This is a genomic window from Burkholderia aenigmatica, assembly GCF_048627025.1.
Classification (GTDB): domain Bacteria; phylum Pseudomonadota; class Gammaproteobacteria; order Burkholderiales; family Burkholderiaceae; genus Burkholderia; species Burkholderia aenigmatica.
In genome coordinates this window covers 57,672-286,061 of record NZ_CP184470.1, presented here as the reverse complement: position 1 = coordinate 286,061, position 228,390 = coordinate 57,672, and the positions used below count along the sequence as shown (strand labels likewise).

At 65.3% G+C, this 228,390-nt stretch carries 197 protein-coding genes and 3 pseudogenes (1 of these 200 cut by a window edge); 80 read left to right on the top strand and 120 right to left on the bottom strand.

Annotated features, from left to right (window positions below; translation table 11 throughout):
* Positions 1-56 precede the first annotated feature (56 nt).
* Both ACN8ZM_RS33630 and ACN8ZM_RS33625 read left to right on the top strand, forming a co-directional pair.
* The gene (locus tag ACN8ZM_RS33630; RefSeq protein WP_420213155.1) at positions 57-995 is read left to right on the top strand and encodes a 2-hydroxyacid dehydrogenase; all 939 of its coding nucleotides are present in this window, start codon (positions 57-59) and stop codon (positions 993-995) included.
* Positions 996-1,067: 72 nt separating this feature from the next.
* Positions 1,068-2,432, top strand: coding sequence for an MFS transporter (locus tag ACN8ZM_RS33625; protein ID WP_089452741.1), 1,365 nt, complete (start codon positions 1,068-1,070; stop codon positions 2,430-2,432).
* A gap of 49 nt (positions 2,433-2,481) precedes the next feature.
* On the opposite strand, the gene ACN8ZM_RS33620 is transcribed toward ACN8ZM_RS33625, so the two are convergent.
* Entirely contained in the window at positions 2,482-3,450 is a 969-nt protein-coding gene (locus ACN8ZM_RS33620; RefSeq protein WP_043184393.1) for a LysR family transcriptional regulator, read from the bottom strand.
* Between the two features lie 363 nt (positions 3,451-3,813).
* Here ACN8ZM_RS33620 and ACN8ZM_RS33615 point away from each other — a divergent pair, with 363 nt between their 5' ends.
* From ACN8ZM_RS33615 to ACN8ZM_RS33600, 4 genes are all read left to right on the top strand, one after another.
* On the top strand, positions 3,814-4,989 hold the full coding sequence (locus ACN8ZM_RS33615) for an HPP family protein (protein ID WP_043184390.1): 1,176 nt from the start codon (positions 3,814-3,816) through the stop codon (positions 4,987-4,989).
* A gap of 141 nt (positions 4,990-5,130) precedes the next feature.
* Positions 5,131-5,544: a MarR family winged helix-turn-helix transcriptional regulator gene (locus ACN8ZM_RS33610; protein ID WP_043184389.1), complete on the top strand. Its 414-nt coding sequence runs from the start codon at positions 5,131-5,133 to the stop codon at positions 5,542-5,544.
* A gap of 20 nt (positions 5,545-5,564) precedes the next feature.
* A complete protein-coding gene (locus tag ACN8ZM_RS33605; protein WP_043184387.1) occupies positions 5,565-7,352 on the top strand; it encodes a chloride channel protein in 1,788 nt (595 codons plus the stop codon).
* Between the two features lie 481 nt (positions 7,353-7,833).
* The gene (locus ACN8ZM_RS33600; protein WP_063763464.1) at positions 7,834-8,169 is read left to right on the top strand and encodes a hypothetical protein; all 336 of its coding nucleotides are present in this window, start codon (positions 7,834-7,836) and stop codon (positions 8,167-8,169) included.
* 96 nt (positions 8,170-8,265) lie between these two features.
* On the opposite strand, the gene ACN8ZM_RS33595 is transcribed toward ACN8ZM_RS33600, so the two are convergent.
* Positions 8,266-8,586, bottom strand: a complete 321-nt coding sequence (locus ACN8ZM_RS33595; protein ID WP_006478890.1) for a pyrimidine/purine nucleoside phosphorylase — start codon at positions 8,584-8,586, stop codon at positions 8,266-8,268.
* A 207-nt stretch (positions 8,587-8,793) separates the two neighbouring features.
* Positions 8,794-9,696 carry a LysR substrate-binding domain-containing protein gene (locus ACN8ZM_RS33590; protein ID WP_043184386.1) on the bottom strand — a complete coding sequence of 301 codons (903 nt, stop codon included), beginning with the start codon at positions 9,694-9,696 and terminating at the stop codon, positions 8,794-8,796.
* A 182-nt stretch (positions 9,697-9,878) separates the two neighbouring features.
* Here ACN8ZM_RS33590 and ACN8ZM_RS33585 point away from each other — a divergent pair, with 182 nt between their 5' ends.
* Together ACN8ZM_RS33585 and ACN8ZM_RS33580 are read left to right on the top strand one after the other, a co-directional pair.
* Positions 9,879-11,063 (top strand): M20 aminoacylase family protein, encoded by a 1,185-nt coding sequence (locus ACN8ZM_RS33585; protein WP_043184384.1) that lies wholly within the window; start codon positions 9,879-9,881, stop codon positions 11,061-11,063.
* A 44-nt stretch (positions 11,064-11,107) separates the two neighbouring features.
* A complete protein-coding gene (locus ACN8ZM_RS33580) occupies positions 11,108-12,427 on the top strand; it encodes an MFS transporter (protein ID WP_420213154.1) in 1,320 nt (439 codons plus the stop codon).
* Between the two features lie 87 nt (positions 12,428-12,514).
* Here the strand turns inward: ACN8ZM_RS33580 and ACN8ZM_RS33575 are convergent, their stop codons facing one another.
* The 5 genes from ACN8ZM_RS33575 to ACN8ZM_RS33555 form a co-directional block, all read right to left on the bottom strand.
* Positions 12,515-13,621 (bottom strand): porin, encoded by a 1,107-nt coding sequence (locus tag ACN8ZM_RS33575; RefSeq protein ID WP_011354901.1) that lies wholly within the window; start codon positions 13,619-13,621, stop codon positions 12,515-12,517.
* Between the two features lie 63 nt (positions 13,622-13,684).
* Positions 13,685-14,104 carry a DoxX family protein gene (locus tag ACN8ZM_RS33570; protein ID WP_043184379.1) on the bottom strand — a complete coding sequence of 140 codons (420 nt, stop codon included), beginning with the start codon at positions 14,102-14,104 and terminating at the stop codon, positions 13,685-13,687.
* Between the two features lie 187 nt (positions 14,105-14,291).
* Positions 14,292-15,569: a cytochrome c gene (locus tag ACN8ZM_RS33565; RefSeq protein ID WP_043184377.1), complete on the bottom strand. Its 1,278-nt coding sequence runs from the start codon at positions 15,567-15,569 to the stop codon at positions 14,292-14,294.
* A 2-nt stretch (positions 15,570-15,571) separates the two neighbouring features.
* Positions 15,572-17,191, bottom strand: coding sequence for a GMC family oxidoreductase (locus ACN8ZM_RS33560; RefSeq protein WP_420213153.1), 1,620 nt, complete (start codon positions 17,189-17,191; stop codon positions 15,572-15,574).
* Positions 17,191-17,697: a sugar dehydrogenase complex small subunit gene (locus ACN8ZM_RS33555; RefSeq protein WP_420213152.1), complete on the bottom strand. Its 507-nt coding sequence runs from the start codon at positions 17,695-17,697 to the stop codon at positions 17,191-17,193. The genes ACN8ZM_RS33560 and ACN8ZM_RS33555 overlap by 1 nt, the downstream gene beginning before the upstream one ends.
* A 306-nt stretch (positions 17,698-18,003) precedes the next feature.
* On the opposite strand from ACN8ZM_RS33555, the gene ACN8ZM_RS33550 reads away from it, so the two are divergent.
* A complete protein-coding gene (locus tag ACN8ZM_RS33550; protein WP_420213151.1) occupies positions 18,004-24,051 on the top strand; it encodes an alpha-2-macroglobulin family protein in 6,048 nt (2,015 codons plus the stop codon).
* A gap of 10 nt (positions 24,052-24,061) precedes the next feature.
* Positions 24,062-26,314, top strand: a complete 2,253-nt coding sequence (pbpC, locus tag ACN8ZM_RS33545) for a penicillin-binding protein 1C (RefSeq protein ID WP_420213150.1) — start codon at positions 24,062-24,064, stop codon at positions 26,312-26,314.
* 23 nt (positions 26,315-26,337) lie between these two features.
* Here pbpC and ACN8ZM_RS33540 read toward each other — a convergent pair whose 3' ends face one another.
* Positions 26,338-26,970: a LemA family protein gene (locus tag ACN8ZM_RS33540; protein ID WP_043184368.1), complete on the bottom strand. Its 633-nt coding sequence runs from the start codon at positions 26,968-26,970 to the stop codon at positions 26,338-26,340.
* 80 nt (positions 26,971-27,050) lie between these two features.
* On the bottom strand, positions 27,051-28,478 hold the full coding sequence (locus ACN8ZM_RS33535) for a TPM domain-containing protein (protein WP_420213149.1): 1,428 nt from the start codon (positions 28,476-28,478) through the stop codon (positions 27,051-27,053).
* Between the two features lie 313 nt (positions 28,479-28,791).
* On the opposite strand from ACN8ZM_RS33535, the gene ACN8ZM_RS33530 reads away from it, so the two are divergent.
* Positions 28,792-29,481: a hypothetical protein gene (locus ACN8ZM_RS33530; RefSeq protein ID WP_420213148.1), complete on the top strand. Its 690-nt coding sequence runs from the start codon at positions 28,792-28,794 to the stop codon at positions 29,479-29,481.
* A 39-nt stretch (positions 29,482-29,520) separates the two neighbouring features.
* Here the strand turns inward: ACN8ZM_RS33530 and ACN8ZM_RS33525 are convergent, their stop codons facing one another.
* Positions 29,521-30,042: a GNAT family N-acetyltransferase gene (locus ACN8ZM_RS33525; protein ID WP_420213147.1), complete on the bottom strand. Its 522-nt coding sequence runs from the start codon at positions 30,040-30,042 to the stop codon at positions 29,521-29,523.
* A gap of 21 nt (positions 30,043-30,063) precedes the next feature.
* Entirely contained in the window at positions 30,064-31,317 is a 1,254-nt protein-coding gene (locus tag ACN8ZM_RS33520; RefSeq protein ID WP_089452732.1) for a multidrug effflux MFS transporter, read from the bottom strand.
* 603 nt (positions 31,318-31,920) lie between these two features.
* Here ACN8ZM_RS33520 and ACN8ZM_RS33515 point away from each other — a divergent pair.
* Positions 31,921-32,805, top strand: coding sequence for an urea carboxylase-associated family protein (locus ACN8ZM_RS33515; protein ID WP_089452731.1), 885 nt, complete (start codon positions 31,921-31,923; stop codon positions 32,803-32,805).
* Positions 32,806-32,883: 78 nt separating this feature from the next.
* Positions 32,884-33,558, top strand: a complete 675-nt coding sequence (locus ACN8ZM_RS33510) for a GntR family transcriptional regulator (RefSeq protein WP_420213146.1) — start codon at positions 32,884-32,886, stop codon at positions 33,556-33,558.
* Between the two features lie 36 nt (positions 33,559-33,594).
* Here ACN8ZM_RS33510 and ACN8ZM_RS33505 read toward each other — a convergent pair whose 3' ends face one another.
* The 5 genes from ACN8ZM_RS33505 to ACN8ZM_RS33485 form a co-directional block, all read right to left on the bottom strand.
* Positions 33,595-33,993 (bottom strand): ectoine synthase, encoded by a 399-nt coding sequence (locus ACN8ZM_RS33505; RefSeq protein WP_089452729.1) that lies wholly within the window; start codon positions 33,991-33,993, stop codon positions 33,595-33,597.
* A gap of 61 nt (positions 33,994-34,054) precedes the next feature.
* Positions 34,055-35,395 carry an amidase family protein gene (locus ACN8ZM_RS33500; protein WP_420213145.1) on the bottom strand — a complete coding sequence of 447 codons (1,341 nt, stop codon included), beginning with the start codon at positions 35,393-35,395 and terminating at the stop codon, positions 34,055-34,057.
* Between the two features lie 29 nt (positions 35,396-35,424).
* A complete protein-coding gene (locus ACN8ZM_RS33495) occupies positions 35,425-36,927 on the bottom strand; it encodes an amino acid ABC transporter permease/ATP-binding protein (RefSeq protein ID WP_089452727.1) in 1,503 nt (500 codons plus the stop codon).
* Between the two features lie 102 nt (positions 36,928-37,029).
* The gene (locus ACN8ZM_RS33490) at positions 37,030-37,872 is read right to left on the bottom strand and encodes an ABC transporter substrate-binding protein (protein ID WP_089452726.1); all 843 of its coding nucleotides are present in this window, start codon (positions 37,870-37,872) and stop codon (positions 37,030-37,032) included.
* Between the two features lie 429 nt (positions 37,873-38,301).
* The gene (locus tag ACN8ZM_RS33485) at positions 38,302-39,198 is read right to left on the bottom strand and encodes a glutamate/aspartate ABC transporter substrate-binding protein (protein ID WP_051889998.1); all 897 of its coding nucleotides are present in this window, start codon (positions 39,196-39,198) and stop codon (positions 38,302-38,304) included.
* 421 nt (positions 39,199-39,619) lie between these two features.
* Between ACN8ZM_RS33485 and ACN8ZM_RS33480 the strand changes: the two genes are divergently transcribed.
* From ACN8ZM_RS33480 to ACN8ZM_RS33465, 4 genes are all read left to right on the top strand, one after another.
* Positions 39,620-41,263: a S8 family peptidase gene (locus ACN8ZM_RS33480; protein ID WP_420213144.1), complete on the top strand. Its 1,644-nt coding sequence runs from the start codon at positions 39,620-39,622 to the stop codon at positions 41,261-41,263.
* Between the two features lie 510 nt (positions 41,264-41,773).
* Positions 41,774-41,932, top strand: coding sequence for a hypothetical protein (locus ACN8ZM_RS33475; protein ID WP_420213143.1), 159 nt, complete (start codon positions 41,774-41,776; stop codon positions 41,930-41,932).
* A 47-nt stretch (positions 41,933-41,979) separates the two neighbouring features.
* Complete coding sequence (gene mgtA, locus ACN8ZM_RS33470; RefSeq protein ID WP_205821495.1) at positions 41,980-44,745, top strand: magnesium-translocating P-type ATPase; 2,766 nt, start codon at positions 41,980-41,982, stop codon at positions 44,743-44,745.
* A 77-nt stretch (positions 44,746-44,822) separates the two neighbouring features.
* Complete coding sequence (locus tag ACN8ZM_RS33465; RefSeq protein ID WP_043184360.1) at positions 44,823-45,566, top strand: transporter; 744 nt, start codon at positions 44,823-44,825, stop codon at positions 45,564-45,566.
* 58 nt (positions 45,567-45,624) lie between these two features.
* On the opposite strand, the gene ACN8ZM_RS33460 is transcribed toward ACN8ZM_RS33465, so the two are convergent.
* The gene (locus tag ACN8ZM_RS33460) at positions 45,625-45,909 is read right to left on the bottom strand and encodes a hypothetical protein (protein ID WP_043184359.1); all 285 of its coding nucleotides are present in this window, start codon (positions 45,907-45,909) and stop codon (positions 45,625-45,627) included.
* Positions 45,910-46,006: 97 nt separating this feature from the next.
* Positions 46,007-46,882 (bottom strand): LysR family transcriptional regulator, encoded by an 876-nt coding sequence (locus tag ACN8ZM_RS33455; RefSeq protein WP_089452721.1) that lies wholly within the window; start codon positions 46,880-46,882, stop codon positions 46,007-46,009.
* Between the two features lie 93 nt (positions 46,883-46,975).
* Between ACN8ZM_RS33455 and ACN8ZM_RS33450 the strand changes: the two genes are divergently transcribed.
* Positions 46,976-47,242 (top strand): hypothetical protein, encoded by a 267-nt coding sequence (locus ACN8ZM_RS33450; protein WP_420213142.1) that lies wholly within the window; start codon positions 46,976-46,978, stop codon positions 47,240-47,242.
* Between the two features lie 70 nt (positions 47,243-47,312).
* Here the strand turns inward: ACN8ZM_RS33450 and ACN8ZM_RS33445 are convergent, their stop codons facing one another.
* Entirely contained in the window at positions 47,313-48,356 is a 1,044-nt protein-coding gene (locus tag ACN8ZM_RS33445; RefSeq protein WP_420213141.1) for a hypothetical protein, read from the bottom strand.
* 180 nt (positions 48,357-48,536) lie between these two features.
* Between ACN8ZM_RS33445 and ACN8ZM_RS33440 the strand changes: the two genes are divergently transcribed.
* The 5 genes from ACN8ZM_RS33440 (at position 48,537) to ACN8ZM_RS33420 (ending at position 52,519) form a co-directional block, all read left to right on the top strand.
* Positions 48,537-49,631: a serine hydrolase gene (locus ACN8ZM_RS33440; RefSeq protein WP_043184356.1), complete on the top strand. Its 1,095-nt coding sequence runs from the start codon at positions 48,537-48,539 to the stop codon at positions 49,629-49,631.
* Between the two features lie 44 nt (positions 49,632-49,675).
* Positions 49,676-49,909, top strand: coding sequence for a DUF7661 family protein (locus ACN8ZM_RS33435; RefSeq protein WP_420213140.1), 234 nt, complete (start codon positions 49,676-49,678; stop codon positions 49,907-49,909).
* A 72-nt stretch (positions 49,910-49,981) separates the two neighbouring features.
* Positions 49,982-50,437: a MarR family winged helix-turn-helix transcriptional regulator gene (locus ACN8ZM_RS33430; RefSeq protein WP_080741642.1), complete on the top strand. Its 456-nt coding sequence runs from the start codon at positions 49,982-49,984 to the stop codon at positions 50,435-50,437.
* 67 nt (positions 50,438-50,504) lie between these two features.
* Positions 50,505-51,068: an isochorismatase family protein gene (locus ACN8ZM_RS33425; protein WP_420213139.1), complete on the top strand. Its 564-nt coding sequence runs from the start codon at positions 50,505-50,507 to the stop codon at positions 51,066-51,068.
* Entirely contained in the window at positions 51,065-52,519 is a 1,455-nt protein-coding gene (locus ACN8ZM_RS33420) for a DHA2 family efflux MFS transporter permease subunit (RefSeq protein WP_420213138.1), read from the top strand. Before ACN8ZM_RS33425 ends, ACN8ZM_RS33420 begins: the two co-directional genes overlap by 4 nt.
* A 46-nt stretch (positions 52,520-52,565) precedes the next feature.
* Here ACN8ZM_RS33420 and ACN8ZM_RS33415 read toward each other — a convergent pair whose 3' ends face one another.
* Entirely contained in the window at positions 52,566-53,165 is a 600-nt protein-coding gene (locus tag ACN8ZM_RS33415; RefSeq protein WP_420213137.1) for a LysE family translocator, read from the bottom strand.
* Between the two features lie 95 nt (positions 53,166-53,260).
* On the opposite strand from ACN8ZM_RS33415, the gene ACN8ZM_RS33410 reads away from it, so the two are divergent.
* Positions 53,261-54,136 carry a LysR substrate-binding domain-containing protein gene (locus ACN8ZM_RS33410; protein WP_420213136.1) on the top strand — a complete coding sequence of 292 codons (876 nt, stop codon included), beginning with the start codon at positions 53,261-53,263 and terminating at the stop codon, positions 54,134-54,136.
* A gap of 157 nt (positions 54,137-54,293) precedes the next feature.
* Here the strand turns inward: ACN8ZM_RS33410 and ACN8ZM_RS33405 are convergent, their stop codons facing one another.
* Both ACN8ZM_RS33405 and ACN8ZM_RS33400 read right to left on the bottom strand, forming a co-directional pair.
* The gene (locus ACN8ZM_RS33405; RefSeq protein ID WP_420213135.1) at positions 54,294-55,382 is read right to left on the bottom strand and encodes a hypothetical protein; all 1,089 of its coding nucleotides are present in this window, start codon (positions 55,380-55,382) and stop codon (positions 54,294-54,296) included.
* A 470-nt stretch (positions 55,383-55,852) separates the two neighbouring features.
* Positions 55,853-57,571, bottom strand: coding sequence for a SulP family inorganic anion transporter (locus ACN8ZM_RS33400; RefSeq protein WP_420213134.1), 1,719 nt, complete (start codon positions 57,569-57,571; stop codon positions 55,853-55,855).
* A 494-nt stretch (positions 57,572-58,065) separates the two neighbouring features.
* Between ACN8ZM_RS33400 and ACN8ZM_RS33395 the strand changes: the two genes are divergently transcribed.
* Entirely contained in the window at positions 58,066-59,307 is a 1,242-nt protein-coding gene (locus tag ACN8ZM_RS33395; protein ID WP_043184349.1) for a mechanosensitive ion channel family protein, read from the top strand.
* A gap of 54 nt (positions 59,308-59,361) precedes the next feature.
* Here ACN8ZM_RS33395 and ACN8ZM_RS33390 read toward each other — a convergent pair whose 3' ends face one another.
* On the bottom strand, positions 59,362-60,783 hold the full coding sequence (locus ACN8ZM_RS33390; protein WP_420213133.1) for a PLP-dependent aminotransferase family protein: 1,422 nt from the start codon (positions 60,781-60,783) through the stop codon (positions 59,362-59,364).
* A 155-nt stretch (positions 60,784-60,938) separates the two neighbouring features.
* Between ACN8ZM_RS33390 and ACN8ZM_RS33385 the strand changes: the two genes are divergently transcribed.
* Together ACN8ZM_RS33385 and ACN8ZM_RS33380 are read left to right on the top strand one after the other, a co-directional pair.
* Positions 60,939-63,263, top strand: a complete 2,325-nt coding sequence (locus ACN8ZM_RS33385) for an FdhF/YdeP family oxidoreductase (RefSeq protein ID WP_420213132.1) — start codon at positions 60,939-60,941, stop codon at positions 63,261-63,263.
* Positions 63,264-63,275: 12 nt separating this feature from the next.
* The gene (locus ACN8ZM_RS33380) at positions 63,276-64,196 is read left to right on the top strand and encodes a bestrophin family protein (protein WP_420213131.1); all 921 of its coding nucleotides are present in this window, start codon (positions 63,276-63,278) and stop codon (positions 64,194-64,196) included.
* A gap of 445 nt (positions 64,197-64,641) precedes the next feature.
* On the opposite strand, the gene ACN8ZM_RS33375 is transcribed toward ACN8ZM_RS33380, so the two are convergent.
* On the bottom strand, positions 64,642-65,583 hold the full coding sequence (locus tag ACN8ZM_RS33375; RefSeq protein ID WP_420213130.1) for a LysR family transcriptional regulator: 942 nt from the start codon (positions 65,581-65,583) through the stop codon (positions 64,642-64,644).
* Between the two features lie 142 nt (positions 65,584-65,725).
* On the opposite strand from ACN8ZM_RS33375, the gene ACN8ZM_RS33370 reads away from it, so the two are divergent.
* The gene (locus ACN8ZM_RS33370) at positions 65,726-66,490 is read left to right on the top strand and encodes a molybdate ABC transporter substrate-binding protein (RefSeq protein ID WP_420213129.1); all 765 of its coding nucleotides are present in this window, start codon (positions 65,726-65,728) and stop codon (positions 66,488-66,490) included.
* Between the two features lie 232 nt (positions 66,491-66,722).
* Here ACN8ZM_RS33370 and rpoD read toward each other — a convergent pair whose 3' ends face one another.
* The 4 genes from rpoD to ACN8ZM_RS33350 form a co-directional block, all read right to left on the bottom strand.
* Positions 66,723-68,750 (bottom strand): RNA polymerase sigma factor RpoD, encoded by a 2,028-nt coding sequence (rpoD, locus tag ACN8ZM_RS33365; protein ID WP_301769834.1) that lies wholly within the window; start codon positions 68,748-68,750, stop codon positions 66,723-66,725.
* Between the two features lie 326 nt (positions 68,751-69,076).
* Positions 69,077-69,484 (bottom strand): hypothetical protein, encoded by a 408-nt coding sequence (locus ACN8ZM_RS33360; protein WP_143331130.1) that lies wholly within the window; start codon positions 69,482-69,484, stop codon positions 69,077-69,079.
* Between the two features lie 234 nt (positions 69,485-69,718).
* Positions 69,719-70,522, bottom strand: coding sequence for a hypothetical protein (locus tag ACN8ZM_RS33355; RefSeq protein ID WP_420213128.1), 804 nt, complete (start codon positions 70,520-70,522; stop codon positions 69,719-69,721).
* Between the two features lie 345 nt (positions 70,523-70,867).
* Positions 70,868-72,313: a DEAD/DEAH box helicase gene (locus tag ACN8ZM_RS33350; RefSeq protein ID WP_043184341.1), complete on the bottom strand. Its 1,446-nt coding sequence runs from the start codon at positions 72,311-72,313 to the stop codon at positions 70,868-70,870.
* A 390-nt stretch (positions 72,314-72,703) separates the two neighbouring features.
* On the opposite strand from ACN8ZM_RS33350, the gene ACN8ZM_RS33345 reads away from it, so the two are divergent.
* Positions 72,704-73,438 carry an ABC transporter substrate-binding protein gene (locus tag ACN8ZM_RS33345; RefSeq protein ID WP_420213127.1) on the top strand — a complete coding sequence of 245 codons (735 nt, stop codon included), beginning with the start codon at positions 72,704-72,706 and terminating at the stop codon, positions 73,436-73,438.
* Positions 73,439-73,581: 143 nt separating this feature from the next.
* Here ACN8ZM_RS33345 and ACN8ZM_RS33340 read toward each other — a convergent pair whose 3' ends face one another.
* From ACN8ZM_RS33340 to ACN8ZM_RS33330, 3 genes are read right to left on the bottom strand one after another with little or no spacing between them, the layout of a single operon-like run.
* On the bottom strand, positions 73,582-75,087 hold the full coding sequence (locus ACN8ZM_RS33340; protein WP_420213126.1) for a c-type cytochrome: 1,506 nt from the start codon (positions 75,085-75,087) through the stop codon (positions 73,582-73,584).
* A gap of 4 nt (positions 75,088-75,091) precedes the next feature.
* Positions 75,092-76,744: a GMC family oxidoreductase gene (locus tag ACN8ZM_RS33335; protein WP_043184339.1), complete on the bottom strand. Its 1,653-nt coding sequence runs from the start codon at positions 76,742-76,744 to the stop codon at positions 75,092-75,094.
* A 5-nt stretch (positions 76,745-76,749) separates the two neighbouring features.
* On the bottom strand, positions 76,750-77,388 hold the full coding sequence (locus ACN8ZM_RS33330) for a sugar dehydrogenase complex small subunit (RefSeq protein WP_301769827.1): 639 nt from the start codon (positions 77,386-77,388) through the stop codon (positions 76,750-76,752).
* 123 nt (positions 77,389-77,511) lie between these two features.
* Here ACN8ZM_RS33330 and ACN8ZM_RS33325 point away from each other — a divergent pair, with 123 nt between their 5' ends.
* Positions 77,512-77,742: a hypothetical protein gene (locus ACN8ZM_RS33325; protein WP_420213125.1), complete on the top strand. Its 231-nt coding sequence runs from the start codon at positions 77,512-77,514 to the stop codon at positions 77,740-77,742.
* A 76-nt stretch (positions 77,743-77,818) separates the two neighbouring features.
* Here ACN8ZM_RS33325 and ACN8ZM_RS33320 read toward each other — a convergent pair whose 3' ends face one another.
* From ACN8ZM_RS33320 to uvrA, 3 genes are all read right to left on the bottom strand, one after another.
* Positions 77,819-78,334 carry a GlcG/HbpS family heme-binding protein gene (locus tag ACN8ZM_RS33320; protein ID WP_043184338.1) on the bottom strand — a complete coding sequence of 172 codons (516 nt, stop codon included), beginning with the start codon at positions 78,332-78,334 and terminating at the stop codon, positions 77,819-77,821.
* A 456-nt stretch (positions 78,335-78,790) separates the two neighbouring features.
* A complete protein-coding gene (locus tag ACN8ZM_RS33315; protein WP_089452699.1) occupies positions 78,791-79,078 on the bottom strand; it encodes a DUF1330 domain-containing protein in 288 nt (95 codons plus the stop codon).
* A 322-nt stretch (positions 79,079-79,400) separates the two neighbouring features.
* A complete protein-coding gene (gene uvrA, locus ACN8ZM_RS33310; RefSeq protein ID WP_420213124.1) occupies positions 79,401-85,304 on the bottom strand; it encodes an excinuclease ABC subunit UvrA in 5,904 nt (1,967 codons plus the stop codon).
* 357 nt (positions 85,305-85,661) lie between these two features.
* Between uvrA and ACN8ZM_RS33305 the strand changes: the two genes are divergently transcribed.
* The 3 genes from ACN8ZM_RS33305 (at position 85,662) to ACN8ZM_RS33295 (ending at position 88,811) form a co-directional block, all read left to right on the top strand.
* The gene (locus ACN8ZM_RS33305; protein ID WP_420213123.1) at positions 85,662-86,471 is read left to right on the top strand and encodes an alpha/beta fold hydrolase; all 810 of its coding nucleotides are present in this window, start codon (positions 85,662-85,664) and stop codon (positions 86,469-86,471) included.
* A complete protein-coding gene (locus ACN8ZM_RS33300) occupies positions 86,472-87,452 on the top strand; it encodes a helix-turn-helix domain-containing protein (RefSeq protein WP_420213122.1) in 981 nt (326 codons plus the stop codon). It begins immediately after the preceding gene.
* 108 nt (positions 87,453-87,560) lie between these two features.
* Complete coding sequence (locus ACN8ZM_RS33295; RefSeq protein WP_420213121.1) at positions 87,561-88,811, top strand: MFS transporter; 1,251 nt, start codon at positions 87,561-87,563, stop codon at positions 88,809-88,811.
* A gap of 203 nt (positions 88,812-89,014) precedes the next feature.
* Here the strand turns inward: ACN8ZM_RS33295 and ACN8ZM_RS33290 are convergent, their stop codons facing one another.
* From ACN8ZM_RS33290 to ACN8ZM_RS33250, 9 genes are all read right to left on the bottom strand, one after another.
* Complete coding sequence (locus tag ACN8ZM_RS33290) at positions 89,015-89,335, bottom strand: high-potential iron-sulfur protein (protein WP_420213120.1); 321 nt, start codon at positions 89,333-89,335, stop codon at positions 89,015-89,017.
* Positions 89,336-89,474: 139 nt separating this feature from the next.
* Entirely contained in the window at positions 89,475-89,816 is a 342-nt protein-coding gene (locus tag ACN8ZM_RS33285) for a cytochrome C oxidase subunit IV family protein (RefSeq protein WP_043184330.1), read from the bottom strand.
* 7 nt (positions 89,817-89,823) lie between these two features.
* Positions 89,824-90,543: a heme-copper oxidase subunit III family protein gene (locus ACN8ZM_RS33280; protein ID WP_205821456.1), complete on the bottom strand. Its 720-nt coding sequence runs from the start codon at positions 90,541-90,543 to the stop codon at positions 89,824-89,826.
* The gene (locus ACN8ZM_RS33275) at positions 90,540-91,151 is read right to left on the bottom strand and encodes a cytochrome c oxidase subunit 3 (RefSeq protein WP_420213119.1); all 612 of its coding nucleotides are present in this window, start codon (positions 91,149-91,151) and stop codon (positions 90,540-90,542) included. Before ACN8ZM_RS33275 ends, ACN8ZM_RS33280 begins: the two co-directional genes overlap by 4 nt.
* Positions 91,148-92,908 (bottom strand): cytochrome c oxidase subunit I, encoded by a 1,761-nt coding sequence (gene ctaD / locus ACN8ZM_RS33270; RefSeq protein ID WP_420213118.1) that lies wholly within the window; start codon positions 92,906-92,908, stop codon positions 91,148-91,150. Before ctaD ends, ACN8ZM_RS33275 begins: the two co-directional genes overlap by 4 nt.
* Before the next feature lie 13 nt (positions 92,909-92,921).
* Positions 92,922-94,073: a cytochrome c oxidase subunit II gene (locus tag ACN8ZM_RS33265; RefSeq protein ID WP_043184325.1), complete on the bottom strand. Its 1,152-nt coding sequence runs from the start codon at positions 94,071-94,073 to the stop codon at positions 92,922-92,924.
* A gap of 351 nt (positions 94,074-94,424) precedes the next feature.
* Positions 94,425-94,940, bottom strand: a complete 516-nt coding sequence (locus ACN8ZM_RS33260; protein ID WP_089452689.1) for a hypothetical protein — start codon at positions 94,938-94,940, stop codon at positions 94,425-94,427.
* Positions 94,941-95,333: 393 nt separating this feature from the next.
* Positions 95,334-95,843: a DUF1269 domain-containing protein gene (locus tag ACN8ZM_RS33255; protein WP_089452688.1), complete on the bottom strand. Its 510-nt coding sequence runs from the start codon at positions 95,841-95,843 to the stop codon at positions 95,334-95,336.
* Positions 95,844-96,205: 362 nt separating this feature from the next.
* Positions 96,206-96,421: a DUF3820 family protein gene (locus ACN8ZM_RS33250; protein WP_043184321.1), complete on the bottom strand. Its 216-nt coding sequence runs from the start codon at positions 96,419-96,421 to the stop codon at positions 96,206-96,208.
* Between the two features lie 314 nt (positions 96,422-96,735).
* Here ACN8ZM_RS33250 and ACN8ZM_RS33245 point away from each other — a divergent pair, with 314 nt between their 5' ends.
* Positions 96,736-96,924: a hypothetical protein gene (locus tag ACN8ZM_RS33245; RefSeq protein ID WP_043184320.1), complete on the top strand. Its 189-nt coding sequence runs from the start codon at positions 96,736-96,738 to the stop codon at positions 96,922-96,924.
* A gap of 287 nt (positions 96,925-97,211) precedes the next feature.
* On the opposite strand, the gene ACN8ZM_RS33240 is transcribed toward ACN8ZM_RS33245, so the two are convergent.
* A complete protein-coding gene (locus ACN8ZM_RS33240) occupies positions 97,212-97,541 on the bottom strand; it encodes a hypothetical protein (protein WP_420213335.1) in 330 nt (109 codons plus the stop codon).
* Between the two features lie 906 nt (positions 97,542-98,447).
* Between ACN8ZM_RS33240 and ACN8ZM_RS33235 the strand changes: the two genes are divergently transcribed.
* The 3 genes from ACN8ZM_RS33235 (at position 98,448) to ACN8ZM_RS33225 (ending at position 103,368) form a co-directional block, all read left to right on the top strand.
* Positions 98,448-99,023: a hypothetical protein gene (locus ACN8ZM_RS33235; RefSeq protein WP_420213117.1), complete on the top strand. Its 576-nt coding sequence runs from the start codon at positions 98,448-98,450 to the stop codon at positions 99,021-99,023.
* 1,170 nt (positions 99,024-100,193) lie between these two features.
* Positions 100,194-101,027 (top strand): response regulator, encoded by an 834-nt coding sequence (locus ACN8ZM_RS33230; protein ID WP_420213116.1) that lies wholly within the window; start codon positions 100,194-100,196, stop codon positions 101,025-101,027.
* Positions 101,020-103,368, top strand: coding sequence for a sensor histidine kinase (locus tag ACN8ZM_RS33225; protein WP_420213115.1), 2,349 nt, complete (start codon positions 101,020-101,022; stop codon positions 103,366-103,368). The genes ACN8ZM_RS33230 and ACN8ZM_RS33225 overlap by 8 nt, the downstream gene beginning before the upstream one ends.
* 48 nt (positions 103,369-103,416) lie before the next feature.
* Here ACN8ZM_RS33225 and ACN8ZM_RS33220 read toward each other — a convergent pair whose 3' ends face one another.
* Genes ACN8ZM_RS33220 through ACN8ZM_RS33210 form a run of 3 tightly spaced genes read right to left on the bottom strand, consistent with a single transcriptional unit; the run spans position 103,417 to position 105,504 of the window.
* Positions 103,417-104,262, bottom strand: coding sequence for a pirin family protein (locus tag ACN8ZM_RS33220; RefSeq protein WP_089452686.1), 846 nt, complete (start codon positions 104,260-104,262; stop codon positions 103,417-103,419).
* A gap of 36 nt (positions 104,263-104,298) precedes the next feature.
* The gene (locus ACN8ZM_RS33215) at positions 104,299-104,904 is read right to left on the bottom strand and encodes an FMN-dependent NADH-azoreductase (protein WP_420213114.1); all 606 of its coding nucleotides are present in this window, start codon (positions 104,902-104,904) and stop codon (positions 104,299-104,301) included.
* Positions 104,905-104,925: 21 nt separating this feature from the next.
* Positions 104,926-105,504 (bottom strand): YceI family protein, encoded by a 579-nt coding sequence (locus ACN8ZM_RS33210; RefSeq protein ID WP_205821448.1) that lies wholly within the window; start codon positions 105,502-105,504, stop codon positions 104,926-104,928.
* A gap of 117 nt (positions 105,505-105,621) precedes the next feature.
* On the opposite strand from ACN8ZM_RS33210, the gene ACN8ZM_RS33205 reads away from it, so the two are divergent.
* From ACN8ZM_RS33205 to proP, 5 genes are all read left to right on the top strand, one after another.
* Positions 105,622-106,545 carry a LysR family transcriptional regulator gene (locus ACN8ZM_RS33205; RefSeq protein WP_043184315.1) on the top strand — a complete coding sequence of 308 codons (924 nt, stop codon included), beginning with the start codon at positions 105,622-105,624 and terminating at the stop codon, positions 106,543-106,545.
* Entirely contained in the window at positions 106,529-107,407 is an 879-nt protein-coding gene (locus tag ACN8ZM_RS33200) for a Crp/Fnr family transcriptional regulator (RefSeq protein WP_420213113.1), read from the top strand. Before ACN8ZM_RS33205 ends, ACN8ZM_RS33200 begins: the two co-directional genes overlap by 17 nt.
* Positions 107,408-107,503: 96 nt before the next feature.
* Positions 107,504-107,920: a RidA family protein gene (locus ACN8ZM_RS33195; RefSeq protein ID WP_420213112.1), complete on the top strand. Its 417-nt coding sequence runs from the start codon at positions 107,504-107,506 to the stop codon at positions 107,918-107,920.
* Between the two features lie 36 nt (positions 107,921-107,956).
* Positions 107,957-108,988 carry a 4-hydroxyphenylpyruvate dioxygenase family protein gene (locus tag ACN8ZM_RS33190; protein WP_420213111.1) on the top strand — a complete coding sequence of 344 codons (1,032 nt, stop codon included), beginning with the start codon at positions 107,957-107,959 and terminating at the stop codon, positions 108,986-108,988.
* 379 nt (positions 108,989-109,367) lie between these two features.
* Positions 109,368-110,837 (top strand): glycine betaine/L-proline transporter ProP, encoded by a 1,470-nt coding sequence (gene proP, locus ACN8ZM_RS33185; protein WP_420213110.1) that lies wholly within the window; start codon positions 109,368-109,370, stop codon positions 110,835-110,837.
* A gap of 132 nt (positions 110,838-110,969) precedes the next feature.
* Here proP and ACN8ZM_RS33180 read toward each other — a convergent pair whose 3' ends face one another.
* The 4 genes from ACN8ZM_RS33180 to ACN8ZM_RS33165 form a co-directional block, all read right to left on the bottom strand.
* A complete protein-coding gene (locus ACN8ZM_RS33180) occupies positions 110,970-112,322 on the bottom strand; it encodes a TRAP transporter large permease (RefSeq protein ID WP_043184307.1) in 1,353 nt (450 codons plus the stop codon).
* 4 nt (positions 112,323-112,326) lie between these two features.
* Positions 112,327-112,899, bottom strand: coding sequence for a TRAP transporter small permease subunit (locus ACN8ZM_RS33175; protein ID WP_205821437.1), 573 nt, complete (start codon positions 112,897-112,899; stop codon positions 112,327-112,329).
* A complete protein-coding gene (locus ACN8ZM_RS33170) occupies positions 112,896-113,882 on the bottom strand; it encodes a TRAP transporter substrate-binding protein (protein ID WP_420213109.1) in 987 nt (328 codons plus the stop codon). The genes ACN8ZM_RS33175 and ACN8ZM_RS33170 overlap by 4 nt, the downstream gene beginning before the upstream one ends.
* Positions 113,883-114,351: 469 nt before the next feature.
* Positions 114,352-115,437 (bottom strand): helix-turn-helix transcriptional regulator, encoded by a 1,086-nt coding sequence (locus ACN8ZM_RS33165; protein WP_420213108.1) that lies wholly within the window; start codon positions 115,435-115,437, stop codon positions 114,352-114,354.
* A gap of 532 nt (positions 115,438-115,969) precedes the next feature.
* Between ACN8ZM_RS33165 and ACN8ZM_RS33160 the strand changes: the two genes are divergently transcribed.
* Together ACN8ZM_RS33160 and ACN8ZM_RS33155 are read left to right on the top strand one after the other, a co-directional pair.
* The gene (locus tag ACN8ZM_RS33160) at positions 115,970-116,716 is read left to right on the top strand and encodes an aminotransferase class I/II-fold pyridoxal phosphate-dependent enzyme (RefSeq protein ID WP_420213107.1); all 747 of its coding nucleotides are present in this window, start codon (positions 115,970-115,972) and stop codon (positions 116,714-116,716) included.
* Entirely contained in the window at positions 116,655-116,990 is a 336-nt protein-coding gene (locus ACN8ZM_RS33155; RefSeq protein WP_420213106.1) for an aminotransferase class I/II-fold pyridoxal phosphate-dependent enzyme, read from the top strand. The genes ACN8ZM_RS33160 and ACN8ZM_RS33155 overlap by 62 nt, the downstream gene beginning before the upstream one ends.
* 80 nt (positions 116,991-117,070) lie before the next feature.
* On the opposite strand, the gene ACN8ZM_RS33150 is transcribed toward ACN8ZM_RS33155, so the two are convergent.
* Positions 117,071-117,322 (bottom strand): hypothetical protein, encoded by a 252-nt coding sequence (locus ACN8ZM_RS33150; RefSeq protein ID WP_043184298.1) that lies wholly within the window; start codon positions 117,320-117,322, stop codon positions 117,071-117,073.
* Positions 117,323-118,093: 771 nt separating this feature from the next.
* Positions 118,094-118,582, bottom strand: a complete 489-nt coding sequence (locus ACN8ZM_RS33145) for a RidA family protein (RefSeq protein WP_420213105.1) — start codon at positions 118,580-118,582, stop codon at positions 118,094-118,096.
* A 278-nt stretch (positions 118,583-118,860) separates the two neighbouring features.
* Between ACN8ZM_RS33145 and ACN8ZM_RS33140 the strand changes: the two genes are divergently transcribed.
* Complete coding sequence (locus ACN8ZM_RS33140; RefSeq protein WP_043184296.1) at positions 118,861-119,160, top strand: H-NS family nucleoid-associated regulatory protein; 300 nt, start codon at positions 118,861-118,863, stop codon at positions 119,158-119,160.
* 161 nt (positions 119,161-119,321) lie between these two features.
* On the opposite strand, the gene ACN8ZM_RS33135 is transcribed toward ACN8ZM_RS33140, so the two are convergent.
* The 3 genes from ACN8ZM_RS33135 to ACN8ZM_RS33125 form a co-directional block, all read right to left on the bottom strand.
* On the bottom strand, positions 119,322-119,654 hold the full coding sequence (locus tag ACN8ZM_RS33135) for a cupin domain-containing protein (RefSeq protein WP_089452673.1): 333 nt from the start codon (positions 119,652-119,654) through the stop codon (positions 119,322-119,324).
* A gap of 222 nt (positions 119,655-119,876) precedes the next feature.
* Positions 119,877-120,473 carry a nucleotidyltransferase domain-containing protein gene (locus ACN8ZM_RS33130; protein ID WP_420213104.1) on the bottom strand — a complete coding sequence of 199 codons (597 nt, stop codon included), beginning with the start codon at positions 120,471-120,473 and terminating at the stop codon, positions 119,877-119,879.
* Positions 120,474-120,661: 188 nt separating this feature from the next.
* The gene (locus ACN8ZM_RS33125; protein ID WP_420213103.1) at positions 120,662-120,940 is read right to left on the bottom strand and encodes a hypothetical protein; all 279 of its coding nucleotides are present in this window, start codon (positions 120,938-120,940) and stop codon (positions 120,662-120,664) included.
* 93 nt (positions 120,941-121,033) lie between these two features.
* Here ACN8ZM_RS33125 and ACN8ZM_RS33120 point away from each other — a divergent pair, with 93 nt between their 5' ends.
* Positions 121,034-122,992, top strand: coding sequence for a hypothetical protein (locus ACN8ZM_RS33120; RefSeq protein ID WP_420213102.1), 1,959 nt, complete (start codon positions 121,034-121,036; stop codon positions 122,990-122,992).
* A 174-nt stretch (positions 122,993-123,166) separates the two neighbouring features.
* Here ACN8ZM_RS33120 and ACN8ZM_RS33115 read toward each other — a convergent pair whose 3' ends face one another.
* Both ACN8ZM_RS33115 and ACN8ZM_RS33110 read right to left on the bottom strand, forming a co-directional pair.
* On the bottom strand, positions 123,167-124,333 hold the full coding sequence (locus ACN8ZM_RS33115) for a porin (RefSeq protein ID WP_043184291.1): 1,167 nt from the start codon (positions 124,331-124,333) through the stop codon (positions 123,167-123,169).
* 215 nt (positions 124,334-124,548) lie between these two features.
* Positions 124,549-125,041 (bottom strand): annotated as a pseudogene (locus tag ACN8ZM_RS33110) (cupin domain-containing protein).
* A gap of 670 nt (positions 125,042-125,711) precedes the next feature.
* Between ACN8ZM_RS33110 and ACN8ZM_RS33105 the strand changes: the two are divergent.
* Positions 125,712-127,157 carry a methylenetetrahydrofolate reductase C-terminal domain-containing protein gene (locus tag ACN8ZM_RS33105; RefSeq protein WP_420213101.1) on the top strand — a complete coding sequence of 482 codons (1,446 nt, stop codon included), beginning with the start codon at positions 125,712-125,714 and terminating at the stop codon, positions 127,155-127,157.
* A gap of 219 nt (positions 127,158-127,376) precedes the next feature.
* Here ACN8ZM_RS33105 and ACN8ZM_RS33100 read toward each other — a convergent pair whose 3' ends face one another.
* The 5 genes from ACN8ZM_RS33100 to ACN8ZM_RS33080 form a co-directional block, all read right to left on the bottom strand.
* Positions 127,377-127,886, bottom strand: a complete 510-nt coding sequence (locus tag ACN8ZM_RS33100) for a flavin reductase family protein (RefSeq protein WP_420213100.1) — start codon at positions 127,884-127,886, stop codon at positions 127,377-127,379.
* 525 nt (positions 127,887-128,411) lie between these two features.
* Positions 128,412-129,440, bottom strand: coding sequence for a methionine synthase (locus tag ACN8ZM_RS33095; protein ID WP_420213099.1), 1,029 nt, complete (start codon positions 129,438-129,440; stop codon positions 128,412-128,414).
* A 27-nt stretch (positions 129,441-129,467) separates the two neighbouring features.
* Positions 129,468-130,451: a DUF1852 domain-containing protein gene (locus ACN8ZM_RS33090; RefSeq protein ID WP_089454454.1), complete on the bottom strand. Its 984-nt coding sequence runs from the start codon at positions 130,449-130,451 to the stop codon at positions 129,468-129,470.
* Positions 130,452-131,146: 695 nt separating this feature from the next.
* A complete protein-coding gene (locus ACN8ZM_RS33085) occupies positions 131,147-131,818 on the bottom strand; it encodes an epoxyqueuosine reductase QueH (RefSeq protein ID WP_420213098.1) in 672 nt (223 codons plus the stop codon).
* Between the two features lie 189 nt (positions 131,819-132,007).
* On the bottom strand, positions 132,008-132,901 hold the full coding sequence (locus ACN8ZM_RS33080; RefSeq protein ID WP_420213097.1) for a LysR family transcriptional regulator: 894 nt from the start codon (positions 132,899-132,901) through the stop codon (positions 132,008-132,010).
* A gap of 106 nt (positions 132,902-133,007) precedes the next feature.
* On the opposite strand from ACN8ZM_RS33080, the gene ACN8ZM_RS33075 reads away from it, so the two are divergent.
* Positions 133,008-133,616, top strand: a complete 609-nt coding sequence (locus tag ACN8ZM_RS33075) for a short chain dehydrogenase (RefSeq protein ID WP_205821427.1) — start codon at positions 133,008-133,010, stop codon at positions 133,614-133,616.
* A 114-nt stretch (positions 133,617-133,730) separates the two neighbouring features.
* On the opposite strand, the gene ACN8ZM_RS33070 is transcribed toward ACN8ZM_RS33075, so the two are convergent.
* On the bottom strand, positions 133,731-134,432 hold the full coding sequence (locus ACN8ZM_RS33070; protein WP_043184547.1) for a TetR/AcrR family transcriptional regulator: 702 nt from the start codon (positions 134,430-134,432) through the stop codon (positions 133,731-133,733).
* Between the two features lie 178 nt (positions 134,433-134,610).
* Here ACN8ZM_RS33070 and ACN8ZM_RS33065 point away from each other — a divergent pair, with 178 nt between their 5' ends.
* Positions 134,611-135,438, top strand: coding sequence for a cyclase family protein (locus ACN8ZM_RS33065; RefSeq protein WP_420213096.1), 828 nt, complete (start codon positions 134,611-134,613; stop codon positions 135,436-135,438).
* A 13-nt stretch (positions 135,439-135,451) separates the two neighbouring features.
* Complete coding sequence (gene fahA / locus ACN8ZM_RS33060; RefSeq protein ID WP_420213095.1) at positions 135,452-136,774, top strand: fumarylacetoacetase; 1,323 nt, start codon at positions 135,452-135,454, stop codon at positions 136,772-136,774.
* 203 nt (positions 136,775-136,977) lie between these two features.
* Here fahA and ACN8ZM_RS33055 read toward each other — a convergent pair whose 3' ends face one another.
* Both ACN8ZM_RS33055 and ACN8ZM_RS33050 read right to left on the bottom strand, forming a co-directional pair.
* The gene (locus ACN8ZM_RS33055; protein WP_420213334.1) at positions 136,978-138,060 is read right to left on the bottom strand and encodes a porin; all 1,083 of its coding nucleotides are present in this window, start codon (positions 138,058-138,060) and stop codon (positions 136,978-136,980) included.
* Between the two features lie 379 nt (positions 138,061-138,439).
* Positions 138,440-139,153 carry a hypothetical protein gene (locus tag ACN8ZM_RS33050; protein WP_420213094.1) on the bottom strand — a complete coding sequence of 238 codons (714 nt, stop codon included), beginning with the start codon at positions 139,151-139,153 and terminating at the stop codon, positions 138,440-138,442.
* Positions 139,154-139,330: 177 nt separating this feature from the next.
* Between ACN8ZM_RS33050 and ACN8ZM_RS33045 the strand changes: the two genes are divergently transcribed.
* Complete coding sequence (locus ACN8ZM_RS33045) at positions 139,331-139,933, top strand: TetR/AcrR family transcriptional regulator (RefSeq protein WP_420213093.1); 603 nt, start codon at positions 139,331-139,333, stop codon at positions 139,931-139,933.
* Between the two features lie 424 nt (positions 139,934-140,357).
* Here ACN8ZM_RS33045 and ACN8ZM_RS33040 read toward each other — a convergent pair whose 3' ends face one another.
* Positions 140,358-141,281 (bottom strand): LysR family transcriptional regulator, encoded by a 924-nt coding sequence (locus ACN8ZM_RS33040; protein WP_420213092.1) that lies wholly within the window; start codon positions 141,279-141,281, stop codon positions 140,358-140,360.
* Positions 141,282-141,348: 67 nt separating this feature from the next.
* On the opposite strand from ACN8ZM_RS33040, the gene ACN8ZM_RS33035 reads away from it, so the two are divergent.
* The gene (locus ACN8ZM_RS33035) at positions 141,349-141,966 is read left to right on the top strand and encodes a LysE family translocator (RefSeq protein WP_043184544.1); all 618 of its coding nucleotides are present in this window, start codon (positions 141,349-141,351) and stop codon (positions 141,964-141,966) included.
* 67 nt (positions 141,967-142,033) lie between these two features.
* Here ACN8ZM_RS33035 and ACN8ZM_RS33030 read toward each other — a convergent pair whose 3' ends face one another.
* Positions 142,034-143,509: a coniferyl aldehyde dehydrogenase gene (locus ACN8ZM_RS33030; protein WP_420213091.1), complete on the bottom strand. Its 1,476-nt coding sequence runs from the start codon at positions 143,507-143,509 to the stop codon at positions 142,034-142,036.
* Between the two features lie 99 nt (positions 143,510-143,608).
* On the opposite strand from ACN8ZM_RS33030, the gene ACN8ZM_RS33025 reads away from it, so the two are divergent.
* The gene (locus tag ACN8ZM_RS33025) at positions 143,609-144,262 is read left to right on the top strand and encodes a TetR/AcrR family transcriptional regulator (protein ID WP_089454463.1); all 654 of its coding nucleotides are present in this window, start codon (positions 143,609-143,611) and stop codon (positions 144,260-144,262) included.
* 133 nt (positions 144,263-144,395) lie between these two features.
* Entirely contained in the window at positions 144,396-145,079 is a 684-nt protein-coding gene (locus ACN8ZM_RS33020; protein WP_043184272.1) for a type 1 glutamine amidotransferase domain-containing protein, read from the top strand.
* Between the two features lie 20 nt (positions 145,080-145,099).
* Here ACN8ZM_RS33020 and ACN8ZM_RS33015 read toward each other — a convergent pair whose 3' ends face one another.
* From ACN8ZM_RS33015 to ACN8ZM_RS33000, 4 genes are all read right to left on the bottom strand, one after another.
* Entirely contained in the window at positions 145,100-145,585 is a 486-nt protein-coding gene (locus ACN8ZM_RS33015; RefSeq protein WP_420213333.1) for a MerR family transcriptional regulator, read from the bottom strand.
* A gap of 131 nt (positions 145,586-145,716) precedes the next feature.
* The gene (locus ACN8ZM_RS33010; protein WP_420213090.1) at positions 145,717-146,961 is read right to left on the bottom strand and encodes a saccharopine dehydrogenase family protein; all 1,245 of its coding nucleotides are present in this window, start codon (positions 146,959-146,961) and stop codon (positions 145,717-145,719) included.
* 42 nt (positions 146,962-147,003) lie between these two features.
* Positions 147,004-147,921 (bottom strand): acetoacetate decarboxylase, encoded by a 918-nt coding sequence (locus ACN8ZM_RS33005; protein WP_420213089.1) that lies wholly within the window; start codon positions 147,919-147,921, stop codon positions 147,004-147,006.
* Between the two features lie 180 nt (positions 147,922-148,101).
* The gene (locus tag ACN8ZM_RS33000; protein WP_043184268.1) at positions 148,102-148,551 is read right to left on the bottom strand and encodes a MerR family transcriptional regulator; all 450 of its coding nucleotides are present in this window, start codon (positions 148,549-148,551) and stop codon (positions 148,102-148,104) included.
* 168 nt (positions 148,552-148,719) lie between these two features.
* Between ACN8ZM_RS33000 and ACN8ZM_RS32995 the strand changes: the two genes are divergently transcribed.
* Positions 148,720-149,550: an alpha/beta fold hydrolase gene (locus ACN8ZM_RS32995; RefSeq protein WP_205821409.1), complete on the top strand. Its 831-nt coding sequence runs from the start codon at positions 148,720-148,722 to the stop codon at positions 149,548-149,550.
* A 74-nt stretch (positions 149,551-149,624) separates the two neighbouring features.
* Here ACN8ZM_RS32995 and ACN8ZM_RS32990 read toward each other — a convergent pair whose 3' ends face one another.
* A complete protein-coding gene (locus tag ACN8ZM_RS32990; RefSeq protein ID WP_301769331.1) occupies positions 149,625-150,287 on the bottom strand; it encodes a glutathione S-transferase family protein in 663 nt (220 codons plus the stop codon).
* Between the two features lie 123 nt (positions 150,288-150,410).
* On the opposite strand from ACN8ZM_RS32990, the gene ACN8ZM_RS32985 reads away from it, so the two are divergent.
* Together ACN8ZM_RS32985 and ACN8ZM_RS32980 are read left to right on the top strand one after the other, a co-directional pair.
* Positions 150,411-151,391, top strand: coding sequence for a helix-turn-helix transcriptional regulator (locus tag ACN8ZM_RS32985; RefSeq protein ID WP_420213088.1), 981 nt, complete (start codon positions 150,411-150,413; stop codon positions 151,389-151,391).
* A 170-nt stretch (positions 151,392-151,561) separates the two neighbouring features.
* Positions 151,562-151,969 carry a DUF3224 domain-containing protein gene (locus tag ACN8ZM_RS32980; RefSeq protein ID WP_420213087.1) on the top strand — a complete coding sequence of 136 codons (408 nt, stop codon included), beginning with the start codon at positions 151,562-151,564 and terminating at the stop codon, positions 151,967-151,969.
* Here the strand turns inward: ACN8ZM_RS32980 and ACN8ZM_RS32975 are convergent.
* Together ACN8ZM_RS32975 and ACN8ZM_RS32970 are read right to left on the bottom strand one after the other, a co-directional pair.
* Complete coding sequence (locus tag ACN8ZM_RS32975; protein ID WP_420213086.1) at positions 151,963-152,181, bottom strand: hypothetical protein; 219 nt, start codon at positions 152,179-152,181, stop codon at positions 151,963-151,965. The two genes, ACN8ZM_RS32980 and ACN8ZM_RS32975, sit on opposite strands and share 7 nt — an antisense overlap.
* Positions 152,172-153,410 carry an SfnB family sulfur acquisition oxidoreductase gene (locus ACN8ZM_RS32970; protein WP_420213085.1) on the bottom strand — a complete coding sequence of 413 codons (1,239 nt, stop codon included), beginning with the start codon at positions 153,408-153,410 and terminating at the stop codon, positions 152,172-152,174. The genes ACN8ZM_RS32975 and ACN8ZM_RS32970 overlap by 10 nt, the downstream gene beginning before the upstream one ends.
* A gap of 291 nt (positions 153,411-153,701) precedes the next feature.
* On the opposite strand from ACN8ZM_RS32970, the gene ACN8ZM_RS32965 reads away from it, so the two are divergent.
* Together ACN8ZM_RS32965 and ACN8ZM_RS32960 are read left to right on the top strand one after the other, a co-directional pair.
* A complete protein-coding gene (locus tag ACN8ZM_RS32965) occupies positions 153,702-154,967 on the top strand; it encodes an acyl-CoA dehydrogenase family protein (protein WP_420213084.1) in 1,266 nt (421 codons plus the stop codon).
* Positions 154,964-156,364: an LLM class flavin-dependent oxidoreductase gene (locus ACN8ZM_RS32960; protein WP_420213083.1), complete on the top strand. Its 1,401-nt coding sequence runs from the start codon at positions 154,964-154,966 to the stop codon at positions 156,362-156,364. The genes ACN8ZM_RS32965 and ACN8ZM_RS32960 overlap by 4 nt, the downstream gene beginning before the upstream one ends.
* A 260-nt stretch (positions 156,365-156,624) precedes the next feature.
* On the opposite strand, the gene ACN8ZM_RS32955 is transcribed toward ACN8ZM_RS32960, so the two are convergent.
* On the bottom strand, positions 156,625-158,052 hold the full coding sequence (locus ACN8ZM_RS32955) for an MFS transporter (protein ID WP_089454476.1): 1,428 nt from the start codon (positions 158,050-158,052) through the stop codon (positions 156,625-156,627).
* A 346-nt stretch (positions 158,053-158,398) separates the two neighbouring features.
* On the opposite strand from ACN8ZM_RS32955, the gene ACN8ZM_RS32950 reads away from it, so the two are divergent.
* The 3 genes from ACN8ZM_RS32950 to ACN8ZM_RS32940 are packed head-to-tail and all read left to right on the top strand — an operon-like array spanning position 158,399 to position 161,081.
* Entirely contained in the window at positions 158,399-159,391 is a 993-nt protein-coding gene (locus ACN8ZM_RS32950) for an aliphatic sulfonate ABC transporter substrate-binding protein (RefSeq protein ID WP_420213082.1), read from the top strand.
* Between the two features lie 11 nt (positions 159,392-159,402).
* A complete protein-coding gene (locus ACN8ZM_RS32945; RefSeq protein ID WP_420213081.1) occupies positions 159,403-160,254 on the top strand; it encodes an ABC transporter permease in 852 nt (283 codons plus the stop codon).
* Complete coding sequence (locus ACN8ZM_RS32940; protein WP_420213080.1) at positions 160,251-161,081, top strand: ABC transporter ATP-binding protein; 831 nt, start codon at positions 160,251-160,253, stop codon at positions 161,079-161,081. Before ACN8ZM_RS32945 ends, ACN8ZM_RS32940 begins: the two co-directional genes overlap by 4 nt.
* A 182-nt stretch (positions 161,082-161,263) precedes the next feature.
* On the opposite strand, the gene ACN8ZM_RS32935 is transcribed toward ACN8ZM_RS32940, so the two are convergent.
* From ACN8ZM_RS32935 to ACN8ZM_RS32925, 3 genes are all read right to left on the bottom strand, one after another.
* Positions 161,264-161,794, bottom strand: a complete 531-nt coding sequence (locus ACN8ZM_RS32935) for an OsmC family protein (RefSeq protein WP_175020762.1) — start codon at positions 161,792-161,794, stop codon at positions 161,264-161,266.
* A gap of 481 nt (positions 161,795-162,275) precedes the next feature.
* A complete protein-coding gene (locus ACN8ZM_RS32930; RefSeq protein ID WP_420213079.1) occupies positions 162,276-163,841 on the bottom strand; it encodes a methyl-accepting chemotaxis protein in 1,566 nt (521 codons plus the stop codon).
* A gap of 700 nt (positions 163,842-164,541) precedes the next feature.
* The gene (locus tag ACN8ZM_RS32925) at positions 164,542-165,942 is read right to left on the bottom strand and encodes a DHA2 family efflux MFS transporter permease subunit (protein WP_420213078.1); all 1,401 of its coding nucleotides are present in this window, start codon (positions 165,940-165,942) and stop codon (positions 164,542-164,544) included.
* 128 nt (positions 165,943-166,070) lie between these two features.
* Between ACN8ZM_RS32925 and ACN8ZM_RS32920 the strand changes: the two genes are divergently transcribed.
* Positions 166,071-166,994, top strand: coding sequence for a LysR substrate-binding domain-containing protein (locus ACN8ZM_RS32920; RefSeq protein ID WP_420213077.1), 924 nt, complete (start codon positions 166,071-166,073; stop codon positions 166,992-166,994).
* A gap of 115 nt (positions 166,995-167,109) precedes the next feature.
* Here ACN8ZM_RS32920 and ACN8ZM_RS32915 read toward each other — a convergent pair whose 3' ends face one another.
* The 7 genes from ACN8ZM_RS32915 to ACN8ZM_RS32885 form a co-directional block, all read right to left on the bottom strand.
* The gene (locus tag ACN8ZM_RS32915; protein ID WP_420213076.1) at positions 167,110-169,107 is read right to left on the bottom strand and encodes a sigma-54 interaction domain-containing protein; all 1,998 of its coding nucleotides are present in this window, start codon (positions 169,105-169,107) and stop codon (positions 167,110-167,112) included.
* Positions 169,108-169,222: 115 nt separating this feature from the next.
* Positions 169,223-169,639 (bottom strand): thioesterase family protein, encoded by a 417-nt coding sequence (locus tag ACN8ZM_RS32910; protein ID WP_420213075.1) that lies wholly within the window; start codon positions 169,637-169,639, stop codon positions 169,223-169,225.
* A gap of 275 nt (positions 169,640-169,914) precedes the next feature.
* Entirely contained in the window at positions 169,915-171,054 is a 1,140-nt protein-coding gene (locus tag ACN8ZM_RS32905; RefSeq protein WP_089454484.1) for a branched-chain amino acid ABC transporter substrate-binding protein, read from the bottom strand.
* A complete protein-coding gene (locus tag ACN8ZM_RS32900) occupies positions 171,051-171,770 on the bottom strand; it encodes an HAD family hydrolase (RefSeq protein ID WP_043184250.1) in 720 nt (239 codons plus the stop codon). Before ACN8ZM_RS32900 ends, ACN8ZM_RS32905 begins: the two co-directional genes overlap by 4 nt.
* Before the next feature lie 2 nt (positions 171,771-171,772).
* Entirely contained in the window at positions 171,773-172,531 is a 759-nt protein-coding gene (locus ACN8ZM_RS32895) for an enoyl-CoA hydratase/isomerase family protein (protein ID WP_205821390.1), read from the bottom strand.
* A complete protein-coding gene (locus ACN8ZM_RS32890; protein ID WP_420213074.1) occupies positions 172,531-173,874 on the bottom strand; it encodes a phenylacetate--CoA ligase family protein in 1,344 nt (447 codons plus the stop codon). Before ACN8ZM_RS32890 ends, ACN8ZM_RS32895 begins: the two co-directional genes overlap by 1 nt.
* A 63-nt stretch (positions 173,875-173,937) precedes the next feature.
* A complete protein-coding gene (locus ACN8ZM_RS32885) occupies positions 173,938-174,342 on the bottom strand; it encodes a thioesterase family protein (RefSeq protein WP_420213073.1) in 405 nt (134 codons plus the stop codon).
* A 438-nt stretch (positions 174,343-174,780) separates the two neighbouring features.
* Here ACN8ZM_RS32885 and ACN8ZM_RS32880 point away from each other — a divergent pair, with 438 nt between their 5' ends.
* Entirely contained in the window at positions 174,781-175,113 is a 333-nt protein-coding gene (locus ACN8ZM_RS32880) for a tRNA-binding protein (protein WP_420213072.1), read from the top strand.
* Positions 175,114-175,381: 268 nt separating this feature from the next.
* Here the strand turns inward: ACN8ZM_RS32880 and ACN8ZM_RS32875 are convergent, their stop codons facing one another.
* Together ACN8ZM_RS32875 and ACN8ZM_RS32870 are read right to left on the bottom strand one after the other, a co-directional pair.
* Entirely contained in the window at positions 175,382-176,110 is a 729-nt protein-coding gene (locus tag ACN8ZM_RS32875; RefSeq protein WP_420213071.1) for a formylglycine-generating enzyme family protein, read from the bottom strand.
* A gap of 21 nt (positions 176,111-176,131) precedes the next feature.
* Positions 176,132-176,677, bottom strand: a complete 546-nt coding sequence (locus ACN8ZM_RS32870; protein WP_420213070.1) for an AAA family ATPase — start codon at positions 176,675-176,677, stop codon at positions 176,132-176,134.
* A gap of 128 nt (positions 176,678-176,805) precedes the next feature.
* On the opposite strand from ACN8ZM_RS32870, the gene ACN8ZM_RS32865 reads away from it, so the two are divergent.
* Positions 176,806-177,891: a PDZ domain-containing protein gene (locus tag ACN8ZM_RS32865; RefSeq protein ID WP_080741633.1), complete on the top strand. Its 1,086-nt coding sequence runs from the start codon at positions 176,806-176,808 to the stop codon at positions 177,889-177,891.
* 51 nt (positions 177,892-177,942) lie between these two features.
* On the opposite strand, the pseudogene ACN8ZM_RS32860 reads toward ACN8ZM_RS32865, so the two are convergent.
* Positions 177,943-178,237: pseudogene (locus tag ACN8ZM_RS32860) on the bottom strand (TetR/AcrR family transcriptional regulator); the annotation flags it as partial.
* Between ACN8ZM_RS32860 and ACN8ZM_RS32855 the strand changes: the two are divergent.
* Entirely contained in the window at positions 178,232-178,564 is a 333-nt protein-coding gene (locus tag ACN8ZM_RS32855) for a hypothetical protein (RefSeq protein ID WP_420213069.1), read from the top strand. The pseudogene ACN8ZM_RS32860 and the gene ACN8ZM_RS32855 overlap by 6 nt on opposite strands.
* A 38-nt stretch (positions 178,565-178,602) precedes the next feature.
* On the opposite strand, the gene ACN8ZM_RS32850 is transcribed toward ACN8ZM_RS32855, so the two are convergent.
* From ACN8ZM_RS32850 to ACN8ZM_RS32835, 4 genes are all read right to left on the bottom strand, one after another.
* Positions 178,603-178,923 carry a zinc ribbon domain-containing protein gene (locus ACN8ZM_RS32850; protein ID WP_420213068.1) on the bottom strand — a complete coding sequence of 107 codons (321 nt, stop codon included), beginning with the start codon at positions 178,921-178,923 and terminating at the stop codon, positions 178,603-178,605.
* Positions 178,924-178,991: 68 nt separating this feature from the next.
* Positions 178,992-180,224, bottom strand: coding sequence for a formamidase (fmdA, locus tag ACN8ZM_RS32845; protein WP_089454492.1), 1,233 nt, complete (start codon positions 180,222-180,224; stop codon positions 178,992-178,994).
* A gap of 103 nt (positions 180,225-180,327) precedes the next feature.
* Positions 180,328-180,840, bottom strand: coding sequence for an AmiS/UreI family transporter (locus ACN8ZM_RS32840; protein ID WP_089454493.1), 513 nt, complete (start codon positions 180,838-180,840; stop codon positions 180,328-180,330).
* A 296-nt stretch (positions 180,841-181,136) separates the two neighbouring features.
* Entirely contained in the window at positions 181,137-182,195 is a 1,059-nt protein-coding gene (locus tag ACN8ZM_RS32835) for a helix-turn-helix transcriptional regulator (protein WP_420213067.1), read from the bottom strand.
* A 259-nt stretch (positions 182,196-182,454) separates the two neighbouring features.
* Between ACN8ZM_RS32835 and ACN8ZM_RS32830 the strand changes: the two genes are divergently transcribed.
* Positions 182,455-185,256 carry an ATP-binding protein gene (locus ACN8ZM_RS32830; RefSeq protein ID WP_301769351.1) on the top strand — a complete coding sequence of 934 codons (2,802 nt, stop codon included), beginning with the start codon at positions 182,455-182,457 and terminating at the stop codon, positions 185,254-185,256.
* Positions 185,253-186,524 (top strand): EAL domain-containing protein, encoded by a 1,272-nt coding sequence (locus ACN8ZM_RS32825; RefSeq protein ID WP_420213066.1) that lies wholly within the window; start codon positions 185,253-185,255, stop codon positions 186,522-186,524. The genes ACN8ZM_RS32830 and ACN8ZM_RS32825 overlap by 4 nt, the downstream gene beginning before the upstream one ends.
* Before the next feature lie 168 nt (positions 186,525-186,692).
* On the opposite strand, the gene ACN8ZM_RS32820 is transcribed toward ACN8ZM_RS32825, so the two are convergent.
* Positions 186,693-187,409 carry a TetR/AcrR family transcriptional regulator gene (locus ACN8ZM_RS32820; protein WP_420213065.1) on the bottom strand — a complete coding sequence of 239 codons (717 nt, stop codon included), beginning with the start codon at positions 187,407-187,409 and terminating at the stop codon, positions 186,693-186,695.
* Between the two features lie 53 nt (positions 187,410-187,462).
* Here ACN8ZM_RS32820 and shc point away from each other — a divergent pair, with 53 nt between their 5' ends.
* Positions 187,463-189,517, top strand: coding sequence for a squalene--hopene cyclase (shc, locus tag ACN8ZM_RS32815; RefSeq protein WP_420213064.1), 2,055 nt, complete (start codon positions 187,463-187,465; stop codon positions 189,515-189,517).
* Positions 189,518-189,542: 25 nt separating this feature from the next.
* Here shc and ACN8ZM_RS32810 read toward each other — a convergent pair whose 3' ends face one another.
* Positions 189,543-190,205: an ankyrin repeat domain-containing protein gene (locus ACN8ZM_RS32810; protein ID WP_420213063.1), complete on the bottom strand. Its 663-nt coding sequence runs from the start codon at positions 190,203-190,205 to the stop codon at positions 189,543-189,545.
* Positions 190,206-190,390: 185 nt separating this feature from the next.
* Between ACN8ZM_RS32810 and ACN8ZM_RS32805 the strand changes: the two genes are divergently transcribed.
* Positions 190,391-190,762: a cupin domain-containing protein gene (locus ACN8ZM_RS32805; protein WP_420213062.1), complete on the top strand. Its 372-nt coding sequence runs from the start codon at positions 190,391-190,393 to the stop codon at positions 190,760-190,762.
* Positions 190,763-190,883: 121 nt separating this feature from the next.
* Complete coding sequence (locus ACN8ZM_RS32800; protein ID WP_420213061.1) at positions 190,884-191,765, top strand: LysR substrate-binding domain-containing protein; 882 nt, start codon at positions 190,884-190,886, stop codon at positions 191,763-191,765.
* 18 nt (positions 191,766-191,783) lie between these two features.
* Here ACN8ZM_RS32800 and ACN8ZM_RS32795 read toward each other — a convergent pair whose 3' ends face one another.
* The 7 genes from ACN8ZM_RS32795 to ACN8ZM_RS32765 form a co-directional block, all read right to left on the bottom strand.
* On the bottom strand, positions 191,784-192,470 hold the full coding sequence (locus ACN8ZM_RS32795) for an HAD family hydrolase (RefSeq protein WP_420213060.1): 687 nt from the start codon (positions 192,468-192,470) through the stop codon (positions 191,784-191,786).
* Between the two features lie 141 nt (positions 192,471-192,611).
* Entirely contained in the window at positions 192,612-194,750 is a 2,139-nt protein-coding gene (locus ACN8ZM_RS32790; protein WP_301769356.1) for a phosphocholine-specific phospholipase C, read from the bottom strand.
* Between the two features lie 37 nt (positions 194,751-194,787).
* Positions 194,788-195,048, bottom strand: coding sequence for a hypothetical protein (locus tag ACN8ZM_RS32785; protein WP_043184081.1), 261 nt, complete (start codon positions 195,046-195,048; stop codon positions 194,788-194,790).
* A gap of 11 nt (positions 195,049-195,059) precedes the next feature.
* A complete protein-coding gene (locus tag ACN8ZM_RS32780; protein ID WP_420213059.1) occupies positions 195,060-197,180 on the bottom strand; it encodes a hypothetical protein in 2,121 nt (706 codons plus the stop codon).
* Positions 197,181-197,343: 163 nt separating this feature from the next.
* Positions 197,344-198,513 (bottom strand): class C beta-lactamase, encoded by a 1,170-nt coding sequence (gene ampC / locus ACN8ZM_RS32775; RefSeq protein ID WP_420213058.1) that lies wholly within the window; start codon positions 198,511-198,513, stop codon positions 197,344-197,346.
* A 349-nt stretch (positions 198,514-198,862) separates the two neighbouring features.
* The gene (locus ACN8ZM_RS32770; RefSeq protein ID WP_420213057.1) at positions 198,863-199,672 is read right to left on the bottom strand and encodes an alpha/beta fold hydrolase; all 810 of its coding nucleotides are present in this window, start codon (positions 199,670-199,672) and stop codon (positions 198,863-198,865) included.
* A 70-nt stretch (positions 199,673-199,742) separates the two neighbouring features.
* Positions 199,743-200,207, bottom strand: coding sequence for a hypothetical protein (locus ACN8ZM_RS32765; RefSeq protein ID WP_089454508.1), 465 nt, complete (start codon positions 200,205-200,207; stop codon positions 199,743-199,745).
* Positions 200,208-200,610: 403 nt separating this feature from the next.
* On the opposite strand from ACN8ZM_RS32765, the gene ACN8ZM_RS32760 reads away from it, so the two are divergent.
* Together ACN8ZM_RS32760 and ACN8ZM_RS32755 are read left to right on the top strand one after the other, a co-directional pair.
* Positions 200,611-200,745: a hypothetical protein gene (locus tag ACN8ZM_RS32760; protein ID WP_006405345.1), complete on the top strand. Its 135-nt coding sequence runs from the start codon at positions 200,611-200,613 to the stop codon at positions 200,743-200,745.
* A 93-nt stretch (positions 200,746-200,838) separates the two neighbouring features.
* A complete protein-coding gene (locus tag ACN8ZM_RS32755; RefSeq protein WP_420213056.1) occupies positions 200,839-201,615 on the top strand; it encodes a class I SAM-dependent methyltransferase in 777 nt (258 codons plus the stop codon).
* 162 nt (positions 201,616-201,777) lie between these two features.
* On the opposite strand, the gene ACN8ZM_RS32750 is transcribed toward ACN8ZM_RS32755, so the two are convergent.
* From ACN8ZM_RS32750 to ACN8ZM_RS32715, 8 genes are all read right to left on the bottom strand, one after another.
* Complete coding sequence (locus ACN8ZM_RS32750; RefSeq protein WP_043184073.1) at positions 201,778-202,965, bottom strand: YncE family protein; 1,188 nt, start codon at positions 202,963-202,965, stop codon at positions 201,778-201,780.
* Positions 202,966-203,092: 127 nt separating this feature from the next.
* A complete protein-coding gene (locus ACN8ZM_RS32745) occupies positions 203,093-204,595 on the bottom strand; it encodes a M81 family metallopeptidase (protein WP_420213055.1) in 1,503 nt (500 codons plus the stop codon).
* Positions 204,592-205,872, bottom strand: coding sequence for a Zn-dependent hydrolase (locus ACN8ZM_RS32740; protein ID WP_420213054.1), 1,281 nt, complete (start codon positions 205,870-205,872; stop codon positions 204,592-204,594). Before ACN8ZM_RS32740 ends, ACN8ZM_RS32745 begins: the two co-directional genes overlap by 4 nt.
* 34 nt (positions 205,873-205,906) lie before the next feature.
* Entirely contained in the window at positions 205,907-206,608 is a 702-nt protein-coding gene (locus ACN8ZM_RS32735) for an ABC transporter ATP-binding protein (protein ID WP_043184070.1), read from the bottom strand.
* Positions 206,605-207,372, bottom strand: coding sequence for an ABC transporter ATP-binding protein (locus ACN8ZM_RS32730; protein ID WP_175020843.1), 768 nt, complete (start codon positions 207,370-207,372; stop codon positions 206,605-206,607). Before ACN8ZM_RS32730 ends, ACN8ZM_RS32735 begins: the two co-directional genes overlap by 4 nt.
* Complete coding sequence (locus ACN8ZM_RS32725; protein WP_089454513.1) at positions 207,369-208,412, bottom strand: branched-chain amino acid ABC transporter permease; 1,044 nt, start codon at positions 208,410-208,412, stop codon at positions 207,369-207,371. Before ACN8ZM_RS32725 ends, ACN8ZM_RS32730 begins: the two co-directional genes overlap by 4 nt.
* Positions 208,409-209,269 (bottom strand): branched-chain amino acid ABC transporter permease, encoded by an 861-nt coding sequence (locus ACN8ZM_RS32720; RefSeq protein ID WP_089454514.1) that lies wholly within the window; start codon positions 209,267-209,269, stop codon positions 208,409-208,411. Before ACN8ZM_RS32720 ends, ACN8ZM_RS32725 begins: the two co-directional genes overlap by 4 nt.
* 69 nt (positions 209,270-209,338) lie before the next feature.
* Positions 209,339-210,547 carry an ABC transporter substrate-binding protein gene (locus ACN8ZM_RS32715; protein ID WP_089454515.1) on the bottom strand — a complete coding sequence of 403 codons (1,209 nt, stop codon included), beginning with the start codon at positions 210,545-210,547 and terminating at the stop codon, positions 209,339-209,341.
* 229 nt (positions 210,548-210,776) lie between these two features.
* On the opposite strand from ACN8ZM_RS32715, the gene ACN8ZM_RS32710 reads away from it, so the two are divergent.
* On the top strand, positions 210,777-211,631 hold the full coding sequence (locus tag ACN8ZM_RS32710; protein WP_420213053.1) for a FadR/GntR family transcriptional regulator: 855 nt from the start codon (positions 210,777-210,779) through the stop codon (positions 211,629-211,631).
* Between the two features lie 182 nt (positions 211,632-211,813).
* Here ACN8ZM_RS32710 and ACN8ZM_RS32705 read toward each other — a convergent pair whose 3' ends face one another.
* Genes ACN8ZM_RS32705 through ACN8ZM_RS32695 form a run of 3 tightly spaced genes read right to left on the bottom strand, consistent with a single transcriptional unit; the run spans position 211,814 to position 216,115 of the window.
* A complete protein-coding gene (locus tag ACN8ZM_RS32705) occupies positions 211,814-213,238 on the bottom strand; it encodes an aldehyde dehydrogenase family protein (protein WP_420213052.1) in 1,425 nt (474 codons plus the stop codon).
* Between the two features lie 30 nt (positions 213,239-213,268).
* Positions 213,269-214,666 (bottom strand): aspartate aminotransferase family protein, encoded by a 1,398-nt coding sequence (locus tag ACN8ZM_RS32700; protein WP_089454518.1) that lies wholly within the window; start codon positions 214,664-214,666, stop codon positions 213,269-213,271.
* Between the two features lie 57 nt (positions 214,667-214,723).
* Positions 214,724-216,115, bottom strand: coding sequence for an APC family permease (locus tag ACN8ZM_RS32695; protein WP_043184062.1), 1,392 nt, complete (start codon positions 216,113-216,115; stop codon positions 214,724-214,726).
* A gap of 251 nt (positions 216,116-216,366) precedes the next feature.
* On the opposite strand from ACN8ZM_RS32695, the gene ACN8ZM_RS32690 reads away from it, so the two are divergent.
* From ACN8ZM_RS32690 to ACN8ZM_RS32675, 4 genes are all read left to right on the top strand, one after another.
* Positions 216,367-217,461 carry an AraC family transcriptional regulator gene (locus tag ACN8ZM_RS32690; protein WP_420213051.1) on the top strand — a complete coding sequence of 365 codons (1,095 nt, stop codon included), beginning with the start codon at positions 216,367-216,369 and terminating at the stop codon, positions 217,459-217,461.
* Positions 217,462-218,085: 624 nt separating this feature from the next.
* A complete protein-coding gene (locus tag ACN8ZM_RS32685; protein WP_043184060.1) occupies positions 218,086-218,802 on the top strand; it encodes an ABC transporter permease in 717 nt (238 codons plus the stop codon).
* Entirely contained in the window at positions 218,799-219,710 is a 912-nt protein-coding gene (locus ACN8ZM_RS32680; RefSeq protein WP_043184059.1) for a glycine betaine ABC transporter substrate-binding protein, read from the top strand. The genes ACN8ZM_RS32685 and ACN8ZM_RS32680 overlap by 4 nt, the downstream gene beginning before the upstream one ends.
* Positions 219,711-219,720: 10 nt before the next feature.
* Positions 219,721-220,374: an ABC transporter permease gene (locus ACN8ZM_RS32675; protein WP_043184058.1), complete on the top strand. Its 654-nt coding sequence runs from the start codon at positions 219,721-219,723 to the stop codon at positions 220,372-220,374.
* Between the two features lie 13 nt (positions 220,375-220,387).
* On the opposite strand, the gene ACN8ZM_RS32670 is transcribed toward ACN8ZM_RS32675, so the two are convergent.
* Positions 220,388-221,440: an RNA-guided endonuclease InsQ/TnpB family protein gene (locus ACN8ZM_RS32670; RefSeq protein WP_420213050.1), complete on the bottom strand. Its 1,053-nt coding sequence runs from the start codon at positions 221,438-221,440 to the stop codon at positions 220,388-220,390.
* 92 nt (positions 221,441-221,532) lie between these two features.
* Between ACN8ZM_RS32670 and ACN8ZM_RS32665 the strand changes: the two genes are divergently transcribed.
* Positions 221,533-222,708 (top strand): ABC transporter ATP-binding protein, encoded by a 1,176-nt coding sequence (locus ACN8ZM_RS32665; RefSeq protein ID WP_420213049.1) that lies wholly within the window; start codon positions 221,533-221,535, stop codon positions 222,706-222,708.
* Positions 222,709-222,867: 159 nt separating this feature from the next.
* Here ACN8ZM_RS32665 and ACN8ZM_RS32660 read toward each other — a convergent pair whose 3' ends face one another.
* Complete coding sequence (locus ACN8ZM_RS32660; protein WP_420213048.1) at positions 222,868-223,059, bottom strand: hypothetical protein; 192 nt, start codon at positions 223,057-223,059, stop codon at positions 222,868-222,870.
* Between the two features lie 378 nt (positions 223,060-223,437).
* A pseudogene (locus tag ACN8ZM_RS32655) lies at positions 223,438-224,190 on the bottom strand (MFS transporter); the annotation flags it as partial.
* Here ACN8ZM_RS32655 and ACN8ZM_RS32650 point away from each other — a divergent pair.
* Positions 224,141-224,491 (top strand): substrate-binding domain-containing protein, encoded by a 351-nt coding sequence (locus tag ACN8ZM_RS32650; protein ID WP_420213047.1) that lies wholly within the window; start codon positions 224,141-224,143, stop codon positions 224,489-224,491. The pseudogene ACN8ZM_RS32655 and the gene ACN8ZM_RS32650 overlap by 50 nt on opposite strands.
* Before the next feature lie 209 nt (positions 224,492-224,700).
* On the opposite strand, the gene ACN8ZM_RS32645 is transcribed toward ACN8ZM_RS32650, so the two are convergent.
* The 3 genes from ACN8ZM_RS32645 to ACN8ZM_RS32635 form a co-directional block, all read right to left on the bottom strand.
* Positions 224,701-225,795, bottom strand: a complete 1,095-nt coding sequence (locus ACN8ZM_RS32645) for a porin (protein ID WP_420213046.1) — start codon at positions 225,793-225,795, stop codon at positions 224,701-224,703.
* 136 nt (positions 225,796-225,931) lie between these two features.
* Positions 225,932-227,749, bottom strand: a complete 1,818-nt coding sequence (locus tag ACN8ZM_RS32640) for a dipeptide ABC transporter ATP-binding protein (protein ID WP_420213045.1) — start codon at positions 227,747-227,749, stop codon at positions 225,932-225,934.
* Positions 227,746-228,390 carry the 3' portion of an ABC transporter permease gene (locus tag ACN8ZM_RS32635; protein WP_420213044.1) on the bottom strand. Its footprint extends 180 nt past the window's final position, so 645 of the gene's 825 nt are visible here — the last part of the coding sequence; the start codon falls outside the window, past its right edge; it ends in the stop codon at positions 227,746-227,748. The genes ACN8ZM_RS32640 and ACN8ZM_RS32635 overlap by 4 nt, the downstream gene beginning before the upstream one ends.

Sequence of the window (228,390 nt, the reverse complement as noted above, 5' to 3'; positions counted from 1 at the left end):
TATACTCGGTTGCACCTGATGCGCGGCCCGCGCCGCGCACGACGACCGAGACCTTCATGACCATCGACATCCTGCTCACCCAGCCGCTCCCCGACGCGATCGACGCCGAACTGTCCACCCGTTACGCGGTGCACCGGCTGTATGCGGCCGGGCAACCGGACGCGCTGCTCGATCGCGTGGCCACGCGCATTCGCGGGGTCGTGACCGGCGGCGCGAACGGCCTGTCCGCCGCGCTGATGGACCGGCTGCCCGCGCTCGAGATCGTCGCGATCAGCGGCATCGGCACCGACGCCGTCGATCTCGACCGTGCCCGCGCGCGCGGCATCCACGTGACGACGACACCCGACGTGCTGACCGACGACGTCGCCGACATGGCGATGGGGCTGATCCTGACGACGCTGCGCGACCTCGGCGCTGGCGAGCGGATCGTGCGCGCCGGCCGCTGGGGCAAGACGACCCAGCCCCTCGCGACCCAGGTGACCGGCAAGCGGCTCGGCATCGTCGGGCTCGGCCGCGTCGGGCGCGCGATCGCGCAGCGCGCGCAGGCGTTCCGGATGCCCGTCAGCTACTTCGGCCCGCGCGAGCATCGCGACAGCGGCTATCGCTACGTGCCCGACCTCGCCGCGCTCGCGCGCGACAGCAACATACTCGTGATCGCCGCATCGGCCGATCACGGCAACGTGCTCGTGACGGCCGACGTGCTCGCCGCGCTCGGCCCCCAAGGATTCCTGATCAATGTCGCACGCGGCAAGCTGGTCGACGAAGCCGCGCTGATTCGCGCGCTCGCCGACGGCACGATCGCCGGCGCCGGTCTCGACGTATTCGAGAACGAGCCGCACGTGCCGGCCGCGCTGCTCGAACTCGACCGCGTCGTCGTGCAGCCTCACCGTGCGAGCGCGACCCGCGAAACGCGCGAAGCGATGGGCCGGATCGTGCTCGCCAATCTTGCCGCGTGTTTTGCGGGCCAGCGCCCGCCGACCAGCGTCACGAGCTGATCCGCACGCCGCACGGCGGCCCCCCCGTTACAACACCGGATGCCTCCGCACGACGGAGGCCAGGAGACACGCATGCCCAATCGATCCAGCGGCGCTGCTCTCGCCGCATCACCCGCCGCCTCACGCACGATCGGCCGCGTCCGCTATACGGTCCTCGCGCTGATTTTCGCGGTCACCGTCATCAACTATGCGGATCGCGCGACGATGTCGATCGCCGGCACCGGCGTCGCGCACGACCTCGGGCTGACGCCCGTGCAGCTCGGCATCGTCTTTTCCGCATTCGCATGGGCCTATGCGATCGGCCAGATTCCGGGCGGCTGGCTGCTCGACCGCTTCGGCGCACGGCGCGTGTACGGCCTGAGCCTGCTGCTGTGGTCGGTCTTCACGATGCTGCAGGGGACGGTCGGCTGGCTCGCCGTGCAGGGGGCGGCCGCCACGCTCGCGCTGTTCGTGATGCGCTTCATGCTCGGCCTCGTCGAATCGCCGGCGTTCCCGGCCAACTCGAGAATCGTCGCGTGCTGGTTCCCGACCGCCGAACGCGGCACGGCGTCGGCCCTGTTCAATTCCGCGCAGTACATGGCCGTCGTGCTGTTCACGCCCGCGATGGCCTGGCTCACGCATGCGCTCGGCTGGGAACACGTGTTCCTGTGGATGGGGCTGCTCGGCATCGCGCTCGCGGCGCTGTGGTTCGCGTGGTATCGCGAGCCGCACGGCCACCCGCGTGTGAGCGACGCGGAGCGCGACTACCTGCGCGCACACGGCGCACTCGTCGATCTCGAAGCGAACCGGGTGCGCCATCGGCCGCGCGTGTCGTGGCACGACGTGTCGCAACTGTTTCGCCATCGGAACCTGTGGGCGATCTACATCGGCCAGTACTGCATCACGGCACTCACCTACTTCTTCATCACGTGGTTTCCGATCTACCTGATCAAGGGGCGCGGGATGACGATCATGGAAGCCGGCTGGGTCGCCGCGCTGCCGGCGCTCTGCGGCTTCACGGGCGGCGTGCTCGGCGGCGTGCTGTCGGACTGGCTGATCCGGCGCGGCATGCATCCGTCGAAGGCGCGCAAGACGCCGTTCGTCGCGGGGATGGCGATGGCGACGCTGCTCGTGCTCGCGAACGGCGCGTCGTCGAACGCGATCGTGATCGCACTGATGACCGTCGCGTTCTTCGGCAAGGGGCTCGCGGCAGTCGGCTGGGCCGTGCTCGCCGACACCGCGCCGGAAGGCATGGTCGGCCTGAGCGGCGGTGTGTTCAACGGCCTCGGCAACATCGCCGGGATCGTCACGCCGCTCGTGATCGGCTACTTCGTCGCCAGCACGGGCTCGTTTGCCGGCGCATTATGGTTCGTCGCCGCGCACGGGTTGCTCGGCATCGCCGCCTACGCGTGGCTCGCGGGACGCTTCGAGCGGATCCGCATCGCGCCGCGCGCCTGAACAGCACCACGGCCCGTGCGGTTCGCGCGACGCGCGCCCGCGCGGATCGTCAGGCGCGCTTGCGGCCGCCCGGCGTCTGTTCGGTCGTCAGCCGGTCGAGTTCGCGCAGGTCGTTCTCCAGCGCGGGCGTGAGCGTCGTGCGCAGGTGATCGAGGAACGTGCGGATCTTCGCGTCGAGATAGCGGCGCGTCGCGTAGACCGCGTACACGCTCACCGTCTGCAGCCGATACTCGGGCAGCACGCGGATCAGCCGCCCTTCGCGGATGTCGTCGAGCACCGTATACAGCGCGACGCACGCGATCCCGCGCCCGGCGCGCACCGCGACGCACAGCGCGTCCGGCACGTTGACCTGGAACGGCGCGGGCTGCAGCTCGTAGACGGCCTCCTCGCCATCGCTACGCTCGAGCCGCCATTCGCTGGCCGGCGAGGCGGGCGTATCGAGGCGCAGGCACACGTGGTTCGGCAATTCGTCGGGCGACTGCGGCGTGCCGTGGCGCGCCAGGTATTCGCGCGATGCGACGAGCACGCTGCAGCTCGTGCCGCAGGTCTGCGCGACATAGCCCGAATCGGGCAGCTGCGACGCCGTCACGATCGACACGTCGTAGCCCTCCTCGACGAGATTCGGCATCCGCTGGGCGAGCGTCAGCTCGACCGACACGTCGGGGTTGTCCTCCTGGTAGCGCACGATCGACGACACGACATGACTCTGCCCGAGCCCCGTCATCGCATGGATGCGCATCTTGCCGCTCGGCCGCAGCAGGGCGTTGCGCGCCTCCGCGTTCGCGTAGTCGATTTCCGCGAGGATCGATTTCGCGCGCTCGAAGTAGCGTTCGCCGCTTTCGGTAAGGCCGAGGTGGCGCGTCGTGCGATGCAGCAGCCGCGTCTGTACGTGCGCTTCGAGGTTCGATACCGCGCGCGAGACCTGCGCGGTGGTCGCGTCGATTTCCTTTGCGACCGCAGTAAAACTGCCGGCTTCGACAACGCGCACGAACAGGCGCATGTTTTCGAGCATGTCCATTGAATTGGCTTGGGGAGAGTCAGTGGGGAGGCGTCGGCAGCGCTCGCGTCAGGTGAAAAACGGAACGCAGCCGCGAACCACGTCAATTCGATCACCGTGCCGGGGGAAAGGCGGGAGAGCGGGCATCGCGTACGTGGTTCTGGCATGACGGGGGATTCAGTGGCCCGAATTGTACGCCGCTGCAGACAAATTTGCGCGTTTGTCCGGCCTGCAAACTTTCATCGGATGAAAGCTTTTTGCAAGACATGTCCGTCGCGCGTATGCAACGGCTTGATGCGGTGCGACAATTTGTATCACAACGCGATATAATTCGCCGCTTGTCGCTGCGCGCATCCGCGCTGTCATCTTTACCGCTTACCGTCCATGTCGTCAGGCTCCCCTTCGTCGCGCCGCACGTTGCGGCAATGGCTGCACAGCTTCATTCCCCATCCGATGTCGCTGGGCTGGCGTGAACGCCTGCGCTCGTGCACGGGCGCGCTCGTCGGCATCGCGACGGTCGGCGTGACGATGCGGCTGCTGCCCGGCGTGCCGGGCCTCGTGCCGCTGCTCGTCGCGCCGATGGGGGCGTCGGCCGTGCTGCTGTTCGCGGTGCCGGCGAGCCCGCTCGCGCAGCCGTGGTCGATCATCGGCGGCAATCTCGTCGCGGCCACGGTCGGTGTCGCATGCGCACAATGGATCGCCGATCCGATCACGGCCGCCGCGGTCGCGATCGCGTGCGCGATCGGCGGCATGTTCGTGCTGCGCTGCGTGCACCCGCCGTCGGGCGCCGTTGCGCTCACGGCCGTGGTCGGCGGCCCGGCGATCCATTCGCTCGGGTTCAGCTTCGTGCTGGAACCGATCGCGCTGCAATCGGCCATCCTGCTGTCCGCCGCGCTTGCCTATCACGCGCTGACCGGGCACCGCTATCCGCACGGCGGCGTGCGTCCCGACGCGAAACCGCAGGCAGGCGGCGCCGCACCGGCGCGCGGCGGCTTCACGCGCGGCGACCTCGACGCGGTGCTGAAGCGCCGCGGCGAATGGCTCGACGTCGATCCGGACGATCTCGAAGCGCTGCTGCGCGAAACCGAGATGCAGGCCTATACGCGCACGTTCGGCCAGCTCTCGTGCGCCGACCTGATGACGAAGAATGCCATCGAAGTCGCGCCATCGACGTCGGTCACGGCCGCGCTCACGCTGCTCGACCGCCACCGCGTGAAGGCGCTGCCCGTCGTCGACGGCGAAGGCCGCCTGACCGGCATCGTCACGCGCGCCGACCTCACGCGCCAGTTGCGCCGTCCGACCCCGCTGTGGCAACGCCTGTCCGCTCGGCTTCCGCAATCGTTCGGCGGCCAGCCGGCGAGCGTCGCCACCGTGATGACGCGCGACGTCGCGTGCGTGCCGGAAACGATGCCGATCACGGCACTCGTCCCGCTGTTTACGCATTCGGGGCACCACCACATTCCGGTCGTCGATGCATCGCGCCGGCTCGTCGGGATCATTACGCAGACGGATCTCGTCACGGGCCTGTATCGGCAGACGCAAATACGCGAGGCCGCGTAACGCACGCGGCGCACGCGGCGCACGTAACGCCATGTAACAGCCTGAGACACGCGGAATGCATTCATTCCGCCTGAATTCGGCCATTTATATCATGTTGTGATATATTTCACGCTACCGAAACTGACCGTCCGACCGACCTCGATGAACGATACCCGACGCGCGCTGGCGAAAAGCGATTTCCAGCAACTGTCCGAGTTCCGCTACCAGATGCGCCGCTTCGAGCGCTTCTCCGAACGCGCCGCGCAAAGCGAAGGCGTGACGCCGCTGCAATACCTGCTGCTGCTGCACATCAAGGGCTACCCGCATCGCGAATGGGCGACCATCGGCGAACTCGCGGAACGCCTGCAGGCGCAGCATCACGGCGTCGTCGCGCTGGTCACGCGCTGCGAAGCGCTCGGCCTCGTGAAGCGCAAGACGAGCGAAGCGGACCGCCGCCAGGTCGAGGTCCATCTCGAGCAAGCCGGCGAAACGCTGCTCGCCCGCCTCGCGGCCATGCATCGCGCCGAGCTGAAGTCGCTCAAGGACGCGTTCCAGGTTCCCCAGATCGATTACTGACCCCTGCTCTTTCCACTCCGATGAACGCACCACACAAACGCGATTTCGCGACCAACGACCGCCTGCCCAGGATCGCGTTGCTTGCCGCCGGGATCGGCCTGCTCAGCACGCTGGCCGCATTCGTGCTGCTGAGCCTGATCCACCTGTTCACGAACCTGTTCTTCTTCCAGCAATTCTCGTTCGTCGACCGCTCGCCCGCGCACAACACGCTCGGCGCGTGGGTGATCGTCGTGCCGGTGATCGGCGGCCTGATCGTCGGGCTGATGGCGCGCTTCGGTTCGGAAAAGATCCGCGGCCACGGCATTCCCGAAGCGATCGAGGCGATCCTGTTCGGCAAGAGCCGCATGTCGCCGAAGGTCGCGATCCTGAAGCCGCTGTCGTCCGGCGTCGTGATCGGCAGCGGCGGCCCGTTCGGCGCCGAAGGCCCGATCATCATGACGGGCGGCGCACTCGGCTCGCTGATCGCACAGTGCGTGCACGTGACCGCCGCCGAGCGCAAGACGCTGCTCGTCGCCGGTGCGGCCGCCGGCATGACGGCCGTGTTCGGCACACCGGTCGCCGCCGTGCTGCTCGCGGTCGAACTGCTGCTGTTCGAATGGCGTCCGCGCAGTTTCCTGCCGGTCGCGCTCGCCTGCGCGGTGGCCGGTTTCGCCCGCGCCGTGTTCTTCGGCGTCGATCCGCTGTTTCCGCTGACCACGGCCGCGCCGACGCCCGTCGCGCTGCTGTCGTGCATCGTCGCGGGCCTGCTGTCGGGCATGCTCGCGTGCGGCCTGTCGGCTGCGCTGTATCGCGTCGAGGACACCTTCGCGAAGCTGCCGGTGCACTGGATGTGGTGGCCCGCGCTCGGCGCGATCGTGATCGGCATCGGCGGCTGGCTCGAGCCGCGCGCGCTCGGCGTCGGCTACGACGTGATCGGCGACCTGCTTCATCAGCACATCGCATTGAAGATCGCGCTCGCGCTGCTGATCGTGAAGGCCGTGATGTGGGTGATCGCGCTCGGCTCGGGCACGTCGGGCGGTGTACTCGCCCCGCTGCTGATGCTCGGCGCCGGGCTCGGCACGGTGCTGTCGCCGATGCTGCCGGGCGGCGACCCGGCGCTGTGGCCGCTCGTGTGCATGGCCGCGACGCTCGGCGCGACGCTCGGTGCGCCGCTGACCGCGATCGTGTTCGCGTTCGGCCTCACGCACGACGCCAACGCGCTGCTGCCGCTGCTCGCGGCAACACTCGTCGCGCACGGTTTCGCGACCATCGTGATGAAGCGCTCGATCATGACGGAGAAGATCGCGCGCCGCGGCTATCACATCTATCGCGAGTACGGCGTCGATCCGCTCGAGCGGCATGACATCGGCGAAGTGATGACGTCGGCCGACCTGCTCGTCGCGATCGACGGCGCAGCGACGCTCGCGACCGTCGAGTCGCAGTACTTCGGCGCGAAGCAGTCGCACCGTGCGTACCCGGTCGTGCAGAACGGCCGCCTGCTCGGTCTCGTCGATCGCGCGACGCTCGACGCGCAGCGCGCACAGGCCACGGCCGACACGCCGATCTCGGGCGCGTTCGTCAACCGCGCGCCTGCCGTCGCTCAGGCGCACGAAACCTGCCGCGTCGTCGCGTCGCGGCTCGCAATGCTCGGACTCGAGCGCCTGCCTGTCGTTGCCGACGAGCAATCGATGCGCATCACCGGCATCGTGTCGCGCAGCGACCTGATCAAGCCCGCGCTCCAGCACTTCGACGACGAACAGAAGCGCGAGCGCTTCCGCCCCGTCGTCCCGGCCAACCTGCGCGACATCGGCACGCGCAAGGCCGGCTGATCCACTGCGCTGCGCGGCACCCTCGCCGCGCACGACCCGCTCGCGTCACCTCTTCCGTACGATGCGGCACGCCCTTCGCGTGCCGCATCGCATTTCGCCGCTTCCCGTGTTTAAAGTTGGTTAACAATTCGACGGACGAAAGTTTGTCATCATGGTGCTCATGCGACGGGGCCATCAATCAGCCATTCCACTTCGCGATCAAATAAAGAGTCGCGGCACGGCATGCAGACACATGCCGCACGCCGCGGCCGTCACATCACCACACGACCGGGCAGCGCGCCGACCACGCAGCGCATGACGTCGTGCCGCACACGATGCATGCCGTGCCGCAGCAAAGTACACAGCACCGGAGCCGCCATTTGGCAAGCGCGTTAACAACTTGTTTCGGAATCGCCGGAACCGTGCTCGCCTGATGCGATCTCACTTGTACGCAGTACTGCTGCGCATCCCACTCAATCAATCACGACTCGAGGGAGATAACGTGAACGCGAAATACTTACCGCTCATCGCATTGACCGTGGCATTTTCTGCTCATGCAGCCGATTCTGCCCTGCAGAACGTGGGACAAAGCCAAAAATCCGCCGACGAAGTGGCGCAGTGCATCGCCAAGACCTGGGCCGACAAGTCGCAACAACAGGTGACGTCGCAGTATGAACTGGCGAATGGCCTCGCAATGGCCGTTTATGCGCCGGGCCAGCAGCCGCCGAACGGCGCTGCCGCCATCGTGCGCCCGGCCAACGCCGCAGGCGCGAAGACCTGGGTCGGTTTCCGCGGCGGCAATGCGGCTTCCGCCGGCGATATCAACGCCTGCCTGTAAGCAGAGAACAGGCGCGCCGGAGGGCCCTGGCGCCCTCCACTTGCGACAAGCCCCGCTTCGGCGGGGCTTTTCTTTTGCTGCGCGAGTACGGGCGTGTTACAGGTAGCTGCAGACGTAATCGAGCGTCTCGAGCACTTCGATGTCGAAGCGGCTCTTGCCCGGCACCGAGAACGATTCGCCGGCACCGTAGGTCTGCCATTCGCTGCTGCCGTCGAGCTTCACGCGGCACTTGCCGGCCTGCACTTCCATCAATTCGGGCGCATCGGTGCCGAAGTTGAGCGCGCACGGCAGGATCACGCCGAGCGTCTTGCGCGTGCCGTCCGGGAAGAGCACGGTATGCGACACGCACTTGCCGTCGAAATAGACGTTCGCGCGCTTGACGACCGATACGTTGTCGAATTGGGTTGCACTGGTCATGAAATGCCTCTGATTGCTGGATGCCGGATGGCGATGTTGTTGGAGGCCGGCCGGAGCGGCGGGCCGGCCGCTATGATACCGGCTCGCGCGGCCTGCGCCGGAATGGCGTCCGCTGCGCAAGCCACGTGCCCGCCAGACGACGGCAACGCCACGCACCCAATCGTCAGGATACCGATGCAATGACTGCTGCCGCCCCTGGGTTCCGCTTCACCGCAGCCCCTTGCGCCGCGCGGAGTCCCGCAGGCAGTCGAGCAGCATCGTCGCGGCCGGCGTGAGCGGGCTGTCGCGACGCGTGATGACCTGCACCGAGACGCCCGGCAAGCGCTCGCGAATCGGCAGCACCGCGAGCTGGTCGCGCGCCCACTCGCCCTGTAGCAGTTGCTCTGGCATCGACGCGATCAGGTCGCAACCGGTCATCAGGCTGTGCGCGAGCCCGAAGCTCGGACATTCGACGACCCGCGCCGGCACCGGCAGACCGTAGGCGACGAACGAATTGAACAGCACCTGCGTCGAGCTTTCCGGCGACGGGTTCATCAGCCAGTCGGCCTCGACGAGATCGGCGAGCGAGGTGGCCGACGCGAGCGGATGCCCCTTGCGGGCGACGATCAGCGACCGGCTCGCATAGAGTTCCGCGTGATCGAATTCGGCGGCCAGCAGCTCGGGCACGACGACGGCCACCGCGAAATCGAGCGAGCCGTCGTGCAGGCGCGGCAGCGCAACGCCCGGAAACCCTTCGACCAGGTTGACGCGCGCCACCGGAAAGCGGCGCCGGAACGCGCGAAACGCGTCGGGCAGGATCGTCACCGCAGCGGCCGGCGTGATCGCCGCCGCGACGGAGCCCGTCATCGCGCCCTGCGCCTGTTCGATGTCGTCGCGGGCGCGCTGCATTTCGGCGACGATCAGCCGCGCGCGCACCTGCAACTGCTGGCCGAACGCGGTGAGCTGCACGCCGCGCGCGGTGCGCACGACGAGCGACACGCCGAGCGCGATCTCCAGCTCCTTGACCGCCTTCGTCAGCGCCGCCGGCGACACGTTCAGACGCCGCGCGGCCGCACGAATGCTGCCCTCTTCCGCGACGGTGACGAACGCTTTCAACTGATGGTATTTCATGGCGGCAACGCGTGATCCGTGGAAACCCTGTGCTGCGCGGCACATACCGGCTCAGGGTATTCCCGAGCGGCAACCGGTGGTGAGCACCAAAGCAATTTATCAGCTTCTGGTGGCCAAAAGAAATTTATATGCTTGCTCGTCATATGTGCGTCAAACGCCCCACCTGCCCCACAGGAGACACCATGTTGCAAGCCGTGAACCCCGTCATCCCCGGCATCGCCGCGATCGCACCCGAGCTGGTCGAGGTGCGCCGCCGCATCCACGCTCACCCCGAACTCGCATTTGAGGAAACGCTCACGAGCGATCTCGTCGCCGAGCTGCTCACCGGCTGGGGTTATGAAGTGCATCGCGGCATCGGCAAGACGGGCGTGGTCGGCGTGCTGCGCGAAGGGCAAGGCACGCGCACGGTCGGGCTGCGCGCCGACATGGACGCACTGCCGCTCGCGGAGGCCACCGGCCTGCCGTACACGAGCCGCCATGCGAACAAGATGCATGCGTGCGGCCACGACGGCCACACCGCGATGCTGCTGTGCGCGGCGCGCCACCTCGCGGCCACGCGCCAGTTCTCCGGCACGCTGAACCTGATCTTCCAGCCGGCCGAGGAAAACTTCGGCGGCGCGAAGGCGATGATGGACGACGGCCTGTTCGACCGCTTCCCGTGCGACGCGATCTTCGCGATCCACAACATGCCGGGCCGCGCGGCCGGCGACATGGCCTTCCGCACCGGCGCCGCGATGGCGTCGGCCGACCGCGTGACGATCACGTTGCGCGGCGTCGGCGGCCACGGCGCGATGCCGCATTTCGCGCGCGATCCGATGTCGGCCGCGGGCAGCATCATGGTCGCGCTGCAGACGATCGTCGCGCGCGAGGTCGATGCGCAGCATGCGGCCGTGATCACCGTCGGCAGCGTGCAGGCCGGCGAGACGTTCAACATCATTCCCGAAACCGTCACGATGAAGCTGTCGGTGCGCGCGCTGAACGCCGACGTGCGCGCGCTGCTCGCGCGCCGCATCGAGGCGCTCGCGAAAGGCCAGGCGGAAAGCTTCGGCGTCACGGCGGAAGTCGACTACGACTACGGCTACCCGGTGCTCGTCAATCACGCGGAGCCGACCGCGTTCGCGGCCGATATCGCGCGCCAGATGCTCGGCGCCGAGCGCGTCGAAACCGACGCCGCGCCGTTGATGGGCAGCGAGGATTTCGCGTTCATGCTCGAAGCGCGCCCCGGCTGCTACGCATTCATCGGCAACGGGATCGGCAGCAAGGGCGGCTGCATGGTGCACAACCCCGGCTACGACTTCAACGACGACATCCTCGCGATCGGCGCGAGCTACTGGGTTCGCATCGCCGAAGCCTGGCTCGCGGCCTGACCGCCCTTCATCCCATCGTTCCGCGTCAACCGGGGAAGCCCCACATGGAAACGTCCGCCCTTTCGTTCGCCGGCACGCCGGCCGATGCACGCGCCGCCGCGAAGAAACGCCGGCTGATCGCGGCCGCCGCCGTCGGCAACGCGCTCGAGTTCTACGACTTCACGGTCTACAGCTTCTTCGCAATCCTGATCGGCAAGCTGTTCTTTCCCGTGCATTCGTCGTTCGGGCAATTGATGCTGGCGGTCGCCAGCTTCGGCGTCGGCTTCGTCACACGCCCGCTCGGCGGGCTCGTGATCGGCATGTATGCCGACCGCGCCGGCCGCAAGAAGGCGATGATCCTCACGCTGCTGCTGATGGCGCTCGGCACCGCGACGATCGCGGTCGCGCCGACCTTCGCGCAGATCGGCCTCGCCGCGCCGCTGCTGCTCGTGCTCGCGCGCCTGCTGCAAGGGTTCGCGTCGGGCGGCGAAGTCGGTGCATCGACGACGCTGCTGCTCGAACAGGCGCCGCAGCATCGTCGCGGCTTCTACGCGTCGTTCCAGTTCTCGAGCCAGGGGCTCGCCGCGCTCGCCGGTGCGCTGACCGGCGTCGCGCTGACATCGACGCTGAATGCCGCGCAGCTCGAAAGCTGGGGCTGGCGCGTACCGTTCATCATCGGCACGCTGTTCGTGCCGATCGGCTACTGGCTGCGCAGCACCGTCGAGGAAGTGCCGGCCGCTGCGCCCGCCGCCACGCATGGCGAGCCGGTCGCATCGCTGCCGCTCGCCGCCGTGCTGCGCCATCACGGCAAGGCCGTGTTCGCGGGCCTCGGCGTGACGATCGGCGACACGTCGATCCACTACATCATCGTGTTCTACATGGCGATCTACGGCGTGCAGGTGCTGCACCTGCCGACCTGGCTGTCGATGACGGCCGGCTGCGTCGCCGGCGCGATCCTGATGCTCGTGACGCCGATCGGCGGCCATCTGTCCGACGTCTACGGGCGCAACCGGATCGTCTGGTGGACGCGCATCGTGCTGATGGCCGCGATCTACCCGGCGTTCATCGCGCTGAACCGCTGGCCGGGCGCCGTGTCGCTGCTGTCGATCATCGCCGCACTGTCGATCGTGCACGCGATCAACATCGGCGCGACGGGCGCGATGCTCGGCGAACTGTTCCCGCGTGCGGTGCGCGCCACCGGCGGCGCGCTCGTGTACAGCATCGGTGTCGCGATCTTCGGCGGCTTCGCGCAATTCTTCGTCACGTGGCTGATCGCGGCGACCGGCAATCCGAATGCGCCTGCGTGGTATGCGATCGGGTGTGGTGCGATGACGCTGCTTGCGATTCGTTGCATGGATGAGAAGGCGGGGAAGGCGCTGGACTGACCGGTGGCCGATGCGGCCGCGTGCCGCAAACGAAAAAAGGCACGGGTTCGACTACCCGTGCCTTTTGCGTCTCTGGCGTTGCCCCGCTCAGAACGTATGCATCATCCCGACATACGCCCCCGTCTGCGACTCGCCCGTCATCGGGCTCGTCCCCGACGTCGCGTCACGCGGTGTCGCGAGCAGCGAGAAGTTCGAGTTGCCGCCGTTGCGCACATACGCAACCGTCCCGTACAGGAAGGTGCGCTTCGACAGGTTGTACGTGGTGCCGAGCACGTACATCATCGCGTGCCCCGACGGGTCGTGCGACGCATCGCCGCCGCCATCGCCCACCTTCACGTAGTAACCGCCGCCCGTCACCGCCCATTGCGGGGTCGCCGAATAGGTCGCGCCGAGCCAGTAGTGATCGGCACGATCGGCCACACCGGCCGGGCTGTCCGGTGCCTGGTAGTGCGTATACGCGCCCTGGATCTTGAACTTCGACACCTTCACGTTCGCGCCGACGAAATACTCGCGCGACGCGGTGAAGATGTTGCTGAACTTGCCGTTGTTGTCGCGCAGTTCGTCGTAGATGCCGCGCACGTCGAGCAACGGCGAGTGGTACGAGATCATGATCCCGTCCGAGCGGCCGAAATCGTCGGCCGCGCCGTAGTTGAAACCGCGCGACTGGTTGCCGAACGCGTATTGCGCCTGCACGTCGAAGCCGCCGATCACCGGGCTGTGATACTCGATGTTGTTGCTGGTCTGTTGCCAGTTACGGCCGCGCACGAGCGATGCCGACGAAAACGCCTGCTGCACGAACGGGTCGAATTCCCACACGCCGTCGCTGTCGATGAACAGGTTGCGGCCGGCCTGCAACTGGCCCCACGTGTTGCTCTTCAGCCCGACGTACGCACGCCGCGACCACATGCGGCCACCGCCCGTCTGGCCGTTCATCACCTGGAACGCGGTTTCCAGGTTGAAGACCGTCGACAGCCCGCCGCCGAGATCCTCGATGCCCTTCAGCCCGAACATGCTGGTGCCCCAGTCGCCGCTTTCGGCGCTCCAGCGGGTCCCGCTGCCGCCGTTCGGCTTCGCGATGTGGTTCAGGTATTCGATGCCACCGTCGACGCGGCCGTACAGCGTCACGCTCGTCTGTGCAAAAGCGGCCGCCGGTGTGGCGGCCGCAATCAGCCATGCGAAATGTTTGAGTCGCAAAATGATGCCCCCTCGAAGTCTCGACCGTCCGGCGCGTGCCCCATGCGCGCGCCCCGGGTCCGCTTATCCGCGATCGATCGAAAAACGCCCGGGGCCGGCCGCGCAAAGCGCGAGCAGGCCGCCGGCGATCGCGATGTTCTTGTAGAAATGAATCATGTTGTCGATCTGCTCGCCGCCCGTCATCGTCCAGTAGTGGTGGCCGATGATGCCGGTGCCGATCGTGTAGAGCGCCAGCAGCAGCGCGAGCGCACGTGTCTGGAAGCCGACCAGGATCGCGATCCCGACGACCAGCTCCATCACGACGGAGATCGCGGCGGAGATGATCGGCGCGGGCGCGCCCTCCGAACCCATGAACGCGATGGTGCCATGGAAGTCGATGATCTTCTTCCAGCCGAACATCACGAACAGGATCACGAGCAGGATCCGGGCAAGCAGCAGCAGCACATCGCGCTGAGACGCGAGAAACGGTTGATTCGGTGTCATGGTGTCGATCAACGAAAACGATGCGCGAAGCCGAACAACAGCCCCGGCGCACCGGATTGCGAATGAACCAGGACGGGCGGCCGCCTGCGCCGCCCGCCCCGCTCTGCAACAACCGGCATCGGGCAACGACCCGATGTGCTGTGCTCCTCCTCTTGTCAGTTATCGCCCTGCTTCGTCGCGCGCCGCATCAGCGCAGCTTCGCGACGTCCTGCTCGGTCACCTTCGCGGCCGGATTGCCGAACTGCCCGGTCAGGTAGTTCGTCAGCGCGGCGATCTGCGCATCCGACAGCTCGTGACGGAACGCCGGCATCCCGACGTCCTCGCTGCCGGCCTTGCGCTGCACGCCGTTCAGGATCACCTGCACGAGGTTGGTCGGATTCGATGCGCCGACCGTCGAGTTGTGGAACAGCGGCGGGTAATAGCCGTCCGGCGTACCCTTGCCCTGCATCTGGTGGCAGGTCGCGCAGTTGCCGAGATAGAGCCGTGCCGGATCGATGCCCGACGACGCGAGCGCGACGCCGCGCAGCTTCAGCCCGTCCTCGGACGGCTTGCCCCACGACGCGCGCGACTGCTTCGCATCGTCGCTGGCGACTGCCGGCACCGTGCGAATGTACGTCGAGATCGCGCCGATGTCGGCTTCCGTCATCTTCGAGAAGCTGTGCTCGATCGCTTCGGCCATCGGGCCGGCCGCCTGCGCGAGACCCGGCACGCTGCCGGTGCGCAGGTACTGGACGAGCTGCTGCTGCGTCCAGCCGCCGATCCCCGCGTTGGCGTCGGACGTGATGTTGTAGCCGTCCCAGCCCGCAAGCACCGAGCCCGACAGGAAGCTGCCGCCCGTCTCGTCGAGCGACTTCTCCTGCATCGCGATGCCGCGCGGCGTGTGGCACGTGCTGCAGTGAGCCAGCCCCTGGACGAGATACGCGCCGCGGTTCCACTCGGCGCTCTGCGCCGGTTTCGGCTCGTACGCGCCGTCCTTCAGGAACAGCCAGTTCCAGATCTTCAGCGGCCAGCGCATGCTCAGCAGCGCCGGGATCTCGTTCTTCGGCGGCGCCTGCTTGACCGGCTCGACGCCGTGCATGAAGTACGCGTACAGCGCCTTCACGTCGTCATCGTTGATCTTCGCGTACGACACGTACGGCATCGCCGGATACAGGTTGTCGCCGTTCTTCGACACCCCGTGGCGCACCGCGCGCTCGAAGTCCTCGGCCGACCAGTTGCCGATGCCCGTGTCGGGATCGGGCGTGATGTTGCTCGTGTAGATCTTGCCGAGCATCGGGATCGGCATGCCGAGACCGCCCGCGAACGGCTTGCCGCCCTTCGCGGTGTGGCACGCCATGCAGTCGCCCGCGACCGCGAGATATTCGCCGCGCTTGACCAGCGCCGGATCGGCCGCGTCGGCCGCGCGTGCGAGCCCCGGCAGCGCGAGGCAGCCGGCGAGGAGGAAGGTGAGAGTAGATTTCCGCACGGTCAGACTTCCTTCTTCAGCGTGTCCGACATCCGCAGCGCGAGCGCCGCGATCGTCAGCGTCACGTTCACCGTACCGACGGTCGGCATCGTCGAGCTGCTCGAGATGAACAGGTTCGGATGGTCGAACGTGCGGCAGTCCTTGTCGACGACCGAGTCGCGTGCATCCGCGCCCATGATCGTCGCGCCCGTGATGTGGTTGTTCGGCGCGAACTCGTCGTTGAAGACGACTTCGGTGCCGCCCAGCACCTTCGCGGCCGTCGCGTAGACCTCGCGCGTATGCACGGCGCCGCGCTTCACGTAGTCGTCGATCGCGTAGGTGATCTCGGGGCGCGGAATGCCGACCGCGTCGGTGGCCGTCTTGCTCGGCACGATGCGGTTCTCGGGTTGCGGCAGGATCTCGTGGAAGCAGTCGAACTGCACGAAGCGCGCGGAACGGTCGCGGATCTGCGCGTCGAGCGCTTCGGGCTTCATCAGCTTGCCGCCCTTGAAGATCTTCTGCGTTTCCTGGTTGATGCGCGACATGTTCGACAGGTGGATCTTCTTCGCGGCTTCGGTCGCGCGGAACGGGCCGTCGCGGAAACCGATCAGCGACGTCATCTCCTGCGGGCCGCGGCCCGGCCACAGCTTCTCGTTCGCATAGAACGACACGCCGGTGCCCGGGTGGTCCATCAGGTTGCGGCCGACCATGTCCGAACTGTTCGCGACGCCGTTCGGGAAATCGCGGTTCGCGGACATCAGCAGGATCTTCGGCGTCTCGATGCCGTTCGCGGCGATCACGAAGTACTTGCCTTCGACGCGATGGTCGGCGCCCGTCTTGTCCTTGTAGACCGCGGCGGTGATGCGCTTGTCCGGCCCGGTCTCGAGCTTGTAGACGACCGCGCTGTCGATCAGCTTCGCGCCGGCCTGCTCGGCCTTCTCGACGTGCACGATGCCGTTGTACATCGCGCCGATCGGGCAGATCGGCATGCAGTTGTTGTTCCCGCAACAAGTCGGCCGGCCGTCGTACGGGCGGCTGTTGCGCGCGACCGGCTCGGTCACCACGTGGAACTTCGGGTCATAGCCGTTGAGCGCGCTCTTGATCGTCTGCTCGTTGAACGACAACGGCAGCGGCGGCATCGGGTACGGCTCCTTGCGCGGCGAGTACAGGTCTTCCTCGGGGCCGGGGCCCCACACGCCGAGTTCCTCTTCGGCGCGCTGGTAGTAATGCTCGATGTCGTCGTACTGGATCGGCCAGTCGCGGCCGACGCCGTACACCGTCTTCATCTTGAAGTCGTTCGGGATGAAGCGCCACGCCGACGCGGCCCAGTGCCACGTCGTGCCGCCCACCGCGCGGATGTACTGCGAGTTGAACTTGTGCTCGCCCTTCAGGATCAGGTAGTCGTTCGGCGGGCCGTATTCCGGATGCGGCGCCCACGCGCTCGACGGGTACGGCGCCATGAAATCGGTCTTGTCGACCTGGTTGCGGAAGCGTTCGACGATTTCCCAGCGCGGCATGCGCGGGCCGGCTTCCAGCAGGATCACCGACTTGCCCGCCATCGCGAGCTGGTGTGCAACGATCGCGCCTGCGACACCCGACCCGACGACGACGACGTCGGCCTTCTGCGTATCGGTATCGGCCATCAGGCTTGCCTCTCGATCGGTTTGTCGGCCCAGAAGCCGGGTTTGTTGGGGCAATACGACGGGATCACGAGCGTATCGGATACGACACTGAACATTAATGCTTCTTCGTAGGTAATCACGACGTTGTCCACGATACCGAGATACCACGCTTCAAGAATCTTGAGCGCGAGTGCTTCCTGATCGGGATTCAGCGAACCGGACGCGAGTGCGCCGGCGAGTTGCGGCAGGCTGTCGGCCGTCTTGAACGAGCCCTTCTGCAAGGCCTGCAGGAAGCGCTGGCCGAGCACGCGGCTCAGCCCCTTCTTGCCGGTCAATGCTTCGGAGAGCGTCATGAACGTTTCGAGCGGCGCGGTGCCGGGATCGTCGGCCAGGGCCCGCATCGCCAGCGAGCCCGTGAGGCCCGCCGCCGTCAGCGCCAGTGCGCCCTGCAGCCATTGACGCCGTGTGATGCCTGTTACGGCTGCGTCGCCAGTGCGACGCGAGTGGGGAGTGTTGTCGTTGTGCATGTTTCCTTCTCTCGAACACCGGATTCGGGAAAACCACGCTTGATATTTATCAAACTTTAGCGCGGCCCTGAAATGTACGCGCACAAACTGGATCGAACAATCCTTTTATAGTCCATTAAATGTTCCGCCATCCGAGACAATCGACATTTCACGGCCTTTTTGTGTCGTCGACGCGACAATTCTGCGACTCGACCGTGCGCGTGTCGCGCGGCGGCGACATCCTGCTCGCCTCGTTCTGCGTGCATGCCGGTCGGTTAGAATCCCGTGCAATCAAACAGAAAGCTTCCCTCCGAGGGCAATCGAGCGATGAAGCAGCACGACAAACAGAACAAAGCGAAACGAACCCACCACACCATCCGGCTGCTCTGGCGCATCGGCGCCGTCGCGGCGCTCGGCGGCGCCACGGCGCTGTCGCTGCATGCGGGCGCGGCGCGCACGGTGAGCGTATCGCCGCAAGGCACCGTCACCGAAGTGCGTCAAACTGTCATGAAGTTCGACGAACCGATGGTCGCGTTCGGCTCGGCCTCCGCGCCGAATCCCGCACGCGTCACCTGCAACGACTCCACGGCCGCGCGCGGCCAGGGTCACTGGCTCGACGACAAGACCTGGGTTTACGATTTCGAAAACGACCTGCCGCCCGGCGTGCGCTGCTCGGTCGCGCTCAACGACACGTTGCGCTCGGTCGCCGGCAATGCGGCCAGCGGCCCGCGCCGCTTCACGTTCCAGACGGGTGGCCCGTTCCCGGTGAACGTCCGCCCCGGCTCGCGCGAGATCGAGGAACGGCAGATGTTCGTGCTGAAGCTGAACGGCCCGGCCGAACCGCGCTCGGCGCTCGCGAACATCTGGTGCGAAGCGGCCGGCATCGGCAACCGCATTCCCGTCACGGCCGCCGACGACGATGCGCGCAACGCACTGCTCGATCACTTCGGGCTGAAGAAGGATGCCGCGCGCGTGCTGACGCTGTCGTGCGCGCAGGCGCTGCCGGCGAGCGCCAAGATGCAGCTTGTCTACGGCAAGGGCGTCACGAGCCCGAGCGGCATTCCGAACGAAACGGAACGGCGCTTCGATTTCACCGTGCGCGCACCGTTCGCCGCGAGCTTCTCGTGCGAACGCGAGAACGCAAAGGCACCCTGCACGCCGCTGCGCCCGCTCACGCTGTCGTTCAACGCGCCGATCTCGCGCAAGAACGCCGAGGCGATCAAGCTGCGCGGTCCTGACGGTTCGCTGTCGCCGACCTTCGCGGCCGACGACAAGAGCGAGGAAGTCACCACCGTCACGTTCAACCCGCCGCTGCCCGAGCAGGCCGGCCTGACGATCGAATTGCCGTCGGGCCTGCGCGACGTGACCGACCGCTCGCTGTCCAACGCCGACCTGTTCCCGCTCGCGACGCGCACCGCGCCGATGCCGCCGCTCGCGAAGTTCTCGTCGGGCACCTTCGGGATCGTCGAGCGCTTCGCCGAACCCGATACGCCCGCGCTCGTGCCCGTCACGCTGCGCAACGTCGAGGCCGACCTGCATATCGACGGCCTCAACACCCAGGGCGCGCAGTTCTCGAACCTGAAGGTCGACGACGACACCGCGATTCGTCAGTGGATGCGCACGGTCGACCGCTTCGACAACTGGTCGATGACGGCCGGCTCGATCGACAGCCAGATTCCCGGCCTGCTCGAACGCAAGGGCCAGCACCCCGTCTACGTGCCGCGTGAAGCCGGCGAGAAGGCGCCTGCGCCGAAGGATCGCCGCATCGACGTGCGCTCGCTGACGCTGCTCAAGGGCCAGCCCGGCGTGCAGGCGCTGACGCTGCCGAAAGCGGACCCGAAGGCACTGCGGCCGTTCGAAGTCGTCGGCGTGCCGATCGACAAGCCCGGCTTCTACGTGCTCGAACTCGCGTCGCCCGCGCTCGGCCGCTCGCTGCTCGCGAAGCCGTCGAGCATGTACGTGCGCACCACGGTGCTCGTCACCAACCTCGGCGTACACCTGAAACAGGGCCGCGAAAACAACCTCGTGTGGGTCACGACGCTCGACAAGGGCAAGCCGGTGCCGAACGCGCAGATCCGCGTGTCGGACTGCAACGGCGACGAGATCGCGTCCGGCACGACCGATGCGCAGGGCCTGCTGAAGATCGACGGCGCGTTCGAATCGAAGCGCGCCTGCAGCTCGTCCGATTCGGAGCAACGCTTCGACGACTACTTCGTGTCGGCCCGCGTGAACGATCCGAAGACGGGCCCCGACATGGCGTTCGTCAGCTCGGGCTGGAACCGCGGGATCGAATCGTGGCGCTTCAACGTGCCGACCGACACCGACAGCGCGCGGACCGTGCGCGCGCATACGGTATTCGACCGCACGCTGCTGCGCGCGGGCGAAACCGTGTCGATGAAGCATTTCATCCGCACCGAGACGCTGCAGAGCCTCGCGTTCCCGGCGCAATACCCGACGCGCGTGACGATCCGCCATCTCGGCACGGGCCAGACCTACAAGCTGCCGCTCACGTGGGCAGCCGACCACAGCGCGGACACGCAGTTCACGCTGCCGGCCGCCGCGAAGCTCGGTGAATACAGCGTCGAACTCGAAGGCGGCCCGGAAGATGCTCCAACCGCCACCTATTACAGCGGTAGCTTCCGCGTCGAGGCGTTCCGCCTGCCGGTGCTGAAGGGATCGATCGGTGCGCGCGACGCGCAGAAGAGCCCGCTCGTCGCCGTGAAGGAAGCGCCGCTCGCGGTGCAGATCGACTACGTGTCGGGCGGCGGCGCATCGAACCTGCCCGTGCAGGTGTCGGCGCTGATGAAGTGGGCCTCGCCGCCGTTCGCGGATCGCTTCGAAGATTTCAGCTTCACGCCGTATCGCCCCGAAGCGAGCGACGGCAATGCCGACGACGATTCGCAGGACGGCGACAACGCATCGGCGTCGAACAACGATCCCGACGCGACGAAGCTGATCGCCGACAAGCTGCCGCTGACGCTCGACCGCAACGGTGCGGGCTCGGTCACGCTCAAGGGCCTGCCGGACGTCGACGCACCGAAGCGCATCGCGCTTGAAGCGACGTTCGCCGACCCGAACGGCGAAGTGCAGACGATTCGCGGCGACACGATCCTGTGGCCGGCCGCGGTGGTGGCCGGTGTCAAGGCGGGCCGCTGGGTATCGGTCGGCCAGCACGTGCCCGTGCAGGCACTGGCGGTCGACCTGCAAGGCAAGCCGCGCGCGTCGGTGCCGATCGAGATCAAGGGCGTCGCGCACATCACGACGTCGTCGCGCAAGCGGATGGTCGGCGGCTTCTACGCCTACGACAACAAGAGCGACACGCGCGACCTCGGCGTGCTGTGCTCGGGCAAGACCGACGACAAGGGCCGCATGGCCTGCGACGCGACGCTCGAACAGGCCGGCAACGTGCAGCTGATCGCGGTGGCCAAGGACGGCGACGGCCGCACGTCGAACGCATCGACGTCGGTGTGGGTCACGCGCGAGGACGAGCTCTGGTTCGGCGGCGACAACACCGACCGGATCGACGTGATCCCGGAGAAGACCTCGTACGAACCGGGCGAAACCGCCCGCTTCCAGGTGCGCATGCCGTTCCGCTACGCAACCGCGCTGGTGGCGGTCGAACGCGGCGGCGTGATGGAAACGCACATCGTCGAGCTGAACGGCAAGAACCCGACGGTCGACCTGAAGGTCGGCGAATCGTGGGGGCCGAACGTGTACGTGTCGGTGCTCGCACTGCGCGGCCGGATTCGCGAAGTGCCGTGGTACTCGTTCTTCACGTGGGGCTGGAAGGCACCGGTCGAATGGGCACGCGCATTCTGGCGCGAAGGCCGTCACTATGAAGCGCCGACCGCGTTCGTCGACCTGTCGAAACCCGCGTTCCGCTACGGCCTCGGCGAGATCAAGGTCGGCACGGGCGTGCACCGCCTCGGCGTGACCGTGACGACCGACGCGACGCGCTACACGGTGCGCAGCAAGGCGCAGGCACACGTGAAGGTCACACTGCCGAACGGCCAGCCCGCACCGGCCGGCACGCAGATCGCGGTCGCGGCCGTCGACGAGGCGCTGCTCGAACTGATGCCGAACAACAGCTGGGACCTGCTCGACGCGATGCTGCGGCGACGCGCGTACGGCGTCGAGACGGCCACCGCGCAGATGGAAATCGTGGGCCGCCGCCACTTCGGCCGCAAGGCCGTGCCGGCCGGCGGCGGTGGCGGCAGCGCGCCGACGCGCGAGCTGTTCGACACGCTGCTGCTGTGGAATCCGCGCGTGACGCTGGATGCCAATGGCAGCGCAACCGTCGAAGTACCGCTGAACGACGCGCTCACGCGCTTCCGGATCGTCGCGATCGCGGCGGTCGGCCCCGACCGCTTCGGCACCGGCAGCACGTCGATCCGCAGCACGCAGGATCTGCAGCTGATCTCCGGCCTGCCGCCGCTCGTGCGCGAAGGCGACGCGTTCCGCGCGCAGGTCACACTGCGCAACACGACCGACCGTGCGATGCAGGTCGTCGTGACGCCGCGCGTGACGGGTGTCGAGGTCGCACCGCAAACCGTGTCGCTCGCGGCCAATACGGCAACCGAAGTCGCGTGGACGATCACCGTGCCCGAACAGGCGATCGACGCGGCCGGCGCGCTGAACTGGCGCATCGAAGCAGCCGAGCAAGGCGGCAAGCGCGCATCCGACGCGCTGGCGGTCGCGCAGAAGGTCGTGCCCGCGCTGCCGGTCACGGTCCAGCAGGCGACGCTCGCGCAAGTCGACGGCACGCTGACGGTGCCGGTGGCCTCCCCGGCCGGCGCCGCGAACAACGCACAAGGCCTGCCGCGCGGCGGCATCGCGGTGTCGCTGCAGTCGAAGCTTGCCGACGGGCTGCCTGGCGTGAAACGCTGGTTCGAACGCTATCCGTACCGCTGCCTCGAACAGCAGACCTCGCGCGCGATCGGCCTGCGCGACCCGGCGCAATGGCAGGCGCTGATCGCCCGCATGCCCGTCTATCTCGACAGCGACGGGCTCGCGAGCTACTTCCCGCCGTCGTCCGACGATTCGCACGCCGGCAGCGCGACGCTGTCGTCGTACCTGCTCGTGGTGTCCGACGAGGCGAGCCGTCTCGACCCGCGCTTCGCGCTGCCGGAAGACCTGCGCACGCAGCTCGAGGCCGGGCTCGCGCGCTTCGTCGACGGCCGCCTCGAGCGCAACGCGTGGGCGCCGCGCCAGGATCGCGACCTGCGCAAGCTCGCCGCGATCGAGGCGCTGTCGCGCTATGGCGCCGCGCAGGGCCGCATGCTCGGCTCGATCGAGATCGCGCCGAACCAGTGGCCGACCTCGGCGGTGATCGACTATCACGCGATCCTGACGCGCGTGAAGGACATCCCGCAACGCGACGAGAAACGCGCGCAGGTCGAACAGATCCTGCGGGCACGCCTCACGTACCAGGGCACGCAGCTCGTGTTCTCGACCGCGCGCGACGACGACCTGTGGTGGCTGATGACCAGCAACGAGACCAACGCGGCACGTCTCGCGCTGGAATTCGCGGGCGACCCGGCGTGGAAGGACGAGATGCCGCGCGTGACCGCCGGCCTGCTCGCGTTGCAGCGCCAGGGCGCATGGCAGACGACCACGTCGAACGCGCTCGGCCTGCTCGCGGTCGAGCGCTTCTCGCGCACCTACGAGAGCACGCCGGTGGCCGGCGCGACGAAGGTCGCGCTCGGCGGCGACGAGCGCACGATCTCGTGGTCGCAGGCATCGGCACCCGCGCCCGTTGACACGCCGGCGTCGGCCACCCCGGCCACCCGCGCCGCCGCGGCCCGCAGCGTGATGCTGCCGTGGCCGCGCGCGTCGCAGGCGCCGGCCACGCTGTCCGTCACGCAGGACGGCACGGGCCGCCCGTGGGCCACGATCGAAAGCCTCGCGGCGGTGCCGCTGCGTTCGCCGTTCGCGGCCGGCTACCGGATCACGAAGACCGTCACGCCCGTGTCGCCCGCCGTCAAGGGCGTGCTGACGCGCGGCGACGTCGTGCGCGTGCATCTCGACATCGATGCGCAGAGCGACATGACGTGGGTCGTCGTCAACGATCCGGTGCCGGCCGGGTCGACGATCCTCGGTTCGGGCCTCGGCCGCGACTCCGAAGCCGCGACGCAGGGCGAGAAGACGCCGGACGGCGCGTGGCCTGCGTTCATCGAGCGCGACTTCGACGGCTACCGCGCGTACTACGACTATCTGCCGAAGGGCAAATTCTCGGTCGAGTACACGGTGCGGCTGAACAACGTCGGCACGTTCGGGCTGCCGCCGACGCGTGTCGAGGCGCTGTACGCGCCGTCCGTGTACGGCCTGTGGCCGAACCCGCCGATGACCGTGAAGGCGGCCGACGCGGGCAAGTAACGAGACCGTGATGATCGATCTGGTATTGCCGCGGCCGGCGCGTTTCGCCGGCCGCGTATTGGTCGCCATCGTGCTGGCCGCGCCGCTCGTCGCGCACGCGCTGCCGAGCTACGACGAAGTGCGCCGCAACTGGCGCAGCTCCGACTGGGTGCTGCTCGCGCGCGACGGCACGCCGCTGCAGCGCACGCGCGTCGACCTCACCGAACGGCGCGGCGACTGGGTGTCGCTCGCCGACGTGTCGCCCGCGTTTCGCGAAGCGATCGTCGTGTCCGAAGACAAGCGCTTCTATGAACACAGCGGCGTCGACTGGCGCGGTATCGCCGGGGCCGCGTGGGGCAACCTGTGGAACGAGCGCACGCGCGGCGCATCGACCGTCACGATGCAGCTCGCCGGGCTGCTCAGCGATTCGCCGCGCCGGTCGGGCCAGCGCTCGCTGCCGCAGAAGGCGTCGCAGGCGGTCAACGCGCTGCTGCTCGAACGCGGCTGGCGCAAGGACCAGGTGCTCGAGGCGTACCTGAACCTCGTGCCGTTCCGCGGCGAGACGATCGGCCTCGGCGCGTTGTCGCAGGTGCTGTTCGGCAAGGCGCCATCGGGCCTCGACGCACGCGAAGCCGCGATCGCGGCCGCACTCGTGCGCGCGCCCAACGCAACGCCCGCGAAAGTCGCCGAGCGCGCGTGCCGGATCCTGCGCGACATGCATGCCGAGCAGGCCTGCGCATCGCTCGACGGCTACGTGCAACTCGTCACCGCGCGTCCGGCCAGCGCCGCGCGCGACGACGGCGCCGCCCTCGCCCCGCACTTCGCGCGACGCATCGCGGCCGAGGTCCGGCCAACGGCCGGCGCGCAGGTGCGCACGACGCTCGATGCGCCGCTGCAGCGCTTCGCGCGCGACACGCTGGTGCGCGCGCTGACCGAACTCAACGCGCCCGCGCATCGGCGCAACGTGCAGGACGGCGCGGTCGTCGTGATCGACAACGCGACCGGCGAGATTCGCGCGTGGGTCGGATCGTCGGGCGCGCTGTCGAGCGCCCGCGACGTGGACGCCGTGCTCGCGCCGCGCCAGGCCGGCTCGACCCTCAAGCCGTTCCTGTATGCGCAGGCGATCGACGAGAAACGGCTGACGGCCGCGTCGCTGCTCGACGATGCGCCGATCAACCTCGCCGCCGGCGGCGGCCTGTACATTCCGCAGAACTACGACAAGGATTTCAAGGGCTGGGTGAGCGTGCGCAGCGCGCTCGGCGGCTCGCTGAACGTGCCGGCCGTGCGCACGCTCGTGCTCGTCACGCCGCACCGCTTCGCGCGCACGCTGACCGCGCTCGGCCTGCCGCTCGCGCAGGAAGGCGACTACTACGGCTTCAGCCTCGCGCTCGGCAGTGCGGACGTCACGCTGCTGTCGCTGACCAACGCGTACCGCGCGCTCGCGAACGGCGGCGTCGCGCGCAAGGTCATCGACGTGCCAGCGGCGGCTCCCGCATCCGGCGCAGCCGGCGCGCCGGCCACGTCACCCGCCCGCGCCGCCGACGGTACGCGCGTGTTCAGCGAGGCGGCCAGCTTCGTCGTCACCGACATCCTGTCCGACAACAACGCGCGTGTACGCACGTTCGGCTTCGACAATCCGCTCGCGACGCGCTTCTTCTCGGCGGTCAAGACCGGTACGAGCAAGGACATGCGCGACAACTGGACGGTGGGTTTCACGTCGCGCTATACGGTCGGCGTGTGGGTCGGCAATGCGGACGGTTCGCCGATGTGGGACGTGTCGGGTGTCACGGGTGCGTCGCCGGTGTGGTCGGCGGTCGTCGGCTACCTGCACCGCGACCAGCCGAGCCGTGCGCCACGCGCGCCGGCCGGGGTCGAGACGCGCCGCATCACGTTCGAACGCGATATCGAACCGTCACGCAACGAGTGGTTCATCGCGGGAACGGCGGTCGACACGATCCGGCTCGCCGCCCCCGTCACACCGGGCAAGGACGGCGCGCGCGCGCCGCTGACGATCGGCACGCCGACCGACGGCACGATCTTCGCGATCGATCCGGACATTCCGCCGAAGAACCAGCGGATCTGGTTCGAGCGTTCGGCCGGGCGCGCCACGAAGTTTGCGTGGCGGCTCGACGACAAGGTGATCGGGCACGCCGATCGCATCGCGTGGCTGCCGTGGCCGGGCCGGCACCGGCTCGAACTCGTCGACGCGCGCGGCAATGTCGCCGATGCGATCAGCTTCGAGGTGCGCGGCGCGTTCGCAAAGGCGGCCGCGCGCAAGCCCTGAGCGCTTGAGTGGGTGAGCCGGCCTTACTCGCCGGCCGCGTTCGTGTTCGCCTTCGGCGACTGCGGTTGCGCGGAGAAGTCGAGTGCCGGCGCGGTCGAGATCGCCGCCTCGTTCGCGACGCCGAAGTTCGGGCGAGGCTGGTAGCCGAAGATCTTCGCGATCACGACGCCCGGGAACTGGCGGATCTGCACGTTGTAGTGCTGCACCGTCTTGATGTAGCGGCCGCGCGCGACCGCGATGCGGTTTTCCGTGCCTTCGAGCTGGGTCTGCAGGTCGCGGAACGCTTCGTTCGCCTTCAGCTCCGGGTAACGCTCGGACACCACCATCAGCCGGCTCAGCGCACCCGACAGCTCGCCCTGCCGCTGGTCGAACGCCGCGAGCGCGGCCGGATCCTTTGCCATCTCCGGCGTCATCTGCACGCTGCCCACCCGCGCACGGGCCGACGCCACCTCGGTCAGCACGCGTTCCTCGTGCGACGCGTAGCCCTTCACCGACGCGGCGAGGTTCGGCACGAGGTCGGCACGGCGCTGGTACTGGTTCAGCACTTCGGACCACGCGGCATTGATGTTCTCGTCGGACGACTGGATCGCGTTATAGCCACACCCCGCGAGCGGAGCCAGCACGCAGCACACAAGCAGGATTCGAAACCATTTCATGGTGGATGTTTCCGGTTGAACGCTCCGGGTGGAGCGGTAGGTGAAAAGAAACGGGGGCGCAGGCACGCTGCGCGCGGTGGCTACCAGCGGCCCGATGCACCGCCGCCACCGCTCGAACCGCCATCGCCGCGGAACGAATCGGCGCTCGAGCGCGACCGGGAGCCGGACGAGGAAGACGACGAAGACGAGCCGATGCCCATCAACTTCGCCCAGATCACGGCGAGCACGCACAGCACGCCGAAGATGCCGGACAACACTTCCTCGACCGAATAGTCCATCTCGCGCCCGATCGCGATGATCATGAACAGCGTCCCGCCCACGATCGCCGTGTATTTGCGCACACGCGCCGACAGGAACAGGTTGATGCCGAGCAGGCACGGCGCGACACCGGCCGCCGCCGGGACGAACAACGCGGCGCCCAGCATGGCTTCGAGATTGCCGTTGAAGATCGTGCCGACCGGCAGCATCACGATCGGCACGACGGCCGCCACGAGCCACGCCGCCAGCAGCGCCACCCGGCGGCGCAACTGGCGCCACTGCGCGACCACGCCCAGCACGACGTTGGCCACCCCGAGCAGGAACCAGAACCGCACGCCGCCCGTATTCGCCCGTTTCCGCACCGGCAGGCCGTTCGACTGGTACTGTTCGCCGCCGGCCCGTGCGTCACGAGGCGGTGCGTTCGTGGCATTCGTCGTGGTCGCCGTGGCCGTTTCGTATGCGTCGTCGCGCCCGCCGGGCGCCGTCGCGGGTACCGCCGGCTCCGGCGTGGCGACGTCCGCCGGCATCATCTCGCGGGCCAGCGCGTCCACCGCATCGCTGATGCCGCCTTCGATGCGGTTCTCGCGGAATGCCGGCACGATCCGCTCACGGATGATCCGGCCCGCGACGATGTCAGGAATCGTGCCTTCGAGCCCGTAGCCGACTTCGATCCGCACGGTATGGTCGTTGAGCGCGGCGACGAGCAGCAGGCCGTTGTTGACCTCGGCCTTGCCGAGCTTCCATTGGTCGAATACGGTGGTCGCGAACTGTTCGATCGTCGATTGCCCGGTCGACCCGACCAGCAGGATCGCGATCTGCACGCCGAGCCGTTGTTCGAGCGCCGCGAGGCGGTCGGTCAGCTCGGATGTGCAGGCGGCGCTCAGCACGCCCGTGGCGTCCGTCACGCGGCCTTTGAGCGGCGGTGCGGCTTCGGGCTTTGCGGCGACCGGATAGGCCGCTGCGGCAGCCACGTGCGTGCACGCCGACTGGGCCGGGGCGAAAGGCGGGGTGGCCGACGACGCCGCGACGGCGTTGCTGCCGTCTTCGGTTGGCGCTGCAATGGCCGCGCCGCCGAACAGCACGACCGCGCCCGCCAGCAAGGCCGTGGCCTTCCAGAAGCCGGGCCTGCGAGCCTCCCCCTTCGTGCTGCGTGTGTGCGGAATGCCGTTTCGGGTCGTGCCTGCCGACGATGCCGGATCGCCCTCGCCACCCGGCAGGCCCGGCCGGCCCGTCTGTCGTTTCAAGTTCATGTCGGAAACGGCGCGTCGGCTCCATCGGGAGCGGCGCGTTCTCTCGTCGTTTTTAATCGTCCCGCAGCATAACCAATTGCGAAGGGAACTGAAAGGTTTCCGGCTGGCTTCCGGACCGCGTCATTTCAGTCTGTCGTCGCATCGCCCCGATGCCGGCAAAGCCGTGCAGCGCATGACACGCTCGACGGCAGGCCGCCTCCGGCCGCAAGCAGGCCAAGCGGGCAAGCAGCCGCCCGATTCGGGACCTAGAATGTGAACGGCACCACCTCTCCGGCGCCCACCGGTTGCCCCACTCTCCTCAAGGCCAGCGACCATGAACATTCACCCCCGCCGTTTCATCCACCCCGCGCTGGGCACGCTCTGCATCGCCACCCTCGCGACGCTTCAGGCGTGCGGCGGCGATGCCTGCTTCGGCGTGGATGCCTGTTTCAACAACAACACGCAGACCGTCGCGCTCTCGGGCACGGCCGCGACGGGCGACGCGCTCGCCAGCGCGCAGGTGGCGGTCAGCTGCGTGACGGGCTCGGCGACGACGCTGACGGACGGCGGCGGCAACTACCAGGTGACGGTCAATGCCGTGCTGCCGTGCGCGATCACCGTGACGTCGGGCGGCACGAGCCTGCATTCGCTCGCGTACGCGGGCGGCACGTTCAATACGACGCCCGAGACCGAGCTGATGCTGGTCTATCTCGCCGCCCAGCTCGGCACGGACACGGCCACATTGATCGGCAATTTCCAGGGGAATTCGCGCTACCAGCAGGCGATGAACAATGCGAACACCGTACAGGCCGCACAATCGGCCGTCGTGACGAACCTGCAGCAGCGCTATTCGGTCACGCTCGCGGCGCCGGCATTCCTGACCACGTCGTTCACGGTCGGGCAACCGGGCGTCGACAGCGACCTCGTCGCACTCGCGAAAGCCGGTGCGATCGACTCGAACGGGATGCCGGATCCGGTGGCCGTTTCGCTGCTGGCGCAGGCCGGCGCGGCACATCCGCTGTAAGCGGCCGGCGGCGGAAAGAAGATCGCCTGGGATCGGGCGTCAGGCGCGCGCGTCGGGCTCGCCGTCGGCCAGCAGCGCCCACCGTTCGTGGTCGCGCCATTCGCCGCCGATGCGCAGATAGCGCGGCGAAAACCCTTCTTTCGTGAAACCGAGCCGCCGAACCAGCGCAATCGACGCGTGGTTGCCGGGCTGGATGTTCGCTTCGAGCCGATGCAGCCCGAGTTCGCCGAACGCGACGCCGATCGCCGCGCGCAGCGCCTCGGTCATCAGCCCCTGGCCGCTGAACGCCACCATCCCGTAGTACCCGAGATACGCGCTCTGGAACACGCCGCCGACGATCTCGTTGAGGTTCACCACGCCGACCACCGTCCCGGACGTGCGCTCGCGCGCGACGAGGCCGACGTTCGGCCCCGTCAGGCAGCGGGCGAACCACTGGTCGAATCCCGCCTGATCCGTGAACGAGTCGACCCACGGCAGATGGTGGCTCCGGCTCGCGCGGTTGGCGGCGATCAGGTCGGCGGCGTCGGTTCGGGCGACGCGGTTCAGCAGGATCGGGCGCATGGGTCGGTCGACGGGCGGCACTTACGCGGCCTCCCCGCGCCCGCACACGACGGACGCGGCCTGAGCCTGCTGCTGCGACAGGTACCGCAGCAGCTTGGTGACCATCCACACGACGATGCACGACAGCGCGACGAAGAACACCGCGAGCGGCGTCAGGACATGGATCGACACGAAACCGGCCAGCCCCATCATCGCGGACGACACGAGCAGCAGTGCGCAGCCGAGGATCGCGCTTGTCAGGCCGGCGATATGCGGAAACAGCGAATTGCCCTTGGCCATCAGCGTCGGGTACATCGCGCCCGCGCAGAAGCCCATCACGAGCACCGGCGTCGCGAGCGTCCAGACGCGCAGCCCGACTGTGAGCGCCAGCACCAGCATCGCCACCGATGCTCCCGCCATCACGCGCGCGCCGATGCGCAGCCGTTGCTCGGCGCTCGGCAGCCCGCGCCCGTGAATGCGGTTCGACAGGCCGCCGAGGAAATACATCAGCCCGATCCCGAGCGCGAGATAGCCGAAGAAGGTCGGCGGCTTGTGCAGCGTGGTCTGCACCATGAACGGCCCGACGATGTTGAACACGAGCAGGATGCTGTAGCACAGCCCCTGTGCCAGGAAGCAGCTCTGGAACACCGGGCTCGCCAGCACCTTGCCAGCGTTCGTCATCAGCGTGCGCGGCTCGAGATGCACCGGTTTCGGCAAGGTTTCGCGATAACGCCACAGCAACGCCCACATCGCCAGCGAGTACACCAGCAGGAACACGAGGCACGCGCGCCAGCCGAACCATTCCTGCAGGTGCGCGCCGATCACCGGCGCGATGATCGGCGCGAGCCCCCATGCGATCGACATGTACGTGAACGCGTGCATCAGCGCCTGGCCGGAGAACGAATCGGTGATGATCGCCTTCGCGAGCAGGTTGGTGGTCGCGATGCCGAAGCCCTGCAGGCAGCGCGCCAGCACGAACGTCTCCAGGTTCTGCGCGCCGAGCGACAGCAGGCAGCCGATCGTGTAGATCACGAGCCCGAACGCGAGCACGCGCTTGCGGCCGTAAGCGTCGGCGATCGGGCCGAAGATGAGCTGGCCGAGCGCGTAGGCCGCCATGTAGCCGGACACGCTCGACTGGATCGCCTGCGGCGTGGTCGCGAACGAACGTGCCATGTCGGGCAGCGCGGGGACGTAGATGTCGATCGCGAGCTGGCCGGCGGACGCGAACAGGCAGATCAGGAACAGCAGGAAACGCGGCGAGTTCGACTCGCGCGCGGGGGTGAGCGTGGCGTTCATGACGACGGGACGGGACGGGACGGGACGGGTTCAGGCGGTGGCGACGCGGCAGCCCGGCGTGTTCGGATCGCGAACACCGGTGCGCAACGTGCAGAATTGCGTATTGTGCCTGTTGTTGCGTGGCTCGACAGGATTCCCATGGCACGGGCGAGGTTGAATGCCGGCCGCCGGCTCTCATTCCGACTTCAGTCTGCGCCCGCCTAGTCGGCGATGGCTCGATCCGCGAGCCGCGGTACGTATTCCCAGTCTGATTCGATCAGCCGCGTTCGATGGAGCGTCGACCATGCGATTCCGTTCGTTCAAGGCCTGACGCACGACGAGCCGCCCGGTCGGTTCGTGTCGTCACCGAAACCGCCGGCGCGTGCCGGCAATTTTTTATTGCCACATCGCTTTCCCCCTCACCGCCCGCTCATCCGTCGGGCGAGCGCCTCCCGCCCTCCGTATTTTCCACCCATTGACACGCCTCCCCGCCTTCGCCCTATACTCCCCGCAGCGTCGAAAATTGTTGAACAATCCAACATGCCAACTGGCGCCTGACCGGCCACCACGAAGGATTCCGGCCGGATATCCGTGTCTGCCAACTTTCCCCGAGAGCACCACGTCATGTCGAACTATCCCGCCGCCTACCAGGTCACCAAGGGCTCCGTCCTGAACGTCGACCGGTCCTTCTATTCCGCAATCGCGCAGCGCCAGGACGCGCGGCAGCGCATCGAATCGCACGTCGTGCCGATCCGCAGCGGTTTTGCGTGGACGGTGCCGGCCGGCCACGTGTTCCGCATCGTCACGCTGGAAGGCCCGCAGGTCGCCGACTTCAACATGTGGAGCCTGCACAATCCGCGCGAGCGCATGTGGGCGTCGCGCACGCGCCAGTTGCAGGCTGCGCACGTGACGACGTTCGACCGCATCTGGTCAACGCTGCCCTACCTGCGCCCGATGGTCACGATCACCGACGACACGCTCGCCGGCTATGGCGTCGACGGCGACGGCGGACGCGTGCACGACCTGCTCGGCACGCGCTGCGATCCGTACGTGAACAAGCTGCTGACCGGCGAGGATTTCCATTTCCACTGCCACTCGAACCTCGTGCGCGCGGTCGCGCCGTACGGGCTGACAGAATTCGACGTGCACGACGTGCTCAACGTGTTCCAGTGCACGGGCCTGAACGACGACGACAAGTACTTCATGAAAGCGTGCCCCGCCAAGCCGGGCGACTACCTCGAGTTCTTCGCCGAGATCGACCTGCTGTGCGCGATGTCCACGTGCCCGGGCGGCGACCTGTCGGTGCCGATGTGGGGGCCCGACGCGCGCGACCCGATCGACGTGTGCCGGCCGCTCGGCGTCGAGGTGTACCGGCTCGATCCGGGGCTGCTCGAAGGCTGGACGTCGCCGCCCGTCGCGCCGTACAGGGGCCTGCACGGGATGCAGCCGCCGCAGGCCAACTGGCAGCACGATTCGCAGCCCGGCCGGCAGCACGACAAGACGGCGTGACAAAGCCCGTAGAATGACGCCACGCCGCCGGCCAGCCACGCCGGCGGCGCACGATCAGGAGAGGAGCGAACGGACAGCATGGCAAGCGAAAAAGCGCGAGGACAATCGGTCGCCGACCGGATCAGCCATCAACTGCGCGAGCACATCATCAGCGGCAAGCTGCCGCCCGGCACGTCGCTGATCGAGATGGATCTCGCGGCCGAATACGACACATCGCGCAACTCGCTTCGCGAAGTCCTGCACCAGCTCGGCCGCGAAGGGCTCGTCACGTTCGTGCGGCACAAAGGCGTCGTCGTGCGCACGCTCAATCGTCAGGACGTGCGCGATCTTTACGTTGCGCGCCGCACGCTCGAACTCCATGCATTGAATACGGCCGAACTGGCCCAGCCGGCGCTGCTCGAGAAAATGCAGTCGGCCATTCGCGCGGCCGAGCGCGAACTCGCGAAGGAGAACTGGCAGACCGTCGGCACGCACAGCCTGCGGTTTCACCAGCATATCGTCGCGTTGCAGAAGTCCGCGCTGCTCGACGAATTCTTCCGCACCATCTCGGCGCAGTTGCGCCTCGTGTTCGCATCCGATCCCGACGAAAGGCGCGTGCAGACGCCCGACTGGATCCAGCGCGAATACCAGATCTATGACCTGCTCACGCAGAGCCGCCGAAGCGAGGCCGTCACGACACTCGCGCGCTATCTCGACGATTCCGAGCGGATGCTCCTCGACGCGATCAGGCGCAGCCAGCGGGAAGCGGCCTGAGCGGCTGCCTCCCGCACGCGTCGACACCTCGCGCCGTCAGGCCTCCTCGCCGGCCGGCAGCGCATAGCTGCCGTCCTCGCGATGCGTCTCGCGCCCCGTCAGCGGCGGATTGAACACGCACACGAGATGCAGGTCGCCGCGTGTCGCGCGCAGGATGTGCGCATCGTTCTCGTTCAGCGCGTAGATCGTGCCGGGCGCAATCCGGTGCACCTTGCCGGTCGCCGTTTCGACGACTTCCCCTTCGCCCGCCACGCAATAGTTGGTCTCGAAGTGGTGCTTGTAGTGCAGATGCAGTTCCGCGCCTTCATGCACGCGCGTCTCGTGAACGGAATAGCCGACGCCGTCCTGCTGGACGATCATGCGCTTGCTGTCCCAGCCCGGGCCGTGCGCGTGGCGTTCGGTGTGGGCGATATCGGCCGATCTTACGACGATCATGAGCACCTCTTAGTAACGAGAAGAAAAAATGGCAAGCCGCGGCCTGCCGTCGAAAATCGGTTCATTCGGCAGCGGCCAGCGCGCGCTCGACCAGCACGGCCGCATCGAGCAACCGCGCATCGTCCCCACGATGCCCCGTCAGCAGCAGGCCGATCGGCAGCTTGCGCCGACGCTCGCCCGGCACGCTGATGCTCGGCAGGTCGAGCCGGTTCGCGAATTCGGTCAGCCGGAACGCGCGCGCATTCTCCGCGAGATACACGCGCTCGTCCGCCAGATCGGCGATGCGCGGCGGCGGCATCGGCACGGTCGGCGTCAGCACCGCATGCGCATCGCCCAGTTCGGCGCGGTACGCGTCGGCCAGCACCGCCAGGCGCCGCAGCGCGGCCGCGTAGTCGTGCGCCCGCACGTGTTCGCCCGCCGCGATGCGCGGGCCGACGAGCGGATCGTAGCGATCGGCGGCCGTTTCCAGTTGCGCGCGATGCAGCATGAACGCCTCCGCCGCGATGATGCCGCCCGCACGCGCGACAGCGCCGGCCTCGGCCAGGCAATCGAGCCGCTTGCGCTCGATGCGCGCACCGAGCCTGGACAGCCGTGACAACCACGCGTCGAACGCCTGTCCGACGGCCGGGTCGACATCCTCCGTCGCGAAGCGTTCGGGAACGATGAAATGCAACGCGTCGACGCGCGCGGGCGCGGCGCGCTCAACCGTGCGGCCGCACAGCGCCGCATCGACCTGCCGGCACAGGTCGGCGGTTGCCGCCAGCATCCCCGGCACGTCGAACGTGGTCGACAGAAAACGCATGCCCGCATCGGGATAGCGGCCACGCGACGGCTTGAATCCGGCCACGCCGCAGAACGCGGCCGGGATGCGCGCCGAACCGCTCGTGTCGGAGCCGACCGACAGATCGGCGGCACCCAGCGCCACCGACACCGCCGCGCCCGAACTCGATCCACCGGCCACGCGCTCGCGTCGCGCGTCGAGCGGCGTCGCCGGTGTGCCGTACGCGCGATTCACGCCGAGCGCGCCATACGCGAACTCGGTCATCGCGGTTTGCGCGACCGGCACGGCCCCCGCGCGACGCAGCGCCGCCACGAGCGCGGCGTCGGTTCGCGCGGGCGGCATGTCGGCCAGCACGCGCGAACCCGCATGCGTGACCCAGCCGTCGCAATCGAAGCAGGCCTTGACCGTCATGACCAGGCCGGCCAGCGGGGCGTCGATCGCGCCGCGCCCGATCGACGCATCCCAGGCGCGCGCTTCGGCCAGCGCCGCCGCATCGCGGCGCGCGAGCCACGCGGTGCCGATGTCGCCGGGTGCAGCGTCGGCACGGGCAAGACACGCGCGCAAGCGGTCGACGCACGCCGGCGCCTGCGCGTCGCGTTGCCGGAATTCAGACGGATTCATGCCGGTTCCTCGTCGTTCGTTCATGGCGGTCATGCGAAGTGGACATGCCGCAGGAAATCCTTCACGCGCGTATCCGCGCTGCCGCGAATCCGCTCGGGCGGCACGTCGTACAGGATCCGGCCGTTCTCCATGAAAACGATCCGGTCGGACACCTTGAATGCGAAGTTCATCTCGTGCGTGACGATGATCATCGTCATCCCCTCCTTCGCGAGCGTCTCGACCACCTTCAGCACTTCGCCGACGAGCTCCGGATCGAGCGCCGACGTCGGCTCGTCGAACAGCATGATCGACGGCCGCGTCGCAAGCGCCCGCGCGATCGCCACGCGCTGCTGCTGGCCGCCCGACAGCTGGTGCGGATACTTGTTCGCGTGTTCGAGCATTCCGACCTTCGACAGCAGCGACAGCGCCTGCAGCCGGATCGCGCCCGCATCGGCCTGCCGGTGATAGCACGGCGCCATCATCACGTTCTGCAGCGCGGTGCGATGCGGGAACAGGTTGAAGCTCTGGAACACCATGCCGATGTCGAGGATGCGATCGTGCGGCACACGCGGCGGACGCCCGCCCGACGCACGGATGAACGGCTCGCCGTACAGGTCGATCTCACCCGCGTTCACGGGTGCAAGACCGTTGATCGTGCGGATCAGCGACGTCTTGCCCGATCCCGACGGACCGATGATCGACACGACCTGCCCCGGCGCGACGTCGAGCTGCACGTCCTTCAGCACTTCGTGGCGGCCGTAGCGCTGCTGGATGCCTTTCAGCCGCAGCGCGAATTCGGCGTTCGCGCGCGGCCGCAGCGCGACGGCCTGCGTCGACAGTGGCAGCGTGACGTTCGCGGGGCCGGCCGGCGCCGGCGTGCGGCGGCTGACGTCGAGGTGCCGTTCGAGCGCGCCGAGCAGCCGGCTGAACACCGTGACGATCAGCACGTAATAGAACGCGACGGCCAGCATCGTTTCGAACACGAGGAAGTTCTGCGTGTACAGCCGCTGCCCGACGAGCAGGATCTCGGCGAGCGAGATCACCGACACGAGCGACGTCAGCTTCACGATCGTGATGAACTCGTTCGCAAGCGCCGGCAGCGCGATGCGGATCGCCTGCGGCATCACGATCATCCGCTGGATGCCCGTGAAGCGGATGCCGAGCGCGCGACCGGCTTCGAGCTGCCCGCGCGGCACGGACAGAATGCCGCCGCGATGGATTTCCGCGAAATACGCGGTCTCGCTCAACACCATCGCGATCAGGCCGGCCGTGAACGGGTCGGACAGCACCGTGCTGGTGGCGGGAAAGATCTGCGGCAGGTTATAGATGAACACCAGCAGCACGAGCAGCGGCAGGCTGCGGAAAAACCAGATGTACACGGCCGCAGCCCGCTTCAGCAGCGGCTGGTGCGATTGCCTCGCGAGCGCCACCGGGAAACCGAGCAGCACGCCGAGCAGCCACGCCGACACGCTCAGCTTGACGACGACGACGCACGCGCGCCAGAAATCCTTGTCCCACAAGAGTTGCAACACGTAGTGCCAATCGAACTGCATCGATGACTCCTCGACCTCGGATGGGTGATGCGGCCGCCCGGCGCGTGTCGCGCAACCGGGCGGATCGGCGCGCCGGCACGGCGCGCGGCGACTTCGTCGCGGCTACTTCGCCGTGCCGAGCGCGCTGGCGACGTCGGCGGCCGTCGGCTCCTGCAGCCCGTACTTCTTCACGAGGCTGCCGTACTCGCCGCTGCGCTTCGCGTCGTTCAACGCGCCCTCCAGCGCGCCCTGCAACCCGGCGTCGCCCTTCGTCACGCCGAGGCCGATCACGATCGGATACAGCAGCGCCGTCGAGCTGAGCGCCACGCGCCCGCCCGTCTGCTTCGGAATGCCCTGCGCGACGGCCGCGTCCTCGATCTGCACGTCGACCGCCTTCGACATCAGCGCGGACGTCGCTTCCGGCGAGGTCGGGAATTCGAGGATCGCGATGTCGCCGCGCCCGGCCGCCTGACAGGCGTCCTGCGAAACCGCGCGCAGCTTCGGCGTCCACGACGCGCCCTTGATCGTGCCGACCCGCTTGCCGCACAGGTCCTGCGGCCCCTTCGGCTGGAACGCGCTGCCCTTCGCGACCAGCAGCGACGCACCGGTCTTCAGGTACGGCACGAAATCGACCTGCTTCACCCGGTCGGGCGTCACGTACAACGCCGACGCCACGACGTCGAAGCGGCGCGCCTTCATGCCGAGGATCAGGTCGGGAAAGCGCGTGTCGAGGAAGACCGGTTCGAGTTTCAGATGGCGCGCCAGCATCCGCGAGAACTCCGCGTCGAAACCAGCCGGCTTCCCGCCGTCCAGGTACGCATACGGCGGATACGTGAGGTCGGAGCCCACCAGGAGCGTGCCGGGCCGCACCGTCTGCAGCGGCGCGGCCGATGCGACCGAGCACGCGAAAGCCAGCGGCACGAGCGTGCCGCGGAGGAAACGTCGAAACGAAAACTGACCGGACATGGTGTGGCTCCTGAGTTTTTTTCGGCACCGGCGCGAGAATGCAAAATGCCTCCTACGCGCCGCCGCATGCGGCTCCGCAGGATTTCAGGCCGAAAATTGTTGAACAATTTTGGCCGATTCTGACCAGTTCAAATTGATAGCTGAATCCGGGTTTACGCGGAAATCGGGGTTGCCGTGTGCGCTTCGTTTGCGCACGCGTGCTCCGCCATCCGGTGCCGGATGTGGATTTCAAAAAGCGGAAGAATGACGGGCGGGGAACGGTGAGCCCGGCGGATCGCCCGTGGGCGATGCGCGCCGGTCAAGGACATCGCGGCTTCGGAAGCGAAGCCGACGCGGAATGCGGATGGAAGTCGGAGCAGCCCCGACGGAGCCACGCACCTCGACTGCACGGACCGGCTGGCGCGCGCCGGCCGATCCTATCCGACAGGATCAATACTGCGCCTGATCCGTCGGATTCCTGAACAGCTGCTTCATCTCCGCCGACAGCGGATAGTTGAGGCTCACGCCCTTCGGCGGAATCGGCTGCGTGAACCACTGGTTGTAGAGCTTCTCGGCCGCGCCCGACGTCTGCATTTTCGCGATCACGCCGTCGACGACATGCTTGAACGCCGGATCGTCCCTGCGCATCATGCACGCGTAGTTCTCGTGGACGAGCGGCGTGCCTGTCACCGCGTACGCGCCTGGGTTGCGGTCCTTCGCGATCTCGCCGTACAGCAGCGGCTCGTCCATCACGAACGCCACCGCGCGCCCGGTCGTGACGTTCATGAACGCTTCGGCGTGATCCTTGGCGCTGATGATCGTCATGTTCATCGCCTTCTCTTCGTTGAGCTTGCGCAGCAGGCGCTCGTCCGACGTGCCGGCCGTCGTCGCGACCGTCTTGCCCGCCAGGTCCGCGAAATCCTTCACGCCCGAATCTTTGCGCGTACTGAAGCGGATGCCATACAGAAAGATACTGTTCGAGAACGCAGCCTGCTTCTGCCGTTCGAGCGTGTTCGTCGTCGATCCGCATTCGAAATCGATCGTCCCGTTCTGCAGCAGCGGAATCCGGTTCTGCGACGTGATCGGGATTTCCTTCACCGCGAGATTCGGCAGGTTCAGCTCCGTCTTCAGTTGGTCGATGACGCGCGACGCGATGTCGCGCGAATAGCCGATGTTCTTCTGCTGGTTGTCCGAATACGAGAACGGCACCGACGATTCGCGAATGCCCAGCGATACGACGCCCGTGTCCTTGATCTTCTTCAGCGTGCCGGTAAGGGCCTGCGCGTGCGCGGTACCCGCCAGCGCACAGGACAGCGCGACGGCCAGCCAGCGTAAGCGGCGATCCATGCTTTTCTCCTGACGAAACGTTGATCGAATCGCGATCGTACGCCCGACAAAATTCGCGTCGCATCAGGGAAAGCGTAAACAACCTTCCACCGCGGCCGCCCGTTGAAAGACCTTTGCCGTGCCGCGCAAACCGGCCCGCGGCGCAGGTTTCGCCCGACCGGCCACGCGTGGACTCGACCCCACCTTCTGTGCCACACGTTCCAAACGCGCGTTCATGCTGCAACGCACCAACGTAATCGTTTGCGCGCGCACCGGTTTTTCTCGTGAAACCTACTCAAGAAGCCGCCACGCCGGCCGTTACCCAGTGCATGGCGCGTCGCAGCAACCTTGCGCGGCCGTCAGACAAAAAAGACAAGGTCCGGGTCAGCCGGACCAGCGCCACCGCCGGCACGACGGTTATCTACGAGGATCGAGTTTCAACATGAGAACCAAGCGTTTCAATTTCGCGCTGGCGCGCTCCGCACATGCGCGCATGCTCGCCGGCATGCTGTCTGCCGCCGCCCTCCTGCCCCTCGCCGGTTGCGGCGGAGGCGGCGGCGACGGCAGCACCCCGTCCTCCTCCAACGCAGCGCCGGCCCCGACGCCCGCCCCGACCACCCCGACGCCCACGCCCACACCCACCACGACCGGCAGCAATGCATGCGCGACACAGCAGGCCGCCGTGCAGATGGCCGCGCAGACCGCACCGGCCGAACCGCCGATCGATCACCTGATCGTCAAGCTCAAGACGCTGACGGCCACGCGTGCGATGGCGGCCATCGACAACGGGACGCGGCTCGACGCCGTGATCCAGCGCTCGATGACGCGCTGGACGGCGCCGGTCGCCGGCAGCGCACGCGCCTATGCGAGCACGGTCGGGCAAGCGCCGGTGAACGTGCAGGTCGAACGGACGATCTCGAACGGCGCGGCCGTGCTGTCGCTCGGCCAGCGCATGGCCGCCACCGACGCAGCCGCGCTCGCGCAGGCATTCGCAGCCGATTCGGACGTCGACTACGCGGAACCGGATCACCCGATGCAAATCCGCGATACGCCGAGCGATCCGCTCTACAGCCAGCAGTGGTACCTGTCCGACCCGACCGCCGGCATCGACATGCCGCCGGCCTGGAACGTGACCAAGGGTTCGCCGACCGTCGTCACCGCCGTGCTCGACACCGGTTACCGGCCGCATGCCGACCTCGCCGCCAACCTGATGCCCGGCTACAGCTTCATCAGCAACGTCAACACCAGCAACAATGGCCTGACGCGCGGCCCTGACGCAACCGATCCGGGCGACTGGGTCACGCAGCAGGAACTCAGCAATGCGAACGGTCCGTACTACAACTGCGCGTCGCAGCCGAGCGACAGCAGCTGGCACGGCACCCGCGTGATGGGCGTGATCGGCGCGACCGCGAACAACGGCGCCGGGATCGCCGGCGTATCGTGGCTCGGCCGAATCCTGCCGGTTCGCGTGCTCGGCAAGTGCGGTGGCACGACGAGCGACATCGCGGACGGGATGCGCTGGGCGGCCGGTATTCCGGTCACCGGCGTACCGAACAACCCGACGCCCGCGAAGGTCATCAACCTGAGCCTCGGCGGCGTCGGCGCGTGCAGCACGACGTTCCAGCAGGCCATCGACGACGTGACCGCGAAGGGCGTGACCGTCGTCGTCGCCGCCGGCAACGACGGCCTGTCGACCGGGCTCGACCAGCCCGCGAACTGCCGCGGCGTGATCAGCGTCGGCGCAACCGACGCGACGGGCCGCCGCGCGTCGTTCAGCAACTTCGGCGCCGATGTCACGCTCAGCGCACCCGGCGTCAACATCCTGTCGACGTCGAATACCGGCACCACGACGCCGGGCGCGGACACCTACGGCCTCGCGAACGGCACCAGCCTCGCGACACCGCAAGTGTCGGGGGTCGCCGCGCTGATGCTGTCGGTGAACGGCAATCTCACGCCCGCGCAGATCCAGCAGAAGCTGCAGGGCGGCACGCGCACGACCAAGCTGGCGGCCGGCACGTCGTGCACCGCGATGCCGGCGGGCTCGGGCATCCTCGATGCAGGGGCCGCCGTCGCGTCGGTCAACTAGTCACCGGCACCCTGCTTCGACGCGGCCGCGCGCATGCCGACAACGCATGCGCGCGGCCGTTTCATTGGCGGCGATCCGGCGTTTCTCCGCTCGCGCAACGGCTGGATTACGTTTCTCGAAATAACGACTGACAAAAGGGTTGACGCTTCGCACAGCGACCCATTACCATCGCTCCCGTCTAATTACATGGAGTGTTCTGTGAACACCGATGCGAGTTGTAGTTGGTGCTTGACCAACTTGACTGCTGCCTGAGGAAAACGCGCAGAGCCTCGTCTTCTGCCGCATCCCGGGAAGCAGGATGCGGCGTCCTTCCGGCCTGACTGGCCAGATCTCCCGCCGAATTTTCATTGTTGTCGAATGCACGCGATGCGCCGTCGCGCGCGTGCGTTCGTGTTGCGCGCAGCGTCAGCTGCGCGCGCTTTCCGTTCGCGTGCCATCCGGCCGCGCGCCTTCGTGCGTGCGTCGCTGTCGATCGCCCGTGCCGACTATCCGCAACCGACAGGAGTGCAGATGAACTCAGACGACAGTAGTCGATTACCGCTCGCCGGTGCGACGCTGCACATCGCCCCTCCGGCCGCACCGCACGCGCCGGCGAGCGTTCCCGCCTTCACCGATCCACAGCCGATCGCGCTCGACGCGACGCGGCGGGAAGCGCTCGTGCGTCGATAACGTCACGGTCGCTCCCCGCCCGCCGACTCGTGCGCAAGGAGCAACTCATGACGACACGACACAACCCATCGCAAAAGAAACAGCGTGGCTTCATCAAGGCCGGCACCGGCCCGCAGAACGACCCGCGCATCATGCGCGCCGCGCAGGAAGCGGCCCGCCCGCTCGAAGACACGCTGAAGTCGCTGCACACCAGCACGCGCGGCCTCACCTACGACCAGGCCGCCGACCGCCTGCAGCACTACGGCCCGAACGAAATCGCGCACGACAAGCCGCCGCACTGGACCCGCCAGTTGCTGCTCTCGTTCCACAACCCGTTCGTCTACGTGCTGCTGGTGCTGGCCGCCATCAGCTTCTTCACCGACGTCTACTTCGCGGCCCCCGACGATCGCGACTATGTCGGCATGACGATCCTGCTGACGATGGTCACGATCAGCGCGCTGCTGCGCTTCTCGCAGGAATTCCGTTCGCTGCGCGCGGCCGAGAAGCTGAAGGCGATGGTCCGCACGACCGCGACCGTGCAGCGCTCGGTGACCGACACGTCCGAACCGGCCCGCCGCGAGGTGCCGATGCGCGAAGTCGTGACCGGCGACATCGTGCACCTGTCGGCCGGCGACATGATTCCGGCGGATGTGCGCCTGCTCGCGTCGCGCGACCTGTTCATCAGCCAGGCCGTGCTGACCGGCGAGGCGCTGCCGGTCGAGAAGTACGACACGCTCGGCGCAGTCGCCGGCAAATCCGCCAGCACGCGCGCGGCCGGCGCAGCGACCGATACGTCGGCATCGCTGCTCGATCTCGAGAACGTCTGCTTCATGGGCACCAACGTCGTCAGCGGCACCGCAACGGCCGTCGTCGTCGCGACCGGCGAGGACACCTACTTCGGTTCACTCGCGCGCAACGTCGTGAGCCACAAGCGCATCGAGACGAGCTTCGACCGCGGCGTCGCGAGCGTGAGCTGGCTGCTGATCAAGTTCATGTTCGTGATGGTGCCGATCGTGTTCATGATCAACGGGCTGACCAAGGGCGACTGGCTGAGCGCGCTCACGTTCGCGCTCGCGGTGGCCGTGGGCCTCACGCCCGAGATGCTGCCGATGATCGTCAGCGCGAACCTCGCGCGCGGCGCGGTCGCGATGGCGCGCCGCAAGGTCGTCGTCAAGCGGCTGAACTCGGTGCAGAACTTCGGCGCGATGGACGTGCTGTGCACCGACAAGACCGGCACGCTCACGCAGGACAAGATCATCCTCGAGCACCACCTCGACCTGTCGGGTCACAAGGACGAGGAGATCCTGCGGCTCGGCTGGCTGAACAGCTTCCACCAGAGCGGCCAGAAGAACCTGATCGACATCGCGGTCGTGGCGCGTGCCGACGAGATCGGCGAACGCGTGAAGCCGCAGGGCTACAAGAAGATCGACGAACTGCCGTTCGACTTCGTGCGGCGCCGCCTGTCGGTCGTCGTCGAGGATGCACGCGGCACGCACCTGCTGATCTGCAAGGGCGCGGTCGAGGAGATGCTGGCCGTCTCCACGCACGTGCAGGATGAAGACGGCGTGCGTCCGCTCGACTTCGTCGCGCGCAAGCGGCTGCTCGAACAGGCCAGCGCGTACAACGAGGACGGCTTCCGTGTGCTCGTGCTCGCGACGCGCACGATCCCGCGCGGCGACGAGCGCCAGCAGTACCGCACCGCCGACGAACACGACCTCGTCGTGCGCGGCTTCCTGACCTTCCTCGATCCGCCGAAGGAATCGGCCGCACCGGCGCTCGCCGCGCTGCGCGAAAACGGCGTCGCGGTGAAGGTGCTGACGGGCGACAACCCGATCGTCACGATGAAGGTGTGCCGCCAGGTCGGCCTCGAACCCGGCAAGCCGATGCTCGGCACGGAAATCGAAGCGCTCGACGACGCGACGCTCGCGCAGGTCGTCGAACGCACGACCGTATTCGCGAAGCTGACGCCGCTGCAGAAGGCGCGCATCGTCAAGGCGCTGCAGGCGAACGGCCACACGGTCGGCTTCCTCGGCGACGGCATCAACGATGCGCCCGCGCTGCGCGACGCCGACGTCGGCATCTCGGTCGACAGCGGCGCCGACATCGCGAAGGAAACCGCCGACATCATCCTGCTCGAAAAGAGCCTGATGGTGCTCGAGGAAGGCGTGATCAAGGGCCGCGAGACGTTCGGCAACATCCTGAAGTACCTGAACATGACCGCGAGCTCGAACTTCGGCAACGTGTTCTCGGTGCTCGTCGCCAGTGCGTTCCTGCCGTGGGAGCCGATGCTCGCGACCCAGCTGCTCGTGCTGAACCTGATCTACGACACGTCGCAGATGCTGCTGCCGTGGGACAAGATGGATCCCGAGTTCCTGAAGAAGCCGCGCAAGTGGGAAGCCGGCAACATCAGCCGCTTCATGCTGTGGGTCGGGCCGACGTCGTCGGTATTCGACATCACGACCTACATCCTGATGTGGACCGTGTTCGGCGCGGGCGCGATGTATCACCTGAACGGCGGTACCGGCGGCCAGATCGTGATGAACTCGGGCTGGTTCATCGAGAGCCTCGTGTCGCAGACGCTCGTCGTGCACCTGCTGCGCACGCAGAAGATCCCGTTCCTGCAAAGCACGGCCGCGCTGCCGGTGCTGCTGTCGACCTTCACCGCGATCGCGATCGGCTGCTGGCTGCCGTTCTCGCCGTTCGCGGAATCGCTCGGCTTCATGCACCTGCCAGGCACCTTCTGGCTGTGGCTCGCCGCGACGATGGTCGGCTACATCCTGCTCGCGCAGATCGTCAAGACGATCTACGTGCGCCGCTACAAGCAGTGGTTCTGAAGATCTTTGCCTGAAGCCGGCCGGCCCGCGCTCCCCGGCGTGGGCCGGCCGGCTCGCCACGCACGACAGGTGATCCCATGAAGAGAATGCTTCCGCTCGCAGCCGCGAGCGCCCTCCTTGCACCGTTCGATGCCCTCGCCACCCATCCGCTCGTCAGCGACGACACGGGCACGCAGGGCAACGCGAACTGGCAGTTCGAGTTCAACGCAGAGGAAACCTCGAAACAGGAAGAAAACGGCCGCCACCAGCTGTGGAATGCGACGCTCACGCGCGGATTCGGCGACCACGTCGATCTCTACGTGAACGCGCCTTACACGCATCTGCAAACGCGCACCGATGAAAACGGCGCCGGGATCGGCGATGTCGAGATCGGCATGAAATGGCGGTTCGTCGAGCGCGGCCCGCTGTCGATCGCGCTGAAGCCGAAACTGACCGCGCCGACCGGCAACGACCGGCGCGGGCTCGGCACCGGACGCGTGGGTGCCGGCGCAACGCTGCTCGCGCAGCTCGACGTCGCACGGTTTTCGTTCCTCGCGAATGCGGGCATGACGTACCAGCCGAATCGCCAGGGCGACCTGACGTCGATCTGGGCCGTGTCGGGCGCGGCGATCTACAAGGCGACCGACAAGCTGCAGATCGTGGCCGACATCGGCACGTCGCGCAACACGGAAAGCGGCGCCGGCGCGAATCCCGCATTCGTGATCGCGGGCGCGATCTATTCGCCGAAGCCGTGGCTCGATCTCGACATCGGCTACCGGCGCGGGCTGAACGACCAGACCTACGATCATTCGGTGATGGGCGGCGTGACAGTGCGGTGGTAACGCGCCGGTACGCCGTATCGAGCCGCAAGACGACGGGCCGCTTCCAGCGGCCCGTTTTTTATTGCGCGTCGTTCGCGCCGAACAGTTGCGCACACACGGCGCGTCCTTCGTCGGTCAACGCGGCACTGCCGGTGCCGTCCTCGTTCAACGTCGTCGCGCTCAGGCCCGCGGCGTCGAGCTGCGTCAGCACGCGGCGCAGCGTGCTCATCGGCAGTTGCGTGCGTTTCGCGATCTTCGGCAACGACCAGGTCTTGCCGGCCGGGTCGCTTGCGGCATCGTTCAGCGTCGCGAGCGTCGCAACGAGTGCGGGATCGAGCGGGGATTCGTCGGATTCTGAAGTCATGGGTTGCGGTCGGTGAGCGAGACTGGGGCTTTCGTACGGGCACCGGCACGCGATCGGGCGACCGCCGCCGGCTGAGGACACTATACCGCCTCGTCCATCATGCATTCTTGATCGCGGCACGCATGAACGACACGAAGCGCGTGGTGACGGGGTCGTCGCGGCCCGACAGCCACGCGAGCCCGACGCGCCACTTCGCGTCCCGGCCGTCGAGCGGCAATACCGTCGCGTCACGCAGCAGATATTGCGCACGCGACGGAATGAACGCGACGCCCGCGCCGGCCGCGACCGACGCGAGCACCGACTGCACGTCTTCGGCCTGCTGCGTCACGTGCGGCACGAAGCGGCGCTCGACGCACCACCGGTCGACCTGCGCGGCCAACCCTTGCCCGCGTGCGCGCTGCAACGCGATGAAGCCAATCTCGTTGAGCGTGCCGAGATCGGCCGGCACGCGCTTCAGGCCGAGATGCGGCGGCACCGCCAGCGCCAGCGCCTCGTCGATCACCTTGAACGACGACAATCCTTCGTCCGACGGCAGGCGCAGGAACCCGGCGTCGAGCTTGCCCGCGCGCAACCGACGCGTCTGCTCCGCGGACGACAGGTCGCTCAGCGTAACGGCAATGCCAGGATTCCGGCTGCGAAACTCGGCGACGAGCTTCGGAACGAGCGTCAACACCGACAAACAGATGCCCAGCCGCAAATGACCGCGCTGCCCGCTCGACAGCTCACGCGCGCGGGCGAGCATCTCGTCCGCATCGCGCACCAGCGCCTGCGCATCGGGCAGGAAACGCTCGCCGAACGATGTGAGCTCCGCGCCATGCCGGCCGCGCTCGAACAGCTTGCCACCGAGGCTCGCTTCGAGCGCGCCGATCTGCTTGCTCAATGCGGGCTGGCTCATGTGCAGCGCATCGGCCGCGCGACTGAAATGACACAGCTCGGTGACCGTCAGGAAGGTTCGCAGCAGCTTCAATTCCATTCTTAAAAGGAATCGTAACGATCGAAACATTCATTTTACCGATCGAATGCAATGACGTTCAATACGGACATGCCCTTTCAGGAATCGACCGTCATGTCCGTTGATCTCGTCTGTGAATGTCCACCCGACGACACTTCGTGCGCACCGGCCGCCATCGACGAGCGCGCCGCACCGGCCGATCTGCGCGCGCCGAAACGCCGTGCCGAACGCGTCGACGGCCGCGGCCGCCGTTTTCGCTTCGGCGACGCCGTGGACGCGATGACCGCAATGACCGCGCTGAACGACACACCGTCGCGCCCCGTGACCGGCTCGATCGCGATCAGTTTCGCGGTGGTGTCGCGACGGAACTGGCCGCGTTGAATGGCGTGCGGCGCCCGTGCGTGCGTTTCATGCCGGCCTCCGCCATCGCGACATCAAACGCGCGATGCGCTCACCCGAGCGCCAGGTCGGCGATATCGATGCGATAAAGGTTGCCGTCCGTACCGACCGCATGAAGCACTTGGCCTCGGCCAGTCATTCGCGCGATTCCGACCGGTTCGGCACCATTGCGCAGCAAGCGATACGTGCGCACCAATCGAGCATCGCCACCGCCATCGATACGCACCAGGTACAGCATGTCGCTGTCCTGATACGAGCCGCAGAACAGCGCCACGTATCCGTCCGGCCGCGTCGCATCCTCCATGACCGCGAACGCATAGCTGCCGTTGACCGGCATGCGCGATGACCAGACGGTGTGCCGGTCGCGCACGCGGACGAGCGCGAATGTGTTGTAGTAATAGACCCACGCGTCCCGGTCGCTCGGAACGTTGAGCGCGTAACAGCAGTCGATCGGGCCGAACCCGGGCGACGGAACAAACGCGTAGCGCTGCTCGCCGGCCCGGCTCCACGCGATCAACCCAGGCGCACCGACCGGCGAATCCCAGCCCAGATTGCCGTACACGCCCTCGTCGAAATAGGACGTCCAGATGTCCCCGGCAGCCGTGGCCTGCACGGCCTCGATGCCGTCGCCCAGCAGGATAGCGCCGCACGGCGTGCCGTCGCGCCGATAGAAGCGGCCGTTCAGGTCGAAATCGCCGTCCCCGCGGCGGACGGACCGGCAGCACACCAGCAGCAGATCGTCACCGACCGGCTGGATGTCGTGAATATTGAACGGCTCGTCGGCGATCACGCAGTCCACGCGAACCTCGCCGCCCTGCCAGGCCATCACGCGATACCGCTGCGACGTCGCTGGCTCCGTTTTCGCAAACGACGCACCGCCGGCCGCCTCGGTTCGATAATCGAGCGGCTCCAGCGCGAACACCATGTAGACGGCACCGTCCGGCCCCGCGTTGAAGGCCACGAGGTCGCCCTTCTCGCGAAGGCTGTCGATCGATGTATACGGCGAAACGGACAAATCATGCGGGCGCGCGGACACGGGACGCTCCTGAAAAGTGACCTCGGCATCTTGCCGACGCAGCCACCGTTTGTCACGCATGCGCGGCGTGTCGGCATGCGTGCACGGTGCTACGCGACATGACGACCGCATGCGTGAAAATCGTCGAATCATGCGCAAACGAATCGTCATCTTCGCTCAATCGACCGTATAATTTTCCGCATCCCGCTGACTGCCCACGCATCCACGCAGCCTCACCGTGCGTGAAAAGGAGACTTTCGCTTGACCGGCCTCATCGCGCGCCTGCCTCTCGCCCGGACCACCCTGCTCGTCGCCCTGTCGATGCTGATGTTCGCCTTCTCGACAAACGCGTCGTCCACGCCACGCAACCCGCCGCCGCGCGCCGCGCACGCTCATGCGCCGGCGAAGGCCGTCAAGAAAACCGTCAAGAAGAAGCCGGCCCAGCGCCACAAGAAGGCCATCAAGCATCGTCGCCCGCGTGTGAAACACCAGGCGGTCAAGCGTCACGCGGCACCGACCCCGCAGCAGCGCCGCGCCAAGCGCACGACCGCCGTGCGCCCGCGCCCGGCCGACAAGCCGCGCCTGACGGCAAGCTGCGGCTACAACCCGCGCGCGGTCAACTCCCTGCATTCACGCGCGGCCTACGTGCTCGACGTCGACTCCGGCACGCCGCTGCTGGCCCGTAACGCACGCACCGTGCGGCCGATCGCATCGATCTCGAAGCTGATGACGGCCGTCGTCGCGCGCGACGCCGACCGTCCGCTGAACGGCGTGCTGCGCGTCACCGCGCACGACCGCGACACGATCAAGTTCACCGGGTCGCGCCTGCAGGTCGGCTCGGAACTGTCGCGCCGCGAAATGTTCCATATCGCGCTGATGTCGTCGGAAAACCGTGCGGCCGCCGCACTGAGCCGTGACTATCCGGGCGGGCGCGCCGCGTTCGTCAAGGCAATGAACCGCGAAGCGCGCCGCCTCGGCATGCGTCATACGCACTTCCGCGAGCCGACCGGCCTGTCGCCGCACAACGTGTCGACGGCCGAGGATCTCGCGAAGCTCGTCGGCGCGGCGGCACAGGATCCGCTGATCCGCTATTTCTCGACCGATACGTCGACCACCGTGCGTCCGGGCGACGGCGAGCTGCTTTACGTGAATTCCGACCCGCTCGTCCGCTACCGCCGCCTGCCGATCCGGCTGCAGAAGACCGGCTTCATCAACGAGTCGGGGCACGGCGTCGTGATGCGCATGCGTGTGAAGGGCCGCCGCGAAACGGTCGTGCTGCTCGGTGCGCCGACGCGCGCGGGCGTCTCGAGCGATGCGATCAAGATCCACCGCTGGCTGTCCTGCTCGATCCAGTAAACGCGCGCGGGCGGCCGGCGCGTTCACCCGACGGGAGCGATGCCATGCAGGACGAATACCGCTTCAACGCATTTGGTCGGCTACTCGCCGTCGTACGCAAGAACGACCGCTGGACGGTGTTTGCTCTCGGCGCTGAAGGCAAGCGGCGCCCGGCTGACCTGCACATTCCGTCCACGCTCGCGGCGGATGAACTCGCGCAATACCTCGGCGACCTGCTGCATGAGGCCGCGACCCCGAGATGCAACGAGGTCGTACCGGTCCCGCTCCGCGACGAGTAACCGCGCACCCCACTCCACGTCGATCCGGCGGATAATCGACAGTTAAACTTGCAAGTTTAACTGTCGTGTTCTATGATCCGCCGCATGAACCCGCCACGCAAACCCGGCGTTTCCGCCGATACCGTCGCCGCCGACCTGACCCTCGCGGTCGGCCAGTTGATCCGCCGGCTCCGCTCCGAGATCGAATCCGGAGGGCTCGGCATGTCCCAGACGAGCGCGCTCGCGCGACTCGAACGGCACGGGCCGATGACGACCGCCGATCTCGCGCGCGCTGAAGCGATGAAGCCTCAGTCGATGAAGGCGACGCTCGCCAGCCTCGAGGAAGACGGCCTGGTCGAGCGCGAACCGCATCCGACCGACGGCCGCCAGATCCTGTTCCGGCTGACCGCGGCCGGCCTCGACGCACGGCTCAAGCGCAACGCCGCGAAACACCAATGGCTCGGCGCCGCGATCGCACAGCTCGATCCCGAAGACATCGATACGCTCGCCGCCGCGATCCCGCTGATCCGCCGCATCGGCGAGCAATGAATCCGGCCCGCGCGCCCCACGCCATTCGCGCGCACGGCTTTCTTCGTCTCTTTCACGGAGTCCCATCATGAGCGCAACCCGTCTCGACACGAACACCGCACTCGTCGTCATCGACCTGCAGAAAGGCATCATCGCCCTCCCCACCGCGCACCCGGTCGAACCGGTGATCGCGCACACCCGCGAGCTGCTCGACGCATTCCGCAGCCGCGGCCTGCCGGTCGTGCTCGTCAACGTCGCGGGTGGTGCACCGGGCCGCACGCAGCAGCAAGTACGCGTGGACGCCCTTCCGGCCGACTGGGCCGAACTCGTGCCCGAACTGAACCGCCAGCCGGGCGACCACCTCGTGACGAAAAAGACCTGGGGCGCCTTCACCGGCACCGACCTCGATGCGCACCTGAAGGCCGCCGGCGTCACGCAGATCGTGCTGACCGGCGTCGCGACGAGCATCGGCGTCGAGTCGACCGCCCGTCAGGCGCACGAACTCGGCTACAACGTGACGCTCGCCGTCGACGCGATGACCGACCTCAACGCGGATGCGCACGTGAACAGCGTCGAACGCCTGTTCCCGCGCCTCGGCGAGACGGGCACGACGCAGGACATCGTCGCGCTGCTCGACCGGCGCGGCGCGTGAGCGACCCGCGCACGCGGCCGGCGCGGGACGACGCGACCGGCCGGCCCGATCCGTCGATCTGGAAGGTCAGCGCGGTCGCGGTGCTCGGCTCGCTGCTGTCGCAGCTCGACGCGACGATCGTCAACGTATCGCTGTCGAGCCTCGCGACCGACCTGCACGCGAGCCTCGCGACGATCCAGTGGGTCACGAGCGGCTATCTGCTCGCGCTCACGCTGGTGCTGCCGCTGAACGGCTGGCTCGTCGACCGGATCGGCGCAAAGGCGCTGTACCTGTGGTGCTTCTCGGCGTTCACGCTCTCGTCCGCGCTGTGCGGGCTCGCGTGGTCCGCGCCTTCGCTGATCGCCTTCCGTGTGCTGCAAGGCGTGAGCGGCGGGCTGCTCGCGCCGATGGCGCAGATGATGATCGCGCGCGTCGCCGGCCAGCAGATGGCGCGCGTGATCGGCTACGCGGCCGTGCCGGTGCTGCTCGCGCCGATCCTCGGCCCCGTCGTCGCCGGCGCGATCCTGCAGCACATGTCGTGGCGCTGGCTGTTTCTCGTGAACCTGCCCGTCGGCGTCCTGGCACTCGCGCTGGCCGTGCGGTTCCTGCCCGGCGACCGCGACGACACGCAGCCGCGCGAACTCGACTGGGTCGGCCTCGCGCTGCTGTCGCCGGGGCTCGTGCTGTTCCTGTACGGCATCGAGCGGATCAACGAAGCACTCGGGATCGCGGCGATCGTCGCGGCTGCGCTGTTGCTCGTGGCGTTCCTGCGGGTCGAAACGCGCAAGGGCGACCACGCGCTGATCGACCTTGCGCTGTTTCGCGGCAAGGTGTTCGGCGCGGCCGCGTCGACGCAGTTCCTGTCGAACGGTGCGCTGTTCGCGGGCCAGATGCTGATTCCGGTGTTCCTGATCCAGGCATGCGGCCGCACACCCGGCGAAATGGGCTGGCTGCTCGCACCGATGGGCCTCGGCATGCTCGTCACGTATCCGTCGATGGGTGCGCTGACGAGCCGGTTCGGCGTGCGCCGCCTCGCCGCCGCAGGCGCCCTGCTCGCGCTGTTCGCGACGCTGCCGTTCGTGTTTCTCGCGCTGACCGGCTACGATCCGTACTTGCTCGTGCCGGCGCTGTTTCTGCGCGGCATGGGCCAGAGCGCGATCGGCGCGCCGTCGATTTCCGCCGCGTATGCGTCGGTCGAGCGCCGCAACCTGCCGATGGCGACGACCTCGCTCAATATCGTGCAGCGTCTCGGCGGCCCGACGTTTACGACCGTATGCACGCTGTTCCTCGCGTGGCGACTGCAAGCCGAATCAGTGGCGAGCGGCGGCACGCAGGCGAACGCCTATGCGTGGGCGTTCGGCCTGCTTTGCGTGCTGCACGCGGCGAGCTTCGTCACCACGCTGCGGCTGCCGCTGTGGTCGACCGGTGCGGGCGGGCAACCTGGCGAGACCGCGCGCGCCGGATCGCGCTGAACGCAGACGCTACGTCACGCCGTGCCGCGCAGCGTGCGTAGCGTCGCTACGGCAGCCACATCGGTACGATCGACACCACGAGCAGCACACCGAGCCCGGCATTCAGCCAGTGCCACTGCCGCTCCGTGCGCAACACGCGCGCAAACAACAGCCCGGCGAAGCACCAGAGCGACAGCGACGCCATCGCGGCCACGCCGAACGCCAGCCCGAGCAAGACGCCGAGCCGTGCCGGGCCGGATGCGAGCGCGGCGAACGACGCGGCCGCGCCGAGCGTCATCGCCCAGCCTTTCGGGTTGTGCCAGAGCATCCAGACGCCGCTGACGAACCCCTGCGGCCGGTGCACCGCGGCATCGAGCCGCGGTTTGCCGCCGCGCCCGATGCGCACGGCCAGCCACACGAGATACATCGAACCGACCGCCTTCATCGCGAGTTGCAACGCGGGCAGCGCCAGCAGCACGCCGCCGAGCCCGGCCGCAGCGGCAGCGGCCATCGACGCCAGTCCGACCGCAATGCCCGCCATCAGCGGCAGCGAACGTCGATAGCCGAAATGCGCGCCCGAGGCGGTCGCGAGCGTCGTCGCGCCGCCCGGCGTCACGGTGGATACGATCACGAACAGCATCAGCGGCAGATAGTCGCGGAACGGCACGGCAGCTCCCGGTTGTCGTCGTCGAAGCCCCGTTTTACCCGCGGTCTTCGCATTACGACAGCGAAAGCTTTTTATGTCTGCCATTAGCGCTCATAATGCGTCGCATGGTACGCAATCTCGACATCGCGCTGCTGCGCGCCTTCGTCACGGTCGCCGAACATCGCAGCATGACGGCGGCCAGCCGCGCGCTGCACCTGACGCAAGGCGCGATCAGCCAGCAGGTCGCACGGCTCGAAACGCTGTCCGGCCCGCTGTTCGTCCGCGAGCACCGCAACCTGCTGCTCACGGCGGACGGCGAGCGGCTGCTCGGGCAGGCGCGCCGGCTGCTCGCCGCGCACGATGCGCTGCTGACCGACATGACGGCCGGCGCGGTCGAAGGCACCGTGCGCGTCGGCGCGCCGCAGGATCTCGTCGGCAGCTGTCTCGCACCGATCCTGAAAGGCTATGCGCAGACGCATCCGCAGGTCGCGCTCACGCTCGTGTGCGCGGCGTCGCCGGAGCTGCGCCGGGGGCTCGCGCAGGGCGAACTCGACGTCGCGCTGATCGAGGCGCCGGTCGGGCCGTCGCGCGGCGAGTGCATCGCCGTCGACCGCCTGGTCTGGGTCGGCGCGAAAGGCGGTACCGCGTACCGGAATACGCCGCTGCCCGTGTCGATGGTCGCGCAGACCTGCGCGTTCCGTCCGACGGTGCTCGACGCGCTGCGTGGCTGCGATCGCGCGTGGCGCACCGTGTTCGAGAACGGCAGCATCGACGCGACGGCCGCGACCGTCCGCTCCGACCTCGCCGTGACCGCCTGGCTCGCGTCGACCGTGCCGGCCGACCTCGACATCCTGCCGGCCGACAGCGGCCTGCCCGCGCTGCCGAACTTCGCGATCAACCTGCATCTGCCGCGCGGCCAGCGCACGCCGGCCGCGACGGAACTCGCCCGCCACCTGCGCAACGGTTTCGCGCGGGGGCGGGCGGCGGCATAACCCACGTCAGCATCGAGACGGGTATCAGGAATATCCGCGGTCAATCGCAGGAAGCCTCATGCCCAGACCATGATCGCTTGACCCGCCCCTCATGCGAAATAGGCGCGCGCCATGACATGCTCTTTCGCAGCGCTCATAGGCACTCAACGTGCGCCAGCTAAAGCTCGGTCGCGCCAACGATTTGACGCAGTGTTTTCGGTGCTGAGTGACCGGGTACGTACCTCGATGTAAGCGTTTCGCCAGTTCGGCCGGAGAGAACAGCCTCGTCTTGTGAAGTCAGGCGGACATATCGGCAGAAGTTAGGCATACCTTCACTTAGATACGTACTGCATAGATACAAGGTATTCCGCTCGTCAATGACGCCCTGCCAATTGCAGTACCCCGCGCCAAGGCACGACATGTCTGGCGCCAAGACATAGCTGACAACGGGACTCTTCTTATCCAAAACCCAGAGCCTGCCGGATGCTTCGAATACCACGAAACGACCATTCTCGACAAACGTTGCGTCGTAACGTACATCAACCAGCCAATAAGCTATGCGCTCCGAGACGAAGCTCCTGGGAGTTGGATTGGCGATCGTCCTCAGCGATCTCCAACGGGACTTCAGTTCCTCAAACTCTTTCGGACCAACGTCTGTCAAGCGCAACACGCTGAACACGTCGTCCGGCGCGCCCTCTGGGCAATCCCTAAGCGTGTTGGCCCATTTCAAACCCAAGAGCCCGGTATATTCTCGGAAGCACTTCTGGTGATAATCGTTATTCCACCCACCGAATCGACCGAAAGTTAATCTTCGCCCCTGTCGAGGTGAGCGAAGGGCCGCATAATTGACAGAATAACCCTCGCTCGTCGAGCCTATACCACTCATGAAGGTGCTTCGCTCTACCCCATCGCCGATGGTCAGGACTTGATTGACGTACACGATACCCACTTCTGCCAGAGCGCGGTAGTCGCGCCATGTCCATGCTGACAGGACCGCCAACACAAAGTAGGTCTGAAGACCAATCTGCCCGGGCTTCCAGCCGCGCCGGACAAAGAGTCGGTACCCGGCGCCGTAGTAAAGGATAAACGCGGCCAGGCTGTATAAAATTACGGATTCCTCCGGAAGTTTGAAATACTCTCCTGGTCGGCCATAATAGAAAGCTGACGCACTGGCATTGACGAATATCATGGGAAAACTGAGGACCGCAGGCGTGAGCAGCCAGAGAAGACAGCCCACCGGCACGATTTCTTTGTAGTGCTTAAGCATGGAATAAACATCTCAAAGGTAGCGGGGATTGCACATAAGAACTGGCCTTATGGCTTTCGTCATATGCGCATCCATCATCGACAAGGGAGAACGCTTTGCTCAGCGTCGCAACCATGCAAATGTCGCAGGCTACTTGAGTGCAAGATGGGCGTATATGAGATTAGTTCGAAAAGCGTTGCCAGTTGCTCTGGAATCCGGGCGATCGTATTTAAGGGCGGCGGACGCGTCTATTACCTGAGCCGCTTGAACGAGCCAAGAATTAATGGAGCCCATATTGGGAGGCAATAGCGTCTAGTCACAATGATCGTTTCGTCTCCCCATCAAGTGGGTGCCGTTCATCCCACTCTCCGTGCTTCTCGGTATGCAACGCAACGCTCGCGGCCAGCGCACGCCGGCCGCGACGGAACTCGCCCGCCACCTGCGCAACGGTTTCGCGCGCGTGCGGGCGGCGGCCTAGCCGCCCGTTCCCGCTACACGATGCCCGGTTCCTGCGGCGCCGGCGTCGTGCCGGCGGCCTCGAGCGCCTGGTGCAGCGTCGGGAAAATGCATGACGCGCCGACGATCTCCGTGATCCGGTGACGATCCATGTCCGCGCGCAGGTAGCGATTGACCCGCCCGAACAGCACACCGATCCCGCGTGCCTGCAGCATCTTGACGAGGTCGGTCAGCGTCCGCGCGGCCGAATAGTCGACGTCGGTGATCGCGCCCGCGTCGACGACGAACCAGCGCGTCGGCACCGGCGCCGCCTCGACGAGCTCGGTCACTTCGGCGGTAAACAGATGATCGTTCGCGAAGAACAGGTCGGAGCCGAACCGGTAGACGATCAGCCCGGGCGCCGTCATCGCGCCGCGCCGCGCGGGCACCGGCTGCCACCGCCCGTTGCCTTCGACAGGTTCGAGCACCATCGTGTGCGGCTGGTAGCTGTGGCGCACGTGCCGCATCAGCGACAGCGCGACGGCCAGCAGGATGCCGTGCTCGACGCCGACCGTCACGACGGCCACGGCCGTCACCAGCGCGAGCGTGAACTCGCCGGGGCTCTCCTTGCGGATCGCGGCGAGGCTGCGCACGTTGATCAGCCCGAGCGCGATCGTGAACACGATGCCGGCCAGCACTGCATGCGGCAGATACTGCAGAAACGTGCTGAAAAACAGCAGCACCACCGCCACCACGGCGGCAAACGCCAGATGCCCGATCTGGCTGCGCACGCCCGCGCCGTCGGCCATCGCCGTCTGCGTCGGGCTGCCGTTGACGACGAATGCGCCGCCCACCGCCGCAGCCGCGTTCGCGGCCGCGAGGCCGAGGATGTCGGCGTTGGTATCGACCTCCTCGTCGTACTGCTGCGCGAACACGCGCGCGGCGGCCGCGCTCTGCGCAATGATCATCACGAAGCACGACGCGGCGACCGGCACGAGGTCGAGGAACTGCTGCCACGTGACGGACGGCCAGCGCAACGGCGGCAACCCGCCCGCGACCGGCCCGAGCACCGCGATGCCATGCGCGGCGAATCCGAACGCGTAGCTTGCCGCGATGCTGCCCGCGACCGCGATCATCGGCATCGGCACGCGCGGCAGGAACCGCTTGCACACGAGAATCGCGACGACGACGAGCGCCGCGAGCGCGAACGTCGGCCGGTTCGTGTGGACGAGATGCGTGACGACGTAGTCGAGTTGCGCGAGGCTGCGCGACGCCGGATACGGCACCGCCAGCCCGAACATGTCGCCGAGCATCGCGATCGACACCTGCACGCCGACCCCGGCGAGAAAGCCGACCAGCACCGTACGCGACAGGAAATCGGCGAGAAAGCCGAGCTTGAAGATGCGCGCGAGCAGCAGCATCGCGGCGGTCAGCAGCGCGACCATGCCGGCCAGCGCCACATACTCGGCACTGCCGGCCGGCGCCATCGACGACAGCCGGCTCGCGAAGATCGTCGCGGTCGCGGAATCGGCCGCCACGACCAGATGCCGCGACGCGCCGAAGCACGCAAACGCGACGAGCGGCAGGAACACCGTGTAGAGGCCCGTGACGGCCGGCATGCCGGCGATGCGCGCATAGCCGAGCACCTGCGGGATGTCCATCGACGCGAGCGACATGCCCGCGAATACATCGCGGATGGCCCCGCCGCGGCGGATCGGGAGGATGCCTTTCAGCAGCCGCACGCCTGACGGGCGGCTTTCGTTGGAATCTTGCATGCGTGAAATGCGTGAGTATCGGGTGACGGGGTTCGCGAAGTCGTTCGCGCATCGTGCCCCGTGCGGGCATCGCATGGCAAGTGCGCGAAGGCCGCGCATGGCGCTCACCGTCGGCGGATGGACCGCACGCAAGGACGAACGGCGCACCGACAATCCATGCGACGCCTGCATGATTGCATGGATCGCCGTTCACGCGCATTGAAGCGCGAAGGCCCGCGGGAGCGGCGTCGCACCGATTCCGGGCCGGCGTGCAACGGCTCCGGTAACACATACGTGTGCCGGCTTGCGGTGACACTTTTTCATTACCGGCCCTCACCCGATTACAGAGGAGACCTGCGCAATGGTGAGGAGGTTCGGGAGCCGTACACCCTGCATTCACGACCACGTGCCCGGAACCCGATGGCACAATCACGGTCCCTTTCATGTGCCCTTCACCGGGCGCGCGCCGCGCCGCGGCGCCGATTCAACGCACAAGAAGGCCCCTGTTTGCCCCTATGACCCTGAACGAATCCTGGTTTGCGCCGCTCGTCGGCATCCTCATCCTGCTCGCCGCCGCCGGCGCGATCACCGCCGTGGTCCATTTCCTGCTGTTCCGCGTGGTCGCGCGGCTCGCGCGGCTTTCCGCCACACGCGTCGACGACGCGCTGTTCGAGTTCGGCGCATTCAAGTGGCTGAACCGCATCGTCCCGTTCGTCGTGATCAAGCTCGGGCTCGGCGCGGTGCCCGGCATTCCCGAGACGGCCGCGCAGGCCGCCGACAAGGTGCTGTTCGCGCTGATCGTGTTCCTCGTGACGATGACCGTCAGCGCGACGCTGTCCGCACTCGAACACACGCATCGCACGTACCAGCGCGATCAGCGTGACCAGCCGCACCTGTCGCTGAAAGGCGCGATGCAGCTCGTCAAGCTCGTGATGTTCATCACGGCCGCGCTGGTCGTGATCGGCGATGCGACCGGCAAGCAGATCGGCCTGCTGCTGTCGGGCATCGGCGCGATGTCGGCGGTGCTGATGCTGATCTTCAAGGACACGCTGCTCGGCCTCGTCGCGGGCGTGCAACTGTCGTCGAACGACATGCTGCGGATCGGCGACTGGATCACGATGCCGTCGGCCGGCGCGGACGGCACCGTGATCGACATCACGCTGAACACCGTCAAGGTCGCGAACTTCGACCACACGATCATCACGGTGCCGACGTGGAAGCTGATCACCGAGAGCTACCAGAACTGGCGCGGGATGACCGAAGCGGGCGGCCGCCGCATCAAGCGCGCACTGTTCGTCGACGCGACCAGCGTGCGCTTTCTGTCCAACGACGAGATCGAACGGCTCGAACGCCTGACGCTGCTGAAGGACTATCTCGAGGACAAGGTCGACGCAATCGAGCAATGGAACGGCACGCTCGGCGCGGCCGGCGACTGCCCGGCGAACCGCCGCCAGTTGACGAACCTCGGCACGTTCCGCGCGTATGTCGCGAACTACCTGAAAGGCCATCCGCGCATCCGCCGCGACATGACCTGCATGGCACGGCAGCTGCCGCTCACGGCCGAAGGCATTCCGCTCGAACTGTACTGCTTCACTGACACGACGACCTGGGTCGACTACGAGGCCATCCAGTCCGACCTGTTCGATCACCTGATCGCGGTGCTGCCGGAGTTCGGGCTGCGCGTGTACCAGCATCCGTCGGGCTTCGACATGCGGCAGATGGCCGGCGCCACACAAGCCGGGCCGCACGCGGGTTGATGCACGCAACGGCGGCTGGTCATCGGCCGCCGCTTGTCGAGCGGCCGCTTGCACTCACCGCGCCGCGCACTCCGACGCGAGCCGCCCGAGCACCTTCAACGCGTCCTCGATCTGCCGCGACCACGGATAGCTGTAGTTGAGCCGGATGAAATGCCGGTAATCGCTGCTCGCCGAGAACATGTGCCCGGGCCCCACCGTGATCCGCTGCGTGAGCGCCAGCGCATACAGCTTCATCGCATCGACCTGCGGCGGCAGCTCGACCCACAGCACGTACCCGCCCTGCGGCTGCGACAGCCGCGTGCCTTCGGGAAAGAAACGCCGCACCATCGCGCTCATCAGGCTCGCCTGCTGCGCGTACTGCTTGCGCATGCGCCGCAGGTGGAAATCGTAGCCGTCGTATTTCAGGTATTCGGCGATCGCGAGCTGCTCGATCGCGGGCGTGGCCAGCGTGTTCAGGAATTTCAGCTTCTCGACCTGGTCGCGGTAGCGGCCCGGCATCGCCCAGCCGATCCGGTAGCGCGGTGACAGGCTCTTCGTGAACGACGCGCAATGCAGCACGAGCCCGTCGCGGTCGAACGACTTCAGCGCGCTCGGCGTCGCTTCGCCGTAGTGCAGCTCGTGATACACGTCGCTCTCGATCGCCGGCACGCCGTGCTTCGCGAGGAGTTCGACGAGCGCGCGCTTGCGCGCATCCGGCATCTGGAAGCCGAGCGGATTCTGGAAGTTCGGCATCACCATGCATGCGGCGATCCGCTCGCGTTCGAGCAACCGTTCGAGCGCGTCGAGATCGATGCCGTCGACCGGATGCGTCGCGACCTCGAGCGCACGCATGCCCATGCGCTCGATCGCGTGCAGCATCGCGTAGAACGTCGGCGATTCGACGGCGATCGTGTCGCCGGGCCGCGCCACCGCCTGCAGGCACAGGTTGATCGCCTCGGTCGCGCCGATCGTCATCACGATCTCGTCCGGTTCGACCGGAATCCCGCGCTCCGCATAGCGTCGCGCGATCTGGCGGATCAGTTCCTGGTTGCCGGGCGGCAGGTCGTCGATCACGCCCCAGCGCGTGCGGCGCCGCCCGATCGTCTGCGCGTAGCGCGCGAGCTTCTGTACCGGAAACTGCGACGCATCGGGGTACGGCGAGCCGAGCGGCACCGCGTCGTCACGCGCGATCGAGCGCAGCGTCGACAGCACGAGCCGGCTCACGTCCACTGCCGACGGCTCGGCCGCCGGCGCCGACGCATGCAGCTCGGCCTCGGCCGGCGCCGGGGCCCGCGCGCGCACGAAATAGCCGGACTGCGGCCGGCTCTCGATCAGCCCGCGGCTTTCCAGCACGAGATACGCGCGCAGCACGGTCGTGACGCTGAGCTGCTGCTGCCGGCTCGCCTGCCGCACCGACGGAATCCGCTCGCCGGGCCGGTACACGCCACGCTCGATCTGTGCGTGGAGTTCGTCGGCCAGTTGTTCGTAGCGCTTCACCCGCTTCCCTTTCAAAAACCATTCAACAACACAGTTTCGATCCGCACTGTGCGAGTTGGCGCAACTGTACTCTTTTTTGAAGTGAACAGGTGTACACACAGCGGCCGGGGCGCCGCGCGTACTCTGCACGCATCGACCCCGACCCACGCAGCATCATGAAAAAGAAATCCGCCACCGCGCGCATCGAACCGTACACCCACCCGGCCGCCGGCTGGGGGGCGCTGAAAGCCGTCACGATCAACCTGATCAAGGAAAAGGTCGCCGGCGGCAACTACCGCACGCTGCTGCGCCAGAACCAGCCGGACGGCTTCGATTGCCCGGGCTGCGCATGGCCCGACCGCCAGCACGCATCGACGTTCGAATTCTGCGAGAACGGCGTGAAGGCGGTGGCCGCCGAAGCGACCAGCAAGCGCGTGACGCCCGAGTTCTTCGCCGCGCATACGGTCACCGAACTGCTCGAACAGTCCGACTTCGAACTCGAACAGCACGGCCGGCTCACCGACCCGATGGTGTACGACGCGCAGACCGACCGTTACGTGCCGATCGCGTGGGACGACGCGTTCGAACTGATCGCGCGCCACCTGCGCGCCCTGCCCGACCCGAACCAGGCCGCGTTCTACACGTCCGGCCGCGCGAGCAACGAAGCGGCGTTCCTGTACCAGCTGCTGGTGCGGCTGTACGGCACGAACAACTTCCCGGACTGCTCGAACATGTGCCACGAGGCGACGAGCCGCGGGCTGCCGGCGTCGGTCGGCGTCGGCAAGGGCACCGTCACGCTCGACGATTTCGAACACGCGGACACGCTGCTGATCTTCGGCCAGAACCCGGCCACCAACCATCCGCGGATGATGGGCGAACTGCGCGAGTGCGCGAAGCGCGGCGCGACGATCGTGTCGATCAACCCGCTGAAGGAGCGTGGCCTCGAACGCTTTGCCGATCCGCAAAGCCCGCTGGAAATGCTGACGATGTCGGGCACGAAGATCGCATCGACGTTCATCCAGCCGACGATCGGCGGCGATTTCGCGCTGATCAAGGGCATCGCGAAACGCGTGCTCGAATTCGACGATGCCGCGCGTGCCGCCGGTGCGCCGCGCGTGCTCGACACCGCGTTCATCGATGAACACACGGCCGGCTTCGACGCGTTCGCCGACGACCTGCGCCGCGAAAGCTGGTCGGCGCTGACGGCCGAAAGCGGCGTGCCGTACGAGCAGATCGACAGCCTCGCGCAGCTCTATGCACGCAGCGAGCGCGTGATCGCGACGTGGGGCATGGGCATCACGCAGCACAAGCATTCGGTCGCGACCGTGCAGATGCTGACCAACCTGATGCTGATGCGCGGTAACATCGGCCGCCCCGGCGCCGGCCTGTGCCCGGTGCGCGGCCACTCGAACGTGCAGGGCAACCGCACGGTCGGCATCGAGGAAAAGCCGTCGCAGGCCTTCCTCGACCGGCTCGGCCACGTGTTCGACTTCGAACCGCCGCGCCACCACGGCTACGACGTCGTCGAGACGATCGAAGGCATGCTCGAAGGCCACGTGAAGGTGCTGATCGGCCTCGGCGGCAACTTCGCGATGGCGACGCCCGACACGCCGCGCACGTGGGAAGGCATGCGTCGCTGCGACCTCTCCGTCCACATCACGACGAAGCTGAACCGCAGCCACCTGATTCACGGCCGCGACGCGCTGATCCTGCCGACGCTCGGCCGCACCGAGATCGACCTTCAGGACAACGTCGCGCAAGGCGTGACGGTCGAAGATTCGATGAGCATGGTCCACGTGTCGTACGGGATGAACAAGCCGGCGTCGCCGAACCTGATGTCGGAACCGGCGATCGTCGCGCACATGGGTCATGCGCTGTTCGGCAGCGGCAAGATCGACTGGCTGGCCTACAAGGACGACTACGCGAAGATCCGCGACGCGATCGAGGCGACGCTCGACGGCTTCTACGACTACAACACGCGCATCGCGCGGCCGGGCGGCTTCCACCTGCGCGTCGCGTCGCGCGACCGCGAATGGCTGACGCCGACGGGCAAGGCCAACTTCATCGCGCACGCGATGCCGGCCGACACGCCGATCCAGCGTGCCCGCGCGCAGCACGGCGAACGCCTGATGACGCTGATGACGACGCGTTCGCACGACCAGTACAACACGACCGTCTACGGGCTCGACGACCGCTATCGCGGCGTGTTCGGCCAGCGCCGCGTGGTGTTCGCGAACCGTGACGATCTCGCGATGCTCGGCCTGAAGGCCGGCGACTGGGTCGACATGGAAACCGTGTGGCACGACGGCATCGAGCGGCGCGCGGACGGCTTCCTGCTGGTCGAGTACGACATCCCGCGCGGCTGCATCGGCGCGTACTACCCGGAAACGAACCCGCTCGTGCCGCTCGACAGCGTCGGCGACGTCTGCAACACGCCGACGTCGAAGTCGATTCCGGTGCTGCTGCATCGCGCGGCCGCGCCGGCCTCGATCGCCGCCTGACGGAGTACGGCGATGATCGTTCGTCCGCGCGAGCACTGGCTGCGGATGCTGCTGGTCTGGAACGGCTCGGTACTGCCGACCATCCTGCCGCAGCTCGTGCTGACGCTCGCGATCAGCCTCGTCGCGGTCTGGGGCGGCGGCCGCGTGCTCGGCGAGAAGGTGCCGCTGAACCCGACGCCGTTCACGCTGATCGGCCTCACGCTCGCGATTTTCGCGGGGTTTCGCAACAACGCGAGCTACGAACGCTACCGCGAAGGCCGGCAGCTGTGGGGCGGCGTACTGACCGCCACGCGCACGCTGGTGTCGCAGGCGCTCTGCTACGGCGCGATCGACCGTGACGATGCGTCGCGACGCGCGTTCGTGCGGAAGGTCGTCGCGTACGTCTATGCGCTCAAGCATCAACTGCGCGGCACCGATCCGGCCGCGGACCTGCGCGGGCTGCTCGACGATGCCAGCTATGCGCGCGTCGCCGCTTCGCGGTTCCGCCCGGTCGTCATCGTGCACGCACTGCGCGAAGCGTTCGCCGCACGCGCCGATACGGGCCGCCTCGCCGACACGCGCCTGTGGATGCTCGATGCGCGCCTCGACGATCTGGTCGCGATGGTGAGCGGCTGCGAGCGCATCGCGACGACACCGATCCCGTTTTCATACGACGTGCTGCTGCACCGGACCATCTATGCGTACTGCGTGCTGCTGCCGTTCGGTCTGGTCGATTCGATCGGCGCGGCGACGCCGTTCGTCACCGTGTTCGTCGCCTATACGCTGATCGCGCTCGACGCGATCGCGCATGCGATCGCCGAACCGTTCGGCGACGGGCCGAACCATCTCGCCCTCGATGCGATGACGCGCCAGATCGAGCGCACGCTGCTCGAACTGAACCGCGAGCCGCTTCCGGCGGAAGTGACGCCAGGCAAGGCCTATCGGCTCAGTTGAGCCGGCCGACTCAACTCGACAGTGGCACCCGTGACGGCTTCCACACCCACTGACCGACGGCCAGGTTCCACATAGCGCACGCTGATGATGCAGCAGTACCTGCGGCTTATATGCCAGGGATCGGAGCGCAAACCTATGCCGCGACCTGTGCTTACCCTTTCGAGGATCGACGGGTTCCGACCCGTTACGGCCAGTCGAGCAGTCTCTGTTCCAAGGGAGGTTATCGGAGTGGAACGGTCATTCCGTGCCGTCGTTTTGAGGACAGATCTTCGACCTTTGCGGACGCTCAGACCCGTGAGTTCGTGAGGCGGCTTGCCATTCCCTTCTGTCGCTCGGCGCCTCGCGCCCGCGAATGGGGTATCCGCTCTATTTGTCGTTCACCAGATCGAACGAAAGAGTCCGCAAGGTTACGGGTACAGCGAGTCGCCCGCCGCAATGGCAGCGATCACTCCGCGGCGAGCGATCTAGCCAACGTGCGTGCATGCTCGGCGAACCGCTCCGCAACGGGGCTCAGCGTGCGATTCCTCAGCGTGATCAGCATCGTCGGGACAGTCCAGGTCGGTAGCTCGATCGGCAGTACCTTGATCCACTCCTGCTCAGGGCCGAAGCGCAGCAGCGAGTGCGGCATCACAGTCACGAAACGACCGGTACGAAGGAGCGTGCGACGCAGGTTCAACGACCCGGTCAGTACGCGGACGACGGGCGGCTCCGCATCGATCGCGCGGAATGCTTCGACGATCGGCGAGTGCTGCCCGATCTCGTTCGGCGACAGGATCCAGGGGGCGTCGACGAGATCGGCGAGAACGAGTCGGCGCCGCTTCGCGGCCCACGCACTGCGATTCGACACGACGATTTTCATCTGCTCGTGAAACAGCGGCTCGCCGATCATGTCCGGTTCGGGAGCGGCGGCGAACGGTCTCGCAACCACCAGCTCACAGATCCGCTCGCGCAGGAAGTGGGCCTGCAGCACCGGCGCATCGCCCGATGCGACAGAGAAGGTCAGGCGCGGATGCTGTTCCGACATCTCCTCGATGATCGCCGCGGCCAGCCCCGCAGTGATCGTCTCCACGCACCCGATGCTGAGCTCGCCTGCGTCGGGATCCGCCAGAAATGCCATATCGACGGCGCCACGCCGCAACTCGTCGAAGATCGCCGTGCCACGCTTGAGCAACGCCTGCCCAAACACGGTCGGCTCGACACCATGGCGGCTACGGTCCAGGAGCCGCACGCCAAGCAGGCCCTCCAGGTCCGCGATCGCCTTCGACACGGCTGGCTGCGACATGTGAAGCTGTTCGGCCGCCTTGCGCATCCCGCCCGCGCTGATAACCGTCATCAGCGTGTCGAGGTCGCGAAGCTTCAGTCGTCGTCGAAGCCGGTCGCCGTCCATGTCCTGACCTATTCGATTTCGTGATCACACCATCGTAATTTGAAACTTTCCGTTGATCAAATGCTGTCCTAGGATGGCAGTCAGCACGGCCTCGCGAACCTGAAATCCAGGGGCCGGCGAGCCATTTGAACAGGAGGCGACGATGATCATTCCCGTGCTGGTGAATGTCGGTCTGGCCATGTTGCTGGTGCTCTCCAGCCTCGGCGACGCGCACGCGGACGACCTGAAGGTTTTCAGCACGCCGACGATGAAGTCGACGCTCGCGGAACTCGCGCCGAGATTCGAATGGCTGACCGGACACCGGCTCGTTGCGACGTACGACAACGCCGCGACGCTGAAACGGCGGATCGAAGCAGACGAGCCGTTCGACATCGCGATCCTGCTGCCCACTCAGGTCGACGATTTGATCCAGACGGGCAAGCTCGTATCGAGCACACGCGTTGACGTCGCGAAAGCAGCAGTCGGCATGGCGATCCGTGCGGACCAGCCGGCGCCCGACATCGGGACGGTCGACGCGTTCACGCGGGCGCTGACGAGTGTCCGTTCGCTGTCGTGGTCGCCGGAGAGCGCGAGTGGCGCCTATCTTGTCGGCCTGCTCGGCCGGCTGGGCGTCATGGACACGGTCAAGGCGCATCTCGTGCCCGTCCCGGGCGGCGACGTGGTCGCGGCCGTTGCCGGCGGCCAGGCCGACGCGACCGTGATCACCGTGCCCAATATCGTCGACGTGCCGGGTGTTCGACTGGTCGGCTTGCTGCCGCGTGAACTGCAGCACGACACGGTTTACACGGCAGGCATCGCCACCCATACGGCGGATCCGCGCGGCGCCAAGGCACTGATCGATTTTCTGCAATCGGCCGAAGCGACCGCCGTGTTGCGCAAAAAGGGACTGGATCAGCCGACGCCGTGACCGGCGGGCATCGGTAACGCGATATCGCCCGGAACGCAGCGTCGAAATTGGGGGCTCGGGCGAGAATCGATTGAGGAACTGTCTCAAGCAGGCTGCGATGTACCTTGCAGTAGTCAGCGGACGGATCGAGCCACGCCCTCTTCCGCCGCGATGCAGTGACAACGATCAGGCCGACGCGTGATCGCTGCAAGCCTGGAGCCGGGCGTCGAAGGGGTACCACGCCCGGCTTGCCTCAGCGCTCAAGAAATGGCCTGAGCTTGTCCGCACGGCTGGGATGCATCAGCTTGCGCATGGCCTTGCTCTCAATCTGACGGATCCGCTCGCGAGTCACGTCGAACTGCTTGCCGACCTCTTCCAGCGTGTGATCGGAGTTTGTGTCAAGCCCGAATCGCATCCGCAGAACCTTGGCCTCGCGCGGCGACAACCCGTTGAGTGCCTCGTCGATCGCCGCGCGCATGTTCGCGTGAATCGCCGCCTCAGCCGGCGAACTCGCCGAGACATCCTCGATCATGTCGCCGAGCGTTGCATCGGCGTCGTCACCCACCGGCGTTTCGAGCGAGACAGGTTGCTTGGCGATCTTGAGGATACTGAGCACTTTCTCCTCGGACATCTCCATGCGCTTTGCCAGCACAGCGGGATGCGCTTCCTGCCCCGTCTGTTGCAAGATTTCGCGCGATATCCGGTTCAGCTTGTTGATCGTCTCGATCATGTGGACCGGCACGCGAATGGTCCGCGCCTGATCGGCGAGCGCACGCGTGACAGCCTGCCGGACCCACCAAGTCGCGTAGGTCGAGAACTTCCAGCCGCGCCGGTATTCGAACTTGTCCACGGCCTTCATCAGGCCGATATTGCCCTCCTGGATCAAATCCAGGAACTGCATGCCGCGGTTCACGTATTTCTTGGCGATTGAAATGACAAGACGCAGGTTCGCCTCGATCATCTCGCGCTTGGCCTGCCGCATTTTCAGTTCCGCGGCACTCATCTGGCGGTTGATCTGCTTGAGCTGCTTGAGCGGCAACGAGACCCGGGATTCGATGTCGACGAGTTTCTGCTGCGCCGCCTGAATCGCCGGCTGATGTCGCTCGAGCGCCGCGCCGAACTGCTGCGAGGTCGCGGCCGTGCGGCTCGTCCATTCGAGGTCGGTCTCGTGGCCCGGGAACGACTCGACAAACGCGTCGCGCGGCATGCCGCAACGGTCGACAGCAATCGCCAGGATGCTGCGCTCGATCGTGCGGACCTCAGTCACTTGGCCATGCACGATGGCACACAGGCGGTCGATGGTCTTGGCCGTAAAGCGGATCGGCGCGAGCTCGCGCTGGATCGCCGCGCGCACTTGCGCAGCGGCTGCGGAACGGGCATCGCCAGTGACAGGCACATCCGGCAACTGCTCGAACAGTGCACGTACGCGCGCGAAAATCACGAGACTGTCGTTCGTGAGTTCTTCGAGGCGTGCCGCGTTCACCTTCTCCGAATCCCCGGCGTCCGTGTCGACGTCGTCTTCGTCCGAATCATCGTCGGCGGCGAGTGCTTCCGCCTCCTCTTCCTGGGACTCGGGCGTCATTTCGCTTTCATCGACGTCGACACTGATGCCATCGACCAGTTCGTCGATGCGCAGTTCGCCGGCAACGATGCGGTCGACATCGGCAAGAATCGTGGACACGATTGACGGACATGCGGCAATCGCTTGAATCATGTCCTGCAGACCATCTTCGATCCGTTTCGCGACCTCGATTTCACCGGCGCGGGTCAGCAGTTCGCTGGCGCCCATCTCACGCATGTACATCCGAACCGGATCCGTGGTGCGGCCGAATTCGGAATCGACGGTCGATAACGCAGCTTCCGCCTCCTCGTCCGCCTGATCGTCGGATGCCACGGCCGGCGCAGCCTCGGTTAGCAGCAGCGCTTCGGCGTCCGGCGCTTGTTCGTACACGGCCACGCCCATGTCGCTGAACGTGCTGACGATGGTGTCCATCGCCGCCGTTTGGGCAAAGTTGTCGGGCAGGTGGTCGTTGATGTCCGCATGGGTGAGATAGCCGCGCTCGCGACCGAGCGCGATCAACGCGCGCATCTGGTGCTGGCGCTCCTCATTCTGGCGTGCCAGCGACGCGATGTCCGCCGGTGTCAGGGCCTGGGCCTTTCCCTTTGCCACACGGCGGCCGGCTTTTGCCGTGGCCGTGATTTCAGGGGACGTGGAATCGTTCCGATCAGGATTTGTCAATACATGCTCCTCGACAGATGAGCCGACGATCGTCGCGAGCATGACGCCAGAATGGGTTGCCTGCCGGGATGCGAACGGAATCGTGTACGCACAGATAGTCGAGGGCGGGACGCCTCGCGCGAAATCCGTGTGCGCAGCTTGTGGGGGGCGTGAATGATACCGGAATGTATCGTGCGGCACAAGATGGTGGGCGGCCTGGGATTTCCGTACGCTTTGCGGGTGCGGCGCTCTCTAGCTGCGACAAAGGGGGGAGCAGTCGCCCCCTGTCCCTGCCGGTGGATGCGTGCTGTCGCCCCGTTGCAGCCACTCGATCTGCTCAAAAGCGGTGGTTCACCGTCCCGACCGGTATGCGCTATTCCCGCTCAATCCTAAATGAGCGATTCACTGGCGAAGACGTTGTAAGGCGTGATTTCCAGATCCAGACTTTCAGGGATCGGTATGCCGTTTCCGCAATAGTTGATTTCGACATCGGCCAGATGACCTGACGCGTCGGCAAAGAGCAGAATCTCTATCGACCCCCAACCTTCCGGCTCCCACCGATCCCGGAAGTCCGCTTCAAATACCATGCGATAAGGTTGTCCACTCGAAGCGCTGGCTATAGGGGGCACTTTATCGCGCGCGGCCAGCGACAGGCCGAAGGTGTTACATCCACATGCACAGAGTCTGACTATCTCTGCATTCGAGAACTGCGCCGCAAGCGCGTCCCGATTCGGGAATGGGCAGTACTCAAGAATAAACGTAACCCAATAGGCTGCCTGGTTCAGATCGTTTGCCATAGTACGTCCCGGAATCGCGACTTCAGGCGTCAATGCGTCGATTGTCAGCGATTCAGGCCACACTGTCGAACGTCTCGATGTGGCCGCATGGCGACGTTACCGCCTTGCAACGTGCGGCAAAACAGGGAAACCCTTTGATCCGACGATATTTGCAGGCAGTAACCGCCCGACGAGGCAGCGGACTACCGCTCATAATTCAGCCACCGCCGACGATCTGCTCAAGGTCAACTTCGGTCAGGGTTTCACATTCCCTTGCCTGGAGCCGATGGCCGCAGCCATGCGGCTTTGCACGGCGACGAGTTGGTCATCCGTGGTCGCCACCAGCCACAGACGTGCCTGCTCCTCGATTTGGCGGTTGTGATCCTTCAACGGACCCATCGCGGCAGCGGCCTTCCAGACGACCGGGGCAATTCGGCTTTTCCTGCCTGACGGTGCGCCTACCAGCAGGCAGTAAGGTCCCAGCGGGAGCGATACAAACGGAAGTGCCGGAGTGGCACGCACGCGCCAGTCGATGAAGGGCGTGTCGCCGATAAGCAGCGGCATGGGCAAGCCGTGGAGCACACTGAAATCGTACAGCGCCAGTTGCTCCCGCATGCCGGCGTAAATACGCCGGATGTCGTCGACAACCGCCGCGCGGATCTCGTCATCGAACATGGGTTCCTGCGCGTATCGGGCAAACGCCTTTCGAGCCTCCCATTGATATGCGCTGAACAGGCCAATCTCCACGCAGTCCTGCACTGCGCGCTGGACATCCGCGACAGAACCGGCCTCCTCCGGCGTACCCAACTGCGCGGCCCGCAAAAACCGGGCAAGTCCAGCCTCCTGGATCGCAGGACCCTCCGCAGATGGATCGTCTTCAGCGCCCTTGCCAAGGGGCACATAGATATATTTCTCGGCCGCGAAATGCGACTTCTTGCCCTCGTCAAACCTGATTTCGCCATCAACGCAGTCCAGATAGCGAGTCCCGATTCGACCATGCTCCCAAACCCAATTTTTCAGGAGCGGACGGAGTGGATGCAGTCTGTCGTGATCGGTCATGGAAGCCTCCAGGTTGCCCAGTATAGTTCCAAGTTGTCGATTGTTTCGTGGAGGACATGGCGATCAATCGATCCACTACCGCCGTTGGAGCCCGCGCAGCCTCAACAGCTGTTTAACCGGATATCAGTGGCCCCGTGCCTACGCGCCGTGCGGCAAGTGCTCGTCCTTTGCAGGCGTTCACGTGTCGGCCGCGGCAGGTCGACTTGACGCTACCTTGCGGACGTTCGGCTGAGCATCTGCACCGAACGTCTGCTGTCAGGCTCAGGGAACAGGCAGTTTCGACCCTGAACGACTTTTCGACCGAATGCCAGCCATGTTCCATGGCTGGCGTGATTCCCCCACGAATCAAGGCTGGCGCTTGCCGCGGCCGCCGGCGGGTTTGCCAGCCGGCTTGCGTGAACCCGCGGCTGGCTTGCCAGCGGGCTTGCTGCGCGGCTTCTGCGCGCTGAATGGGCTGCCACTGGACAAACTCGCCCCCTTACCCGCAGCCCCAGCCCGCTGCGCCGCAGGCTTGCGCTTGTTCTCGCCACTTTGCGGGCGCGGCTTTTTGGCAGACACCGGCATGGCGCCCGACCCAGCTTGCGGCACTTTGGGCTTCTTGGGCTTTTTGGGTTTCTTGATGATCTGGCCCGTCGCGCTGGTTTCCGGCACGCGGTGTTCGGCCTCGAAACCCGGCTCTTCTTCGCGACGCAGCGTTTGCCGGATCAGCGCTTCGATCGCGGCCAGTTGCGGCGCTTCGTCGGCGCACACCAGGGACACCGCCACACCGCTGGCGCCTGCGCGGCCGGTACGGCCGATACGGTGCACATAGTCTTGCGCCACGATCGGCAGATCCACGTTGATCACCAGCGGCAGGTCGTCGATATCCAGCCCGCGCGCTGCCACGTCGGTGGCGACCAGCATCTGGACTTCGCCCGTCTTGAAGCGTTCCAGCGCCCGCAGGCGCGCGGGTTGCGGTTTGTCGCCGTGGATGGTGTCGACCGCATAGCCCGCTTCGTCCAGCATGGCCGCCAGGTAATCCACGCCATTGCGGGTCTTGACGAACACCAGCGCATGCTCCCACTTGTTCTCGGCCACGAGGTGCATGAACAGGTCGGGCTTGTTCCGCTTGTCGACCGGTACGACCCACTGCTTGATCTTGCTGGCCGTGGCATTGGGCGGGCTGACGCTGATATTGACCGGGTCGCGCAGGATGCTCGCTGCCATCGCGCGGATATCGTCGGTAAACGTGGCCGAGAACAGCAGGGTCTGGCGCTGCGCGGGCAGCGCGGCAAAGACGGCGTTGAGTTCGCGTGCAAAGCCGAGATCCAGCATGCGGTCGGCTTCGTCCAGCACCAGCGTTTGTACTTGATCGAACTGCACCGCGTTCTGGCGGTTGAGATCCAGCAAACGGCCCGGCGTGGCCACGAGCACATCCACGCCCTTGCGCAACTTCATCATCTGCGGGTTGATGCTCACGCCGCCGTAGGCCGCCAGATATCGCAAGTCGAGGCCTTGGCCGTAAGCGATGAAGCTTTGCAGCACTTGTTCGGCCAGCTCACGCGTGGGCACCAGCACCAGCACGCGCGCGCGGTTGCTGGACACCGCCGGGCCGTGTTGCACCAGCCGTTGCAACAGCGGCAGCGCGAAACCCGCCGTCTTGCCGGTGCCGGTCTGGGCCGCCGCCATCACGTCCTTGCCACCGAGCACGGCAGGAATCGCCTTGGCCTGCACCGGCGTAGGGGCCTGGTAATTGAGGTCCTGCAGATTACGCAGCAAGGGATCGATCAGGCCGAGCGAGGCAAAAGACATGGACGTATTCCGGGCTAAAACCGCAATTCTAGCGGTTGCCGGGCGGATCAAGGCCCGCCGCGCCTGGCTGGACGCCGCCGGCGGGGGCAGATACGGTCAACCGGAAGCAGCCGCTGACGCAAAGCAACCCGATCGAGCCCATTTTCCGGCACCCAATCGCCCCTCGGATGAGCCGCTCGCCCCTTGTCTGTCTGTCACCTCATCGCTTGCGGTTCGAGCAACGAGGTCCGGAGAAGGTAGAGGTATCGCAACGCCGAACTGGCGACGAAGGCGGGCTTGGGCCGCTCGACGCTGTTCCATGACGAAAGCCAGGTGATAAGCTCGATGCCGGCGTACTGTCGCGTATCGACACGCCCCGAACCCTGCCCTTACGACCGCAACGAGCCGCCCATGTCCCTCGCCCCTCCCGCCCTCTCCGCGTTCATGCCGACCGGCAAGCTGCGCGCGTCGATCAATCTCGGCAACCCGATCCTCGCGAATCGCGACCCGGCGACGGGCGAACCGTTCGGCGTATCGATCGACCTCGCGCGCGCGTTCGCCGAACGCCTGTCAGCCGAGCTGGAACTCGTGGTGTTCGACGCCGCCGGAAAGTCGGTGCAGGCACTGACCGACGAGCGTGCCGATTTCGGATTCTTCGCGGTCGATCCGCTGCGCGGCGAAACGGTCGCGTTCACCGCGCCGTACGTGCTGATCGAGGGGTTCTATCTCGTACGCGACGCTTCGCCGATCCGCACGAATGCGGACGTCGACCAACCCGACAACCGCGTGACCGTCGGCAAGGGCAGCGCCTACGACCTGTTCCTCACGCGCGAACTGAAGGCCGCGCAGATTGTGCGTGCGCCGACGTCGCAGGCCGTCGTGCAGACCTTCGTCGAGCAGCAACTGGAAGTCGCGGCGGGCGTGAAGCAGCAACTCGAGGCCGACGCGGCGAAGACGCCCGGCCTGCGCCTGCTCGACGAGCGGTTCATGGTGATCCGGCAGGCCATGGGCGTGCCGAAGAGTCGCGGCGAAGCGGCCGCGGCGGCGCTGAATGCGTTCGTCGAGGAAATGAAGGCGTCGGGCTTCGTCGCGGATTCGCTGCGGCGGCATGGCATCAGCGGCGCATCCGTCGCGCCGCAAGCGTGATGGCATACCGCGTGATGCAGCGGCACGCGACTGCGCGCGCCCCGCTTTTGACCTGAAATGCGAAAGCAGGCTCGATACCCGTCGGCTTGCGCAACGGGATCGATGCCTGCTTTCGCGCCGCACTTACGCGGCGGTTCGCCGAATCAGCCGGCCTTGCCTTGCGGCGGATTGGCCAGCGGCGTGCGTTGGCGGCGGCGCCACCAGAATGCGACGCCCAACAGCGCGATCAGCGCGACAACCACCGCACCAGGCAGCATCAGCGGCCGGACGCGCACGAGCAATGGAACCGGGCCGCCGCTGCGCACGACGGCAACGTCGTCCGCGGTGACGGTCACGTCCGGATTGCCGTACTGCGCGAGCACGTAGTTCGAGATTGCAGCGATCTGATCGTCCTTGAGCGGCTGGACGTAGGAGTCCTCACCGAAAGACGGCATCAGCACGTGCTCGCCCCCCACCTCGCGATCGACGCCGTACAGGATCGCCGCAATCAGGTTCGACGGATTACGTGAGCCCGTGGCGGTATTGTTCGACAGCGACGGATACGCCTGGCTCGGGCTGCCCTTGCCGTTGGCCTGGTGGCAACTCGCGCAGTACCCACTGAACAGCGCCGCCCCCGTCGTCAGCGTGCCGTTCGCATTCAGTGCGGATGCGCCGCGCAACGTCGCTTCGCTGCTGACCGCCTGCCCGTGCGCGAATGCCGGCACCGACTCGCGGTCGTCGCGGATCGGCTTCGTGCTGCGCAGATACGAGACGATCGATTTCAGGTCCGCGTCCGACAGATACTGCAGGCTGTTCTGCACGGCTTCCGCCATCGGCCCGGCCGCCTGGTTCTTGCCCGGTGCGCGGCCGGTCTTCAGGTACGACACCAGCTCGGCGTCGGTCCACGCGCCGATGCCGCTCACCGGATCCGACGTGATGTTCGGCGCGTACCACGCGCCGAGTTGCGCGCCGCCCAGGTTGCGGCCGAAGTCTTCGGCCATCAGCACATTGCGCGGCGTGTGGCACGCGCTGCAGTGCGCCAGCACGTTGGTCAGGTACGCGCCGCGATTCCACTGCGCGTCGTGGGCGGGATCGGCTTCGAAACGCTTGTTCGTCAGGAACAGCATGTTCCATCCCGCCATCGCCATGCGCATGCCGAACGGGAACGGCAGGTTCGTGGCGGGCGCGGGTTCGTCGACCGGTTTCACGGCATGCATGAAGTAGCTGTAAAGCGCGTGCACGTCGTCGTCGCTGAGGCCGCTGTACGACGTATAGGGCATCGCGGGATACAGATGCGCGCCATCCGCGCGCACGCCTTCGCGCAGCGCGCTTGCGAACTGCGCTTCGGTGTAGTTGCCGATCCCGGCCGTTTTCGACGGCGTGATGTTGCTCGAATAGATCTGCCCCATCGGCGACGCGATGCCGTATCCGCCCGCGAATGGCTTGCCGCCGTCGAGCGCCGTATGGCATGCCATGCAGTCCGCCGCGATCGCGAGCTGATGGCCCTTTTCGATCAGCGCGGCGTCTGCCGATGTCGAAGCCGGGCCGGCCGGCGCATCCTGCGCGAACACGGATGCGCTGCCGACGAGCGCGAACAGGCCGGCCGCGATGGCCGCGCGATACCCGGTGCCGCGCCGCGCGCGACGGTGTCGTTGAATCGTATGTGTCATCGCATCAACCCTTCGCGAGGCTGGCGGAAATCGAATCCGCGGCCTTCAGGCCAAGGGCCGCCATCGACAGCGTCGTGTTGACGACGGACGCCGACGGCATCGCGCCGCCGCCCGGCAGCCACAGGTTCGCATGGTCGTGCGCGCGGCAGTCGCCGTCGACGACCGAGTTCTTCGGATCCGAGCCCATGATGGTGCCGCCCATGATGTGATTGTTCGCGTTCAGCGTCGTCGTGATGTTGAATTCGACCGCGTCGAACAGGCTGCCGATGTGCGACAGCTGCTTGCATGCCGCGTCGTAGCCGCGCCGCACGTAGTCGCCGACGTCGTAGTGGATGTCCGGGCACGCGAGGCCGAGCGGATCGACGCGCGTCTTGCTGAGCGTCAGGCGGTTGTTCGGATCCGGCAGCGGTTCGAGGCTGATCGACAGGTCGACGCCGTAGATCGCGCGCCGCCGGATTTCCTCGTCGAGTGCCTTGCCGACCAGGCCGAGCTTCAGCGCCTGCTGCGTCGCCGGACCGACGCGCGAGATGTTGTTCAGGATCATCTTGTTCGCCGAATACTGCCCGCGGAAATCGCCGTCGCGCGGACCGACGATACAGCTGCTCTGCGCGGGGCCGCGGCCAAGCCACATCGGCTCGTTCGCGAGGAACGTGCAGTGGAAGCCCGAGTGATCCATCATGTTGCGGCCAACCTGGTCCGAGCCGTTCGCGATGCCGTGCGGATTGCGCTCGTTCGCGGCCAGCAGCAGCAGGCGCGGGGTCTCGATGCCGTTGCAGGCGAGCACGAACCGCTTGCCGCTCGCCTTGTGCGACTTGTGCGACGCGTCGTACCAGTGCACGGCCGTCACGCGATTGTTCGCATCGGTGTCGATCTTGTAGACGACCGATTCGGCGAGCACCTTCGCACCCTTGCGCTCCGCGCGCTCGATGTGGTGGATGCCGTTGTACATCGCGCCGATCGGGCAGATCGGCTGGCAGTTGTTGTTGCCGCAGCAGGTCGGGCGGCCCTGCCACGGCCGCGTGCTGCGCGCCTGCGGAATCGGGATCGACCGGTAGCCGTGCGCGTTGACGATTTCGGCGAAGCGCCGGTCGCCATGCCCCCACGGCACCATGTCCATCGGATACGGGCGGCTGCGTTGCGACGGTGACTGCATCGCCGGGTCGCTCGGCCCGGCAACGCCCATCTCGTCTTCCGCACGGCAGTAGTACGGCTCGAGCTCCTCATAGGCGATCGGCCAGTCGCGGCCGACGCCATACGTCGACTTCATCCGGAAATCGACCGGCAGATGCCGCCAGCTCGACGCGGCCCAGTGCCAGGTCGTGCCGCCGACCGTGCGCAGGTAGCCTTGCTGGAAACTCTGGCCGTCCGGGCCGCTCAGGCCGACGTAGTTGTTCTTCGGAAAATACAGCGGGGCCGGCGCATTCGGCGCCTGCGGGTAGAGCCCCTGGAAGTCGGAGCCGACGCGATTGTCGAACGGCATGTTGCGCCAGTTCTCGACCGCCTGCCCACGCTCGATGCGCAGGCCGGATTCGAGGATCAGCACCGAGTGGCCCTGGCTCACCAGCTGGTCGGCGATCAAGCCGCCCACCACGCCGGATCCCACGATCACGACATCGGCCGACACGTCGCCGTTCGATTCAAATACAGGAGTTTTCATGAGATTCAGGCGTGCGTTTGCGGGTGCTGTGAAGTGGCTGACGCGACTGCTTTGCGCGGCGGCGCGACATCGGCCGGCGGCGGTTCGGCGGTCCACCACAGCGGGCCGTTCGAACAGTAGGTCGGCGCGCTCATCCCGTCGTGGACGGTGCCGTACATCAGCGCATCCGCATACGTGACCATCACGGCCTTCTGGCCATGACCGACGGTGCCCGTGTACCACGCGGCGACGATCGCGAGCGCGGTGTCATGCAGGCCCGCGCCATCGGCATCGGCCAGCAGTTGCGCCGGGGTCTGCCCGGCGCGCATGCGTTGCGCCAGCGCGGCCGCCCGCGCGGCAAAACCGGCGTCCGTGCGGTGGAACGCATCGATGAGGCGTCTGGCCGTCATCGGGTCGAGATTCGTGTGGCCTGTCAGTGCTTGCGACAGTGCGAGAAAGGTCTTGGCGTCGAGCGACGGCTGCTGCGCAAATGCGTATCCGGGCGCGGCGGTGAGCAGCCCGACTTGCGTCAGTGCTGCCGCCATCACTTTCAGGGCTGCTCGCCGGGTAATGCCGGCGCGCGCGATGACGCGCGTGTCATGATCGTTAGGGGCCATGTCGTTATCGTCTTTTTGGCGAGAGGTTGCTCGCAGGCTTTCTTGCAAATAATCGGCGACGGGAGTCGCTCCGCGCGAAACAACGGAATGCCTCCCCCACCGGCAGTGCGTAACCCGTCCGACAGCACCGGCAAACGACCATGACCGGCTGAACCAAGTATTGCACATGCCATGCAATGCGAATTTTTATCTGGCCGGATTATGCATAATCCGGCCAGCGAATGGAACCGGTTCCATTTTTGCATCCAGCAACCGGTTCAAATTTTCATCGCGATGGGGGGAAGTGTAGCGATATCGATCGAATCGCGTATTTTCGCGACCGAGTCGAGCGGTCAATCCCGTCTGACGCCGGGCGAATCCATCGGGCCGCAGTCGGACTCGGATACGCGCAAAACCGAATGAAATTAAAACGTCAGGCTTTTATTATTATTTTGAAAGAATAATCGGCTCATAAACTGCTGGCCTGTAGTGCGGCGATTTACCGGACTGCCGCCGCACCCGCGGCCGCGATCACGCTGTCCTGCACACCCGCGCCACCGCTGGTCCCGATCGCGCCGATCAGTTGCCCGCCCACCACGATCGGGATGCCGCCCTCTCCCGCGAGAATGCCCGGGATGCTGAGGTTGCCGGTCGCACCGCCGTTGTTGATCGCGTTCTGCATGTCCTTGGTCTGCCTGCGGAAACGCACCGATGCCCGCGCCTTGGCTTCCGCAATATCGGTGGATGCGAGTTGCGTCCCATCCATTTTGTCGCACGAGACCAGATTCCCGCCGCTGTCGACGACGGCGATCGCGTATTTCCAGTTGCGGTGTCGGGCCTCTGCTTCGGCGGCCGCCATCGCCGTGCGCGCCTGTGCCAGCGTGATGGGCGGACCGTACGGGATGTCATACGGCAGTTGTTCGGGAATCGGTGCCGGCGCGGGGGATTGTGCAGCTGCATGGGCCGTGAAAATGGCGCTGGCCACGATGAAGAGACGGGATTTCTTCGAAAGCATGAGAGAGGGTTCCAGAAAGGCTCGACGAGGCTGATTGGCTCGGCGAATGGTTGATCTTGCTTGCGTCACAAACGGAGTGCCTCGTCAGTATGGTCACCGCAAGGCCTTCCCATTCGGGAATGGCAGCTGATTACTCAGGATATGACGCAGGCCCGTGATCGAGGTTGGAATGTGACGCTGGCCGCGCAAGACTGCCACGGTGGAGATGATCCTGAGAAACAGCAGGAACGGGTGCAGCAACGTGTCTTGATTGCTACAGATCCGAATACTATCCGACAGCCAATGACAGTGCGCCCGAGACCGAGGGCGCTACCGATGGTCAGCCAGACTTTCGACGTCCTGTTGCCATGCCTGGCATTTCATTGAGGACGGCGACGACGCAATCGCATGCACGGATACGGATTCGTCGATGGCGTGGTTGTAACGGCGGTCGGCGAGCAGCCCCCGCCGGCCCGGTCAGGCACCTTCGACCAGCACGGCCCGAAAGCGTGCGCCCTTGAAGCGATGCTGGACGGCGCTCTGGTATTCCGGGCTGTCGTACCACGCGCGCGCGGCGTCCCTGGACGGAAACTCGACGATCACCACGCCCTCCGGGCCGTCGCCCTCGAGCGTTTCCTGCGGGCCATACGCGGCCAGCACCTTCACCGGGTGGCCGGCCAGCGTCGCGCCAACCTTGCTCTGATAGATGTCGAGTTCCTGCTGATCCTGCGTGCTTTCACGCGTGAAGACGATATAGGTCGCCAAGATTGCACTCCTGATGCGGTTAGAGAATGACTGGACGATCCGGAAACGTCCGTCCGCCAACGACATTCATCCTAACGATGCGAGGCGCTTTCTCGTATCCCCCTTGCATCCAACTCAGTATTCGAGCCGGATTAACAATGGATGCCTTACTCGGTCGGGCGCGTGTCGCGGCGGCTGCATCTTGCGTCGACAGTTGCCCCCCAAAAAAACACCCCTCAAAGAGGGGTGCCTGGGCCGGATCGCGGCGCGGCCTCAGCCACTTGCCAGTTAGCTGGGGGAAATCATCACCCGTCTCCGGAGCCGTCGATACGAAGCATCACGCTCACCCGACCCGCGCTTCTCCCTCGCGCTCGGCTTCCCCCTCATCCGAACCCGTCCGCGCCAGCACGGGCTTGAGTGCGTGCCCGGTATGGCTGGCGCTCACCTGCACGAGCGCTTCCGGCGGCGCCGCCGCGACGATCGTGCCGCCGCCCACCCCGCCTTCCGGCCCGAGATCGATGATCCAGTCGGCTTCCGCGATCACGTCGAGGTCATGCTCGATCACGACGACGCTGTGCCCCGCATCGACGAGCCGGTGCAGCACGCGGATCAGCTTCGCGACGTCCGCCATGTGCAGGCCGACCGTCGGTTCGTCGAGCACGTACAGCGTGTGCGGCGCCTTCTGGCCGCGCCGCGTGATGTCGTCGCGCACCTTCGTCAGCTCGGTGACGAGCTTGATGCGCTGCGCCTCGCCGCCCGACAACGTCGGCGACGGCTGGCCGAGCGTCAGGTAGCCGAGGCCGACATCCTTCATCAGTTGCAGCGGATGCGCGATGTTCGAGATCGGTGCGAAAAACTCCACCGCCTCGTCGATCTCCATCGTCAGCACGTCGCCGATGTTCCGGCCGCGCCACGTGACGGCAAGCGTTTCGGGGTTGAAGCGCTGCCCGTGACACACGTCGCACGGCACCTTCACGTCGGGCAGGAAGCTCATGCCGATCGTGCGCACGCCTTGCCCTTCGCATGCGGGGCAGCGCCCGTCGCCGGTATTGAACGAGAAACGCGACGCCGTGTAGCCGCGCGCCCGTGCTTCCAGCGTATCGGCAAACAGCTTGCGGATCGTGTCCCACACGCCGATATAGGTGGCCGGACACGAACGCGGCGTCTTGCCGATCGGCGTCTGGTCGACTTCCAGCACGCGATCGATCTGCTCCCAGCCGCTCAGCGATTCGCAGCCCTGCCATGCGTGCGTGACGTTCAGCGACGGCCGCGGTGCGCTGCGCGCCAGCACGCTCGAACGACGGTTGGTGGCCGGCGCGTCCTGCTGCGCAGCCTTGCGGGCACGCCGCGTGGCCGGCGACGACAGCACCGAGCGGCCGACCGCATCGAGCAGGTTCGTCATCAGCACGTCGCGCGCGAGCGTCGACTTGCCCGAGCCGCTCACGCCCGTGACCGCGACGAGCCGCGCGAGCGGAATGCCGACCGTGACGTCGCGCAGGTTGTGCAGCCGTGCGCCATGCACGGTCAGCCACGCATCCGGCACGGCGGCACCGCCCTTCTTGCCCGGCAAACTCACACTGCGGCGCGGCTGCAGCGGGTGCGTCATCGGCTGCGCGAGCAGGCGCCCGGTTACCGAATCGGACTGCGCGGCCAGATCCGCGACCGCGCCCTGCGCGACCAGCGTGCCGCCACGCTTGCCCGCGCCCGGCCCGACGTCGATGATGTGATCGGCGCGGCGGATCGTGTCCTCGTCATGCTCGACGACGACGAGCGTATTGCCCTTGTCGCCGAGCTTGCGCAGCGCGTCCAGCAGGATCTGGTTGTCGCGCGGATGCAGGCCGATCGTCGGTTCGTCGAGCACGTAGCAGACCCCCTGCAGGTTGCTGCCGAGCTGCGCGGCGAGCCGGATCCGCTGCGCTTCGCCGCCCGACAGGCTCGGCGCCGCGCGATCGAGGCTCAGGTAGCCGAGCCCGACTTCCTCCAGAAACGCGAGGCGGCTGCCGATCTCGCTGACGATGTCGCGCGCGATCTGCGCGTCGCGGCCCGTCAGTTCCAGCCCGTCGATCCAGCGGCGCGTGTCGGACACCGTCCATTGCGCGACCTCGACGATCGGATGCGCGTCGAACGTGACCGCGCGCGCGGACGGGTTCAGGCGCGTGCCGTGGCAATCCGGGCACGGCTCGTTGCCGACGCCTTCCGGTTCCTGCTCGTCGGACGGCAGCGTCTGCTCGCGGCCGCGGCCGTCCTCGGCGAGCACCGTGTCGTCGTACGCGGCGCGCTGTTCGCGCGTGAGCGTGACGCCGGTGCCGACGCAGGTCGTGCACCAGCCATGCTTGCTGTTGTACGAGAACATCCGCGGGTCCAGCTCCGGGTAGCTCGTGCCGCACACCGGGCACGCGCGCTTGACCGACAGCACCTTGACCGTGCCGACGCGCGCGGTCGAATGATCGTTCTGCATCGCATGGTGCAGCCCGTCGAGCGGCGCGAGCAGATGCATCACACCCTTGCCGAGCTCGAGCGTCTCGTCGAGCACGCGCCGCAGTTCGGCTTCGTTATCGGGCGACACGACGATATCGGCCACCGGCAGCTCGATCGTGTGCTCGCGGAAGCGGTCGAGCTTCGGCCACGGATCGACCGGCACGAACTCGCCGTCGACCCGCAGATGCGTGCTGCCACGCGCCTTCGCCCACTTCGCGAGATCCGTATACACGCCCTTGCGGTTGACGACGAGCGGCGCGAGCAGCCCGACGTGCTCGTCGCGATGATCGCGCAGCAACTGCGCGGCGATCGATTCGACCGATTGCGACGTAACCGGCGTGCCGTCGTGGATGCAATGCTGCAGGCCGAGCTTCACGTACAGCAGCCGCAGGAAGTGCCAGACCTCGGACGTGGTCGCGACCGTACTCTTGCGCCCGCCGCGCGACAGCCGCTGCTCGATCGCAACGGTCGGCGGAATGCCGTACACCGCGTCGACTTCCGGGCGGCCGGCCGGCTGCACGATCGAGCGCGCGTACGCGTTCAGCGATTCGAGGTAACGGCGCTGGCCTTCGTGGAACAGGATGTCGAACGCGAGCGTCGACTTGCCGGAACCCGACACGCCGGTGATCACGTTGAACTTGCCGTGTGGAATATCGACGTCGAGCGCCTTCAGGTTGTGCTCGCGCGCGTTGACGATCCGCACGACGTCCTCGCCTTCGATCGCACGCCGCTCGCGCGCCGCGTTCAGCACGGCCTGCAACGGCTTGCCTTCGTCGGCGAGCGCCAGCTCGGCGTCCATCGCGCGGTCGTACTGCAGCAGCGCCACGCCGGTATGCGATGCGGCGCAGGCTTTCACGTCATCAGGCGTGCCCGCGCACAGCACGAGACCGCCGCCGTCGCCGCCCTCCGGGCCGAGATCGATCAGCCAGTCGGCCGCGCGGATCACGTCGAGGTTGTGCTCGATCACGATCAGCGAATGGCCGGCCGCGAGCAGCTTGCCGAACGCCTGCATCAGCTTCGCGATGTCGTCGAAGTGGAGCCCGGTGGTCGGTTCGTCGAACATGAACAGCTTCGCCCGCGCGATGCGCGCCTCTTCCGTGACGACCCGGCGCCCGTTGACGGCCGCCGCCGATTCGGCGAGGAAGCCGGCCAGTTTCAGGCGCTGCGCTTCGCCGCCCGACAGCGTCGGCACCGGCTGGCCAAGCTTCACGTATTCGAGACCGACGTCGACGATCGGCTGCAGCACGCGCAGCACCTCGCCGTCGGTCGCGAAGAACGCGGCCGCTTCGCTGACGGTGAGATCCAGCACGTCGGCGATGCTCAGCGCGCGGCCGTTGCGCTCGATGCGCACTTCGAGAATCTCGGCACGATAGCGGCTGCCGTCGCAGTCCGGGCAGCGCAGGTACACGTCGCTCAGGAACTGCATCTCGATGTGCTCGAAGCCCGAGCCGCCGCAGGTCGGGCAACGGCCGTCGCCCGAGTTGAAGCTGAACGTGCCTGCGCCGTAGCCGCGTTGCAGCGCGAGCGGCGCCTTCGCGAACAGCTTGCGGATCTCGTCGAACGCGCCGACGTAGCTCGCCGGGTTCGAACGCGTGGTCTTGCCGATCGGCGACTGGTCGACGAACACGACGTCGCCCACCTGGTCGGCACCTGACAGGCTGCGGAACGCGCCCGGCGACTCGGTCGCCTTGCCGTGATGCCGTGCCATCGCCGGATAGAGCACGTCCTGCAGCAGCGTGGACTTGCCGGACCCCGACACGCCCGTCACGCAGACGAGCCGTTGCAGCGGGATCTCGACCGTCACGTCGCGCAGGTTGTGTTCGCTCGCGCCTTCGAGCACGATGCGCGGCGTGTTCGCGTCGACCACCCGGCGCGCCCAGTTCGATGCGTGCGCGACATGCTTGCGGCCGCCGAGATACTCGCCCGTCAGCGTGTGCGCCGACCGGATGTCGCCCGGCGTGCCGTCGTAGACGATCGTGCCGCCACGCTCGCCCGGGCCGGGCCCCATGTCGATCAGCCGGTCGGCCGCGAGCATCACCGACGGATCGTGTTCGACCACGACCAGCGTATTACCCGCGTCGCGCAGCCGCTGCATCGCCTCGACGATCCGTGTGAGATCGCGCGGATGCAGCCCGATGCTCGGTTCGTCGAGCACGAACAGGGTTTTCGTGAGCGACGTGCCGAGCGCCGTCGTCAGGTTGATCCGCTGCACCTCGCCGCCCGACAGCGTGCGGCTCTGCCGGTCGAGCGTCAGGTAGCCGAGCCCCACGTCGCACAGGTATTTCAGGCGCGTGCGCACCTCGGCGAGCAGCAGCTTCAACGCATCGTCGAGCAGCGCGCTCGGCAAGCTTATGTCATCGAAGAAGCGGCGAATGCGCTCGATCGGCAGCAGCATCAGGTCGTGCACGGTCAGGCCCGGCAGCGCTTCGAGCTGCGCGCGGCTCCAGTCGACGCCGCGCGGCATGAAGCGGCCGGCCGGCGCAAGCACGCCGTCGGCGTTCTCTTTCGAGCCGAGCCGCCATTGCAACGATTCCGTCTTCAGGCGCGCGCCGCCGCACACGTCGCACGGCGTGTAGCTGCGATATTTCGACAGCAGCACGCGGATATGCATCTTGTACGCCTTCGACTCGAGATAGCCGAAGAAGCGCTTCACGCCGTACCACTGGCTCTGCCACTTGCCGTTCCAGTCCGGCGAACCGTTGACGACCCAGTCGCGCTCGGCGTCCGACAACTCGGCCCAAGGCGTGTCGCGCGGGATGCCGGCTTTCGCCGCGTAGCGCATCAGGTCGTCCTGGCACTCCTTCCAGGCCGGTGTCTGCATCGGCTTGATCGCGCCGCCGCGCAGCGTCTTGCGCGCGTCGGGGATCACGAGGCCGAGATCGACGCCGATCACGCGGCCGAAGCCGCGGCAGGTTTCGCACGCGCCGTACGCCGAATTGAACGAGAACAGCGCCGCCTGCGGCTCCGCATAGCGCAGGTCGCTGTCGGGATCGTGAAGCCCGGTGGAGAAACGCCACACCTGCGGCTCGGCGGCCGCGCCATCCGCCTGCTCCGGCTCCGCCGCGAGCACGTACACGTTCACGCGACCGCCGCCGCGTTTCAGCGACGCCTCGATCGCCTCGACGACACGCACCTTGTCGGTGTTCTGCACGCGGAAGCGGTCGGCCACTACGTCGAGCACCTTGCGCGGCCCGGTGGCCGACGCGACCTCGCGCTGCGCCTGCACGCGCGTATAGCCGCTCGCGGACAACCACTGCGCGATTTCTTCGTCGGACACCGTTTCAGGCAATTCGACCGGAAACGTGACGACGACGCGCGGATCGTCCGCCTGCGTGCGCGCGACGAGCTCCGCGTAGATCGTCTCCGGCGTGTCGTGCCGCACCTGCCGTGCGGTCTGGCGGTCGAACAGCTCGGCCGCGCGCGCGTACAGCAGCTTCAGGTGATCGTTCAGCTCGGTCATCGTGCCGACGGTCGAGCGCGAACTGCGCACCGGGTTGGTCTGGTCGATCGCGATCGCGGGCGGTACGCCGTCGACGCGCTCGACCTGCGGGCGGTCCATCCGGTCGAGGAACTGCCGTGCGTACGCGCTGAACGTCTCGACGTAGCGCCGCTGGCCTTCCGCGTACAGCGTATCGAACACGAGACTCGACTTGCCGGAGCCCGACGGGCCGGTGACGACCGTCATCTCGCCGGTGCGCAGGTCGAGGTCGAGATTCTTGAGGTTGTGCTGACGTGCTCCGCGAATGCGGATCAGATTGCTGGATGACAATTTGCCTGCCCGTCTGAATGAGTTAGCCAGAGTTCACGGTGCCGGAACGCTGCGGCGGATGCCCGCAGGCGCGGCGCGCGGGCCGCAAGGTTGTACCCGTGCGGCTCGATTTCGTCGGACACTATACTGTATATTCATACAGTTTTCCATGACGACCCTGGGGGCGTCATGGGCAGGCGGCTGGCTGTCGTGATTTACTTCGCCTGGAACGCGGTTCGCTCAAGCCGGAACCCGGTTTGGACGTCGCGCATGCTCGATGCGCTCGCGGTCCGCCATCCCTGGCTTGACCCGTTCGACGACGGAAACGAAACGCCCGCGCTGCGGCGGTCACGCCCATTCCCGGATATTGGATAGCTCATGACGAAGCGCTTTCACGTCAAGTCCGGTCGCGCTGCACTGGCGACCGAAGTCGTCGGTCGTGGCGCCCCGATTGTGTTTCTGCACGCACGCGTCGCGGACCGCCGGATGTGGGACCACCAGATGCGTGAAATCGGCGCGAATCTCCAGGCCATTGCCTACGATCGGCGAGGCTTTGGAGAAACAGCTGCTGAAGCAGAGGCTCATTCTTCCGTCGAGGATCTGATCGCCGTTATCGAGTCGGCGACAGACGGCTCTCCTGCAATACTGGTGGCCTGCTCGCAAGGAGGCGGAATAGCACTCGACGCAGCGCTTCGATATCCGTCACGTGTTCGCGCGCTCGTTCTGGTTGCGCCGAGTGTGACCGGCGCGCCAAAACCAATCCATGCGGCGCAGGTTGACGATTTGATCGCCCGTTTAGCGGACGCTGAGGCCAACGGCCATATTGACGAAGCCATTGCAATACGCGCGAGTCTCTGGCTTGACGGCCCGCTTCAGCACGAAGGACGCGTGACAGGTGAGGCTCGCGCGCTGTTTGACGAGATGAACGCTGTCGCGCTCGGTTTGCCCCCGGCGGGCATGAACGCGGATGCTCCGATTGCATATGGGCGCCTGGCGGAAATTTCCGTCCCGACCTTGGTGATGTGCGGTGATCTTGACCTTCCCGGCATACAGGAGCGCAGTCGTTACGTCGCGAATACCCTGTCTGGCGGCATCTTCCACCCCATAACAGGTACCGCCCATTTGCCGAGCCTCGAGCGGCCTCGGGAGGTCACGGGCAAGATCGTGGATTTCATCGGATCACTGTAATTGTCCGGGAATCGCGGAGGGTACGAAACGCTGACGGAGATTCCGATTTCCATACTTCGAATTTCCCGTTGCGGCCCGTATCCGAAGTTACGTGGCTCCCGGTGCAGTTCCCCTTTCCCGCTTTCGTCCTACACTTCACGGGTTCCTTTTAACCGAAGCGTTGCAATGAACATCGATTTTGACGTCGTCTGCGACAATCAGGGCCACTATTCGAATGGCCCGCATGCCCATCCTTGCGACATGCTGTTTGTCCCGCTCGACGGCATCTTCTCGGTGTCATCGCCACGCCAGGCGCGCGGCGAGGTACTGGCGAGCGGGAGTCTCTGGTTCGTTCCCGAACGGCACATCCATCACGTATCCGCAACGCCCGGACAGCGCCATCTCTGCTACTACCTGAACATCGACAACCTGATGCCGCGGGTCAATGCGGATCTGCACTCGCCCATACGACATTCGGAGAAATGGGGAGCGTCGCTGCTCCTCTCCGACCTGCTGCGCGTGCGTGCGCATCTCGCGCGAAAATCCGGCCCGCTTCTCGGGCCGTACGAACTCGACCTGCTCATTCTGCAGGAGGCCGGTCGCATCATGACGTCCGTCCTGCCGTCGCGCTCGCGCGAGCCGGCGGACATCGTGCGCGAGGTCAGGATTTACATCGGCGAGCACCTCGACGGCGATCTGTCCTGCACGACGCTCGCGCGTCAGTTCGGCACATCCGAGCGGACGCTGTCGAGATGGTTCCAGGCCGAACAGGGTCGCTCGATCGGCCAGTACGTACTCGATACACGCCTCGTCGAAGCGAAGCGCCTGCTCGTCTCGACCACCTTGCCGGTAGTCGACATCCAGAACACCGTGGGCTTCGCTTCGGCCCCTCATTTCGCCTACTCGATGCGCAAGGCCTTCGGCCTGTCGCCGCGACATCTGCGGCGCCGTGGCGCGTCCGAGTGGCAGGAAATCGACAGTCCTGGCCTGTCGACGACATAACGCATCGACGCTCCCCCTTACGCTCTGAATGCTGACGCTCGCGGCTCGACCGCCTCGCGAGCCCGCGTCAGCCGGAATTCGCATGAGCCTTGGAACGGAGTTGTCCGGTTGAAGTCAGCAGATTATCGGTGGTACGTGCTTGGCGTATCGACACTGACGCAACTGACCGCGGCGCTCGCGAGTCAGGGAATCGGTGTGTGGGGCACGTTCGCGCAGAAGACGTTCGGACTTTCGCTCGGCCAGATCGGCGGCCTCGCAACATTCTCGAACGTCGCCCCCATTCTCGGCCTCGCACTCGTCGGGCGCGTGCTGGATCAATACGGAGAGCGCTGGCCCGTCGTCCTCGGCCTGGCGATATTGAGCGTCGCGATGACGCTCGTTGCGCTGTCCTCCGGCTATGGGGGGCTGGTCGCCGGCATGCTGATGATCGGCGTCGGCTACAGCCCGGTTCAGCCGGGCGGCAGCCGGGCGATCTATCACTGGTTTCCGCCCGGCGAGCGCGGGCTCGCGATGGGTATCAGGCAGGCTGCGCTTCCGCTTGGCGGCGCACTGGCGGCCGCGCTCTTCCCCGCACTGCTCATCCACACGGACTGGGCGCGCGCGATGCTCGGCGCGAGCGCCGTGCTCGCGACATCGGCGATCGTGTACGGCGCCGTTTTCCGAAATTCGCCCCGCCACGCACAGCGTGCATCCGCGTCGGCCCGGCGTGGCCTGATGCCCCATCTCCGCGACGCCGGATTCCGGCGAATCTCCGTCGTCGGCGCAGTGCTCGTCGGCGCGCAAACCGCGATCTCGATTTTCTGGGCGATCTTCGCGCAGCGTCGTTTCGGTTATTCGCCGACCGATGCCGCGTGGGTGCTGTTCATCGTGCAGTTGAGCGGCTCGGTAGGCCGGATCGCGCTGTCGGCCATCAGCGATCGCGTCGCCGACGGCAAGCGCCGGCTCGTCACGCTGTGTCTCGGCGTGACGCCCGTTGCGCTGATCACCGCGGCTTCGCTTCCAGCGTATTCGGCACCTTGGGTCGTCGGCGCGTTCTCGGCGCTGATCGGCGTGTGCTGTTTCGGCTGGTACGGACCCTGGGTGGTCTGGCTGTCGGACAGCGCAGAGGATGGGCAGGTCGGTGAAGTGCTCGGTGCGGCGATGGCCATCAACCAGATTGCGATTGCGTCCGTTCCCGCGATGTTCGGTTTCGTCTCCGACATCGTGCCCGCCCCTGCACTACCGTGGTACTGCATCTCCGGTCTGCTCGGCCTCGCTTTCGCCTGGACGTTTCGGGCATCGTTGAAAGAACGCGGCGCATCGCCTGCCGGCGGCAGCACCGATACGCGGAACGCGAGGAAGTGCCAGCCTTTGCGGTGACGCGACCTGAAGGCACGACGCGCGCACGCAAGTCACTCGCTCATGCGCACTGTGATCGACATTGCCGTGTGGCAGTGTTCCGGTGTGAAAGCGATCTCGGGAGACAGAGAATGTCGACGACGAATCATGGACAGTCTCACACCCCTGAAAGAAATCCGGCAAACCATCCTGCATGCAAGTGGAATCAGGCCATCCCTCCTTCGCTACGCCTTTTTCGTATAAGTGTTGCACCAGCCTTTCGCATTGACCTGCTTGCCGCCGAAAATCGCGCACGGCCCCGTCGTGGCGCCGGCCTTGCCCTGGAAGAACTGGCAGTTCGCACAGGCCTCGCCCGCCTGGAATTTCGGGTACTTCGCATGGTCGACCCGGCTGGCATCCGCCTTGTAGCCGAGGGCCACGGCGTTCGCGTCGGTTTCCTGCACGACACCGGCACCGGCATCTGCCGCCACCGCGCGGCGTCCGACAGCGAGCGCGGAGGCGAGAACGGTGGTCACTGCAATAAAGCGTCGGCGTGAAAATTTCATGGGGTCCTCCCTTCAGGTTTGCATGAACGGATGTCCGGGAAGCGTCGTTCCGCTCCGAAACAGCGTCCGCCGATGGCGCACGTATCGTGCCCATCGTGATGCGAGGCGCCCCTCGGCCAACGCACGACCAGCGAAGCCATCAGCGAAAGAACAACTCCCGCATCCCGAACGTGTGATGCGCTTCCGCCGCCATCAGCACCATGAGCACCAGCAGGCACAGCGGCGGGATCAGGATCGCGTACACCAGCGCCAGCCGCTCCCACATCATGTGCATGAAGATCGACACGATCAGCCCGGCCTTGGCGATCATCAGCACGACGATCAGCACCCAGCGCATCAGGCCCTGCACGTTGAAGTAGTCGACCAGGTACGAGAACGTGCTCAGCACGAACAGCAGGCCCCAGATCTTCAGGTAGAGGCCGATCGGATGCTGCTGGCCGTGCGCGGCGTCGGGTCGATCGGCGGGATCGGTGTGCTCCATGGCTGCCTCACCACAAATAGAACAGCGCGAAGATGAACACCCACACCAGGTCGACGAAGTGCCAGTACAGGCCGGCAATCTCGACGATCTGGAAGTTGCCGTGTTCGGTGAACCCCGGCTGCAGGATCTTGCGTGCGATCAGCAGCAGGTAGATCACGCCGCAGGTCACGTGAAAACCGTGGAACCCGGTAATCGTGAAGAAGCACGCGCCGAACTGCGCCGCGCCGAGCGGGTTGCCCCACGGGCGGATCCCTTCACGAAAGATCAGGTTGCTCCATTCGAACGCCTGCAGCGACAGGAAGGTCGCGCCCAGCAGCGCGGTCGCCAGCAACAGCGCGGCGGCGGGCCGTGCGTTGCGCCGGTAGCCGAAGTTGACGGCCATCGCCATGGTGCCGCTGCTGCTGATCAGCGTGAACGTCATGATGGCAATCAGCAGTAACGGCACCTCCACGCCGCCCACGGTGAGCCCGAACACCTTCGCGGTATCGGGCCACGGCGCCGTGGTCGACATGCGCACCGTCATGTAGCCGATCAGGAAGCTGCTGAAGATGAAGGTGTCCGACAGCAGGAAAATCCACATCATCGCCTTGCCCCACGGCACCCGGAAGGCTTCGCGGTCGGACGACCAGTCCGTGACGATGCCGCGCCAGCCATCGGGTCGCGCGTCGGCGGACGAGGCCGCAGGCGATTCGGCCGCGGATTCGGTATGGACCGTGGGCGCGGTCATGGCGCGGCTCCATACAGCGGCCCGCAGATCGCGGCGACGATCCCGGGGGTCAGCCACCACATCGCCGCCAGCAGCACGAGCCAGACGGCGAGCAGGAAATGCCAGTAGAGCGCGCACAGCGCGATGGCCCGTTGGGCCCGGAACGGGTCTGCGCGCCGGAGCTGCGCCATCGTCACGCCCCACGCCGCCAGCCCGCCCAGCACATGCACCCCGTGCAGGCCGGTGAGCAGGTAGAGGAAGCTGTTGGACGGATTGACGGTGACGGTCTCCCCGGCCGCCGCCAACATGTGCCACGCAGTCAGTTGCCCGATCACGAACACGGCCGCCAGCACGCCGCCGGCTAGCAGCCACACCGTGCGGAACAGGCCTATCCGCCGGGCACGCTGCATCGCGATGCTGGCCAGCGCCAGCGCGCCGGTGTTCCACCACAGCAGCGCCGGATGCGGGATCGGCTGCCAGTCGGATTCGCGCATGCGCATCGCATAGGCGAGCAGCAGCAGCGAAAACAACGTCGTGACCACCGCCATGAACACGGCCAGCCCCGTGCGGCCCGCATTCGGCAAGCCGGGTGGCGCATCGGGAACGAAGGGGCGCGGCAGCGTGGTCATTCGCGGGCCTCGCCGGGGTGCAGCGTCGGGTGGGCGGCTTCAGGTTCAGGCGCGGTCGCCGGCGGCTGGTTCTGCGGCACGAAGTCTTCCTCCTGCCCCGGCGGACTGTATTCGTATGCCCAGCGGTAGACGACAGGAAGCGCCGCGCCCCAGTTGCCGTGCACGGGCGGCGTTTGCGGCGTCTGCCATTCGAGCGTGGTGGCCCGCCACGGGTTGCCGTCGGCACGCCGGCCGCGCACGAGGCTCCACGCCAGGTTGAACAGGAACAGCAGCTGCGCCGCCGCGACGATCAGCGCGACGATGGTGATGAACGTGTTGAGCGTCTGCGCCGAATGCGGAATGAAGCTGTAGCCCTGATACGCGTAATACCGCCGCGGCATGCCGAGGATGCCGAGATAGTGCATCGGGAAGTAGATCGCATAGGTGCCGACAAAGGTGATCCAGAAGTGCGCGCGCCCGAGCGTGTCGTCGAGCATGCGGCCCGTCACCTTCGGGTACCAGTGGTAGAGGCCGCCGAACACCACCAGGATCGGCGACACGGCCATCACCATATGGAAGTGCGCGACCACGAAATACGTGTTCGACAGCGGGATGTCCACGCTCACGTTGCCGAGGTAGAGCCCGGTCAGCCCGCCCAGCACGAAGGTGCTGATGAAGCCGATCGCGAACAGCATCGGCACGGTCAGGTGGATATCGCCGCGCCACAGCGTCAGCACCCAGTTGTAGACCTTGAGCGCGGTCGGGACGGCGATGATCAGCGTGGTGGTGGCGAAGAAGAAGCCGAAGTACGAATTCATGCCGGCGATGAACATGTGGTGCGCCCAGACCACGAAGCTCAGCGCGCCGATGATGACGATGGCCCACACCATCATCCGGTAGCCGAAGATGCTCTTGCGCGCATGCGTGCTGATGAGATCCGACGCGATGCCGAAGGCCGGCAGCGCGACGATGTAGACCTCCGGATGCCCGAAGAACCAGAACAGGTGCTGGAACAGCAGCGGGCTGCCGCCGGCATGCTTGAGCGTCTGCCCCATCGACACCACGGACGGAATGAAGAAACTGGTGCCGAGCGTCCGGTCGAACAGCATCATCACCGCCGACACGAACAGCGCCGGAAACGCCAGCAGCGCCATAATGGTCGCGATGAAGATGCCCCACACCGTGAGCGGCATGCGCATCAGCGTCATGCCGCGCGTGCGTGCCTGCAGCGTGGTGGTCACGTAATTCAGGCCGCCCATCGTGGCCGCGACGATGAAGATCGCCAGCGACACGAGCATCAGCACGATGCCCCATTCCACGCCCGGCGTGCCCGGCAGGATCGCCTGCGGCGGATACAGCGTCCAGCCCGCGCCGGTCGGCCCACCCGGCACGAAGAAGCTCGCCACCAGCACCAGCACGGCCAGCAGGTAGACCCAATAGCTCAGCATGTTGAGAAACGGGAACACCATGTCGCGCGCGCCCAGCATCAGCGGGATCAGGTAATTGCCGAAACCGCCCAGGAACAGCGCCGTCAGCAGGTAGATCACCATGATCATCCCGTGCATGGTGACGAACTGGTAGTAGTGATTCGCGTCGATGAACGCGAACTTGCCCGGAAAGCCGAGCTGCAACCGCATCAGGTCCGACAAGACGAGGCCGACCAGGCCGATCGCGATGGCCGTCAGCGCGTACTGCACGGCGATCACCTTGTGGTCCTGGCTCCACACATAGCGGGTCCAGAAGCTGTGCGGGACGTGGTCGGTGTGCGCATAGGTCATGGCATCTGCTCCGCTACGGCCGGGCCGCGGTACTGGCGGGCGGCGTCCCGCCCTGCGCCTTGATATAGGCCACCAGCGCGGTCAGTTCCTGCTCGCTCAGGTCGAAGTGCGGCATGATCGGCGAGAAGCCCTTCACGACGCGGGCCGTCGGATTGCGGATGAACGCGCGCAGATAGGCTTCGTCCACCTTCGCGGTGCTGCCGTCGGCCATCGTTTCGGTCTTGCCGTACAGGCCCTTCCAGGTCGGGCCGACGAGCGGGCTGCCGTCCACGGTATGACAGGCGACGCAACCCTTGCCTGCCGCGAGCGTCTTGCCCAGGTTGACAAGCGCCTGCGCGCTGCCGCCGGCAGCCGCGGGTGCGGCCTGCACGTGGGCCAGCTGCTGCTGCGCGAACGTGGTCTGCTGCGCCAGCCAGCGCGAGAACGCGGCTTCGTCTTCCACCACCACCACGCCGCGCATGCTGGAGTGCCCGATCCCGCAGAGCTGCGCGCACAGGATGTCGTAGCGCCCCGCCTTGGTCGGCGTGAACCAGAAGGTGGTCACCATGCCCGGCACCATGTTCATGCGCGCGCGGAACGGCGGAACGTAGAAATCGTGCAGCACGTCGCGCGACCGCGTCAGAACCTGGATCGGCCGGTTGAGCGGCAGGTGCACCTCGGGTGTCTCGATCAGGTAGTTGTCACGGCCGTTGGGGTCGGCGGGGTTCAGGCCGAACGGGTTGTCGTTGCTGATGTAGCGCACGTCCGTCGTGCCCAGCTTGCCGCCGGGGCCGGCGAAGCGGAAGCGCCATTGCCATTGCTGGCCGAGCACTTCCATCTGCAGCACGTTGCGCGGCGGCCGGATGTAGTCCGCGTAGACGAACAGTCCCGGCGCCAGCAATGCCGCCACGCCGACGGCGGTCAGGCCGATCAGCCACCATTCCAGCTTCCGGTTATGCGGTTCGTAGGCCGCGCGATGCCCGCTGCGGTGGCGATAGCGCACCAGTGCGACCACGATGAACAGGTTGATGGCGATGAAGAATGCACCGGTGATGACGAGCGTGATCGTCAGCATGTCGTCCATGCGCACCCAGTTCGACGCGATCGGCGTGATCCACCACGGACTGGCAAAGTGAAACCCCACCGCCAACAGGATGATCAGGACCAGGGCAATCGCAAGGGCCATAGGCCGCCTCGCTGCGTGTCACCCGCCGGAGCCGCGAACGCGCGCTCCAGGCGTCAACGTGCCGCCTTGCCGTCTTTCGTCTTGTTATTTTGGCGGCAGTCTGCCAGGACCGATTCGTCTGGCGTTGCAGGCGGCTCTAAAGAAAAGGTAGTTCGCTCCTCCCTATCGCGCAAGACAGTGGAAGCGCGAAGCGCGCCCCGGTACGAGCCGCGCGAACGACGGCGTCGAGTGGTTGCTTCACGTGCGGCAATGCCATGCGAAACGGCCACCTCCGGCGTCAGTTGCCGAGGCGGCCATCGCTCGATGGGCACCGGTTATTCAGGGCCGGCGCATCGGGAACAAAACGCCGCGTCAGTCCGCCGCGTTCTGCCTGCGTCGCCGTTCCAGCATGCCGTAGGTGACAGCCGCCACCACGCCGAACAGCAGGTTGGCCAGCAACGGTCCGGAACCGCGTTCCGAGATGAACCACGGGAACACGGCCGTCATCACGTAGAAGTTCCACCCATACGCGACGAGCCCGAACGCCAGCCCGATGACCGCCTCCATGCCCACGCTCGAATCGAAGCGGAACGGCGCCATGATCGCGGCGAGGATCATCCCCATGATCGCGCCGAGCACGTAGTGCAGGAACAGCGCCAGCGCGACGATTTCGAGGTTGAATTGCGACATCTGACCGAGCGCGCTGCGGCCCATCACCATCGCCGCGATCTTGTGGGTCGGTTGCCACGGGCTTTCACCGATCACGAGGGTCGACCAGAAGAATTCCAGCGCGATCACCAGCGCACCGCCCGCAAGACCGGCCACGGCGGCGCAAAGCCAGTCGGGTGTGCGACGCTCCCAATGGTGTGATTGAATGTGCAGTTCCATACGACCTCCTTGCTGACGGTTCCACTTCAGCAATCATGTTCAGAAGGCACCACGCGCGTCGGGTCACGGCACGTCCCTTGCGCACTTCGTCATGGAAGACAGGACTCCTGACGCAAGGGTCAGAAGCCCAGCGCGGTGCCTCGCACCGCGACACGCCGCACCCCGTTCGGCATCGGCGTGTCGGCAGGCAGTAGGCGCGCGGTGTTGTTCTGTTGGTTCACCGGTCAGGAACGACGCTGATACGCCGTGACGAACACAGCGCACCATGCAGCAACGCCCGAGCCGCCCGCGTCGAGACGCCCGAGCCTGTCGCCCTGGGTCGCGGCAATGCGATAGCGCGCCTGGCGATGCGCGTCGACGCGCTCGGGCGTCGTGCGTGCCGGTATTCTCGTTTCAGGGGAAGATCGGTGTCGTAGGCTCCCCACCCTCCAGGTCGGCCGTCGGAAAATGCTGGGCGACCATCTGCTCGATTTCCTGCTCTCGCAATGGCGGTACGTCGGCCATGATCAGGATCTGGCCTTCCTTGATCGCTTCACGAAATCGCTCGAGTCGCGCGTTCGGCTCGGCGATGCCGATCATCGCGGCCGTCCACGCGCCGAAGCCCGCCCCCATCACCGTCAATGCGACGACGGCGCCGCCCGCGATCACGAGCTCCGCAGGGGGGAACACCAACGCGACGAGGCCGATCAGCGCGCCCGTCGCACCGCCGAATGCGACGCCGCGCTCCAGCGCATGCACGACATCGCTGCTCTGCAGCAACGATGCTTCGGGCAACTGATCGAGTGTGACGCTGTGATTCGCGAGAACGTGGATATGACGCCAGATGATGCGCGCGCGCAGCAAGTCATCGACGATTGCCTTCGCCATCGGCGTATCGGGTACGAGGAAATAAAGGCGTCTCATGTTGGCACCCCTTTTTGCCATCAACGACTCTTTTCATTTTATGTCAGCATTGGCGACGCGCTAGGTGCTTGCGGGTCAGTACCGACGCCGAATGCGCGACGCAAGACCTGTTGCAGCGCACGCACGATACGGTCTGGCGACCTGCTGCAAGGCAGGCACCACGAGCAACGTCAAGCATGGTCCTTCTTGCCGAACGACAGACACCGCCATGCGCCCGGGCTGTGCCGAACGTCCGATCACCGCGGCCCGATGCGGTCGTTCAACCCACGCGGCAGGGAGCTGGACAGGAGCGGTTGTCGCCGATCGCCGTCGATCGATGCGGGGCCCGCGTGGCACGCTGGGTCATTCGCCCCTGATTGACGCTATCCGCGCTTGCGCAACGGCTCCAACAAGTCGCGCAGGCCGTTGTGATCGATCTCGTGCATCAGCGCGAGCTGCCGGCCGATCTCGCCGCGCGGGAACCCTTCGCGGGCCAGCCAGTTGAGGTAAGGCCCGGGCAGGTCGGCAATGAGCCGCCCCTTGTATTTTCCGAAGGGCATGGTGACGGTGACGAGGTGTTCGAGGTCTGGATTTTGCATGCGGGTATTGTGCACGGCTTTCCGCTCGTGTCGCATGCCGAGCGATTGAAGGTCGGGATTTCGGCCCTTCGCGGGAGACGGATTCGTGACGCAGCGCCAGGTTGACGGCAATCGATCACCTCCGGCCAGCGGCGGCCCATTACCCGCCGGATCGAGCACCGGCGGATACGGATGAGTCGGCCGGATTGACGCGTGGACATTCGTGGCGGCAATACCGCCTTCAACGACCTCGACCAAAGGACGCTGCAAACCGCCTGTGCCCCGTTTCTGGCCTGCTAGACTGGAATTCCCCCCTGCAAACGATGGAGGGAATCATGTTGTCCGTCTACGTCGTGAAGACCGGCGAGCAATTCCTGTGCACCGCCGAGGATGGCGATATCGGCATGGCACCGGCGGTTGAAGATGCCACGTCGTTTCTTTCGTACGAGGAAGCGGAAAAGGCAGCGCACGTGCATGCCGACCCCGGATACGAAATCGTGGCCGTCTGCGTGCTGAAACACTGAGATGGCGCCCGCTGCCGGGCGCTCGGCGAGGAAGTGCTGCTCGCGGTTCCGCTGGCGCCATGCGACATGGGTGGCGCGATTGGCTGCGTCCGAAATGGCCTGCGAACAGACCGATTGCGGGTCGGGATGCTCATGATGGCGGCACCCTGTGCGTCAACAGGCCCGCCGTGTGCAGTGCGACGCAGCGCACGCGCGACGCGGAACGCGCCTTTCCTGAAACGCGTGCCATCCGGCACGCACTCCCCGTATGCGGCGCTGCCAACAATCAGAGCGTCGTTGCTACGCTTCTATCGTCTGGGCCCTTTCATGCCCTCCGACTCCATGGCCGCATGCCACTCCTCATTCGCCTCGATCGGGTCCATCGCTTCGTCAACCGAAGCCGTCGCGCGCTCGGCGGCGGCTCTGGTGTCGTCTGCCTCGGAGGCAGCATCACCATCGCCATCGCCGTCACCGTCGCTCGGGGGATGAAGCATGTCCTTGAGCATGGCGCTCAACTCCGACGTGTCCCATGGCAGCCCACGCCGAGTCCGATCCTTGATGTAGTGCCTCACTTCCGCGTCCTGCTCCACGGTCAGCGGCAGCCCTCGGAAGGTGCTTTGGGGACCAGCGTCGATCATCGCATTCTCCTGTTTCATGGCATGTTCAGTGTACTCGCCATCGCAAGCACGCGAGCCACGATTGCTGCGCGCTTGCGTCGGATCAAACGTGCGGGCTCGACAGGCAGGCGGCAGCCACAAAGCGCCGCTCACCAGCAGCGATGGTCGGACATCAGGGCGACCGTTCCGCCCAGCGAGGAGCCGTTCGACCAATGTGACGAGCGTCGCAAGATCGACTGTTTGCAGCAGGGTCGACGCGGGCATCCTTCCGCCGCATTCGTCCGGCATTTCCATGCACGCGAATCGTCTTCGTTCGCACGCAATCCGATGGCGACCCGCCCGTCTCTATTCTTAAAATAAGACGATTGATTCAAAAAATCGAAATCCGATTGACACGTCTGAAATTACACGGATTTCATTGGATTTTTTATTTCGAAAAATAGCTTAACGTCGCCTTGTAATCCGTCAATCGTCCGTCTATGTTCGTTCAATAACGAATAGTCTTGCTCACCAGGTTGTCGTGGGCCTGCTTTGTGTCCGGGGGGCAGTCGGTAGTTAACGAAGGGAAGGAAGGCGACGACTATGGACACTTGCTTCACGCGCACGGCCTAGACACCCTAGGGTCTCCATCTTCAAGCATCCACTCGCCTGTACGGCATCCCGCGCGCCGGGTGACGTCACGCCTGCGCGTCTGCTTGACCACTGGCAATCAATGGGCGTTACGTGACGCGCCGAGGGAAGCCGGTCGTATATCGCCACCAAAATCGTGAAGCCTGGCTACAACGGATTTCGCCACCCGATAGTCGCCAAGCGAAACCGTGCCTGTTTTCGATTCCTGCTAGTGGATGCATGCAGTTCGGTCAGTCAAGGAAGCAACCCGCCCCGCTTGGTCAAGTTAAGCGCCCGATTCATGACTTGGAGATGAACATGAAAAGCAAGCGTCTAAGCGTTCTGTCTGCAACAGCTGTTGCCCTTCTATCGCTCAGTGGTGCCGCGCAGGCCGATGGCCTTTGCTCGAGCGCGATGCTAAAGGGAGCGTTTGAGTTTATTGGTCACGGAGAGATTCTTGGATTGATCGGTGCCGACGGCAAGGTGCATCCATACGCTGCCCCGTCGATCCTCGATGACGTCGCGCTGGTGACGTTCGACGGTACGAGCCATTATTCACGCACCGATTTCGGGGTGATCGGCGGCCTGCCGAAAGGTGGGCAGACGTCGTTCAATCCGCACCAGACCGGAAACTACACGGTGAACTCCGATTGCACCGGCACCATGAGCACGGTCTATACCACGGGCGGATCCGTGCCGGCCGGCGTCGAGACCGATCTGAACATCGTCGTCGCTGCCGACGGGACGTTCATCGAATCCGTTGTCTACAAAGCGGTCACCGTGTCAGGCGAGAGCGCGGATGGTGTCGTAAAGTGTCCGCCGAATTGCGTGCAAGGCGTGCAGGAGACCTTTGAGGGTAAAAAAATCTTTGTGCGTCGCGAAAATCACGATTGACCGTTTTACCTGGGTCGCTGCCGTTCGAACGCCGTCGCGCCGAACCCGCGACGATCTCGAGCCTCATGGGTCAGCGTCGTTCAGATGCCAGACAGACGGAAGCCGGCCCGCACCCGGGGGCGGCCCGCTCGGTTTCATTCAGGAGGTGGATGGCGTCGCACGATCCCCGGGACTGAGGCATGCGCCACCGGTTCGTGAGAACCGGGGCGTTGGCCCGTCATGCCTGTCGTGCTCATCGTTCTCGTGCCCGCCTGATTCGAGCGCGCACCGCGCGCGGCCGCCCGGCGGATCGAACCGTCGGACGGCCAACGCGCAGCCACTCACCCTTTCCGTCCCGCCGTCAAACGCATTCCCCGGATTTCCGGAACAGCATCGACGACTTGCCGGACGACCCCTGCATCGAATGAATCGATCGAATTTCCTTGACGATTTCGTCTCGACCGACGCCCCACACACAAGCATATTTCAAGATTCACCGATTTTTCTTATATAGCAACGTATTCGGCAAATCATGAGATTTGCATAACCCTCGTGCCAGTTATTCGTGCCCTGCCTCAATCCCATGTCATCGGAATCGCATCATTCAATGTCATATTGGTATCGCATGCACCCCGACGGGACTTCGGCATGCGATCCGCGCGATCTCGGATGTATCGAAAGAATCGATTCCAGCCGCGCCAAGGCTAGTGTGCGGGTATCTGGACAAACGCACCTTTTCCCGCTCGGAAAAAACCTTTTCCCGAGCGGACGACATTGATATCCATACACTTCGGCACGAAAGCCGATTACCGGACGAACAGAATTCCGACCAGCCCCCGGCAAAAAACAGCAATCAGGCACGCTACGAGCTCCCCATCTGGTTTACCTTGATGACATCGATTTTCCGACGCATGACGAACTGGTTCATCGATCGGAACAATTCGAATTCAGGGCAATTAACCCTCAAACAAAGACCGATTATCAACATTCAGTTCGGTATGTTTTTCCACCTCCGTTTCTTCCGGCCAGACGGCACGACGACAACCAAGCCACACCGCGTCGCACAAGCCCTCTCGGGCCACACGGAATCCTCACAGTCGGCGCTGCCGTCGACATATAATTTTTCGCCACAATCGCGCAGACAGCGATGTTCCCAACCTGACCGGCCACCCTTCCAACGCGTCCGCAACCATGTCATCCCGCTCGCCCAGTTCGGTGTTGCCTCGTGCCACGCCGGATCTCGCTGACGCACATATTCTTGTCGTCGACGATCGCCCGAACGACCTGCGGCTCCTGACCGAGATCCTGCGTACCGCGCGGTGCCGGATCAGCGTTGCGTTCGACGGCCTGCAGGCCTATCACCGTGCCCAGGCGATCGCGCCCGACCTGATCCTGATGGATGTCCGCATGCCGCGCATGGACGGCTTCGCCGCGTGCCGGCTGCTGGCGTCGACGCCTTCGACGCAATCGATCCCGATCATCATCCTGACTGCCGCGGGCGATCTCGAGGATCGCCTCGCGGGGCTCGAAACGGGCGCAATCGACTACATCGTCAAGCCGTTCGAGCCGACGGAGGTGCTGGCCCGGATCCGCAATCACCTGAAGCGGGCACGGCGCAGCCAGCCGTTCGCGCATCTGCCCGCGTTGCCCGACCACCCGGATGCGGCCCTCGTGCGCGCGGCGACCGAGGTCCTGCTGCGCGACCTGCGCCATCCGCCGGCGCTCGAGGATCTCGCCAGACAGGTCGGGACGCACGAAAAGCGCCTGTCCCGCGTGTTCCGCGACCATCTCGGCCAGACCGTGTTCGAATATCTGCGCGACACGCGCCTGCGCGCGGCGATGCATTTCCTCGCGGAGACGTCGATGGGGATCGGCGACATCGCCGAAGAAATCGGCTTTTCCACGCCCGGCAATTTCGCGACGGCCTTTCGCGAACGCTTCGGCATCACGCCGTCCGACTGGCGGCGCCAGCACCACGCGGCCAATGCGCCCGCCACGCCCGCGGAGCACCGTCACGATGCGTAGGCGCCACGCGGCATGGGCAGCCGGATGTCGCGCAGTGCTGCTGCTTCTGATCGCGATGGCCGTCACCTGCGCGACCGCGCGCGCCGCGTCGGCGCCGAACCCCGCGCAACTGGATGCCGTGTCGGTATTCGAGGACGCGAGCACGACGATGTCCGCCGATCAGGTCGCCGCCCGGCTCGCCAATCCGGGCCATGACACGCCGTTGGCCAGCACGTCGTCGTTCAACGTCGAGTTCTCGCGATCGGCATGGTGGATCCGCGCAACGCTGACCAACCGCGACAGCGCCGCGCGCGCGCTGGTGCTGGCGATTCGCGACGCGCGTGTCGACCAGGCGGACTTCTATATCGGCCAGCACGGCCAGTGGACACTCGACAGCCGTTTCCCGGCCGCCGGCACCGGCGGTGATGCCACCCCGCCGTCGTCGCGCTACCCGGTACTCGACATCACGCTGCGCGCCGGCGAAAGCATTCCCGTGCTGATCCGCGTCACGTCACGCAAGGAAATGCGGCTCGCGCCGGCCGCGTTCACGCATACGGCATGGGATGCGCTGGAACGTCGCGCGACGATGTGGGATTTCGGCTTCTTCGGCGGGCTGCTCGCGCTCGTGTGGTGCGCGCTGCTGATCGGGTTCTTTTCGCGCAGCGGCATGTTCCATGTGCTGGCCGCGTTGGCGCTGAGCACGACGCTGTTCGAAGCGGCATACCGCGGCTATCCGGCGATGGCGTTGCCGCCCGCGCTGCATGAATGGTCGGCGCGCGGCGAAGTGATTTTCGCGTACCTGGCGGTCGCCTGCTTCATCGTCTTCATCCTGATGGTCGCCCGGCGCGAGCAGGCCAGGCTACCGATGCGCGCGATCTACATGGCCTTCCTCGCGCTCGAATGTGTCGGCATGGTCGGCGCCGCCAGCGGCGACCTGCTGACGTTCACGTGGTTCTGCCTGCGGCTGAATGCGGTACTCGGGATCGTCAACATCAGCCTCGCGCTGATGCTCGCGATCCGCCGGACGCCGACCGGCCGCGTGATGCTGATCGCCATCGGGTTCGCCACCTTCAACATGCTGATCCGCGTGCTCGACGGCATGAACACGCTGCCGCCGGCGCTGTCCTGGCTGAAATCCGACATCTACCCGAACCCCGTCATCGCGATCATCGGTCTCGCCACGCACCTGCTGGTGCTGGCCGCGTGGATCCACCACGTGGGCCGCCAGCGCACCGAGGCGAGGACGCGGCTCGAACACTGGCAGATCACCGAACAGGACCGCCTGCGCGACGAAGTCGCACGACGCACGGTCGCGCTCAACGACGCGCTGCAACAGGTGACGACCCACATGCAGCAGAAGATCGAGACACTCGGTTACGTCAGCCACGACCTGCGCGCGCCGCTGTCCACGATCAACGGCTACGCAAAGCTGCTGCTGCAAAGCGCGACGCGCGGCCAGGCGCAACTGATCCGGTCGATCGATCGCAGCATCCGCTACCAGCTCGCACTGATCGACGAACTGCTCGCGTTCACGAAGGCCGAGCTGCAGCCGCTCGGCGTGGCGCCGGACGCGACCGACCTGCCCGGCCTGCTCGACGACATCGGTCACTATGCGCTCGCGCTGTGCGCGCAGCAGGACAACCGGTTCGTCTACCGGCCGGCCACGCCGCTGCCGCGCACGGTGTCGATCGACGGCATGCGGCTGCAGCAGGTGCTGCTCAATCTGTTGTCGAATGCGTCGAAATTCACGCGCGACGGCACGGTCACGCTGTCGATTCATGCGTCTCGCGAAGGCGACACATGGCGCCTGTTGTTCGAGGTGGCCGATACGGGTATCGGGATCGACATCAGCGGAACCCGCGACATCTTCCGCGCGTACCAGCAGGTGCAGGCCGTGAACGGCGGCACCGGGCTCGGCCTGTTCATCGCGCAGCGCATCGTCGGCGCGATGGGGGGCGAGCTGGCCGTCGCCAGCCAGCCGGGCGCCGGCACGGCGTTCTCGTTCGCGATCGTCGCGCCGGCCGTCGGGCACGCGCTCGTACCGGCGCCGGAGCTGGTCCGGCGGTTTCATCCGGACCGCGATGCCGAATCGAACCGTGCCGCGCCCCCGATGCAGGGCCCGCCCGACGACGCGCTCGCCGAACTGATCCGGCTGGCCGACAACGGGCAGCTCACCGATATCGAGGATTGGCTCGGCCAGTATGCGGACGAGCCGGACTACGCGGCCTTCGTGCAGGACGTGCGCGAGCGCCTCGATGCACTGGATCTGACCGCGATCGGGAAACGGGCCGGCGCGCTGCAACGCGCGCGCATCGCCGATACGTCGTTCGACGCCGAGATGGACGCAGCCGGGCCGGCCTGACTACGTCGGTCCATCCGTTTCATATCGATCGGATACCTTACCGACGAATCAACGCAACGCGCCCTTAGCGCGCAGTTCGCGGCCGATGCGCACGATCTCGCGCTCGCCCTCCACCAGCGCGGCGGCGCTCGTGTGCACCGAATAGTTGCCCAGATGCAGATCGTGCGGATGCGGGACGGCCGTGCCGACCACGAAGCGCACATCGGTCACCGCCTCGAATTCGATCGCGGCGTCGGACGCGTCGAAGACCACCAGCTCGCCCTGGGCGACCGGATCCGGTACGCGCAGGCTGCCGTCCATCACGGCGGTCCAGCCGACGCTGTAGCCCGGCTGCGGCCGGCAGGTCCAGCGCTCGCCGGCCTGGAGCTGCACGACGACGTAGTGGATGCCCGGCGGCGCATCGATCGGGCTGACCGCATCGCCGCTGCGGCCGAGCAGCACGCGCGCCGGGCCGTCCGACGGGATGTCGGCGATCGACAGATGCTGGCTGAATGCCGGCGCCAGCTCGCGCTCCGGCGGCAACGCGACCCACAGCTGGAACACCTTGACCGGCGGCACGACGGTGCCGGTATGCCAGACCCCGCGCCCGGCGCTCATCCATTCGATGTCGCCGGCCACGATCGCGCCTTCGTGGCCGGTGGATTCGGCAAAGGTGCCCTGGCCGTCGATCACGAGCGTGAGCGTGGCGATCCCCGAGTGCGGATGCCAGCCGAAGCCCGACCCGAGCGACGCTTGCGTATCGACGAGATCGAGAAAAACGAACGGCTTGATCATCTCGCCGACGTCGGACGGGCTCACCATCCGCACGATGGGGCCGTGCGCACGGCCGCGGGTGCGGAAGATGACGTGACGGCCGGCGACGGCGACATCGGCGGGCTGCGTGGCATGTGACATGGGGGTTCTCCGGTGGTCGGTCTCGGTTAGGTGACGTCAGGCCGCGAGCGCAGCCGCCGCTTCCTTCGCCGATGCGATCGCGCCGTTGCGCAGGTCCTGCCCCATCGCGACGCCTTCCGCACGGATGAACGTGATGTCCGTGATGCCCAGGAAACCGAACGCCGCTTTCAGATAGGTTTCCTGATGATCGAACGCGGCGGCAGGCGAACCTTCGCTGTACACGCCGCCGCGCGACGACGCGACGACCAGCTTCTTGCCGCCGCACAACCCGACCGGCCCGTTCTCGCCGTAACGAAACGTCGTGCCGGCGACCGAGATACGGTCGATCCACGCCTTCAGTTGCGACGCAATGCCGAAGTTGTACATCGGCGCGCCGATCACCACGATGTCCGCCGCGAGAAAGTCGTCGAGCGCGCGCTGGCCGATCTCGACGTCCGCCTTCAATGCATCGCCGATCGGGGCGCCTTGCGCGGCGGCCAGGTGTTCTGCCGTCAGATGACCGATCGGCGTGGCGGCGAGGTCGAGACGCGTCACCGTGAGGCCCGGATCGCGGGCGCGGAAGGTCGCGACGGCCTCCGCCGACAGTTCGCGGCTGACGGAGCCTTGGCCGAGGATGCTGGAATCGATATGGAGCAGTTTCATGTGGGTGTTCTCCGAACGGGATTACTGTTTGAGCGCCTCGGCCGTGATCAGCAGCTTCGTCTTCATCCTGAAGCCGTACTGCTTGCCGTAGTCGAGACCGAAATCGCTGCGGTCGAATTCGCCGACCGCGTCGACGCCGCACACTTCACGCTTGAGCATCGGGTGCGGCATGCACTTGAACGCATCGATCTTCAGCGTCACCGGCTTCGTGACGCCATGCAGCGTCAGGTTGCCGACCACCGACACCGGCTTGTCGCCGTCGAACTTGATCGTGCCCTTGTAGTTCGCCTGCGGAAACTTCGCGACGTCGAAAAACTCGGCCGTCTGCAGGTGCTCGTCGAGCTTCGCGCTGCCGGTGTGGATCGACGCGATGTCGGTCGTCACGTCGACCGTGCCCGTCTTCGCCGCGCGGTCGAGCGTCACGGTGCCGCTCGACTTGTCGAACTTGCCGCGCCACACCGACAGGCCGCCCATGTGGTCGGCTTCGAAGCTCGGGTACGTGTGATTCGGGTCGAACTGGTAGGTGGCGCTTTCGGCGAAGGCCGAACACGACAGCACCGCTGCCAGCGCGCCCGCTGCGATCATCAAATGCTTCTTCAATGCTTTCTCCCTGGAACGTAAAGGTTCGTCTGTAGCGTGAGAGCAGTATGGAGATGGACGCTGCTTTACACTAGACGGATAAATAGGATTTGATTAATCCATTTTTGGAGGAATCCGATGCTCGATCTGAATGACCTCGCGCTGTTCGTCCAGGTCGTGCGCGCCGGCAGCTTCTCGGAGGCCGCGCGCCGCCTGCGCATGCCGGCCAATACGCTTAGCCGGCGCATCGACCAGCTCGAAGGGCAACTCGGCACGCGCCTGCTGCATCGCTCGACCCGCAAGCTCGCGCCGAGCACGGAAGGGCAAGCGCTGTTCGAGCGCTATGCGCCGGCGCTCGACCGGATCTTCGAGATCGGGCGGCTGCATGCGGACGGACAGGAACCGTCCGGCACCGTGCGCGTGACGGCGATGGCCGGCCTGTTCGAAATTTTCCGGCTGGAATGGCTGGCCGAGTTCTATGCGCGCTACCCGCAGATCAGCATCGACTTCCTGCTCGACGACACGCCGTCCGACCTGATCGGCGAGCGCATCGACCTGGCCCTGCGCATGGGGATCGAGACCGGCGGCAGCTTCCGCGTGCGCCGGATTGCACCGGGCACGATGATCCTCGCGGCCAGCCCCGCCTACCTGGAACGGCGCGGCGCGCCGCGCACGCCGCGCGAACTGGCCGACCACGACTGCCTGACGGTGTCCGGTCGCCAGGGCCGCAGCATGTGGCGCCTGCAGGGGCCGCGCGGCACCCAGGAAATCTCGATCGACAGCCGCTTCTCGGTCAACGACATGCGCGTGGTGGTACAGGCCTGCATCGCCGGGCTCGGGGTCGCGCTGCTGCCGCAGTTGCTCGCCGAACCGGCCATCGAGCAAGGCAAACTGGTGCGCGTGCTGCCTGCCTATCGACGGTCGAGCAGCGACCTCGGGCTGCAACTCGTCTATACGAGCCGCCCGCCCCTGGCGCCCGCGGTCACGGTGTTTGCCGATTTCCTGCTGGAGAAGCTGGGCGAAGCGCTGCCCGGGCAGTCGAAGCATGCTGCCGACCGATGACGTTTCCTCGTCGCGGCAAACGGGATATCGGCCATTGGACACTCCGGTGCGCTGCGTCGCGTCGGGCAACGGCGCCAGGCTTGCAAAGGTCGAGCCGCGATTCGCACCGTGCCTGCTTCTCCGGCGACTCGCCCGGGCGTACGATGAGCGGCGCAGACGCCATCGCCTGCACCACCCGGACACCTGCATGAAATCACATCACCCGCTCACGACCGAAACATGGCGCATGGACGACGCCACGGCCGCCACCTGGATCGGCGCGGCCCACCTCGGTCGCCGCAAAAAGTATGACAAGGGCGCCACGATCTACCGGCAGGGTGAGCCGGGCACCACGTTCTACTTCCTGCTGTCGGGCCGCGTACAGGTTTCGATCTTCCAGCGCGATGGTGCCGAATTCATTCTCGAAGTCATGGGGCGCTGGTCGATGTTCGGCGAGAGCCCGGCAGTCGACGGCCACCCGCGGATCGCCACGGCGATCACGGTCGAGGATTCCGAGCTGCTCGAATTCGACATCCGCGCGATCGAGGACGCGATACCGTCGTCACCCGAGCTCGCGATGGCGCTGCTGCGCGTGATCGCGCTCAAGCAGCGCATCCTGGCCTCGCGCATCCAGTACCTGGCCCTCCCCAAACCGGACATGCGCATCGGCGAACTGCTCGGCAGGCTGTCGGATCTCTATGGCGAACCACACGACGGCCGCACGCTGATCACGATCCCGCTCACGCACGAGCAGATCGCGGCGATGACCGGCGCTACGCGCGTGACCGTCACTCGCGCGTTGAAACGGCTCGTCGACCTCGGTGCGATCGAGATCCGGCAGCGGCGCATCTGGGTGACGGATGCGTCCCGGCTGCTCGGCTGATTTGTAAACGCCTATACAGACTTCCCTTCTGGGCGCCGGTAAAGTCCGCGCATCGGGTGTCCGCTGGAGGACGCCCTACCTCGTGAAGGAGAAGTCATGAACGGCATCGAACGGCTGCGCCTCCCCGAAGACGATCCGGCGTTCGGCGGCAATCGCATCTTCGACCTGTTTCAGTATTCGCCGGCAGTCACCGCCAACGGCCTCGTGTTCATCGCCGGGCAGGTCGGCCTGTGCGCCGACGGTTCGATCCCGGCCTCGCCCGTCGAGCAGATCGACGCGGCGTTCCGGCGCGTCGAAGCGATCCTCGCGCATCTCGGCCTGGATTTCTCGGATGTCGTCGAACTGGTGTCCTATCACGTCGATATCGGCGCGCACCTTGCCGACTTTCGCACGGTGAAGGCGCAATACATGCGCGCCGACTTTCCCGCCTGGACGATCCTCGGCGTCGCCGCGCTTGCACGCCCTGAATTCATCGTCGAGGTCAAGATCGTCGCGGCGACCCGCAACGCGTGAGGCTGCTTTCGCACTCGATATAATCAGGAGTTCGATATGAATCACCCAGTCAAAACCGACGGATTCGCGTTCGTCGAATTCGTTTCATCGGCGCCCACCGAGCTGGTCGACCTGTTCGAACGCTTCGGCTTTCGTGTCGCCGGACGGTCGCAACACGACATGATCCTGATGACGCAGGGCGCAGCCACTTTCGTCGTGAACGGCCATCCGAACGCGTTCCGGGATCGACATGGCGCGTCGGTCCGGGCGATCGCCATTCGCGTCGACGACGCGCACCGTGCGCAGGCGCAGGCACTGGCAGGTGGCGCGCGCCTCGCGATGCCTGAAACCGAAGGTGCATTCGTCGTCGATACGCCGACCATCCTGGGGATCGGCGACAGCCTCGTGTATTTCGTCGATACCGATATTCGCGACGTATTCAGCGTGCCGGTCGAACCGCATCGCGCACCGGCAAGCGACGCGCGCATCGTTGCCATCGATCACACGTCGAACATCGTTCACCCGCAGCATCTCGACCGCTGGGCCGATTTTTACCGCGACACCTTCGGCTTCGACGAACGGCAATATCTTGAAGTGAAGGGGCGTGCGTCCGGTATGCGTGCGCGCTCGATGGTCAGCCCGTGCGGACGCGTGTCGATTCCGGTCGCGGCCGCCGCGCACGACCGGCCCGGCGTGTTGAACCAGAATGACGAGTTCATTCGCGACTACGGCGGAGAAGGCATCCAGCATATCGCGCTGCTGAGCGCCGATATCGACGCGACGCTCGACCGCCTCGCCGCGGCCGGCATCGCGTTCATGGCCCCGCCTTCGCCTCACTACTACGCCGGCATCGACGCGCGACTGCCCGGACATGGCCTCGACGTGGAACAGCTGGCCGCGCGCGGCATTCTCGCCGACGGGAACGGACCGGAGCACATCCTGCTCCAGCGCTTCACGCGGCGCCAGATCGGCCCCGTGTTCTTCGAGATCATCGAGCGGCGCGGCGCGGACGGGTTCGGCGAAGGCAATTTCAAGGCGCTGTTCGAATCGCAGGAACAGGATCAGCAGGAGCGCAACACCCACCCGTGAACGCGGGCCACGGATCGGTACGCCACGGCATCTGTGCGTGCCTGGCGCCCTGCCCCGCCCTGTCCTGCCTGACGGACGCAAGCGGAAGCCGGTGCGGCACAGTATTTCATTGCCCGCTCGCCTGCGGCCGCTTCAGCCCGACCGACGCGCCCTCAACCGGTGTCGTTTACGACCGGGTTCCGGGCGCATGACCGATAGTCGGGCGCGCCCGTTTCTCTAAACTGGTTCCCACAACAAACCTGCCCGGTGTCGCCCGCAGCGCGCGTCACTTCACCGACATCGAGGCGCCCCGAGACATCCGCCTTCGCTGTCCATCGGCCCGCACGACTCCACTGCACACCCGCCCGGCCGGCTGCCAAGGCAATTCCAGGAGAGTTCATTGAGCCCGTCGCAAGCGCACCCCGCGAGAGCCCGGTCTTCGCGCAAGACCGTCAAGCTGGAAGACATCACGATCGTCGACCCCGCCGTCCTCAAGCGCGCGGTCGGCGCAATGGCGTTCGGCAACGCGATGGAATGGTTCGACTTCGGCGTCTACAGCTACATCGCCGTCACGCTCGGCAAGGTGTTCTTCCCGTCCAGCAGCCCGTCCGCGCAGCTGCTCGCGACCTTCGGCACGTTCGCGGCCGCGTTCCTCGTGCGCCCGCTCGGCGGCATGGTGTTCGGCCCGCTCGGCGACCGCATCGGCCGCCAGCGCGTGCTCGCCGCCACGATGATCATGATGGCCGTCGGCACCTTTGCGATCGGCCTGATCCCCAGCTACGCGTCGATCGGCATCATGGCCCCCGTGCTGCTGCTCGTCGCGCGTCTCGTGCAGGGCTTCTCGACCGGCGGCGAATACGGCGGCGCGGCCACCTTCATCGCCGAATTCTCGACCGACAAGCGCCGCGGCTTCATGGGCAGCTTCCTCGAATTCGGCACGCTGATCGGCTATACGCTCGGCGCGGCCACCGTCGCACTGCTCACCGCGTCGCTGTCGCAGGAAGCGCTGCTGTCATGGGGCTGGCGCGTGCCGTTCTTCATCGCCGGCCCGCTCGGCCTGGTGGGTCTCTATATCCGGCTGAAACTCGAGGAAACACCCGCGTTCAAGAAGGAAGCCGAAGCACGCGAAGCGGACGAACGCGGGCGGCCGAAGCAACGCTTCGCGACGCTGCTCGTCGAGCAATGGAAGCCGCTGCTGCAATGCGTCGGCCTCGTGCTGATCTTCAACGTGACCGACTACATGGCGCTGTCGTACCTGCCGAGCTACCTGTCGGCGACGCTGCATTTCCGCGAGTCGCACGGCCTGTTCATGGTGCTGCTCGTGATGGTGCTGATGATGCCGATGACGCTCTATGCCGGCCACCTGTCGGACAAGGTCGGCCGCAAGCCGGTGATGATGGCCGGCTGCGTGGGCCTGCTCGTGCTGGCAGTGCCGGCGCTGATGCTGATCCGCACCGGCGGCATGCTGCCCGTGTTCGGCGGGATGCTGATCTACGGCGTGCTGCTGTCGACGTTCACTGGCGTGATGCCGTCGGCGCTGCCGGCGCTGTTCCCCACGCGGATCCGCTACGGCGCGCTCGCGATCGGTTTCAACGTGTCGGTGTCGCTGTTCGGCGGCACGACCCCGCTCGTCACCGCGTGGCTGGTCGATCGCACCGGCGACCTGATGATGCCCGCGTACTACCTGATGGGCGCATCGTTCATCGGCATCGTGTCGGTGCTCGCGCTGCGCGAGACGGCACGCCAGCCGCTGCCCGGCTCCGCGCCGTGCGTGGCGAGCCGCGCGGAGGCGCTGAGCCTGATGCGCGGGGAATCCGGCGACGCACGCGGCCGCGATCGCAAGCTCGCCGCACTCGGCGAACGCGCTTAGCGCGACGTGCGGCGCCTCGGCAATGGCACGGTCGAGCGTCGTTGCAACGTAATGGGTACCGCAGAAACGACCGCGGCGCCGGACAACCTCGGTCGTCCGGCGCCGCGTCGATGAAAGCACGCGATCGGAGAATCAGAACACCGCGTGCCCGCTGATGATGCTCGGCAGCCAGGTCGAGAAGAACGGCAGGTACGTGACGATGTTGATCGCACTGAAGATCGCGAGATAGTACGGCCACGCCATCTTCGTGGTCTCGCCGATCGACACGTTGCCGATCGCGCAGCCGACGAACTGCACCGAGCCGATCGGCGGGTGCACGAGGCCGAGCGAGCAGTTCAGCAGCAGCATGATCCCGAACTGCACCGGCCCGACGCCGCACGCCATCGCGATCGGCAGGAACAGCGGCGTCGTGATCAGGATGTGCGCGGCCATGTCGACGAACGTGCCGAGGAACACCTGGATGATGTTGATGTACAGCAGCATCAGCCACGGCGCGGCGGTCGACTGCTTCAGCAGCCCTTCGATCGCATCCGGAATCTCCAGGTACGACATCTGGAAGCGCAGCATGTTGGACACCGCGATCAGCAGCAGCACGACGCCCGTCGTGCGCGCCGCATGCGACAGCGCGCGGCGCAGCTTCGCGGCCGTCAGCGTCCGGTAGACGACCGCGGTCAGCACGAGCGAGTACACGACGGCGATCGCGGCCGCTTCGGTCGCGGTCGCAATCCCCTTCGCGACGCACACGAGGATGATCGCGATCACCATCAGGCCGGGCACCGCACCGACGAAGCTGCGCAGCACCGCATACCAGCCGGGAAACGCGGGCAGCGCGGACGAACCGTCTTCCCGGCGCGGATAGCCGTGACGCACGGCCTGCCAGTACGCGGCGGCGAGCACGAAGCCCATCACCCACAACACCGGCAGCAGCCCCGAGAACAGCAGGTCGCCGATCGACACGCCGCTCACCGGCTGGCCGTGCAGCATGCCGGTGATGCCCTGCGCGGCGAACGCATAGATGATCATGTTGGTCGACGTCGGCATCAGCGCGCCGGCGAGCGACGCATGCGTCGTCACGTTGACCGCGTACGCGGCGCTGTAGCCTTCGCGCTTCATCAGCGGAATCACCACGCCGCCCATCGCCGACGTATCGGCGGTCGGCGAGCCCGATACGCCGCCGAACAGCGTACAGGCGACGACGTTCGCCATCCCGAGGCCGCCGCGGAAGTGGCCGACGGTCGCCTGCGCGAAGCGCAGGATCCGGTCCGCGATGCCGCCGTGCAGCATCAGTTCGCCGGAGAAGATGAAGAACGGCACCGCGAGGAACGAGAACGCGTTCATCCCCGAGATCATGGCCTGCATCGCGGTCGCGATCGGCAAGCCTTCGACCATATAGGTCAGCACGCAGGCTATCCCGAGCGCGAACGACACGGGTACGCCGAGCACGAGGAAAATCAGAAAACTGACGGACAGGATCGCGAGTTCCATGGCGTTATTGCCCCGGCGAAGAACGACGAAGCGCGAGCAGGTGCTCGAGCGAGAAGAGGATGATCGCGATCGCCGCGGGCATCGCGATCAGGTAGCGCACGCCTTCGGGCAGCCCGATGATCGGAATGCGGTCGCCCATCGTTTCGGCGGCCATGCTGCCGCAGCCGACCATGATCATGATCGCGAACGCGATCAGGCTCAGGTGCTGGATCGCGATCACCACCGTGCGCGACTTCGGCGGCAGCCGGCGCACGAGCGAATCGAGGCCGATATGGCCGCCGTCGCGCACCTTCATCGCCGCACCGAACATCGCGATCACGATCACGAGCAGCAGCGCGATCGGCTCGACGAAATCCGGCGCGTTCTCGAACACGTAGCGCATCACGACCGCGTAGAACACCAGCACCGTCAGCACCGCGAGGCACGCCGACGCGATCACCGCCAGCACGCGGAACAGCACGTCGTTCACGCAGCGCAGCAGCGGCGCGGCATGCGGCCGCGCCGTCGCCGTGCCTTCCGGGGCGCCGCCTGGCGAACCCGCAGCCGACGCGCCGTCCAGGGAAGTGTGACGTGTCACTTGGTGGCCTCGATCTCGTCGACGATCTGCTTCATCTGCGGCGTCTTTTCATATTTGATCCACAGAGGCTGCATCGCCTTCACGAACGCCGCGCGATCGATCTGCGCGGCCGGCAGGATCTTCGCGCCACCCTTCGCCACCGTCTGCTGCGCGGACGCCTCGCGCGCGGTCCACAGCTTCTGGTAATACGGCACCGAATCGGCCGCGGCCTTCCTGATCGCCGCCTGCTCCTGCGGCGACAGCGTGTCCCAGATCTTCTTCGAGAACACCAGCACTTCCGGCGTCATCGCGTGCTGCGTCTCCGAGTAGTCGGGCGCCACTTCGTAGTGCTTGGTTTCCTCGTACGACGGCATGTTGTTTTCCGCCGCGTCGACGAGGCCGGTCTTCAGGCCCGTGTACACCTCGGCGAACGGCATCGGCGTCGGCGTGCCGCCCATCGCCTTGATCTCGTCGACCATCAGGTCGGACGGTTGCACGCGCACCTTCAGCCCTTTCATGTCGGCCGGCGAGCGCACCGGGCGCTTCGCGTAGATCGAGCGTGCGCCGCTCTCGTAGAACGTCAGCGCGATCATCCCCTTCGCGGTAAACGCATCGAGGATCTTCTGGCCGGCCGGGCCGTACATCGCCTTGCGGAAATGATCGATGTCACGGAACAGGAACGGGAACGACGGAATCAGCGATTCCGGCACGATCTCGTTGAACGATGCGCCGTTCACGCGCGCCATGTCGATCGCGCCGATCCGCACCTGGTCGACCGTGTCCTTCTCGGAGCCGAGCGCGCTGTTGCCGAATACCTTGATCGAATCCTTGCCGCCCGTCTGCTTCGACAACTCGTCGCCCATGAACTTCACGGCCATGTTGGTCGGGAAGTTGTCGCCGTGCACGTCCGCCGAGCGGAACACGCGCGCCTGCGCGGACATCGCGAAGCCGGCCATCAGCGCGACGGCCAGGGCGATACGGGAGCGGGTGAATCGGTGCTTCATCGTCAGTCTCCTTGATGGTTGTGCTCGTTGTGGCGCGGCGATCCGCCGGCATGCGCATGCTTCGGCGTCGTAGTCGCTGATCGCAGAGTCATACGTCGTATGACGTGTTGACGCGAATGTACGTCGGTTAATCGTTTAACTCACTTGGTGCATACCCGTAGAATGCCTAACATGAAGGGCTTTCAGCCAATTTCAGGGAATCGTGTTCTCTGTTTAGACGAATTTTCGCGAAACGTTTTCCGGAAACGGGTTCGCATTCAAGCCGGACGGTGGCGCGACTGCTTCTACCTGTGCCGGTAAGCAATCTTTCGCTTCGCTTGCCATAGTCATAGGATGACCGACATCGAAACCAACACATAGGCGCGATGCCATGAGCACACGCCGGCCATGCGCCGCTGCGTGCGGCGCTACCAGGGAGTGGCGACGGGGAATCCGGGCAGCGGCAGACGCCAGCGCCTGCCTCGCGCCGTCACGTCTGCATGACCAGCGACGTCAGTTGCGACGCGCGCGCCACGGCCGTCTTCGCGTAGATCGACTTGATCTGCGAGCGGATCGTGCCGATCGACACGCCGCGCAACCCGGCGCATTCCTGCGGCGACAGCCCGTCGCAGCACAGCAGCACGGCGAGATCGGCCTCGGCCGACGACAGCCCGTAGAACACGCGCAACCGCTGCGCGCGGGCCGCCGGCGAACGCAGGTCGGCGGCCGTCATCAGCGTCGCGACGCCCGGCCGCTCGCGCATCAGCCGCGATTGCTCGGGCACCGGCATCAGCGCCAGCGGCAGCGGCTCGCCTGTCGCGCGCCGCAACAACAGCCCGCCGCGCGCGTGAGCGTGCCGCCATTGCGCATCGTCGATGCAGCCTTCCGGTGCGAAGCGCCCGTTCACGACCCGCAGCGCCGGCTCCGCCGCGATCAGTTGATCGGCCGCGCGATTCGTATAGCGCAGTTCGCGCTGTGCGCCGAGCAGGAACACCGGCACCGGAATCGCATCGAGCGCCGATTCGGCGGCAGCCACGCGCGCCTCGAGCTCGCCGATCCGCGCCTGGATCTGCAGCGCGCGGCTGATATGCGTTCCCATGCCTTCGATCGCACGGCGCTGATCGTCGGAAAGGCCTAGCGATTCGGGGCCGCTCTGGACGCTGAGGAATGCGCCGGAACCCTCGCTGCGATGGATGTACAGGCCCGAGATGCTGCCGAGCCCGTAAGGGTGAAGGAATTCCTGATAGAACGCGCTGTGCGCGCGCTGCTGCGCAGGCAGGTGCTTGACGTCCTCGAACCAGCGCCCCGCCGGCCAGTTGCCGGCGACCGGCACGACCGGGTCGTACCGATAGAACTCGGTGTTGTAGGTGTGGTAACACGCGGCGACCCATGACGCGTCGTCGCCCGCCGCCTGCTCGATCGCCGGCACCCTCGCCGCGTCGTCGAACGACAGCAGCGTGACCATGCGCACGCCGACCCACGATCGCAGCCCGTCCAGCACCGTTTCCCATCGCTGATCGCCCAGTGCCGCAGCGTAGACGTCATCGATCCATGCCGATGGAATCAATCCGTTCATTGGCATCTGGCCACCCCGCGCCGTGCGTTTTTGTCGAACGTCTTTCTTCTGCGCATCTTAGTCAATCGGCGCCAACGTTTGAATCACTCGTTCGCGTTTGATCGAAATACCACGTTTGTTACCGTTTATCGTCAGACGTAATGGCCGTTTTTCCGCCTTTCACCACGCAATTGCATCGGGCGCGCGCGGTGCCGTCTGCTTTTCATCCGGATCAGGGTATGCCATGATGCGGCGCATGACGATTCGAAACACCACGATCTCGCTGCACCATCACCACGGACGCCCTCTGTTGCGCCGTGGCTCGTTTCGCATCTAGCAATTGCATCGGGTAAATGCCCGATCAAGACGACAACCAAGGCGCCTCCGGCGCCTTTTTTGTTTTCTGCGGCCTTAAAAAACCTGCTGCGCCAATCTATCGATACCGTACGGAGTGTTTTCAATGCAACCACCCTGGAAAGCCGTTGCCCTGTCGGATTTGCCGCTTCGCGAGGATCTCAAGTTGCAGCACGCATACGGTGCGCCGCAGCTCGATGTGCCGGTGTGCCTGAACGTCAACGAGAATCCCTATCCGCCGTCGCCAGCGCTCGTCGAGCGCATCGCGACCGCGGTGGCCGACGCGGCGCGCGCGGCGAACCGCTATCCCGACCGCGACTTCGTCGAACTGCGATCGCATCTGGCCGAGTATCTGACGCACGACACCGGCGTGACGGTCGACGCATCGCGCGTCTGGGCGGCCAATGGCTCGAATGAAGTGATCCAGCAGATCCTGCAGGCATTCGGTGGCCCGGGGCGATCGGCGCTGGTCTTTACGCCCGCGTATCCCATGTATGACGAATACTGCCGCACGACCTTCACGCGCCTGCATAGGTTGCCGCGCACCGAGGATTTCGCGCTGGATCTGGATCAGGCGCTCAACAGTATCCGCGAGCATCAGCCGAGCGTGGTGCTACTGACGTCGCCGAACAACCCGACCGGCACCGCGCTGCCGCTCGACGATATCCGCGCGATACTGGACGTCGCGCCGGGCGTGGTCGTCGTCGACGAAGCCTATGCGGAGTTCCGGCGTCACGGCGTCCCCAGCGCGGCGACGCTGCTGCCGAACCATCCGCGGCTCGTCGTTACCCGTACGTTGAGCAAGGCGTTCAAGTTCGCGGGGGGGCCGCGTCGGGTATTGCGCGTGTGCGCCTGCGATCGTCGAAGCGCTGACGCTGGTTCGATTGCCCTATCACTTGTCGGCCTTCACCCAGGCGGCAGCCTGCGCGGCGCTGGTCGCGCGTGACGAGATGCTGTCGCAGGTGGACGCGATCAAGGCCGAGCGCGACTCGACCGTCGGCTGGCTGCGTGGCCTGGGCCTCACGGTGGCCGATTCCGATGCCAACTTCGTGATGTTCGGCGAGTTTGCGGATCGGCACCGGATCTGGAGCGGACTCCTGCGCCACGGCGTCCTGATTCGCGAGTCGGGCCCGCCGGCGTATCTTCGCGTGTCCATCGGCACCGCTGCGGAGATGGCCGCGTTCCGTGCGGCCCTGCTTGACGTGATGGCGCTCGCGTAACCCGGATCAGCGACCGGCCATCCGGTCGACGAAGCGATGGCGCGACAGCGCGCGTGCTGGCCCCGGATCCGACGATGTGCTTACTTCATCGTCGCGAACCGCATTTCCATCGCGTCGATCTTCGCGAGCACTGCTTCGCTCAACTTTCTGACGTGGCGCGGCACATCGGGCGCCGACAGCAGCTCCTCGATGCGCCCGCGCCAGTAGCTCGGATGCCGTACACGCCCCGCGCCCGACATCGACACGTCGTCGGCGTACGTTTCGCTATCCAGGAGAGCGACCATTCTCTGGATGTGAGAGAGCTCTCGCTCTGCATAGTCTCGTGCCAGCATATTGATTGAAATTCCCCGAAATACGACTGCAGGCTTTCCGTCATCAACGCGCCATCGTGTTGCGATGCAAATGACTCACCGCACACGTCGAACGTCATCGTACGCAGAAGCTGTGTCAGTAAACCGTGTGGGCATTGATTGATTTCGACACGGAGCGGCCGGCCTGTCCATTTGTTCTGATGACATCCGGTCCCGATGCCCTGCGGTCAATCGTAGGCTTATCGTCGGGTGATGGCATCTCCCAAAATGGGGATGCCGGTTAATATTGGCGGGGTGGTGGTTTCTTGAAATTGCGGGAATCGGGAATAGTCCGACAAGCATGCGGTTGCCGGACGGTGACAAATTCGCGATCGGCTGACGATTTGAAAGGCGTATAGCCGGCGCGCTGCCGCCGCGCAGGCAGGAAGCGCGGATCGACTGCGTGCCCGGGCGCGGTGCACAGCGCTACGGGCGCGAACGTGCAGCGCCGTGTGCCGCATTCGCAGGTCGCGACAACGTACGCGCTCCACTCAGTGAGCCAGCTCGCGAGATCGTCTGGACACGAGTCGAACGCCAGCGCGGCCCACTTGCCCAATCCGCCGCGCGCATTCATGTCTCAGGCATCGAACAGCGCTTGAAGCTTCGCGAGCTTCTCTTCATCGGGCTCGTTTCGAATTCCTTCGGCAGCCGTTTTTTTCTTTCGGCATCGCGAGGCGCCATCGTCAATGCCAATGCATCGGCTTTCCGCGTGCTTCGAGGAACTACGCATCCGCGACATGCAGCCCGCGGAAGTCAGCTACCGACAGCGCCGTGCATCAGCCCGAAAATGAAATCCGCTTCAACCGATGCACCTTTGGGCAATTGCAGCACGCCAACCGACGTACGCGTATGAATACCGGCGTCGCCAAGCACCGCATACAAAATGTCCGATGCGCCATCGGCAATTTCGCTTTGCATCGTGAAGCCGGGCGCGCTTCGCACATACACGGTGATGCGCGGCACCGTCGCTATCGCGTCGAGCGTGCCGCAGTGCTTTCTGATCAGCGAGAGCGCACGCAGCGCCGATACGCCGGCGGCCCGACGCCCTTCGTCGAGCGAAACGGATTCCCCCACCACGCCCACGAAATGCACCACGTCGCCGATCCGCGGAATCTGGCCGGCAATGTAGGCCGTGCGCCCGTCGACCACAACGGGCGTGTACTTTCCGCCAATCCTGATTTCCTCGTCCGGATCGAATCCGTATTCGGCCGCGATCTGTATCAGCTTATCGTCTCTGTTCATTAGTGAATTCCCCGATACTTCAGAAAAATGTAAAGACTCATTAAGTCTCTGCTGCTTGTCTCCAAGAAAAAAGCCGCCTCGAACGGTCAAAACGACGCGTCGCTTTCGATAAAAGTTTCCGGGTAATCCTCTACGCGCTCGTCAACATGACACACTTCTCAGGTGTTCGAAGCAGTCCTGCTCACCCAATCGATGACAAAACACGTAGTCGGTGAGAATTTCCACAAATTTTCCCGTTGAAACCGCTATCATGTGAGTACTCAACCTGAAGAGCGATCATGGCGACTTACAAGGAACTGAAAGCCCAAATGGATGCTTTGGCCGAGAAAGCCGAAGCTGCACGTGCCGCGGAATTCCAGGCGATCGTCGACGACATCCGCACCAAAGTTGCGGAATACGGCATTACCGAAAAGGACATTTTCGGTGCGCGTCGTGGTCGTCCGGCCAAGCAAGCGGCCGCCCCCGTGCAGGCAAAGTATCGCGACCCGAAGACCGGCGCAACCTGGTCGGGCCGCGGTCGCGCACCTGCATGGATCAAGGACGCGAAGAATCGCAATCGATTCCTGATCCAGGAATAGGATTCTCGACGCACACCGGCGCGCAGCTTCGCGCGCCGTCCTGCTATTTGGGCATCGATACCGGCGGTATTCAAAGACCGCCGGGTTGATGAAGCTTTGCCTCATTCGGCGCGCGGTGGCATGCTGCGCGCCGGATTGCATGCCGCCCAAAATTTCCCGATTCAACGTTCGTAATAAATCGCAAGCCAGACGGTTTGCGTTTCTTCGTGCGTCCACGCGACGCGATGGCGGCAATGCGGCTCGATCAGCACGTAGTCGCCGGGGTGCATTTCATGGCGCGCCGGGCCTTCTTCGAATTCGAGCACAGCTGCGCCCGACAGCAGTACGACCCATTCGGCGCGTGAGTCGTCATACCAGAAGCCGTCGGGGCTCGTGTGACCCATCGAAACGATCCGCTCTACGTTTAGACGCTGCCCCGTGACGAGGAGGTCGATTCGCTCGTCGTCGCCATGCTGGCCTTCGGCGGTGAACAGGTTGCCGGTTTGAAGTTGCATGGATTGACCTCGACGTGGACATTCAATGGATGGGGCGAGCTTGAAGGTAGCGGGCAATGTTCACTGTCGTCCAGTGTCCGACAATTCGCCGACTTGTTTCGCCGCGATGGACATCGTGGCACACCGAGATCCGTAGTCGGCCGAGACAACGCAGGACGGAATTGCGTCAAGCCCCGCTGCAAACGTGACTACGATCCATCAACCCAAGATAACGATTCAACGTTACAACGCCTGCGCCCATTCGTTGCCGGGGTGGAGAACGTCGAGGCAGCCTTTCAACCACGCGCGTTCGACACCTGGCAGTTTCGGTAATGCTCTGTCGAAATCCTGTTGATCTTTCGGGCGCCGATCCCGGGCCTTGAACAGCAGTACGGCCGATGGATTCAGATAGGGAATGCCGTCGGCTGTTTTCATCACCATGTCGGTGCGCGGTCGTTTGAACGACGGATCTCTCTTGTAGGCCCACCATTCATTCGTGCCCGGCTCGATCATCATATCAATCCGCCAGCTGTCAGCCGCGCGGTCGAATCCCCAGAATTGCATGATCCCCGATGGGGCATCCTGATTTTCCGGCAGCTTTTCCACCACTCCGGCATGCGCGGTGTAGAACGCCAGATCATCGAACACTCGGCGGAAGGTGCCAAAGTCTTCTCGCAATATCGTGAATTCCAGATCGTCATGTTCACGCGTCTGGGCGCCATGCCAAAGATCGAGCGCCCACCCGCCGACGATACACCAGGGTAAATGGACAGCATTCAATCGTTGAGCAAGCTCGGCCGGATGCCATGCGTTCCACGCATCCTCGTCGGGGACAGTCATTTGAGTCCGCATTCTGTTGAAGTGATTTACGCTGAACAATGCTCATCGGGATCGTTAGCGAACGCCCCTATACGTGGGCACTCCGCAACGCCCCCCATGAGCGACGCGCTGTCGACGCGCACGTGAAAGCCATCGCTCTGCCAACGTCAAACGGCGTCGATCCGGTGACAGTCGACCCAACGTTGCCGTCAGGGAAATTCGGCGGCGTGGTCGCGCCAGTCAAATGCAGGATCCCAGCAATCGCCTCGATAACCGCCCGGTCGTAGCATCGACTTGTGTGTAGAAATCGACGTGAAATTTTCCTTTTCTGTGAAAATCACATCTGCACACTGCAGGTTCTCAACCATCAACGGGGAACCGCCATGAAACGCAGCGAAGCCAATCACAAGGCCAACCAGAACAATCCAAACAACAAGGCTCATCAGCAAGCGAGGGACAACACGGCCAATCAGCGCAATCCGCAGCATCGAGCGTATCAGCAAAGCCGGCGTGATGGAAAGCCGGACACCAATCGATAAATGCGGAACCGGGGGTACGCGCCCTCGTTTCACGGAGGCTCTATGGCGAATAAAAAAGATCCGAATGGCGTTATCGCGACGATCGAACGATTGACCGGCCAAGTACCGTGCCCGGACGGCCAGCGCAATGCCCTGACCAAGTACCTCAGGGAAGGAGCGCTTTTCGAAAGCGATCGCAATGCGCCCGAGAAGCGACAGGGGAAACTGGAGAGGGCAAAAACCGACACGTTGGTAATGAACCTCCTCAACCTCGACGAGATATTTGTCGGCAGCACACAAGCCGTGCGCAAGATCGTGTTGGGCGAATTCTCGGATGCCGAATTGACCACGCTGCTGGAGTCCGCCGCTGACAACCTGCGTCGACGCCGTGATGCCTACGATTACTGGGCACGGCGCATGGACGCGCTGGGCACCCTGCTCGTTGATGAAAAGCCGGATCTGAGAACGGTGCGCATCGCCGATGCGCTTCGATCAGTGCCGGAACCAATCGAGTCACGCGGAGCGTCTCCATTCGCACTGCATGCAGTTCAGCGCCTCGAGCACCTGGAGGAGCGCGGGCGCCTCGGCTCCCCCTCGGCTAACGATCTGACCGAGCAGGCCGACGCCTACTTTGCGCTCGGCGACCATCTAACCGCGAACGAAAAAGCGACACGTGCGGTCGAGGTCGATCCGAAGCAATCGAGGGCATGGTTCATCCGCGTGCTGGTTCTGCTGCACCAGCGCAAAGCCGCTATCCGCCTCATGCAGCGTCATGAAATCAACGCGATGGAACTGGCCGAGCCGATGTCTGCGCACGAGACGATGGAGCACGACCTGGCCGAGGACGCAGGTTCGAGAGCCTATGAAATTCAGGTTGCCTTGAACGAAGTCGTCCCGCGCGCTCTGCTGAACTGGCCCAAAATGGAAGACGGTTCGCTATCGTACGAGCACGTGGAACAACTGAGCATAATCCGCAATTTGTTCGTCGACGCCGTGTTTTCGAAAGTCGCTCGCCTGTACGGGACGTTACTGGACTCAGTGCCTGCAACCGTCGTGACGAGTTCGTCGCGAAGGCGACCTTGCGACTACTGGCGGAAGGAAGAACTCGATAGCGGGGAAGCTCCAGTCCTGACCACGTTTGAACGACAGGCGCTCGCACTTTTGCTTGATGAGCGTCGGCGTCACGCTGGACGCTATACCGAGATGCACACCTCTATGGATACCGCACGCGAATTCAGGCTGCTCCATTTGAGTTGGGCACTGCGGCTCGACGGTTACAAAGCTCAGTGGGAGAATCTCCGCCAGCGGTTTGTGTTCTGGAAATCGGTCGACTTCAGGCAGCACATCCTGTCTGACAACACACTGATTCGCCTCTGGCAATTCCACGCGGTGAATATTCACGGCTTGAGCGGCGTCCTCGACTCACTGGATCAGTGGCATGCCAAGTCGCTGGCGGAACGAAAGACACGCAGCGACTCACTCGCACTGCAGACACTGGCCTACTTGTTCCATGATTGTCTTGTGCGCGGCGAACTCGCTCAATGTGCGGACATCGCGCTACACGCTCAGTCGCTGACTGACGAATCGACCGGCATCAGCGGCTACGGGAAAGTCCGCATGAGCAGCCCGGACGACGATTCGACGGAGATGCCCATCGGCTGCAAACGATATTGGAAATATCTGGAAGCACTCGCGGTAGTCTTGATGCCGCCCACGCAGTTCACCGATCGAGCGTTATCCGTGCTGCTGGAGGCGGAGCGGTGGATGGCCGACTTCCGTGACACGAACCATTGCTTCTGGATCTGGGAGGATTACGAATTTCCGGGCGAGTGCGAATCAGTGCCCTACGAGGTCGATCTTCGAGACACAGAGCCGTGGTTGCGAGCGGCCAGAAGGTACATCTCGGCATTCGAGGAACGCGACTGCATGAAGCATCTGCGCGAGGTGATACGACGGCTTGAAATTGCCGAGCGCCCGTTCGCACCTCTGGAACGTACGGTATTTGATCCCGGAACCCCGTAGACACCCACCAATAGGCACAACGTCTTGTATGGTCCCGGAGATCATCGTCTGTCTAGCGTGCCTGGAAAGACTTGTGAATCCAACCCAAGACACCAGCTTGAGGCGCGGCTCTACTGGCAGAACCCCTCGTTGCCGGAGTAATGCATCCATTACCCCGGACTTCCGAGCCGGTGATCAGAAACCGTGGTACATGCCGATGTTGACCTGAACCTGGTTCCCGCCCGATGCGGTGTTGCCGAAGTCGGCAACCGAAGCCTGAGCGCCCTGGGCATGAACGTAGCCACCCATCGCGTACAGCGCAGTGCTCTTCGACAGCGAGTACGTTGCACCCAGCGACACCTGGTTGATCGACGCCATCGTGCGACCTTCAGCAGCCAGCTTCGGCGTCGCCGCGGAACCGTAGACGTACGTATAGCCGGTCGCCAGCGCCAGCGCCGGGGTGACCTGGTACTGCAGGAGGGCACCCAGCACGTTGAAGTGGATCGACGGCTGGCCAGCGTTGCCCTGGTACTGGGCGTTCGAGTAGCGCAGCCCAGCCGTGTACGGACCAATCTGGTATTGAGTCGCGATTTGTGCGATGCCCGCGCTCTTGAACGCATTGCCGCCGTTGTAACCCGAGCTCGGATAGCCCAGCGCACCGCCGAAACTCGGTTGCGCCGTTGCGTTCATCCACCCGTTCTCACCCTGGTTCGCCGCATGGAAGTAGCCGCCGGCGACCGTCAGGCCACCTTGGGCGTAGTTCGCCGCCACCGACCACGATTGACCTGAACCCATCGCACCGGCCACGCCGCCGAACGAATACGCGCCTTCCGCCTGGAAGCCGTGGAAGACCGGCGAAATGTACTTCACGGCGCTGTTCTGGTTCGTCGTGTTGTCGTTGTTGTCTACGTCGCCCGGGGTCGAGAATGCCGATGCCGAAATGGCGTCGCCCGTCAGGACTTGCACCATTTCCGTCACGGCGTCGAGCTGGCGCCCCAGGCGCACGGTACCGTACTGATCGGAAGCGAGGGAGACGTAAGCCTGGCGGTTGAACAACGAACGCGAGGAACCAATCGGCCCCTGGCCGCCTATGCCACCGGTACCAATGTTGAAACCGTTTTCGATCTTGAATATCGCCTTGAGGCCGCCACCGAGGTCTTCCGTCCCCCTGAGGCCCCACTTGTTCGAACCTGAGGCACCGCCATCGAGGCCGAACCGCTTGTGGCCATTGATGTTCGAGGTGTAGCCGATACCTGCATCGAGCATGCCATACAGGGTGATCGACGACTGTGCCATTGCTGCCGACGACGCTGCGAAGGCGGCAACAGCGATAACGCTGACGTTGAATTTCTTGTTTTTCATCTGTATTTCACTGTCAGGAGTGGTTTCGGGATTGTTTGAAACGGGTTTTGTTGTATTCGAATGCAGATGACGGCGCACGGCCTGCGCGTCGTCTCAAGTTGCAACGGCCGGCGTCATATTCGACAAATCGGCATATTCAATTCGATCATTTCGTCATCCTCACAATTTCATGCGGGAAGGCGCCTTGCGTGTCCACCCATCCGGCACTCCCCCGATTAGAACAGTCGCGGCGCCCCTACCTGGACGAACACCGCTCCCTTGCCTCCGTTGTCGCTCCAGCTATACGGCACCGTGGATTGATCACGTGCCGAGTCTCCTGCATGCAGCACAAACACCTTGCCTTTCAGTTCCAGCGCCACTTCGTCATCGATCACGCAAAGGAACTCGCCCCTCGGGGTGACTTCCGAGTACGTCTTGCCTGCGGGCAGGCATACGAGGGTCCACTCTCCGGGCGAACAAACGTGCCGAATCCGCGAAGCCCAAAAAAACTCGAGCGGATTACCGCGCCCGGCCAAACGCTCCTCCGATGGCATGTCGAAGAAGGACTGCGTCGTGACGCTCAACGCTCGCGCATTACCCGCAAGCGAGGGCGACGGTGACGAAACCAGAACACGCCCCACCTGCTCCCCAAATCGATCTGGAAATAACGGCCGCCATTGCAGACTGATTGAGCGTCCAATTCAGCCGCCGGCGACCTGGGCGAACCATTTCGCTGAGCACCAACGCAGCCGGGTCACGCTTTGCAAGTGCAAAAACCATATCAGGAACATAAATCGTCGTCAAAATTAGTTTGATATAAGTTAATCTCGTCTGATAACCTCGCAACGCACCGGGATTTCCCTGATAGGAACGGGCGCCAAGACAAAGTGTCAGCGAGATCCGCGTCTCGGTTTTGGCTGATCGTGACTGTTTTTGCCAGGCTTTTGGGAAAGCGCTGACAGAGCACATACCGCGAGTTCCCCCACGCTGAGGTGGATGCAGGCCCGCAGTCGGGAGCTTGTCGGTTCAATGGATCGCGCCTGTCGATCGGTCTCCTGTTGCTGATCGCGCTGGTTCCCCACTACGCAGGCGCTGGCCCTCGGTGTACTGCTCAATATGGCAATAGCTGGCCTGTACACGCTGGCATCTCGAAGCTATCCTGTCTCGGCGCGAACCCGTAGCGCCGGGCTTCTGCCTGGTGTGCGCATGAAGGCGCGACGCTGTCGCCAACCGTTGCAGGCTGACTGCTGGATGCCCATCGGACGCCCCGCGCAATTGCTCTTCTTTCATGCCGCCAGCCAGCTGCCGGCGAACCTCGCAGTCGTTGCTCTGCTATCAACACGAGGCCGCGGCAACGACGCCCCTCTGATCTACAAGGTATCGCGCTGTCTTGAGTTCGTTGAAACAGGCGCTGAACGAAGGACGCTTCGTCTGCGTGCTAGAGGTCGTCCCTCAACAGTCCCCTTCTCGCTTGACCGCGTACGAGCAGATCGTGCAACGCGGGCACTTGGCGGGCTGGCCGTTACTGCCATCCTTCGCCGATCGTGTCGGCCTGCACTCGGACATGAGCCCCCTGGAAGGTGCCGGAGCATTGGGAAATCCGGCCGCATCCTTGCTGCACTTCTCCGGCAAGGATCGGGAGCGTGCAGACTTGCTGCGCCAGATTGAGTCGATGAAGGCCCGCGGTCTCGAGCAATTGTTGCTGCTCAGTGGTGACCGCTTGCCAGGCCACCATCCCGGGCAGGGACCCGTGCGCTATCTGGAGTCGGTACCTGCGCTGCAGATTGCCCGCGAGCAATGCCCGGACTGGCTGTTGGGCGCCGCGTTGAACCCGTTCAAATACCGCGAAGAAGAAGGCGGCGCACAGTATCTGAAGGCGCAGAAAAAGCTTCTGGCTGGCGCTGATTTCTTTACCCTGCAACTCGGTTTCGACGCCGCCAAGCATGTTGAAGCCCAGACCTGGATGCGCGCTCAGGTACGCATGAAACCCATGCTGGCCTGTGTGATGAGGCTGACCGACAAACGCGCGGCCGCTCTGCAGACCGTGCCCGGCGTCGTCATCACCGAATCCATGCGCGCGTTGTTGGGCAGGGAGCAGCAGGTATCGCAGGCCTATGCCAGCGCACGAAGCCTCGAGCGTCTGGCCCTGCAGATCGTGGGCCTGCAGCTGATGGGCTATGCCGGCGCGCATGTGTCCGGAGTGCATACGCTGGATGAACTGCTTGCGCTGGAGCAGGCGATTACCGAGCAGCGGGACAGCGTGACCTCACTGACGGAGTGGGACGAACGATGGCGGGCAAGTTGGCAAATGCCTGGGGCGCCCGAGGTATGCTTCGCTCCCGAAATCGATGCGTGGGAAATGGGGCAATCCGACGTCACCGCCACCCGCCGGGAGCGCCTGCGACACACGCTGCTCTCTACCGCACATAGCCAGGTCTTCGGTGGCACGGGATGGCTCAGCCGAGCATTTGGCTGGAGCGTGACGCGGCCGATATGGAAGATCGGCGTGGCGGCTGATGCGCTACATGCGGTCGAGCGGACGGTCAAACGGCCGCTGGTCGGCTGCGATACCTGCGGCAGTTGCCGCTTGCATGACACCCTCTACGTATGCCCCGAGACATGCCCCAAAGGTCTGGCGAACGGCCCCTGTGGCGGGACCCGGCTCAATCGTTGCGAATTTGGCGACCGGGAGTGCGTGCACAGCGTCAAATACCGGATTGCCAAATCGGCCAATCAGTTACCGGTACTGGCGCAGACATTGATTCCTTGCATCGAGGCGGGCAACCGGCACCGCAGCTCGTGGCCTGAATGGTTCGAGCCGGAAGAGTCGACGCCAGAGCGCTGAATCGAACCCCGGGAAATGATGGCTGGCCGAACACCCATGGCCCCATCGAGTCGCCCGCCTGGTAATCAACGCAGCCGGATACCAAGCGTGATCGCGACCTCGGCGCACCTTTTGATGGATTGATGCAGTGCCGCTTCGGCTCCGGTGCCGAGCGTATTCACCGAGATGGTCAGGCGCTCAATTGATTGACGCTTAAAAGAGGGCCGCGGAGGTCAACGCTCAAACCGCGTCATGCGCGGCGATGTTGCGATACTGTCCTTTGAAATACAGCAATGGCTGCGTTGCAGCAGCTTCTTGCACGTCCAACGCTTTCACCTCGCCAATCACGATCAGGTGATCACCCGCGGCGTGTTCGGCGTAGATTTCGCAATCGAGCCAGTGAAGGCTGCCGACAATGATCGGGTTACCCAGCGGCGACTGTAGCCATTCGACTCCGTGCCACTTGTCCGCGCCGCGTCGAGCGAACTGGTTGGAAATCCCGACTTGCTCGTCTGACAGGATGTTGACCACGAATCGACCTGCCTGGCGAATTTTAGGATAGCTGGCCGAACTGGACATGACGCTGAACGACACCAGCGGCGGGCTCATCGACACGCTATAGAACGACTGGCAAGTGAAGCCGATCGGCTCGTCATCAACGTGCGATGTAATGACCGTGATACCGGATGCGTAATGCCCGAGCGCTTCGCGAAAGCTCAATGGCTCGATGGCAGTGCTGGAAAGAGACATGGTAGACACTGAATACTGGGTGCGGCTCGAAAATATCAAGGAAGGCCTGAAGTCGTCAGGTCATTTTGGCTGACTTCATCGGTCGTCAATTGTGCAAGCGGCCCATCGATCAAAATCGACCCGATAGCCCACTCGCCTCTCCGCGCTTGGCCGTTGCGAGCAGCTCACGGCGACAATGTTGCGCATGACGGGCACACCGCTTCGGTGACGACCGGCACATATCGGCGTGCCGGCTGGCTATGCACTCAATCGGCATCCGTGCCGATGTGTGCCGTCGTACTGAACCGGTACGCGCCAGCCACCCTCCCGCGGCGCTACCTGATCCGCTTCGATCGTCGACAACGTCCTGCCGGCCTGCTTGTGCTCGTCGGCTTGATCGGAATCGAAAAGGGCTTTTGCTTCATCGTTACTCGGGAAATCCGGGCGGCGTATTCCAACGGAATCAGGGAGCCCGCTTGAGGCCCCCCCCCTGAAATCCACACGCGCTTCAATTTCCCGAGCACCCCTTCCGACTGCAGCCAGGAGTTAGTTCGAGATTTCTCGTCGGACGATTTCCGCGCCTGCACTCAAAGCTTCCAGCTTGCCTCGTGCGACTGCACGAGACAACGGAGCCATCCCGCAGTTGGTGCAAGGATAGAGCTTGTCGGCATCGACAAACTGCAGTGCTTTTCGCAAGGTGCTGGCGACTTCCTCGGGCGTTTCAACGGTATCCGTTGCCACATCGATCGCCCCCACCATCACCTTCTTCCCGCGAATCAGCTCGATCAGATCCATCGGAACGCGGGAGTTGTGGCACTCCAGCGAAACCATATCGATACTGGATTTTTGCAGCTTGGGAAAGGCTTCTTCGTATTGCCGCCACTCCGACCCCAGCGTCTTTTTCCAGTCCGTATTGGCTTTGATGCCATAGCCATAGCAAATATGCACGGCAGTCTCACACTTGAGACCTTCAATTGCCCGCTCCAGGGTCGCAACGCCCCAGTCATTCACTTCATCAAAGAAGACATTGAACGCAGGCTCGTCAAATTGAATGATATCAACGCCGGCGGCCTCCAGTTCCTTGGCTTCCTGATTCAGGATCTTTGCGAACTCCCAGGCCAGTTTTTCGCGACTTTTATAATGATCGTCATAAAGCGTATCGATCATGGTCATGGGGCCCGGCAGCGCCCATTTTATGGGTTGCGTGGTTTGCTGGCGCAAGAACTTGGCGTCTTCGACAAAAACCGGCTTTTGTCGAGCAACGGCACCGACGACCGTCGGTACGCTTGCATCATAGCGATCGCGAATTCGAACGGTCTTGCGGTTCTCAAAATCAACGCCGCTGAGGTGCTCGATGAACGTCGTCACAAAATGCTGGCGCGTTTGCTCGCCGTCACTGACGATATCGATGCCTGCATGTTGCTGCTCTTGCAGTGACAAGCGCAAAGCATCTTGCTTGCCTTCAATCAACCCCTCATCCTGCAATTTCCAGGGCGACCAAAGCGTCTCCGGTTGCGCGAGCCAAGAGGGTTTAGGCAAACTGCCGGCAGTTGAGGTAGGCAACAATTTCTTCACAGTAGATGACCTTGTATTTTTGATGAATCAAAGAGCGTAGTTAGCGGACCACTGCTCAAGAACAGCGTGGTACGGTTTGATGAAGTGCTCTTCGACAAACTTTCCCTGCTCGATAGCCAGCCGGCTGCGTTCTTCCCGATCATAAACAATTCGAGTTAACGAAAAATCCTGGTGCTTCAGACTTGGCTGATAGGATTTTCCCGCCGCAGAATTCGCATTGTAAATCTCGGGCCGGTAAATTTTCTGGAACGTATCCATCGTGCTGATGGTACCGATAAGCTCGAGATCACTGTAATCAGCAAGCAAATCGCCGGAAAAATAAAAAGCCAGCGGCGCAACACTATTCGGCGGCATGAAATAACGAACCTTCAAACCCATTTTCTTGAAGTATTCGTCAGTCAGAGAGTATTCGTCCTGCAGGTATTCGATACCCAATACTGGATGCTGATTGGCGGTCCGATGATAAGTCTTGCTGCTCGAGACACTCAGGCAGATAACGGGCTGCTTTTTGAAGTTGGCCTTGTAGGCGCTTGAGTTCACGAAGCATTTGAACAGCTTCCCGTGCAGATCCCCAAAATTCTCCGGGGTGCTGAATTCGGCCTGATTCCTGGTGTGCTCCAGCAACAGAACGCTGAAATCATAATCTCGGACGTAAGACGAGAAATTATTCCCTACGATGCCCTCGATGTGCTCACCGGTTTTTTGATCGACGATATTCGTTTTCAATATTTCAATCAACGGGAGGGACGTGCCGCTGCTTTCACCGTCGATGCTCATTTCGACGGAAATGATTTCAAGCTTGACGGCATAGCGGTTGCCTTCAGGATTATCCCAATGCGCCAACGCATTGAAACGATTGTCGATCATCCTGAACGTGTTGCGCAAATTCTCTTGACGACTCGTCCCTCTAGCCAGGTTGGCGAAGTTGGTCGTGATACGCGTACTGTCTGACGGCCGATAGTCTTCATCGAAGCTAAGGCGCTTGATGGCAAATGTAAAATCTTGACTCATGTTGATCTGACACCCTGATTTCCGAGATGAAGCCTGAATTCATCCCTTGGTTTTTCAATGCTTTCCGATTTTGTTTTCTGGCTCTTGCTCAGAAATCTTCACGATATCGGCATTCAAGACAAATTTTATGCCGAGCCATCCATGAATAAAAGTGAATTGATTTCATCAAACCATTAATCATGTTCATGGTCGGGGGTGCAGGTTGGCCTGCTCGCCTCTCTCCTTCCGCACCTTCATTGCGTGATGCAGTCAGCGACGCGGTCATACGACGCTTCATGCCCCAACGCGCTCGCGTCCAGGCGCATCTGCGTCAGGGGCCATCCTTGCTTGCGGGGTTTGACCGCGCCGGCGCTCAGCCCGGCGGAAAGCCCGACGGCGAAGTCATGGAGCAAGCTTGGGGAACGCCTTGCGCGAACAGCGGGTTCATTTACTTCGGATCGAATCTAACGACGAACCGTGAAATGACGCGCGCGAAAAAGAGACGTTCGTCACTGCGGGTCAAGGACCGACGATCGCAGCAGATAAGGGTTTCAGGCCGGTTTCGAGTCGCTTCCGATGCGCCAGCGGAATGCCAAGCGCCTGCGCCATGGCGATTCGTGGCATGCCGTGGACGGGTACGCAGCCCGACCAGGGTTTTGCGCGAGTACGGGATCTTCAAGCCGTTCCGCTTGTTGATCCGGGAACGGATGGCAAGCTCAGGATTCGATTGCGGAGTCGTCGTCGCCGTAGAACTTCACGCCCAGCTGAATGCGTTCCCGGCCGCTTTCCAGACGATGCCGATTGGTGTCGCGTAACGAGTAGACGCAGCCGCAATATTCTTGCTGGTAGAAGTTCTCTCGCTTGCTGATCTCGATCATGCGCGCCGAGCCGTCGCCTTTGCGCCAGTTGTATTCCCAATACAGCATGTCGGGATAGTGCGAGGCCGCGCGCACACCGCAATCGTTGATCTGTTGCATGTTCTTCCAGCGCGAGATGCCCAACGAACTGGTGATGACAGGGACGCCGTGCTCATGGGCATACAGTGCCGTGCGCTCAAAACGCATGTCGAAGCACATGGTGCAGCGGATGCCGCGCTCCGGTTCGTTTTCCATTCCCTTGGCGCGCTCAAACCAGTTGTCGCGGTCGTAGTCGGCATCGACAAATGGAATACCGAATGTCTCTGCAAACCGGATGTTTTCCTGCTTGCGTAGTTCGTATTCCTTCAGCGGATGGATATTCGGGTTGTAGAAGAAGATCGTGAAGTCGATGCCCGACGCCTGCATGGCTTCCATCACTTCGCCCGAGCAAGGCGCGCAGCAGGAATGCAGCAGCACTTTCTTGTGCCCGCCAGGTAACGCCAATGGCTTGCGTTCGATTGTGGTTGCCATGAGAAGTGTCAATGAAATACGCCCGCGTCCGCCGGACTGGGGAGCCCGGAATTATGGTCTCCGCCCGGGAGAAATAAAAATGGATATATTTCATGTTCTCATGAACGACGTTCATGGATCCCGCTGCCACGAAGCATTGAGCTGTCGCATCGACCGGTTGAATCCACCGTCGACTACAGCCCCCGCCCGCTAAGACGCGTCCCGCGCCGCCCCATGCTCAAGCAAATGCGCGACAAAGCGCGTCAGCTTCGGCAGCGGCCGCCGATCATGCCGATACACGACATGAATCGGATGCGGCTCGGGCAAGTACGCTTGCAACACCGGCACCAGCGCGCCACTCGCCAGATCGTGAGCCACCAGCACTTCAGGCTGCAACAACAACCCCGCCCCCGCGATCGCCGCCATGCGCAGGCCATGACCATCGTCGCACGTGAAAACCGGATCCTTCGAAACCTGCGGGCCATCCCAGCCTTTGAGCTTCCACCCGTTACGGCCATTCCACACCGAGTGAGACAGGCAGTGATGCGCGTCCAGGTCCTGCGGCGTCTCCGGACGCCCATGCCGCGCGAGGTAACCGGGCGACGCACAGATCGCCATCCGATACATGGCCAGCGGCTTCGCGATCAGGTCGACATCGCCCAGCGCACCAATACGAATCGCCAGATCGAACCCCTCGTCAACCAGATCGACGACGCGGTTGCTCAACGCCAGCTCGATGCGCACGAGCGGGTACATCTGCTGGAAAGTCGCGGCCAAAGGCGCGACGACACAAGACCCGAAGGTAAGCGGCGCACTGATACGCAACGTGCCGGACGGCGACGCGCGCAACCGTTCGACCGACGTCTCGGCGATACGCACATGTTCGAGCGCGCGCTTGGCATCTTCGTAGAACACGCGCCCCGCATCCGTCAGGCTTTGCCGTCGCGTGGTGCGCTCCAGCATGCGCGCACCGAGGCGCTCTTCGAGTTCGCGCACATACTTGCCCACCATGACCGCCGATATGCCCAGCCGCTGCGCCGCCTCGGTGAAGTTGCCCCCTTCCACGACGGCAACGAAGGTTTCCATTGAACGCAGCTTGTCCATATTCCGAACTGGTAATTAGGAGTGTCCGAAATTAGAGCACATTTATCGCAATATTGGTTCGATGAACAATGGCCGCTCCAACCTGAAATCGAAAAGGAGTGGTTCCATGAAGATCGTTGTAATCGGCGCCGGTGGCGACGTAGGGCGTGCCGTGGCGGATGAGCTCGCGCGCGACGGAAAACACGACATCATTCGCGTGGGTCGCACCTCGGGCGACCATCAGGTCGACATCGCCCGTGACGAGAGCGTGAGCGCGCTGTTCGGAAAGATCGGGCAAGTCGACGCGATCATCGTGGCCGCAGGCAATGTCATCCTGGCACCGATCGAAAAGATGACGGCGGCCGAATTCCACAAGGGATTGCAGGACAAGCTGCTGAGTCAGGTGCGCGTCGCACTGGTTGGTCAGCACGCCCTGTCCGATGGCGGGTCGATCACGCTGACCTCGGGCATCGCAGTCGATGATCCGATTGCGCAAGGCGCCAACGCCGCAACGTCGAATGCCGGGATTGAAGGCTTCGTGCGCGCTGCCGCATGCGATTTTCCCCGGGGCATCCGGATCAATGCCGTGAGCCCGACCATGCTGACGGAATCCATCGACCGGTTCGGTCCGTTTTTCCCTGGCTGCGAGAGCGTGCCGGCGGCACGCGTGGCCATGGCCTATCGGCGCAGCGTGGAGGGGGTGCATAGCGGTCGCGTCTATCGGGTTGGGCACTGACGTTGAGGGCTCGCGGGACTGCGCGATACGTCTCGACGCCAGTCATATCGTCAAAGCATTGGCCGACTGAAACACCATCTGGCACTCCGGTAGCATTCGACGCCGCTGTGCCACTCACGCGGCCGATGTCCGCCCACCCGAGGTTGCGCCAGCGCGAATCCCGGCGGTAATGAAGGTCACCAGATGCTCGGCCTTGCGCTTCAGGGCGCCGGCCTTGATCTTGCCGCCCGAGATCCGCTCGATGCGACTGTCGAATGCACTCATCACCAACGCCCCCACCGCGAACAGGTAGGCCCAGTGCGCATAGTTGGCGCTGTGGCCCGGCAGCGTCTTCCTGATTGCCCTGATGAACTCCGCCGCAAACGGATCGAAATGTTCGGCAACGATGCCGCGCTCGGCCTCGCGCGGATCGGAAGCTTCGCGCGCAACGAGCTTGGCATACGCGAGCCCGGACTCGGTATTCTGGATCTGCATCACCGGGAGCACGAAGGCGCGCACGATATGCTCGAGAGGGTCTTCCCCTACGGCAACCGGCTCACGAAGCAAAGCCAACCGGGTGTCGAGCACTGTCTTGCGGCGCTCGAACAGCGCGCGGTACAGGCCCATCTTGGTCTCGAAGTGATACACGATCAACGGCAGGCCAACCTCCGCCGCCGACGCAATATCCCGCATCGAAACGCCATCGAAACCGCCTTCGGCAAACAGCCGCTCCGCCACGTCGAGCACCCGCTCGCGCTTGCTCGTCTCGACCGTCTGTTGCGCTCCCTTCCCGCCCCGTACACCGGTCGCCTTTCCCGTGACTTCCTTCGCTTGCATGGTGTCTCCGCTGTCCTGTGGCTCGATTGCCGCGAATGCTGCGAATGCCAATCGCGCTCATTACGCGACGCCAGTTTACACCAACACGACACTGACTGTACGATCGTACAGTCAGCATAACGTGAACGATGCCATGCGGCGTCGGTGGTAAGTCCCCCCAAACCAGGAGCAACCGCACATGACACGACGCTTCGTCGATCTTTCGATCTATCTGGAAAATGACGTCATTTCCGATCCACCGGGTTACGGTCCCAAGATTCAGTATCTGTCGCACGGGAATACGGCCAAAGCCGTTACGGCCTTCTTTCCCGGACTGCAGGAAACCGACCTGCCGGACAACGAAGGCTGGGCCATCGAACACATCCAGTTGAGCACGCACAACGGGACTCATCTGGATGCGCCCTATCACTTCCACAGCACGATGAACGATTCGACGGGCAAGCGGGAGCGCTCGATCACCATCGACGAAGTGCCGCTCGATTGGTGCTTCCAACCCGGCGTGAAGCTTGATTTCACCGGCTTCGACGATGGCTACGTCGTGACCGCTACCGACGTCGAAGTCGAGCTTGCGCGCATCGGGCACGAACTCAAGCCGCTTGAAATCGTCGTCGTCAACACGCGTGCAGGCAAGCGCTACGGACAACGCGACTATGTTTCCTCGGGTTGCGGCATGGGCTTCGACGCGACCATGTACCTGCTCGAGCGAGGGGTTCGCCTGACTGGCACCGACGCGTGGAGCTGGGACGCGCCATTCGTACATACCGCGAAAAAATATGCCGAAACGCGTGATGCATCGCTGATCTGGGAAGGACACAAGGCCGGCCGCAAGATCGGCTATTGCCACCTGGAAAAACTCCACAATCTCGAGGTGCTGCCACCTCACGGCTTCTTCATCTCGTGCTTCCCGCACAAAATCCGGGGCGCCTCCGCCGGCTGGACCCGCGCAGTCGCGATTTTCGACGACGCCCTCAACGCAACCGCTTGCGACCTGCATCGACCCGTATAGGCAAGGAGCCTCGATGGAACTGAATCACACACACGACGTCACTCAATGCAGTTGGCTGGAAGCGGCCAACGTGGCGGGGACCGACTTTCCGTTGCAGAATTTGCCACTCAGCGTATTTCGCCGCAGGGGCGTCGGCGAAACCTGGCGCGGCGGGATCGCGATCGGCGACCAGATCGTCGACCTCGCTGCGTTACAGCAGGCGGGCTGCATGGACGGCCTGGCGCTCGAGGCCGTGCGAGCGGCCACGGCAACCACACTGAATGCGCTGCTCGATATGGGGCCGACTGCCTGGCAGGCACTGCGCCACGCACTCTTCGAACTGCTTCGGGCCGGCAGTCCGCACGAGCCGCGCGTACGGAAGACGCTGGTATCACAAGCGGAAGCCGAGTACGCCGTACCCGTGCGTATCGGCGACTACACCGACTTCTACACCTCGCTCGATCATGCGGTGAACTGCAGCCGCCCGCTCGGCATGGCGATCAGCCCGAATTTCGACTGGTTACCCATCGCTTATCATGGCCGCGTGTCGTCGATCGACGTCAGCGGTCAGCAGGTCTACCGGCCGATGGGGCAATACCGCCCGGATCCGTCCGCCCCTCCCGTTCACGGCGCATGTCGCCGGCTCGACTACGAGCTGGAACTCGGCGCGGTGATCGGGGTCGGCAATCCACGCGGCAATTCAATCCCGCTGCGTGACGCGCAACGGCATGTTTTCGGGCTCTGCCTGCTGAACGATTGGTCCGCACGCGACATCCAGTCGTGGGAAATGCAGCCGCTCGGGCCATTCCTCGCGAAGAATTTCGCGACGACGATATCGCCCTGGCTGGTCACCCTCGAAGCATTGCTGCCGTACCGCACCACGTGGTCACGCGCCGCCGAACGCCCGCAGCCGCTCGACTACCTGTCCTCGGACGACAACAGCACGGCCGGTGCATTCGACATCCGGCTCGAGGCGTCGATCCTCAGCGCGCGTCAGCGCGCACAAGGCGTGCAACCGCGTACGTTGACGCACACCAGTTTCCGGCACCAATACTGGACGTTGGGGCAGATGATCGCGCACCACACAATGGGGGGCTGCAACCTCCAGCCTGGCGACCTGCTGGGAAGCGGCACCATCTCGGGCCCGTCATCGGGCGAAGCCGGCGCGTTGATCGAACTGACGGCAGGCGGCACGCAACCCGTGGATATCGGCAATGGTGAAAGCCGCACGTTCCTCGACGATGGCGATACCGTCATTTTCCGGGGCTGGTGCGAACGTGATGGCTTTGTACGAATCGGTTTCGGCACCAACCATGCAACCGTGTTGCCGGCGCCGGCCTCGGAAGGCGATCATTGACCGCACGTCGTTTCGCAACCGGCCACTGATTCAAGGCGAGGACTGCGTTCGTGGTCCTCGCGCCTTGAAACGCCCCGCCAGTGGACTCGCGGTGTCCGCTCGCCGTGCTTGAACACCGCACCGCCATGCCAGCACGCATTCGTGAAATCGCCGCCAGCGTCATCAGCTGGCGGCGATTTCAGCGCCTGTGTCTTTCGGGTGCACTAGAAGAGGTGACGAACACCAACGACGATGCCCACACTGCTGCCGGTTGGCTCATACAGCGCGCCATTCACCGTGAATCCCGTATGCATCAACCCGTGGTTGTTCACGCATGCCGCGGCCCCATACAAGGTCGTTCGTTTCGACAGAAAGTAGTCCAGCCCGGCAGACGCCAGCAAAGAATGGTTCGCCGAGTCGTTGCTGTCCCGCATGTACCAGACGCCTACGTCGGTGGACAGTACCGGCGTGATCAGATATTCGCCGCCCGCGGCGTACACTTTCTCATTGAAGGAGCCGGCGATCTTGTAGCTTGTGTACGATCCCTTCAGTGTCGCGCCTCCCCACCTGTAGCTCGCGCCGACCGTTCGACCGCTGAATTCGATCGTTGACGGGAATGGCGTCGAAACGCTCGCTGAACCACCGGGATTTCCACTGAAGAGCGCAGCGTTCACGACCAGGTCTTTCCATTCGTATCTCAAGCGAGCCGCATACTGGCGCCCCGCCTGAAATCCCTTTGGATCGCCGCCCAGCGCAAGCAATGCACTCGCCTGCAAGCCGGCGATCGTCGGGCTCGTATAGGACACGGCATTGGCGACGAAAATGCCGGTCGCAAAAAAATTGCCCATGTAGATTCCGGCCTGACTCCCGAAGAACGACGCATGCCGCGCGTCCGTGTCGACGATCGCAAGTCCGAACGGCGAGTACTGCAGACCGGCCTTTACGGTACCGAAGTGTCCGGAGAGCCCGACGAAGGCTTGCCGCCCGAAGAAATTTCCGTTCGAGTTGCCCAGCGCCCCGTTGTTCGTCGTAAAACCGCTTTCGAGCGTGAAGATCGCCTTCGCACCTGCGCCCAAATCCTCGGCACCGGTGATACCGAAGAGAGAACCCGAGATCCCGCCATCCGTTGCCGATACCTGATGCGGGCCACTCGTACCCGTTCCGGCGTCGAAGGTACGGCTCACGTACATCACGCCGGAATCCACGACACCGTACAGCATGACGTTACTTTGCGCATGCGCGTTTGACAGTAAGCCCAATACTGCGATCGAGATAGGGATCAGCAGAATCGGACGGATTTTTTTCATCTTGATCACGTTTTAATGTCTCCTCCAGTCATGCAGGACTGCAAAATAATTGAATAAGAATCTGCCTGCGTGCGGCACCCGACGTATGGCGATCAGATGAAGCCGGACAGATCGCCGCTTCGGCTTCGGTCCTCAGTGTGCTGCCTGGCACGCACACCGGAGCGTTGGTTTTTCTTGAATCGCCGTCGGTCAGGGATTGATGTCCGTTGCGACGTTGTCGAGGGATCGGATCGCAAACTTGATCGCACATCCGCCGCAATCGGTTCACGGTACCGATGACACGACAAAGCGGTAGCGTGTTTCCGCTGCTGCTTTGCCGCTCCACCCAAGCGGCCCGCGCCGCACTGGCCCGCTCGAAGTACGCGAACCGATGACGCGGTTATGTATTCACGGAAAGCGCCAACGGCATCAGGTCGCGTGCTTGCGTCCGCGAGAGGACGTACAGCTCGAACCAGTTGCACCACTCGAGCATCAGGTGGTCCGAGTGGCCGTGAATGAGTTCTTCCGGCGCGGTCGATGGCCAGAAGATCTCCAGCCGCGCATCGAACCCCGGAAGCGTGTCCCTGAATTGGTGCAGCAAGTAACCGACGGTCACACCATCGGGCGTCTCGACGCGCCCCATCATCCGATGCGGCATATCGGGTGCCAGTTCGATCGGGATACCGCTCCAGTCATCCAGATGGCGGAGCTTCAGGAGGGCCGGCGACTTCGTATGGCCGGGTACCTCCAGAATGCCGACACGCCCGTCCGAGAGCGGTAGCGCACCGAGATGCTCAGGGTGAGCACGAAGCATTGCGGGGCTGTTCGACCCGCCATATCCCTCCCAGAACCAGGCCACGAACTCCGCGCTGGTGCCCACCGCCACGTGCGCTTCGGCAACTGACGAACTGAAGCGACCATTCGCACGCAGCGACCAATCCTTCTCGTTCGATTCGTGCTCCGCGATCTCCTTCGCGAACAGGCTGACCATGCCGTCTGCCCCCAGTTTCTCCATGAGCAAGGCCATCATGTAGCGCGCCCTTTTGACCTCCATTCTGAGGATGTCCTCGCAGGCCACCTCCGTACCTGACTTGAAAAACGTCACTGCTTTCACTTGAACCTCCGTAGCACTGGTGAACGAGTTGCCATGTTTCCCGACTCGCGCCACTAACGCAAGTTAACTTGCGTTAGTGTTTACCGCATGCCTGCCGGCCGTCGCTCATGGTCGCGCTCGTGGCCGGACCGCCGTGACGACGCGGGCAGTCGATGAAACGATGTGTAAAATCCGCTCATGCCAAAGTCAGCCGAACAAGAATCGCCGTCGCCACGTCGCCGCCTTGGCGGCCGCAGCGCCCGCGTCCGTGAAGCCGTGATCTCCGCAACGATTGCCCAATTGCAGGCGGCGGGTTTCGAGGGGCTCAACATCGGCGCCATCGCCGCGCTTGCGGGCGTGCATGAGAGTTCGATCTATCGCCGCTGGAAGAGCAAGGAAGGGCTGATGATGGAGGCCGTCTTCGAGCTTTTTGCCGAGCACATCGCGATACCGGATCGGGGCTCGCTGCAGGCGGATCTCGTCGCGCTGCTGTCGGCAACTGTGCGCTACTTGCAAACGGGCGTCGGCAGGTCCGCGATTCAGTTTGTGCTGGCCACTTACAACGATGCGGCCGTGACGAGTGAACTACACCGGCTTTGGACGAACCGCTTTGCGGCGGTTCAACAGGTTTTCGATCGTGCCGCAAAAGCGGGTGAGTGGCCGCAGGGGGCAGATCCGATGCCCCTGCTGCATTGTCTGATCGGCGCCGTTTATCTACGCACCCTGATCCTGCACGAGCGCGTCACGACCGATCAGATTCGAGAACTGACGCGTTGGATGCTTCGCGAGCGGAATGCCTGAGCCTCGGGCAATTTCAAAGATCAGGCCATCCAGGCCAGGCGAGCGCGTTACGACGCTCCATGCGGATCGATCGAGCGGGAATTGACGGCCGAAGGTTCACCAACGCCCCCATCGCGCCGAAGCCAACCGCGGCGTTCACGGAGCATTGAATGGCCGAATCATGTCGCTTGCCGTCCTCGCGCCGAACGCAGGGCGGGCGGTCGGCTACCACGGCAGGCCCGACGACTTGCGCGCGGCAATCGACTTTATCGCCGGCGTGACGTGCAGGACCTTCGCACCGGATTCGAGGCAGTAGCGACAGCCATCACGGCGGCCTGCGATACCGGGCGCAGGGGCCGATTGCGATACCTGCGCCGATCTTCACCACGCCCCTTCGATAGGGACGCGCAACGTCTCCCACCCATCTGCGCACACCCGAGCTCCATCAAACCATCGCCCTCAACCACCCGAGCAAATCCGCCTGCGCACTCCCGGCGGCCACCGGTTCCGGCGTCAACAGGCAGTAATGCGAACCATCCTCGACGAACCCCAGTGGCGCGACCAGCACACCGCTTTCGATGTCGTCGCGAACGAGGTGCCACGGGCCGATCGCGACACCGAGCCCCGCGACGGCCGCCTGCAGGCTGAAGTAGAAATGGTCGAAGGTCTGCCCGCGCCCACCCGGGGCCGGCTGGTTCGCCGCTACCGACCATTCCTTCCATGCGTCCGGGCGTGTCCGCGTATGCAATGGCGGAGCGTCCTTCTTCAACGCGCGATCACCACGACGCGTGGCAAACCACGCATCGACTTTATCCGGCCGGCAAACCGGCCCGACCCGCTCTGCGAACAGACGCTCCGCGTGATACCCCGCTGGCCACGCAAAGTCATTGCGTCGAATCGCCATGTCGATGCCGCTGTCGAATGAAAACGGGCCGCCCGCGGCAGCCAGGTGAATGTCGACGCCCGTATGCCGCGCCTGAAAATCCGGCCAGCGCGGAATCAGCCAGCGCATCAGCAGCGTCGGCTCGCACGACAGGACCCAGCGCCGCGCCCGGGCGGCCTCGGTGCGCAATTCGTGCGCGGCGTGACGCATCAGGCCCAGCCCATCATGGACGGCCTGCGCCAGCTTGCGGCCCGCATCGGTCAGGAAGACGCGACGGCTGCGCCGCTGGAACAGCGCCACACCCAGGTCGTCCTCGAGCAGCCGCACCGCGCGGCTGACCGCGCCATGAGTCAGGCACAGCTCGTCGGCGGCACGGCTGAAATTCTCGTGACGCGCCGCCGCCTCGAAGCAACGCAAGGCCATCAGCGACGGCAGGCTGGCGCGAACGGATTGTGAGTCAATCTCACCATTCTGGTCAGAAATCATCGCTTTTCCCGATGTAACGTGACCCATAAGATTGCGTCATCAAGCCATCAACCGCAAGGACAAGACGATGACCGAACTGATAGTTGTAGTCACCATCACGCTGCTGGCCGTGATCAGCCCGGGCCCGGACTTCGCGATGGTCACGCGCAACAGCCTGATGCTGTCGCGCCGCTCGGGCGTGCTCACCGCGCTGGGTATCGGGCTCGGCGTGACGGTTCATGTGAGCTACACGCTGCTGGGCGTCGGCCTGCTGATCCGCCAGTCGCTGTGGCTCTTCAATGCCGTCAAGCTGGTCGGCGCGATCTACCTGATCTACCTGGGCGTGAAGATGCTCATGACGAAGGCAAGCAACGGGCAGCCCGACACACGCGTCGCGCCGCTGTCCGACCTGGCCGCGCTGCGCACCGGCTTCCTGACCAATGCGCTGAACCCCAAGACCACGGTGTTCATCGTCAGCCTGTTCATGCAGGCCGTGCGGCCCGACACGCCGTTGATCGTGCAGATCGGCTACGGCGCGTTCATCGCCGTCGCGCATGCCGGCTGGTTCAGCCTGGTGGCGCTGTGCTTTTCCGCAACGGCCGTCCGCGACCGCCTGCTGGCGCTGCGGCACTGGATCGACCGCACCTTCGGCTGCCTGCTCGTGGGCTTCGGCGTCGCGCTGGCCATCGCGCGCGGCGGGCGCTGATCTGAATTTCCGGGCCGCCGCGCTTCAAGGACACCATCGCGCGCGCTGACCCGGCCCCGCGCCCGGTTCAGCGCTTCGCGGTCAATCCCGCCCGCGCGCCCACCGGATCCCGGCTGCGCCCGAGCAACGCCGCCAGCGACAGATCCGCGAGCTTGCCGAACGGCGCGCGCAGCAGGCTCGGCAGGTTCCAGCGCCCGAGCACGAACACGCCCTTCGCATGGCTCATCGCGCGGAATCCTTCGATGCCGTGATACGCGCCCATCCCGCTCGGGCCGACGCCGCCGAACGGCAAGTCTTCCTGCGCGACGTGCAGGAGCGTGTTGTTGATGCCGACGTTGCCCGACGTGGTGCGCGAGAGCAACGACGCGCAGTCGCTGTCCTGCGCGCCGAAGTAATACAGCGCAAGCGGCCGCGGACGCGCATTCACGTAGTCGACGACTTCGTCGATCGTGCGATACGTGCGCACCGGCAGGATCGGCCCGAAGATTTCTTCCTGCATGACGGTCGCATCGTCGCCGGCCCCGACGATCAGCGTGGGCGCGAGCGTCCGCTTGCGGGTGGCCGCCTGCTGCGGATTCACGCCCGCCTCGATCACGCGCGCGCCTTTGCTGCGCGCTTCGTCGACGAGCCCTTTCAGGCGATCGTAATGCCGGTCGCTGACGATCGACGTGTAGTCCGGGCTGGTCGGCCCTTCCGGATAGAAGCGCGCGACGGCCGCATCGTATTGCGTGACGAACGCGTCCAGGTCGTCTTCATGCACCAGCGCATAGTCGGGCGCCACGCAGGTCTGCCCGCCGTTCGACAGCTTGCCGAACACGATGCTGGACATCGTCCGGTCATCGACGTGCCCCCGCGCGACGATCGCCGGGCTCTTCCCGCCGAGTTCGAGCGTCACCGGCACCAGATTGTCGCTGGCCGCCTTCATGACCTTGCGGCCCACCTGCGTGCTGCCGGTAAACAGCAGATGATCGAACGGCAAGCCGCTGAACGCGGCGCCGACTTCCGGGCCGCCGAGCACGACCGCGACTTCTTCGATCGGGAAAGTCTCCGCGAGCATCCGGCGCATCACCTCGCTGGTGCGCGGCGTCAGTTCCGACGGCTTGAGCATCGCGCGGTTGCCCGCGGCCAGCGCGGTGGCCAGCGGAATGAACGTGAGCGCGAACGGGTAATTCCACGGCGCCATCACGCCGATGACACCCAGCGGCTGGTATTCCACGTGCGCCTGCCCGGCGCGATAGAAGATGCCGACGTGCCGGCGCTGCGGCTTCATGAAGCGGCGCAGGTTGCGCGTCAGGTAGTCGATCGCCTGGATCACGCCGACCAGTTCCATGATCGCGGTCTCGTGTCGCGAGCGATGCCCGAAATCGACGCTGACCGCTTCTTCCACTTCGCGGCGATACGCGAGCACCACGGCGCGCAGCCGCGCGAGCCGGGCCTTGCGCTGCTGCATGCTCGGCGGCCCCTCGCTGACGAATGCGTTGCGCTGGCGGGCCAGCAACACCGCCGGGTCGAAGCTCGAGCTGGATTCTGCGGAAACGGCCATGGTGCACCTCACGAGGTTGCGTCGATGTAGACACTGTCAACTTGCATGCGGCCGATCATAGGACCACAATGTGTTCCCTGTCAACATAGGAGCAACACGATGTCGTCGGATGGGGATGCGGATGCCGGGCAAAAGGCTTATCACCATGGGGATCTGCGTCGCGCGATCATCGAAACCGCGCTCGACACGCTGCAGGAGCAACAGGGCTGGCAGTTCACGCTGCGCGAAATCGCGCGGCGCGCGAACGTCAGCCACTCCGCGCCGTACCGGCATTTCCCGGACAAGGCCGCGTTGCTGCACGAGCTCGCGCTGATCGGCTTCGATCGCCTGCGCGACGATCTCGCCGCGTCCGTCGATCCCGCAACCGATGCACCGGACGTGCTGCTCGCCCTCGCCTATGCCCATCTCGCGTTCGGGCAGCGCAACCCGGATCTCTATCGACTGATGTTTGCCGCGGATGCCGGGGAGCCTTCGGACATCCATCTCGATCCGCGCGTGCAAGCCCCCTTCCTGCTGGTCGTCGACATCCTGGAGCGCGGCCAGCGCGCCGGCACGATCCGCCCGCGCCCGGCGCTCGGCCAGGCGACCGCCTGCTGGGCGCATCTGCATGGGCTGACGATGCTGGCGATCGACGGGCGGCTGGTGCGCGAGAAGGTCGGCGACCACGCGATCGAAGATGCGCTGACCACCTTGCTGGACGGACTCGTGCTGCCCGCCACGCCCGCGCGGGCGGCCAGGACGAAAAGGCCTTGACCTTCGACTTTGCTTAAAGGTTATGGTTTGCCTCGGCGGCGTATCGAGGTCATGGGTATGTGCCATGCCATCCGACAATCCGGCGGTGCGTCGACGACGTCCGCCCCGTGGCCGATGAAAGGGAAACCGCATCATGAGCAAGCGCATCCTTCACGTCGTGAGCAACGTCGCGCACTACGCCGATCCGTCGCAACCGACCGGCCTGTGGCTGTCCGAACTGACCCATGCGCATCACATCTTCGCGGCAAAAGGCTATGAGCAGCAGCTCGTGAGCCCCAAGGGCGGCGTGTCGCCGCTGGAGCCGCGCTCGCTCAAATGGCCGCATGCCGACGCCGCCGCGAAAGCGTGGCGGGCCGACCAGGCCAACGCGGCGCTGCTGGCCACCACCGCACGCCCCGACGAGATCGATCCGGCGGATTTCGATGCGATCTACTTCACCGGCGGCCATGCGGTGATGTGGGACTACCCGGACGATGCGGGGCTGCAGCGCCTCACGCGCGAGATCTACGAGCACGGCGGCGTCGTGTCGTCGGTCTGTCACGGCTACTGCGGGCTGCTGAACACCAAACTATCGGATGGCTCGCTGCTGGTTGCCGGACGCCGGATCACCGGCTACTCGTGGGTGGAGGAAATCCTGGCCGGCGTCGCGAAGAAAGTGCCCTACAACGTCGAGCAGCAGATGCAGCAGCGCGGCGCGCGCTACGAGAAGGCGCTGCTGCCGTTCACGTCGAACGTCGTCGTCGACGGCCGCCTCGTGACCGGCCAGAATCCGCAATCGGCGAAGGCGACCGCGGAACAGGTCGTTGCGCTGCTGTGATGTGATGCGCCGGCGCGCCACTAGGCGCAGGGTGACCGGCGGCGCACCACCGCTTCGTCATGATCGGCGGCGGCAGTCGCAGCCTCGCCGCCATCCGCCGCATTCCCGGGCGGGATGCGCGACAGCAATCGTTTCGCATGGGTTGCACAATCGACCGACGCCGGTTTCGCGGCGATGTCAGCGATCAGCGACACGACCTGCGCCTTGCTTTGCGCGAGCCGCGCCTCCAGCGCCTCGATGTCCTGCACCTTGCGGCACAGCGCCTCCAGCACCGAATCGCAGGGCCACTGCGCGAGGCCGGCCGGCATCAGCGTGCGGATCTCTTCAAGACTGAAATCCGCCTTCTGCGCGGCCGTGATCAGGTCGAGCACCGTCACCGCTTCCTGCGGATAGGAGCGATAGCCGTTCGCTTCGCGCTCGACGAGCGTCAGCAGACCGATGCGCTCGTAAAAACGGATGCGCGAAGGGGTAAGGCCGGTGCGCTCCGCCAGTTCCCCGATCTTCATGTTCCGATACTCCCCGGCCGGATCGCATCCGGCCATCTGCCCCGTCGTGACTGTCAGTCGTCTCCTGATGTTGATTCGCAATCCGATCTTTATCGGCTTTCTGTCGACTAGCAAGCGGACGGCACACGCGCTCAAATCACGTCGAAACGCAACCCCGCATGGCGCACCAACCGCTCGATGTAGCGCTCGTCGAACATCGTCGCGGGCGTCCAGAAGCCGCCGCCGCGTCCGATCTTGACGCCATTGTCAACGCAATCCAGTGCGAGACTGATCGCGGCCTGACCGAGCATCTTGCCGGTGGAGCCATAGCCCGGATCGCGGTCGCCGGTGACTTTCACGCGCAGGGTCTTCCCGTCGTCGGTGCGGCCGAAGAATCGCAGATCGTAGCGGCCTGCCAGTTGCGCCGCGGCGCTCGGCCCCTCGCCGGGTTTCGGCAGCAGGAAGCGCTCCATCAGGCTGCGCACCGGCTTGATGACGACACCCACCATGAACGCGCCGAGGCCGGCCACCATCGTCACAGCGGTCAGGCGGCCCTTGAGGCCCGTGCCCGTCATCACCGCTTCGTCGTACGTGAAGCGGCTGCCGTACGCATTGCCGGCCAGTGCATTGGAGCGATGCACGACGCGCTCGTTGATCGCCGCCATCACGAAGGGCGCGATCCACGCGTCGAAGTCGCGATCGAACGCGGCGGATCGCACCGCATGCTGGCGTGCCGTAAAACCATGTCCCTTCGGGCACAGCGAATAAGGATCGAGCAGTTCCCTGCGCAACGCGGGATCCGCCGCCGCTTCCCGAACGACGTTGATCACGCTCGCCACCGTGCCGCCCGACGCGCCGCCCTTCAGCGTTTTCACACGCATCTTCACCTGCGCGGCCGGTACGCCCCACTGTTGCCGCGCCTGTTGCTGCAGGAAGAACACGCCCATGTCCGACGGCACCGAATCGAAACCGCAGCAATGAACGATGCGCGCACCGGATTGCCGGGCCGCCGGTTCGTACCTGTCGATCATCCGTTTGATCCACTGCGTCTCGCCGGTGAGGTCGCAGTAGTCGGTGCCGGTCTCGGCGCAGATCCTGACCAGCGGCTCCCCGTAAAGCGCATAGGGGCCGACGGTGGACACGACCACCCGCGTCTGCGCGCAAAGCGCTCGAAGCTGCGCTTCGTCGGCCGCATCGGCAACGATGATCGGTACCGACTGCCCGGCCGCGCCCAGCGTATCCCTGACCTGCCTGAGCTTCGCTTCGGAGCGGCCGGCGATGGCCCAGCGCAGCGTCTCGCCGGCACCCGACAGGTACTCGGACAGGTAGCGGGCGAGAATCTGCCCGACAAAACTGGTGGCGCCAAATACGACGAGATCGTGAGTCGGCCGGGTCATGGGCGGTTCCTTCGCGCGGGCGTGCCGCGGCGTTGCGTGGCGTCAGCGTTGCTTTCCGGGTTCATCGAAGGCCTTCAACGGGGTCGGCAGGTTCAGCACCAGTTGCGCATCCTTCACCACGTCGAGACGCAGGATGGTGGACGCGCCAAGCCCGTCGAGCAGTTGGCTCAACGGACCGCCATGCCGCACCAGCTCGACATTGCGCGGCAACAGGCGCTGGGCGAACGATAACGCATTCGTCTGCACCGATGTCTGGTGCCATTCGCCGTCGATGCGATTGATCATCGTCGACGTGCCCATGTGCGACTGCGACGCGACCTGGGTCAGTTCGGGCATCGGCACGCTCAGGCTCAGGTCCGGCCGGCCACCCGGGCCGGCAATGCGGGCGCTGGCGGTGGCGCCGAGGTTCACGTCGATATCGGCGAGCCACTTGGGCAGCTGATAGCCATGCACGCCGCGCACCCGCGCGATTTCCGTGGTGACCGGCAGCGCCAGCACGTGCGCGAAGAAGCTCCGGCGCCGCATCGAATCGATCAGCTCGAGCGCATGCGACCCGGTCGCACCGGGCCGGCGGATGACCACCGCGACGGACACTTCGTCATACGGATCGTTGTCGCACACCGAATACGAGAAGAAGGTCAGCGCGGCCAGCCCGTATCCGGGAAGCGCGCGCAGTGGCTCGAGCGGCACCGGCAGCGTGGTCCGCAGGCGTTCGAGCGGCGCCAGGAACAGCAGCTGAATGCTGCTGGAACGGTAGTAGAAATTCGGCGCCCAGGTCGGGCCGACCCTTGACGCGACCTGACGCTTCGGAATCCGACGGAAAAAATCGATGTTCCCCGCCGCGGGATCGCGCGCCACCTCGTCGAGGTCAGGATTCATCCGGAACCGGTCGTAATACCCGCCTTCGGGCACGTCGACCTTGTGCGGCCCGAATTCGACCTGTGTAAAACGCCTGTCCATGTTCGTCGCCTCTCGTCGATGATCGACCGTGGCAGGCAACACCCGAAGCCTGCTGACTCACTGCCGTCAGCAAGCACTCTAAGATTTAAGTCAACTTTAAGGTCAAGGGCCCGAATAGAGGGGCGCGTCGGATTGCGCCCGAGCTACCGGCCGGCACGCACTGTGCGGTGCGGTGCGGAATCATTTGGTGGTCGTGCGACGGCCCTTGCCAGGTGTCGACACCTCGCCCGGATTGCGCAACCGGTCCATCACCCAGCGCGTACGCTCCGTGCAACTCAGTTCGGTCGGCCGGTTCTTGATGGTGTCGATCGCGACGAGCAGTTGCGCCTTGTTTTCCTTGAGGCGTTTTTGCATCGCGTCGATCTCGGTGACTTTCCGTTCGAGCGCCTCCACGAGCCCGTCATGCTGCCAGTTTCCGGCTTTCAACGGCAGCAGATGGCGGATCTGTTCCAGCGAGAACCCGGCACTTTGCGCGCCGGCGATGATCTCGAGCATCCACACCGCGTCTTCGCCGTAGTCGCGATAACCATTCGTGCCGCGCTCGACGGCCGTGAGCAGCCCTTCAGCCTCGTAGAAGCGGATCCGCGAGGCCGTCAGGCCACTGAGCTTCGCGAGTTCCCCGATTCTCATACCTGCCTCTCCAGCGTGTTGACATTAAACCTGACTTTAAACCTAGAGTGAGCGCATCGCCAAGGCAGGCGGGCATCGGATGCCGCGTCATGCGCAGCGCCGGCCTGGCGACCATCGCGACCGGCAAGACCGTCACGAATCGATACCGCCCACCGAACAGGAGCAGACATGGGTTACGTCACAACGCAGGATGGCGTCGACATCTTCTACAAGGACTGGGGGCCGCGCGACGCCCAGGTGATCTTCTTTCATCATGGCTGGCCGCTCAGCGCCGACGACTGGGATGCGCAGATGCTCTTCTTCCTGGCACAGGGCTATCGCGTGATCGCGCACGACCGTCGCGGCCACGGCCGCTCCAGCCAGGTGTGGGACGGTCATGACATGGATCACTACGCGGACGACGTCGCCGCGGTCGTGAATCACCTCGGCGTGCAAGGCGCCGTTCATGTCGGCCATTCGACCGGCGGCGGCGAAGTCATTCACTACGTCGCCCGCCACGGCGAAGACCGCGTCGCCAAGGCCGTGCTGATCAGCGCCGTTCCGCCGCTGATGGTCAAGACGGACAGCAATCCGGGTGGCCTGCCGAAAGAGGTGTTCGACAACCTCCAGGCGCAACTCGCGGCGAACCGCGCGCAGTTTTACTACGACGTGCCGGCCGGCCCGTTCTATGGCTACAACCGCGCCGGCGCAAAGCCGTCGCAAGGCGTCATCTGGAACTGGTGGCGGCAGGGCATGATGGGCAGCGCGAAGGCCCACTATGATGGCATCGTCGCGTTCTCGCAGACCGACTTCACCGAAGACCTGAAAAGCACCACGATTCCCGTGCTCGTGATGCATGGCGACGACGACCAGATCGTCCCGTATGCCGATTCCGGTCTGCTGTCGGCGAAGCTGGCCAGGAACAGCACGCTGAAGACGTATGCGGGCTTCCCGCATGGCATGCCCACGTCCAACGCCGAGACGATCAACGCCGATCTGCTCGCGTTCATCCGCGGCTGAACGCCGAACACCCCACTGCGGCCTTCGGTTGCCATCGCGGCTGAAGGCCGCCTTCCACCCGCTCTCGAACGCAGCTAGTCGAGCGCGCGAAGAAAATCGGGGACCGCCTCTCCGATCGAGGCAAGATAGCCGGCCATCGCGCCGGCGACCTTGCGCACGGCGGGACGCGCCGTCATCCGTTCACGCCACGCGAGCAGGCGGGGCGTTTCGTCCGTCATCGGTGCGCCCTTGCGCGCGCCGAACAACTGCGCCATGTAGAACGCGATGTCGGCGCAGGAATACGTTTCGGCCAGAAACTCGCGATCCGCCAGCACGTGCTCCATGCGCCGATAGTAGTGCGCCGCTTCCGCGCGTGCGGCCTGTGCCGCCGGATCGTCGGGCGTCGCTTCCAGCCCCATCAGCCGGACGACGTGCGGAAAATAGATTTCGTCGCTGCAGTGTTCGAGCTGACGCGCGATGGCGCGCGCCGCCGGATGCGCCGGCCATAGCGCGGGATCGGGCTTCAGATCCTCGAGATACTCGAAGATCTGCGTGGAATCGAACAGCTCCAGATCACCGTCGATCAGCACCGGCACCTGCCGCTTCGGGTTGATCCGCAACACATCCGGATGCTTGGGATCGTAGCCGCGAAGCTGGCTGAACGGCACCATCACCAGCTCGAAGTCGATGCCCTTCTCGTGCGCCGCAATTTCGACCTTCGCGCCGAACATGCTCAGCGGCCCGGAAATGATCTTCATCGTTTGATCCCCTGTGGTGTCGTGTTGCGTAACCCGCGTCGATGAAACGGATCGGGAATGCGGCAAAGCATAAGCCCGATAACATGACACCTCATGTCAGGTATTTGAGGTAACGTGTCGCTCATGAAAGCGAGCCGCCTGTTGTCGATCATGATGATGCTGCAAGCACGCGGCCGGATGACCGCACCGGCGCTCGCCGAAGCGCTGGAGGTGTCCGAGCGCACGATCCTGCGCGATATCGACCAGCTCTCCACGGCCGGCGTGCCGATCTGGGGCGACCGCGGCCGCAACGGCGGCTTTCAGTTGAGCGACGGCTGGCGTACCGATCTCACGGGGCTCACCGAGCATGAAGCGCACGCGCTGATTCTGGCGGGCCTGCCCGGGCCCGCGAGCGAACTGGGCCTCGACGGCATGGCGACCTCCGCGCGGCTGAAGATGATCGCGAGCCTGCCGCCTGGCTCACGCGAGCATGCCGATCGCGTCGCCAGCCGGCTGCACGTCGACACCGTGGACTGGTACCGGGCGCAGGAAGCGCCCGCCCTCCTGCGGGAAGTCGCCGACGCGGTGTGGGGGGCGTACCGTATCGACGTGAAGTATCAGAGCTGGCGCGGCGTGTCCCGCCGCGAACTCGAGCCGCTCGGCCTGGTGCTCAAGGGCGGCGCGTGGTACCTGGTCGCCAGGGTGGTCGGCAAGCCCGGCGCACTCACGTTCCGGGTCGCGAATATCCTCGAACTCGATGCATCGCGCCGCCGCTTCAAGCGCCCCGCGCGATTCGACCTGGCAACGCACTGGCGCGACGCGATGAGCCGGTACGAGGCCGAACTCAATCGGCTGACCGCCCATATTGCCGTGTCGCCGCGCGGCGAAACCTGGCTGGCCAACGCACGGATCAAGACCGTGCCTGCCGCGCAGGATGCCAGCAGCGCGGAGGTGCCGCCGGGATGGAAAGCATTCCTGATGCCCATCGAATCGATCGAGCACGGCGCGCGGAAACTGCTGGGGTACGGCGCACACGTGAAAATCCTCGGGCCGCAGGCGCTCAAGGATGAATTCATCGAAGCGTTGTCGCAGGTGAAAGCGCTGTATCAAGCGGGCGACGATTGAAGCGTTGCCGTTTGCGTCGATGAGGCTTCGGCGATTCGAAACTACGGAACCATTGCGCCTCCGTCACGTTTGAAGTCGCACCTTTCAATGTCTCGCGTCGACGCGGCCGTCATCCGCCCGAACCCGGTTGGCTTATAGTGCGGGTTGCCGATTCGACGAGGAGCGCTGCAATGACCCTGCTGGCCAATGGTCCGTTTGAAGTGAAGCTGAATCCGGAATCCCTGAGTACCGTCGCGGAACAGACCGGGCTCGGTCGCATGTCGCTGGACAAGCAGTATCACGGCGACCTCGAGGCCGTCAGTCAGGGAGAAATGCTCGCTTTTCGAAGCAGCGTCCAGGGCTCCGCCGGCTATTTGGCGATGGAGACCGTGCAAGGCGTGCTGGGCGGCCGCCACGGCAGCTTTGTCCTGCAGCACAGTTCCACCATGACCCGCGGGCAGCCCCAACAGTCGATCACCGTCGTGCCCGATTCCGGCACGGGAGAATTGCTGGGACTCTCCGGCGCGATGATCATCATCATCGAAAGCGGCCGGCATTCGTACCGCTTCGACTACACGTTGCCTGACTCGCCTCAGTAAGCAGGCTCATGGGGATGCGGCGACTTTATCGTGTCGCCGCGCTGGTGCGGTAACCCCCTCTGTGCAGCATTCACCTGCTCGATACCCGGCGATTGCGCCTCGACGAAGGCCTTGCCGGGTTCGCTGATGATCGCGTCGATGCGCTCGACTGCGGCGACGCGCTCAACCATCGCTGCACCATAACGCCACGATCGCAACGAGTTCAATTCCACGCATGGCGCGCCGGCCGCACGCCGTTCAGGTAGTAGTTGCCGACGAGGTGATATTTCCAGCGCACCGGATCGTGCAGCGTATGCGTGCGTGCATTGCGCCAGTGCCGGTCGAGGTTGTGCTCGGCCAGCGTCGCCTGCGTGCCGGCCAGCTCGAACAGCTTCTCGCCCGCGAGCAGCGCGATCTCCGTCGTCAGCACCTTCGCCTCGCCCACCGCCACCGACGCGCGCGCGACATCGTCCTCGGTCACGTCGCCGCGCGCCGCGATCTCGTCGAGCGTACGCGCCGCGCGCTCGAGCAGCGCCTCCGCCGCATGCAGCTGGATGTGCAGACGGCCGATCTCGCGGATCGTCAACGGATCGTCGGCCGCCCGCTCGACGCCGCTGTCGACCCACGGCCGCGTGCGCGTGCGCACGAACGCCAGCGTATCGTCGAGCGCGGCCCTGGCGATGCCCGCGTCGATCGCGGCCTGGATGATCTGCGACAGCGGGCCGTTCAGCGTCGGCAGATCCGACACGCGCTGGGCCGGCAGCACGTGCGACGCCGGCACGCGCACGTTGTCGAGCACGACGGTGCCGCTCGCGGTGGTCCGCTGCCCGAACCCCGACCAGTCGTCGATCACGGTCAGCCCCGGCGCCGGCTGGCGAACGTACGCGAGCCACGCGCGGCGCTCGTCGTCGAGGCCGAGCACCGGCACGTAATGCGCGAACAGCGCGCCGGTCGAATAGAACTTGGTGCCGTCGACGACGTAATCGTCGCCGTCCCGGCGCACCCGCGTCTTCAGGTCGAGCACGTGCTTCGTGCCCTTCTCCGAAAAACCGTTGCCGAACCGCTTGCCGCTCAGCACTTCCGAGAAAAAGTGGCGCTTTTGCGCGTCGGTGCCGGTCAGCGCGATCACGTCGACCAACCCGAAATGATTCTGCGGCAACTGCCCGAGCGACGCATCGGCCGCCGCGACGATCTTCACCACTTCCGTCAGCGTCACATGCGACACGCCCGCGCCGCCGTACGCCTTCGGCACGGTGATGGCCCACAGCCCCGACTGCGAGAACCATTCGATCTCGTCACGCGGCAGCCGGCGCTCCTGGTCGCGCTCGGCCGCCCCTTGCGCGAGCCGCTGCGCCAGTGCATGCGCGGCCGCGATGGCCTGTGCGTCGTCGGCGATCACGCGGGCCACCTGGGGTTGCGTATCGGCCGGCCGTTCCTGAATCGTGGCGCTCGTCTCTGACATCGGGCTCTCCTGCTGATTGACGGAAACATTCAATCTAGCAGCGCACTGCGTGCCGGCAAACCGAGCGATTCGCACAACGATATTCCTTCGCGTGACAAACGATGCAGCACGATGCTTGCAGCAAACCGCGCGTCAGCGACGATGTCGACGCCCTTGCATCGATGCCGCGCCGCCTCGCCCGCGTAATGCCCGGTGGCGATAACGATGTACGAATCCGTTATTGGATCGTCCGCAGCGTGCTTCCTATACTGGCCTGCCGGCATCGACGGCCCCGCCTTTCAAGGACCCCGTATGACTTCGTCTCCCGCAGCAACCGAACTTTCCACCGGCACCGACTATGACGCGCTGGCCGGCCGCTTCAGGCCGATCTTCGAACGCATCGCGGCCGGCACCGCCGAACGCGAACGCCGCCGCGAACTGCCGCACGAGGCGATCGGCTGGCTGAAGGCCGCCGGCTTCGGCGCCGTGCGGCTGCCGGTGCGCGACGGCGGCGCCGGCGCGTCGCTGCCGCAGCTGTTCCGGCTGCTGACCGAGCTCGCTGCGGCCGATTCCAATCTGCCGCAGGCATTGCGCGGGCACTTCGCGTTCGTCGAGGACTGGCTGAACGCGCCGCCCGACGCCGATCGCCGGACGTGGTTCGACCGCTTCGCGAGCGGCCAGCTCGTCGGCAATGCGTGGACCGAGACCGGCGACGTGGCGCTCGGCCAGACCATCACGAAGGTCTCGGAAAAGCATGGTCGCCTCGTGCTGAACGGCCGGAAGTTCTACAGCACCGGCAGCCTGTTCGCCGACTGGATCGACGTGTTCGCGCAGCGCGCGGACGACGGCAGCGACGTGATCGTCGCCGTCGCGACCGCGCAGCCCGGCGTGATCCGCGAAGACGACTGGGACGGCTTCGGCCAGACCACGACCGGCAGCGGCACCACCCGCTTCGAGGACGCGACGGTCGATGCCCGGGACGTGATCGACTTCGCGCGACGCTTCAAGTACCAGACCGCGTTCTACCAGCTCTTCCACGTCGCGACGCTGGCCGGCATCGGCCACGCAATCGTGCGCGATGCAGCCGACCTGGTGCGCCACCGCACCCGTGTGTACAGCCACGGCAATGCCCCGCGCGCGGCCGACGATGCCCAGCTGCAGCAGGTGATCGGCGAGATCGCGTCGTGGGCCTATGCGGCCGACGCGCTCGCACTGCGCGCCGCGCAACCGCTGCAACGGGCCTACGAAGCGCACTTCGGCGGCGACGCAACGGCCGAGCACGATGCGAACGTCGCGGCCGAGATCGAATCCGCGCAGAGCCAGCTCGTCGTGTCGGACCTCGTGCTGCGCGCGGCGACGCGCCTGTTCGACGCGCTCGGCGCGTCCGCGACCCGCAGCACGACGGCGCTCGACCGCCACTGGCGCAACGCGCGCACCGTGTCGTCGCACAATCCGCTCGTCTACAAGGCGCGGATCGTCGGCGACTGGGTCATCAACGGGCGCACGCCGCCGTTCGTCTGGCAGGTCGGCAACGGCACGGGCACAAGCACGCATGCAGAGGCAGGAGCCGCACAATGAGCAAGACCATCCGTTTCAATGCGTTCGAGATGAACTGCGTCGGCCACCAGTCGCCCGGGCTGTGGGCCCATCCGCGCGACCGGTCGTGGCAGTACAAGGACCTCGACTACTGGACCGATCTCGCCCGCGTGCTCGAACGCGGGATTTTCGACGCGATCTTCATCGCGGACGTGATCGGCTATTACGACGTCTACAAAGGCAGCAACTACCACGCGCTGCACCAGGCCGCGCAGATCCCGGTGAACGATCCGCTGCAGCTCGCCGCGCCGATCGCGATGGCGACCGAGCATCTCGGCATCGGTATCACCGCATCGACGACGTTCGAACACCCGTACACGTTCGCGCGCCGGCTGTCGACCGCCGACCATCACACGAAGGGCCGGCTCGCTTGGAATATCGTCACGTCCTACCTCGAAAGCGGCGCGAAGAACGTCGGCGATCACGGCTTGCGCACGCACGATGATCGCTATGCGGTCGCGGCCGAATACGTCGAGGTGCTGTACAAGCTGTTCGAGGGCAGCTGGGAGGACGGTGCGGTGGTGCGCGACCGCGACGGCCGCGTGTTCACGCACCCGGAGAAGGTGCACGAGATCGGCCACAAGGGCCGCTTCTTCGACGTGCCCGGCTACCACCTGTGCGAACCGTCGCCGCAGCGCACGCCGGTGCTGTTCCAGGCCGGCGCGTCCGGCCCCGGCAAGGCGTTCGCCGCGCAGCACGCCGAATGCGTGTTCGTCGCCGCGCCGACCCGCCCGCAGCTCGCGCGCTACGTGGCCGACGTGCGCACGCAGGCCGCCGCCGCGGGGCGCGACGCGAGCCAGGTCTTGATCTACAACCTCGTCACCGTGATCGTCGACGAAACCGACGAGAAAGCGCAGGCCAAGTTCGACGAATATCGCAAGTACGTGTCGTATGACGGCTCGCTGGTGTTCATGTCCGGCTGGACCGGCATCGACTTCGGCCAGTACGCGCCGAACGATCCCGTCCGGCGTGTCGAAACGAATGCGATCGTGTCGGCGGTCGAGCATCTGGCGGGCGGCGACACCGCATGGACGATCGAGGAACTGGCAGCCTGGGGCGGCATCGGCGGCCTGGGCCCGGTCTTCGTCGGCTCGGCCGCGACCGTCGCGGACATCCTGCAGGAATGGGTCGCCACCACCGACGTGGACGGCTTCAACCTCGCGTATGCGGTTGCGCATGAAACCTTCGAGGATGTCGTGCGTTATCTCGTCCCCGAGCTGCAGCGGCGCGGCGTGTATCCGACCGGCTATGCGCCGGGCACGCTGCGCGAGAAGCTGTTCGGCGGATCGGCGCGGCTGCCGGACGAACATCCGGCCGCGCAATTCCGCGACATCGAGCAAGTCAAGCGCGATGCCGAACAGGTGGCGGCCTACGCGTGACGTCAACGTGACGGCGGGTCGGTCCGCGTGTCCGCGAGCGGGCCGGCCTCACGATGAGCAGCAACCGGTGTGTCGGGCCGCTCGCCCGACTCACCGCCTGATCGCCCCTTCCCGTCGCTAGAAGCCCGGTGCCGCGCCGATGCGCGTTCTGCTTCCGCACTCGCTCATCGAACGGGTGAACACTGTGATTGCACCAACGACGACGCGCGCACTCGAGAATGCACGCGCCCTTTCCGGACTAGACACGATGTCGACCGCGCTCACACACCACCGTCGTCGTCGATATCGCGCGCCGTCGGCTCGTAGCGCACGATCAGCAGGAACACGATCGGCGTAGCGGCACTGATTGCGACGACCCAGAACATGTCCGTGCCGAGCCGCGCCTGTAGGATCGGCAGCACGAACAGCGCCAGCGCTTGACCGATGCCGCACAGCGAACGCCCGAAGCCGACGCCGGTGCCACGAATCGTTGCCGGATACGACAGCGTCGGATAGATCATCATCTGCGCGCCGGGCCCGAACCCTTCGGCGAACAACCACGTACCGAGCATCAACAGCACGAAGCCGATCGCGAGTGCGCCGTGCGGATGCCCGGCCAGCGCGAGCGCCACGAGCGCGACGAACTGAAGCGCGAAACCGGCGATCGCGACATGACGCGAAGCATGGCGATGGGCCAGGCGCATGCCCAGCAAGCCGCCGGTGAACGCAAACAGCACGTTCAGCGCCAGCGACGCCGCGATCGTTTCGAATACGCCCGCGCCGAGAAACTGCGACAGGATCGACGGCAGGAAGAAAGCGATCGCCGTGTACTCGAACGGAATGCACAGGTTCATCACGCTGGCGACGATCGTCCGCCCCAGGTACGGACGCTGGAACAGCACGCGAATGCGCACGGGCGGCTGGCTCGGCGCGCGCGGGGCATCCTCCGCTTCGTGCGCATGAATCCCGTACGACTCGCGCAGAATCCTCGCGGCATTGGCCAGGTCGCCCTGGTTTGCTGCCCACAGCGGCGATTCGTTCATGAAGCGGTTCCTGAACAGGATGATGACGAGGGCGGGCACCGCGCCGAAGATCAGCGATGCGCGCCAAAGCCATCCCGCATGCTCCGCAGGCAACAGGAAATACAGTCCGAAGATCAGCAGGAAGCAGACCGAGGACGCCACGTACCACATCGGGCACCACGCCGCGAGCCGCGACGCCTTGTTGCCGCGACCGTCGAACTTCGAGAATTCCGCGAGAAACGCCATCGCGACGGGCAGGTCGATGCCAACCCCGAGCCCCATCACGAAGCGCGCACCGATCAGCACCCAGACGTTCGGCGCGAGCCCGGCCGCGATCGCCGCGACCACGAAAAACAGCATGTCGGCCATGAACACCTGATAGCGGCCGATCCTGTCGGTCAGCCATCCGCCGATCAGGCTGCCGAAGATCGTGCCGATCATGATCGCGGACCCGACCAGCCCGGTCAGCGCGGGCGTCAGACCGAACTCGCGGGCCACGTCGTCGATCCCGTAGGACAGCGTCGTCAGATCATATGCATCGAGAAACACGCCGCCGAGCGCCAGCAGCACGATCATCCGGGCATGGCTGACCGAGCTGTCCACGGTGTTGATCAGGCGCGCGACGTCGCTTGCCGAGCGGATGGGCGACGACACCGGGGGGACCGCGTTCAGATCGATCGAACTCATCGCATTCCTTAGTTTTTTGCCGAGTTGTCGGCAATGTCTACATGAAGCCGCCAACCGGACGTGCTCATTCGTGACCCGCGAGAATTCGCTGCGACCGCGATCCTCCCGACACGCGATACCGTCACGTTCCGGCAGCACGCATTCTGTTCTCCCGGTCCCGTTATCCCAAGCGATATAAATCGATAAATTAATCGGCCCGCGTCATAAAGTTGCTCGCCGCGTGCGCTTAGCAGCAACGCACATGTTCAATTGCGGATTTCTTCGTTCGTGGATCGCCGCTGCTTCGTTACATTAGCCGGTCACCCTGCCTGTTCGCGGCACCTTGCCGCCCTTCCGGAGAATCCCGATGAAGCTGTCCTGGTCCCGCGCATGGCAAGCCGCGGCCCTCGTCGTTGCCGCGTTCGCCAGCCTCGTCTCGGTGCACGCCCGCGCAGCGACGCCCGCCGAAATCCGCGTCGACTACGCGTACTACTCGCCGGAGAGCCTGGTGATCCGCCACTTTGGCTGGCTCGAAGACGAATTCAAGGCCGACCGCACGTCGATCCGCTGGGTGCTGAGCCTGGGCAGCAATCGCGCACTCGAATACCTGAACAGCGGGGCGGTCGATTTCGGTTCCGCCGCGGGTCTCGCGTCGGTGCTCGCGCGTGCGAACGGCAACCCGATCCATACGGTCTACGTGTTCTCCCGCCCTGAATGGACCGCGCTCGTGGTCCGCAAGGATTCGCCGATCCGCTCGCTCGCGGACCTGAAGGGCAAGAAAATCGCCGCGACGCGCGGCACCGATCCGTTCCTGTTCACGCTACGCGCGCTGCATACGGTCGGCCTGACCCGCGACGACGTCGAGATCGTCAACCTGCAGCATCCCGACGGGCGCACCGCACTCGCGAACGGCCAGGTCGATGCGTGGGCCGGCCTCGATCCGCACATGGCCGCGGCGCAGGTCGACGACGGCGCTCGCCTGCTCTATCGCAACGTTGCGTTCAACACCTATGGTTTCCTGAACGTCCGCGACGCGTTCGCCAGCCAGTACCCGCAGGCGGTCACGCGTGTGCTGAAGGTCTACGACCGCGCGCGTCAGTGGATCGTCGCGCATCCGGCCGATACCGCGCAGATCCTCGCCGACGAATCGAAGGTATCGCTGCCGGTGGCGAAACTGCAGTTGCAACGCAACGACTTCAGCCATCCCGTTCCCGGCGATACGCAACGCGCGGCGCTGAAGGCCGCGGCGCCGGTCCTGACGGCCGAACAACTGACCAAGCCCGGCGTCGATCCCGCGAAGATCGTCGATGCGCTGATCGATCCGACGTTCGCGCGCCCGCTGGTCGACGCTGCGCGCTGAGACGACCGACCATGACCGACACCGCTGCCCGAGATACCGCACTCGCGCGTCGCCGCCCCGCTTCGCCACGCGCCGGCCGGCGCGATCCGCTTCGCCGATGGCGGATCGCGGGCCTCGCGCTGCCGTTCGCGGTGCTCGCGTTGCTGGAGGTCGTCGTGCGGCAGGGCTGGCTGCCGGATCATCTGGTCCCGGCGCCGAGCGAGATTCTCGACACGCTCGTCCACATGGGCATCACGCGCGTGGCACGCCATGTCGGCGCGAGTACGCTGCGGGTCGCGGCGGGCTTTGCCGCCGGCGCCACACTCGCGCTCGTCGTCGGCGCGGCGATGGGCCTGAGCCGCCGGCTCGACGCGCTGCTCGAGCCGACGTTCCAGGCGCTGCGCGCGATTCCGTCGCTCGCGTGGGTGCCGGTGCTGTTGCTGTGGCTCGGCATCGATGAAGCGCCGAAGATCACGTTGATCGCGATCGGCGCCTTCTTCCCGGTCCACCTCGCGGTGGTCGCCGGTATTCGCGACGTCGACCGCAAGCTCGTCGAGCTTGGCGCGGTGTACCGGCTCGGCCCGCTCGCGCTGTTCCGGCGCATCCTGCTGCCGGCCGCGCTGCCGCAGATCGTCACCGGCTTGCGCACCGGCCTCAGTCTCGCGTGGATGTTCATGGTCGCTGCGGAGCTGATCGCGGCCACGCGCGGCCTCGGCTTCCTGTTGAGCGACGGCCGGGAAACCGGGCGCCCCGATCTCGTGTTCGGTGCAATCCTGTTGCTGGCGTTGCTCGGCAAGCTGACCGACGGCGCGATGGCCCGCATCGAGTCGCACTGGCTCGGTTGGCGCGACGCGTTCGACCACTCAAGCAAGGTGTCGACATGAGCACGCCCCCTTCCGCGCACACGACGGCGGGCGCCGCTACCCCGCTGCTCGACCTGCGCATCGTTCGCAAGCTCTACGGCGATCGCACGATCCTCGCCGACGTTCCGTTGCAGGTCGCGCGCGGCGAGATCGTCTGCGTGGTCGGCCCGAGCGGTTGCGGGAAAAGCACGCTGCTGCGGATCGTCGCCGGGCTCGACACGGATTTCCGCGGCAGCGTGACGGTAGGTGGCATCGCGCTCGACGGCCCGTCCCCGCGCGTCGGCGTGATCTTTCAGGAGCCGCGGCTGCTGCCGTGGCTATCGATCGCGGACAACGTCGGCTTTGCGGCCGGCCCGCGCGGCGGCCGCGAGCCGGCCGTCGCCCGGCTGCTCGACGAAGTCGGCCTGGCCGGCGTCGCCCGGCAACTTCCGGCCACGTTGTCGGGCGGGATGGCCCAGCGTGCGGCGATCGCGCGTGGGCTGTTCGGCGAGCCCGACCTGCTGCTGCTCGACGAACCGTTCAGCGCGGTCGATGCGATGACCCGGATGCGGTTGCAGACGCTGCTGCTCGATGTCGTGGCCCGGCATCGGATGGCCGCGATCGTCGTCACGCACGATCTGGACGAAGCACTGTATCTGGGCGATCGCGTGCTGATGCTCGCACCCAACCCGGGCCGTATCGACGACACGATCCACGTCGAGGTCGCCCGGCCGCGCGATCGGCGCGACCCGACGCTGGCCGTGCTGCGCGCGCGGCTGCTGGATGCGTTTCAGCATTTTCAGGATCGTGCCGACGACGCGAAGCGCCAGCCGCGTGGCTATCCCACCTCCGGAATCCGCGCCGGCTGATTCGTCACCGGCGTCTCCCGGCCCCGATCCGGCACGTGGTCGGCGCCGGGACGACGCATCCGCCGTGTCGTACCAGTGTGACAAGCATCTCCGTCACATCGAGGCCCCAACAGGGTGCGCGGGAATCGCGCGTGCCCGCTCACGCCGCAGCGACGTGACATGCTGCAACGCACCGGGGCACTTCAAACGTGCGTATGCCGCAACTCGCCGTCGATCGTCTGCGGCAGTCTCAACAGGTTGAAGATCGGGCACACGGCCTCGACCGCCTGATGAAGTGCGCGAATCGACTCCGGCGGTTCGGGCGACACGATATCGAGCGTATAGCGCAGGTTGTGCGGGAACACCGGCACATGCTCGAAACCCGGTTGCTGCGCGAGCGGATGCTGGTCGCCGGTCACTTCGACCTCGATCGAGTCGATCTTCAGCCCGCGCTCCGCGGCCTGAATCAACGTGATGTGCGTCAGGCAGCTGCCCAGCACGCCGAGCTGCAACTCCGGCGACGCCGGCCCGAGGTTGTAGCCCGCGAAATCAGGCGGACTGTCGCTGATCACCTGGAAATCGCGAATGCGGATCTCCCGCACGCCGCTGCGGCCCAGCGCGCGCACGTTTGCTTTCAGCGGGGTCGCCTTGAAATCCGGATTGCTGCGGGCGGCGTCCTTTTTCGCGAGCCAGGCGTCGCGCTTCTGTTCGAGATAGTCGTTCAGTGTCGTCATGGTCGGGCCGGTACGGTCGCAATGATTGGCCGCGCATGCGGTGGCCAAGGGAGAGGGGGTTTGATGCTATTCCCTTCCGCGACAGCCACGAAACGATCTTTTCAGCAAAGCAATTCGCGGCGCGCGATGTCGCATGGCGACGTGCCATTTCAGGGACCGTCGGCGGCCCTTCACACCCCCTCGAGTTATCCACAATTTCCGTGCATAACCCTGTGGAGAACCTTGGCGCGATTGCGCTGCCGCCCTTGCCGACAAGCGCCGCGGCGACGCCGTCGCCGCCTCGCGGGCACTGCACGCCAACCACTTCGCACCGGGCTCGACGATCGTCCGCGTGTCACCCTTCACCGGACTGGTGCATGGTTTGCATCGATACAGGCAATCGGGATGTCCGCACCCGAAATGCGCCGCTTCGACGACGGCCACATCTCGTGGGCCGCGCGCCCGGCTCGACGATCCGGCTCCGATCACCCGCATCCGTGCATCACGCAACCGCCTCGTCACGCAAACGGAACTGCGCGACCGCCGCGCTGAGCCGCGCGCCTTGTTCGTCGAGCGACAGCGCCGCGGCCGCGGCTTCCTCGACCAGCGCGGCATTGCGCTGCATCGTCTGCTCCATCTGGATGACCGCCGTGTTCACCTGCTCGATGCCCGACGATTGCTCTTCGAACGCATGGCTGGTTTCGCTCATGATCGTATTGACGCGCTCGACCGCCGCGACGAGTTCGGCCATTGCCGAGCCAGCCAGTGTGACGAGGCCGCTGCCGTCTTCGACACGCCGCGCGGAATTGCCGATCAGCTCGCGGATTTCCTTCGCCGCCGACGCGCAGCGCTGCGCGAGCCCGCGCACCTCGGTCGCGACGACCGCGAAGCCGCGCCCCTGCTCGCCTGCGCGCGCGGCTTCGACGGCCGCGTTCAAGGCAAGGATGTTGGTCTGGAACGCGATGCTCTCGATCACGCCGACGATCCCGGAGATCCGCGCGGAGCTGTGCGAAATCGCCGACATCGTCTCGACGACGCGCTGCATCGCTTCCCCTCCGCGCGACGCAATGCCCGCCGCACCTTCGACGTAGGTACGGGCATCGCGCGCGTTGTCCGCGTTCTGGCGCACGGCCGCCGTCAGTTGCTCGACGCTCGCCGCCGCCTGTTGCAGCGACACGGCCTGCTGCTCGGTACGCTCGGACAGGTCGACGTTGCCGCTCGCGATCGTGCGAACGTCACCGACGATCGTCTCCGTGCTCGCGCGCACCTGGTTCACGGTGCCGACGAGGCCGTCCTGCATCCGCTTCAACGCATGCAGCAGATAGGCCATCTCGTTCTCGCCGGGCACGACGACCGTTCCGGTCAGGTCGCCTCTCGAGATTTTCTCGAACTGGTCGACCGCGAGCTTGATCGGTTCGATGATCGCCTTCGCGAGCATGCGCTGCGCAAAGAAGCCGACGACGAGTGCGAAGACCGCCACCGCCGCCATCCCCCACACGATTCGGTGGAAATGAACCCCGGCCGCATCGTAGCGCGCCTTTTCGCGGGCCACCTGGAACGATTCGAGCGCATCGATCGCCTCCTGGTAGGCCGCGAACAGCGCGGCCGGCGCGGTACGCTGCGTATCGAGGAAGCCGAAACCGTCATCGCCGTCGAGTTGCGACAGCGCCTTCAGGAACACGCTGTCAAGCAACGCCCGACGGCGATTCTGCAGCGTGTCGAACAGCGCCTGCTCGTCGGCGCTGCGCGCGTGCAGGCCCGCATAGGCGTCCAGTTCGTCGTTGCTCTGCTTGAGGAGCGTGCGGAGTTTCGCGATCTCCTCCTTGCCCGAGTGGCCGGCGCTGATGATCTGCGCGACGTCGCTCATGCGTTCGCGCAGCACGAGCATCCGCTCCGAACTGGTCTTCAGGTGCAGCAGCGACGCGGTGTCGTCGCGGTACATCGCCTCGAGCGAACCGTTGCTCGTATAGAGGGCCGCGATGCACGCGCCGACCACCAGGACGAGCAGCACGGTATAGCCGGCGATGGTCGCGACGAGACCACCACGGATAGTGAGTTGTTTTCGCATGACGTTCCCTTGCGCCGGCCGTGCATGGCCAGCGGCGGATGTGGATTCCGGATCACGAAGGACGCGCGCCGCGTCGCAATACGTGGCGCATGGGCTGCGAACGGGTTAACGGCGGGAGAAACGGCAGGGTTTTATCTGCACGCGACGCGAATCTTGACGATTGCGACAGAGGAAGGAGGCGCGTCGTGCCAGCAGGCGACGGTCTGCGGTCGGCGCGCCTTGAATGGGCTTCGTCGATCGAGGGGTCGTGCGGGTACGCGGCGCGCCGTCGCGTCGCCGACTGAAAGCCGTCGCACACGCTGGACACGTAGTTGACCGAATTGTTGATGCGTCACGTCCCGTTGATATGGTCGTAGTCGGCCGGATGCGTGGTGAGACTATCGATCGTGAAACACGAGTCTGCGTTCGCACCGACGGCACCAATTGTGCGATTGTCCGCCAACCTGCCCAAGGGAGTGCCCCTTGGGTTGGCGTGCACGGCACGAGATGCGTCGCGCGTGAAAGCGATGATTGCCGCCGTGGGCTCGTGCCGCTGTTCCGCTTCGATGGAGACCCGCGGGTCTACTGGCACCGCGATCGGTCTGCCATACCTGTTGGCTGGCGGCAGGTCTTGCCTGCCGTTGGCGGCCACGCAGCGGTTCCCCGCGACGCAGGAGACGTGCCCCAACGCGATGCCCCGCCGCACACCGGGCGACAGCCCTCAAGCATTCGAGGCCGCACGGGCGGGATGCACATGCAACGCGCGGCGGCCCAGCGCCAGCACGGCCAGCGCCCCCACGCAGACCAGTGCCAGCAACAGCATGACCCCACGGTAGCCGGCGACAAAGCCGCCACCGTGCTCTGCGGCGAGCCGGTACAGCACGGTTGCGGCGGCCAGTCCAACCGAGCCGCCCACGTTGTGCACGGTCGTCGCCATGCCCAGCGCGGTGCCGGCCAGGTTTTCGGGCAGTGCCGACAGCGCAGCCGCCATCGACGGCCCCAGCACGCAGCCCCAGCCGATGCCCATGCAGGCGAACGCGGCCAACACCCACGGCCAGCCCGTCGTCGCGGTAAAGGCCGACTGCATCAGGGCCGATAGCAGCAGCGCGGCAAAGCCGGCCATCATCACCGGCCCGGTGCCGAACCGGTCGCTGCCGCGGCCGGCCAATGGCGCGATCAGCGCCATCACGGCCGTCGTGGGCAACAACAACCAGCCCGTCGCGGCGCTGTCCTGGCCGCGTAACTCGCCCAGGTAGAGCGGCATCAGGAAGAAAGCGGCGCAGTAGAAGAACGCCAGCGCCGCCGTCGCGCAGGCCGCGACTGCAAAGCGCGCCTGCGCGAACAGCGCCAGCCGCAGCAGCGGCACCGGCGCACGCCGCTCGACCCACGCCAGCACGCAGGTCAGCGCGCTGCCGAGCGCCAGCAGCCCCAAGGTCGCGGGCGATCCCCAGCCCCAGTCGGCGCCGTGTATCAACGCGGTCAGCCAGGACGGCAACACCGCCAGCAGCAACGCGATGCCGAGCCAGTCGAAGCGTGTTCGCACGGGCATCGCCGGGCCCGCCTGCAACCGCCTCAGGCACAGCGCAAAGCTGATCACGATCAGCGGCACGTTGACCAGGAAGATCCAGCGCCAGCCCAGCGCGTCCACCAGCACGCCACCCAGGACCGGGCCGATGGCCAGGCCCAGACCATTGACGCTGAACAGGAGGCCCAGCGCCTTGCCGCGCTCCTGCTCGGGAAACATCTCCGCCACCAGCGCCGCCGACGCCGTGTACAGCCCGGCGCAGGCCATGCCTTGCACCGCCCGCCATGCCACCAGCGCAGTCAGGTCCGAGGCCAGCCCGGCGCCCAGCGAGGTGACCCCGAACGACGCCATGCTGATGGTCATCGCGCGGCGGCGGCCATGACGGTCGGCCAGTTGCCCCACCGCGATGGTGCAACTGGACAGGGCCATGACGAAGGCGCTGATGACCCATTGCACCTGGTCGATTTCCGCGTGAAAAGCCGACTGGATGGCGGGGATCGCGGTATTGACGATGGTGAAGTCGATGCAGCCCAGGAAGCTGGCGATGGCAATGCCAGCCAGGGCCAGCCAGCGTTGCCGGCTTGACGAGCGAGACATGGAAAAGCACTCCTGAAAGAGCACGGCCAGACAGCGCGTGCAGATAGGCAGGACATGCTAATCAATAAATCAGAGATTGAATTGATACACTCAATAGCAAGATTAAAGACTTTAACTATCAAATAGCCATGCAGCTTTCCGATCGTTTCCAGGGCATCCTCGCCTTCATCCAGGCCGTGGAGTGCGGCAGTTTCAGTGTGGCCTCGCGCCAGATGGGCATGTCGCCCTCCAGTGTCGGCAAGTCCGTGGCGCGCCTGGAGCAGCGCCTCGGCGTGCGACTGTTCCTGCGCACCACGCGGCGCATGTCGCTGACCGATGAGGGCGTCGCCTTCCACGAAAGCTGCCTGCGCGCCCTGGCCGAGCTGGATCAGGCCGAGTCGGTGCTGACCGAGCGACGCCTGCTGCCTTCGGGCCGGGTGCGGATCGCGCTGCCGACGCTGTTTGGGCGCGAGCGTGTCCTGCCGATTCTCATGGGGCTGGCCGAACGCTACCCGGCACTCGACCTCGACGTGCAATTCTCCAGCCGGGCCGCCGATCTGGTTGAGGAAAACTTCGACCTCGCGGTACGCATTGGCCAGCTCGACGACAGCGCATCGCACGTCGCTCGCCCGTTGGGCGAACAGACGCTGCGGCTGTGCGCCGCCCCGGACTACCTGGCGCAGCGCGGCACGCCCCGCACCCTGGACGACCTGCGCGATCACGACTGCATCGCCCGTTTGCGCAACGGCACGGAAGAAGTCTGGCAGTTTGCGGGCGAGGCGGGCCAAGTGGGCCAGGCGCGCCACCTGCCGCGACTGGCGCGCCTGCGCCTGAGCGACTTGGCGGCGGTGAAGGATGCCGCGCTGGCAGGCCGGGGGCTGGCGCAGTTGCCCGGCTGGTTTGCCGAGCGCGACATCCGGGCGGGACGGCTGACCGTCGTCCTGCCCGATGCGCAGCCGGCGCCGCTACCCATTCATGTGCTGTGGTCCAGGACCACGCGGATGACCGCGCGCCTGCGCGTCACCATCGACGCGCTGACGGCACATGCGTCGCAGGAAGCCGCGCCCGGTTGATCGCCGGCGCTGCCCGGGCTGTTACCACGACGTCAATGTCGGAGGCAGGAAGATCGAACCTCGCGCGGCGGACAGAAATGACTCGCGCCGTCGGGTCGGCAGTCACCCCACCTGGCTAATGCAATGGCCGCTCGAGCTTGATGTTGTATCGCTTCACTTTCGCATACAGCGCCGGCTTCGATATTTCGAGGATGGCGGCACACCGCGTGACATTGAACCGACACGCGGCAAGCGCTTCACTGATGGCGTTTCGCTCGACGTCCTTCAGCGATTGGACGACCTGATCGCCTCGTCTGCCCTGCGCGTCCGGCCTCTCGGGCGTCGACGCCGGTTCAGCGCCGCTGCCGACGACACGGGATGGACGCAATAGCGCCGACACGTCGTCGATGGTGCCTTCCTCGCTCAGGTTCACCGTTCGTTCGACGAGGTTCTCCAGTTCGCGCACGTTGCCGGGCCATGCGTATGCGTTCATCTGGTCAAGCGCCTTCTTGCTGAAACCAAAGATCTTCTTGTTGAGCAGCGCCGCGTACTTGCTCAGGAAAAAGTTCGCGGTCGCCGTGATGTCCGCCTTGCGCGATCTCAACGGAGGGATCGCGATCTCGATGACGTTGCAGCGATAGTACAGATCCTCTCTGAACTCCTTCGCTGCCACCATGGCCTCGAGGTCCCGGTTGCTCGCGCAGATGATTCTCACATCGATCGGAATTCCCTTGGTATCCCCGAGCCTTGTCACCTCCCGCTCCTGGAGCACGCGAAGGAGCTTGGCCTGGACATCGATGGGAAGCTCGGATATTTCGTCAAGGAAAACGGTCCCGCCATCGGCGGACTCGAATTTGCCCGGCCGCCCTTCTTTGGTCGCCCCGGTGAAACTGCCCGGTGCGTGTCCAAACAGCTCGCTTTCGATCAGGTCATGCGGAAGCGCAGCACAGTTGATCGCGATGAATGGTTCGGCCTGACGCGCGCTTGCGTTATGAATCGCCTGCGCGAAAACCTCCTTGCCCACCCCGCTTTCGCCGCTGAGCAGCAGGTTCGCCGCACCGCGTGCGGCTTTGCGGGCGGCGCTGACTGCATCCAGAAGGCTGTCGCTCTGCCCGACGATGCTCTCGAACGTATAGCGTGCGTAGTTGCCGGCATACTTGCCCGCGATGCTGCGCACGCGCTTGATCTCGCGGAACGTGTTGACGACGGACACCACCTGCCCGCAGCTGTTCTTGACCGGGATTGCCGTGTCGATCAGATGCAGATGGCGCGCAGGTGAGTCGATGATGAGCTCGCGGTCCACGTATCCCACGCCGGTTGTGAAGATCGGGGCGATGATGGGCTCGAAGTCGATCAGATCGCCGAGCGGCCGACCAATGCTGGTCGCCGGGTCAATCCCGAGAATGCGTCCTGCCACGGTGCTCGCATGTCGAACGACGCCGCCTTGACCGAGCACCATCAGGCCATCGCCAATGTGGTCGATGATTGCTCTCTGCTCCTCGACCAGCGTCTGGTGGGCGACGAGATCGAAGTAACTTCTCAGTGAGACGCTCAGGGTTATGCTGAGTAACGCGAGCAGATCATGCAGTGGCCGAGCGTCACTCGCGCGGGGTTTCAAGACGAAGAGATAGACCGTCGACGGCCCGGTCGAAACACGGGTGGCGGCGCAGTGAAGATCAGCCGCGCCGGCCGAAGGCACGTCGACCGTTACCGCGTCGCGTTCCTGAAGCGAATCCCTGGCAACGCTCAGCAAGCGCTCGAAATCCAGCGCCCCGACATCGACCCGACACACGCCTGGCAACGCTTTCGCATGGTCATCCTCAGGTTCGAGCGGGATCGCTTCATCGCTCAACGTAAGGACATAAGCGCCGAACCGATGCGCCGCGACGCATCGTGCATCGAGCCAGCTGGTTGTATCGATCGCTGACCGCAGGTCGCGCAATCGATCGGCCGCGCGGAGATTTCGCTCATTCATTAGCGTTCGCAGAACGGTGGCAGGCCCGGCCAGCTTACCAGCGGCATAAACTTTCATGTTGATCCCCGTACCCACCCCATGACCGACGCGCATGCCGCCGCCGGTCAACGCCGCGAACACGCGCCCCGCCTTTCCTGATACGAACGCTTTCGGGCTCACTCGGCTGGTCCTGCCGTGCGCTGACAAGCCCGTCGCCTATCCTGCCCACTGACGACAGTGATACAGGACCGCCTCGGGCTCCAGGAACCGACGAAGCCCCGAGCCATCACGGCGATCAGCGGCGCGACGCAGCCTTTTTCTCGATTGCCGCACGGTCGACGATCGCGCGCGCATGCGTGCCGCTTCCGACCTGGCCTTTCGAATCGCGCGCGATGATGTCGAATACGTACAGGTTCCCTTCCTGCCCCCGGAAGCTGGCCGTGGCGCTCACTTCAGCGCCGACCGGGGTGGGTGCCGAGTGCGTCAGTTGGGTCGTGACGCCGACCGACAGCTGATCGCCGTCGAGTTCGCCTCGCATGACTTCCGCGCATGCGCGCTCCATGAGCCCGAGCATCGCGGGCGTTGACATCACATCCGGGTACTGTTCATCCGAGTCGTTGCCGAAGGCCGAGGCCAGGTCTTGTACCCCCACCAGGCGCGTCAGGGTCGCCGTTGCTCCAGAGCTGATCATGTAATCTCCTTGTTTGGTCAAGCCAACGCTGCAATACCCATGCCAGGCTGATCGGCAGAGGGACGGTTCCGCCCAGCGGGTGTCGCAGGGCCGTGCTGGAAGGCCCGACACGAATCTTTCCGTTAAAAAAATTAACGCCCGTTTCGGTTGCTTATGCTTTGAGAAGTCGCTTCGCCGATCCGACGCGGCCCCGAAGGTGATGGCCCGGCACCCAAAAATGGGCCGTCTTGCGACGGCCCAAGCGCTACAAAGGCACCGACAGGAGACCGGCTTCGATACTGCGATACGTCGATTCGCTACTGCGCGGCGACAGGGGTCAGATTGCCGCCCAACAGCTTGTAGACGGTCACCGGCGCATCGACCCAGTCGCCCTGATCGTCGAACTTCACCGGCCCGAGCATGCTCGTGAACGATTGCTGGCGCATCACCTTCGAATACGCTTCGGGTGACGTCGAGTTCGCCCTTTGCATGGCGTCCGCTACGACCAGCGTTGCAGCGTAGAAGGCGGGCGCATAGGTATCCACGTTCGCGCCAAACGTGCTTTTGAATGTGCTCTGGAAGCGCTTGCCGTCGGGCAGGCTGTCGAGCGGCGCGCCGCCCTGCGCACAAAACATCTTGTTGTCGAGCGCGTTGTTCGACAGCTTGCTGAACTCCGGCGAACAGATGCCGTCGCCGCCCACCAGCACGGCATTGATGCCGAGATCCACCATCTGGCGTGCCAGCATCGCCGCTTGAGCGTAGTAGCCGCCGTAGAACACCACCTGCGGATTCCGCGCCTTGATGTGCGTCAGGATGCCCTTGAAGTCCGTCGTCTTGTCCGTGCTGTATTCACGGGCCACGACGGTCATTCCGTCCTTCTCCGCCGTCTTGACGAACACGTCCGCGACCCCGGCGCCGTAGGCGGTCCGATCGTCGACCACGGCCGCGCGCTTGAACTTCAATACGTTGGCTGCATAGTGCGCCATGCGGCCGCCCATGACATTGTCATTGGTCGCGAGGCGGTAGACGTAGGCAAATCCCAGCTTCGTCAGCTGTGGATTGGACGATGCACCCGTGATCATCACGACGTGCGCATCGTTGTAGATGCGCGCAGCCGGAATGCTGACCCCCGAGTTGTAGTGCCCGATGACAGCGGCCACGCCGTCGTCGACGAGCTTTTGCGCGACGTTGACACCAACCTTCGGGTCGCCCTGATCGTCGACGGACACCAGCTGAAACTTCACCGGCTGGCCCCCGATGACAAGCTTGCGGGCGTTCAGTTCGTTGATGGCCAGCTGCACGCCGCGTTCATCGTCCTTCCCGCTTTGTGCCGAACTTCCGGTAAGGGGGCCGGCCGCACCGATCTTGACGATAGTATCGGCACGCGCATACGACGCCATGCCAGTGGCATTCACACCGACGGCGACGACTGCAAACATCAAGGTAACGCGGTTCATTTCGATTCCCCTGAAGCATTGGACGGCAGCTGTTCCAGGACATCCCGAACGGGCGACAACGTCTTGAACTCGAAATCGGGGCGTGGCTGCCACGGGCCGAGCGTGTCCCCGGTGCGGTTGACCCATGCCACGTGCATGCCGAGCGGCTTCGCGCCATCGACATCCGCCCAGCTCGCGAGCGAGCAGTGCAACACGTTCGGCGCATCCAGCCCGAGGCGGTCCAGCGCCAGGCTGAAGATCAAGTGAGAAGGCTTGTAGGCCTTGGCCATTTCGGCGGTGGTGACATGCTCGAAGTAGCGCACCAGCTGACTTCGGCGCCACAGGTCGCTGTCCATGTTCGTGATCGGCATCAGCGGATATCGGGACCCTGCCCAGTCGAGAAACGCGACGGCATCCTCATGCGGCGGCGAAGACTCGACCAGATGCGTGAGCAGCACGTCCGTGAGCTTTTCGACGTTGTGACCGTCGAGCGCCTTCGGAAAGAGGGTATCGATGCATGCCGTCAAGGCGTCCTGTGCGACCGCCCGATAGCTCCGGTACGCGCCCCCTCGATAGGTCTGCACGTTGCGCATGTCCCAGTCGAGGTACACATCGAACACGGAACGGGGCGAGTCGACCCCGAGGATGCGCATGACTTCGGCGATACCTTCCATGCCACCTTTGTCGACATCCACCAGCGTGCCGAAATAGTCGAACGTCAATGCTTGAATATTCATGGTCATTTCCTCGTAGCAAACGCCTGGACGCGTCTGGCGGCCTCGGGGGTCGCAAACGCTGCAACGGTTGCGACCTGTTCCAGCTCGAGACTGCGGCTCAAATCAGTAGAAAGCTCCGTCGTCAGCAGGCGTTTCAGCCTCGATACCGAAAATGCCGAGCGTTCGGAAACGCGCGTCGCAAGTTCCCGTGCGGTTTCAAGGACCTTGTCCGGTTCGACGACCCGATTGACGAGGCCGAGCGAATACAACTGTTGGGCCGACTGACGCTCGCCCAGCAGCCAAAGCTCCATGGCGCGCTGATGGCCGACGCTTTGAGGCAGGAGTTGCGTCACCCCTCCCGTGACGAACTGCCCCCACGCCATTTCCGGAAAGAAGCACACCAGATCGTCCGAAGCCACGACCAGATCGCAATTGAGCAGCCACTCGAACCCGCCGCCGACGGCAAAGCCGTGCACGGCGCCGATCACGGGCTTGCCATTGAACATCAGATCGCGCGTGATCTGCTGGATGCGTTCGACGTGACTGCGGATACTCGCATCACTTTCCGTCTGCTTGCCAAATTCCTTGAGATCGTCGCCGGCACAGAATGCCCGACCTTCGCCCGTGAACACGATGACCTTGCACCCTTCATCGGCATTGACCTCGACCAATGCCTGATGGAGGTCGTCCAGCAAATCCCCGCTGATCGCGTTCAACCGCTCGGGGCGATCAAGCACGACCGTCGACACGGCTCCCGACTTCTCGACTCTTGCGTAGCGCATCACGCCTCCTTTTCGACCCAACGCGTTTTACCTTCGGTACGCGGGAAATGTTCGAACGGCACCATCGTGACTTCTGCCGTCGAACCGATCTTCGTGCGAATCGCGGCCTCGACCTGCTCCCTGGCCTGTGCCCAGCTGTCTGCCGGCAATCCCTGCGCCGCTTCCACCGCCATCGTGATCCGGTCGTACGGGCCGTCTCCCTTCAGGATGATCCTGAAGATGCCCGATGCCCATTGCGGCACCGATTCGACGGCAACGCGAACGGCACTCGGGAAGACATTGATGCCGCGTACGTTGAACATATCGTCGGTCCGGCCGGTGACCCGGAATCGCCACGCCGTCCGGCCGTCCGGCCCCCGGTCGACACCGGTCACGGTCACGACGTCTCGCGTCCTGTACCGAACGAGTGGCTGACATTCCTTCTGCAGGTGCGTACAGACGAGTTCTCCGACGGTCCCCTCCGCGATCGGGAGGCGTTCAAGCGTCGCGGGGTCGACGATCTCCGCAAACACCACGTCACTCGCGTGATACAGCAAATCGTGGGTCCAGTCGGTTTGACCACCCAGGATGCTCAGCACCTCCGACAGCCCGAAATTGGCATTACGCACCTTGAAGCCCCACTTCTCTTCCATTGCGTTTCGCAGGTCCGGATTGTCGAGCCCCGCCTCTCCACCAAACAGCCCCAACGTCAGTTTCAGATCGCGAGGACGCAGGCCGCCCGACTCACGCAGAATCTGTTCGATGAGGCCCGGATACGATGGGGTGCACGAAATCGCATTGATGCCGAGATTGACGATGGAATCGATCAGCACACGCGTGTTGCCGACACCGAAGGGCACGACCGTCGCGCCGGTCGCCTCGAGGATCGTGTGATCCGTAAAGCCCCCCGTCCACATGCAGTAGTTCAGGCAGTGAACCACCCGGTCCGTCGGGCGCAAACCGGCCGCCCACATCGAACGCGCACCGACGTGGGCGATCCGGCGGGCGTCGGAAGCACTGTTCGCAAGAATGAGCGGACGCCCGGTCGTCCCGGACGTGCGATGAAGGCGGGCAACGCTCGCCTCCCCGCATGCGACGTAGTCACCGAACGGGGATGCCGTCTCCTGGCTGACCCGAAGCTCATCCTTCTCGGTAAAGGGCAGGTCTTGAAGCGAGTCCAATGTCACTTCCCGGTCGATCCAGCGCGACAGCTTCGTGCGATAGAAGGACGACATGGAACGGACGTAGTCCCACTGGGTGGACCACAGTTTGTCCTGATGCTGGCGCACCTGGTCAAGCGGCAAGGTTTCGAATGCCTCGTCAAACAGCGCATTGCCTGGATTACTCGTCGACTCCACTTTCATGTCTTCCCTTCCTTTAGCATGTCGAATTGATATCGTTGCAGTGAGAAATCAGATGGTGTGACGTCAACCCGGCTTAAACCCGATTGCCGAACGCTCGACTATCGAGCGCGCATGACTGCCGCTTGCAACCGGACCTGCTGCGTCGGCTACGACGACATCAAACCAGTACAGTTCACCGTCGAACATCCGAAATGTTGCCGTTGCGAAAACCTCGGCTTGCGACGGCGTCGGAGCCAGATGCCTGAAGTGCATGACATTGCCGATCGAGCACTGGTCGCCCCGGATATCCTCACGCATGGCCCTGACGCATGCTTCTTCCACCACGCCCACGAGGGCAGAGGTCGACAGCACCTCGGGATGAAATTCATCCGCGCTACGGCGACCACACCCAACCAGCCCCTGCTTCCCGAACATCATCGATATCGCTGTACGTTTCGCTGGCATCGGATCGAGCGTCTCCCTGTTCATCTGCATTCAGATAACGCAAGGGGCATGCCAGGCTGATGTTCGCCCGAAAGCCGCGCCGCAAGGGACTTGCCGCCGGCACAACCGACCGTCGTAATCAATCTGAACGTCATTTTTTTTAACGGTCGTCAGGGAAGATGCCTGACTGCTATCGCATTGGATGTCTCCGCGCGGCCATGAGAACCGGCCGCTGATCCGACGTCGCATCCAGACCGGCAGATGGGTCGCCCACTACGCCCGTCGTTCGCGCAGTGCGTCCGATTTCCAGTCGATGGCAGACATGCGTGGCACACGGCCTGCGTCGACCTGCGCGACGCTGTGGCCATCGCCCACCCGGCAAGCCCGCGCGCTAGCTGGGAACGTTTGATGTAAAGTACGCGGCTCGAACACGCCTTGTTCAATTGACGCGCGCCGGATTTCTCGAGAGAAGAAAACACACGTATGGAACAGATAAGTTGGGACGATTTTCAGAAGGTTGTCATGGTGGCCGGCACCATTACGCGCGCCGAACCTTTTCCTGAAGCCCGCAAGCCCGCTTATAAAATCTGGGTGGATTTCGGTCCATATGGAGAGCGCAAGACTAGCGCGCAGATCACCTCCCTGTACACGCCGGAATCGCTCATCGGACGGCAGATTGTCGGAGTCCTGAACTTCCCTGAAAAGCAGGTCGGGCCGATCAAGTCGCAATTTCTGCTGAGCGGATTTCACACGGACGACGGCGTCGTGATCACCACGCTCGAGCGACCGGTTCCCAACGGGTCCCGTCTTGCGTAAGGGACCAGACACGCTTTGAAGCAGCGCCGCATTATCGAGGCCCGCTACGCGAAAACAGCGGGCATGCCTGCATGGGAGTCGGCCTCGTCGCGCCTCGCTGCCAACTGATACACGCGTCTCGCACTGCTTCGGTGTGTGCGCCCGACGCATCGACGACGGCCATCGTATGAGCAAGGTTCGCGTCGAAATTGCTCAACGCCGGCAGGCCGTTCTCGCGCGCCAGGCAGCGCCCTGTTTCAACGCGCCCCGCTAACGGGGGCGGTCGCGGTCAATCCCCGGACGATCCACGCACGGCGCGCACCGGCCACCCATCCCCCGCATCAAGCGACCGCGCCACGCGAAAGCCGAGATCGTCGATCGCAAAGGTCGGATGACTCCGACGGCGGTTCGTCGCAAGGCAGCCTCGTTCGACATCGGCCCAGCCCCCGCCGCGAAACACGCGATACGAACCGTAGACTTCCGGATCGTATCGATCCGCGCACCATTCCCACACATTGCCCAGCATGTCGTACAGCCCCCAGCCATTGGGCTGTTTCCGGCCGACGTCGTGCGTGCGGCCGCCGGAATTTTCCCGGTACCACGCGATCGCATCGAGCGCGCCGTACCTCGGGCCCTGCGTTCCCGCGCGGCATGCGTACTCCCACTCCGCTTCGGTAGGCAGCCGATAGCCATTGCTGCCAGGAACCGGGGAGGCACCCGTTCCATCTTCATGGATTGCATAACTGCCAAGCAGACCGTCGGCCGACGACAGCCTGTTGCAGAACCGGACGGCGTCGATCCACGATACGTTTTCCACCGGGCATTGCGCACTGACACGCGACGAAGGCGATTGTCCCGTTACCGCGGCGTATTGCGCCTGGGTCACCGGATAGCGGCCGATCGCAAAGCGCTGCAGATCGACGCACCATGTGCGGCCGATCCGGTCGTCCCGCAATGCAATGGTGCCGGCGGGAACCTGCACCATCGGCAGATCGAGCGTTTCAGACAGATAGTCCATGTTCGCCACGCTGCCGCACCGTTACGACGACAGCCTGACGGCACCGGCTTCGTCATACGCCACGATGTTCAATCCTTCCGTCGCAGCCGGCGCGACGAAGTACCGCGTGATCCGGTCGAATTCGTCGTCCGACGCCTGGAACGGATGGTCGCCTCGCGCATTGCGTGCGCGCAGCCGCGCCTTGCAAACCGCATCGCTGACGTCGAGGTAATGCAGTCGATGGTCGCAGCCGACCGCCTGCGAAACGGCGAGCCCCCAGGCGCGCGCGGCGACGGTATTGAACGGCACGTCGAGCACCACCGATACGCCGGCCCGCAGCACCGCGCGGGCATGATCGGCAATCACGTTGCCGACCCGCGTTGCGCACCGGACGTAGTCGTCGATCGACAGGATCTCGCCCGGATAGAGCTGCGCGAGCCACGCGTCTTCGCTGATCGAAACAACCGGCCCGGCACTGGCGAGCCGCGCGACGAGCGTCGATTTTCCGGACGCGATCTTGCCGCATACCATGTGGAGCAACACGGCATCGTTCGATGCCGTCGCGTGAAGTGACTTCCCTGTCTGCATGTCCAGGCTCTCCATCGAATGCCCAGAAAGCAAAAACCCGCCTTCCGGGCGGGTTGTGACGACATCCATTCAGTCGATCGCTACCCCGCCGGCAACATGGCGGCGCAAATAATCGAACGGGTTTGCGAATGGATCATGCGCACCAGAATAACCAACTCCCCGATCGTGAGCAAGCGGGTGATAATCAAAGCACTTCAACCTGCGCGCTTAAAACTGATACGCTAGACGAAAAAATAAACAAGGCGTTCCCGGGCATCCTCGCCCGCCGCCATTCAGATAACAAACAGAGAAAAGGGCATTCCGAAATGAAACGTGGTTTTGTATTTGCCGCCCTGCTGGCAATGTCGTCCTTGGCAACACAAGCGGCACTGGCGCAGGAAAAGGCCGCGCCGCCTGTCTATACGTGGCTCTCCGAGCGTTTCCCCGAGAACGTTCGCTACGATTCCCCCATACTGACCATCAGCGATTCCGGGTTATCGGCGGATCAAGGCATCGTCAACGCGCAATTGACGCTGGTGCAGTCGCCGCAAGGCAATGATTCCGTACTGGGGCTGGCCGTCGCCTTCCATACGACGGAGAAGCGCAATTTCAATACCGTGCGCGACTACGGGAAATTCGGCACCCACTACCGGCAGCCCAAGATCCCGGTCGCGATTCCGACGCTGAACGGCGGCGGCTACAGCGACACCGAGAACTGGCCCCCGGTGGCCGATGGCGGCAAGACCTGGCCCGTGAACGGTGGCGTCTTCATCATGCTGAACCGCATCGACCTGAAGCCCTACGACATCAGCGGGACCGACCTGGTGCTCAGACTCTCGGACTACGACACGGCCGACAAGGGCTTCCAGATCCGGATTCCGGCCGCGTTTCTATCGCGCTTTCTCGCCAGCATTCCGAACGACCGCCGGCTGGTGCCGGAGGCGATGTTGAACCGTCCGTCGGTCTTCGGCGTGCATTTTGTCGAATTGAGCGAACAGGAGCAGACGGGGCTGAAACTCCCCGGCAGCGCGCTGCAGATCCTCGCTGTGCTGCCCGACACGGTCGCCGATCGCGCCGGCCTGAAGAATTACGATGTGCTGCTGCGGTTCGGCAATCACCCGCTGAAGCAGATGGACGACCTGAGGGATGCCGTGCTCGCGACACCCAAGGGCACGGTGGTGCCGCTGACGGTCTGGCGCGACGCCAGGGAGGTCAAGCTGCCGGCGCAGTTCTGAGATCGCCGCCGGATCGTGGCGCCAGGCCAGCCTGGCGCCACGACGCATGCGTCACGCGGCGCCGTCGCGCCCCTTCGGAAACACGCCACGGCTCATCGCATCGAGTTGCCGGCCGATCTCCGCACGCAACTCGGCGGGTACCTCGACGCTGTCGAGCAGCTGCGAAAGCCACAGCCCGTCGGCGGCGAGCCGGCAGATCATCAGCGTCGCGGCCTGCTCGAGCGGCACGGGGTCAGGCCGCGTCCATTCCCGCATCGGCACCGACCATCGCTCGCGCGTGTCCTGTGTCGGTAATCATCGACGCGACCAGCACGCGCAGCACGTCGGTACTCGCGGCCGGATGCGACTCGTCGGCGATCTGTTCGTCGAGCTGCCCGGAATTGTGGCCGCGCTGGAATGGCCGCCATCACTCGCAAACGCTGCAGGTGACTGGCGCGAGATCCGCACGCATCGCCAATTCCGACGACGCTGCCGTGCGGCACTCGTTCTCGTCACTGATGGACGAGCGCCGGGTTCGCTGGTGTCAGTCGACCGATGGTTCGTCAGCGTCGACAACCGGCACATCGCGACCGAAGCGAGCTTCGACTGCGAGATTCGATTCGCGAAGCAGGCGGTGGAGCGACAGCACACGCCACAAACGGACGGGATTCAGCGAGAGCGCCGAACCTCGTAACGCAATGCGCTGTATCGCTCCCCGATCAAAGCCTGCCCCTAGTGGCTGATCATCCAGGGCCGCTTGCCGACGAAGGACTTCGCGCCGCCGGCCGACGAGGCCTGGGCCTGCGCGCCGCCGCAACCGCATCCCGGCCCATGGCGGTGCCCCTGCGAGACCATCGGTGCATGGGCGCTGCGTTCGTTTCCGGCATGCGCGTTGCGCTGTGTCGCCGGCATCAGCGCCAGCATGGTGGCGGCCACGACGCGTTGCGCCGCGGCGCCGCAGGCCGGACAGGCGATCGGCGCATCGCGCTCGGCGATGCGCCGTACGGAAGTGAAGTCGCCGCAGACGGGACAGGCATAGTCATAGATCGGCATCGGCAAGGCTCCGGATCAGGGGTTGGGCGCGCCGGCCGGGCCGGCGCGCGGCGAACTGGGCAGCGAGCTCAGTGCAGGTCGGGAGAGATCAGCACGTCGGCATCGCCCTTGACGTGCACGACCGGGCCGTTCGCATCGGGCCGAATGTCGAAGTCGAAGATCTGCGTGGGTATCCACAGCGTCGCGCAGGAGTTCGGGACGTCGACCACGCCGCTGATATGCCCCTGCACCGGCGCCGTGCCGAGAATGGCATAGGCCTGCGCCCGCGAATAGCCGAACTTGGTCAGGTATTCGATTGCGTTCAGACACGCCTGACGATAGGCCACGTTGACGTCGAGATAGTGCTGCTTGCCGCCCTCGTCCACCGAGATACCTTCGAAAATCAGGTAGTCGTTGTAGTTGGGTGTAATCGGGCTCGGCTTGAAGATCGGGTTGCGGATGCCGTATTTGGCCATGCCGTCCTTGATTACGTTCACGCGCATATGAACCCAGCCGGCCATCTCGATCGCGCCGCAGAAGGTGATTTCTCCATCGCCCTGACTGAAGTGCAGATCGCCGACCGACAGGCCTGCGCCGTCGACATAGACCGGGAAGTAGACCCGCGATCCGCGCGACAGATCCTTGATGTCGCAATTGCCGCCGTGCTCGCGCGGCGGCACCGTGCGCGCGCCCTCGGCCGCGGCCTTCTCGCGAGCCTCGCCGTGCAGTTGGCCCATGTGCGCCGTCTGGCGGAACGGCGGATTGGCCAGCGGCGGCACGCGCTGCGGATCGGTCGCGATCAGGCCCAGCTCACGCTCGTTCCAGGTGCGCAGCAGATTCGGGTCGGGCATGCAGCCGATCAGGCCGGGGTGGATCAGGCCGGCGAACTGCACGCCGGGCACGTGACGCGACGACGTATAGACGCCGTGGAAATCCCAGATCGATTTCTGTGCGTGGGGGAAATGGTCGGTCAGGAAGCCGCCGCCGTTCTGCTTCGAGAAAAAGCCGTTGAAACCCCACTGGCTCTCCGCCTTGGCGCCGATGTCCAGCAGGTCGACCACCAGCAGATCGCCGGGCTTGACGCCGCGCACCCCAACCGGCCCGGACAGGAAGTGGACGATCGACAGGTCGATGTCGCGCACGTCGTCGGCGGACTCGTTGTTCTGGACGAAACCACCGGTCCAGTCGTAGGTTTCGAGAATGAAATCGTCGCCGGGGTTGACCCAGCACGCCATCGGAATATCCGGGTGCCAGCGGTTGTGCACCATCTCGTTTTCGTAGGCCGATTGTTTCAGGTCTACCTTGATAAGGGTGTCGGTCATATGCCTGTCTCCTGGTGGTGGATGCGGCCATCGCCGGGATAGCGGGGATGGCGGACTTCAACGACGCCGCCGACGGTGGCGGCAGACTGCAAGTTGACTTGACTTACTTGAGCGTGCCGCTGAGCAGCAGGTAGCCCGGTAGCCAGCCGGTCGCGATGCCTGCCAGGACGGTCGCGACACCGGTCAACCGGAGGATCGGACGCTGCAGCGCCAGCAGCATGAAATAGAGGAACCACAACACGCCCCAGCCGATCCAGCACCATGCGAACCAGATGTCCCAAGCGGTCACCGCGCGCTGCCAGGACTCGATGGCGACCGGAATCACGGTGACGGAGACGAACAGGCTGAACCATCCCAAGCCGCGCCCGTCGGCGCCGTTGAAGCGGTTCAGCGCGACCCACAGATAGGTGAAGGTAAACAGCAGCGTCAACGCGCCGGCCTTGATCGACGCGATGCTAGCGCCGCTTCCGAAGATCAATTGCAACGACACCAGCATGGTTACGCCGCCCGAGAAAATATTGACCACCCAGATTTCCCGGTCGCCGATCCGTCCCAGCAGCCACAAGCCGTTGAGGCACAGCACGGCGCCCACGTACAGCAAGGTCAGGCCTAGCATCGACGTCTCCTTCGATTTTTTCTTTGGTTGTTTTCGTTGTTTCACCTACTGTCGCGGCCTGCCGCGCCGCCTTCGTCCTGCCGCAAGTGCGGACGCATCAACTATAGGCAGTTGGTCTGCAATCCGAATCCCTCTCGGCGACGAATCGCGCATCACCCGGCGGCGGGAGCAGGACTCACCCAACTGGGTGAGTCATCGTGTCGGTAAAGACGGCATGGCGCCGGCGCGGGAGCGCCTTCGGCAAGGAAGGGGAGGAAGACAACCGGCATCGGCCGACGCGCGGGGCGACGCCGGTCTCAGGCGTTCGGGCAGTGCTGCGCGTGCAGTCGCACCAACTCCATCTGGCCATGCGTATTGGTCTTCTGGAAGACCTGCTTCAGATGGCTGCGCACCGTGTTCTCAGAGACGTGCAGCGTCTGCGCAAGCGTGGCGATCGAGTGTCCGTCGAAAATCAGCGCGCTGACCCGCGCCTGTGCGTCGCTCAGCTTGAACTGGTGGGCAAACCGGCAGTCGTGGTGAGCGTGCTCCATGCGCTGGCGACGCGCGCTGACCACGAGCAGCGAGCGCGCCTGCCCCGTGCCGCTGCGAAGCGACGCGCCGGCAGGCTGCAACGTCAGCGTGGTCGGCAAGCGCGCACCGGGCGACGACACCGACAGCACCTGTGTCGGCGGCAGGCCGGTGCGCGCACCGTCTTCGCCCGCTTGCCGGGCCACATCGGCCAGCGTCTCGCGCAGCGCGCGCTGATCGGCCGGCGTCACGGCAGCCAGATACGCTCCATCGCAGCGCAGACCGCTGCCCTGCTCGCACAGCGCTTGCGCATTGCGGTTGCTGTAGACGATGCGGCCGTCCGGTTCGACCAGGAAGGTCGCATTGGCGTGGCCGTCGACGACATGCATCAGCACCTGCCCCAGATCGGCGGCATGGCGACGGTGCCAGCGGTTCTCCATGGCCAGCGCGATATGCGCCAGCAAACTGCGAAATTCGGTCTTCTCCCGGGCGCCGAAGCGCCGCTGCCCTTCGCTGCGATACAGCTCGACGTAACACAGTACGCCCTCGTCGCGCGCAACCACGCCGCACAGCCGGTGCAGCAGGCGCTGCGGATGCAGCAGGATCTTGTAGTAGTCGGTGCGGAGCAGCTCGCGGTTGCCCAATATCTCGTCGCCGCTGCTGACATGCAGCGGCTGACAGACATCGGTCGACAGGAACCAGGGATTGCGCGGCGCGTACTCGGCAAACACGCGCGCGAAGGCGGGATCGTCCGGCGCGCCGTACAGCACTTCGCCCTGACCGCTGGCAAGATGGCGCTGCGCCAGCACCGCCGACGCGGCGTCGAAGCGCGCGCGCAGTTGCTCCATCACGCCACGCCAGGCATCCTCGTCGCGGGCGGCATGGATGCGGTAAAGCAGTTCGCCCGTCTCTGGCGAATCGGCATTGTGCGCTGACAACCGCGCCTCCTCCTTGGATCCCTACTGCGGTTTGTCGGGCAGCGCAACTGGAACGGAGCGATCTGCGTGCGAATGATTCGCCGGCAAGTTTTTTCGCTCGGGCCGCAAAAGTCAAGACCCGCGCGGCCGCACGCATCTCGCCCGACACGCGCCGGACGTCCGCGCATCATTGCATCGCATCGGTAATCCGACAATAATCGGAGCGCCCGCAGTCAGCGCAATCCGCACCGACGCCCACACCATGCGCATCAAACGAGAGTATCAATCCTGGGTCGCGAACGAAACGCTCGAAGACTACGCGCTGCGCTACGCGGCGCGCTCGTACCGCCGCTGGACGCCATTCACGCTCGCCAACACCGCGCTGGGCGGCGCGTCGTTCCTGGCGCTGGAAGCCATCGGCGCCAGCGTCACGCTGAGCTTCGGTTTTCAGAACGCGTTTCCCGCGATCGTGCTGGTTTGCCTGCTGATCTTTCTGATCGGCCTGCCGGTGGCTTACTACGCCAGCGTGTCCAACGTCGACATCGACCTGCTCACGCGCGGCGCCGGCTTCGGCTACGTCGGTTCGACCGTCACGTCGCTGATATACGCGTCCTTCACGTTCATCTTCTTCGCGCTCGAATCGGCCATTCTCGCGCAGGCGCTGGCGCTGGCCACCGGGCTCGACCTCACGGTCGGCTATCTGATCTGCTCGCTGGTGATCGTGCCGCTGGTTTTCTTCGGCGTCACGCTGATCAATAAGCTGCAGATGTGGACCCAGCCGCTGTGGGTCGTGCTGCTGGTGTTGCCATTCATCTCTATCCTGCACCACGACCCACACGTGCTGGCGCAATGGGCCGCGTTCACCGGCCGAAACGGCGGCGGCTCGCCCCGCTTCGACCTGCTGGCCTTCGGTGCGGCCGCCGGTGTGCTGTTTTCGCTGGTGGGTCAGATCGGCGAGCAGGTCGACTATCTGCGCTTCCTGCCCGAACGCACGCGCGAAAACCGCGTCGCGTGGTGGAGCGCGTTGCTGCTCGCGGGCCCCGGCTGGATCCTGATCGGCGGGCTCAAGGTGCTGGCCGGCAGCCTGCTGGCGGTGCTGGCGATCGGGGCGGGCGTGCCCAGCGGGCAGGCGATGGAGCCGATCCATATGTATCTGTGGGCCTATGGCGAGGTGTTCGAGCGGCACGAAGTCGTGCTGGCGGCGGCGCTGCTGTTCGTGCTCGTCTCGCAGATCAAGATCAATGTGACCAATGCGTATGCCGGCTCGCTCGCCTGGTCGAACGTGTTCGTGCGGCTCACGCACTATCATCCGGGGCGCGTGGTCTGGCTGGTGTTCAATGTCGTGATCGCGCTGCTGCTGACGCTGCTAGGCATCTTCAGCACGCTGGAAGCGGTGCTCAGCGTCTACGCGAATCTGGTGATCGCGTGGCTGGGCGCGCTCGCGGCCGATCTGATGGTGCTCAAGCCGCTCGGCATCAGCCCGCGCGAGGTGGAATTCCGTCGCGCCTATCTGCACGCCTTCAATCCGGTCGGCTGCGGCGCGATGGTGATCGCATCGCTGGCCGGCGTCTGCGCGTATGCCGGCCTGTTCGGCCCGCTGGCGCAGGCCTACTCGGCCTTCATCTCGCTCCTTGCCTCGTTCGCCAGCGCCATCGCCATCGCCTTCGCCACAGGAGGACGCTATTACATCGCGCGCGACAATACGCATTACCGCGAGCATGATGCCGACGAGACGATCCGCTGCTGCGTGTGCGAGCGTGACTACGAAGCGCCGGATATGGCGCACTGCCCGTTCTATCAAGGCCCGATCTGTTCGCTGTGCTGCGGGCTCGACAACCACTGCCACGATGTGTGCAAGCGCCCGGGCGCTCTCGACGCGCACGCGCCAACAAGCCACGGCGAGCTGGCCAGGGTGCTCGCGCCGAGCTTTACCGGGCGACTGACCCGCTTCTTCGGCCTGCTCCTCATCGCGGCGGCGGCGATGGGTGCGATCTTCCTGCTGGCCTGGCGCCTGATGTCCACAGGCACCGCGCCGCCTGGCGCGGGTTTCGGCAATCTGCTGTTGCGTACCTACACGGCCACGCTTCCGCTGCTAGCCTTCGGCGCGTGGTGGATCGTGCTGACGCACGAAAGCCGGGAGCTGGCGCGCGCGGAACTGGTCGAGTCGCTGCGCCATCTCGAATCGGCGCGCAAAACGCTGGTCGAATCCGAGAAGATGGCGTCTCTGGGCGGCCTGGTGGCCGGCGTCGCGCACGAGATCAATACGCCGGTCGGCATTGTCGTCAGCGCGGCGTCCTACCTGCAGGATCGCACGGACGCGGCGTCGACCCTGCATGCGCGCGGCGCGTTGCCTCCCGCCGAGCTCGAACACTATTTTGCCGACGCCGCGCAATCGGCCCGGTTGCTGTTGTCCAATGCCAACCGCGCGGCGCAGCTCGTGCAAAGTTTCAAGCAGGTAGCCGTCGACCAGACCAGCGAGAAGCGCCGCACCTTCGACCTCGGCGACTATCTGCGCGATACGCTGCTGAGCCTCGAGCCGAGGCTGCGCGATACCCGCGTGTCGCTGCTGGTCGATTGCCCGGCCGGCATCGTAATGGACAGCTATCCCGGCCCGATCGCGCAGATCGCCACCAACCTCGTGATGAATTCGCTGCAGCACGGCTTCGCCGACGGCCGCGCCGGCATCATCAGCATCAGCGCGCGACAGGCCGCCGACGACGAGGTCGTGATCCGCCATGGCGACGACGGCTGCGGCATTCCGCGTGCGCTGCACGGGAAGATTTTCGAGCCGTTCTTTACGTCGCGCCGCGGCCAGGGCGGCAGCGGACTGGGGCTGCACCTCGTCTACAACCTGATCACGCAGCGGCTGTGCGGCACCATTTCGGTGGAAGACCGCGACGGCGGCGGCGTCACCTTTCTGGTGCAGGTGCCGCGCGTCACGCCGTCGGCCAAGGCCACCATTCCCGTTGTTCCCTCCGGAAATCCCTCATGAATGCAGACGCATCGACGCTCCCGTGGCAGGTCCTGCTGGTCGACGACGAACCCGCGGTGCACGAAGTCACCCGCCTCGTGCTGCGCGACCTGACCTTTTCCGGCCGCCCGGTGATCTTCCACAGCGCGTACTCGGGCGAGCAATGCCTCGCCCACCTCGCGGCTCATCCGGACACAGCGTTGACGCTGCTGGACGTCGTGATGGAGACGGACCATGCCGGGCTGGATGTCGTGCAACGCATCCGCCGGCAGTTGCGCAACACCGACGTGCAGATCGTGCTGCGCACCGGCCATCCCGGCATGGCGCCGGAAGCGCAGGTCGTGACCGACTACGAAATCAACGGCTACTTCGTCAAAACCGAGCTCACCGCGCAAAAGCTACTCTCGGTGGTGATTGCCGGGCTGCGCAGCTACCAATACCTGAAGACGTTGCGGCAAAAGCATACGCCGCAGGACGGCGCGAGCGACGACGACGCCATCGGCCGCGTTCTGGACGCAACCCGCTACCGCCTGCTCGCCCAGTGCCAGTTCGAACTGGCCGACGGCACGCCGGCGTCCGTTGCGTTGCTGCCGGAATGGCCGGTCGCCGACGGCTGGATGCCGCACGCGGCCGTCTCCGGCCGGATCCACGGCGCAGTACGGATATCGGCAGTCAACACAGCGCTGCTGCGCGATGCGTGCGCACTGGCGAACGCGTGGCATGCCGAGCGTGACCACGGCGCGCCCGCGCATGACGCAGCCGGCCGGCCGCTGCGGATCAGCGTGCCACTGCTGCTATCCGCGACTGGCAACGATGCCGATACGTTTCAGCACCTCGCGAGCCTCGTGCGCGACGCGCTGGCCGACGCCGGCCTGCCCGGCAGCGCGCTCGACATCCAGTTGCCCGGAAACCTGCCGTCCGTCTCCGACGGTGCCGAGGCCGCACGCGACGCGTGTGCGCAGTTGCGGGAAATGGGCGTGTCGATCACGCTGAACGATATCGGCAACGGCCCGATCTCGCTCGCGCATCTGCGCCGGTTGATGCCGGACCGGCTGCAGATCGCGGCCAGCGGCGCGTGCGACGTGGCCGACGATGCGGAGCTCGCGGCGATTGCCCGCGCGGTGATCGCGCTCGGACATACGCTCGGCGTGCAGGTGCTCGCCAGCGGCGTCACGCGGGCGGCGGACCTGCAGTTCTTCAAATGGGAGGGCTGCGACCTCTGCCAGGGCGACCTGACGGGTCCGCGCTGGGACGCGGAGAACTGGCGACAGATGTTGCCCGCGAGCTAGGGTCGGTATACCTATGGAACGCGCATGCGAATGCCCGCAACCTCTCGCAGGGCGGCGTCGCCCGGCGCTTGTTTTGCATGACTAAACGCTTGGCCGACGCGTGACTATAAGACAGGCGTCAGACGCCTCGCCGATCTCGTCGCGTTGTCCGGCGACTGACGGCGGCGATCAGCCGCCCCGGCCGCGCGTCGCGTCGCCGGTACGCGCTGGCGGTTCACCCGCACTCATGCGATCGAGTTGCCGCACGATTTCCGCGCGCAGTTCGGCCGACATCTGGACGCTGTCGAGCAATTCCGAGATCCACAGTCCGTCGGCGGCGAGCCGGCAGATCATCAGCGTCGCGGCCTGCTCGAGCGGCACGGGGTCGGGCCGCGTCCATTCCCGCATCGGCACCGACCATCGTTCGCGCGTGCCCTGGTCCGTAATCATCGACGCGACCAGCACGCGCAGCACGTCGGTGCTCGCGGCCGGATGCACTGCATCGAGCACCGTATGGACGTATGCGCGCGCCGCCGCGCCGTCGCCGCCGGCATCCGCCGCCACCCGCGCGGCCATGTGCGCGGCGAACCGCTCGGTCGCCTGACCGAACAGCGCATCCAGCAGCCCCTGTTTGTTCGCGAAGTGATACTGCAGCGCGCCTTTCGTCACGCCGGCACGCTCGGCCACCGCATCGAGCGTCAACGCGGCCACGCCGTGATGGGTCGCGATTTCCGATGCCGCCGCCAGCAACTGTGCGCGCACCTGATCCGGCGCTTTTTTTCGGCGCACGCCGGCGGTGGCGGCGCCCGGCGCCGACAATGCTTCGGGCGCCCGCGCACCGGCCGTTCCAGCCGGTTCGACGGGCGCGGACGCGTCGTGCGGCGCGGGTTCGAGGTGTTTTTTCATGGTGCGGATGGTAGCACCCGGGCGTCTCGATATAAACATTCCGGCTGGATGGTATGATCCGCCGCATGACTACAGCCACCCCCTCCTCCTGGTCCGCGCTCGACACCGCCATCGCCCGTGGACGCGACGCCCTCGTGCGTCTCCAGCAGCCCGACGGCAGCTGGTGTTTCGAACTCGAATCCGACGCGACGATCACCGCGGAATACATCCTGATGATGCATTTCATGGACAAGATCGACGACATCCGCCAGGAGAAGATGGCACGCTACCTGCGCGCGAACCAGCGGTTGGACACGCATGGCGGCTGGGCGCTGTACGTCGACGGCGATCCGGACGTGTCGTGCAGCGTGAAGGCGTACTTCGCGCTGAAGGCGGCCGGCGACAGCGAACACGCGCCGCACATGGTCCGCGCGCGCGACGCGATCCTGAAGCTGGGCGGTGCGGCCCGCGCGAACGTGTTCACGCGCATCCTGCTCGCGACGTTCGGCCAGGTACCGTGGCGCGCGGCGCCGTTCATGCCGATCGAATTCGTGCTGTTCCCGAAGTGGGTGCCGATCTCGATGTACAAGGTCGCGTACTGGGCGCGGACGACGATGGTGCCGCTGCTCGTGCTGTGCTCGCTGAAGGCGCGCGCCCGCAATCCGCGCAACATCTCGATCCGCGAGCTGTTCGTCACGCCGCCGGACGAGGAACGCCAGTACTTCCCGCCCGCGCGCGGCATGCGCAAGGCGTTCCTCGCGCTCGACCGCACGGTGCGCCATGTCGAGCCGCTGATGCCGAAGGGCCTGCGGCAGCGCGCGATCCGCCATGCCGAGGCGTGGTGCGCGGAGCGCATGAACGGCGAGGACGGGCTCGGCGGGATCTTCCCGCCGATCGTGTACAGCTACCAGATGATGGAAGTGCTCGGCTACCCGGACGATCATCCGCTGCGGCGCGATTGCGAAAACGCGCTGGAGAAACTGCTGGTCACGCGGCCGGACGGCAGCATGTATTGCCAGCCGTGCCTGTCGCCGGTGTGGGACACCGCGTGGAGCACGATGGCGCTCGAGCAGGCGCGCGGCGTGGCGGCGCCGGAAGACGGCGAGCCGAGCGAAGCACGGCGCGCACTCGACGAACGCATCGCACGCGCGTACGACTGGCTGGCCGCACGCCAGGTGAACGACCTGCGCGGCGACTGGATCGAAAACGCACCGGCCGACGTCCAGCCGGGTGGATGGGCGTTCCAGTACGAGAACCCGTACTACCCCGACATCGACGACACGGCAGTCGTCACCGCGATGCTCGATCGCCGCGGCCGCACGCATCCCCACGCGGACGGCACGAACCCGTATGCGCCGCGCGTCGCGCGCGCGCTCGACTGGATGCGCGGGCTGCAATCGCGCAACGGCGGCTTCGGGGCGTTCGACGCCGACTGCGACCGCCTGTACCTGAACGCGATCCCGTTCGCCGATCACGGCGCACTACTCGATCCGCCGACCGAGGACGTGTCGGGCCGCGTGCTGCTGTGCTTCGGCGTGACGAAACGCGCGGACGAACGCGCATCGCTCGCGCGCTGCATCGACTACGTGAAGCGCACGCAGCAGCCCGACGGCAGCTGGTGGGGGCGCTGGGGCACGAACTACATCTACGGCACGTGGAGCGTGCTGGCCGGCCTCGCGCTCGCCGGCGAGGACAAGTCGCAGCCGTATATCGCACGCGCGATCGAGTGGCTGCGCTCACGACAGCATGCGGACGGCGGCTGGGGCGAGACGAACGACAGCTATATCGACCCGAAGCTGAGCGGCACCAATGGCGGCGAGAGCACATCGAACTTCACCGCGTGGGCGCTGCTCGCGCAGATGGCGTTCGGCGACTGCGAATCCGATTCGGTGAAGCGCGGCATCGCGTACCTGCAGTCGGTGCAGCAGGAAGACGGCTTCTGGTGGCACCGCTCGCACAATGCGCCGGGCTTTCCGCGCATCTTCTACCTGAAGTATCACGGCTATACCGCCTACTTCCCGCTGTGGGCGCTCGCGCGCTATCGGCGGCTGGCAGGCGCGGCAGCGGCGCGGGCTTCGGCCGCGCGCGGGGCGACGGCAGTCAAGGCAACGGACACGGTTGTCGCCTGAGCGGTGACGTGGCGGCGCAAGGCCGTCACACGAAACCCTCTTCGACCAGCGTGCAGCCGTGCGCCGTGATCTCGTGCTGCTGGCCCGAGCCGCCGACCACGCGGCTCCAGCTCCTGGACACGAGCACGGCCGCGGCGCCGTCGGCACGGAGCGTATAGCCGAACCCGCCATACATGCCCGGCACCCCGAACCACATGCTTTCGGCCTGTGCGTCGAGCTCCAGCAGCGGTTCGAGTTCGGGCAGGCGCAGCGCGTCGACGCGCAGGTGCGCGATACGGCCGAGAATCATCTCGTGAAAGTGGCGCTGGATGTCGCGCAGCGTATCGTCGGGCACGAAGCGTCGCGGCTGCGGCGTCAGCAGATCGATCAGGTGCCGATGCCCGCGCTGCTCGGCAATATCGACCGGGCGCGCGCCGTGCACATCGCGCAGCATGCGCCACGCGCCGAGCCGAAGCAATTCGGCGACGACTTCTTGCGGCGCGCCGCCGTAGGCAGCCTGGTGCAGCGGCGTATAGAGCGACGTGCCACCCGGCCGCGTCGCGTTGACGAGCGCGGACCGTGTCGCGACGAGATCCAGCATCGTCGCCCAGTCGCCGTTGCGCGCCGCGTCGGCCAACGCGTGCCGGCTCGCGACCTCTGCGTCGTGGAGCAGGTCGGCGCCCGTGATGCCATCCCATGCGATGCTCAATCGTTTCTCCTTCCGTCTGTCGCCCATGCGGCTGGCGCGTCGTCCGCTCATCATAAGCGTTCGTCACGGCCATGCGCTCGCGACGCGAGCAGCGTCGCCGGCAACCGCCAATCCTGTCCGCAAGTGTGGAATCATGCGAACGCGCCGTCGGCGCGTTCATTTCACTTCGACGAAGGATGCCAGCCGTGCTCGACATTTCCACCATCACCGATGCCCTCGCCCCGAGCGGCGAACCCGTGCAGTATCGCGTATCACCCGAGAAGCTGATTGCCGGCGACCCGCTGCAGACGCTCACCCCCGGCTTCACGAGCCCGTGCGGGCGCTTCTCGACGGGCATCTGGGAAAGCACGCCCGGCCGCTGGCGGGTCGCGTATACCGAAGCGGAATACTGCGAGATCCTGGCAGGCACGTCGGTGATCACCGATGAGGAAGGCAACGCGAAAACCCTTCGCGCCGGCCATCGCTTCGTCATTCCGCCGGGCTTTCGCGGCACGTGGGAAGTCGTCGAGCGCACACGGAAGATCTTCGTCGCCTACGAAGAGCAGCCGCCTGAATGAGCGTGGGCCATGCGCGATGCACGCCACATCGCGCCCCAATTTGCCACGCACATCCACGCCGATGACACGGAATTGACACGCGCGGCCGGTAATTTCCGCACGTCTCGTCCCGTGTGTCGCCATGCTTGCCCTGCTTCTCGCCGCCTTCTATGAAACCGCCCGCCAGGGAAGCGTGACCGCCGCCGCGAAGCGCCTCGACGTGAGCCAGCCGACGATCACGTCGCGCATCCAGCAGCTCGAACGCCATTACGGGGTCGAGCTGTTCCATCGCCGCGGCAACCGTCTCGACCTCAGCGACGCGGGCGCGTCGCTGATGCCGATGATCGGCCAGATGCTGCAGATGGAGAACGATATCGATTTCGCGCTGCGCAACGAGCGCGAACTGCATACCGGCAACCTGCGCGTCGGCACGACCGGCCCGTTCTACATCCTGCCCGCGATCGCCGCGTTCCGGCGCCAGTATCCGGCCGTAAAGATCAGCATCGAGATCGGCAACTCGCAGCAGGTGCTCGATGCGCTCGTCGATTTTCGCTGCGACGTCGCCGTGTCGTCGCAGCGCGACGACGATCCGCGCTTCGTGCGGCATACGATCGCCAACGATCCGCTCGTGCTGGTCGTGCACCGTTCGCATCGGCTCGCCGCGCGCGAGTCGGTCACGCTCGCCGCGCTGGCCGGCGAGACGCTGCTGCTGCGCGAGCCCGGCTCGCGCACGCGCGCGCTGATGGAGCACGTGCTGAAGCACGCCGGCATCGGGCTGCCCGCGAACGCGATCGAGCTCGGCAGTCGCGAAGCGATCCGCGAAGCCGTGCGGCACGACATGGGCTGCACGCTGATGCCGCGCGGCGAGGTCGGCGCGCATCCGGAACTGCGCGCGGTCGCGTTCGCCGACGATCTGCCGCCGATGCACGAATACCTGTACTACCTCGACGCGCGCGCCGACACGCGGCTGATTACCGCGTTCATGGCCAACGTCGACCGCCACGACGCGCGCACGCCGACCTGAGCGTAACGGCGCACGCGCTCACACCGTTTCGAACAGCTCCACGATCCGCCAGCCGCGCGCCGTCGCCAGCGCGCGCAGCCGGTCGTCCGGATTGGTTGCGACCGCATCCGTCACTTGCTCGAGCAGCGGGATGTCGTTATGCGAATCGCTGTAGAACCAGCTGCGTTCGAAGTCGGACCACGCGTGCCCGAGCGACGCGAGCCACGCATCGGTACGCACGATCTTCCCTTCCCGATAGCTCGGCACGCCCGCCGGCCGCCCCGTATAGCGCGAATCCGGCCGCCCGTCGACGGTTTCGAGCTCGCAAGCGATCAGCGCGTCGATGCCGAACGCGTGTGCGATCGGCCGCGTGATGAACGCATTCGTCGCGGTAACGATGCAGCACAGATCGCCGCGCGCGCGATGATGACGCACGAGATCGAGCGCGGCCGGCGAGATCGCGGGCCGCACGACGTCGGCCATGAAGCACGCGTGCCAGTGCGCGAGCCGTTCCCGCGAATAGCGGGCGAGCGGCGCGAGCATGTTGCACAGGTGCGCATGGATGTCGAGCGTGCCGGCCGCATAGCCGGCCGAAAACGCCGCGTCGATGCGCGCGAATTCGGCCGCGTCGATGAGACCCTGCTCGACCATGAAATGGCCCCAGGCCTGGTCGCTGTCGAACGGAATGAGAGTGAAGTCGAGATCGAAAAGCGCGAGTTGCGTCATCGAATGAGGCGTCGTGTGAACAGGAAAGAATGAAAAACGCGCGGCCTCGTGGTCGCGAGGCCGCGCACAAAAAGCCGCCGGCGCGGGTCGACGCGCCGGCGGCTACCGGTGATGCGACGCCGGCCGCCCGGCCGGCGCCGGTCAGCTGGACACGCCCATCGCCGGATCGCTGATGCTGTCCTTGCCGGTCTCGACCCGGCCCGCGAAGCGGCGCACGAGGCCGTTCTCGGCCGTCAGCGTGAAGTCGTACCAGCCGCTCGACGCCGCGAGCACCCAGTACGGCTCGACCTGCATCCCGGCCGGCACCGAATAGCTCCACGGGCCGTCGGTGCGGTACGCGTTCGACGTGACCGTGACCTGGCTCGCCGCGTTGCCGACGTTCATGATCGTCAGGTACACGGCGTCGTTCGCCGGGTCGTAGCACACGCGGATCTCCGGCACCGGCCCGCTCGCCGCCTTCGCGACGTTGCCCTGGAATTCGCGCAGGAAGCCGTTCGGCCCGAGCACCCACAGGTCATAGTTGCCCGCATCGTCGGCCACCGCGCGCCACGAATCCGACAGCTGCTTGCCGGCTTCGACCGTATAGCGGCGCGGCGCGCGATCGAGATGCAGCTTGTCGTACACATGGAACACCGCGCCGGCCGTGCCGGTATTGCTGAACGTGAGCCACACCAGCCCGCCCGACACGTCGGCGCTCGCGCTCGTGTGCAGCTCGTACGGCAGCGCGCGCGACGGGCGCGTGCCGGCCGGCTGCGTCGGCATCTGCTGCGTGCTGACCGACGGCACCGGCACGGCGCCCTGCAGGCTCTGCTGCACGTGCTGCGCATCGGCCGCGGCCTTGGTCGGCGCCGGGAACGACGTCGTCGGGTTGCCGTTCGGGTTCTTGAAGTTGAAGGCCGACGTCAGGTCGCCGCACACCGCGCGACGCCACGGGCTGATGTTCGGCTCCTGCACGCCGAAGCGCTGCTCGATGAAGCGCAGCACCGACGTATGGTCGAACACCTCCGAGTTGACCCAGCCGCCCGTACTCCACGGCGACACGACGAACATCGGCACGCGCGGGCCGGGCCCGTACGGGCGGCCGTCCGGCGCGAGCGGCGACGAATCGCCAGGCGGGTTCGGCAGCGTGAAGTATTCGTACTGCGTCGTGACGGTCGACTTGCCCGCATAGGTGCCGTCCGCATTGCGCGACGGCGCGTTCGGCGGCGGCATGTGATCGAAGAAGCAGTCGTTCTCGTCGTAGTTCACGATGAGCACGGTCTTGCTCCATACGTCCGGGTTCGCGGTCAGCGTGTCGAGCAGGCGCTGCAGGTAGTACGCGCCCTGCCCCGGCGTCGACGCGCCCGGGTGCTCGCAGTACGCGGTCGGCGACACGATCCAGCTCACCTGCGGCATCCGGTTCGCCGCGATGTCGTCGGCGAGCGATTGCAGGAAGCCACCATCGGGCATCGTGTTGCCGATCCCCTTGTACAGCGGCGACAGCGCTTCCATCGCCGGCGTATAGGGCGCGTTCGGCGAGCCCGGCACCGTCTCGTTGACCTTGCGGAACGCCGCGAAGCCCGCGAGCGGGTTGTCGGTGTAGTTGTCCGGCATGTTCTGGTAGACCTTCCAGCTCACGCCGGCCGCCTGCAGGCGCTCCGGGTAGGTGGTCCACGTCAGGCCCGTCTTCGACGAACCGAGGCCGTCCCAGCCGTCGTTGTTCACCACCGCCGTGTTCGAGCCCGTCGGGCCGTTCGTGCCGGTCCACAGGAAGATCCGGTTCGAGTTGGTGCCGCCGTGCAGCGAGCAGTGGTACGCATCGCACAGCGTGAACGCGTTCGCCAGCGCGAAGTGGAACGGCAGGTCGGACTGTCGCAGGTAGCCCATCGACGCGTCGCCCTTCGACGCGGGCCACGCGGTCATCCGGCCGTTGTCCCAGGCCGAGTGCGAATCGGTCCACGAGTGCGCGCCGCCGACGAGCAGCGCATTGCCCTTGGTGCTGTCGAGGTAGAACGGCAGCACCGGGCGCTTGCCGTCGCTCTGCTGCCAAACGGGTGTGCCGCCCGGCTGCGGGATCGTCAGGCGGTCGCCGAACCCGCGCACGCCGGGCATCGTGCCGAAGTAATGATCGAACGAGCGGTTTTCCTGCATGAAGATCACGACGTGCTGCACGTCGTTGATCGTGCCGGTCTGGTTGTTGGCCGGAATCGCGAGCGCGCGCCGGATCGCCGGCGGGAACATCGAGAAGGCCGTGCCGGCGGCAGCGGCACGGAGAAACGAACGGCGGTCGATGGAAGTCATGGTCGAGAAGGAAGGTCGTCCCGGAAAGGCGCGCGCGTCACGGCGCGCAGCGCAGCTGCGAGTTCAGCGACGGCGATTGCAGCGCCGCCGTGCCCGATGCGGGGCACGGGCCGGCGCCCGGCGCCACGACGATCGGCACGGGCGCGCTCGCGCCGCCCGCGCCGGCCGGCGCGGCGTTCGCCTTCGCGGCACTGGCGGCCGTGCCGCCCGAATCGTCACCGCCGCAGCCGGCGACCAGCGCGCTCAGCACGCAGGCGGCGAGCGCGACGCGCACGCGGCGCAGGTTCGTCATGTTCATGTCGGACTCCGTCAGTGAAGGATCGTCGACAGCGGCTTGCCCGAGCCCGCGACCGATTGCAGTTCGGTTTCGGTCACGACGCGGTTCCACATCGCGACGTCGGAGAAGCTCTCCACGTTCGGCTTGACCGTCGTGCACGCGTTGACCGTGTAGCCGCCGCTGTAGTGGCTCGCCGGATACCCGCACGCGAGCATGTGGTACTGGCCCGTGCCGTCCTCGTTGACGCCGAAGGTCTTCGTGCCGAGGCCCGGCAGCGCAGCCACCGACACCGTGAGCGGCGTGCTCTGCTTCTGCTCGCCGAGCACCGGGTCGAACGTGTAGGCCGTCATCGTCTTGCCGACCGTGTCGATCACGAACGCCGCATACACCCACTGGTTCGCGGTCACGCTCATCGTCTTCAGGTCGTTGCGGGTGGTGCCGTCGCCCGCGTTGTACTGGAGGTTGCAGGTGCCCGACGGCGCGCCCGATGCCTGCGGGAACAGCCCGATCGCGATGCCCGCGTTCTTGCCGCTCTGCCAGTTCTTGTTCGCGAACACCGGCGTGCCGAAGCCGACCACGTCGGTACACGGCGTCTTCAGCCACATGCCGATCGTGAACTGCGCCTGCGTCGCGATATCGGCGTTCTGCACGAGCTTGTAGCCGTCGTAGCCATTCGTGTCGACGGTCTGCGTCGTCACCTGCAGCGCCTGCCCGCCGAACGGATCGGCGGTCAGCGAGCCGCCGTTCGCGGCGGCCGAGAACGGACCCATCGTGCTCGCGTTCAGCGCATCGACGGCCGGCAGCGCGCCGAACGGGTAGTACGACGCGAGGCCGTTCTTCAACGTCGTCGCCAGCGGCGGCGGCGGGGGCGGCGGCGGCACGTACGCGATCCGCGCGATGCTGCCGAGCGGCGCACCGCCCGCGGTCACCACGTAGTCGAAGCTGTAGGTCCCGGCCGCGGTCAGACCGAGATTGCTGTCGGTATAGGTCGTCGTGCCGGCCGGCAGCGTCGCGATCTGCTGGCCCGCGCGGTATACCGCGATCGCGCCGCTCGCGGGCGCCGCCCACGTCAGCACGACGCTGTGACCGTCGGTGCTCGCCGCGCCGGCGAGCTGCGACACCGGTTGCGTGCCGATCAGTTCGCCGCCGTCCATTTCGTACGCGGACGGCGCGGGCAGCGCGCCGAACTGTGCGAGCACGGTCGGCGCGATGTCCGCGATGCTGGCGCGCGTATGCAGGTCGGCCAGCGACGCCGGCTGCGCGGCGCTGCCCAGCCGCCCGTTGTCGGCCTGGTTCATCGCGATGAAGGTCGTCGATTCGGACAGCAGCGGCAGGCCGTCGCTGCCGCCGGCCGCGTTCAGGCCGTGGCCGCCGGTGACGACGACCAGCCAGTTCTCCTTGTTGCGCTTCGCGGTTTCCGCGACGAGCGCGCCGACGGCCGCGTCGAGCTGCTGCAGCGTATTCGCGTACGCCGACGCGCCGAGGCCGTAGTTCAGCGCCGCATCCTGCGCCGAGTGGTACTGCGCGACGACGAGCGAGTAGCCCTGCTGGATCATCGTGGCGCCTTGCTGCGTGACGCAGTTGTCGACCGCCGCGCAGTTCGCGAGCGTGTCGAGACTGCCCGCGTTGCGCCCGGCGGTCAGCAGCGACGCGAGCGCCGGCGACCCGACGGCCGCGCCGAGCAGGCCCGCGTTCGCGGTCTTCAGCGTATCGAAGGTGGTAGGCGCCTGCAGCGCCTGGTTCGGTGCGTCGGACAGCACCTGGTGGCGGTTGCCCCACGCGCCGGTGAGCAGCGTGGCCCAGCTCGGCGTGTCGAGGTTCGGCTGCTGCGACAGCAGGCCGTTGACGCCGCCGCTGTAGGCGGGCGCGATGTGCAGCTTCGCGAGGTTCGGCAGCGTGCCGCCCGCGATGCCGGCCTGCAGTGCCGCATAGGTAACGCCGTCGAGCTCGATCACGAGCGCGCGGTTCGCGACCTGCTGGCCCGGCGGGTTGCCGCCGTTGCCCTTGCCGTTATCGGTGCCGCCGGACCCGCCGGCCGCGTTCGCCGACGCACCGGCTGCACCGCCCGTGCCATCCATGTTGCCGCCGCACGCGCCGAGCGCGCCGACCAAGGTCAGCCCGCACAGCAGCCGCGCGAGAGTGGTCTTCCGCATGTTTCCCCCTGACTGGACTATCCGGACACGCCCGGAGATCTACCCGGATTCTGATCAGGGGATGCGATGCACGTATTTCGTTTTGCAGAAGCGTGCCGATACAGGTATCAGTTTTTTTGGGGAGAGCCGGCCGTGTGAAACGGCCGGTTCTCCGGCGGAAACGTTACCGCCGGCCGTCGAGCGCCCCGAGAATCCCGTATGCGGCCTTCACGCGGTCCTCGTTCGGATAGCTGCGATTCGCGAGCATCACGATCGCGATCCGCTTCGACGGGACGAACGCGACATAGGTACTGAAGCCGTTGGTCGAGCCCGTCTTGTTGATCCACGTATCCGCGCTCGGCGCGAGCGGCGGCTTGATCGCGGTGGCCGGTAACCCGCCGCGCAGCATCTTCATCGAGTTGCCTTCGAGCAGCGTCGGCAGCGCGACCGGATACGGATACTGTTCCCAGATCAGGTCCTGCGTCAGCGGCCCCGCGCGGAAATAGCCGGTGTGCGTGCGTTCGAGCGCGCGCTGCAGGCGCGGCGCGGTTTCGATCAGCCCCATGTTCGCCTGCACGAAGCGCAGCAGGTCGGCCGCCGTGGTGCGCACGCCGTAGGCCGGCTGCCACAGCATGCCGCCCGTCATCCGGATCGGCTTGCCGTCCTGCGTATAGCCCTGTGCATAGTCGTCCTGGCGCGCGTCGGGCACGTTGATGTACGTGTGCGTCATTCCGAGCGCGGGAAAGAGCCGCTGCTCCATCAGCACCGCGAAATCCTTGTGCATCGCCTTCGCGGTGAGCCACCCGAGCATGCCGACCGACACGTTCGAATACGTGCGGTACGTGCCCGGCGCGTGCGCGGGCCGCCACGCGTCGAGATAGCGGATCAGGCCCGCGTCGTCGCGGATGCTGTCCGGCACCTGCACCGGCATGCCGCCGGATGTGTGCGTGCCGAGATCGCGCAGCGTCACGACACCGAACGGCTTGCCCTGCAGCGCGGGCAGGTACTTGCCCGCCGGGTCGGCGAGCGACAGTTCGCCGCCCTCCTGCGCGTCGGCCGCGAGTGTCGCGGTCAGCGTCTTGCTGACGGAGCCGACCTCGAACAGCGTGTCGCCGGTGACGGGCTTGCCGGTTTGCGTCGACATCACGCCGTAGTCGAACACGTAGGGCTTGCCGTCGGCGACGATGCCGATCGCCATGCCCGGAATCGCGTACTGCTTCATCAGCGGCGCGATGTGGCGGGTCACGGTGTCGTGGAGATCCTCCAGGGTGGTGGCGGCCGCGCGGCCGGCCGTGGCGGTGGCGCACGCGGCGACGAGCAGGGTCGCGGCGAAGCGTGTCGCGTTGAATCGCATGGTTGCGGTTCCTTTGATTTCTGATGGTTGCGTGGACAACGGATCCGGCCGCGCCATGCGGAAGTCGCAGCGGCCGGCCTGTCGAAACAGGACTATCCACTGCCGGCCCGCCGCCAACAATCGACGATATGTTGCGCGAGCCGAAAGAAAAACTTATGCGACAGGCGAAGCGCCGGAAGACGCTACCGCGAACGCGGCGCGCTCGACGGCTTGCCGCGAACACCGGAACGTCGATACACGCGCTGCCACGGGAGCGACACGCGCGGGACGTTGCGCTACGAGCGGTACGGTAGAACCCGGTCACGGCGCACGGGATTCCCGGCGCCGGCAACACGGCGACTTGAGCGCGTCAGTCCGGCAGCCGGTCGAGGAACGCCAACAGCGCCGCGTTGAACCGCTCGGGTCGTTGCAGCGGCGCGAAATGGCTCACACCGGGCAGCATCGTCAGCGTCGCGCCCGGAATCGTGCGCGCCAGGTACGCCGCATGCTCGGGCCGGATGAATTCGTCGTGCTCGCCCAGCACGATCGTGACCGGCACGGCGATCGCCGCGAGATCCTGCGCGCTGTAATCCGGTTGCGTGCGCATCATTTCACTGACCGCCGCGACGAAGGCATCGAACTGGTCCGGCGTCGCGGACAGTGCTGCGTAGTCCTTGCGATGCCGCGCGAAGCAGCGGTCGAGCAGCGGGCTCGGCACCATCTCCTTCGTACCGCCCGGATCCATGTTGCACGCGAAAAAGAATACGCCGGCCGCACGTTCCGGCGCGCGATCGGCCAGCACGAGCGCGATGCATGCGCCGTCGCTCCAGCCGACGAAGCGCGCACGGTCGACGTGCAGCGCGTCGAGGACCGCGAGCACGTCCGACGCCATGCGTTCGTAGGAATAGGGTTGGTCGTCGCGCGTGCTGCGGCCGTGGCCGCGGCTGTCGATCACGATCGCGCGGTAGCCGGCCGCGAGCAGCGCCGGCACCTGGTTGCCCCAGTTGCCGCTGTGACCGAGGCCGCCGTGCAGCAGCACGACCGGCGGGCCGTGGCCGAACGACGCGTGCCAGATGCGCGCGCCGTCGTGTTCCAGCCATCCGTGCTCGTCGGCCGCCGGCAGCGGCGTGCCGCCGTGCGCGTCGAAGCGGACGAGGTCGTCGTCGAATTCCGCATTCATCGTTCTGCCGTCCTGTCGAGGGAGACGCGCTTGCGATTGTAATGCGTGCGGCCGACGCGGCCGCAACCGGTCAGGCGTGCGTCGACACCAGCCCGCCCGCCGACGAGGCGCCCGATTTCTCGATCACCTGCGCGAGCTGCGAAATCGCGGTCGAAAGCGCCCCCGAGATCGCGCCGGCTTCCGCGCTCAGCGACTGCTGTTCGATCGCCGCGGCCGGATCGTCCTTCGCGCGCTGCGCCGCGCTCGCCATCTGGCGCTCGATCGTGGCCAACTGCTTCTGCAGCCGCTCGATCAACGCTTTCAGTTGGGCAACCGCCGGGTCTTCCGACGACGCGCCCGAAGCGCCGAGTTTTTCGCCGGTGGCGCCGGTCGAACCCGGTGCGCCGGTGGTGCCCGTCGTACTCGTCGCGCCATCGGTGGAGGACGCCGCGGCGGGCGCGGCCGACGTCGTCGCTGCGGCGCCCGACGAAGCGTTCGCGCTCGTGCTGCCGTCCGCCAGCGGGACGCGCGTGGTCGTGGAGAAATCGATCTGCATGGTGTCGGTCCGTGTGTCGGTAAGCGAGTCGTGACTGGGGTGGAATTGCCTTCCAACTCGTTTACGGCATTCGTCACACGAAACTTGAGTATTGGGGGCGAACTGATTTGGCGGAAGATCGCCGTGTTTTAGCGCCGAAAGGGCCAGATTGGCGACATCGCGGCGCTGGTAAAATTGCGGCTTCGCCGGCGGAATCCGTGCGCGAGCCGCCTCCGGGCGCGAGCGCGCAACGCCGCCGGCCTCGACTCCCGCCCTGCCGGGCGCGGCACGCCACGCGTGTCGACGCCGCGGCTGCGGCAGCGCGAGTCGCCTTTTCCGTCCGCCTGCGTGCCCCGTTCGCCGATTCGAGCGGCGAACGCCGTGCGGCGCGCGCTCACTTCATCACGCATTCGAGGAACACACGATGGCCCGCATCGGCGCCTTCTGCATCACGACGTGGCTTGCCGCCGCGATTCTCTACTTCGGCCAGCACTCCGTCGCGATGATCGCGTTGAGCGGGGTTGTCGTATTTGGCGGGTTCGACCTGCTGCGCCCGTAGGCGCGCACGGTCGCGACGGCTGACGCGACTGTGATAGCCTCTCCCGCACCATCCGTCACGCGCACGCCTCGCCGGCGAACAGGAGAAGGGGAGTTGAATCAGCACCTGAATCGCCACCCGTCGGCCATGGCCTGCAAGGTGTGTTCGGCCCGCGCGCCCATCTGCGGCCTGGTCGATTTCTCGCGCAGCGGCGCCGACTTCATGACCGGGAAAAAAGTCGACCCGTATGCGGGAATCCCGATCTACTACCACGCGTGCGAGCAATGCGGCTTCACGTGGGCGCCCGCGTTCGACAGCTGGACGCACGACGATTTCTCGGAGCATGTGTACAACGCCGACTATGCGCGCCACGACCCCGAGTATCTCGAGATCCGTCCGCAACAGCAGGCCGAGCTGATCTGCAGCAGTTTTCCGGAAATGCGGGAAGGCCGGATTCTCGATTTCGGCTCGGGGCTGGGCTTGCTGGAACGAAAACTGTCGTCGCGCGGCTTCACGGACGTGACGTCGTACGATCCGTTCTCGCATCCGGCTCCCCCTGAAGGCACGTTCGATACGATCCTGTCGTTCGAAGTGTTCGAGCATCATCCGGCGCCGTTCGACCTCTTCGACCAGATCATGCGTTATCGGAAGCCCGATGGCGCGCTGCTGTTCCAGACATCGCTGATCACCCAGGACATCATCGATCGCGGCCTCGATCAGTGGTGTTATTGCATCCCGCGCAACGGGCACATCTCGTTTTACACGCCCCAGTCCCTGACGCTGCTTGCCCAACGCCACGGGCTCGAATATGGCGCGTTCAGTCCGTCGCTGCACGTCGTCTTCGATCGCACGGCGACACCGCGCTGGCTCGGCAGATTTCTCAATCCGTAACGGCTGCCCCGGTCATCCTGCATGCGACGAACGCGACGCGCAGGGCGAAACCCTGCGCGTGCCCGGTTGCATTCATCGCGCGCCGACCTGGCCCATGCGCAGCGCGGTGACTAAACCGCCGGCCGTCATCTGCATGAACCGAACGAACGCAGGCCGTGCGCGTCAGCGCGGCAGCGTCCGCAATGAAGACGGGCCGCCCGTCAGCGCGATCCGCTTGCCCGTATCGCGCAGCTTGCCGCCTTCCACCGCATAGAGCGCCAGTTGCCGTTCGACGTTGAACTGCACGATCACGTGCCGGCTGTCGGCGGTGAACACGATGCCCTGCGCGGCTTCGCCGCCCGGCAACTCGCTCACCTTCACGGCCTGCCCGTTGCGGATCTCGAACAGCAGCACCTTGCCGATCTTGTGGCGGCCCGGATTGTCGGGCGTCAGGTTCGAGCCGTCCATCGCCTGCACCGCGATCCACTTGCCGTTCGGCGAGATCGCAACGCCTTCCGGCAGCGACGGCACCGTCAGGTACTGGACGGTGCGGAACGGCTCGCGCGACACGTCGATCAGCGCGATCGAATCGGCGTCGCCCGCCAGGGTGCCCGTATACCCCGGCAGCCCCGCGAGCCCGACGTTGCTGACGACGGCCCAGCGGTTGTCGCTCGACACGTCGATCGTATAAGGCGCGACGCCGGCGCTCAGGCGCGACCCGCTGTCGGTCACCTTGCCGTCGTCGATGTTCAGCACGGCGACGCCCTGCTCGTCGCGCAGCGACACGAGCGCATGCTTGCCGTCGTGGGTGAAGCTGATCCCGGCCAGCCGCTTCTTGCCGATCTTCAAGCTGCCGTCGAGCGTCACGTGCGTGCCGTCGATGCGCAGGATCGACACGCTGCCGTCGACGTTCGCGACGAGCGCAAGCTTGCCCGAGCGGTCGATCGCAATGCCTTGCGGATGCGCGCCCAGCTCGATGCGCGTGACCGCGGGCGGCGCGGTGTCGAGATTCACGACCTGCAGGAACGTGTCGTACATGAGCTGCTTCGCGGCCGTGTCGTAGCGCGTCGGCGCGCCGACGAGCGCGAGCTTCGCGTCGGGCGTGATCGCGACGGCCTGCGGCGGCCCCTGGATGCCATTCTCGACGTCGACCTGCAGCGCGACCTTCGGCGGGAACGTGCTGGCGTCGAGCAGCGTCAGCGTGTCGGCGGGCGGCGAGGCCAGATAGGTGTCGCGGCCCTCGACGCGCTGGTACTTGCCGTCGTTGCCGGACACGATCCAGTCGGCGGCGTGCGCGGCAACGGCCGTCGTGGCGAGGGTCAGCGCGGCGAGCAGGCGCGCGCTGCGGGGGCGAAAGGGATTCGAAGGCATGGCGGTCGGTTCTCCGGGTCGGTTGCGGACGCAATAGATGGCTCGACCCTGCTGCTCGACGGGTCGATGCCACCGCATGATGCCCGAAAGCCGGCCAATCCGGCGTCTCGCGCCCGGTTTGTTTCCGTCAATCCGTCCGGCGCGCGCCAGCCGGCCACTCGCCGACGTCGTCGAGCGGATACACCGGCCGCGCCAGCCGCTCGTAGCGGAACAGCCCGTAGTCCGAGCCCGTCACGCCACGGCTGTCGCACTCGACCAGTGCAGCCGCGATCGGCACGAACACCGGCCGGCAATACATCCGCGATTTCAGCAGCAGGAAGCGCGCGCGGCGCGGATCGACGCCGACGCTCTCGAACACGCCGAGATCCCACGGCTCCTGCGTGCGCTCGGTGATGACCAGCGTGGCCGCGCCGATATCGAGCACGGCCGTGCGGCCCATGTACGCGCGCTGGCCCGTGTAGGTCGGCCCCGTGATCACGTATTCGCCGTCGGTGAGCGCGCGCACGACACCCGTCGCGCGAAACGGCTCGCGCCGCAGGCCACCGTGCGACGGCAGGCGGTTGCCGACCGGCACCGTGACGGTCGCGCCAACACCCGCGTCGATCAACGCCGCGACGGCTTGCGGGTCGCACAGCGGCCCGCTGACGATGCCGTCGAGCCCGTGCGCGAGCGCGGCCTCGAGCAGGTCCATCGTGTCGCACGGGCCGCCGGACATGCAGTTGTCCCCGTGATCGAGCATCAGCACCGGGCGATCCGCACCACGCGCGAGCGCCGCGGCCTGCGCAACCGATTCGGCGAGCGGCGCACTCCGATACACGAAGTCGTCGCGCGCATCCCAGATCTGCCGCGCGATGCGCTCGGCCACGGCATCGGCCGCGGCCCGGTCGCCATCGGCCACCACCACGACGCTGATGCACGGCGCGGGAATGTCCGCGAGCGAGAAGCCGGGCAGCACCGATACCGCGAGCATCCCGTCGGCCTCGGCCGCGCGCGCGGCCTCCACCGCGCGCCGCATCGCGCCTTCCGCGCTCGCGCTGAGCAACGTCGACGTCATCAGCGGCGGCTGCCGCCACGCGAGCACCGGCCGCGCACGGCCGTGGAGCCGGTCGAGCAGCACGCGCGCCGCATGCTCGCCGGTCTCGACCATGTCGACGTGCGGGTAGGTCTTGAAGCTGACGATCACGTCTGCATGATCGATCATCTTCTGCGTGACGTTCGCGTGCAGGTCGAGCGCGACCGCGATCGGCGCGTCGGGCAGCGCTGCGCGCACGCGCGCGAGCAGGTCGCCCTCGCCGTCCGCGCTCTGCTCGGCGACCATCGCGCCATGCAGGTCGAGCATCACCGCGTCGCAACCCGGTGCGGCCGCAACGATCGCGTCGCAGATCGCCGCGTACGCGTCGGCCGCGACCGGCCCGCTCGGGTTCGCGGCCGCCGACACGGGCGTCACGATCTCGGCGCCCTCACGCTCGGCCGCGTCGAGAAACGCGGCCATCGCGGTGCGCATCCCGCGATTCGCGCGATACGCGTCGTCGCCCCAGTCGGGGCCGTTGCGGCCGAACGCGGCGAGCGGCGTCGGCACCGGCGAGAACGTGTTGGTCTCGTGATTCATCCGGGCGATCAGGATCTTCATCGCGCACGCCCCTCCGCGATCCCGGCCGCGCCCAGCATCGCCTGCAGCAGCACATTGCAGCCGGCTTCCAGATGCGCAGGATCGGCATCCTCGATCTCGTTGTGGCTGATCCCGTCCTTGCACGGCACGAAGATCATCGCGGTCGGCGCCACGCGCGCAAGATACACGGCGTCGTGGCCCGCACCGCTGATCACGTTCATCGACGACAACCCCAGCGCACCCGCGCCCGCGCGAACCTGCTCGACCAGCGTCGCGTCGAAGGGCTGCGGCGGAAAATACACGACCTGCTCGACATCGATTCGCATGCCGGCCGATGTACCCAGGTCGGTACACGCCGCGCGGAGTGCCGCATCCATCGCAGAGAGCGTCACATCGTCCGCCGCGCGCAGGTCGACGGTCAGCGTCACGCGTCCCGGAATCACGTTGCGCGAATTCGGGTGGACGTCGACCCAGCCCACCGTCCCGCGTCCGTGTGGCGGATGCGCGCAAGCGATGCCATTGACCGCGCGCACCAGATCGGCCGCGACCAGCAGCGCGTCGCGCCGCAGCGCCATCGGCGTCGGGCCCGCATGCGCCTCCATCCCGTGTACGGTCACGTCATACCAGCGTTGGCCGAGCGCCCCCTCGACCACACCGATCGTCGTGTCATGGGCCTCCAGCACCGGCCCCTGCTCGATATGCGCTTCGAAATACGCGCCGACCGGATGCGCATCGCATGCGTCGCCCGCATAGCCGATCGCGGCCAGCGCATCGCGTACCGATATGCCGTCGCGGTCACGCTGCGCGAGCGCATGATCGAGCGTGAACGCGCCCGCGAACACGCCGGAGCCCATCATCACGGGCACGAAACGCGAGCCTTCCTCGTTGGTCCAGACCGCGACCTCCAGCGGCGCCCGCGTGCGCACGCCCGCGTCGTCGAGCGTACGCAGCACTTCGAGGCCCGCGAGCACGCCGTAGTTGCCGTCGAACTTGCCGCCGGTCGGCTGCGTGTCGATATGGCTGCCCGTCGTCACGGGCGGCAGGTCGTCGCGTTCGCCCGCCCGCCGCGCGAAGATGTTGCCGATCGCGTCGACCCGCACCGTGCAGCCGATTTCCTTCGCCCACGCGGTGAACAGGTCGCGCGCCTCGCGATCGAGTTCGGTAAGCGCGAGGCGGCACACGCCCCCTTTGTCGGTCGCGCCGATCCGCGCGAGACGCATCAGGCTGTCCCACAGCCGTGCGCCGTCGACGCGCAAGCCGGACGCCGCGACGCCCGATGTCGAATCCAGAACTTGCATCGATGGAATTCCTCGCAATGAAAGGGTGCGGCGCTTACGCGACGCCGACGCCCAGATAACGGTCCTTGACCTCGTGATCGGCCATGAACGCCGCGTTGCTGCCTTCGTAGACGATCACGCCCTGCTCGATCACGAAGTGGCGATCCGCGAGCTGCGTGCACACCTCGAGGTTCTGTTCGACGAGCAGGATCGCGACGCCAGCCGCCTTGATCCGCTTCAGCTGCTCGACGATCTCCTCGACGATCACCGGCGCCAGCCCTTCTACCGGCTCGTCGAGCATCAGCAGCCGAGGGTGGTTCATCAGCGCGCGGCCGATCGCGAGCATCTGCTGCTCGCCGCCCGACAACTGCGCGCCGCCATTGCGGCGGCGTTCCTTCAGGCGCGGAAAGATCCGGTAGATGTCGTCGAGCTGCCACGGCGAATCGCGGCGTGCGCCGAGCCGCAGGTTCTCCTCGACCGACAGCAGCCGGAAAATCCCGCGATGCTCGGGCACGAAGCACAGGCCGCGCGCGGCGATCCGGTGCACGGGCTGCCCGGCGACCTCGCGGCCCAGGAACTTCACCGAGCCGCTGGTCGGCGCGACCGCGCCCGCGATCGTCTTCAGCGTCGTCGACTTGCCCGCGCCGTTGCGGCCGAGCAGCGTCACCGTCTCCCCTTCATTCACGTTCAGGGAGACGCCCTGCAGCACATGGCTCTTGCCGTAATGGGCATGGACTTCCGTGATGTCGAGCATCATGCGCGGCCTCCCGTGATCATGTTGCCGAGATAGGCGGTACGGACACGCTCGTCGCCGCGAATCGCGTCGGGCTTGCCTTCGACCAGCACGCGGCCCTGCTGCATTACCGTGATCGTGTCGGAGATGTCCATCACGATCCCCATGTTGTGCTCGATCAGCACGACCGTGTAGTCGCTGCGCAATCCGCGGATCAGCTCCTTCATGTCGTCGAGATCGTCGATCCCCATGCCGGAGGTCGGTTCGTCGAGAAAGATCGCGCGCGGCCGCGCCGCCAACGCCATCCCGACCTCGAGCCGGCGCTGCTGGCCGTGCGACAGCGCGGCGGTCACCGTGTCCGCAAAGCGCTGCAGGCCGAGCCGCTCGAGCACGTCGTCGACGATGCCGTCGTGCGCAAGCGCACCGCGCGGCGGCGTCCACGGGTTCAGCGCGCGGCGCGCGTCGACGCCCTGGGCGGCAACGCGCAGGTTCTCGCGCACGCTCAGGTTCGGGAACAGGCTCGTCACCTGGAACGAGCGCGCGATGCCGCGCCGTACGCGCCGGAAATCGGGTTCGCGCGTGACGTCGTGGCCATCGAACACGATCGAGCCGGAGGTGATCGGCAGCGTGCCCGTCAGCGTATGGAACAGCGTCGTCTTGCCCGCGCCGTTCGGGCCGATCACCGAATGCACGGTGCGCGGCATGATCCGCAGGTCGACGCCGCCGAGCGCCGTGAATTTGCCATAGCGCTTGACGACGCCGCGCGCCTCGAGAATCGCTTCGCTCATGCCTGCTCCCTGGTCGTAGCCGCCGTGCTTTCGGTGCGCCGCAGCGATGCGATGACGCGTTCGCCGAGCCCCCACAATCCGCGCTGCATGAACAGGCTGACCGCGATCAGCACGAGGCCGAGCAGCAGCAGCCAGCGCGGCCAGAGCGTCGACAGCCAGTCCGCGAACAGCACGTAGAACGCGGCGCCGAGCACCGACGCGAACAGGTTGCCCGTGCCGCCGATCACCGTCATCACGAGGATCATCTCGCTCGTGTGATAGTCGATGTTCGACAGCGGCGCGATGCCGGTCATCAGTGCATGCAGCGCGCCCGCGAGCCCGGTCACCGCCCCCGAGATCACGAACGCCGCGAGCTTGAAGCGTTTCACGTCGTAGCCCGCCGCCGCCGCGCGCGCCTCGTTGTCACGGATCGCGAGCAGCGTGCGGCCGAACACCGAACGCGACACGCGCAGCAGCAGCCAGAACACCGCGACGAACAGCACCGCGACGAAGCCGTAATAGCGCCACGGCGAATCGAGCACGATGAGCGGATGCCCGAAAGCGGACAACGCGGGGCGCGGGATATCGAGCAGCCCGTTGTCGCCGCCCGTGACATCCGGCGTCGTATAAGCGAGGAAATAGAACAGTTGCCCGAACGCAAGCGTCAGCATCACGAAATAGGTGCCGCGCTGCCGGATCGAGAACCAGCCGACGAGCGCGGCCGCCACCGCGCCGAGCCCGGTGGCCGCGAGCAGCGCGACGCTCACCGACGCGCCGCCATGCGTGAGCACGAGGCCCGCCGCATAGCTCCCGAGCCCGAAGAAGATCCCCTGCCCGAACGACAGGAGCCCCGTATAGCCGAGGAGCAGATTGCAGCCGAGCGCGGCGAGCGCGAACACGAGCACTTCGGTGGCGAGCGAACCCGAGCTCAGCACGATCGGCAAGAGGCATGCGACGGCCACGGCCAGCCAGGCTTCCGGCCGTTGCAGTACGGCGCGCCAGGACTGCGCCCGCCGCGAGGCCGCCGCGCCGGGCGGCAGCGATTTGGACGATTGGATCATGCTGCCCTCCCCAGCAAACCGTTCGGACGCAGCAGCAGCACGGCCGCCATCGCGACATAGATCATCAGCCGTGCCCCTTCCGGCCACAGCGTGCTCATCAGGCTCTGCACGATGCCGACCAGCAGCCCGCCGACGAGCGCCCCGAGAAAATTCCCCATCCCGCCAACGACGACCACGACGAACGCCACGCCGAGCGCCTCGATGCCCATGAACGGATCGACACCCCGGATCGGGGCGGCGAGCACGCCGGCGAGCGCGGCCGTCGCCGCGCCGAGCGCGAACACGAGGCTGAAGACGCGCGTCACGTTGATGCCCAGCAGCGACACCATTTCCGACGATTCGCTGCCCGCGCGCACCGTGCTGCCGAGCCGTGTGCCTTCGAGCACCCACCACAGCAGCGCCGCGAGCACGGCCGTGAAGCCGATCACGAACAACCGGTATTTCGGGTAGACGAAGCCGCCCCAGATCACGACGCCGTTCAGCGCGTCGGGCGGCGGCACGTTGTCGCCGAGCGGGCCCCATGCGAGGATCGCGCACTCCTGCAGCACGAGCGCAAGCCCGACGGTCGCGAGGATGTGGAATTCGTGCTGCTGCGCGTAGACGTGACGCAGCACGAGCTTTTCGACGCCCCACGCGAACGCGCCGACGACGAGCGGCACGACCGCGAGCGCAACCCAGAAATTCGCCGACCATTGCAGCGCCTGGTAGCAGAGATACGCACCGAGCAGGTAGAACGCGCCGTGAGCGAAGTTCACGAAGCGCAGCAGGCCGAACACGATCGAAAGGCCGACGGCGAGCAGGAAATACAGCATGCCCACGCCGATGCCATTGACGATCTGCAGCAGATAGACGTTCATGGCTTCCGTGTCAGAAAGGAAGGTAACGGATGTCCGCGGCGCACGACGGCCGCGGACGCACGCTTTGCGTCACGCGAGCTTGCAGCTCGTCTTGTCGAGCGGCAGGAACGACTGGCCCGAGCTGACGATGTCCGCGTAGTCGTCCGCATGTTTCATGCGGCTCTTCGGCTTGCCCTTCAGCAGGTAGTAGTTCTTCAGCACCTGGTGGTCGCCCTTGCGGATTTCCTCCGGGCCCGTGAGGCCGTCGTACTTCATGCCTTCCATCGCCGCGACGACCTTCTTCGGATCGGCGCTGCCGGCCTTCACCATCGCGTCGACCAGGATCTTCGAGCAGATGTACGAACCCGCGAGACTGTAGTTCGGGTTCGCCTTGAACGCGGCGTTCGTGCGCTTCACCAGATCGCGATTCAGCGGCGAATCGATGCCGTGCCAGTACTGCGCACCGAAATACACGCCGTCGCAGATGTCGGGCCCGAGCGCCTCGAACTGCTCGAGGCCCGAGGCCCACGCAAGCAGGATCGTGCAGTTGCGCTTCATCCCGAAGCTCACGGCCTGGCGCAGCGTGTCCGACGATTGCGAGCCGAAGTTCAGGATCAGCAGCACGTCAGGCTGCGCGGCCGCCGCGTTCGTCAGGTAGCCGCTGAACTCCTTCTCGGCGAGCGAGTGGTAGCTATTGCCAACATGCTCGATGCCCTTCTCCTTGAAGATCGCCTTCGCGGCCGACAGCAGGCCGTCGCCGAACACGTATTGCGGCGTGATCGTGTACCAGCGCTTCGCCTTCGGCAGCATCTGCGTCAACGGGCGCACCGTCTGCTCGATCGCGCCGAAGGTCGGCACCGACCAGCGGAACGTCGCGGCGTTGCAATCCTTGCCGGTGATCTCGTCCGCACCGGCCGTCGTGATGAACACGCCGCCCGCCTTCTGGACTTCCTTGCCCATTGCAAGCGATTCGGACGACAGGATGCCGCCCGCGAAGAAGCGCACGCCTTTCTGCTGGGCGATCTCCTGCACGCGCCGCACGGCGGTCGCGGGCTTGCCCTCGGTGTCGAGCGCCGTGTAGGCGAGCGGCGCGCCGAGCACCTTGCCGTATTGCTGGACGACGAGCTGCATGCCGAGATCGGCGTACTTGCCGTTGGCGGCGAACGGCCCCGACATCGGCACCGGGCACGCCAGCTGGATGGATGAACCTTGCGCGAATGCGGCGCGGGACGACAAGCTGCCGAGCGCGCCCGGCACGGCCGACAGCGCGGCCAGTTTCAACAGTTCTCGGCGATTCAAGTTGACGCTCCTCATAAAGGGGGGACACACGCAATGCGACCGACTGCCAAACCGTGCCCACGCCCTGCAGGATGCGCGCCGCCGGTTGATCCTATTTATCATGATAAATAGAATGAACCTGATGCTAGAGTTGATCAAAATTGGTGTCAATCAGGCAAAATTCCGTACTCGCGCCGGAACGGATCGTCGACGATGACGCGGCGCGCAGTCAGACAAAGGAGTCGTGAAGATGGTCATGGACCGAGCCAGGGCGGGCCTCGCGGTCGAAATCAAGCAGCCGAAGCGGGCCGACCTCGTCGCCGAGGAGATCAAGCGGCTGATCACCGAGAAGGACCTGAAGCCGGGCGACCGCCTGCCGCGCGAAGCCGAGCTGCAGCAGCTCTATGCGGTGAGCAAGAGCACGATCCGCGAGGCGCTGAAGTCGCTCGAGGTGCAGGGGCTCATCAAGGTCACGACGGGGCCGTCGGGCGGCGGGATGGTCGTCGAGGTGCCGCTCGACCGCACGCTGCAGCTCCTGCAGAACTACCTGTTTTTCAAGGACGTGACGATCGACGACATCTACACCGTGCGCAAGCTGCTCGAACCCGAGCTGGCGGCCGGTGCCGTGCCGCACCTGACCGAGCGCGACTTCGCGGCGCTGGAGGCGAACATCGCGTGCTGCGACGGCGCGTCGGGCGTGCACGACCGCGGCCACATGCTGCGCCAGCGGCAGGAGGACACGACGTTCCACGACATCCTCGCGGCCGCGAACCCGAACCCGTTCCTGCGATACAACTGCGAGCTGATCAACGAGATGATCCGCCAGCTGATCGAGTTCCGGAACGACACGCCGCTCGCCGAGCACAAGCGCTTCGGCGAAGCGAACGTCGCGATCCACAAGGCGATCCTGCAGGCCGCACGCGAGCGCGATGCCGAGCGCGTCCGGGCGCTGATGGTCGAGCACATGACCGAGGCGCCCAAGCATGTGAAGCGGATGAAAGGCAAGCTGCGCGGGCGGTTGATCCTCGATTCCGAGATCCGCAGGCGGCCCGCCGTTTCCGTTGCGGGACCCAATACGGCCGCAACGGAATCCGACGAGGACTGAGGGTCGGCCCGCGCGGCATCGGCTCGCCGTTGCAGGCTGCGCGGCGGCCTGAATGCCTCAACCGCGCGGTGTTCGGCCTTAACGCCCCGGATCGTCAAGGCCGAACGCCGCGAGCGGCATCCGCAACGGCACAGGCGCCTCGCGCGTCACCCGGGGCGACCAGAACCGTCAGTGCGTGTCGCTCACGCGTACCCCGTCGTGCCCTTCGTCTCCAGGTACTCGACGAGACCGAACTCCGCATACTCGCGGCCATTGCCCGAGCGCTTGTAGCCGCCGAACGGCGCGGCCGGATTCCACGGCGGATAGTTGATGTGGACATTGCCGACCCGCAACCGCGCCGCCACCCTGCGCGCCTGCTCGAGGTCCTTCGACTGCACGTAGGCCGCGAGCCCGTAGACCGAATCGTTCGCAAGCGCGACGGCCTCGTCCTCGGTGCGGTAGGTCATGATCGCGAGCACCGGCCCGAAGATCTCCTCGCGCGCGATCGTCATGTCCGGCGTGACGTTCGAGAACACCGTCGGCCGCACGTAGAAGCCGTCGCCGAGCCCGTCCGGCCGCCCGGGGCCGCCGGCGACGAGCGTCGCGCCTTCTTCGATCCCGAGCCGGATGAAGTGCTGGATGCGGTCGAACTGCGTACGGCTGACCACCGGCCCGATGCCGGTTTCCGTCGAACGCGGATCGCCGACAACGGTGCGCTCCGCCTCCCGCCGCGCGGCCTGCTCGGCCAGCGCCAGATGGTCCGCATGCACGAGCATGCGCGTCGGCGCATTGCACGACTGGCCGCTGTTGCTGAAACAGCTGCGCACGCCGCGCGTGACCGCCTCCTCGATATCGGCGTCCGGCAGGATCAGGTTCGGGCTCTTGCTGCCGAGCTCCTGGTGCACGCGCTTCACGGTATCGGCAGCCGCCTTCGCGACCTCGACGCCCGCGCGCGTCGACCCCGTGAACGACACCATGTCGACCTCCGGATGCCGCGACAGCGCGTCGCCCACTTCATGCCCGTAGCCGTGCACGAGGTTGAACACGCCGGGCGGCACGCCCACTTCGTGCAGGATCTCCGCGAACAGGATCGCGCTGAACGGCGCGATCTCGCTCGGCTTGAGCACCATCGTGCAGCCGGCCGCGAGCGCCGGCGCGACCTTGCACACGATCTGGTTGATCGGCCAGTTCCACGGCGTGATCAGCGCGCACACGCCGATCGGCTCGTGCGACACCAGCAGCGAATCGGTCTGCGTGCTGAAGCGGAACGACTGCAGCGCGCGGATCGTCTGTTCGAGATGCGCGGTGCCGACCGCGGCCTGCGCCGCACGCGCAAAGGCGATCGGCGCGCCCATCTCCTGGCTGATCGTCTGCGCGACCTCCTCGTAGCGCCGCTGGTAGATCTCGAGCACGCGCCGCAGCAGCGCGACGCGCTCGTCCACCGGCCAGCGCGAGTACGTGTCGAAGGCCCGCTTCGCCGCGCCGACCGCGCGGTCGACGTCGGCCGCACCACCGATCCTGAGCTGCGCATACGGCCGCGCCGTGCTCGGGTCGATCACGTCGATCGGCTTCGCATCGGCCGGATCGAGCCACTGGCCGTCGATATAGGACTGTTGTGACGTTCGCATCGAATGCTCCTGAAATGAAGGACGCCGCGTTCAGCGCGTCGCCCGCGCATAGGTGTCGACGAGGATGTCGCGGATCTGCGCGACGAACCACACGATCTCGTCGCGCGACATCACGAGCGGCGGCGAGAACTGCACGATCGGCGTGCCTTCGTGATCGACGCCCGCGCGGCACAGCAGCCCCGCGTCGAAGATCGCGGGCGCGAGCAGCGTCGACACGAACGCCTGCGCGCTGATGCCGGCCGCCCAGCGGCGCGCGGCCTTGTCGGTCACGAGTTCGAGCGAGTAGTGGTAGCCGTCGCCGCGCACGTCGCCGACGCACGGCAGTTCGAGCAGCCCATCGAGCGTCTCGCGGAACACCGCTTCGTTGCTGCGGACGTTCTCGAGCACGCCTTCGCGCTCCATGATCGCGAGGTTCGCGAGCGCGGCCGTGCATGCGACCGGATGGCCGCCGTAGGTCGCGCCGTGCAGGAACATCTGCTGCGGCCCGTCGAGCACCGTGTCGACGACCGTGTCGCTCGCGATCACGCCGCCGAGCGGCACGTAGCCCGACGCGATGCCTTTCGCGAACGTGATGATGTCCGGCTTCAGCCCGTAGCGCGCGGAGCCGAAATATTCGCCGAGCCGGCCGAATCCGCAGATCACCTCGTCCGCGACGAGCAGCACGCCGTGCCGGTCGCAGATGTCGCGCAGCCCGGCCGCGTAGCCGGCCGGCGGCGTCAGGCTGCCGCCCGCGTTCTGCAGCGGCTCGACGACGATCGCGGCGACGGTATCCGGCCCTTCCTGCACGATCAGCGATTCGATCTCGTCGAGCAGATGGCGCGTGAACTGTGCTTCCGTCTCGCCCACCGGGCGGCCGTAGCGCTTCGTGTTGCCCACGTGCCGCACGCCCGACATCAGCGGCTCGAAATGCTTGCGGAAGTTGGTCATCCCGTTCAGCGCGAGCGCGCCGAACGACGTGCCGTGATACGCGACGCGCCGCGCGATGAACTTGCGCCGCTGCGGCTCGCCGCGCGACTGGTGATACTGGCGCACCAGCTTGATCGCCGACTCGTTCGACTCCGAGCCGCTCGACGTGAAGAACACGCGATTCAGCCCTTCCGGCGCGAGCGCCGCGAGCTTGTGCGCGAGCCGGATCGCCGGTTCGTGGCCATAGCCCCAGTTGGTCGCGAACGGCAGCCGCACCATCTGCTCGCGGATCGCGTCGCCGATTTCCGCGCCGTGGCTGTAGCCGACCTGCACGCAGTACAGCCCGGCCAGCCCGTCGAAGTAGCGCTTGCCGTTGCGGTCGACGAGCCAGCAGCCTTCGCCGCGGTCGAACACGGTCAGCGCGTGGTCGCGATACGCATCGGCGTGCGTGAAATGCATCAGCAGGTGGCGTTTGCCCATGGCCTGCAGGTCCGCATCGAGATTGACGTCAACAGCGTTCATGGATGATTCCTCCTTCAGGGTTTCAGAACCGGCGGCCGGCAGTCGGCCACCGGTCATTCAATTCATCGACAGCGTCGGCGCCGGGCGCGTGAAGCCGCGCGTCAGCCACACGAGCTGGCAGAGTCCGAGCACGAGCCAGCCGGTGCCGACGTAGAACGTCTGGCGCGACAGGCCCGACCACAGCCACACGTTCATCGCGAAGCCGATTGCCGGCATCGCGCCGAACGTGATCCAGCCCGCGAAGCGGCGATGCTCGGGGCGGCACAGATAGCTGCGCATCACGCACAGGTTCACGACCGCGAACGCGACGAGCGCACCGAAGCTGATCATCGTCGACGCGAGATCGAGCGTGATGAACAGCGCGGACAGCGACACGATGCCGACCGCGAGCGTCGCGCGCACCGGCGTGCGCAGCCGCGCATGCAGGTGGCCGAAGATGCGTTCGGGCAGCACCCGGTCGCGGCCCATCGCGAACAGCACGCGGGTCACGCTCGCCTGCCCGGCCATCGCGCTCGCGAAACAGCCGGCCACGTACACCGCGACGAAGAACGCCGACAGCGTGCCGCCGCCGATGCGCCGCATCAGTTCGAGGCTGGCCGAATCGAGATCCTTGAATGCATGCCAGTCCGGAAACACCACTTGCCCGACGTAGGCGACCAGCATGAACAGCACGCCGCTCGCCAGCGTGCAGAGCAGGATCGCGCGCGGCACCGTGCGCTTCGGCTCGCGCGTTTCCTCCGACAGCGTGGTGACCGCATCGAAACCGAGGAACGACAGGCACAGGATCGCGGAGCCGGCGAAGATCGCACGCGCATCGCCCGACGACGGCAGCGCGACGGCCATCGACAGCCCTTCGCCCGACGCGACCCGCGCGGAAGCGATGAAGAAGATCGCGATGAACACGAGCTGGCTCGCGATCAGGATCAGGTTCACGCGATTGACGAGCCGGATGCCGACGATGTTCAGCCCGGTGATCAGCGCGATGCTCCCGACGATCCATACGCTGGCCGGCACGCCAGGGAATATTTGTTTCATGTAGATGCCGATCGCGAGGTAGCTGATCATCGGGATGAACAGGTAGTCCATCAGCAACGCCCAGCCGACCATGAAGCCGGCCGACGTGCCGAAGTTGCGGCTCGCGAACGTATAGGCCGACCCGGCGCTCGGCATCAGCCGCGCCATGTGGCCATAGCTGCGCGCGGTGAACAGCATCGCGACCAGCGTGACCGCATACGCGGCCGTCAGATGCCCGTTCGTCTCGCTCGTGACGATCCCGTAGGTCGTGAACACCGTCATCGGCAGCATGTATGCGAGGCCGAAGATCACCAGCGTCGCGAGTCCGAGCAGGTGCGGCTTGCGGCGTTCGTCCCCATCGCTGCGAATCGCGCGCACCCCGAAATCATGCGTCGCGGCGGCCGATGCGTATCGACCAGGGCTGTCGTTGTCCATGCTGTCCTCACGTGGGTAGCGTTCACGGCTCCAACACTCGTTCGCCCGGCATGGCCGGCGGCGCACGACTGGCAGAAAGTGTGGTGCGCCAAAAAATCGACCACGAATGAGAAAAGCGGACGTAATCAGGGGATATTTCCGGACACATCGCCGTGCGTGGCGCCGGCGCGGCTTGCATGGTGCGGCGCCGCACTGGCGTTTTGCGGACATTCCGGCTATGTTCTACGCGACCCAGTCGCCCCGTCAGCACCATGGACAGCCGTTCCCATCGAAACCAGAGCCGGGCCGAGCGCAGCCTGCGTTCGTCGCTCGGCCTCGCGCGCCCGGCCGGCCGCCAGGAGGACATTCCCGCCACCGTCCACGCGATCGCGGTCGCGCTGGACGAGTGCCGCGTGCGGCATATCGACGGCGCCGCGCTGCTCGAAGGCACGGGGCTCGGCGCGGACGAAGTCGCATCGCCGAACCTGCACGTGAATCGCGGCCAGGAGCAGCGCTGCTTCCACAACCTGCTGCAGCGCAGCGGCGTGCCGTCGATCGGGCTGTCGATCGGCGCGCGGCTGCACGTGTCGACGCTCGGCCTCGCCGGCTACGCGATGCTGATCAGCGGTTCGGTGATGCAGGCATTCCGGTGCATGGGCCAGTTTCCGCTGTTCATGGGGCTGTATTTCGATGTGCGTATCGATGCGCACGCGGACGGCATGAGCGTGACGATCAGCCGCTACAACGGCGAGCCCGATCTCGAGGTGTTCCAGGTCGACATGTGCCTGTCGAGCCTGCGCCTGATCGTGTCCGATCTCGTCGGCAAGCCGGTCTGGCCCGCACAAGTGCAGCTCGCTCGCCGCACGCCGCGCAATGCGGCCGACTACGCGCGCCACTTCGGCTGCAAGGTCGCCTTCAATGCGAGCGACAACCGTCTCGTGTTCACGTCGGTGAACGGCACGGAGATGCCGCTGCTCGCGAACGAAGTCAGCTTCAACGCGCTGCACGGCCAGTGCGAGGCGCTCGAACGGCAGTGGGCCGCGTCGGTCGGCACGCGTTTCGCCGATCGCGCAAAGGAGCTGATGGCGCGCGACCTCACGCGTTTCAAGTCGATGACGTCGCTCGCGAGCGCGCTGCACCTGACGGAGCGCACGCTGCGCAGGCGGCTCGACAAGGACGGCCTCACGTTTCAGACGCTGCTCGACGACGTGCGCCGCGACGAGGCGCAGCGGATGCTCGACGACCCTGAGCTGACGGTCGCGGCGATTGCGGAACGTCTCGGCTACAGCGAGCCGCGCAGCTTCCGTCATGCGTATCGACGCTGGACCGGCAGGACGCCGCGTGCCGATCCGGACGTCAGCGAATAGACCGGACGCGCCATAACTTTCGCGCGGATACACGCTGGCGCGTGACGGTCGAGCATGACGCGAGGCCGCTCGCGAAATCCACTTCGAGACTACGGCCCCGCCTATCGATTCGGAATTCGAATCATTTTATGTGCGCCCGATCCTCCCCTGCTTCATCGCATCCGCACGATCGGCGGCGCGCAATCGCGTTCGTCCCCAAGGTAGACGCGATCATTTGATTACTCTATACTCGGCCCAACTTCATCACAAAATGCATGATCTCGTGTGCAACGTGATGTCATTTCGCAATTCGTTGCGCATGCATCCGTTTCGCCACATCAAGGGGGCCTCCGGCTCCAGCGGCAGGCTTCACGCCCGCCGCATCCATGCCGTCTTCACACGACGGTGCCCTGCTCGAACGCGCCTCGCCGTTACGGCGCCGCCGGGCTGAACATGACAATCAGACGAACGCAGCGTTGCGTTCACTCGACCGCCAGTCGCACATCGTTGCGGCCGGCAGGACTGTTTCCGTCAGTTCAAATCGCGGCCATGCCGGGATCACGAACTTCCATCGCGGCGCCATCCGGCGTCTACGCGGCGCGCGCCTGCGCGTGTGCCGCACCGAGATTGAGGGGGTGTATCTTCATGACTCGACGCACTGTCCAGTTGGTGGGCAGCCTGATAGCCATCGTCGCCATCGCCTGGGCGCTCGCGCGCGGCATCGGCGCCGACACGTTCAGCCAACGCGCGGACGATCTCGCGTACTACGCGGGCCAGCACATGCTGCTGGTCGTCTATTCGATGACGCTCGCGATCGCCGTCGGCGTGCCGGCCGGCGTGCTGCTGAGCCGGCCGCGATTCCAGCATCAGGCCGAGCGCTTCATGCAGGTCTTCAACATCGGCAACACGATCCCGTCGCTCGCCGTGCTCGCCATCGCGCTCGGCATCTTCGGCATCGGCAACGTGCCCGCGATCGTCGCGCTGTTCCTCGCGTCGCTGCTGCCCATCACGCGCAACACCTACGAAGGCATGAAGAACGTGCCGGCCGCGCTGCGCGAAGCCGCCAAGGGCATCGGCATGACGGGCTGGCAATCGCTCGTGCGCGTGGAGTTGCCCGATGCGCTGCCGATCATCGTCGGCGGCGTGCGCACCGCGCTCGCGATCAACGTCGGAACGGCCCCGCTCGCATACCTGATCGGCGCGGACAGCCTCGGCTCGCTGATTTTTCCCGGCATCTATCTCGACAACCAGCCGCTGCTGCTGCTCGGCGCGTCGCTCACCGCGATCCTCGCGCTCGCGCTGGACGGCCTCGTCGCGGCCGGCAGCCGACATTGGCTCGCACGCCACGGAGGTGCGGCATGACGCTCCACCGCACCATTCGATCGCTCGCGCGCCTGTGCGCCGTGGCCGCGTTGTGCATGGCCGCGAGCGCACCGGCATGCGCGACGAAGCTCGTGCTGGGCGCGAAGAACTTCACCGAGCAATACGTGCTGGCGGAAGTCACCGCGCAGTACCTGCGCTCGCGCGGCTACGACGTGGAAGTCCGTTCGGGTCTCGGCAGCACGCTCGCGCGCAGCGCGCTGGAGAACGGCCAGTTCGATCTCATGTGGGACTACACGGGCACCGCCGCGCTCGTCTACAACAAGATCAACGACAAGCTGTCGCCCGAAGAAATGTACCGGCGCGTGAAGGCGCTCGACGTGCCGCGCGGGCTCGTCTGGCTCGACGCGTCGCCGCTCAACGACACCTACGCGATCGGCCTGCCGAGCCAGCTCGTGGAGGCCACCGGCATCCGCACGGTGTCGCAGCTCGCCGAGCACCTGAAGACCGATCCGGCCGCGAAGCACTACGTGTTCGGGATGGATGCGGAATTCGCGAATCGCCCCGACGGGCTGAAGCCGCTGCTCGCCGCTTACGGCATGCAGTTCAGCCGCGCGCAGTTGAAGCAGATGGACCCGGGGCTGGTCTACACGGCGCTGCACAACAACCAGTTGAAGATCGGCCTCGTCTACACGACCGACGGACGCGTGAAGGGTTTCGGCATCGTGCCGCTCGAGGACGACAAACACTTTTTCCCGCCGTACAACGCGACGCCCGTGGTGCGCAAGGACACGCTCGATCGCAATCCTAAGCTCGCGACGCAGCTCAACGCGCTGTCGGCCGCGCTCGACAACGACGTGATGCAGGCGATGGCCAAGGAGGTCGACCTCGACGGCAAGTCGCCGCGCGACGTCGCCGACGCGTTCCTGCGCACGCACAAGCTGCCTTGAAGGATAACCGATGAGCGTATTCGACTATCTCGCGTCGAGCTGGCCCGAACTGCTGCAGCTCACGCTGCAGCACATCTGGCTGGTCGGCATCGCCGTAGGCTGCGCGATCGTGGCCGGCGTGCCGCTCGGCATCCTGATCAACCGACACGACTGGCTCGCCGGGCCGCTGCTCGGCGTCGCGACCATCGTGCTCACGCTGCCGTCCATCGCGCTGTTCGGCCTGATGATCCCGTTCTTCTCGCGCTTCGGCCAGGGGATCGGCGCCGCCCCCGCGATCACGGCCGTGTTCCTGTATTCGCTGCTGCCGATCATGCGCAACACCTACCTGGCGCTGCACAACGTGGATGCGGGCATCAAGGAAGCCGGCACCGGCATCGGCATGACCGCGTGGCAGCGCCTGCGGCTCGTCGACCTGCCGCTGGCGGTGCCGGTGATTCTCGCGGGCGTGCGCACCGCGGTCGTGATGAACATCGGCGTGATGACGATCGCCGCCGTGGTCGGCGCGGGCGGGCTCGGCACGCTGATCCTGCGCGCCATCGGCCAGAGCAGCATGATGAAACTGCTGGTGGGCGCAGTCCTCGTGAGCCTGCTCGCGATCGTCGCCGACCGGCTCCTGCAGATGTTGCAGCGTGCATTGACACCGAAGGGAGTGCAGAAGACTTGACGTCCTCCTCCGCCTAAAGGCGGAGGATTCCCACACCTGGCGATGCACGTCCGCATCGGAGAATGTTCAGCGCAGCATTGATATCACGATCATGCTCGACACCACAGCCACTGCAGGCCCACTCTCTTATTCGCAGTCCCGCGATACCTTTCGGCCGCGTCGTGCTGTCTTTCGACCCGCACGCCGAACAGGACTGGGTCGAACCGCTTTCGTCGACTTCCTCGAACGTGGCTCCGTGCGCGATCGCCTTGTAGCGGAGTTTGTTTCGGAAGGAAGACCAGGATGCGTCGTAGACGCTCTTTGCCATCCTGGTCCTGGCGAGTTTGGCAGCCGACACATTGCCGACTGCGATGTAATCGAAGCGCCGCACCAGATCGAGCGCGAGTTTGTGCTGGAAGTCGGCGCGGGCATTCGCCACCTTGGCGTGCAGCTTCGCGATATGCCGCCTGTGCTTTCGCGCCCGTTGCGCTTTCGCCAGCTTTTCCGCCGCCCGTCGACCGAACTGATCATTGGGCAGCTTCTCGCCGGTCGAAAGTGTGGCGAAGTCTTTCAGGCCGAGATCGATGCCGACGCCGGAACGGATTGGGCGGGCCTGAACATCGGGCATCTCAATCGCTATGTTCAGAAACCAGTTGCCACGCGCATCCTGCGCAAAGTTGGTCCCGTCCTTGATCTTGCCTTCCGGAAGCGCCCGGCTGTTGAACACGCGAAACGTGTTGCCGGCGAAACGGAATGCGTCACCCTCGCGCTTCAGGTCACGGCCCTTCAGCGGCACCCAGCCCAGCGATTTCCTGCCGCGATAGCGCAGGTAGGGCCGACGGTGCTGACTGCGCGACTTCGCATATTGCTCGCACGTCGCGTTGATCGTGCCGGAGTGGATGCCGAGCGCCTTGCTGCTCCCCATCGTCAGCACGTTCAGATCGAATCCCGTCGGCCACTTCTTGCTCCACTTGAGCGCGTGCTTCTGCGTGTCATTGCAGAAGTTCCAGACGTAGTTCACCGCACGGCTCTGTTTGTTAAGCAGTCCGTTGAGCGACTTCACGCGGTAGCGGTAGACAAGAATCATGCAGGTGATCCTAACCCGTGGAAGAAGCTGCCTGTCAACAGCAATCCTTTCCTTCCCACCGTCAATGGCGGGGTTTCTCGGAGCAAATTCTGATGATCGAACTCGACCAACTGACCAAGACCTTCACCCGCAAGGACGGCCAGGCCGTGCGCGCCGTCGACGCCGTGAGCCTGTCGGTGGCCGAGGGGGAAATCTGCGTGTTCCTCGGCCCGTCAGGCTGCGGCAAGACCACCACGCTCAAGATGATCAACCGGCTGATCGCCCCCACGTCCGGCCGCGTGCTGATCAACGGCGAGGATACGGCGCAGCTGAATGAGGTCGACCTGCGGCGCCACATCGGCTACGTGATCCAGCAGATCGGGTTGTTCCCGAACATGACGATCGAGGAAAACATCACCGTCGTGCCGCGCCTGCTGGGCTGGGACAAGAAGCGCTGCGCCGAACGCGCGCGCGACCTGATGGCGATGGTCGCGCTCGATCCGAAGCTGTACCTGAAACGCTATCCGCGCGAGCTCTCGGGCGGGCAGCAGCAGCGTATCGGCGTGATCCGCGCGCTGGCCGCCGATCCGCCGGTGCTGCTGATGGACGAGCCGTTCGGCGCGGTCGATCCGATCAATCGCGAATCGATCCAGAACGAGTTTTTCCAGATGCAGCGGCAACTGAACAAGACCGTGATCATGGTCAGCCACGATATCGACGAAGCGATCAAGCTGGGCGATCGCATCGCCGTATTCCGGCGCGGCCAGCTCGTGCAATACGATCACCCCGACACGCTGCTCGCCCGCCCGCGCGACGAATTCGTCGCGCAGTTCGTGGGCCAGGACAGCACGCTCAAGCGTCTGCTGCTCGTGAAGGCCGGCGACGCCGCCACGCAACCCGAAACGGCACGGGTCGACACGCCGCTCGCGCATGCGCTCGCCGTGATGGACGAAACCGATTGCCGCTACCTGACCGTGCTCGACGATGCGGGCCGCGCGCTCGGCTACGTGACGCGCCGCGCGGCCCGCACCGGCGGCGGCGTGTGCGGCGAGCGCGTGACGCCCTTCCCGGCCGGCGTCGCGGCGGACGACAACCTGCGCATCGTGCTGTCGAAGATGTACCAGTACAGCGCGTCGTGGATGCCGGTGCTCGACCCCGACGGTGCCTGGCTCGGCGAGATCACGCAGGACTCGATCGCCGCTTACCTCAGCTCGGGCCGCTCGCGCCGGCAGACGGGCCAGCCGCCCGGCAGTCCTGCCGACGCGGTCGCTGCAAGCGCCACGCATTGATTCGTCTCCGGGCCGGTGCGCGATCGCACCGGCGCCGGGAAGCGCATCGGTGCCGTGCGCGATGAAAAAAATGCGGCCAGGCCCGGCGATTACACGCCGCTTGACCCGCCTTCAACTGGAAACCGTCAAACCGGAACCGGCGAGCGGACGCCATTTCCATCATCCGTGTTTCCCGCAGACGTAATCCATGACCAGCGTCTGAATGGAGTCGCGCTCGACATACCGGTAATCATCCGACTCTTCGCGAGATACGTAGACCTCGCCCGGCTGCGCTCCGACCATGCTGGTCTTGCCCATCGCCCAGGTCTTGTTCTCGCAGTCGAACGACCAATCGGAAACGAGGCGCTTCACCTGTAGGGTCTCAGCGAATCCGTCTTTTTGCCCTTATACAAATCAACAAGTTAGGCACGTTCATGAGAATTTTCTCTGTCGGAAGTTCTCATGATTCGGTATCGCAACCTACAAATTTCGCATGAATGTGACCGTACTCGGGCCGGGAGAGATCTTGGAGTCGACACAATCGCCTTCCCACCACCAATAGGGCCACATTGCCTCAAGCGGAATTCAGGAAGCCTCGCGATCCGCCCGGCCTCCCTCGTACAAGCTATGCGTCCGTTGGCCGGGGCCGGTCACTCGACGCCGCGTCTACTGCAAATCCCACATCTCTGAAGTCAAGTTCGGTTGCGACTTGGTCACGGTCGACGCCTGCACGCAGCGGTTTCTCAACAATGCGTCAAACATGCGAATCCCGCCTATCAGGTTGAATACACCGAGCGCGATGCCACGTAACGTTGCAGGTAATATTTCGGAGACCATCGCGGCGAGTGTTCCTTGCGTGAATCCCACGTGCAGCCCCCAGACGGCCACACCGGCGAAAACCGCTTGCACAGACCACCCGACGCCCAGTATCAGATCGGCAGCCATTAGCAGTGCCATGCCGATGACAAGCAGAATCCGACGGTCGAGCCGGTCGGAAAGCACACCGACGGACCAAGCAGACAGCGAGTAGGTCAATGCCATTACCACCATCACGCCGGGAATCCACGCAACGTCCAGCCCGGTCTGCTGTGCGCGCAGCACCAGGAACGCCTCGCTGAACCGGGTGAGCTAAACGTCGCACCGATTGCGACGACAAACCAGTAACGCGCCGGAAATTCCCGCAAGGAGCGCCAGTGCAGCGGGCTCAGGAAATGTCGCGCTGGTGTTGTACGCTCGGGTTCTTGGATACCCCACGACGATCAAGCTGATCGCAATGAACGCAGGTACCACCGCGAACCACAAAACGATGCGAATATGGTCGGCGAACCAGAGCATCAATGCGATCGCTAGTAGGGGCCCGAGAAACGCCCCGATCGTACGCAACCCGAAACAGGCACCTCGAATTTCGGGCGGTGCTACGTCTGCCACAAGCGCATCCCGAGGCGCGCCGCGAATGCCTTGGCCGACACGATCGAGCAGGCGGGCCGTCACTACGACCGCCGGGGTGGTGACCATCAACGATCTTCTGGCACCGGGATTGATGGCCGGGCGGCGCAAAATCGGAAGGCGCGTTCCCGAAGACATGTCGGCCGTGGGAACGGAGGGCTCGTTTTGGGTCACAATCTCGAATCCACCGCATACAACTATCCAGCCACCGATTCCTAGGATAGTTGGCGAAATTGTCCGATCCGCGATCCGCACACGCGATAGCACGAATGATGCTGCACGAAGTATTTTTACCAATATCTCACTCGTGGAATGCGAATCCGTCGGACCAGAAGGGTCGCGTCCCTGCTATCTTTGAACTCGAACCTTGCGGGCCATTGCTAAGCACATGCATCGCTCGCGCCGCGGCCATGACGCCGCTGCGCTTGCACAAAATGACTGGGCAACTTGTCACTCAATAGCCCCTCCGTGCCCACCTCGAATTCGCATGAACCGAGCACATCATTTCAATTCAACCAAACAATAAATTATTGTAAATTTAAAATTAACTTACACCAATTAATCACATCAAAACCTATGGACAATACCAAGCTGCGTTCCGAATTGATTTTTACCGGGTAAGGTTTGCCCTCCCGCATGCACCCCAAGCGTGCTCAACTTTGTATTAAATACATAGCTTGTATTAAGATAAATACTTGTCCTCTTCGACAAGAAATGCTCAACATCAACAACAGCAGTTGTTGGCCTAACATCCATCCCGGACACTCGACTGTGATATACCGTTGCCGAAGTTGACCATGACGGAGAGAAATTATACCGATCCCCTAAGTACACCATATTTACATCTCGACCCACTCCCCCGATCGTCGCCTTTAAGAAGCGATACCCAATATATGCCGAGTTGTTACCTAAGGTCCAGCGCGTGGCCACCATATAACGCTCAACGCGATCAGCGCTCGACGATTGTTTCGGCGTCAAAACGGGGCTCAATATACCAACACCGAACGCGCCACTCGTCAATGGCCCGTGAATTTTTTCGTAGATTGCGGTAATAGCGAACGGCGCCGTTGAATAAGTCAATGCACCCGAAATCAACTTCCCCTGACTCGCAGTAGCAGATGTCGCCCCATATGGCACCGCAACACTGTCATAGCCAAAGCTATACAAAAAATCTGCCGTGAAATTTCCTACCTTCTTTCTCAACATGACGGCATTATCAGGGCGCGTAACAAAACCAAGATCATGGCTGTCTGCAGCGTAAGTTGACAAGGCATTTGGATCAAAATGAACTCCATCCTCGTAAAGAAGGCTCCGCAAGCGACCCAGTCTAATTTCCGCGCCATCCTTCTTCAAACCTATATACGCACGCCGTCCAAACAATCGACCAGATTGACTCGCAGTACCGTCATTGATCGAGAATCCACTTTCAAGGTTAAAAAATGCAACAAGCCCGCCCCCAAGATCTTCCCTCCCCAGAATACCCCAGCGATTGCCATAATAGTTACCCGCCTGCAAACTTATTTGCGAGGACGATGTCTTATTAGAATTCGTCAGGAATTCCAACCCACTATCAAGGATCCCATATAGGGTCACGCTAGATTGAGCTTGTGCAACAACAGGAACAGCGAATGCCGCAACGAGGCAACACACTTTTTTATTCACGGTAGATCTCCACCAATTGATTTTGATATTTTATTAATGATTCGCACTACAAATTATCAAATTTACAGGACGAATATACCAATCTAATTCAATCAACATTCAACACATCAGCCCGGAAAATCACCGATACACGCTTTTACCTCCAAACTGCGACTCGATGTGACATGCCACTCTGCGGCATTTCGCGCATTGCGAATTCCTGGTTCGCCCTGTCGGTATCCGGGTCAAAATAGTCACCGATTAGCCCTATCAGCGGCGGGATCTCTCGCGCTCTTACGGAGAACCCATGCTCCCGATCCCCCTTTAGATCAGGCACTGCCTGCAACAGGCGCCGCGTGTAGGGATGTGCAGGCGAATCAAAGACTTCGTCCCGAGTTCCCTCTTCAACAACGTGTCCCCTGTACATCACGATCACACGATCGGCTAACTGCTCAACCACGCCAAGATCATGAGAAATAATCAAGCAGGCAAAGCCGTAGCTAATTTGCAATGACCGAAGCATGTCGAGAACCTGCTTCTGGACTGTGACATCGAGTGCAGAAACTGGTTCGTCTGCAATGACTACCGCGGGCCGCCCGACGATGGCACGCGCGATCGCCACCCGCTGACGCTGACCACCTGAGAGCTCGTTGATGAATCGGTTTGCGAATTCCGCCAGACCAACATCGTCAAGCGCTTCCCTGACCCGTTCCAGCTTGTCTGCTTCGCTAAGTCCTGGCACCTGTTGCAGGCTTTCCCGAACGATCGACGCAACCTTCATACGTGGATCAAGCGACGAATATGGATCCTGGAAGATGACTCCGATCGCTCGCCGCGCCTCGCGAAGCTTCTTGCTTCCAGCATCGAGAAAATTCGTCCCGTTTAGCGTTACGCTGCCTTCTGCCACACCGACAAGCCCGATAATTGCATTCGTCAGGCTTGTTTTTCCACTCCCCGATTCGCCAACAATTGCGAGCGTTTCCCCTTGGCGCAGGGAAAACGACATCGGGTGGACGACACGCACTGTCCTTTGGCCAGACCAGCTCCGCTTGCGATTGTTGTAGTCGACTGCCACCTTCCGCACGTCCAGGACCGGAGTTGAATCCGAAGAGTCGGGCTTCGGGCCATGGTCAGGAAGCCGCCTCGGCAGTGCGTCGAGCAAATTCAACGTATAGGCTTGCTCCGGGCGGGACAGGACGTTGGCAACCGGTCCCATTTCGACTGCATCTCCGCGCCGCATAACGAGCACCTTCTGCGTGTAAGCGGCGACGAGCGCGAGATTGTGACTAATGAATATGAGTGATGCCCCCTCTTCTTTTGTCAGTTCAACCAACAAATCGAGCACTTCTTTTTGCACTACGCAATCCAGTGCGGTTGTCGGTTCGTCCGCAATAAGCAGCTTTGGGCGCTGAAGCATGACTGCGGCAATAATCAGTCTCTGACGCATCCCCCCCGAGAACTCATGGGGATATCTCCGCATGCAACCTTCCGGATCCCTAACACGGACGCGCTCGAGCATCAGCACGGCCAGGGCCCACGCCTTCGCCGGCGCAACACCGCGACGTCGGATCAACGCTTCGGTCAACTGTTCGCCGACGCGAAAAGCCGGATTCAATGAAACCATCGGCTCCTGAAATACCATCCCGATATCTGCCCCTCGAATTTCGCGCCACTGCGCTGGCGTCTGCTCGAGCAATTCACGCCCCGCAAACGTAACTCGACCGGATGTGATTCGTGCGGCATCGGGTAGCAGCCCGATCAGTGCCTTGCCGATCATGGTCTTACCGCTGCCCGACTCTCCGACCACAGCCAACGATTCACCAGCCCTCAGGTCCAGACTGATGTCCCGAACGACACGCTTGTCTTCTCCGTGGGCTGACGGAAAACTGATCGACAAATCGCGTATCGATAACAATGGTTCGTCTGGCATCGGTACAGACGAAGTCTTCACGTTATCTTCGAACCGTGTCGTCATGCCTTTACTCCTTTCATGCGCGGATCAAGAACATCCCGCAGCCCATCGCCAAACAAATTGACGCCGAGCAATGTCAACGAAATGGCGAGGCCGGGGAAAAGCGCAAGCCAGATAGCGTGATCCATTGCGCTTCGACTATCGGCGAGCATCCCGCCCCACGTCGGTGCCGGGGGCTGGACACCAAGACCAAGAAAACTAAGTGCGCTCTGGGCAAGAATCGCCGATCCAAAAAGCGTGGTAGAGAACACCAGCAAAGGCGGCAAGCAGTTAGGCAACACGTGACGGAGCACTGTCCACGCACCGCTATTGCCCATTGCTCGTGAGGCCACGACGTACTCACGCTGTCGCAACGCAAGCGTGCTGCTTCGAGCAATGCGCATAACGGAAGGTGTATAGGCCAGCCCGAGCGCCAGCACCACGCTCCATGTGGACGTTCCAAGAATCGTCATCAATCCAAGCGCGAGAAGCAAGCCCGGAAAGGCCATCAGGGCTTCGACAATCATCATCAGTACGCGGTCAACCCAGCGCCCGGCATATCCCGAAATCACGCCGATCGTGGTGCCGCAAAGAAGAGCCAGCAGAACAGACAAGGCACTGACGCTCAGCGTGATCGTTGCTCCGGCCATAATACGAGACAGTAC

Excerpts from the sequence above, each read along its gene's own strand:
- ACN8ZM_RS32985 (WP_420213088.1), top strand. The coding sequence starts at position 150,411 with ATGAAAGCGAGCCGCCTGTTGTCGATCATGATGATGCTGCAAGCACGC.
- ACN8ZM_RS33020 (WP_043184272.1), top strand. The coding sequence starts at position 144,396 with ATGAGCAAGCGCATCCTTCACGTCGTGAGCAACGTCGCGCACTACGCC.
- ACN8ZM_RS32925 (WP_420213078.1), bottom strand. The coding sequence starts at position 165,942 with ATGTCTCGCTCGTCAAGCCGGCAACGCTGGCTGGCCCTGGCTGGCATT.
- ACN8ZM_RS32875 (WP_420213071.1), bottom strand. The coding sequence starts at position 176,110 with ATGGACTATCTGTCTGAAACGCTCGATCTGCCGATGGTGCAGGTTCCC.
- ACN8ZM_RS32640 (WP_420213045.1), bottom strand. The coding sequence starts at position 227,749 with ATGACGACACGGTTCGAAGATAACGTGAAGACTTCGTCTGTACCGATG.
- ACN8ZM_RS33500 (WP_420213145.1), bottom strand. The coding sequence starts at position 35,395 with ATGAATCCGTCTGAATTCCGGCAACGCGACGCGCAGGCGCCGGCGTGC.
- ACN8ZM_RS33455 (WP_089452721.1), bottom strand. The coding sequence starts at position 46,882 with ATGGAATTGAAGCTGCTGCGAACCTTCCTGACGGTCACCGAGCTGTGT.
- ACN8ZM_RS32940 (WP_420213080.1), top strand. The coding sequence starts at position 160,251 with ATGAGCACGCCCCCTTCCGCGCACACGACGGCGGGCGCCGCTACCCCG.
- ACN8ZM_RS33530 (WP_420213148.1), top strand. The coding sequence starts at position 28,792 with ATGAACATTCACCCCCGCCGTTTCATCCACCCCGCGCTGGGCACGCTC.
- shc (WP_420213064.1), top strand. The coding sequence starts at position 187,463 with ATGATCCGCCGCATGACTACAGCCACCCCCTCCTCCTGGTCCGCGCTC.
- ACN8ZM_RS32865 (WP_080741633.1), top strand. The coding sequence starts at position 176,806 with ATGGATCATGCGCACCAGAATAACCAACTCCCCGATCGTGAGCAAGCG.
- ACN8ZM_RS33080 (WP_420213097.1), bottom strand. The coding sequence starts at position 132,901 with ATGGACAAGCTGCGTTCAATGGAAACCTTCGTTGCCGTCGTGGAAGGG.
- ACN8ZM_RS33225 (WP_420213115.1), top strand. The coding sequence starts at position 101,020 with ATGCGTAGGCGCCACGCGGCATGGGCAGCCGGATGTCGCGCAGTGCTG.
- ACN8ZM_RS32800 (WP_420213061.1), top strand. The coding sequence starts at position 190,884 with ATGCTTGCCCTGCTTCTCGCCGCCTTCTATGAAACCGCCCGCCAGGGA.
- ACN8ZM_RS32980 (WP_420213087.1), top strand. The coding sequence starts at position 151,562 with ATGACCCTGCTGGCCAATGGTCCGTTTGAAGTGAAGCTGAATCCGGAA.
- ACN8ZM_RS33140 (WP_043184296.1), top strand. The coding sequence starts at position 118,861 with ATGGCGACTTACAAGGAACTGAAAGCCCAAATGGATGCTTTGGCCGAG.
- ACN8ZM_RS32720 (WP_089454514.1), bottom strand. The coding sequence starts at position 209,269 with ATGAACGTCTATCTGCTGCAGATCGTCAATGGCATCGGCGTGGGCATG.
- ACN8ZM_RS33165 (WP_420213108.1), bottom strand. The coding sequence starts at position 115,437 with ATGAACGGATTGATTCCATCGGCATGGATCGATGACGTCTACGCTGCG.
- ACN8ZM_RS33130 (WP_420213104.1), bottom strand. The coding sequence starts at position 120,473 with ATGACTGTCCCCGACGAGGATGCGTGGAACGCATGGCATCCGGCCGAG.
- ACN8ZM_RS33435 (WP_420213140.1), top strand. The coding sequence starts at position 49,676 with ATGCAGGACGAATACCGCTTCAACGCATTTGGTCGGCTACTCGCCGTC.
- fmdA (WP_089454492.1), bottom strand. The coding sequence starts at position 180,224 with ATGACCGACACCCTTATCAAGGTAGACCTGAAACAATCGGCCTACGAA.
- ACN8ZM_RS33190 (WP_420213111.1), top strand. The coding sequence starts at position 107,957 with ATGAATCACCCAGTCAAAACCGACGGATTCGCGTTCGTCGAATTCGTT.
- ACN8ZM_RS32825 (WP_420213066.1), top strand. The coding sequence starts at position 185,253 with ATGAATGCAGACGCATCGACGCTCCCGTGGCAGGTCCTGCTGGTCGAC.
- ACN8ZM_RS33400 (WP_420213134.1), bottom strand. The coding sequence starts at position 57,571 with ATGCAAGATTCCAACGAAAGCCGCCCGTCAGGCGTGCGGCTGCTGAAA.
- ACN8ZM_RS33100 (WP_420213100.1), bottom strand. The coding sequence starts at position 127,886 with ATGTCTCTTTCCAGCACTGCCATCGAGCCATTGAGCTTTCGCGAAGCG.
- ACN8ZM_RS33235 (WP_420213117.1), top strand. The coding sequence starts at position 98,448 with ATGAAAAGCAAGCGTCTAAGCGTTCTGTCTGCAACAGCTGTTGCCCTT.
- ACN8ZM_RS33460 (WP_043184359.1), bottom strand. The coding sequence starts at position 45,909 with ATGACTTCAGAATCCGACGAATCCCCGCTCGATCCCGCACTCGTTGCG.
- ACN8ZM_RS32690 (WP_420213051.1), top strand. The coding sequence starts at position 216,367 with ATGGACAGCCGTTCCCATCGAAACCAGAGCCGGGCCGAGCGCAGCCTG.
- ACN8ZM_RS33380 (WP_420213131.1), top strand. The coding sequence starts at position 63,276 with ATGATCGTTCGTCCGCGCGAGCACTGGCTGCGGATGCTGCTGGTCTGG.
- ACN8ZM_RS32995 (WP_205821409.1), top strand. The coding sequence starts at position 148,720 with ATGGGTTACGTCACAACGCAGGATGGCGTCGACATCTTCTACAAGGAC.
- ACN8ZM_RS33115 (WP_043184291.1), bottom strand. The coding sequence starts at position 124,333 with ATGAAAAACAAGAAATTCAACGTCAGCGTTATCGCTGTTGCCGCCTTC.
- ACN8ZM_RS33590 (WP_043184386.1), bottom strand. The coding sequence starts at position 9,696 with ATGAAATACCATCAGTTGAAAGCGTTCGTCACCGTCGCGGAAGAGGGC.
- ACN8ZM_RS33070 (WP_043184547.1), bottom strand. The coding sequence starts at position 134,432 with ATGCAAGCGAAGGAAGTCACGGGAAAGGCGACCGGTGTACGGGGCGGG.
- ACN8ZM_RS33045 (WP_420213093.1), top strand. The coding sequence starts at position 139,331 with ATGCCAAAGTCAGCCGAACAAGAATCGCCGTCGCCACGTCGCCGCCTT.
- ACN8ZM_RS33015 (WP_420213333.1), bottom strand. The coding sequence starts at position 145,585 with ATGAAGATCGGGGAACTGGCGGAGCGCACCGGCCTTACCCCTTCGCGC.
- ACN8ZM_RS33555 (WP_420213152.1), bottom strand. The coding sequence starts at position 17,697 with ATGCACAACGACAACACTCCCCACTCGCGTCGCACTGGCGACGCAGCC.
- ACN8ZM_RS32950 (WP_420213082.1), top strand. The coding sequence starts at position 158,399 with ATGAAGCTGTCCTGGTCCCGCGCATGGCAAGCCGCGGCCCTCGTCGTT.
- ACN8ZM_RS32745 (WP_420213055.1), bottom strand. The coding sequence starts at position 204,595 with ATGAAGATCCTGATCGCCCGGATGAATCACGAGACCAACACGTTCTCG.
- ACN8ZM_RS32790 (WP_301769356.1), bottom strand. The coding sequence starts at position 194,750 with ATGACTTCCATCGACCGCCGTTCGTTTCTCCGTGCCGCTGCCGCCGGC.
- ACN8ZM_RS32870 (WP_420213070.1), bottom strand. The coding sequence starts at position 176,677 with ATGCAGACAGGGAAGTCACTTCACGCGACGGCATCGAACGATGCCGTG.
- ACN8ZM_RS33075 (WP_205821427.1), top strand. The coding sequence starts at position 133,008 with ATGAAGATCGTTGTAATCGGCGCCGGTGGCGACGTAGGGCGTGCCGTG.
- ACN8ZM_RS32650 (WP_420213047.1), top strand. The coding sequence starts at position 224,141 with ATGCCTTGGCCGACACGATCGAGCAGGCGGGCCGTCACTACGACCGCC.
- ACN8ZM_RS32680 (WP_043184059.1), top strand. The coding sequence starts at position 218,799 with ATGACGCTCCACCGCACCATTCGATCGCTCGCGCGCCTGTGCGCCGTG.
- ACN8ZM_RS32700 (WP_089454518.1), bottom strand. The coding sequence starts at position 214,666 with ATGAACGCTGTTGACGTCAATCTCGATGCGGACCTGCAGGCCATGGGC.
- ACN8ZM_RS33025 (WP_089454463.1), top strand. The coding sequence starts at position 143,609 with ATGTCGTCGGATGGGGATGCGGATGCCGGGCAAAAGGCTTATCACCAT.
- ACN8ZM_RS33465 (WP_043184360.1), top strand. The coding sequence starts at position 44,823 with ATGAAGAGAATGCTTCCGCTCGCAGCCGCGAGCGCCCTCCTTGCACCG.
- ACN8ZM_RS33445 (WP_420213141.1), bottom strand. The coding sequence starts at position 48,356 with ATGCGTGACAAACGGTGGCTGCGTCGGCAAGATGCCGAGGTCACTTTT.
- ACN8ZM_RS32935 (WP_175020762.1), bottom strand. The coding sequence starts at position 161,794 with ATGACGACACTGAACGACTATCTCGAACAGAAGCGCGACGCCTGGCTC.
- ACN8ZM_RS33220 (WP_089452686.1), bottom strand. The coding sequence starts at position 104,262 with ATGTCACATGCCACGCAGCCCGCCGATGTCGCCGTCGCCGGCCGTCAC.
- ACN8ZM_RS33335 (WP_043184339.1), bottom strand. The coding sequence starts at position 76,744 with ATGAAAACTCCTGTATTTGAATCGAACGGCGACGTGTCGGCCGATGTC.
- ACN8ZM_RS32890 (WP_420213074.1), bottom strand. The coding sequence starts at position 173,874 with ATGAAAGTGGAGTCGACGAGTAATCCAGGCAATGCGCTGTTTGACGAG.
- ACN8ZM_RS33245 (WP_043184320.1), top strand. The coding sequence starts at position 96,736 with ATGTTGTCCGTCTACGTCGTGAAGACCGGCGAGCAATTCCTGTGCACC.
- ACN8ZM_RS32850 (WP_420213068.1), bottom strand. The coding sequence starts at position 178,923 with ATGCCGATCTATGACTATGCCTGTCCCGTCTGCGGCGACTTCACTTCC.
- ACN8ZM_RS33395 (WP_043184349.1), top strand. The coding sequence starts at position 58,066 with ATGACCCTGAACGAATCCTGGTTTGCGCCGCTCGTCGGCATCCTCATC.
- ACN8ZM_RS33090 (WP_089454454.1), bottom strand. The coding sequence starts at position 130,451 with ATGAGTCAAGATTTTACATTTGCCATCAAGCGCCTTAGCTTCGATGAA.
- ACN8ZM_RS33000 (WP_043184268.1), bottom strand. The coding sequence starts at position 148,551 with ATGAGAATCGGGGAACTCGCGAAGCTCAGTGGCCTGACGGCCTCGCGG.
- ACN8ZM_RS33085 (WP_420213098.1), bottom strand. The coding sequence starts at position 131,818 with ATGGCAACCACAATCGAACGCAAGCCATTGGCGTTACCTGGCGGGCAC.
- ACN8ZM_RS33525 (WP_420213147.1), bottom strand. The coding sequence starts at position 30,042 with ATGCGCCCGATCCTGCTGAACCGCGTCGCCCGAACCGACGCCGCCGAC.
- ACN8ZM_RS33145 (WP_420213105.1), bottom strand. The coding sequence starts at position 118,582 with ATGAACAGAGACGATAAGCTGATACAGATCGCGGCCGAATACGGATTC.
- ACN8ZM_RS32795 (WP_420213060.1), bottom strand. The coding sequence starts at position 192,470 with ATGACGCAACTCGCGCTTTTCGATCTCGACTTCACTCTCATTCCGTTC.
- ACN8ZM_RS33475 (WP_420213143.1), top strand. The coding sequence starts at position 41,774 with ATGAACTCAGACGACAGTAGTCGATTACCGCTCGCCGGTGCGACGCTG.
- ACN8ZM_RS33355 (WP_420213128.1), bottom strand. The coding sequence starts at position 70,522 with ATGACCGATCACGACAGACTGCATCCACTCCGTCCGCTCCTGAAAAAT.
- ACN8ZM_RS33195 (WP_420213112.1), top strand. The coding sequence starts at position 107,504 with ATGAACGGCATCGAACGGCTGCGCCTCCCCGAAGACGATCCGGCGTTC.
- ACN8ZM_RS33510 (WP_420213146.1), top strand. The coding sequence starts at position 32,884 with ATGGCAAGCGAAAAAGCGCGAGGACAATCGGTCGCCGACCGGATCAGC.
- ACN8ZM_RS32920 (WP_420213077.1), top strand. The coding sequence starts at position 166,071 with ATGCAGCTTTCCGATCGTTTCCAGGGCATCCTCGCCTTCATCCAGGCC.
- ACN8ZM_RS33030 (WP_420213091.1), bottom strand. The coding sequence starts at position 143,509 with ATGGCCGTTTCCGCAGAATCCAGCTCGAGCTTCGACCCGGCGGTGTTG.
- ACN8ZM_RS32730 (WP_175020843.1), bottom strand. The coding sequence starts at position 207,372 with ATGAGCGAAGCGATTCTCGAGGCGCGCGGCGTCGTCAAGCGCTATGGC.
- ACN8ZM_RS33340 (WP_420213126.1), bottom strand. The coding sequence starts at position 75,087 with ATGACACATACGATTCAACGACACCGTCGCGCGCGGCGCGGCACCGGG.
- ACN8ZM_RS33520 (WP_089452732.1), bottom strand. The coding sequence starts at position 31,317 with ATGAACGCCACGCTCACCCCCGCGCGCGAGTCGAACTCGCCGCGTTTC.
- ACN8ZM_RS33250 (WP_043184321.1), bottom strand. The coding sequence starts at position 96,421 with ATGCAAAATCCAGACCTCGAACACCTCGTCACCGTCACCATGCCCTTC.
- ampC (WP_420213058.1), bottom strand. The coding sequence starts at position 198,513 with ATGCGATTCAACGCGACACGCTTCGCCGCGACCCTGCTCGTCGCCGCG.
- ACN8ZM_RS33055 (WP_420213334.1), bottom strand. The coding sequence starts at position 138,060 with ATGAAAAAAATCCGTCCGATTCTGCTGATCCCTATCTCGATCGCAGTA.
- ACN8ZM_RS32880 (WP_420213072.1), top strand. The coding sequence starts at position 174,781 with ATGGAACAGATAAGTTGGGACGATTTTCAGAAGGTTGTCATGGTGGCC.
- ACN8ZM_RS33040 (WP_420213092.1), bottom strand. The coding sequence starts at position 141,281 with ATGATTTCTGACCAGAATGGTGAGATTGACTCACAATCCGTTCGCGCC.
- ACN8ZM_RS32930 (WP_420213079.1), bottom strand. The coding sequence starts at position 163,841 with ATGCGAAAACAACTCACTATCCGTGGTGGTCTCGTCGCGACCATCGCC.
- ACN8ZM_RS32665 (WP_420213049.1), top strand. The coding sequence starts at position 221,533 with ATGATCGAACTCGACCAACTGACCAAGACCTTCACCCGCAAGGACGGC.
- ACN8ZM_RS33230 (WP_420213116.1), top strand. The coding sequence starts at position 100,194 with ATGTCATCCCGCTCGCCCAGTTCGGTGTTGCCTCGTGCCACGCCGGAT.
- ACN8ZM_RS33370 (WP_420213129.1), top strand. The coding sequence starts at position 65,726 with ATGATCATTCCCGTGCTGGTGAATGTCGGTCTGGCCATGTTGCTGGTG.
- ACN8ZM_RS33205 (WP_043184315.1), top strand. The coding sequence starts at position 105,622 with ATGCTCGATCTGAATGACCTCGCGCTGTTCGTCCAGGTCGTGCGCGCC.
- ACN8ZM_RS33125 (WP_420213103.1), bottom strand. The coding sequence starts at position 120,940 with ATGCTGCGGATTGCGCTGATTGGCCGTGTTGTCCCTCGCTTGCTGATG.
- ACN8ZM_RS32750 (WP_043184073.1), bottom strand. The coding sequence starts at position 202,965 with ATGCCTTCGAATCCCTTTCGCCCCCGCAGCGCGCGCCTGCTCGCCGCG.
- ACN8ZM_RS33480 (WP_420213144.1), top strand. The coding sequence starts at position 39,620 with ATGAGAACCAAGCGTTTCAATTTCGCGCTGGCGCGCTCCGCACATGCG.
- ACN8ZM_RS32855 (WP_420213069.1), top strand. The coding sequence starts at position 178,232 with ATGCGACTCGTCGGCGATCTGTTCGTCGAGCTGCCCGGAATTGTGGCC.
- ACN8ZM_RS33240 (WP_420213335.1), bottom strand. The coding sequence starts at position 97,541 with ATGATCGACGCTGGTCCCCAAAGCACCTTCCGAGGGCTGCCGCTGACC.
- ACN8ZM_RS33010 (WP_420213090.1), bottom strand. The coding sequence starts at position 146,961 with ATGACCCGGCCGACTCACGATCTCGTCGTATTTGGCGCCACCAGTTTT.
- ACN8ZM_RS33620 (WP_043184393.1), bottom strand. The coding sequence starts at position 3,450 with ATGGACATGCTCGAAAACATGCGCCTGTTCGTGCGCGTTGTCGAAGCC.
- ACN8ZM_RS33150 (WP_043184298.1), bottom strand. The coding sequence starts at position 117,322 with ATGCTGGCACGAGACTATGCAGAGCGAGAGCTCTCTCACATCCAGAGA.
- ACN8ZM_RS32675 (WP_043184058.1), top strand. The coding sequence starts at position 219,721 with ATGAGCGTATTCGACTATCTCGCGTCGAGCTGGCCCGAACTGCTGCAG.
- ACN8ZM_RS33605 (WP_043184387.1), top strand. The coding sequence starts at position 5,565 with ATGAACGCACCACACAAACGCGATTTCGCGACCAACGACCGCCTGCCC.
- ACN8ZM_RS32725 (WP_089454513.1), bottom strand. The coding sequence starts at position 208,412 with ATGATCCAATCGTCCAAATCGCTGCCGCCCGGCGCGGCGGCCTCGCGG.
- ACN8ZM_RS33280 (WP_205821456.1), bottom strand. The coding sequence starts at position 90,543 with ATGACCGCGCCCACGGTCCATACCGAATCCGCGGCCGAATCGCCTGCG.
- ACN8ZM_RS32885 (WP_420213073.1), bottom strand. The coding sequence starts at position 174,342 with ATGAACAGGGAGACGCTCGATCCGATGCCAGCGAAACGTACAGCGATA.
- ACN8ZM_RS32770 (WP_420213057.1), bottom strand. The coding sequence starts at position 199,672 with ATGAATGCGGAATTCGACGACGACCTCGTCCGCTTCGACGCGCACGGC.
- ACN8ZM_RS32710 (WP_420213053.1), top strand. The coding sequence starts at position 210,777 with ATGGTCATGGACCGAGCCAGGGCGGGCCTCGCGGTCGAAATCAAGCAG.
- ACN8ZM_RS32670 (WP_420213050.1), bottom strand. The coding sequence starts at position 221,440 with ATGATTCTTGTCTACCGCTACCGCGTGAAGTCGCTCAACGGACTGCTT.
- ACN8ZM_RS32955 (WP_089454476.1), bottom strand. The coding sequence starts at position 158,052 with ATGAGTTCGATCGATCTGAACGCGGTCCCCCCGGTGTCGTCGCCCATC.
- ACN8ZM_RS33485 (WP_051889998.1), bottom strand. The coding sequence starts at position 39,198 with ATGGATCGCCGCTTACGCTGGCTGGCCGTCGCGCTGTCCTGTGCGCTG.
- ACN8ZM_RS33630 (WP_420213155.1), top strand. The coding sequence starts at position 57 with ATGACCATCGACATCCTGCTCACCCAGCCGCTCCCCGACGCGATCGAC.
- ACN8ZM_RS33375 (WP_420213130.1), bottom strand. The coding sequence starts at position 65,583 with ATGGACGGCGACCGGCTTCGACGACGACTGAAGCTTCGCGACCTCGAC.
- ACN8ZM_RS33550 (WP_420213151.1), top strand. The coding sequence starts at position 18,004 with ATGAAGCAGCACGACAAACAGAACAAAGCGAAACGAACCCACCACACC.
- ACN8ZM_RS33265 (WP_043184325.1), bottom strand. The coding sequence starts at position 94,073 with ATGGCCCTTGCGATTGCCCTGGTCCTGATCATCCTGTTGGCGGTGGGG.
- ACN8ZM_RS33560 (WP_420213153.1), bottom strand. The coding sequence starts at position 17,191 with ATGGCCGATACCGATACGCAGAAGGCCGACGTCGTCGTCGTCGGGTCG.
- ACN8ZM_RS32780 (WP_420213059.1), bottom strand. The coding sequence starts at position 197,180 with ATGCGGAAGACCACTCTCGCGCGGCTGCTGTGCGGGCTGACCTTGGTC.
- ctaD (WP_420213118.1), bottom strand. The coding sequence starts at position 92,908 with ATGACCTATGCGCACACCGACCACGTCCCGCACAGCTTCTGGACCCGC.
- ACN8ZM_RS32765 (WP_089454508.1), bottom strand. The coding sequence starts at position 200,207 with ATGCAGATCGATTTCTCCACGACCACGCGCGTCCCGCTGGCGGACGGC.
- ACN8ZM_RS33410 (WP_420213136.1), top strand. The coding sequence starts at position 53,261 with ATGCGTCGCATGGTACGCAATCTCGACATCGCGCTGCTGCGCGCCTTC.
- ACN8ZM_RS33595 (WP_006478890.1), bottom strand. The coding sequence starts at position 8,586 with ATGACCAGTGCAACCCAATTCGACAACGTATCGGTCGTCAAGCGCGCG.
- ACN8ZM_RS33515 (WP_089452731.1), top strand. The coding sequence starts at position 31,921 with ATGTCGAACTATCCCGCCGCCTACCAGGTCACCAAGGGCTCCGTCCTG.
- ACN8ZM_RS33490 (WP_089452726.1), bottom strand. The coding sequence starts at position 37,872 with ATGTCCGGTCAGTTTTCGTTTCGACGTTTCCTCCGCGGCACGCTCGTG.
- ACN8ZM_RS32895 (WP_205821390.1), bottom strand. The coding sequence starts at position 172,531 with ATGCGCTACGCAAGAGTCGAGAAGTCGGGAGCCGTGTCGACGGTCGTG.
- ACN8ZM_RS33135 (WP_089452673.1), bottom strand. The coding sequence starts at position 119,654 with ATGCAACTTCAAACCGGCAACCTGTTCACCGCCGAAGGCCAGCATGGC.
- ACN8ZM_RS32970 (WP_420213085.1), bottom strand. The coding sequence starts at position 153,410 with ATGTCAGAGACGAGCGCCACGATTCAGGAACGGCCGGCCGATACGCAA.
- ACN8ZM_RS33625 (WP_089452741.1), top strand. The coding sequence starts at position 1,068 with ATGCCCAATCGATCCAGCGGCGCTGCTCTCGCCGCATCACCCGCCGCC.
- ACN8ZM_RS32945 (WP_420213081.1), top strand. The coding sequence starts at position 159,403 with ATGACCGACACCGCTGCCCGAGATACCGCACTCGCGCGTCGCCGCCCC.
- ACN8ZM_RS33430 (WP_080741642.1), top strand. The coding sequence starts at position 49,982 with ATGATCCGCCGCATGAACCCGCCACGCAAACCCGGCGTTTCCGCCGAT.
- ACN8ZM_RS33615 (WP_043184390.1), top strand. The coding sequence starts at position 3,814 with ATGTCGTCAGGCTCCCCTTCGTCGCGCCGCACGTTGCGGCAATGGCTG.
- ACN8ZM_RS33425 (WP_420213139.1), top strand. The coding sequence starts at position 50,505 with ATGAGCGCAACCCGTCTCGACACGAACACCGCACTCGTCGTCATCGAC.
- ACN8ZM_RS33170 (WP_420213109.1), bottom strand. The coding sequence starts at position 113,882 with ATGAAGCACCGATTCACCCGCTCCCGTATCGCCCTGGCCGTCGCGCTG.
- ACN8ZM_RS33585 (WP_043184384.1), top strand. The coding sequence starts at position 9,879 with ATGTTGCAAGCCGTGAACCCCGTCATCCCCGGCATCGCCGCGATCGCA.
- ACN8ZM_RS32785 (WP_043184081.1), bottom strand. The coding sequence starts at position 195,048 with ATGAACATGACGAACCTGCGCCGCGTGCGCGTCGCGCTCGCCGCCTGC.
- ACN8ZM_RS33180 (WP_043184307.1), bottom strand. The coding sequence starts at position 112,322 with ATGGAACTCGCGATCCTGTCCGTCAGTTTTCTGATTTTCCTCGTGCTC.
- mgtA (WP_205821495.1), top strand. The coding sequence starts at position 41,980 with ATGACGACACGACACAACCCATCGCAAAAGAAACAGCGTGGCTTCATC.
- ACN8ZM_RS33285 (WP_043184330.1), bottom strand. The coding sequence starts at position 89,816 with ATGGAGCACACCGATCCCGCCGATCGACCCGACGCCGCGCACGGCCAG.
- ACN8ZM_RS32965 (WP_420213084.1), top strand. The coding sequence starts at position 153,702 with ATGACTTCGTCTCCCGCAGCAACCGAACTTTCCACCGGCACCGACTAT.
- ACN8ZM_RS32760 (WP_006405345.1), top strand. The coding sequence starts at position 200,611 with ATGGCCCGCATCGGCGCCTTCTGCATCACGACGTGGCTTGCCGCCGCG.
- ACN8ZM_RS33505 (WP_089452729.1), bottom strand. The coding sequence starts at position 33,993 with ATGATCGTCGTAAGATCGGCCGATATCGCCCACACCGAACGCCACGCG.
- ACN8ZM_RS33580 (WP_420213154.1), top strand. The coding sequence starts at position 11,108 with ATGGAAACGTCCGCCCTTTCGTTCGCCGGCACGCCGGCCGATGCACGC.
- ACN8ZM_RS33215 (WP_420213114.1), bottom strand. The coding sequence starts at position 104,904 with ATGAAACTGCTCCATATCGATTCCAGCATCCTCGGCCAAGGCTCCGTC.
- ACN8ZM_RS32735 (WP_043184070.1), bottom strand. The coding sequence starts at position 206,608 with ATGATGCTCGACATCACGGAAGTCCATGCCCATTACGGCAAGAGCCAT.
- ACN8ZM_RS33570 (WP_043184379.1), bottom strand. The coding sequence starts at position 14,104 with ATGACACCGAATCAACCGTTTCTCGCGTCTCAGCGCGATGTGCTGCTG.
- ACN8ZM_RS32740 (WP_420213054.1), bottom strand. The coding sequence starts at position 205,872 with ATGCAAGTTCTGGATTCGACATCGGGCGTCGCGGCGTCCGGCTTGCGC.
- ACN8ZM_RS33325 (WP_420213125.1), top strand. The coding sequence starts at position 77,512 with ATGCAATGCGAATTTTTATCTGGCCGGATTATGCATAATCCGGCCAGC.
- ACN8ZM_RS33305 (WP_420213123.1), top strand. The coding sequence starts at position 85,662 with ATGACGAAGCGCTTTCACGTCAAGTCCGGTCGCGCTGCACTGGCGACC.
- ACN8ZM_RS33275 (WP_420213119.1), bottom strand. The coding sequence starts at position 91,151 with ATGACCACGCTGCCGCGCCCCTTCGTTCCCGATGCGCCACCCGGCTTG.
- ACN8ZM_RS33535 (WP_420213149.1), bottom strand. The coding sequence starts at position 28,478 with ATGAACTTGAAACGACAGACGGGCCGGCCGGGCCTGCCGGGTGGCGAG.
- ACN8ZM_RS32960 (WP_420213083.1), top strand. The coding sequence starts at position 154,964 with ATGAGCAAGACCATCCGTTTCAATGCGTTCGAGATGAACTGCGTCGGC.
- ACN8ZM_RS33405 (WP_420213135.1), bottom strand. The coding sequence starts at position 55,382 with ATGCTTAAGCACTACAAAGAAATCGTGCCGGTGGGCTGTCTTCTCTGG.
- ACN8ZM_RS32695 (WP_043184062.1), bottom strand. The coding sequence starts at position 216,115 with ATGGACAACGACAGCCCTGGTCGATACGCATCGGCCGCCGCGACGCAT.
- ACN8ZM_RS32705 (WP_420213052.1), bottom strand. The coding sequence starts at position 213,238 with ATGCGAACGTCACAACAGTCCTATATCGACGGCCAGTGGCTCGATCCG.
- ACN8ZM_RS32685 (WP_043184060.1), top strand. The coding sequence starts at position 218,086 with ATGACTCGACGCACTGTCCAGTTGGTGGGCAGCCTGATAGCCATCGTC.
- ACN8ZM_RS33450 (WP_420213142.1), top strand. The coding sequence starts at position 46,976 with ATGTCCGTTGATCTCGTCTGTGAATGTCCACCCGACGACACTTCGTGC.
- ACN8ZM_RS33540 (WP_043184368.1), bottom strand. The coding sequence starts at position 26,970 with ATGAAATGGTTTCGAATCCTGCTTGTGTGCTGCGTGCTGGCTCCGCTC.
- ACN8ZM_RS32835 (WP_420213067.1), bottom strand. The coding sequence starts at position 182,195 with ATGGAGCAACTGCGCGCGCGCTTCGACGCCGCGTCGGCGGTGCTGGCG.
- ACN8ZM_RS33350 (WP_043184341.1), bottom strand. The coding sequence starts at position 72,313 with ATGTCTTTTGCCTCGCTCGGCCTGATCGATCCCTTGCTGCGTAATCTG.
- rpoD (WP_301769834.1), bottom strand. The coding sequence starts at position 68,750 with ATGCTCGCGACGATCGTCGGCTCATCTGTCGAGGAGCATGTATTGACA.
- ACN8ZM_RS33610 (WP_043184389.1), top strand. The coding sequence starts at position 5,131 with ATGAACGATACCCGACGCGCGCTGGCGAAAAGCGATTTCCAGCAACTG.
- ACN8ZM_RS32990 (WP_301769331.1), bottom strand. The coding sequence starts at position 150,287 with ATGAAGATCATTTCCGGGCCGCTGAGCATGTTCGGCGCGAAGGTCGAA.
- ACN8ZM_RS33345 (WP_420213127.1), top strand. The coding sequence starts at position 72,704 with ATGTCCCTCGCCCCTCCCGCCCTCTCCGCGTTCATGCCGACCGGCAAG.
- ACN8ZM_RS33360 (WP_143331130.1), bottom strand. The coding sequence starts at position 69,484 with ATGGCAAACGATCTGAACCAGGCAGCCTATTGGGTTACGTTTATTCTT.
- pbpC (WP_420213150.1), top strand. The coding sequence starts at position 24,062 with ATGATCGATCTGGTATTGCCGCGGCCGGCGCGTTTCGCCGGCCGCGTA.
- fahA (WP_420213095.1), top strand. The coding sequence starts at position 135,452 with ATGGAACTGAATCACACACACGACGTCACTCAATGCAGTTGGCTGGAA.
- ACN8ZM_RS33385 (WP_420213132.1), top strand. The coding sequence starts at position 60,939 with ATGAAAAAGAAATCCGCCACCGCGCGCATCGAACCGTACACCCACCCG.
- ACN8ZM_RS32905 (WP_089454484.1), bottom strand. The coding sequence starts at position 171,054 with ATGAACCGCGTTACCTTGATGTTTGCAGTCGTCGCCGTCGGTGTGAAT.
- ACN8ZM_RS33255 (WP_089452688.1), bottom strand. The coding sequence starts at position 95,843 with ATGAGACGCCTTTATTTCCTCGTACCCGATACGCCGATGGCGAAGGCA.
- ACN8ZM_RS33005 (WP_420213089.1), bottom strand. The coding sequence starts at position 147,921 with ATGGACAGGCGTTTTACACAGGTCGAATTCGGGCCGCACAAGGTCGAC.
- ACN8ZM_RS33495 (WP_089452727.1), bottom strand. The coding sequence starts at position 36,927 with ATGCAGTTCGATTGGCACTACGTGTTGCAACTCTTGTGGGACAAGGAT.
- ACN8ZM_RS32900 (WP_043184250.1), bottom strand. The coding sequence starts at position 171,770 with ATGAATATTCAAGCATTGACGTTCGACTATTTCGGCACGCTGGTGGAT.
- ACN8ZM_RS33200 (WP_420213113.1), top strand. The coding sequence starts at position 106,529 with ATGCTGCCGACCGATGACGTTTCCTCGTCGCGGCAAACGGGATATCGG.
- ACN8ZM_RS33065 (WP_420213096.1), top strand. The coding sequence starts at position 134,611 with ATGACACGACGCTTCGTCGATCTTTCGATCTATCTGGAAAATGACGTC.
- ACN8ZM_RS32820 (WP_420213065.1), bottom strand. The coding sequence starts at position 187,409 with ATGAAAAAACACCTCGAACCCGCGCCGCACGACGCGTCCGCGCCCGTC.
- ACN8ZM_RS33290 (WP_420213120.1), bottom strand. The coding sequence starts at position 89,335 with ATGAAATTTTCACGCCGACGCTTTATTGCAGTGACCACCGTTCTCGCC.
- ACN8ZM_RS33120 (WP_420213102.1), top strand. The coding sequence starts at position 121,034 with ATGGCGAATAAAAAAGATCCGAATGGCGTTATCGCGACGATCGAACGA.
- ACN8ZM_RS33035 (WP_043184544.1), top strand. The coding sequence starts at position 141,349 with ATGACCGAACTGATAGTTGTAGTCACCATCACGCTGCTGGCCGTGATC.
- ACN8ZM_RS33260 (WP_089452689.1), bottom strand. The coding sequence starts at position 94,940 with ATGGAACTGCACATTCAATCACACCATTGGGAGCGTCGCACACCCGAC.
- ACN8ZM_RS32840 (WP_089454493.1), bottom strand. The coding sequence starts at position 180,840 with ATGCTAGGCCTGACCTTGCTGTACGTGGGCGCCGTGCTGTGCCTCAAC.
- ACN8ZM_RS33320 (WP_043184338.1), bottom strand. The coding sequence starts at position 78,334 with ATGCTTTCGAAGAAATCCCGTCTCTTCATCGTGGCCAGCGCCATTTTC.